The sequence below is a fragment of the Streptomyces sp. NPDC048277 genome (genome assembly GCF_040652235.1).
Taxonomy (GTDB): Bacteria; Actinomycetota; Actinomycetes; order Streptomycetales; family Streptomycetaceae; genus Streptomyces.
In genome coordinates, this window is sequence record NZ_JBEZLQ010000008.1 from 114,550 (window position 1) to 341,690 (window position 227,141).

At 71.7% G+C, this 227,141-nt stretch carries 195 protein-coding genes and 5 pseudogenes (1 of these 200 running past the window's edge); 98 read left to right on the top strand and 102 right to left on the bottom strand.

Features of this window, described 5'->3' with window-relative positions; all coding sequences use genetic code 11:
- Positions 1-224: 224 nt before the first annotated feature.
- Both AB0D85_RS19350 and AB0D85_RS19355 read right to left on the bottom strand, forming a co-directional pair.
- Positions 225-380: a hypothetical protein gene (locus AB0D85_RS19350; protein ID WP_362321565.1), complete on the bottom strand. Its 156-nt coding sequence runs from the start codon at positions 378-380 to the stop codon at positions 225-227.
- Positions 381-455: 75 nt separating this feature from the next.
- Positions 456-1,277, bottom strand: a complete 822-nt coding sequence (locus tag AB0D85_RS19355; protein WP_362321567.1) for a DUF4158 domain-containing protein — start codon at positions 1,275-1,277, stop codon at positions 456-458.
- 224 nt (positions 1,278-1,501) lie between these two features.
- Here AB0D85_RS19355 and AB0D85_RS19360 point away from each other — a divergent pair, with 224 nt between their 5' ends.
- Together AB0D85_RS19360 and AB0D85_RS19365 are read left to right on the top strand one after the other, a co-directional pair.
- Complete coding sequence (locus tag AB0D85_RS19360; protein WP_362321569.1) at positions 1,502-3,478, top strand: transposase; 1,977 nt, start codon at positions 1,502-1,504, stop codon at positions 3,476-3,478.
- Positions 3,479-3,500: 22 nt separating this feature from the next.
- The gene (locus tag AB0D85_RS19365; RefSeq protein ID WP_362321571.1) at positions 3,501-4,271 is read left to right on the top strand and encodes a maleylpyruvate isomerase N-terminal domain-containing protein; all 771 of its coding nucleotides are present in this window, start codon (positions 3,501-3,503) and stop codon (positions 4,269-4,271) included.
- A gap of 114 nt (positions 4,272-4,385) precedes the next feature.
- On the opposite strand, the gene AB0D85_RS19370 is transcribed toward AB0D85_RS19365, so the two are convergent.
- The gene (locus AB0D85_RS19370; protein ID WP_362321573.1) at positions 4,386-5,108 is read right to left on the bottom strand and encodes an ANTAR domain-containing protein; all 723 of its coding nucleotides are present in this window, start codon (positions 5,106-5,108) and stop codon (positions 4,386-4,388) included.
- 119 nt (positions 5,109-5,227) lie between these two features.
- Here AB0D85_RS19370 and AB0D85_RS19375 point away from each other — a divergent pair, with 119 nt between their 5' ends.
- On the top strand, positions 5,228-5,578 hold the full coding sequence (locus tag AB0D85_RS19375) for an ArsR family transcriptional regulator (protein WP_362321575.1): 351 nt from the start codon (positions 5,228-5,230) through the stop codon (positions 5,576-5,578).
- Between the two features lie 4 nt (positions 5,579-5,582).
- The gene (locus AB0D85_RS19380) at positions 5,583-5,873 is read left to right on the top strand and encodes a CsbD family protein (protein WP_362321577.1); all 291 of its coding nucleotides are present in this window, start codon (positions 5,583-5,585) and stop codon (positions 5,871-5,873) included.
- A 94-nt stretch (positions 5,874-5,967) separates the two neighbouring features.
- Here the strand turns inward: AB0D85_RS19380 and AB0D85_RS19385 are convergent, their stop codons facing one another.
- The gene (locus AB0D85_RS19385; protein ID WP_362321579.1) at positions 5,968-6,123 is read right to left on the bottom strand and encodes a DUF6131 family protein; all 156 of its coding nucleotides are present in this window, start codon (positions 6,121-6,123) and stop codon (positions 5,968-5,970) included.
- A 206-nt stretch (positions 6,124-6,329) separates the two neighbouring features.
- Between AB0D85_RS19385 and AB0D85_RS19390 the strand changes: the two are divergent.
- The 7 genes and pseudogenes from AB0D85_RS19390 to AB0D85_RS19420 form a co-directional block, all read left to right on the top strand.
- Positions 6,330-6,566: pseudogene (locus AB0D85_RS19390) on the top strand (catalase); the annotation flags it as partial.
- A gap of 400 nt (positions 6,567-6,966) precedes the next feature.
- Entirely contained in the window at positions 6,967-7,836 is an 870-nt protein-coding gene (locus AB0D85_RS19395; protein WP_362321581.1) for a sugar ABC transporter permease, read from the top strand.
- A gap of 14 nt (positions 7,837-7,850) precedes the next feature.
- A complete protein-coding gene (locus AB0D85_RS19400) occupies positions 7,851-8,684 on the top strand; it encodes a carbohydrate ABC transporter permease (RefSeq protein ID WP_362321583.1) in 834 nt (277 codons plus the stop codon).
- Positions 8,685-8,774: 90 nt separating this feature from the next.
- A complete protein-coding gene (locus tag AB0D85_RS19405) occupies positions 8,775-10,148 on the top strand; it encodes a sugar ABC transporter substrate-binding protein (protein WP_362321586.1) in 1,374 nt (457 codons plus the stop codon).
- 60 nt (positions 10,149-10,208) lie between these two features.
- A complete protein-coding gene (locus tag AB0D85_RS19410; RefSeq protein WP_362321588.1) occupies positions 10,209-11,288 on the top strand; it encodes a LacI family DNA-binding transcriptional regulator in 1,080 nt (359 codons plus the stop codon).
- 157 nt (positions 11,289-11,445) lie between these two features.
- Positions 11,446-14,022, top strand: a complete 2,577-nt coding sequence (locus tag AB0D85_RS19415; RefSeq protein WP_362321591.1) for a CBM35 domain-containing protein — start codon at positions 11,446-11,448, stop codon at positions 14,020-14,022.
- 69 nt (positions 14,023-14,091) lie between these two features.
- Entirely contained in the window at positions 14,092-16,206 is a 2,115-nt protein-coding gene (locus AB0D85_RS19420) for an alpha-galactosidase (protein ID WP_362321593.1), read from the top strand.
- A gap of 43 nt (positions 16,207-16,249) precedes the next feature.
- Here AB0D85_RS19420 and AB0D85_RS19425 read toward each other — a convergent pair whose 3' ends face one another.
- Positions 16,250-18,139 carry a helix-turn-helix domain-containing protein gene (locus AB0D85_RS19425; RefSeq protein ID WP_362321595.1) on the bottom strand — a complete coding sequence of 630 codons (1,890 nt, stop codon included), beginning with the start codon at positions 18,137-18,139 and terminating at the stop codon, positions 16,250-16,252.
- A 281-nt stretch (positions 18,140-18,420) separates the two neighbouring features.
- Here AB0D85_RS19425 and AB0D85_RS19430 point away from each other — a divergent pair, with 281 nt between their 5' ends.
- From AB0D85_RS19430 to AB0D85_RS19445, 4 genes are all read left to right on the top strand, one after another.
- Positions 18,421-19,791, top strand: coding sequence for an MFS transporter (locus tag AB0D85_RS19430; RefSeq protein WP_362321597.1), 1,371 nt, complete (start codon positions 18,421-18,423; stop codon positions 19,789-19,791).
- Positions 19,792-19,888: 97 nt separating this feature from the next.
- Positions 19,889-21,280, top strand: coding sequence for an NAD(P)/FAD-dependent oxidoreductase (locus AB0D85_RS19435; protein ID WP_362321599.1), 1,392 nt, complete (start codon positions 19,889-19,891; stop codon positions 21,278-21,280).
- 55 nt (positions 21,281-21,335) lie between these two features.
- Positions 21,336-22,235 (top strand): 4-hydroxy-tetrahydrodipicolinate synthase, encoded by a 900-nt coding sequence (gene dapA / locus AB0D85_RS19440; RefSeq protein WP_362321601.1) that lies wholly within the window; start codon positions 21,336-21,338, stop codon positions 22,233-22,235.
- A gap of 173 nt (positions 22,236-22,408) precedes the next feature.
- Entirely contained in the window at positions 22,409-23,896 is a 1,488-nt protein-coding gene (locus tag AB0D85_RS19445; protein WP_362321603.1) for an aminobutyraldehyde dehydrogenase, read from the top strand.
- A gap of 105 nt (positions 23,897-24,001) precedes the next feature.
- Here the strand turns inward: AB0D85_RS19445 and soxG are convergent, their stop codons facing one another.
- Genes soxG through glyA form a run of 5 tightly spaced genes read right to left on the bottom strand, consistent with a single transcriptional unit; the run spans position 24,002 to position 30,360 of the window.
- Entirely contained in the window at positions 24,002-24,637 is a 636-nt protein-coding gene (gene soxG, locus AB0D85_RS19450) for a sarcosine oxidase subunit gamma family protein (RefSeq protein WP_362321605.1), read from the bottom strand.
- Positions 24,630-27,500 carry a sarcosine oxidase subunit alpha family protein gene (locus tag AB0D85_RS19455; RefSeq protein ID WP_362321607.1) on the bottom strand — a complete coding sequence of 957 codons (2,871 nt, stop codon included), beginning with the start codon at positions 27,498-27,500 and terminating at the stop codon, positions 24,630-24,632. The genes soxG and AB0D85_RS19455 overlap by 8 nt, the downstream gene beginning before the upstream one ends.
- On the bottom strand, positions 27,497-27,793 hold the full coding sequence (locus AB0D85_RS19460; protein ID WP_362321609.1) for a sarcosine oxidase subunit delta: 297 nt from the start codon (positions 27,791-27,793) through the stop codon (positions 27,497-27,499). The genes AB0D85_RS19455 and AB0D85_RS19460 overlap by 4 nt, the downstream gene beginning before the upstream one ends.
- Positions 27,794-27,817: 24 nt before the next feature.
- Positions 27,818-29,038, bottom strand: coding sequence for a sarcosine oxidase subunit beta family protein (locus tag AB0D85_RS19465; protein WP_362321611.1), 1,221 nt, complete (start codon positions 29,036-29,038; stop codon positions 27,818-27,820).
- A complete protein-coding gene (gene glyA, locus AB0D85_RS19470; RefSeq protein WP_362321613.1) occupies positions 29,035-30,360 on the bottom strand; it encodes a serine hydroxymethyltransferase in 1,326 nt (441 codons plus the stop codon). The genes AB0D85_RS19465 and glyA overlap by 4 nt, the downstream gene beginning before the upstream one ends.
- Positions 30,361-30,457: 97 nt before the next feature.
- On the opposite strand from glyA, the gene AB0D85_RS19475 reads away from it, so the two are divergent.
- Positions 30,458-31,126: a GntR family transcriptional regulator gene (locus tag AB0D85_RS19475; protein ID WP_362321615.1), complete on the top strand. Its 669-nt coding sequence runs from the start codon at positions 30,458-30,460 to the stop codon at positions 31,124-31,126.
- Positions 31,127-31,171: 45 nt separating this feature from the next.
- On the opposite strand, the gene AB0D85_RS19480 is transcribed toward AB0D85_RS19475, so the two are convergent.
- Positions 31,172-31,693: a hypothetical protein gene (locus AB0D85_RS19480; protein WP_362321617.1), complete on the bottom strand. Its 522-nt coding sequence runs from the start codon at positions 31,691-31,693 to the stop codon at positions 31,172-31,174.
- Between the two features lie 201 nt (positions 31,694-31,894).
- Here AB0D85_RS19480 and AB0D85_RS19485 point away from each other — a divergent pair, with 201 nt between their 5' ends.
- Positions 31,895-34,996: an AAA family ATPase gene (locus AB0D85_RS19485; RefSeq protein WP_362321619.1), complete on the top strand. Its 3,102-nt coding sequence runs from the start codon at positions 31,895-31,897 to the stop codon at positions 34,994-34,996.
- A 109-nt stretch (positions 34,997-35,105) separates the two neighbouring features.
- Here the strand turns inward: AB0D85_RS19485 and AB0D85_RS19490 are convergent, their stop codons facing one another.
- The 5 genes from AB0D85_RS19490 to AB0D85_RS19510 form a co-directional block, all read right to left on the bottom strand.
- The gene (locus AB0D85_RS19490; protein WP_362321621.1) at positions 35,106-35,669 is read right to left on the bottom strand and encodes a hypothetical protein; all 564 of its coding nucleotides are present in this window, start codon (positions 35,667-35,669) and stop codon (positions 35,106-35,108) included.
- A 15-nt stretch (positions 35,670-35,684) separates the two neighbouring features.
- Positions 35,685-36,092, bottom strand: coding sequence for a nuclear transport factor 2 family protein (locus tag AB0D85_RS19495; protein WP_362321623.1), 408 nt, complete (start codon positions 36,090-36,092; stop codon positions 35,685-35,687).
- A gap of 65 nt (positions 36,093-36,157) precedes the next feature.
- Positions 36,158-37,588 (bottom strand): MFS transporter, encoded by a 1,431-nt coding sequence (locus AB0D85_RS19500; protein ID WP_362321625.1) that lies wholly within the window; start codon positions 37,586-37,588, stop codon positions 36,158-36,160.
- 49 nt (positions 37,589-37,637) lie between these two features.
- Positions 37,638-38,111: a MarR family transcriptional regulator gene (locus tag AB0D85_RS19505; RefSeq protein ID WP_362321627.1), complete on the bottom strand. Its 474-nt coding sequence runs from the start codon at positions 38,109-38,111 to the stop codon at positions 37,638-37,640.
- A 54-nt stretch (positions 38,112-38,165) separates the two neighbouring features.
- Positions 38,166-39,155, bottom strand: coding sequence for a MerR family transcriptional regulator (locus AB0D85_RS19510; protein ID WP_362321629.1), 990 nt, complete (start codon positions 39,153-39,155; stop codon positions 38,166-38,168).
- Between the two features lie 137 nt (positions 39,156-39,292).
- Between AB0D85_RS19510 and AB0D85_RS19515 the strand changes: the two genes are divergently transcribed.
- Entirely contained in the window at positions 39,293-40,183 is an 891-nt protein-coding gene (locus AB0D85_RS19515) for an NAD(P)-dependent oxidoreductase (protein WP_362321631.1), read from the top strand.
- Between the two features lie 83 nt (positions 40,184-40,266).
- On the opposite strand, the gene AB0D85_RS19520 is transcribed toward AB0D85_RS19515, so the two are convergent.
- The 6 genes from AB0D85_RS19520 to AB0D85_RS19545 form a co-directional block, all read right to left on the bottom strand.
- Positions 40,267-41,745, bottom strand: coding sequence for an aldehyde dehydrogenase family protein (locus AB0D85_RS19520; protein WP_362321633.1), 1,479 nt, complete (start codon positions 41,743-41,745; stop codon positions 40,267-40,269).
- 51 nt (positions 41,746-41,796) lie between these two features.
- On the bottom strand, positions 41,797-42,852 hold the full coding sequence (locus tag AB0D85_RS19525) for an oligopeptide/dipeptide ABC transporter ATP-binding protein (RefSeq protein ID WP_362321635.1): 1,056 nt from the start codon (positions 42,850-42,852) through the stop codon (positions 41,797-41,799).
- Positions 42,845-44,857, bottom strand: coding sequence for a dipeptide/oligopeptide/nickel ABC transporter permease/ATP-binding protein (locus AB0D85_RS19530; protein WP_362321638.1), 2,013 nt, complete (start codon positions 44,855-44,857; stop codon positions 42,845-42,847). The genes AB0D85_RS19525 and AB0D85_RS19530 overlap by 8 nt, the downstream gene beginning before the upstream one ends.
- Complete coding sequence (locus AB0D85_RS19535; protein WP_362321641.1) at positions 44,854-45,792, bottom strand: ABC transporter permease; 939 nt, start codon at positions 45,790-45,792, stop codon at positions 44,854-44,856. The genes AB0D85_RS19530 and AB0D85_RS19535 overlap by 4 nt, the downstream gene beginning before the upstream one ends.
- Before the next feature lie 64 nt (positions 45,793-45,856).
- Entirely contained in the window at positions 45,857-47,470 is a 1,614-nt protein-coding gene (locus AB0D85_RS19540; RefSeq protein ID WP_362321643.1) for an ABC transporter substrate-binding protein, read from the bottom strand.
- 591 nt (positions 47,471-48,061) lie between these two features.
- Complete coding sequence (locus AB0D85_RS19545; RefSeq protein ID WP_362321645.1) at positions 48,062-48,865, bottom strand: IclR family transcriptional regulator; 804 nt, start codon at positions 48,863-48,865, stop codon at positions 48,062-48,064.
- Positions 48,866-49,080: 215 nt separating this feature from the next.
- Between AB0D85_RS19545 and AB0D85_RS19550 the strand changes: the two genes are divergently transcribed.
- The 5 genes from AB0D85_RS19550 (at position 49,081) to AB0D85_RS19570 (ending at position 55,633) form a co-directional block, all read left to right on the top strand.
- The gene (locus AB0D85_RS19550) at positions 49,081-49,947 is read left to right on the top strand and encodes an alpha/beta hydrolase-fold protein (RefSeq protein ID WP_362321647.1); all 867 of its coding nucleotides are present in this window, start codon (positions 49,081-49,083) and stop codon (positions 49,945-49,947) included.
- A gap of 368 nt (positions 49,948-50,315) precedes the next feature.
- Positions 50,316-50,891: a carboxymuconolactone decarboxylase family protein gene (locus AB0D85_RS19555; RefSeq protein WP_362321649.1), complete on the top strand. Its 576-nt coding sequence runs from the start codon at positions 50,316-50,318 to the stop codon at positions 50,889-50,891.
- On the top strand, positions 50,891-51,823 hold the full coding sequence (locus AB0D85_RS19560) for an aldo/keto reductase (RefSeq protein ID WP_362321651.1): 933 nt from the start codon (positions 50,891-50,893) through the stop codon (positions 51,821-51,823). Before AB0D85_RS19555 ends, AB0D85_RS19560 begins: the two co-directional genes overlap by 1 nt.
- A complete protein-coding gene (locus tag AB0D85_RS19565) occupies positions 51,820-53,430 on the top strand; it encodes a DHA2 family efflux MFS transporter permease subunit (RefSeq protein ID WP_362321653.1) in 1,611 nt (536 codons plus the stop codon). The genes AB0D85_RS19560 and AB0D85_RS19565 overlap by 4 nt, the downstream gene beginning before the upstream one ends.
- A gap of 319 nt (positions 53,431-53,749) precedes the next feature.
- Positions 53,750-55,633 carry a WD40 repeat domain-containing protein gene (locus tag AB0D85_RS19570; RefSeq protein ID WP_362321981.1) on the top strand — a complete coding sequence of 628 codons (1,884 nt, stop codon included), beginning with the start codon at positions 53,750-53,752 and terminating at the stop codon, positions 55,631-55,633.
- Positions 55,634-55,673: 40 nt separating this feature from the next.
- On the opposite strand, the gene AB0D85_RS19575 is transcribed toward AB0D85_RS19570, so the two are convergent.
- Entirely contained in the window at positions 55,674-55,823 is a 150-nt protein-coding gene (locus tag AB0D85_RS19575) for a hypothetical protein (RefSeq protein WP_362321997.1), read from the bottom strand.
- A 17-nt stretch (positions 55,824-55,840) separates the two neighbouring features.
- On the opposite strand from AB0D85_RS19575, the gene AB0D85_RS19580 reads away from it, so the two are divergent.
- On the top strand, positions 55,841-56,920 hold the full coding sequence (locus AB0D85_RS19580) for a transposase (protein WP_362321983.1): 1,080 nt from the start codon (positions 55,841-55,843) through the stop codon (positions 56,918-56,920).
- Positions 56,921-56,971: 51 nt separating this feature from the next.
- On the opposite strand, the gene AB0D85_RS19585 is transcribed toward AB0D85_RS19580, so the two are convergent.
- Positions 56,972-57,763 (bottom strand): hypothetical protein, encoded by a 792-nt coding sequence (locus AB0D85_RS19585; RefSeq protein WP_362321655.1) that lies wholly within the window; start codon positions 57,761-57,763, stop codon positions 56,972-56,974.
- Between the two features lie 405 nt (positions 57,764-58,168).
- Here AB0D85_RS19585 and AB0D85_RS19590 point away from each other — a divergent pair, with 405 nt between their 5' ends.
- Positions 58,169-59,113 carry an alpha/beta fold hydrolase gene (locus AB0D85_RS19590; RefSeq protein WP_362321657.1) on the top strand — a complete coding sequence of 315 codons (945 nt, stop codon included), beginning with the start codon at positions 58,169-58,171 and terminating at the stop codon, positions 59,111-59,113.
- A gap of 109 nt (positions 59,114-59,222) precedes the next feature.
- Here the strand turns inward: AB0D85_RS19590 and AB0D85_RS19595 are convergent, their stop codons facing one another.
- Positions 59,223-59,651: a helix-turn-helix domain-containing protein gene (locus AB0D85_RS19595; protein WP_362321659.1), complete on the bottom strand. Its 429-nt coding sequence runs from the start codon at positions 59,649-59,651 to the stop codon at positions 59,223-59,225.
- A 298-nt stretch (positions 59,652-59,949) separates the two neighbouring features.
- Here AB0D85_RS19595 and AB0D85_RS19600 point away from each other — a divergent pair, with 298 nt between their 5' ends.
- Positions 59,950-60,825 carry a DUF3592 domain-containing protein gene (locus tag AB0D85_RS19600; protein WP_362321661.1) on the top strand — a complete coding sequence of 292 codons (876 nt, stop codon included), beginning with the start codon at positions 59,950-59,952 and terminating at the stop codon, positions 60,823-60,825.
- Here the strand turns inward: AB0D85_RS19600 and AB0D85_RS19605 are convergent.
- The 4 genes from AB0D85_RS19605 to AB0D85_RS19620 are packed head-to-tail and all read right to left on the bottom strand — an operon-like array spanning position 60,818 to position 66,311.
- Positions 60,818-62,074: a CHAT domain-containing protein gene (locus AB0D85_RS19605; RefSeq protein WP_362321663.1), complete on the bottom strand. Its 1,257-nt coding sequence runs from the start codon at positions 62,072-62,074 to the stop codon at positions 60,818-60,820. The genes AB0D85_RS19600 and AB0D85_RS19605 overlap by 8 nt on opposite strands.
- Positions 62,075-62,091: 17 nt before the next feature.
- Positions 62,092-63,735: a hypothetical protein gene (locus AB0D85_RS19610; protein ID WP_362321665.1), complete on the bottom strand. Its 1,644-nt coding sequence runs from the start codon at positions 63,733-63,735 to the stop codon at positions 62,092-62,094.
- A gap of 3 nt (positions 63,736-63,738) precedes the next feature.
- Complete coding sequence (locus tag AB0D85_RS19615; protein ID WP_362321667.1) at positions 63,739-64,950, bottom strand: hypothetical protein; 1,212 nt, start codon at positions 64,948-64,950, stop codon at positions 63,739-63,741.
- Entirely contained in the window at positions 64,950-66,311 is a 1,362-nt protein-coding gene (locus tag AB0D85_RS19620) for a hypothetical protein (protein WP_362321669.1), read from the bottom strand. The genes AB0D85_RS19615 and AB0D85_RS19620 overlap by 1 nt, the downstream gene beginning before the upstream one ends.
- 113 nt (positions 66,312-66,424) lie before the next feature.
- Here AB0D85_RS19620 and AB0D85_RS19625 point away from each other — a divergent pair, with 113 nt between their 5' ends.
- Genes AB0D85_RS19625 through AB0D85_RS19635 form a run of 3 tightly spaced genes read left to right on the top strand, consistent with a single transcriptional unit; the run spans position 66,425 to position 67,591 of the window.
- Positions 66,425-66,850 carry a hypothetical protein gene (locus AB0D85_RS19625; RefSeq protein WP_362321671.1) on the top strand — a complete coding sequence of 142 codons (426 nt, stop codon included), beginning with the start codon at positions 66,425-66,427 and terminating at the stop codon, positions 66,848-66,850.
- Entirely contained in the window at positions 66,847-67,128 is a 282-nt protein-coding gene (locus AB0D85_RS19630) for a hypothetical protein (RefSeq protein ID WP_362321673.1), read from the top strand. The genes AB0D85_RS19625 and AB0D85_RS19630 overlap by 4 nt, the downstream gene beginning before the upstream one ends.
- A gap of 1 nt (position 67,129) precedes the next feature.
- Positions 67,130-67,591 (top strand): hypothetical protein, encoded by a 462-nt coding sequence (locus tag AB0D85_RS19635; protein ID WP_362321675.1) that lies wholly within the window; start codon positions 67,130-67,132, stop codon positions 67,589-67,591.
- 45 nt (positions 67,592-67,636) lie between these two features.
- On the opposite strand, the pseudogene AB0D85_RS19640 reads toward AB0D85_RS19635, so the two are convergent.
- The 8 genes and pseudogenes from AB0D85_RS19640 to AB0D85_RS19675 all read right to left on the bottom strand — a co-directional run bounded on the left by AB0D85_RS19640 (position 67,637) and on the right by AB0D85_RS19675 (position 78,727).
- Positions 67,637-68,453: pseudogene (locus tag AB0D85_RS19640) on the bottom strand (IS5 family transposase).
- 799 nt (positions 68,454-69,252) lie between these two features.
- Positions 69,253-70,218, bottom strand: coding sequence for a pirin family protein (locus AB0D85_RS19645; RefSeq protein WP_362321677.1), 966 nt, complete (start codon positions 70,216-70,218; stop codon positions 69,253-69,255).
- A gap of 41 nt (positions 70,219-70,259) precedes the next feature.
- Positions 70,260-71,753 carry a serine/threonine-protein kinase gene (locus AB0D85_RS19650; protein WP_362321679.1) on the bottom strand — a complete coding sequence of 498 codons (1,494 nt, stop codon included), beginning with the start codon at positions 71,751-71,753 and terminating at the stop codon, positions 70,260-70,262.
- Positions 71,754-71,976: 223 nt separating this feature from the next.
- Entirely contained in the window at positions 71,977-73,707 is a 1,731-nt protein-coding gene (locus tag AB0D85_RS19655; RefSeq protein ID WP_362321681.1) for an RICIN domain-containing protein, read from the bottom strand.
- Between the two features lie 39 nt (positions 73,708-73,746).
- On the bottom strand, positions 73,747-74,508 hold the full coding sequence (locus AB0D85_RS19660) for a carbohydrate ABC transporter permease (protein WP_362321985.1): 762 nt from the start codon (positions 74,506-74,508) through the stop codon (positions 73,747-73,749).
- A gap of 44 nt (positions 74,509-74,552) precedes the next feature.
- The gene (locus AB0D85_RS19665) at positions 74,553-75,440 is read right to left on the bottom strand and encodes a sugar ABC transporter permease (RefSeq protein WP_362321683.1); all 888 of its coding nucleotides are present in this window, start codon (positions 75,438-75,440) and stop codon (positions 74,553-74,555) included.
- Between the two features lie 87 nt (positions 75,441-75,527).
- Positions 75,528-76,742, bottom strand: coding sequence for an extracellular solute-binding protein (locus AB0D85_RS19670; RefSeq protein WP_362321685.1), 1,215 nt, complete (start codon positions 76,740-76,742; stop codon positions 75,528-75,530).
- A 56-nt stretch (positions 76,743-76,798) separates the two neighbouring features.
- Entirely contained in the window at positions 76,799-78,727 is a 1,929-nt protein-coding gene (locus tag AB0D85_RS19675) for a beta-L-arabinofuranosidase domain-containing protein (RefSeq protein ID WP_362321687.1), read from the bottom strand.
- A 301-nt stretch (positions 78,728-79,028) separates the two neighbouring features.
- Here AB0D85_RS19675 and AB0D85_RS19680 point away from each other — a divergent pair, with 301 nt between their 5' ends.
- On the top strand, positions 79,029-80,051 hold the full coding sequence (locus AB0D85_RS19680) for a LacI family DNA-binding transcriptional regulator (RefSeq protein WP_362321689.1): 1,023 nt from the start codon (positions 79,029-79,031) through the stop codon (positions 80,049-80,051).
- A gap of 133 nt (positions 80,052-80,184) precedes the next feature.
- Positions 80,185-82,455, top strand: a complete 2,271-nt coding sequence (locus tag AB0D85_RS19685) for an MFS transporter (RefSeq protein WP_362321691.1) — start codon at positions 80,185-80,187, stop codon at positions 82,453-82,455.
- A gap of 14 nt (positions 82,456-82,469) precedes the next feature.
- Here AB0D85_RS19685 and AB0D85_RS19690 read toward each other — a convergent pair whose 3' ends face one another.
- The 8 genes from AB0D85_RS19690 to AB0D85_RS19725 form a co-directional block, all read right to left on the bottom strand.
- Positions 82,470-83,168 carry a GntR family transcriptional regulator gene (locus AB0D85_RS19690; protein ID WP_362321693.1) on the bottom strand — a complete coding sequence of 233 codons (699 nt, stop codon included), beginning with the start codon at positions 83,166-83,168 and terminating at the stop codon, positions 82,470-82,472.
- 31 nt (positions 83,169-83,199) lie between these two features.
- The gene (locus AB0D85_RS19695) at positions 83,200-84,201 is read right to left on the bottom strand and encodes a proline racemase family protein (protein WP_362321695.1); all 1,002 of its coding nucleotides are present in this window, start codon (positions 84,199-84,201) and stop codon (positions 83,200-83,202) included.
- Between the two features lie 33 nt (positions 84,202-84,234).
- Entirely contained in the window at positions 84,235-85,134 is a 900-nt protein-coding gene (locus tag AB0D85_RS19700; RefSeq protein WP_362321697.1) for a dihydrodipicolinate synthase family protein, read from the bottom strand.
- A 27-nt stretch (positions 85,135-85,161) separates the two neighbouring features.
- Entirely contained in the window at positions 85,162-86,562 is a 1,401-nt protein-coding gene (locus tag AB0D85_RS19705) for an FAD-dependent oxidoreductase (protein WP_362321699.1), read from the bottom strand.
- Positions 86,555-86,854 (bottom strand): (2Fe-2S)-binding protein, encoded by a 300-nt coding sequence (locus tag AB0D85_RS19710; protein WP_362321701.1) that lies wholly within the window; start codon positions 86,852-86,854, stop codon positions 86,555-86,557. Before AB0D85_RS19710 ends, AB0D85_RS19705 begins: the two co-directional genes overlap by 8 nt.
- Entirely contained in the window at positions 86,851-88,002 is a 1,152-nt protein-coding gene (locus tag AB0D85_RS19715) for an FAD-binding oxidoreductase (protein ID WP_362321703.1), read from the bottom strand. Before AB0D85_RS19715 ends, AB0D85_RS19710 begins: the two co-directional genes overlap by 4 nt.
- A gap of 308 nt (positions 88,003-88,310) precedes the next feature.
- Positions 88,311-89,702 carry a VWA domain-containing protein gene (locus tag AB0D85_RS19720; RefSeq protein WP_362321705.1) on the bottom strand — a complete coding sequence of 464 codons (1,392 nt, stop codon included), beginning with the start codon at positions 89,700-89,702 and terminating at the stop codon, positions 88,311-88,313.
- Complete coding sequence (locus tag AB0D85_RS19725; protein ID WP_362321707.1) at positions 89,699-90,556, bottom strand: MoxR family ATPase; 858 nt, start codon at positions 90,554-90,556, stop codon at positions 89,699-89,701. Before AB0D85_RS19725 ends, AB0D85_RS19720 begins: the two co-directional genes overlap by 4 nt.
- A 136-nt stretch (positions 90,557-90,692) precedes the next feature.
- On the opposite strand from AB0D85_RS19725, the gene AB0D85_RS19730 reads away from it, so the two are divergent.
- The 5 genes from AB0D85_RS19730 (at position 90,693) to AB0D85_RS19750 (ending at position 94,298) form a co-directional block, all read left to right on the top strand.
- Positions 90,693-91,265: a TetR/AcrR family transcriptional regulator gene (locus AB0D85_RS19730; RefSeq protein WP_362321709.1), complete on the top strand. Its 573-nt coding sequence runs from the start codon at positions 90,693-90,695 to the stop codon at positions 91,263-91,265.
- Positions 91,266-91,375: 110 nt separating this feature from the next.
- Positions 91,376-92,056: an ABC transporter permease gene (locus AB0D85_RS19735; RefSeq protein ID WP_362321711.1), complete on the top strand. Its 681-nt coding sequence runs from the start codon at positions 91,376-91,378 to the stop codon at positions 92,054-92,056.
- Complete coding sequence (locus AB0D85_RS19740) at positions 92,053-92,724, top strand: ABC transporter permease (RefSeq protein WP_362321987.1); 672 nt, start codon at positions 92,053-92,055, stop codon at positions 92,722-92,724. Before AB0D85_RS19735 ends, AB0D85_RS19740 begins: the two co-directional genes overlap by 4 nt.
- Positions 92,721-93,659, top strand: a complete 939-nt coding sequence (locus tag AB0D85_RS19745) for an ABC transporter substrate-binding protein (protein WP_362321714.1) — start codon at positions 92,721-92,723, stop codon at positions 93,657-93,659. Before AB0D85_RS19740 ends, AB0D85_RS19745 begins: the two co-directional genes overlap by 4 nt.
- A gap of 42 nt (positions 93,660-93,701) precedes the next feature.
- Positions 93,702-94,298 (top strand): hypothetical protein, encoded by a 597-nt coding sequence (locus AB0D85_RS19750; RefSeq protein WP_362321716.1) that lies wholly within the window; start codon positions 93,702-93,704, stop codon positions 94,296-94,298.
- Positions 94,299-94,331: 33 nt separating this feature from the next.
- Here AB0D85_RS19750 and AB0D85_RS19755 read toward each other — a convergent pair whose 3' ends face one another.
- Positions 94,332-95,486: a betaine/proline/choline family ABC transporter ATP-binding protein gene (locus AB0D85_RS19755; protein WP_362321718.1), complete on the bottom strand. Its 1,155-nt coding sequence runs from the start codon at positions 95,484-95,486 to the stop codon at positions 94,332-94,334.
- 214 nt (positions 95,487-95,700) lie between these two features.
- Between AB0D85_RS19755 and AB0D85_RS19760 the strand changes: the two genes are divergently transcribed.
- Positions 95,701-98,781 carry a family 78 glycoside hydrolase catalytic domain gene (locus AB0D85_RS19760; protein WP_362321720.1) on the top strand — a complete coding sequence of 1,027 codons (3,081 nt, stop codon included), beginning with the start codon at positions 95,701-95,703 and terminating at the stop codon, positions 98,779-98,781.
- Here AB0D85_RS19760 and AB0D85_RS19765 read toward each other — a convergent pair.
- From AB0D85_RS19765 to rhaI, 6 genes are all read right to left on the bottom strand, one after another.
- Complete coding sequence (locus AB0D85_RS19765) at positions 98,754-99,413, bottom strand: lactate utilization protein C (protein WP_362321722.1); 660 nt, start codon at positions 99,411-99,413, stop codon at positions 98,754-98,756. The two genes, AB0D85_RS19760 and AB0D85_RS19765, sit on opposite strands and share 28 nt — an antisense overlap.
- Positions 99,410-100,888 carry a LutB/LldF family L-lactate oxidation iron-sulfur protein gene (locus AB0D85_RS19770; RefSeq protein WP_362321724.1) on the bottom strand — a complete coding sequence of 493 codons (1,479 nt, stop codon included), beginning with the start codon at positions 100,886-100,888 and terminating at the stop codon, positions 99,410-99,412. The genes AB0D85_RS19765 and AB0D85_RS19770 overlap by 4 nt, the downstream gene beginning before the upstream one ends.
- Positions 100,885-101,640, bottom strand: coding sequence for a (Fe-S)-binding protein (locus AB0D85_RS19775; RefSeq protein ID WP_362321726.1), 756 nt, complete (start codon positions 101,638-101,640; stop codon positions 100,885-100,887). Before AB0D85_RS19775 ends, AB0D85_RS19770 begins: the two co-directional genes overlap by 4 nt.
- A gap of 70 nt (positions 101,641-101,710) precedes the next feature.
- A complete protein-coding gene (locus tag AB0D85_RS19780) occupies positions 101,711-103,156 on the bottom strand; it encodes a rhamnulokinase family protein (RefSeq protein ID WP_362321728.1) in 1,446 nt (481 codons plus the stop codon).
- On the bottom strand, positions 103,153-105,192 hold the full coding sequence (locus AB0D85_RS19785; protein WP_362321730.1) for a bifunctional aldolase/short-chain dehydrogenase: 2,040 nt from the start codon (positions 105,190-105,192) through the stop codon (positions 103,153-103,155). The genes AB0D85_RS19780 and AB0D85_RS19785 overlap by 4 nt, the downstream gene beginning before the upstream one ends.
- Before the next feature lie 119 nt (positions 105,193-105,311).
- A complete protein-coding gene (gene rhaI, locus AB0D85_RS19790) occupies positions 105,312-106,472 on the bottom strand; it encodes an L-rhamnose isomerase (protein ID WP_362321732.1) in 1,161 nt (386 codons plus the stop codon).
- Between the two features lie 254 nt (positions 106,473-106,726).
- Here rhaI and AB0D85_RS19795 point away from each other — a divergent pair, with 254 nt between their 5' ends.
- The 10 genes from AB0D85_RS19795 to AB0D85_RS19840 all read left to right on the top strand — a co-directional run bounded on the left by AB0D85_RS19795 (position 106,727) and on the right by AB0D85_RS19840 (position 117,277).
- Entirely contained in the window at positions 106,727-108,244 is a 1,518-nt protein-coding gene (locus AB0D85_RS19795) for a sugar ABC transporter ATP-binding protein (RefSeq protein ID WP_362321734.1), read from the top strand.
- The gene (locus AB0D85_RS19800; RefSeq protein WP_362321736.1) at positions 108,241-109,317 is read left to right on the top strand and encodes an ABC transporter permease; all 1,077 of its coding nucleotides are present in this window, start codon (positions 108,241-108,243) and stop codon (positions 109,315-109,317) included. Before AB0D85_RS19795 ends, AB0D85_RS19800 begins: the two co-directional genes overlap by 4 nt.
- The gene (locus AB0D85_RS19805; RefSeq protein WP_362321738.1) at positions 109,310-110,287 is read left to right on the top strand and encodes an ABC transporter permease; all 978 of its coding nucleotides are present in this window, start codon (positions 109,310-109,312) and stop codon (positions 110,285-110,287) included. Before AB0D85_RS19800 ends, AB0D85_RS19805 begins: the two co-directional genes overlap by 8 nt.
- Positions 110,288-110,377: 90 nt before the next feature.
- On the top strand, positions 110,378-111,460 hold the full coding sequence (gene rhaS, locus AB0D85_RS19810; protein ID WP_362321740.1) for a rhamnose ABC transporter substrate-binding protein: 1,083 nt from the start codon (positions 110,378-110,380) through the stop codon (positions 111,458-111,460).
- 17 nt (positions 111,461-111,477) lie between these two features.
- Entirely contained in the window at positions 111,478-111,798 is a 321-nt protein-coding gene (locus AB0D85_RS19815) for an L-rhamnose mutarotase (RefSeq protein ID WP_362321742.1), read from the top strand.
- Positions 111,799-111,825: 27 nt separating this feature from the next.
- Positions 111,826-113,250 (top strand): BNR repeat-containing protein, encoded by a 1,425-nt coding sequence (locus AB0D85_RS19820; protein ID WP_362321744.1) that lies wholly within the window; start codon positions 111,826-111,828, stop codon positions 113,248-113,250.
- 111 nt (positions 113,251-113,361) lie between these two features.
- Positions 113,362-114,387 carry a LacI family DNA-binding transcriptional regulator gene (locus AB0D85_RS19825; RefSeq protein WP_362321746.1) on the top strand — a complete coding sequence of 342 codons (1,026 nt, stop codon included), beginning with the start codon at positions 113,362-113,364 and terminating at the stop codon, positions 114,385-114,387.
- A 96-nt stretch (positions 114,388-114,483) separates the two neighbouring features.
- Positions 114,484-115,785: an alpha/beta fold hydrolase gene (locus AB0D85_RS19830; RefSeq protein ID WP_362321748.1), complete on the top strand. Its 1,302-nt coding sequence runs from the start codon at positions 114,484-114,486 to the stop codon at positions 115,783-115,785.
- A gap of 108 nt (positions 115,786-115,893) precedes the next feature.
- The gene (sigJ, locus tag AB0D85_RS19835; protein ID WP_362321750.1) at positions 115,894-116,790 is read left to right on the top strand and encodes an RNA polymerase sigma factor SigJ; all 897 of its coding nucleotides are present in this window, start codon (positions 115,894-115,896) and stop codon (positions 116,788-116,790) included.
- A gap of 196 nt (positions 116,791-116,986) precedes the next feature.
- Positions 116,987-117,277: a hypothetical protein gene (locus tag AB0D85_RS19840; protein ID WP_362321752.1), complete on the top strand. Its 291-nt coding sequence runs from the start codon at positions 116,987-116,989 to the stop codon at positions 117,275-117,277.
- Between the two features lie 29 nt (positions 117,278-117,306).
- On the opposite strand, the gene AB0D85_RS19845 is transcribed toward AB0D85_RS19840, so the two are convergent.
- Positions 117,307-118,389 (bottom strand): aldo/keto reductase, encoded by a 1,083-nt coding sequence (locus AB0D85_RS19845; RefSeq protein ID WP_362321754.1) that lies wholly within the window; start codon positions 118,387-118,389, stop codon positions 117,307-117,309.
- 158 nt (positions 118,390-118,547) lie between these two features.
- Between AB0D85_RS19845 and AB0D85_RS19850 the strand changes: the two genes are divergently transcribed.
- Together AB0D85_RS19850 and AB0D85_RS19855 are read left to right on the top strand one after the other, a co-directional pair.
- Complete coding sequence (locus AB0D85_RS19850; protein ID WP_362321756.1) at positions 118,548-119,462, top strand: AraC family transcriptional regulator; 915 nt, start codon at positions 118,548-118,550, stop codon at positions 119,460-119,462.
- Positions 119,463-119,471: 9 nt separating this feature from the next.
- Positions 119,472-120,305 carry a pentapeptide repeat-containing protein gene (locus tag AB0D85_RS19855; RefSeq protein ID WP_362321758.1) on the top strand — a complete coding sequence of 278 codons (834 nt, stop codon included), beginning with the start codon at positions 119,472-119,474 and terminating at the stop codon, positions 120,303-120,305.
- Here the strand turns inward: AB0D85_RS19855 and AB0D85_RS19860 are convergent.
- Positions 120,264-121,802 (bottom strand): cytochrome P450, encoded by a 1,539-nt coding sequence (locus AB0D85_RS19860; RefSeq protein WP_362321760.1) that lies wholly within the window; start codon positions 121,800-121,802, stop codon positions 120,264-120,266. The genes AB0D85_RS19855 and AB0D85_RS19860 overlap by 42 nt on opposite strands.
- A 108-nt stretch (positions 121,803-121,910) precedes the next feature.
- Here AB0D85_RS19860 and AB0D85_RS19865 point away from each other — a divergent pair, with 108 nt between their 5' ends.
- A complete protein-coding gene (locus AB0D85_RS19865; protein ID WP_362321762.1) occupies positions 121,911-122,516 on the top strand; it encodes a TetR/AcrR family transcriptional regulator in 606 nt (201 codons plus the stop codon).
- Between the two features lie 101 nt (positions 122,517-122,617).
- A complete protein-coding gene (locus AB0D85_RS19870; RefSeq protein ID WP_362321764.1) occupies positions 122,618-123,349 on the top strand; it encodes a DUF2470 domain-containing protein in 732 nt (243 codons plus the stop codon).
- Here the strand turns inward: AB0D85_RS19870 and AB0D85_RS19875 are convergent.
- The 3 genes from AB0D85_RS19875 to AB0D85_RS19885 form a co-directional block, all read right to left on the bottom strand.
- Positions 123,317-124,516 carry a lactonase family protein gene (locus AB0D85_RS19875; RefSeq protein ID WP_362321766.1) on the bottom strand — a complete coding sequence of 400 codons (1,200 nt, stop codon included), beginning with the start codon at positions 124,514-124,516 and terminating at the stop codon, positions 123,317-123,319. The two genes, AB0D85_RS19870 and AB0D85_RS19875, sit on opposite strands and share 33 nt — an antisense overlap.
- A 107-nt stretch (positions 124,517-124,623) precedes the next feature.
- Positions 124,624-125,667, bottom strand: a complete 1,044-nt coding sequence (locus AB0D85_RS19880) for a hypothetical protein (RefSeq protein WP_362321768.1) — start codon at positions 125,665-125,667, stop codon at positions 124,624-124,626.
- A 36-nt stretch (positions 125,668-125,703) separates the two neighbouring features.
- Positions 125,704-126,957: an FUSC family protein gene (locus AB0D85_RS19885; RefSeq protein ID WP_362321770.1), complete on the bottom strand. Its 1,254-nt coding sequence runs from the start codon at positions 126,955-126,957 to the stop codon at positions 125,704-125,706.
- Positions 126,958-127,157: 200 nt separating this feature from the next.
- On the opposite strand from AB0D85_RS19885, the gene AB0D85_RS19890 reads away from it, so the two are divergent.
- Together AB0D85_RS19890 and AB0D85_RS19895 are read left to right on the top strand one after the other, a co-directional pair.
- Positions 127,158-127,556 carry a DUF3592 domain-containing protein gene (locus tag AB0D85_RS19890; RefSeq protein ID WP_362321772.1) on the top strand — a complete coding sequence of 133 codons (399 nt, stop codon included), beginning with the start codon at positions 127,158-127,160 and terminating at the stop codon, positions 127,554-127,556.
- A 628-nt stretch (positions 127,557-128,184) separates the two neighbouring features.
- The gene (locus AB0D85_RS19895) at positions 128,185-129,093 is read left to right on the top strand and encodes a DUF3626 domain-containing protein (RefSeq protein ID WP_362321774.1); all 909 of its coding nucleotides are present in this window, start codon (positions 128,185-128,187) and stop codon (positions 129,091-129,093) included.
- Here the strand turns inward: AB0D85_RS19895 and AB0D85_RS19900 are convergent.
- On the bottom strand, positions 129,039-129,668 hold the full coding sequence (locus AB0D85_RS19900) for a PAS domain S-box protein (protein WP_362321989.1): 630 nt from the start codon (positions 129,666-129,668) through the stop codon (positions 129,039-129,041). The two genes, AB0D85_RS19895 and AB0D85_RS19900, sit on opposite strands and share 55 nt — an antisense overlap.
- A 190-nt stretch (positions 129,669-129,858) precedes the next feature.
- Between AB0D85_RS19900 and AB0D85_RS19905 the strand changes: the two genes are divergently transcribed.
- From AB0D85_RS19905 to AB0D85_RS19915, 3 genes are all read left to right on the top strand, one after another.
- Positions 129,859-133,014 carry a cytochrome P450 gene (locus tag AB0D85_RS19905; RefSeq protein WP_362321776.1) on the top strand — a complete coding sequence of 1,052 codons (3,156 nt, stop codon included), beginning with the start codon at positions 129,859-129,861 and terminating at the stop codon, positions 133,012-133,014.
- 237 nt (positions 133,015-133,251) lie between these two features.
- Positions 133,252-134,541 carry an ROK family transcriptional regulator gene (locus AB0D85_RS19910; protein WP_362321778.1) on the top strand — a complete coding sequence of 430 codons (1,290 nt, stop codon included), beginning with the start codon at positions 133,252-133,254 and terminating at the stop codon, positions 134,539-134,541.
- Between the two features lie 188 nt (positions 134,542-134,729).
- Complete coding sequence (locus tag AB0D85_RS19915) at positions 134,730-134,879, top strand: hypothetical protein (RefSeq protein ID WP_362321780.1); 150 nt, start codon at positions 134,730-134,732, stop codon at positions 134,877-134,879.
- Between the two features lie 14 nt (positions 134,880-134,893).
- On the opposite strand, the gene AB0D85_RS19920 is transcribed toward AB0D85_RS19915, so the two are convergent.
- Complete coding sequence (locus tag AB0D85_RS19920) at positions 134,894-135,856, bottom strand: SDR family NAD(P)-dependent oxidoreductase (RefSeq protein WP_362321783.1); 963 nt, start codon at positions 135,854-135,856, stop codon at positions 134,894-134,896.
- Between the two features lie 397 nt (positions 135,857-136,253).
- Between AB0D85_RS19920 and AB0D85_RS19925 the strand changes: the two genes are divergently transcribed.
- The gene (locus AB0D85_RS19925; protein ID WP_362321785.1) at positions 136,254-136,511 is read left to right on the top strand and encodes a hypothetical protein; all 258 of its coding nucleotides are present in this window, start codon (positions 136,254-136,256) and stop codon (positions 136,509-136,511) included.
- A 16-nt stretch (positions 136,512-136,527) separates the two neighbouring features.
- Here AB0D85_RS19925 and AB0D85_RS19930 read toward each other — a convergent pair whose 3' ends face one another.
- From AB0D85_RS19930 to AB0D85_RS19940, 3 genes are all read right to left on the bottom strand, one after another.
- Complete coding sequence (locus AB0D85_RS19930; RefSeq protein WP_362321787.1) at positions 136,528-137,766, bottom strand: family 16 glycosylhydrolase; 1,239 nt, start codon at positions 137,764-137,766, stop codon at positions 136,528-136,530.
- Between the two features lie 163 nt (positions 137,767-137,929).
- A complete protein-coding gene (locus AB0D85_RS19935; protein ID WP_362321789.1) occupies positions 137,930-138,856 on the bottom strand; it encodes a VanZ family protein in 927 nt (308 codons plus the stop codon).
- A gap of 147 nt (positions 138,857-139,003) precedes the next feature.
- On the bottom strand, positions 139,004-139,705 hold the full coding sequence (locus tag AB0D85_RS19940) for a DUF4230 domain-containing protein (RefSeq protein WP_362321791.1): 702 nt from the start codon (positions 139,703-139,705) through the stop codon (positions 139,004-139,006).
- Positions 139,706-139,846: 141 nt separating this feature from the next.
- Between AB0D85_RS19940 and AB0D85_RS19945 the strand changes: the two genes are divergently transcribed.
- Entirely contained in the window at positions 139,847-141,037 is a 1,191-nt protein-coding gene (locus AB0D85_RS19945) for a cytochrome P450 (protein WP_362321793.1), read from the top strand.
- A gap of 30 nt (positions 141,038-141,067) precedes the next feature.
- Here the strand turns inward: AB0D85_RS19945 and AB0D85_RS19950 are convergent, their stop codons facing one another.
- Entirely contained in the window at positions 141,068-141,886 is an 819-nt protein-coding gene (locus tag AB0D85_RS19950; protein ID WP_362321795.1) for a helix-turn-helix transcriptional regulator, read from the bottom strand.
- A 74-nt stretch (positions 141,887-141,960) separates the two neighbouring features.
- Between AB0D85_RS19950 and AB0D85_RS19955 the strand changes: the two genes are divergently transcribed.
- The 3 genes from AB0D85_RS19955 (at position 141,961) to tuf (ending at position 144,947) form a co-directional block, all read left to right on the top strand.
- Positions 141,961-142,674, top strand: a complete 714-nt coding sequence (locus AB0D85_RS19955) for an SDR family oxidoreductase (protein WP_362321797.1) — start codon at positions 141,961-141,963, stop codon at positions 142,672-142,674.
- Positions 142,675-142,733: 59 nt separating this feature from the next.
- Positions 142,734-143,687: a ribose-phosphate pyrophosphokinase gene (locus AB0D85_RS19960; RefSeq protein ID WP_362321799.1), complete on the top strand. Its 954-nt coding sequence runs from the start codon at positions 142,734-142,736 to the stop codon at positions 143,685-143,687.
- A 66-nt stretch (positions 143,688-143,753) separates the two neighbouring features.
- Positions 143,754-144,947 (top strand): elongation factor Tu, encoded by a 1,194-nt coding sequence (gene tuf / locus AB0D85_RS19965; RefSeq protein ID WP_362321801.1) that lies wholly within the window; start codon positions 143,754-143,756, stop codon positions 144,945-144,947.
- 28 nt (positions 144,948-144,975) lie between these two features.
- On the opposite strand, the gene AB0D85_RS19970 is transcribed toward tuf, so the two are convergent.
- Together AB0D85_RS19970 and AB0D85_RS19975 are read right to left on the bottom strand one after the other, a co-directional pair.
- A complete protein-coding gene (locus tag AB0D85_RS19970; RefSeq protein ID WP_362321803.1) occupies positions 144,976-145,368 on the bottom strand; it encodes an anti-sigma factor antagonist in 393 nt (130 codons plus the stop codon).
- A 174-nt stretch (positions 145,369-145,542) separates the two neighbouring features.
- Complete coding sequence (locus AB0D85_RS19975; protein WP_362321805.1) at positions 145,543-145,971, bottom strand: MarR family transcriptional regulator; 429 nt, start codon at positions 145,969-145,971, stop codon at positions 145,543-145,545.
- Between the two features lie 144 nt (positions 145,972-146,115).
- On the opposite strand from AB0D85_RS19975, the gene AB0D85_RS19980 reads away from it, so the two are divergent.
- Both AB0D85_RS19980 and AB0D85_RS19985 read left to right on the top strand, forming a co-directional pair.
- Complete coding sequence (locus tag AB0D85_RS19980; protein ID WP_362321807.1) at positions 146,116-147,573, top strand: aldehyde dehydrogenase family protein; 1,458 nt, start codon at positions 146,116-146,118, stop codon at positions 147,571-147,573.
- 26 nt (positions 147,574-147,599) lie between these two features.
- Complete coding sequence (locus AB0D85_RS19985) at positions 147,600-148,706, top strand: NAD(P)-dependent alcohol dehydrogenase (RefSeq protein WP_362321809.1); 1,107 nt, start codon at positions 147,600-147,602, stop codon at positions 148,704-148,706.
- Between the two features lie 14 nt (positions 148,707-148,720).
- Here AB0D85_RS19985 and AB0D85_RS19990 read toward each other — a convergent pair whose 3' ends face one another.
- From AB0D85_RS19990 to AB0D85_RS20000, 3 genes are all read right to left on the bottom strand, one after another.
- A complete protein-coding gene (locus AB0D85_RS19990; RefSeq protein WP_362321810.1) occupies positions 148,721-149,674 on the bottom strand; it encodes an NADP-dependent oxidoreductase in 954 nt (317 codons plus the stop codon).
- Positions 149,675-149,773: 99 nt separating this feature from the next.
- Entirely contained in the window at positions 149,774-150,349 is a 576-nt protein-coding gene (locus AB0D85_RS19995; protein WP_362321812.1) for a TetR/AcrR family transcriptional regulator, read from the bottom strand.
- Positions 150,346-150,708 (bottom strand): DUF1304 domain-containing protein, encoded by a 363-nt coding sequence (locus tag AB0D85_RS20000; RefSeq protein WP_362321814.1) that lies wholly within the window; start codon positions 150,706-150,708, stop codon positions 150,346-150,348. The genes AB0D85_RS19995 and AB0D85_RS20000 overlap by 4 nt, the downstream gene beginning before the upstream one ends.
- 273 nt (positions 150,709-150,981) lie before the next feature.
- Here AB0D85_RS20000 and AB0D85_RS20005 point away from each other — a divergent pair, with 273 nt between their 5' ends.
- The 5 genes from AB0D85_RS20005 to AB0D85_RS20025 are packed head-to-tail and all read left to right on the top strand — an operon-like array spanning position 150,982 to position 155,392.
- On the top strand, positions 150,982-152,802 hold the full coding sequence (locus tag AB0D85_RS20005; RefSeq protein ID WP_362321816.1) for an ATP-binding protein: 1,821 nt from the start codon (positions 150,982-150,984) through the stop codon (positions 152,800-152,802).
- A gap of 5 nt (positions 152,803-152,807) precedes the next feature.
- The gene (locus tag AB0D85_RS20010) at positions 152,808-153,218 is read left to right on the top strand and encodes a roadblock/LC7 domain-containing protein (RefSeq protein ID WP_362321818.1); all 411 of its coding nucleotides are present in this window, start codon (positions 152,808-152,810) and stop codon (positions 153,216-153,218) included.
- The gene (locus tag AB0D85_RS20015; RefSeq protein ID WP_362321820.1) at positions 153,215-153,586 is read left to right on the top strand and encodes a DUF742 domain-containing protein; all 372 of its coding nucleotides are present in this window, start codon (positions 153,215-153,217) and stop codon (positions 153,584-153,586) included. The genes AB0D85_RS20010 and AB0D85_RS20015 overlap by 4 nt, the downstream gene beginning before the upstream one ends.
- The gene (locus AB0D85_RS20020) at positions 153,567-154,172 is read left to right on the top strand and encodes an ATP/GTP-binding protein (RefSeq protein WP_362321822.1); all 606 of its coding nucleotides are present in this window, start codon (positions 153,567-153,569) and stop codon (positions 154,170-154,172) included. The genes AB0D85_RS20015 and AB0D85_RS20020 overlap by 20 nt, the downstream gene beginning before the upstream one ends.
- On the top strand, positions 154,169-155,392 hold the full coding sequence (locus AB0D85_RS20025; RefSeq protein WP_362321824.1) for a cytochrome P450: 1,224 nt from the start codon (positions 154,169-154,171) through the stop codon (positions 155,390-155,392). Before AB0D85_RS20020 ends, AB0D85_RS20025 begins: the two co-directional genes overlap by 4 nt.
- A 17-nt stretch (positions 155,393-155,409) precedes the next feature.
- Here the strand turns inward: AB0D85_RS20025 and AB0D85_RS20030 are convergent, their stop codons facing one another.
- Together AB0D85_RS20030 and AB0D85_RS20035 are read right to left on the bottom strand one after the other, a co-directional pair.
- Entirely contained in the window at positions 155,410-157,038 is a 1,629-nt protein-coding gene (locus tag AB0D85_RS20030; RefSeq protein WP_362321826.1) for an amidohydrolase, read from the bottom strand.
- Between the two features lie 12 nt (positions 157,039-157,050).
- Positions 157,051-158,544, bottom strand: coding sequence for an APC family permease (locus AB0D85_RS20035; RefSeq protein ID WP_362321828.1), 1,494 nt, complete (start codon positions 158,542-158,544; stop codon positions 157,051-157,053).
- A 127-nt stretch (positions 158,545-158,671) separates the two neighbouring features.
- Between AB0D85_RS20035 and AB0D85_RS20040 the strand changes: the two genes are divergently transcribed.
- Genes AB0D85_RS20040 through AB0D85_RS20050 form a run of 3 tightly spaced genes read left to right on the top strand, consistent with a single transcriptional unit; the run spans position 158,672 to position 160,344 of the window.
- Positions 158,672-159,445, top strand: coding sequence for a TetR/AcrR family transcriptional regulator (locus tag AB0D85_RS20040; RefSeq protein ID WP_362321830.1), 774 nt, complete (start codon positions 158,672-158,674; stop codon positions 159,443-159,445).
- Positions 159,442-159,906, top strand: a complete 465-nt coding sequence (locus AB0D85_RS20045) for a pyridoxamine 5'-phosphate oxidase family protein (RefSeq protein WP_362321832.1) — start codon at positions 159,442-159,444, stop codon at positions 159,904-159,906. Before AB0D85_RS20040 ends, AB0D85_RS20045 begins: the two co-directional genes overlap by 4 nt.
- A 51-nt stretch (positions 159,907-159,957) precedes the next feature.
- Positions 159,958-160,344 (top strand): VOC family protein, encoded by a 387-nt coding sequence (locus AB0D85_RS20050; protein ID WP_362321834.1) that lies wholly within the window; start codon positions 159,958-159,960, stop codon positions 160,342-160,344.
- On the opposite strand, the gene AB0D85_RS20055 is transcribed toward AB0D85_RS20050, so the two are convergent.
- Together AB0D85_RS20055 and AB0D85_RS20060 are read right to left on the bottom strand one after the other, a co-directional pair.
- On the bottom strand, positions 160,310-160,651 hold the full coding sequence (locus AB0D85_RS20055) for a DUF4235 domain-containing protein (protein WP_362321836.1): 342 nt from the start codon (positions 160,649-160,651) through the stop codon (positions 160,310-160,312). The two genes, AB0D85_RS20050 and AB0D85_RS20055, sit on opposite strands and share 35 nt — an antisense overlap.
- Before the next feature lie 16 nt (positions 160,652-160,667).
- Positions 160,668-161,681, bottom strand: coding sequence for a glutathione S-transferase C-terminal domain-containing protein (locus tag AB0D85_RS20060; protein ID WP_362321838.1), 1,014 nt, complete (start codon positions 161,679-161,681; stop codon positions 160,668-160,670).
- Between the two features lie 149 nt (positions 161,682-161,830).
- Here AB0D85_RS20060 and AB0D85_RS20065 point away from each other — a divergent pair.
- Positions 161,831-162,094: pseudogene (locus AB0D85_RS20065) on the top strand (hypothetical protein); the annotation flags it as partial.
- A gap of 95 nt (positions 162,095-162,189) precedes the next feature.
- Here the strand turns inward: AB0D85_RS20065 and AB0D85_RS20070 are convergent.
- Entirely contained in the window at positions 162,190-162,639 is a 450-nt protein-coding gene (locus tag AB0D85_RS20070; protein WP_362321840.1) for a nitroreductase family deazaflavin-dependent oxidoreductase, read from the bottom strand.
- A 175-nt stretch (positions 162,640-162,814) separates the two neighbouring features.
- Here AB0D85_RS20070 and AB0D85_RS20075 point away from each other — a divergent pair, with 175 nt between their 5' ends.
- Positions 162,815-163,234, top strand: coding sequence for a nuclear transport factor 2 family protein (locus tag AB0D85_RS20075; protein ID WP_362321842.1), 420 nt, complete (start codon positions 162,815-162,817; stop codon positions 163,232-163,234).
- A 15-nt stretch (positions 163,235-163,249) separates the two neighbouring features.
- On the opposite strand, the gene AB0D85_RS20080 is transcribed toward AB0D85_RS20075, so the two are convergent.
- Positions 163,250-163,882 carry a LysE family transporter gene (locus AB0D85_RS20080; RefSeq protein ID WP_362321844.1) on the bottom strand — a complete coding sequence of 211 codons (633 nt, stop codon included), beginning with the start codon at positions 163,880-163,882 and terminating at the stop codon, positions 163,250-163,252.
- A 293-nt stretch (positions 163,883-164,175) separates the two neighbouring features.
- Here AB0D85_RS20080 and AB0D85_RS20085 point away from each other — a divergent pair, with 293 nt between their 5' ends.
- Together AB0D85_RS20085 and AB0D85_RS20090 are read left to right on the top strand one after the other, a co-directional pair.
- Entirely contained in the window at positions 164,176-165,420 is a 1,245-nt protein-coding gene (locus tag AB0D85_RS20085) for a cytochrome P450 (RefSeq protein ID WP_362321846.1), read from the top strand.
- 12 nt (positions 165,421-165,432) lie between these two features.
- Entirely contained in the window at positions 165,433-165,633 is a 201-nt protein-coding gene (locus AB0D85_RS20090) for a ferredoxin (protein ID WP_362321848.1), read from the top strand.
- A gap of 7 nt (positions 165,634-165,640) precedes the next feature.
- On the opposite strand, the gene AB0D85_RS20095 is transcribed toward AB0D85_RS20090, so the two are convergent.
- On the bottom strand, positions 165,641-166,513 hold the full coding sequence (locus AB0D85_RS20095; RefSeq protein WP_362321850.1) for a sigma-70 family RNA polymerase sigma factor: 873 nt from the start codon (positions 166,511-166,513) through the stop codon (positions 165,641-165,643).
- A gap of 68 nt (positions 166,514-166,581) precedes the next feature.
- Between AB0D85_RS20095 and AB0D85_RS20100 the strand changes: the two genes are divergently transcribed.
- The 3 genes from AB0D85_RS20100 to AB0D85_RS20110 all read left to right on the top strand — a co-directional run bounded on the left by AB0D85_RS20100 (position 166,582) and on the right by AB0D85_RS20110 (position 168,912).
- Entirely contained in the window at positions 166,582-167,256 is a 675-nt protein-coding gene (locus tag AB0D85_RS20100; protein ID WP_362321852.1) for an NAD(P)H-dependent oxidoreductase, read from the top strand.
- A 59-nt stretch (positions 167,257-167,315) separates the two neighbouring features.
- Positions 167,316-167,843, top strand: coding sequence for a flavoprotein (locus tag AB0D85_RS20105; RefSeq protein ID WP_362321854.1), 528 nt, complete (start codon positions 167,316-167,318; stop codon positions 167,841-167,843).
- Positions 167,844-167,943: 100 nt separating this feature from the next.
- Entirely contained in the window at positions 167,944-168,912 is a 969-nt protein-coding gene (locus AB0D85_RS20110; RefSeq protein WP_362321856.1) for an aldo/keto reductase, read from the top strand.
- Between the two features lie 59 nt (positions 168,913-168,971).
- Here the strand turns inward: AB0D85_RS20110 and AB0D85_RS20115 are convergent, their stop codons facing one another.
- Complete coding sequence (locus AB0D85_RS20115) at positions 168,972-169,754, bottom strand: phytanoyl-CoA dioxygenase family protein (RefSeq protein ID WP_362321858.1); 783 nt, start codon at positions 169,752-169,754, stop codon at positions 168,972-168,974.
- A gap of 69 nt (positions 169,755-169,823) precedes the next feature.
- On the opposite strand from AB0D85_RS20115, the gene AB0D85_RS20120 reads away from it, so the two are divergent.
- Both AB0D85_RS20120 and AB0D85_RS20125 read left to right on the top strand, forming a co-directional pair.
- On the top strand, positions 169,824-170,720 hold the full coding sequence (locus AB0D85_RS20120; protein ID WP_362321860.1) for a helix-turn-helix domain-containing protein: 897 nt from the start codon (positions 169,824-169,826) through the stop codon (positions 170,718-170,720).
- Positions 170,721-171,172: 452 nt separating this feature from the next.
- Positions 171,173-173,047: an RICIN domain-containing protein gene (locus tag AB0D85_RS20125; protein ID WP_362321862.1), complete on the top strand. Its 1,875-nt coding sequence runs from the start codon at positions 171,173-171,175 to the stop codon at positions 173,045-173,047.
- Positions 173,048-173,059: 12 nt separating this feature from the next.
- Here the strand turns inward: AB0D85_RS20125 and AB0D85_RS20130 are convergent, their stop codons facing one another.
- From AB0D85_RS20130 to AB0D85_RS20150, 5 genes are all read right to left on the bottom strand, one after another.
- Positions 173,060-173,551, bottom strand: a complete 492-nt coding sequence (locus AB0D85_RS20130; protein WP_362321864.1) for a universal stress protein — start codon at positions 173,549-173,551, stop codon at positions 173,060-173,062.
- A 12-nt stretch (positions 173,552-173,563) separates the two neighbouring features.
- Entirely contained in the window at positions 173,564-174,823 is a 1,260-nt protein-coding gene (locus tag AB0D85_RS20135; protein WP_362321991.1) for an SLC13 family permease, read from the bottom strand.
- A 58-nt stretch (positions 174,824-174,881) separates the two neighbouring features.
- Positions 174,882-176,126, bottom strand: a complete 1,245-nt coding sequence (locus AB0D85_RS20140; protein ID WP_362321866.1) for a hypothetical protein — start codon at positions 176,124-176,126, stop codon at positions 174,882-174,884.
- 191 nt (positions 176,127-176,317) lie between these two features.
- Complete coding sequence (locus AB0D85_RS20145; protein WP_362321868.1) at positions 176,318-177,022, bottom strand: DUF4232 domain-containing protein; 705 nt, start codon at positions 177,020-177,022, stop codon at positions 176,318-176,320.
- Between the two features lie 127 nt (positions 177,023-177,149).
- Positions 177,150-178,547, bottom strand: a complete 1,398-nt coding sequence (locus tag AB0D85_RS20150) for a serine/threonine-protein kinase (protein WP_362321870.1) — start codon at positions 178,545-178,547, stop codon at positions 177,150-177,152.
- A gap of 46 nt (positions 178,548-178,593) precedes the next feature.
- On the opposite strand from AB0D85_RS20150, the gene AB0D85_RS20155 reads away from it, so the two are divergent.
- From AB0D85_RS20155 to helR, 3 genes are all read left to right on the top strand, one after another.
- Positions 178,594-179,142: a sigma-70 family RNA polymerase sigma factor gene (locus AB0D85_RS20155; protein WP_362321872.1), complete on the top strand. Its 549-nt coding sequence runs from the start codon at positions 178,594-178,596 to the stop codon at positions 179,140-179,142.
- A gap of 179 nt (positions 179,143-179,321) precedes the next feature.
- Positions 179,322-180,524 carry a glycosyltransferase gene (locus AB0D85_RS20160; protein WP_362321874.1) on the top strand — a complete coding sequence of 401 codons (1,203 nt, stop codon included), beginning with the start codon at positions 179,322-179,324 and terminating at the stop codon, positions 180,522-180,524.
- Between the two features lie 156 nt (positions 180,525-180,680).
- The gene (gene helR / locus AB0D85_RS20165) at positions 180,681-182,855 is read left to right on the top strand and encodes an RNA polymerase recycling motor ATPase HelR (protein ID WP_362321876.1); all 2,175 of its coding nucleotides are present in this window, start codon (positions 180,681-180,683) and stop codon (positions 182,853-182,855) included.
- A 37-nt stretch (positions 182,856-182,892) separates the two neighbouring features.
- Here the strand turns inward: helR and AB0D85_RS20170 are convergent, their stop codons facing one another.
- Positions 182,893-185,277, bottom strand: a complete 2,385-nt coding sequence (locus tag AB0D85_RS20170) for a SpoIIE family protein phosphatase (protein WP_362321878.1) — start codon at positions 185,275-185,277, stop codon at positions 182,893-182,895.
- Positions 185,278-185,549: 272 nt separating this feature from the next.
- On the opposite strand from AB0D85_RS20170, the gene AB0D85_RS20175 reads away from it, so the two are divergent.
- The 4 genes from AB0D85_RS20175 (at position 185,550) to AB0D85_RS20190 (ending at position 191,554) form a co-directional block, all read left to right on the top strand.
- Positions 185,550-188,645, top strand: coding sequence for a glycoside hydrolase family 2 TIM barrel-domain containing protein (locus AB0D85_RS20175; RefSeq protein ID WP_362321881.1), 3,096 nt, complete (start codon positions 185,550-185,552; stop codon positions 188,643-188,645).
- Positions 188,646-188,829: 184 nt separating this feature from the next.
- A complete protein-coding gene (locus tag AB0D85_RS20180) occupies positions 188,830-189,069 on the top strand; it encodes a hypothetical protein (protein ID WP_362321883.1) in 240 nt (79 codons plus the stop codon).
- A 3-nt stretch (positions 189,070-189,072) separates the two neighbouring features.
- The gene (locus AB0D85_RS20185) at positions 189,073-189,450 is read left to right on the top strand and encodes a toxin Doc (RefSeq protein WP_362321885.1); all 378 of its coding nucleotides are present in this window, start codon (positions 189,073-189,075) and stop codon (positions 189,448-189,450) included.
- Between the two features lie 463 nt (positions 189,451-189,913).
- Positions 189,914-191,554, top strand: coding sequence for an RICIN domain-containing protein (locus tag AB0D85_RS20190; RefSeq protein ID WP_362321887.1), 1,641 nt, complete (start codon positions 189,914-189,916; stop codon positions 191,552-191,554).
- A gap of 21 nt (positions 191,555-191,575) precedes the next feature.
- On the opposite strand, the gene AB0D85_RS20195 is transcribed toward AB0D85_RS20190, so the two are convergent.
- The 3 genes from AB0D85_RS20195 to AB0D85_RS20205 all read right to left on the bottom strand — a co-directional run bounded on the left by AB0D85_RS20195 (position 191,576) and on the right by AB0D85_RS20205 (position 194,393).
- Complete coding sequence (locus AB0D85_RS20195) at positions 191,576-192,553, bottom strand: 2-hydroxyacid dehydrogenase (RefSeq protein ID WP_362321889.1); 978 nt, start codon at positions 192,551-192,553, stop codon at positions 191,576-191,578.
- Positions 192,550-193,719 carry a lactate 2-monooxygenase gene (locus AB0D85_RS20200; protein ID WP_362321891.1) on the bottom strand — a complete coding sequence of 390 codons (1,170 nt, stop codon included), beginning with the start codon at positions 193,717-193,719 and terminating at the stop codon, positions 192,550-192,552. The genes AB0D85_RS20195 and AB0D85_RS20200 overlap by 4 nt, the downstream gene beginning before the upstream one ends.
- Before the next feature lie 143 nt (positions 193,720-193,862).
- Positions 193,863-194,393 carry a hypothetical protein gene (locus AB0D85_RS20205; RefSeq protein WP_362321893.1) on the bottom strand — a complete coding sequence of 177 codons (531 nt, stop codon included), beginning with the start codon at positions 194,391-194,393 and terminating at the stop codon, positions 193,863-193,865.
- A gap of 323 nt (positions 194,394-194,716) precedes the next feature.
- On the opposite strand from AB0D85_RS20205, the gene AB0D85_RS20210 reads away from it, so the two are divergent.
- Positions 194,717-195,139: a subtilase-type protease inhibitor gene (locus AB0D85_RS20210; protein WP_362321895.1), complete on the top strand. Its 423-nt coding sequence runs from the start codon at positions 194,717-194,719 to the stop codon at positions 195,137-195,139.
- Positions 195,140-195,272: 133 nt separating this feature from the next.
- Here AB0D85_RS20210 and AB0D85_RS20215 read toward each other — a convergent pair whose 3' ends face one another.
- Both AB0D85_RS20215 and AB0D85_RS20220 read right to left on the bottom strand, forming a co-directional pair.
- Positions 195,273-195,656 carry an STAS domain-containing protein gene (locus AB0D85_RS20215; RefSeq protein WP_362321897.1) on the bottom strand — a complete coding sequence of 128 codons (384 nt, stop codon included), beginning with the start codon at positions 195,654-195,656 and terminating at the stop codon, positions 195,273-195,275.
- 283 nt (positions 195,657-195,939) lie between these two features.
- Positions 195,940-197,445, bottom strand: coding sequence for an MFS transporter (locus AB0D85_RS20220; protein ID WP_362321899.1), 1,506 nt, complete (start codon positions 197,443-197,445; stop codon positions 195,940-195,942).
- 222 nt (positions 197,446-197,667) lie between these two features.
- On the opposite strand from AB0D85_RS20220, the gene AB0D85_RS20225 reads away from it, so the two are divergent.
- Together AB0D85_RS20225 and AB0D85_RS20230 are read left to right on the top strand one after the other, a co-directional pair.
- Positions 197,668-198,015, top strand: coding sequence for a metalloregulator ArsR/SmtB family transcription factor (locus AB0D85_RS20225; RefSeq protein ID WP_362321901.1), 348 nt, complete (start codon positions 197,668-197,670; stop codon positions 198,013-198,015).
- 5 nt (positions 198,016-198,020) lie between these two features.
- Positions 198,021-198,551 (top strand): SRPBCC family protein, encoded by a 531-nt coding sequence (locus AB0D85_RS20230; protein ID WP_362321904.1) that lies wholly within the window; start codon positions 198,021-198,023, stop codon positions 198,549-198,551.
- Between the two features lie 10 nt (positions 198,552-198,561).
- Here AB0D85_RS20230 and AB0D85_RS20235 read toward each other — a convergent pair whose 3' ends face one another.
- From AB0D85_RS20235 to AB0D85_RS20255, 5 genes are all read right to left on the bottom strand, one after another.
- Positions 198,562-201,387: an NHLP bacteriocin export ABC transporter permease/ATPase subunit gene (locus AB0D85_RS20235; RefSeq protein WP_362321906.1), complete on the bottom strand. Its 2,826-nt coding sequence runs from the start codon at positions 201,385-201,387 to the stop codon at positions 198,562-198,564.
- Between the two features lies 1 nt (position 201,388).
- Entirely contained in the window at positions 201,389-203,611 is a 2,223-nt protein-coding gene (locus tag AB0D85_RS20240; protein WP_362321908.1) for an NHLP family bacteriocin export ABC transporter peptidase/permease/ATPase subunit, read from the bottom strand.
- The gene (locus AB0D85_RS20245; protein WP_362321910.1) at positions 203,608-204,414 is read right to left on the bottom strand and encodes an HlyD family efflux transporter periplasmic adaptor subunit; all 807 of its coding nucleotides are present in this window, start codon (positions 204,412-204,414) and stop codon (positions 203,608-203,610) included. The genes AB0D85_RS20240 and AB0D85_RS20245 overlap by 4 nt, the downstream gene beginning before the upstream one ends.
- A 100-nt stretch (positions 204,415-204,514) precedes the next feature.
- Complete coding sequence (locus AB0D85_RS20250) at positions 204,515-204,730, bottom strand: type A2 lantipeptide (RefSeq protein WP_132894275.1); 216 nt, start codon at positions 204,728-204,730, stop codon at positions 204,515-204,517.
- Positions 204,731-205,235: 505 nt separating this feature from the next.
- Positions 205,236-205,649 carry a PaaI family thioesterase gene (locus tag AB0D85_RS20255; RefSeq protein ID WP_362321913.1) on the bottom strand — a complete coding sequence of 138 codons (414 nt, stop codon included), beginning with the start codon at positions 205,647-205,649 and terminating at the stop codon, positions 205,236-205,238.
- A gap of 208 nt (positions 205,650-205,857) precedes the next feature.
- Between AB0D85_RS20255 and AB0D85_RS20260 the strand changes: the two genes are divergently transcribed.
- Positions 205,858-207,300 (top strand): S1 family peptidase, encoded by a 1,443-nt coding sequence (locus AB0D85_RS20260; protein WP_362321915.1) that lies wholly within the window; start codon positions 205,858-205,860, stop codon positions 207,298-207,300.
- An 82-nt stretch (positions 207,301-207,382) separates the two neighbouring features.
- On the opposite strand, the gene AB0D85_RS20265 is transcribed toward AB0D85_RS20260, so the two are convergent.
- The 4 genes and pseudogenes from AB0D85_RS20265 to lanKC form a co-directional block, all read right to left on the bottom strand.
- Entirely contained in the window at positions 207,383-209,515 is a 2,133-nt protein-coding gene (locus AB0D85_RS20265; RefSeq protein WP_362321993.1) for a GAF domain-containing SpoIIE family protein phosphatase, read from the bottom strand.
- Positions 209,516-210,180: 665 nt separating this feature from the next.
- A pseudogene (locus AB0D85_RS20270) lies at positions 210,181-210,832 on the bottom strand (ABC transporter ATP-binding protein); the annotation flags it as partial.
- Positions 210,829-211,098 (bottom strand): annotated as a pseudogene (locus tag AB0D85_RS20275) (ABC transporter ATP-binding protein); the annotation flags it as partial. The pseudogenes AB0D85_RS20270 and AB0D85_RS20275, both read right to left, overlap by 4 nt.
- Positions 211,080-213,590 carry a class III lanthionine synthetase LanKC gene (gene lanKC, locus AB0D85_RS20280; protein WP_362321917.1) on the bottom strand — a complete coding sequence of 837 codons (2,511 nt, stop codon included), beginning with the start codon at positions 213,588-213,590 and terminating at the stop codon, positions 211,080-211,082. The gene lanKC and the pseudogene AB0D85_RS20275, both read right to left, overlap by 19 nt.
- Positions 213,591-213,787: 197 nt before the next feature.
- On the opposite strand from lanKC, the gene AB0D85_RS20285 reads away from it, so the two are divergent.
- The 6 genes from AB0D85_RS20285 to AB0D85_RS20310 all read left to right on the top strand — a co-directional run bounded on the left by AB0D85_RS20285 (position 213,788) and on the right by AB0D85_RS20310 (position 220,713).
- Positions 213,788-216,241, top strand: coding sequence for a SpoIIE family protein phosphatase (locus AB0D85_RS20285; RefSeq protein WP_362321919.1), 2,454 nt, complete (start codon positions 213,788-213,790; stop codon positions 216,239-216,241).
- Between the two features lie 68 nt (positions 216,242-216,309).
- A complete protein-coding gene (locus AB0D85_RS20290) occupies positions 216,310-216,588 on the top strand; it encodes a hypothetical protein (protein WP_362321921.1) in 279 nt (92 codons plus the stop codon).
- Positions 216,589-216,750: 162 nt separating this feature from the next.
- Entirely contained in the window at positions 216,751-217,818 is a 1,068-nt protein-coding gene (locus tag AB0D85_RS20295; RefSeq protein ID WP_362321923.1) for a glucose-1-phosphate thymidylyltransferase, read from the top strand.
- Entirely contained in the window at positions 217,815-218,813 is a 999-nt protein-coding gene (rfbB, locus tag AB0D85_RS20300) for a dTDP-glucose 4,6-dehydratase (RefSeq protein ID WP_362321925.1), read from the top strand. The genes AB0D85_RS20295 and rfbB overlap by 4 nt, the downstream gene beginning before the upstream one ends.
- A complete protein-coding gene (gene rfbD, locus AB0D85_RS20305) occupies positions 218,813-219,694 on the top strand; it encodes a dTDP-4-dehydrorhamnose reductase (RefSeq protein ID WP_362321927.1) in 882 nt (293 codons plus the stop codon). Before rfbB ends, rfbD begins: the two co-directional genes overlap by 1 nt.
- Positions 219,695-219,891: 197 nt before the next feature.
- Entirely contained in the window at positions 219,892-220,713 is an 822-nt protein-coding gene (locus tag AB0D85_RS20310) for a class I SAM-dependent methyltransferase (RefSeq protein ID WP_362321929.1), read from the top strand.
- Positions 220,714-220,768: 55 nt separating this feature from the next.
- Here AB0D85_RS20310 and rfbC read toward each other — a convergent pair whose 3' ends face one another.
- The 5 genes from rfbC to AB0D85_RS20335 form a co-directional block, all read right to left on the bottom strand.
- The gene (rfbC, locus tag AB0D85_RS20315; RefSeq protein ID WP_362321931.1) at positions 220,769-221,362 is read right to left on the bottom strand and encodes a dTDP-4-dehydrorhamnose 3,5-epimerase; all 594 of its coding nucleotides are present in this window, start codon (positions 221,360-221,362) and stop codon (positions 220,769-220,771) included.
- A gap of 4 nt (positions 221,363-221,366) precedes the next feature.
- A complete protein-coding gene (locus tag AB0D85_RS20320) occupies positions 221,367-223,388 on the bottom strand; it encodes a glycosyltransferase family A protein (RefSeq protein ID WP_362321933.1) in 2,022 nt (673 codons plus the stop codon).
- Between the two features lie 199 nt (positions 223,389-223,587).
- A complete protein-coding gene (locus AB0D85_RS20325; RefSeq protein WP_362321935.1) occupies positions 223,588-224,172 on the bottom strand; it encodes a hydrolase in 585 nt (194 codons plus the stop codon).
- 8 nt (positions 224,173-224,180) lie between these two features.
- Entirely contained in the window at positions 224,181-225,581 is a 1,401-nt protein-coding gene (locus tag AB0D85_RS20330; RefSeq protein ID WP_362321937.1) for an MFS transporter, read from the bottom strand.
- Positions 225,578-226,015 carry a MarR family transcriptional regulator gene (locus AB0D85_RS20335; RefSeq protein WP_362321939.1) on the bottom strand — a complete coding sequence of 146 codons (438 nt, stop codon included), beginning with the start codon at positions 226,013-226,015 and terminating at the stop codon, positions 225,578-225,580. Before AB0D85_RS20335 ends, AB0D85_RS20330 begins: the two co-directional genes overlap by 4 nt.
- A gap of 100 nt (positions 226,016-226,115) precedes the next feature.
- Here AB0D85_RS20335 and AB0D85_RS20340 point away from each other — a divergent pair, with 100 nt between their 5' ends.
- A complete protein-coding gene (locus AB0D85_RS20340) occupies positions 226,116-226,616 on the top strand; it encodes a metallophosphoesterase (RefSeq protein WP_362321941.1) in 501 nt (166 codons plus the stop codon).
- A gap of 138 nt (positions 226,617-226,754) precedes the next feature.
- Here AB0D85_RS20340 and AB0D85_RS20345 read toward each other — a convergent pair whose 3' ends face one another.
- On the bottom strand, positions 226,755-227,141 hold the 3' portion of the coding sequence (locus AB0D85_RS20345; RefSeq protein WP_362321943.1) for an SRPBCC family protein. The gene runs 225 nt beyond the window's last position; only the last 387 of its 612 coding nucleotides appear in the window; its start codon lies off the right edge, out of view; its stop codon occupies positions 226,755-226,757.

Consider the following 227,141-nt stretch of genomic DNA (forward strand, 5'->3'; position numbering starts at 1 on the left):
GCCGCCTTGGCGGGCCTGACGTTCCTCGGTGGGAAGACGTCACCAGGCGGGGAGGTCGGCACGGTGGCCCAGGAGCGGCCCTCGGACTCGCCATGCAGGACGCCGACGCGATCCACGCGTGCGCAGGTTCACCTGTTCCCCACCAGCGGATCGTGCGGCATGGTCAGCCGGTCTCCGCGGCACTGACGTCGCAACCGCTTCAGTGTGGTCTGCACCGTGCGCCGCTAGACCGGGCCGCGGGTCTTGAACTCGTGGGCCAGTTCCCGAAGCGTTTGCTCGCCCGCGGACACCGCCGGGTAGACGACCTCGCGGACCGTGCCCTCAGGCTCGCCGATCGACGCCTCGGCGAGCCTGAAGAGGATGTTCTCCTTGCCCGACACCTTCTGGAAGGCGTTGACCAGCTGCTCGGTGACCTTCTTCTCCGCCCGCGCTAGTGCAGCGCGCGGCCAGCAGCGTCACCCGCAGCGGCAGCGGGTGAGTGCGCAGGTGGGAATGGGATTCCACCACCACGGCCCGCGCCCGCCATCCGGCCACCACCCTTGGGCGACATCCGCGGACAGGTCCGTCGGCAGTGCGACCGCCCGCACCGCGAGCAGCTTGTCGATCTCGGTGAGCGTCGTCTCCAGGCTCACATTGCCCGGAGCCTCCTTGATCTTCCCCAGGGCCGGAGGGCCGTCCTCGTCCTCACCGGTGCCGGCGCCACCGGGAACGGCGTCGTCCTCTTGGCCGGCTCCGGAGTTCAGGGCGACGATCCGCTCCGTGCTCTCGACCGTGAGCCGCGCCGAAATCCGCGCCGTCAGCGTCTGCTCAGCCGCTCGCAGCGCGGCGCCCAGGATCCGGTCGCACCGCCCCGGCGTCGGCGGCTCGATGCTCTCTGTGCGGCAGCGCGCCAGCAGTTCCACCCGTACCTGTTCCGGCGGGCGCTCCGTGCACGCAACGTGTTCGGCGAGCCAGGCGGTCAGCTTGGCCGCGTCCCCGACACTGCACTCACGAAAGCCCAGGTGGCCGCGGATCTGCGCGGCTACGAACTCCACCGCCTCATCCGGCAACTCGAACCGGCCCCGGGGAAACCGGCCGTACTGCGTACAGAACTTCAGCAACATGGCGAAGCCCAGTCGCGTCGCACCGCGCTCGCCGGACACGAGCCCCTGCTCGTCCGTCAACAGCGTCCAGTGCTCGACCAGGTCGTCCAAGTCCAAAAGGGGTACGGGCTTCGGTCGTCGATCGTCCTCTCGGGTGCTCAACCCGCGCAGCTGTACGACCCCGGACGCACCCACACGGGTGGCACCCTCGCAAGATCACCACCGGTTGCGGCTGGTGACAGCCTTCTGGCCGGCACCCCGTGATGCGGTGGTCTGTCCTGTGATGGTGTGGTGTTCACTCTGGTTTGGGTTATTCAGCGGCGATATGGCTTTATGTGAACGCATGGATCGAATGCGTGACCTTTCCGTGGTCCTGTCGTTGATCGGATGACAGCGCCACGGGTGAGGGGAGAGGACCGGTGAGCCGGAGGCTGCCGCTCGGTGAGGGGGAGACGGCCCGCACAGCCTGTGTCCGTGGTCTGCTGCGTACCGGTGTGGTGGAGAAGACGGGTGAGGTGCTGTCGGCCGCCATGCTCGCGGAGCGAGTCGGGTGGGCTGCCAATCTGGTGTGCGGCATGGTCGCCGGACTGCTGGACAGGCACTGGAACGCGGCCGATGTGGAAGCGCTGGCCTCGGGTGTGGACGCCAGGGGCAGGGCGTTGCCGTCCAACGCGTGGATGGCGCTGCGACGGCTGGACTGGACTGCGACGCCGCCCGAAGGCATCCGTGTCAATGACCGGATCGTGCGCATGGCCCAGGAGCAGACCGGGCGCCTGCTGCGCGCCGTGAAGTGGCGGGCCGATCTGACGGCTGGCGTGATCGGGACGTGGCCGGCCGATCCGGGCCGGCGCGCCCCGGGCGAGTGGGATGCCGTCCGCGAGGCGATCCCCGACGGCCGGCATCTGCCGTCCGGTGTGATCAGGTCCCGGACTCGGCAGATCGCCGCCTTCCAACGCCGGCACGGCCGGTTGCCGGCCGGAGTGTTTGAGTTGGAGGCCGCACCCCGCGCGGCGCGGATGCTGCTGCTGTCCGCCTGTGACGGCCAGCAGGCCGCCCTTGCCCGTGCCGATGATCCGGGCCGGGCGCTGCTGAGGGTGCAACTGCCCACTCGCCCCGACCCGCGCTCGTATGGGGACTGGGCGTGGGTGGCCTGCCCGGTCACGCTGCCGCCGACCGTGCCGCCCGTCGCGGTGCTGCACCTGCCGACCCTGCGCATCCAGCGGGGCCGGGTGCAGGCCGACCTCGCCCACACTCACTCCGTGCCCGCGGCCCGGCGCACCGGGCACATGATCGCGCTGGGCGTGGACTGGGGCCTGAACACCCTGCTCAGCGCGGGCACCGTCCGCCTCCACGACAACGGGACGATCACCGCGCTCGGCTCCGGTGCCCAGTTCCGGGCCGCCGGAGTGCTGGCCAAACAGCACCGGCTGCGCCGCGCATCCGAGTACCTGCACGCCAAGGCCGACTACTACCAGCGGCTCATCGGCGACACCGACAGCCATTGTCTGACCGACAGGCATGCCGTGCTGGCCGAGGAGATCCGGCGTGTGTCGGACCGGCGCTCGAATCTCAACGACGCCCTGGCCCGGTCCGCAGCCCGATGGGCGGTCGACCAGGCCATCGCCGCCGGTGCGAGCGTGATCTACATCGAGGACCTGCGCTCGATGGAGGCCCGCCGCATGGGCCGCACCCTCAACACCCGCCTTTCCCAACAGGTCCGCGGACAGATCGTGGAACGGATCCGGCACCTGGCCGCCGAAGCGGGCATCGCCGTCGTCACCGTCCCGGCACGCAACACCTCTAAGCACTGCCCCCACTGCCTGGTCCCGCTGCGCCACCGCAAGGCCCCCGACCGGCCCACCACACCCGGCTGGAAATGGGCCCTCTGTCCCAACCCCGAGTGCGGCTGGCAGGGCGACCGCGACATGGGGGCGTGGCAGCGCATCGCCGCACGCGGACTTGCCCACCAGACCAAGACCGTGGTGGACCGTGCCAGCGGCAGCATGGCCATCCGTAGCGTGGTCGACCAGCTCGAAGCCACCGCGGTGGTCGAACCGGCCACCACGCCAGCTCGCCGGGACCGGTCCAAGGCCGGACCCACCCGGCGCACAACCTCACGCCCCGCGCCCAGGCGACGCAGGGCACCCTCCCCCACCGGACCTTCGGGGCCGGCGGGCAAGCGTCCGGAGGGACACGCTCACACGGGCCGGACGAGACTGCCCCGCGCAGCCCACCGGCACCAGGGCGTGACGACGATCAGCACACCCACCACCCGCCGACACCGGCCAACCGGGGCAGCACTGGGCGCAGGATTCCACCTGCACGCCCACGCCACCCCACCACGGTGGGCACGACCTCCGCGGGACCCCACGGTTCGTACAGGTTCGCTTAGTTGATCAGAGACGCTACCCATGGCGCATGATGTCATCCCGGGTGGACGAGACCCTGCCGGAACTGGCGCCCTTCGTGCACGCCGTGCAGGCGCGGCGCCCCGACGACGGCACCTGGTGCGAGGCGTGGACGGTGCGGGACGTCCTTGTTCACCAGACGGGCAATGCCGAAGAACTGGCCCGGGTGCTCCAGGCGGTCCTCGACGGGGCGCCGGTGGAGACGCGGGGCTTCGAGCGCGAGCAGCCGTATCGACGGCTGTCCGACAGCGAGCTGTGGGCCGCCTTCCTGGACCGCTGCGAGCGGCTGACGGAGGTCGCGGCGGCCGCCGCCCAGGATCTGTCGCCGGACACGGAGGTGAGGTGGACCGGCCGGACGGTGAAGGTTCCCTTCTTCGCGGAGCACATGCGGGAGGAACTGATCCTGCACCGCTGGGACCTGACCGGCGACGACCGTACGGCGGTGCAGGCGCTCAACGAACCGTGGATGACGGAGCACAGCGTGGTGTCGGTCGGCCGGCCCCTGCTGGAAAGGGGCCGCGCCGGGCTGGGCCTGGGGCCCGGCGGCCGGGTCGAGGGCCGGCTGCGGACGCCGGGCATGGACGATGTCGTGGTGACGGCCGACGCCGACGGCGGGGCCATCCGGCTCGCGGCCCCCGAAGGCCCCGCGACGATCGAGAGCGACGCGGCCGTACGCGTGCTGCTGCTGTGGGGCCGCCGCCCCGCCGACCCGTCACGCTGGCACAGCGCCGCCGGACCGGACACCCTGCGCCAGGTGCGTGCCCTGCTCGGCGGCTACTGAGGACGGTGCCCTGTTTGCACATGCCGTGCCGGGCAACTCGGTCAACAGGCAACACACGGAGAGCAGATGAGGTGCCGAGTGACCACGCGTCAGGGGCGAGGCCCGAGAGGGCGCCTACGCATGCTCCGAACACATCGTCTGCCGTTGCGGTCCGCTCCGGGCCCGGGTGACGGCCGCCGTGAGCTGCCTTTGGACCTGATCCGGCAGCGGCGCCCCCTGCACCACGGTGGCCACCACGTTCCGGGCCAGACGGTGCAGCTTGGTGTTGGTGTTCTGGGAGGCCGTGACCAGCGTCTCCCACGCTTCGTCGGGGTCCAGGCCGAAGGAGGCCATGAGGATGCCGCGGGCCAGGTCTATGTCCGGCCTGGTCCGCAGGGCGCGCCGCAGCTGGACGACCTCGGTCTGCAGGAGCCCGTCGTCCGCACCCTCGTCGCCCTCCGCGCCCTCGTCATCCGCGGGCGCGAAGAGGGGATAGGTCTCCGTGAAGGTCAGCAGGCGTTCGACGACCGCGCTGGCGGTGGTGATGGTGACCGACTTCCCGTCCGCCACCGCTTGACCGCGTACGGCCAGCAGGACGTTGAGGACGGAGCAGTCCGCGAACGTCATGCCCCCAAGGTCCAGGTCGACTCCCTGCGCCGACCGCGCGAGGGCCTGGGTCAGGGCGCGCCGCAGGTTCTGGCTGTTGTCGAGGCAGAACTCCCCGCTCACGGTGACGGTCACCCGGGCATTGTCCGGTCCCGCCTGCACCAGCAGGGCGGTGGCCGACGGCGGCGGCGCGGCGCGTACGACCACGCCTTCACTCGCACACAGCGCGTCGTCGTAGGACGGTTCGGTCATCTTCGCCTCCTCCACGTCTCCTTCAACAGGCTCTTACACCCGGTCCTCACCCGTCAAGACATACATGAATTTTAATTCCTGCTTTTGGGTGCGTGAACGATCGGTCGTAGGATTTGGTCATGCCTGGAGTCGATGGAGTGCCTGAGCCGCACACGGGATGGACGTTCGTGACCAACCACGCGCGCGTCCTGGCGAGCATCGCCGACGATCACAACGCGCGGATCCGGGACATCGCGGCCCGCTGCCGGCTCACCGAACGTGCCGTCCAGAAGATCATCTCGGATCTGGAGCAGGACGGTTACCTCTCCCACACCCGCAAGGGTCGTGCCAACCATTACCGGATCGACCCGAGCAAGGTCCTGCGCCATCCGGCCGAGGCCGGACTCACCGTGGCCTCGCTGCTGTCGATGCTGGTCAGGGACGAGGTCGAACGCCAGGGCGCGGTCGAGGAGGTCCAGGCCGAGTCCTGACCCGGTGCGGCTTGCCCGGAGGGTGGAGAGCGATCCCGCGCTCCCCGGCGACGGCGCCACTCCCGGGGTGCTGGCTCTGGTCGCGATGACCTCGGTCGTCGAGCGCGTCAAGACCATCCTGGTGGCGCGGGCGCATCTGTCGGCGGACACGGCGTACGAACGGCTGGTCGCCGACCGCGTGGAGGAGATGGGCCGGGCCAAGGAAGCGGTCGGCCGCACCGTGGGCAATGAGCGGATGACGGCTGAAGGACAGGCCGAGAAGCCGAAGGACGTCTTCACACACCGAAAGTGCTGAAAGCGCCGAAAGCACTGACAAGGCATGCGCCGGCGGGACCCCCTTCTTTTCAGGGATCCCGCTCCTTTGTGCTGAGCCCTGCGGGCTGCCAGAACTACCAATAGTGCCGTCGGCCGCCGACCGCATGGCCGACCGAGCCGAGGAGGTAAAGGACGGCCCCGAGCACGAGCAGGATGATCCCGATCGTCCACAGGATGCCGATGTTGAAGATGAGTCCGAGGATGAGCAGGATGACGCCGAGGGCGATCACGGCCTTCTCCTCTCTCTCCGGCCGAAGAGTCGGCCGCTGATGGCGATATGGATTGGTCAGGCCGGGGCGCGGTGGGTCCGGCGCCCTGGTGGCCGCTTCTCGCGCGTGCTGAGCTCGCGCCGGCCGATGTCTCGTCGAGTACCCCTTTCACCGCGAATATTCCAAGCCCCAGGCAGTGACTTGGGGAGAAGAGCCCCGGAAGACGTTTGACCCAGGGGCCGATCCTCCTGCAGAACGCCGATCTGATCGCGCAGATGGCGCAGCTCAACCGGGAGTGAATCCCGAGCGCCGGCCGCAGGTGAAAAGAAGCGGCTCTGTCGGCCACTCCCATCCGGTTCTCCACCGTGGCGGGGGAGTGTGGCAGCCCGGACAGCCGGCGCAATCCGCGCGGTTTCGCGGTGAAGTTCGACACCGGCGAAGGCAATTACGACATGGTCGGCAACCTGCGGGATCACGTCACCCGTGCCGCGCACGTGTCCCACCCGGAGTCCGGGCGAAGTCCGTGGAGCAGGATCCGGCTGTCCATGGCGGTCGCGCGTGGCCGAGCCCGGTCCCGGCACACGGCACGCGCTCGACCGCAGCGATGGATCCGTGCGCCACCTCTTGACCCGCATAATGTTAGCGCTCACACTCACTCTCGCGTGCTGACGCATCATCCCTGCGGACGCGCCACGAGCCCCTCCCTCACCGGGCCTCGGCTCACAGCGTCCCCTTTTTTCCCTCGCTCTAGCGCATGTGATTGAGCCGCCCTCCCGGAGCATGAATGTGATCGATGACATCCCAGTCGCCGCACCGAGACCGACAGCCGCCGCCGACGGCGTGCGGTACCGCAGACGGAGCCGGATGCGTACCACCGTCGAGGCGTACGTCCTGCTCGCGCCGAGCCTGGTCGGGTTCGTCCTCTTCCTGGTCGCTCCGATCCTCGGGGTCGTCGTGATCAGCTTCTTCGACTGGAACCTGATGGGCGCCCCGCGCTTCGTCGGGTTCGCCAACTACCGCGAGATGATGGGCGACAGCGAGGTGTGGCGGGCGGTGTGCAACACCGTCTACTACGTCCTGCTCAACATCCCCGCACAGACGGTGCTGGCCCTGCTGCTCGCCCTCGCGATGAACCGCCGGCTCAGGGCCGGCAAGGTCTTCCGGGTGCTGTTCGTGCTGCCGTGGATGGCCATGCCGGTGGCCCTGGGCATCGTGTGGAGCTGGGCCTTCGACCCGCAGCACGGTGTGATCAACCAGTTCCTGTCGCTGTTCGGCGTCGACGGCCCGGCCTGGCTGTCGTCGACGACCTGGGCGATGCCGGTAATGGCCTCGGTGAACATCTGGCAGTACACCGGCTACACCATGCTCTTCCTGCTGGCCGGGCTGCAGGCGATCCCCGAGTCGCTCTACGAGGCCGCCGGCCTGGACGGCGCGGGACCCGTGCAGCGGTTCTTCCGGATCACCCTTCCGCTGCTGCGGCCGTCGATGTTCTTCGTGCTCGTCACCAACACCATCGGGTCGTTCCAGATGTTCGACACCGTGTACGTGATGACCCAGGGCGGGCCCGGCGGTTCGACGGACACGATGAACTACCACATCTACCAGCAGGCGTTCCAGCTCTTCCGCAGCGGCTACGCCTCCGCGCTGGCGATGCTCCTGTTCGCGTTGATCCTGCTCGTGACGGCGGTTCAGTTCCTGTACTTCCGCAAGCGCACCGTCTACGACTTCAGCTGAGGGCGGCCATCACCATGTCTGCGATTTCGAACGCCGTTCGCCGGACCGGTCTGTACGGCGTCCTCGCCGCGGGAGCGCTGCTGTCGGTCGGGCCCTACCTGCTCACGCTGAACGCCGCCTTCAAGCGCCCCTCCGACCTGCTGTCCACCGACGCCTGGGCGCCGGCGCACCCCGCGACCTTCGCCAACTTCACCGCCGTGTGGAACGACTACGGGATGTCCTCGTTCCTCCTGCACACCCTGTTCGTGGCGGTCGTCGTCACGGCTGGACAGGTGGTGTTCAGCGCCATGGCCGCGTACGCACTGGCGCGGCTGGAGTTCCCCGGGCGGGACTGGCTGTTCTGGGGCTACATCGCCACCATGATGGTGCCTCAGATGATCACCCTGGTACCGCTGTTCCTGATGATGCGCGACCTTGGCATGGTGGACACCTTCGCCGGGCTCATCCTGCCGACCGTCTTCGGCACGCCGTACGGTGTGTTCCTGGTGCGCCAGCACTTCCGCACCATCCCCAAGGACCTGGAGTCCGCCGCCCGCATCGACGGCGCGGGCACCTTCGGCATCCTCGTACGGATCATGCTGCCGCTGAGCCGGCCCATCCTGGCCACGCTCGCCACCATCACCTTCGTCAACACCTGGAACAACCTGATCTGGCCGCTGATCATCACCAACAGCGACCGGACCCGGGTGATCACCGTCGGCATCGCCGCCCTCCAGGGCGAACACGTCTCCGACCTGCCGCACATCGTGCTGGCCGGCGCCGCGCTCGCGCTGCTGCCGCTGATCGCCGTCTTCCTGCTGTTCCAGCGGCACATCGTGCGCTCCATCGCCCTCACGGGCCTGAAGTGATCCCAATGCGTCATGCGTGCGTGTTAGCGCTAACACTCGCTCTTTGAGCCGCCCCTCTTTCCCCACCCGCACCGAAAGGGAGTCCCACCCATGTCCAGCGCCACCAGAAGAGCCGTGACCCTGTCCGCCACCACGAGAGCCCTGAGCGCGGCCGCCGCCACCGCCCTCCTCCTCGGTCTCACCACCGCCTGCGGCTCCTCCGGCTCCGGCACCTCCTCCGACGGCACCGTCACCCTGCGGTACGCCATCTGGGACGCCGTGCAGAAGCCCGCGCTGCAGAAGTCGATCGACGCCTTCGAGAAGCAGCACCCGAAGATCAAGGTCAAGATCGAGCTCAACGCCTGGGCCCAGTACTGGAGCAAGCTGCAGACCCAGCTGGCCGGCCGTACCGCGCCGGACGTCTTCTGGGACCACGTGGCCTACTTCCCGCAGTTCGCCCAGCAGGGTGTGCTCACCGACCTCACCCCGTACCTCAAGGCCGACAGGCTGGACACCTCCGTCTACGACTCCAAGCTCCTCGCGGGCTGGGAGCAGAACGGCAAGCAGTACGGTCTGCCCAAGGACTGGGACACCATCGCGCAGGTCTACAACAAGACGATGCTGAAGACGGCCGGCCTCACCCAGGACCAGCTCGGCTCGCTGTCCTGGAACACCACCGACGGCGGGACCTTCGTCGAGGCGCTCCAGAAGCTGACGATCGACGAGAACGGCAAGCACCCGGACGAGGCCGGCTTCGACGCCAAGCACGTCAAGCAGTACGGGCTCGCCCTGTCCTCGCCCAACGGCCAGACCGACTGGTGGGACGCGGCCACCCAGAACGGCTGCAAGCTCCAGGACAAGGCCTGGGGCAGGTGGACCATCGACCAGGCGTCCTGCGTCCAGGCGATCCGGTTCGTCCAGGACCTGCGGCTGAAGTACCACGTGGCGGTGCCCGCCTCCGTCACCAACACCCCCAACGGGGCCTCGCTGCCGCAGGTCATGGCCCGTAAGCAGGCCGCCGTCGTGTGGGACGGCAGCTGGGACCTCAACGCCTACCAGAGCTCGCTGAAGGGCAATTTCGGGGTCGCCGAACTGCCCGGTGGCCCGGTGGGGAAGGGGACGGTGTACAACGGGCTCAGCAACGCCCTGTACGCCGGCAGCGCGCACCCCAAGGAGGCATGGGAACTGGTGAAGTGGCTGGGATCCGAGGAGTCGCAGAAGATCATCGTGGCCACGGGCTCGGTGTGGCCCGGCATCCCCGCGCTCAACCAGGACTTCGTCGCCGCGTGGCAGAAGCAGGGCGTGGACGTCAGCGCGTTCGCGAAGGAGGCCGAGGGCACGACCGTCGGTTACCCGCTGACCACGTCCTCGGCGACGTACAACGTGAAGGTGCTGGACGCCTTCAACCAGGTCTGGCTCGGCCAGCAGACGCCGCAGCAGGCGGCCGGCTCGGTGAACGAGGAGTCCAACGCGGCGATCAAGTAAGACGGCCCCAGCCCCCGACCGCCGCCCGCCCCGCCCCACCGCCGCCAGGAGTCCACGACCATGCAGCAGCCCGCCCCGGTCCCGCACGAGGAACCCTCCGCCCAGGGCGCCGACCGGACGCGCTCGGTCAGCATCTTCGACGTCGCCAAGGCGGCGGGGGTCTCCCACCAGACCGTCTCCCGCGTGGTCAACGGCAGCCCGAAGGTGCGCAAGGCCACCCGGGACCGGGTGCTGGAGGTCATCGACGAGCTGGGCTACAAGCCCAACCGGCTCGCGCGGGCCCTGGCCGGGGGAGTCGTGCGCTCGGTGACCGTGCTCACCTCGGACACCACCCTCTACGGGGCGTCCCTGGCGCTGCGCGGCATCGAGGAGGCGGCGCGGGCGGCGGAGTTCGCGGTGGCGATCAGCGTCCTGGACGAGCGGGCGCCGCTGACGGCGGACGATGTGGCGAGTCGGCTCGCCCGGCCGGGTGAGCCGGTGGTGGTCATCGCCTTCAACGCGCCCGGCGAACGCGCCTGGCACGCCCTGCCCGCGGACTTTCCGGCGGCCGCGGTGGTGGAGCGGCCGAGGGACGGCGGGGGAGCCGGGGGCAGGCCCGAGGCATGGCTGGACGACCGTGCGGCGGCGGCACAGGCCACGCGGTATCTGCTCAGCCTCGGCCACCGCACCGTGCACTACATGGCGATCCCGTCCTCCACCACCCGGGTCGGCCAGCGCGCCGAGGGCTGGCGGGACGCCCTCGCCGACGCCGGGCGGCCGGTCCCCGAACCGCTCGAAGGCGGCTGGAGCCCGCGATCCGGGTATCTGGCCGCCCGTGGCCCGGTCGCCGACCCCGAGGTCACCGCGGTGCTCTGCGGCAACGACGAACTGGCCCTCGGCGTGCTGCGCGCGGCGCGCGAGGCGGGCCGGGACGTGCCGGGCGACCTGAGCGTCGTGGGCTTCGACGACGCGCCGTACGCGGGCTACACCCACCCCGCGCTCACCACCGTACGACTGGACTTCGAGGGGCTCGGGCGCGGTGCGTTCGGCATGCTGCACCGGCTGCTCGACCCCGAGAACGCACCGCTGCCGCCGCTGTGGGCGGAGCCCGAGCTGATCGTCCGGGAGAGCACCGGGCCGGCGCCCGGCCGTTCCCGCTGACCGTTTCCCCGCTCGACAAGCCGAGTACCTCCGCGCTCGAAAATGCGCGCCGTATCGCTCCCTCGCGGGGGATGTGAGCGATAACAATGCGCTGAGCGTCCCGGAACCAACCCCTCCGTCCTCCCGCAGTGTCGCGGGAGGGGAAAGCCAGGTCTCCATGAGCAGAAGACCTTTGACCGGAGCAGCGGTGGCCGTCGCGGCCATCGGCGCGTTGCTCGCCGTACCGGGGACCGCCGCCGCGGCCTCCCAGACCTACACGGTCGATCTCGGCACGACCACCGGAGCCGTCCTGCACGGCTCGAACGGCGCGCTCTACGGACAGAGCGACGACGGTGTCCCCGGTGACAACCTCCTCGCCCCGCTGAAGCTGACCACCGGCTCCCAGAAGCCGCCGGGCGGCGCCCAGCACCCGGGCGCCGACATCCTCGACGTCGCCCCGTCGTTCTTCCGCAACGGCGGCGGCACGATGTACACCAACATCCAGGACGAGTACTCGGACTGGCCGTACCAGAACAACGGCATCAGCGACTACCTCACCAAGGTCGACACCGCCGTCAACGCGGTCAAGGCGACCTCGTACGCGAGCAAGGTGGTGTTCGTCCCGTTCAACGAACCGGACGGCAACTGGTACACCGGCCTCGGGAGTTCGAACTCCAGCACCTACGCCTCGGCGCTCAGCTCCTTCGAGTCCGACTGGAGCACCGTCTACGCGCGGATCAAGAGCGACTACCCGGACGCCAGGATAGGCGGCCCCAACACCGCCAACTGGAACAGCAAGTTCTTCGGTGACTTCCTCACCTATGCCAAGGCGCAGGGGCAGTTGCCCGACGTCTTCACCTGGCACGAGCTGGGCCCCTCCTCGCTCGCCAACTACCGCGGCCACTACACCGCTTACCGCGCCCTGGAGACCGCCCGGTCGATCAGCCCGATCACCGTCAACATCGACGAGTACGCCAACCGGCGCGACCTGTCGGTGCCCGGACAGATGATCCAGTGGGCCGCGATGTTCGAGGACACCAAGGTCTACGCCCAGCAGCCGTACTGGGACATCGCCGGCAACATGTCCGGCAACACCGTGCACACAGACATCCCCAACGGGTCGTGGTGGTTCTGGCGCTGGTACGCCGGGATGACCGGGCAGACCGTCAGGACGACCCCGCCGCAGGCCGACGTCCAGGACACGCTCCAGGGCATCGGCTCCCTCGACACCGGCCGCAAGCAGGCGCAGGTGATCGTGGGCGGCTCCTCGACCGACACCAACGTGGTGATCGACAACATCTCCGGCGCCACCTTCGGCAGCAAGGTCGAGGTCACGGTCCAGTCCCTGGACTGGAGCGGCTACGAGGGCGCCTCGGCCCCGCCGAAGACCATCTCCAGGACCGCGTACACCCCGTCGAGCGGCTCCATCACCGTGCCGCTGACCGGCCTCAACTCCATGTCGGCCTACCGCATCACGGTCACCCCGAACGGCGGCGGCACGGCCACCACGCCCAGTGTCCCGTCGTACTCCTCCTACGAGGCGGAGAACGCGGCCATCACCGACGGCACCGTCGTCCAGCAGGCCACCGGGGCCAGCTACTCCACCGCCCAGCTGTACGCCACCTCCGGCACCAAGGACGTCGGCTACCTGACCGCGAGCGACAGCAAGGTCGTCTTCACCACCAGCGTCCCGTCCGCCGGCACCTACAACCTGCGCATCTTCTACGGCAACCAGAACGGCTCGCCCTCCCAGCAGGTGCTGCGCATCGACGGCGCCAACCCGCGGTTCGTGACCTACCCGTCGACGCTCAACTGGCAGTACCGCTCCAATGTCACCGTCCCGGTCACCCTGAGCGCGGGCAGCCACACGATCTCGCTCGCCGTCGCCGACTCCGACCTGGGCACCTCCGCCGGGCAGGTCACCCTCGACAAGATCGACCTGACCGCCGTACCGAGCACCCCCGAGACGGTGTACGAGGCGACCCTCGCGGACATCAGCGGCAGCCCCTCGTACTCGTACGGCGATGTCGGCGAGACCGGCACCGGCGCCCTGGTCATGGCGAGCGGGGACAAGGCGACCTTCGACGCCTACGCCCCGACCGACGGCTACTACACCGTCAGGACCGACTACACCTCCTCCGGCGGCAGCACCGCGCTCGCCCTGAACGGCACCACGGCCGCCACCTACGCCTCCTCGGGCGGCTCGGCCACCACCTCCAGCAGCAGGCTGTACCTCACCGCGGGCATCAACCGGATCGCGGTCGGCCCGAACAGCGGCACCACGCTCACGCTGCGGGACCTGAAGGTGGACGGCTCCGGCGACACCACCGGCGTCACCAAGTACGAGGCCGAGAGCGCGACCCTGGCCGGCGCGGCCAAGGCGCAGTCCGACACCTGGGCCTCGGGCGGCAAGAACGTCGGCTACATCGGCAACAGCAGCGGCAACACGCTCACCTTCGCCAACGTGAGCGCGTCCGCCGCCGGCCGCTACACCGTCGTCATCCACTACGCGCAGAACGACCGGGCGGGCTCCAGCAGTTACAACACCAACGTGGAGTCCCGCACCGCCCAGCTGTCGGTGAACGGGGGCACCGCCACCACGCTCACCTTCCGCAACACCTACAGCTGGAACGACTACTGGACCCTGCCGACGACCGTCACCCTGGCAGCCGGCACCAACTCCCTGAAGTTCTCCAACTCCTCCTCCTGGGCACCCGACATCGACTACGTCGAAGTGGCCCCGGTCAACGGCTGACACAGCCGCCGCGGCGGGGACGGCCCTCCCTGTCCCCGCCGCCTCACCCCTTCAGCCCGAAAGGCCGCCATGCCGAGCATCGCCCACGACCCGGAGCACCGCCTCTGGGTCCTGTCCGGACCCGGCTCCAGCTACGTCCTCCACCTCGACGACGACCACCGACTGCGCGGCCTGCACTGGGGCCCCCGCCTCACCCTCGACCAAGCCGTCTCGCTGCTGGACCACCCGGCCCCCGGCCCCCGTTCCTTCGAGGACCCCGCGGACGGCACCCTCGACCTCGACACCGCCGGCGCCCTGCGCTACGCCCACGCCGGCGTCCAGGTCCGCTTCCCGGACGGCGTACGCGACCTCGAACCCCGGCTCGTCGACGACCTGCGTGAGGACGGCGGGCTGGTCCTGCGGTTCGCCGACCGGCACTACCCGCTCGCCGTCGAGACGCACTACCGGCTGCGCGCCGGTACGGACGTGCTCGAACGCCACCTCGTCCTGCGCCACACCGGTGGCGCGGACGACGGTCCGATCACCGTCGTCCGCGCCGACTCGGCCACCTGGGTGCTGCCCCGGCTGCGGGACTACCGGCTGAGCCAGGTCCGGGGCCAGTGGTCGGCCGAGACGCGGCTGACGCGCACGGCGCTGCCGTACGGCGAGACCGTGACCACCAGCCGCCGGGGCACCACCGGCCACCAGTACAACCCCTGGGCGATGATCGACGACGGGCACAGCACCGAGGAACACGGCCCGGTCTGGTCCTGCGCCCTTGCCTGGAGCGGCGGTTGGCGGCTGACGGCACAGCGGCTGCCCACCGAGCGGGTGACCGTCTCGGCGGGCTTCGGCCACGACCCGGTCACGCGGGAACTGGCACCGGGGGAGGAACTGGTCACTCCGGTGTGCGCGGGCGCGTACACCGAGGGCGGCTTCGGCGCGGCGAGCCGGCTGTGGCACCGGTACGTCCGCGATCACGTCCTCCCGCACCCGGACGAACTCCGCCCGGTCCTCTACAACTCCTGGGAGGCGACCGGGTACGACATCGACGTCACCGGGCAGCTGGAGCTGGCGGAGAAGGCGGCGGCGCTCGGCGTCGAGCTGTTCGTCATGGACGACGGCTGGTTCGGCGCCCGCACCCATGACGCGGCCGGGCTCGGCGACTGGACCCCCAACCCCGAGCGCTTCCCCGACGGCCTCGCCCCGCTCATCGACCGGGTCCACGAGCTCGGGATGGGGTTCGGCCTGTGGGTGGAGCCCGAGATGGTCAACCCCGACAGCGACCTCTACCGCGCCCGCCCCGACTGGGTCCTCCACCACCCGCACCGCCGCCGCACCGAGCACCGCAACCAGCTCGTCCTCAACCTGGCCCGCCCCGATGTCGCCGCCTGGGTGCACGGCCGGCTCGACGAACTGCTGGCCAAGAACGCCGTCGACTTCCTCAAGTGGGACATGAACCGGCCCTTCACGGAAGCGGGCTGGCCCGACGCCGAGGGAGATCCGGACCGCCTGTGGACCGACCACGTCCACGCCCTGTACGCCCTGCTCGACCGGCTCCGCGCCGACCACCCCCGGCTGCGCATCGAGTCGTGCAGCAGCGGCGGCGGCCGCCTCGACCTGGGCATCCTCGCCCGCACCGACCAGGTGTGGACCTCCGACAACACCGACGCCGTGGACCGCGTCGAGATCCAGCACGGTTTCTCCCAGCTGTACCCGGCCCAGGTGATGGGCGCCTGGGTGACCGACAGCCCCAACCCGTACACCGGGCGGAGCGTGCCGCTGGAGTTCCGCTTCCATGTCGCGATGACCGGCGTCCTGGGCATCGGCGGCGACCTGAACCGGTGGGGGGACGGCGAACTGGCCCGCGCCGCGGAACTGGTGGCGGCCTACAAGGGCGTACGGCATCTGGTGCAGCTGGGCGAGCAGTACCGGCTGACCGGGCCGGGCGAGACGACGGCCGTGCAGTACCTGGCACCCGACGGCCACGAGACCGCGGTGATCGCGTTGCGGCACGCCCGGCACTTCGGCCACCGGGACCCCGCCCTGCCCCTGCGCGCCCTCGACCCCGCGGCCCGCTACCGCGACAGCGCCACCGGATCCGTCCACCACGGCGCCGTGCTGCTCACCCACGGACTGCCGCTGGACCTCGCCGCGGACGACCACGCCTCCGCCCTCGTCCACCTGGTGCGCGAGCCGGCCTGAGCACCGGCACGGCGAGCGATCCGGCGGTGCCCGGGTCCGCGGCTCAGTGCGGTGCGGTCCTGGGCTCCTCCGGGTGCAGCCGGGGCCTGCCCGCCAGGGTGGTCCAGACATACGGGGCGACGTCGTCGTCGGGGAGCCGGGCGATCATGTAGCGGACGCAGCGTTCGATCTTGACCCGCCACAGACGGGCCGCCTCGTTGCCGTCGGCGGCGCGCAGCGCGTCGTGGACGGCGATGTCCTCGTCGGTGATGGTGTCGACCGCCTGGCTGTAGTCCATGTCCAGGACCGTGACGAACATACGCAGCCGGGCCGTGAGGCGTTCGAAGGTGCGGGTGGCCTGCGGGAGGTCCGCGGCGCGGGCGAGGGCGTCCTGGAACCAGAGGTCGACCTCGCGTATCCGGATGGGGTCGCGGTTCCTGGCGGCGGCGCGGACCTCCGCCAGCGCCGCGCCGGCCGGGGCCAGCCGCTCGGGGCCGAGCATGGCCAGACGGCGGATGAGCAGCGCCCCGAGACTGGCGCGCAGGGCGTAGAGGTCGAGGACGTCCTTCGCGGTGACGGTGGGCACGGCGGTCGCGCCGCCCGGGAGCAGGTCGAGCATGCCCTCCTCGGCCAGCGCGTGCAGGCCCGCGCGGACGATCCTGCGGGAGAGCCCGAGGCGGACCGCGAGCGGTGTCTCCCCGACGCGGTCGCCGGGCCGGTGGCCGCCGGCGAGGACGGCCTCGCGCAGCAGCCGCACGACCGGGTCGGTGGCGGCGGGGGCTCCGGGCGGTGTGTCGGGCGGTGTGATCCCGGTCGCCACGGGGACGTCCGCGTCACCCCATGCGCGCACGACAGAGGCGTCCGAGTCGTTTCCGGACCCGCAGATGGCGATGCTGTCGTAGGGCGTACGCGGTGCGGCGACCCGGTCGAAGGCGGGCGCGGACGGGGTCCAGGTGGTGGACCAGGCCAGCAGTGCGTCGCGCAGGCGGTGCGGGTCGGGCGCGGCCTCGTCGGGCAGGTGGCCTCCGGCGGCGAGGACGCGCCGGGTCTCGTCGGTCCACGCCGTCGGACTGGGCGCGTGGTGCCAGCGCGGGCGCGGGGACCCGGCCGTGTCCGGCTGTGCCGTGGCGCCCTCCGCCCCGGCCGTGTCCGGCCCTTCCACGATGCCCTCCGCCTCGGCCGGCAGGCCGTACGTCAGCAGGTGGACCGTCGCCCCGCCGTCCGCGGCCGCCCGCACCCGCTCCACGAACGCCCGCAGGGCGGCCAGTTCCGCCCAGGGCGCGTCCTCCGTGTGCCGGTTGCCCCGCAGCGCCGCGAAGGCGCAGGCCACGGCCAGTACATGGGGAATCTCGCCGTCCCGGCCGAACAACCGGTGCCCGGTGGTCACCTGGGGGGTGCGCGCCGCCCCGCGCCGTCCCGAGCGCACCGTCACGGCGAGCACGCACACGGGCGGGGCCAGGAACAGGCCGGCCAACTCCTCGGCCCCGTCGGGAAGGGACCACGCCCGGCGCGGACCGGCCCCGACGCGCGCCCCCGGCTGAAGGCCGCAGGCGCGCCAGATCCGGTTCACCGTGCTCTGGCTGAGGCCGGTCTCGGCCGCCATGGAACGGGTCGACCAGGACCGCCGGACACCCGGCGGTGGTGGGGTGAGGGTGCGCACGAGGACATGCGCCACGGTGTCGTCGTCGGCGACGGGAGGCCGGCCGGGACGAGGCTGCTCGTCGAGGCCGTCGAGCCGTTCGGCCAGGAAGCGGGCGCGCCACTTGGCGACCATGTCGCGGGAGACGCCGAGGCGCGCGGCCACGGCGCTGTTGGTCGGCTCGTCCGCACACCCCAGCACGATCCGCGCGCGCAGCGCCCGGGCCTGTGAGCAGTTGCGGCTGCGGGTCCAGGCCACGAGAGCGGTCCGTTCCTCCTCGGTGAGGATCACGGTGCTGCGGGGACGGCCTGCCATGCCGGCAACCGTAGCCGAATTTCTGATTCGGATGAACACCGCGGGCCGGTCTGGCAATGGGGGCATTGTTGGCCGCCCCGAGGCTTCACATACTTCGGTGTCATCCGGCGGTCACGTTGCCGGCGTCCCCGAGAAACCGCGAGTTCGCCCCGTACCGGCGAGCCTGGGCCCACCCCGCACCCGGCAGCGCTCGCGTCCTCGCAGTACCGCACATCAACACCGACCTGGACCGGACCTACCCTAGTCATGGGCAAGGCCGGGAACCGCTCCCGGAGGCTGTGATGACCGTAACCGCAGGCAACAGGGTGGATGACGCGCCCCTGTCCCGCTTCCACAAGAAACTGGCGCTGTACTCCTCGGGGGGCCCGTTCCTCGACGGCTACGTCCTGAGCATCATCGGCGTCGCGATGACGCAGATCTCGCCGCAGCTGAACCTGTCGAACTCCGCGGAAGGTCTCATCGGCGCGTCCGCGCTCATCGGGATCTTCCTCGGCGCCTTCGCGGGCGGCTGGCTCACCGACAGGTTCGGCCGGCAGTTGCTGTACACCATCGACCTGATCGCCATCATCGGCTGCTCCGTCGCCCAGTTCTGGGCCAACGACCCGGTGTGGCTCTTCGTGCTGCGGCTGCTGATCGGCGTGGCGGTCGGCGCGGACTACCCCATCGCCACCTCGCTGCTGGCCGAGTTCACGCCCCGGCGCTACCGGGGTCCGCTCCTCGGCGGTCTGGTCGTCATGTGGTTCGTGGGCGCGGCGGTGGCGTACATCGTGGGCGAGGCGCTGCTGCAGGTCGGCGACGACGGCTGGCGGTGGATGCTGGCCAGCGCCGCGCTGCCGGCGACGGTCATCGTGCTGCTGCGCCACGGTACGCCCGAGTCCCCGCGCTGGCTGGCCAACAAGGGCCGCATCGAGGAGGCGAACGCCGTTCTCGAGAAGGTCTACGGCCCCGACGTGACGATCGCCGACCTGCCCGACGAGGCGGAGGAGCGCGAGAACGTCGACATCAAGGCGATCATCCGTTCGGGTTACGGCGGCCGGATGCTCTACATCTCCGTCTTCTGGACCTGTTCCATCATCCCGCTCTTCGCCATCTACGCCTTCGGCCCGAAGATCCTGGGCGCGCTCAAGCTCGAAGGCTCGCTGGCCAATGTCGGGTCGGCCCTGATCACCGTGATGTTCATGATCGGCTGTTTGATCGCGCTGCTCGGCGTGAACCGCATAGGCCGGCGTCCCCTGGTCATCCACAGCTTCGTCTGGTCGGGTCTGGCGCTGCTCCTGTTGGGCATCTTCCCCGGTGCCCCGGCCGGCGTGGTCATGACCCTGTTCCTGCTGTACGCGCTCATCATCGGCGGCACCCAGATCCTGCAGTGGATCTACCCGAACGAACTGTTCCCGACCGAGGTCCGCGGCTCGGCCGTCGGCCTGGCCTCCTCCGCCAGCCGGATCGGCGCCGCCGTCGGCACCTACCTGGTCCCCATGGCCCTGACGGACTGGGGCATCGGCGGCACCATGATCGCGGCTGCCGTCATCAACGCCGTGGGTGCTGTCGTCTCCGTCTTCTGGGCGCCGGAGACCCGTGGGATGGCCCTCCACGAGGCCGCCGCCCTGCCCTCCACGGCAGGTCAACCCGCAGGTCACGCCGCCGCCGTCTGAGCGTCGGCGCCGGAACGGGCCCCCACCCGGTGGGGGCCCGGAGGCGGCAGCCCGGCTGCCGAAATCTTCCCCCCCGTAACTGTGTAGGAGTGCATCGATGAAGGACGTAGTGATCGTCGGAGGCGGCATCGCGGGACTGGCCGCGGGCTGGCGACTGCGGCACTGGGACACGCTCCTGCTCGAATCGGAGGGGCGCGTCGGCGGCCGCATCCGGTCGGAGCGCCGGGGACCGTACTGGCTGAACTGGGGTGGGCATGTCTACGCCGGCGGGAACTCGGCGACGTCCTGGCTGCTGGACAGCACGGGAGTGGATTCCGTACCGGTGCCCGGTTCACTGGCCGGGTTGTCGATGAACGGCAGGCTGCTGCTCAAGGGCCGGGTGGAGACGTATCCGTTGCGCATCCCCATGGCGACGTCCGCGCGCGTCGGCATGGTGCGGGCGGGTGCCAAGGTCGCGGTGCATGTGGCGCGTTACGCCCGGATCGTGCAGCGGCGCAAGGGCGAGACCGCGGCGCAGCATCAGCAGCGGATCTACGACTTCATGAACGACCGCTCCTTCCAGGATTTCATCGGGGAACTGCCCGAGGATGCCGAGGCGTTGTTCAAGCCGACGGTGACGCGTTCGTCCGCGGACATGGACCAGCTCGCGGCGGGCGCGGGCGTGGGCTACTTCAGTCTGGTGTGGAACATCGGCGGGGGGCTTTCGCAGAGCATCGTCGGTGGTCCGTCCACGCTCACGGAGAGCATCGCCGCGGCTCTGTCGGACCGGGTGCGGCTGGGCGCCGTCGTCGACGAGGTCGTCCAGAAGAAGGACTCCGTCGTGGTCCGTTACCGGCAGGACGGCGTCGCACAGGAGGTGGAGGCGCGCTATGTGGTCCTGGCCACCCCGGCGACCGTCAGCCACCGGATCGCCGTGGACCTCGACAAGGACGTCCGTGAGGCCCTGTCGAAGATTGTCTACGGCCCGTATGTGAGTGCGGCGTTCCTCAGCGACGAGACGGGCCGGCAGGTCTGGGACGACGCCTATGGCATCGCGACACCGAAGCGGTCCTTCAACATCGCGCTGAACATGTCGAATGTCGTGCACGGTTACGAGCGGGAGCGTCGGCCCGGCAGCAGTCTGATGGTGTTCTCTCCGGGCAGCCTCGCCCGCGAACTGCTGGAGCACGATGACGAGGAGATCCGCCGGATCTATCTCGACGACCTGGACCAGGTCCTGCCCGGTTTCCCCGCCCATGTCGTCGAGGCCGAGGTCCAGCGCTGGCCCACCGGTGCCCCGTACTGCTTCCCCGGCCGGGGCAGGCTGCAGCCCACGCTGACCCGTCGCAGCGGAAGGGTCCTGCTGGCCGGTGACTACCTCGGCACCCTCTACACCGAGACCGCGATCCAGACCGGCCTGTCCGCCGCCCAGGAAGCACGGAGCCTGCTGGCCACCGAACGCCAGACCACCGTCCGGCACGGGTTGACGCCGGTGCCTGCCGCCTCATAGCTCCCCTTCCTACCCGTACTCCGTATTTCGTGGCCTCACCTGAGGAGATTCACCCATGTCGGCACATCTCAGCGGCGTTCTGACCGCACTTGCCTCCCCCTTCGCCCCGGACGGGCAGCTCGACGAGAAGACCCTGCGCCGCCTGGTCGACCGCAGCATCGACGGCGGGGTCGACGGCGTCGTCGCCTGCGGCTCCACCGGCGAATTCGCGGCGATGACCGGCGCGGAGCGGCGCCAGGTCGTCGAGACCGTCGTGGACCAGACGGCCGGACGGGTGCCGGTCGTCGCGCAGACCGGTGCGCTGAGCACCAGGGAAGCGGTCGAACTCTCCCGGCACGCGCAGGACGCCGGAGCCTCGGTGCTGATGGTCGTCACCCCGTACTACGAGACGCTCACCCTCGACGAGACGCTGCGCTACCTGCACACCGTCGCCGCCGCCGTGGACATCCCGATCATGCTCTACAACCTGCCCGGGGCCACCGGCGTCAACCTCACCCCGGAGATCGTCGGGAAGCTCGCCCGCGAGGTCGAGAACATCAAGTACATCAAGGACACCAGCGGCGACATGGCCCAGGCCGGGCAGCTGATCCACCACCACGGCGACGTCATCTCCACGTTCGTCGGCTGGGACAGCCTGCTGCTCCAGGCGATCGCCGAGGGCGCCGCCGGAGTCATGGCCGGGACCGCGAACGTGATGCCGGCCGAACTCGTGTCGGTCCACCGCGCGGTGCGCGCCGGCGAGCTCGACCGGGCGCGGGCCGAATGGGCCCGGATCTACCCGCTGATGGACGCCATCATGTCCGCCCCGTTCATCCCGGCGGTCAAGGCCGCGCTGAACGCGGCCGGGTTCCCCGTCGGCGCGCCCAGGGAACCGGTCCTGCCTCTCGACACCGCCACGGCCGCCCGGATCGCGTCCCTCGTCGAGGCGCTGCCGCAGCTGTCCGCCGCGCGCTGAGCCGGGCTCTTCCTTCCTCGACGAACACGCCGTCCGTTCCGCGTCCGAGCCCGACACCGCACATCGCGACGTGCCTCGGCGCCGGTCTCGGCGCCGAGGACGCGGGCGGCGGCCCGGAGCAGCTGCCGGCGGGCGGCCGTCGGCACCCCACCTCACCCAAGGAGCCACCGACCATGACCACAGCCCGACGAGCGGCGGACGCCACGCCCCTGATCACCGAGACCGACCTGCCCCCGGCCGCGCACTTCGTCGACGGGGCCTTCGCCGGGGCGTCGGGCGACGGCGTCATTGATGTGGTCGACCCCTGTACGGAGAAGGTCATCGCCCGTGTTCCCGCGGGGACTTCGCAGGACGTCGACCGAGCCGTGGCCGCCGCCGCGGCGGCCAAGGAGCAGTGGGCACGGCGGGTCCCCAGGGAGCGCTCCGAGGTCCTGCATGCCATCGCCGACCGGCTGGCGGAGAACAGCGAGCCGCTGGCCAGGCTGGAGTCGGCGAACACCGGCAAGCCGCTCGCGGTCTCCCGGGACGACGTGGGCCAGGCCGTCGACACCTTCCGCTTCATGGCCGGTGCGGTACGCGCGACCACGTCCCTGGCGGCCGGTGACTACGCCGAGGACCACCTCTCGGTCATCCTGCGCGAACCGCTCGGTGTGATCGGCGTGGTCACCCCCTGGAACTACCCGCTGCTCATGGCCGCCTGGAAGATCGCGCCGATCCTCGCCGCCGGCAACACCCTGGTCCTCAAGCCGTCCGAGCAGACCCCGCTGACCACCCTGAAGTTCGCCGAACTCGTCGCCGACCTGCTGCCCGCGGGGGTCCTGAACGTCGTCAACGGGTACGGCCCTGTCGTCGGCGCTCGGCTCGCCGAGCACCCGGACATCGACATGATCGCCCTGACCGGCTCGGTCAACAGCGGCCGTGCCGTCGCCCGGACCGCCGCAGAGAGCCTCAAGCGGGTCCACCTCGAACTCGGCGGCAAGGCACCGGTCGTGGTCTTCCCGGACGCCGATCTGACGGCCGCCGCACAGGCGTTGCGCGTCGCCGGCTTCTGGAACTCGGGCCAGGAGTGCGGAGCAGCCTGCCGCGTCCTGGTGCACGAGTCGGTCGCGGAGCAGTTCGTCGAGCAACTCGTCGGCGAGGTGAAGACGTTGGTCGTCGGTGAGCCCGCCGCCGGGGAGAAGGTGGAAGTCGGCCCCATGGTTTCGAAGGCTCACTTCGACCGGGTGACCGGGTATCTGGAGCGCGCGCAGAAGGAAGGCATCCGCGCCGCCACGGGAGGCGGAGCCCTCGACGGCCCCGGCTACTTCATCGCCCCGACCGTCCTGGTCGACGTACCCGAAGGGGCCGAAGCGGCCCGCCAGGAGATCTTCGGCCCGGTGATCACGGTCGAGACGTTCACCGAGGAGGACGAGGCGGTACGGCGGGCCAACGACGTTCCCTTCGGCCTGTCCGCATCCGTGTGGACCGAGAACGCCCGCCGCAGCCACGCCGTCGCAGCCCGCCTCGACTTCGGCACCGTCTGGGTCAACTCCCACCTGGTGCTGGCCAGTGAGGTTCCCTGGGGCGGCTTCAAGGGCTCCGGCTACGGCCGGGACTTGTCGATCTATGCCCTGGACGACTACTCCCGCACCAAGCACGTCATGCACCACCACGGGCGCTGACCACGCCCGTGCGCGCGCCGGTCCACAGCGAGGACGGCCGGCCCGGGGACCCGGCCCCGGCCGCAGGCGTACGCACGCCAGGCGGCCGGGGCGCGCCGAGCCCTGTCAGGGCACCGCCGGGCCGCGGTACTCGTTCATCGCGTCGATGAGCCAGCGCGCCAGGTGGTCGGCGAACGAGGAGCGGGGCAGCAGCCGGTACGTCGGTGCCTCGTCGACCTGCCAGAGCAGCACCGCGACCGGGCCGACCGTGGTCGACACCGCCTGGCCGGGGCCGAAGGACCGGGGGTGCAGATCCAGCGGGCACCCCTTCTCCAGCACCTGCCGGGCGGCCGGCCCGCCCAGCTCCAGCGTGGTGCGGTTCGCGGACACGTCCACCACCGAGCCCGGGTCCTCGCCGAGCGCCTGCCGCAACTCGGCGGCCACCGCGGTTCCGTCGGCCTGGGACAGTACGAGCCACTCGTCGGGACCGAGCCAGGCGACCGTGTGGGGGCCGGAGGCGGAGGTGTGGCCGCAGGCGCGGGGGAGCGGCGCGCCCAGGGCGTTCCCGATGCGGTCGGCCGCCTCGGACTCGGGGTCGGCACGCAGGTTCACCATGGTGATGAACGGCCACTCGGCGAGCGTGACACCGCGGTCGCCGGTGACGGCGGCCTCCCGCATCCGGTCCGCAAGATGTTCCAGCGGGCTGGTGCGCAGAGCCACCGGTCCCGCGCCCGCCTCCGCCGTGATCGTCGGCTCAGCCATCTCGCCTGGTCCCTTCGGGGTCGTAGAGGACGAAGTCGGTCACCTCGACGGGCACGAGGTCCTCGCCCACCGGGGCGAGGAGGGTCTCGCCGATCCTCGCCTGCCCGCCGGCGACGAGGGCCAGGGCGAAGGGGCGGCCGAGGGCCGGGCTGTGGTAGCTGGAGGTGACGTGGCCGAGCATCGGCACGGGCACCGTCCGCAGGTCGACGTCCGGCGCGACGAGTTGGGTGCCCTCGGGGAGCCGGGTGGTGCGGTCGCTCGGCAGCAGGCCGACCAGCTGCTTGCGGTCGGTGCGGGCGGTGTCGGCACGGGAGTAGGACCGCTTGCCGATGAAGTCCTTCTGCTTCGAGACCACCCAGGACATCCCCGCGTCCTGCGGGGTCACGGTGCCGTCGGTGTCCTGGCCGACGATGATGTAGCCCTTCTCCGCCCGCAGCACGTGCATGGTCTCGGTGCCGTACGGGGTGATGCCGTACGGCTGCCCGGCCCCGTACACCTGCGCCCAGACGGCGAGGCCGTACCACGCGGAGACGTTGATCTCGTAGGCGAGTTCGCCGGAGAAGGAGATCCGGCAGATCCGGGCCGGGATGCCGGAGGCCAGGGTGGTCTCGCGGAAGGCCATGAACGGGAACGCCTCGGCGGACAGGTCGACGTCCGGCGCGAGCTGGGCAACGACCTCGCGCGACTTCGGGCCGACGACGGCGATCGTCGACCACTGCTCGGTCACCGAGGTGCAGTGCACGTCGAGTTCGGGCCACTCGGTCTGCAGCCACTCCTCCAGCCAGTCCAGGACCCCGGCGGCGCCGCCGGTCGTGGTGGTCATGAAGTAGCGGTTGTCGTCGAGGCGCAGTGTCACACCGTCGTCGAAGATCATGCCGTCGGGCTTGCACATCACGCCGTAGCGGGCGGTGCCCGGCTTGAGCTTCTTGAAGGCGTTGGTGTACACGCGGTTGAGGAACTCGCCCGCGTCGGCGCCCCAGATCTCGATCTTGCCGAGGGTGGAGGCGTCCATGAACGCCACCCCCTCCCGGGCCGCACGGCACTCGCGGGCAACAGCGGTGTCCATGTCCTCACCGGGCCGCGGGTAGTACCAGGGCCGCTTCCACTGCCCGACGTCCTCGAACTCCGCGCCGTGCGCCACATGCCAGCTGTGGATGGAGGTGGTCCGCTCCGGGTCGAACAGCTCGCCGCGCTCGCGCCCGGCGAGGGCGGCGAAGGCGATCGGCGTGTACGGCGCCCGGTAGGCCGTGGTGCCGATCTCGCCCAGCGAACCGCCGAGGGCCTCGGCGATGACACCGATCGCGTTGACGCCGGACGTCTTGCCCTGGTCGTTGGCGGTGCCGAGCGAGGTGTAGCGCTTGACGTGCTCGACACCGCGCATGCCGGCCCCGGTGGAGCGCCAGACGTCGGCGACGGTGACATCGCGCTGGAGGTCCACGAAGTGGCTGTCCCAGCTGCCGGGTTCGCCTTCGACAGCGGGTACCAGCCACAGGGCACGCGTCGGACTCACCGGCCGGGCCGCGCCCGGCGAGGGCACGGCGACGGGGAACCCGGCGTCCGTCGCGGCCAGCGCACCCGCCCGGGCACCTTCGGCCAGACAGCCGTCGAGGTCGTACGTCCCGCGCGCCGCACCGACCACCTGCTGGTCCCGGACGGCGCCGTCGGGCACGAAGGCGACCAGGTCCTCGTCCCAGCGCAGCCTGCCCTGCCGCTGGCTGTGCAGGTGCACCACCGGGCTCCAGCCGCCCGAGACGGCGAGCAGGTCGCAGTCGAACGACTCGGGTGTGCCGGTGAGTTGGCCGTCGGCGTCGAGGGCGTGCACGGTGACGCCGGTGAGCCGGCTCTCGCCCGCCGTGTCGACCACCGTGCTGCCCGTCAGCACCCGCACCCCGCTCGCCACCGCGAACTCGGCGGCCCGGTGGGACAGTTCGGGCCGCGCGTCCACGACGGCGGCGATGCCGACGCCGGCCGCGTGGAGATCGGCGGCCGTGTCGTAGGCGCTGTCGTTGGTCGTGCTCACCACGGCCCGCGAACCCGCCGCCACGGCGTACCGGTTGAGATACGTGCGCACGGCCCCGGCGAGCATCACCCCGGGCCGGTCGTTCCCGGCGAAGACCAGCGGACGTTCGTGCGCGCCGGTCGCCAGGACCACCTGGCGGGCGCGGATGTGCCACAGCCGCTGGCGCGAGACGCCCTCGGGTGCGGAGGTCCCGAGGTGGTCGGTGCGCCGCTGCAGGGCCAGCACGTAGTTGGCGTCGTACGAGCCGAAGGCCGTGGTGCGGGGCAGGACCGTGACCTCGGGGGCGGCGTCGAGCGCCGCGCGGACCTCGGCCACCCAGGCGAGGGCGCTGTGCCCGCCGACCCGCTCGGAGCGCCCGGAGAGCAGCGAACCGCCGGGCTCGGGCTGGTCGTCGAGGAGGATCACCCGGGCGCCGGAGCCGGCGGCAGCGGCGGCGGCCGCGAGCCCGGCGGGTCCGGCACCGACGACCAGGACATCGGTGTGGACGTACTTCTTGTCGTAGCCGGCGGGGTCGGGGTTCGGGTCGAGCCGGCCCATGCCGGACAGCGACGTCGCCGACAGGCCGTCGTACAGCTCCACCGCCGTCGCCGGCAGCATGCCCTCGGAACAGGGGCCGTCGATCTGCAGCAGGGCGTTGGGCTCCTCGACGCCCGCGGCGACGACACCGCGCGGACGGCCGCGGTAGAGCGAGGGCGCGACCTCGACGAGGCCGTTCGCCAGCATCGCCGAGGCGACGGTGTCACCGGGGTGCCCGGTCAGCTCCCGCCCGCCGACGGTGAAGCGCAGCACGGTGCCGCGGTCGACGCGGCCCCCCTGCGGGAGCCGGAAGTCCTGGTCTGTCATCGGTTCCCTCCGGCCTGGGGCAGTTCGGGGCGGGGCTCGTCGGACCGGTAGGAGCGGAGCACCTCGTTGCTGACGGTGTCGCGCAGGACGTTGAACCAGCGACGGCAGCCGGTGCTGTGCACCCACCGCTCGGCGAAGGGGCCCTTGGGGTTGTCGCGGTAGAAGACGTACTCGGCCCACTGCGCGTCGGTGAGGTCCGCGGGGGTCTCGGGGTAGGGGACATGGGCCTGTCCGCCGTAGTGGTACTCGGTCTCGTCACGGGGACCGCACCAGGGGCAGCTGATCAGCAGCACGGTGTCCTTCTTTCAGCGGTCTCGTCAGTGGGCCACGGCTGCCGCGCCATGCTCGTCGATCAACGCGCCCGTCGTGAAGCGTTCGAGCGCGAAGGGGGCGTTCAGCGGGTGCGGTTCGCCGGTCGCGAGGGTGTGCGCGAAGGCCCAGCCGGCCGCCGGGGTGGCCTTGAACCCGCCGGTTCCCCAGCCGCAGTTGACGTACAGGTTCCCGACGGGGGTGGCGCCCATGATCGGCGAGGCGTCCGGGGAGACGTCGACGATGCCGCCCCAGGTCCGCAGGACGTGCGCCCGCGCGAAGATCGGGAACAGCTCGACCGCGGCGGCCATCTGCTGCTCGATCACATGGAAGGAGCCGCGCTGCCCGTAGCCGTTGTACGAGTCGACGCCCGCGCCCATCACCAGCTCGCCCTTGTGCGCCTGGGAGACGTAGACGTGCACGTGGTTCGACATGACCACCGTGGGGTGCACCGGCTCGTGCAGCTCGGAGACGAGCGCCTGGAGCGGGTGGGACTGGATCGGCAGCCGGAAGCCGGCCAGTTCGGCGAGCACGCTGCTGTGCCCGGCGGCCGCGAGCCCGACCCGGCCGGCGAGGATACGGCCCCGGTTGGTCTCGACGCCCACCACCCGGTCGCCGTCCTTGACGAAGCCGGTGACCTCGCAGCCCTGGATCAGGTCCACGCCCAGCTCGTCGGCCCGGCGGGCCAGCGCCCAGGCGACGTGGTCGTGCTTGGCGATCCCGGCCCGCGGCTGGAAGGTGCCGCCGAGGACCGGGTACCGGGTGCGGGACGAGACGTTGACGATGGGGCAGACCTTGGCGACGTCCTCCGGTTCGAGCCACTCGGCGTCGACGCCGTTGAGCTTGTTGGCGTTGACGCGGCGCATGCCCTCGCGGACGTCCTGGAGGGTGTGCGCGAGGTTGAGGACGCCGCGCTGGCTGAACAGGAAGTCGTAGTCCAGCTCCTCCGGGAGCCGCTCCCACAGCTTCAGCGCGTGCTCGTAGATCGCCGCGCTCTCGTCCCACAGGTAGTTGGAACGGATGATCGTGGTGTTGCGGGCCATGTTCCCGCCCGCCAGCCAGCCCTTCTCCAGGACCGCGACATTGGTGACGCCGTGGTTCTTGGCGAGGTAGTAGGCGGTGGCCAGGCCGTGGCCGCCCGCGCCGACGATGACGACGTCGTACGAGGAGCGCGGCTCGGGGTTGCGCCAGAGGAAGTCCGGGTGCTCCGGCAGCGGCTCGGCGGTCATGCCGCGGCTCCGTTCGCGTAGGGCAGGTGGGGGTACAGGGGGAAGGCGGCGGCGAGCTTCTCGACCCGGCCGCGCAGTTCGGCGGCGCGCTCGTCGCCGAGCCGCTCGTCCTTCAGGGCCTGGGCGATGATGTCGGCGACCTCGCGGAACTCCGCCTCGCCGAAGCCGCGGGTGGCCAGGGCCGGGGTGCCGATCCGCAGCCCGGACGACACCATCGGCGGGCGCGGGTCGAAGGGCACCGCGTTGCGGTTGACGGTGATGCCGATGCGGTGCAGCCGGTCCTCGGCCTGCTTCCCGTCGAGCGCGGAGTCGCGCAGGTCGACCAGGACCAGATGGACCTCGGTGCCGCCGGTCAGCACGGTGATACCGGCCTCGGCCACGTCGTCGGCCAGCAGCCGGCCGGCGAGGATCTTCGCGCCCTTGAGCGTGCGCTGCTGGCGGTCCTTGAACTCCTCGCCCGCCGCCACCTTGAAGGCGACCGCCTTCGCCGCGATGACATGCTCCAGCGGGCCGCCCTGCTGGCCCGGGAAGACCGCGGAGTTGATCTTCTTGGCCAGGTCGGCCCGGCTGAGGATCACTCCGCCGCGCGGTCCGCCGAGGGTCTTGTGCGTGGTCGTCGTGACGACGTCGGCGTACGGCACCGGGCTCGGGTGCAGGCCCGCGGCCACCAGTCCGGCGAAGTGCGCCATGTCCACCATCAGGTAGGCGCCCACCGCGTCGGCGATCCGGCGGAAGGCCGCGAAGTCCAGCTGCCTCGGGTAGGCCGACCACCCGGCGACGATCATCTTCGGCCGGTGCGCGAGCGCGAGCTGTTCGACCTCGTCCATGTCGATGCGCATGTCGGACTCGCGCACGTGGTAGGGCACGACGTTGTACAGCTTGCCCGAGTAGTTGAGGCGCATGCCGTGGGTGAGGTGCCCGCCGTGCGCCAGGTCGAGGCCCAGGATCGTGTCGCCGGGCTGGAGCAGCGCGAACATCGCGGCCGCGTTGGCCTGGGCGCCGGAGTGCGGCTGCACGTTCGCGGCCTCGGCGCCGAACAGCTCCTTCACCCGGGCGATGGCCAGCTGCTCGACGACGTCGACGTGTTCGCAGCCGCCGTAGTAACGGCGGCCCGGGTACCCCTCGGCGTACTTGTTGGTCAGCACCGAGCCCTGGGCCTCCATGACGGCGGCGGGGGCGAAGTTCTCCGAGGCGATCATCTCGAGCGTGGACTGCTGGCGGTGCAGCTCGGCGTTCACCGCGGCGGCGACGTCCGGGTCGAGTTCACTGAGCGGGAGGGCGAGGGGGGAGGTGAATGTGCTGAGCGAGGGGTTGGTTGCCATCTGCGCACCATCCTGACAGCCGACTGTTGAGCAATTGATATATCAGACTGTGCGGTAAGGTATGTGAGCTTCGCGGAACAGGTCAAGGGGGCAGTTCATGCATCAGGCGGCGACGGCGCCCCAGGACGGTGAGGAGTTCTCCCTCGCCGAACGCGCCTACCGGGCCATCCGGGACCGGCTCGTCATGCTCGAGATCCGCCCGGGCGCGCCGATCAACGAGGAGCAGCTGGGGCAGTCCCTCGGCGTCGGCCGCACTCCGGTGCGCGAGGCGCTCAAGCGGCTCCAGTACGAGCGCCTGATCACGACCTACCCGCGCCGGGGCACCTTCGCGACCGATGTCAACATCACCGACCTGGCCCATATCTCCGAGGTGCGCCAGGAGCTCGAACCCCTGGCCTGCGCCCAGGCCGCACGGCGCGCTACGGCGGCGGACCGCGCCGCACTGACGGCACTGCGGCGGCAACTGGAGGCCGCGGAGTCCCGTCCGCACGACGCCGTCGAGCTGATGCACCTGGATCTCCGGGTCCACCGCACCATTTACGCCACCACGCACAACCCGTACCTGGAGGACACCCTCGTCCGCTACGACAACCTGGCCACCCGCATCTGGTGCCTGTTCATCGACCGTCTCTCCGACATGGCCGGCCACGTGGGAGAACACGGCCCGCTGATCGAGGCGGTCGTCGCCGGCGACCCGGACCGGGCGGCGCACCTCGCCCGCCGTCACGTCGAGGGCTTCGAGCAGGCCATCCGCGGCGCCATCTGACGGGGTGCGGGGAGACCACGGGCCCCTCCGGAACCCGCCCGGGGCTCAGGAGACGGCGAAGCCCTCGTCCGTCAGGCCGAGTCGGGCCCGTACCCGGGGCCTGTCGGGCTCGCCGACCGGGTTGAGCGGCATCGAGGTCAGGACGTGCAGGGCGCTCGGGGTGTAGAGGGGGCCTTTGCGGGTCGTCACGAAGTCCCGGATCGCGGCGGGATCCGGGGTGTGCCCGGGGGACGGGACGATCGCCGCGTGGATGTCCTCGGCGTCGTCCGGGCGGCGCACGCCGAAGACCATGCACTGCTCCACCGCCGGGTGAGTGAGCAGGAGGACCTCCAGCTCGGCGGGGAAGGCCTGATGGCCCACCGCGAGTTCGATCATCTGCTGGTAGCGGCCGGCGATGTACAGATAGCCGTCCTCGTCCCGGTAACCGGCGTCCCCGGTGCGCAGCCAGCCGTCGTGCAGGACCTCGGCGCTCAGCTCGGGCTGCCACCTGCGCAGGTGACCCGTGAGGCCACGCAGGCCGCGCGCGTGGCAAAAAGGGTCATGAGCGTATCCGGCCCCCGACAGCACGGAACAGTGCTCCGAGGGCAGCCTTCGGGGCACCCCGGTGCGGCATCGCCCCCGGAGCCTGAGTGCCCGGAGTTGTACTGGCAGGCCTCCTGGTCTCCCGGGTAGGGTCCTGACCCGACACTGATGATCAGTAGTGGCACGGCGGCACACCGTCACATTTTCCGGGCGGTCGGCGTCCTGCGCTGCCGTGAGGGGCGTGTGATGACGTTCGGTGAGATATTGCGGGACTTACGCCGGGCCGCGGGTCTGACGCAGGAGGAACTGGCCGAGGCCGCCGGACTGGCGGCCAGGTCGATCAGGGATCTGGAGCGGGGCCATCGGCAGCGGCCGCAGCGGCGCACGGTGGAGCTGCTGGTGTCGGCGCTGGGACTGCCCGACGCCGACGCTGCCGCACTGCTCGCCGCCGGCCGTTCCGGTCGGCCGGACGGTCCTCCCGCCGATGACGGTGTGCCGGAATCAGGTCTGCTCGACCGCCGCGGTCAGCTGGAGGTGCTCGAGCGCGCGGCCGGTGCGGCCCGGGCCGGCCGGGGCGGGGTGGTGCTGGTGCGGGCGAGCGCGGGGATGGGGAAGACCTCCCTGGTGAACGCCTGGGCGGCGGCCGAGCAGTCGCGGGGGATCAGGGTGGTGCGCGGCAGCGGCGGAGAGCTGGAGCAGGACTTCGCCTTCTCGGTACTGCGGCAGCTGACGGAACCGCTGCTGGCCCAAGCCGGTGGCGCCGGGCGGGAGCGGCTGCTGTCGGGCCCGGCGGAGCCGGCGTCGCACGCGCTGCGGGTGCCTGGAGCGGGCGAGGTCGGAGGGCTGTCGCCCGAGGCGTCACCCGGCCTGCTGCACAGCCTGTACTGGCTGATGGTGCATGTCACGGACGACGGGCCGGTCGCCCTCGTGGTCGACGACGCGCACTGGGCGGACGGCCCGTCCGTACGGTGGCTGGAGTACCTGACGCGGCGTCTGAGCGGTCTGCCGTTGCTGCTGGTGCTGACGGCACGGCCGGACAGCGGGACCCAGGCCGAGCCGTTGCTGGAGCGGATCGCCGCCCAGCCGGACTGCCTGCCGGTCGTGCTGCCCGCACTGGGCGCCGACAGCGTGGCCCGGCTGGTGCGGACGAGTCTGGGCCAGGACGCGGAACCGCGGTTCGCCGCCGCCTGCGCCGAGTCGGCCCAGGGCAACCCCCTGCTGCTGCGCGAGTTACTCCGGACCCTTGCCGACAACGCTGTCAGACCCGCCGACGACCAGGCTCATCTGGTCGAGGAGTTCCGCGGCCGGATCCTGGCGGACACCGTGGTGAAGCGGCTGACGGACGAGCCGGAGCCGACCCGGCGTCTGGTCGAGGCCCTGACGGTGCTGGGCGACGGGGCCGACTGGCATCTCGCCGCCGAACTGGCGGAGTTGGGCGAGGCGCAGGCCCGGGAGCACGGCCGCCGGCTGCAGCGGATCGGCATCCTGGCACCCGGTGAGGCGGCGCGTTTCGATCATCCCCTGGTCCGCACCGCGATCGCCGAGACCGTCGTCGGACCGGTGGAACTGGCCGCCGGACACGCACGGGCGGCCGAACTGCTGCGACGCGAGGGGGCGGCCGACCATCTGGTGGCCGCCCACCTGATGCTGGCCGAACCGAACGGCGAGGCCTGGCGGGTCGACGTCCTGCGGCAGGCGGCGCGGGCCACACGCGGCCGAGGCGCCCCGGAGATCACCGCGACCTATCTGCGCCGGGCCCTGCGCGAGCCGATGTCCGGCAAGGAACGCGGGCCGCTGCTGCTGGAGTTGGGCGAGGACGAGTTACAGCTCGATGTCGGCGCCGCGCGGCATCATCTGACACAGGCCTCGGCCATGCTGACGGACCCGTACTCGCGCGCCCAGGCGGCCTACCAGCTCGCCAACGCGCTGTTCCTCGGGCATGAGCACGCGGACGCCGTCGAGGTGCTCGCCCGCGCGGTGGAGGACCTGCGGCAGGCCGAGGACGGCTCCGGGATGGCCCGTGAGGTGTCCTGGTTCCTGCAGGCCCAGATGCTCCTGATCGGTTACGACCAGATGTCCACCCTCCCCGTGGCCCGCCAACTCGCCGGGCGGCTGTGGGAACAGAAGCTGGCCGGCGACACCCCGGGCGAGTGCGCGGTCCTGGCCGCGCTCGCCGCCTCGGCCGTCGCCGGGGACGCCGGCGCCGAGGTCACCAACAGCCTCCTCGACCGGGCCCTGCGCGGCGGGTTGGCGGCCATGGACCAGTCGCAGCTGCTCGTGAGCCTGGCCGGAATGGCCTACATGACCACCGACCGGCTCGACGACGCGGCCGCGCGGTTCGACCAGATCGCCGACATCGGTGCGCGGTGGGGCGTGTTCCTCATGGTGTCGACGGCGATGATCTGGCAGCTCAGGGTCCACGCGCGCCGGGGCCGACAGCTGGCGCTCACCGAGGACTTCGGACATCCCGGCGCCATGACCGGCGAGGGCCTGGAGCACCGGGCACGGCTGGCGCTGATGGTCCAGGTGGGCGAGTCGATGATCGAGCGGTGCGACCTGGCCTCGGCGACCCGGGTGCTGGTGCCGGACGCCGACACCGAGCGGGCCGGCTGGCTGTGGCAGGGGCAGCTGGTCGTCGCCCGCAGCCGGCTGTATGCCGCGCGGGACAATCCGGCCGCCGCCCTCACGGCCCTTCTGGAGTACGGCGCACAGGAAAAGCGGGCGCGGGTCGCGAACCTGACCGGGGCGCCCTGGCGGTCGCAGGCCGCGCGGCTGCACCTGGCCCTCGGACAGCGCACCGACGCGCTCCAACTGGCCACCGAGGAAATGGAGTTGGCCCACCGCTGGGGCACCGGGCGAGTGATCGGCCTGGCGTCGTGCTGCTTGGGAGTCGTCACGGGCGGCCCCGAGGGGGAGGCCCTGCTGCGCGAGGCCGTCGAGGTGCTGGAGCGGTCTCCGGCCCGCCTGGAACTGGCCCGGGCCCAGTACGAGTTGGGTGCCGCTCTGGCCCGCGGGGGAGAGGCCGACGAGGGCCGCCGGGTGCTCACCCAGGCCCTGGACCTCGCCGAGACCTGCGGCAGTCTCCTCCTGGCCGGCCGGGTACGACGGGCACTGGCCGAGCTGGGGGTGCGCCCGAAAGCCGCGCCGGCGGTGGCTCCGAGTCTGTCGCCGACCGAACACCGGGTGGTGGAGCTGCTCGGTGCCGGTCACAGTGACCGCCAGATCGCCCAGGCCCTGCTGCTGACCCCGCAGGACGTGACCGGCCTGGTGGAGCGAGTGGGCAGGAAGCTGGGGGTCGCCGACAGGGCGGAACTGGTGCGGTCGGCCGGAGCCGACCAGGCCCGGTAGATGTCGCAGGGCCCGGACCTCCAGGTGCGAAAGGTCCGAGCCCTGCCGTGGCTTGCGGGCGCGGCCCCCCGGTGCGGCTCCCCTGCCGCACCTGCGCCGACAAGCCGGTTCAGTCGGCTATCGAGACCGTGCTCCAGCTCTGGTCCGCCCTGGTCGGCTGGCCGGCGTCGGTGATGGTGACGAACTTGCCGACGCTGTCAAAAGCGTTCGCGTTGAAGCTCTGGTCGTCGTGGAAGAGCAGTGGAAGGCCGATGAGGCCGCTCCCGTCCGGGTGCCCCCAAGCCCACTGCTCGTAGCTGTTCTGCGGGTCGTACGGCATCACGGCGACGGTCTCGAAGTTGTACGGCGATCCGCTGTCCTTGATGCCCAGGACCGTTCCCGATTTGGGGTTGTACATGACCAAGTCGCTGTCGGGCCCGCTCTGCTCCCACACACAGAGGGGGTCAATGGTGAGGGTGAGCGGCTTGACGGTCGCGATACCGCTGTCCGGGTCGGCGCACAGCACCATGTGCTGGCCGGCGTTCGCGACCAGGAAGTCGCTGGACAGGCTGGGCGGCACCGGGTTCACCGCGGCGTGCGCGGTGGGCGCGGCGACGAGGAAGGCCGCGCTCAGGGCGGCCACCGGGTAACGGAGCACCCGGGCGGAGCGGGAGACGGCACGTAAGCGTGACACGCGGAACTCCTTCACTCAGCTCTTCGGGGTCAGTGCGTAGCGGACGGTCTGGGTCTGGATGAGCCCGTCGCGGAAGACGAAGGTGTCCACGCCGTGCTGCGCCCGGCTGGTGTCGGAGTCGGCGGACCACTCGAGGAAGAGGACATCGCCTTCGAAGGTCTGGATCGTCAGGTCCCACTTGGCGTGGGGGAGGTCGGCGAACAGCTGGGCGAAGCCCTCGCGGACGCCGTCCCGGCCGTGCCGGACGCCGGACGGGGTGATGAAGGCCGCGTCGGGGGCGTAGTTCGCGACGATCCCGTCGAGATCCTCGGCGAGGAGCGCCTTGCCGTGGCTCTGGAAGATCTCCTGTGGGGTTCGGGAGCTGAGGTCGTTCACGGGCGGCACCTTCCTGTACTCGATGGCGAGGAGTGGCTGCTTGACCATGTACAGCAGATCATCGAGACGGGCAGGGACACCAGGAAGAACTACGGGACGGACTACCGGAAGATCTACCGGAAGAAACCGGCAGGGCGCGGGGACAGCGAGCGATCGGTGACCGTCAGGACGATCAGGGCGGCGCTGATGCCGACCATGATCCAGGCGATCAGATGGAGGCCGTGGTCGGTGACGTGCGTGTGGAACACGATGCCGGTGACGGCCGAGGAGGCGATGGAGCCCAGGTAGGCGAAGGTGCGCAGCAGACCCGAGGCGCTGCCGAGCTGGTCAGGGGGAGCCTGGGCGTAGAGGGCGGTCTGGTTGCCGGCTGAAGCGGCTCCCATCGAGATGCCGAACACCACGGTGACGGCGACGAACAGGCCGATCCAGGCCGACGACGTCAACAGCAGAACGCCCGCCGACCCCGCCGTGCACATCAGCGCGGCGGCGATCAGCGGTCCGCGTACGAGATTGCGTCGCGACACCGGCGAGATGACCACCGCGGACACCAGGGTCATGGGCAGCAGGAGCAGCCCGGACTCGCTCCCGGACAGGCCGCGTACGGCCTCGGCCCATTGCGTGAGCCCGTAGAGCACGATGTAGACGCACAGCATGGCCAGGCCGAAACGCAGATAGGTCCGGGTCAGAGCCCGGTCGGCCGCGAGCAGGCGCACGTCGAGGAACGGGGTGGCGGCACGCGACTCCCAGAACGCGACTGCCGCTCCCGCCGCCACCGCGATGCCCAGCAGGTACCAGTGCGCGACGGGCAGGTCGTAGAGGAACAGCAGCAGTGCGGTCATCGTCGCGCCGAAACCGAGGATGCCGGTCACGTCGAGGGCGGACGCGACGCCCCGCAGGCTGTGGTCGCGGCCGACGGGGCGGTCACGGGGGATCCAGGCCAGGGTCGCGAACAGGGCGACCAGTGCGACCGGCACGTTGACGAAGAACACCGATCGCCAGGTCAGGGCACCGACCAGGACGCCGCCGACGGGCAGTCCCAGCGACGCCGTGGCGGTACCGGCCAGCTGCAGTGCGCCGAGGACGTTGCCGGGTGGTTCGTCGAGGCCGGCGTCATGGGCCCGGCCGCGGATCAGCAGCATCGCCGTCGGATAGGCGCAGGAGGTGCCGAGACCGATCAGGACCCTGCTGACGAGCAGGGTGATCAGGTCCTGCGCGAGGCCGCCCACCGTGCCGCCCACGGCCACCAGCGCGATACCGGCGAGGAAGACCCGTCGCGGACCGAACACCTGGGCCGCCTTGCCGGCCGTGGGCTGGGCGACGGCGCTGGCCACGTACAGTCCGGTCACCAGGGCCGCGGTCTGCCCGACCCGGACGTGCAGCCCGGCGGCGATCGGCACGAGCGCGGTGGCGATCAGCGAGCTGTTGATCGGGTTCAGCGCGGAGCCGAGCAACAACGGCACGGTGAACCGCCAGGGGAAGGGACGCGAGGCACCGCCCTCTTCGCTCCGGGCGCCTGCGGCGACGGCGTTCTCCGGCTCGGGCATGGCGCGCCCTCCGCTTCTCGGGGTGGGACTCGACGATCACGGTCACCGGTCAGAACAGGTCGGCCAGCCGTTCGATCAGCGGCGCCGCGGCATCGAGAGTCGCGATCTCCTCGGCCGTGAAGGACGCCGCCATCGCCGCGGCCATCGTCTCGGCGACGGTGCCGCGCTCGGAACTCAGCACGGCCCGGCCGGCCTCGGTGACCGTCAGCAGCCGGCGACGACCGTCGGAGGGATCAGCGGTACGGGCCACCAGCCCACGGTCCTCCAGAACCGCGACGGTGGCGCCCATCGCCTGGGGAGTGATCTGCTCACGCCTGGCCAGTTCCGCCGTGGTGACCGGACCCAGCCGTTCGAGCCGCGAGAGGGCCGTCAGCTGCGGGCCCGTCAGATCTCCCTCGCTCAGCGCTTCGTGACTGCGCCGGCGGAACGCGCCGATGCTGATCCGCAACCGCGTGGCGACCCCGATCAGCGCGGGGTTCGGCTCAAGGGTTCCGGCACGGTCGTCCGGCGCTCGCGAAGTCATATGGGAAGCCGCACCGTCTCCGATTCCGCAGATTGATCACGCTCAATATGTTCATCACGCGCCCCGGCGCAGGGCGGCGGCCATCCACTCGCGGGTTGCCGCCGCCCGGTCCGGGTCCGGCTGGGGCGTACCGTTGATCGTCGCCACCAGGGAGTGGTACCTGGTCAGCGACTTCAGGCCGGTCGACTGGGCCTGCCACTGCGCGGCCCTGCCGTCCCGGTCGAACTCGACGATGCTGCGCCGGGACTTGTCGACGTCGTGCGCCTCCCCGGTCAGGGCGGTGGCCAACTCGGCCGAGTCGGCGGCCACCCGCTCGGCGATGTCCCGGGCCCGCGGCGAATCCGCGGGCACGCCGGCCTGCTGGCAGGCCTGTGCCTCCAGGCGAAGCTGCCGATGCCTCTCGATGCGGGCCATCATCTCCGGTGAAGCGATCAGCTTGCCCCGCTCGGTGCCGAAGGCCCGGTGGAAGAAGTCCCGCAGTTCCGTGCGGAAGCCGTCGTCCTGCACGATCTCGGCGAGTTCGATCCAGGCCTCCAACTGCTCGGTGGACGGCTCCTCGGGCAGGTGTGGCCGCCGGCTGCGCAGCCCTTCCACATAGCTGGGATGGACGTCCAGGCCGTCGGTCACGAAGTCCCAGAACCGGTGGATGAGCCGGTCACGGTCGTCGTCGGACATCGACACGAGCTTGTGCATCAGACTCACCTGTTCTGTCGTGGTGTGTTGCCGCACGATGGTCCGCAGCACGGCACGGCGCGCCCGGAACTGCCGCAACTGGTCCTCGACCAGCCGCAGATGCGCGGCGGCCAGGTCGTGCAGGGTGGTCTCCGCGGCCAGCATCCGGCGGATGTCGTCCAGGCCGGCACCCAGGTCGCGCAGGGTGCGCACGAGTTCGAGCCGGGCGATGGCGTGCACGTCGTACCGCCGGAAGCCGCCCTCGGTGAGACCGGTGGGGGCGACGACGCCCTCGTCGGCGTAGAACCTGATCGCACTCACGCTCAGACCCGTGCGGCGGGCGACGTCCCCGATGGAGTAGAGCTCGTTCATGCCCGCCACTATGGGATCTCGAGCGACTTGAGAGTCAAGAGGGTCGGTGCCCTAGGATTCCCGCAGTGATCCTTTGAGTGATCCCGGGTGCGGCGGAGAGAGACGACGGAGGCAACGACTGCCATGGCGGTGATTCTGTGCCCTCGCGCGTAGCCGTCGTCGGCGTCGGCCGTATGGGAACACCCCTGTGCGGACGCTTCGTTGCGGCGGGCCACACGGTCACCGCCTTCGATCTGCGTCCCGAACGGGAAGAGGCGGTGCGCGCGTTGGGCGCCGACTGGGCGCCGTCCGTCACCACGGCCGCCGCCGGGGCGGACGTACTGGTCACCGTGGTTCCCGGGCCCCGCGAGGCCGAGGCGGCGCTGCCGGACGCCGTGTTCGCCGCCCTGGCCGCCGGGGCGGTGTGGATGGACATGACGAGCAACGCCCCCGCAGTCGCGGAGGTGTTGCGGGAACGAGCGGCTGCGCACGGCGTCGACGTCCTCGAAGCACCCCTCGGCGGCGGCCCGGACGATGCCGAACAGGGGCGCGTCAGGCTGTTCGTGGGCGGCTCTCCCGAAGTCCTCGGCCGGTGCAGGCCGCTGCTGGAGGCCGTGACGACACCGGACCGGATCAGCCACATGGGCGGCCCGGGAACCGGCTACACGACGAAACTCCTCATCAACCTGCTCTGGTTCGGGCAGGCCGCGGCGACTGCCGAGGCCCTGCTGCTGGGGCGCCGAGCGGGCATCGACCTCGCCGTCCTGCGCGACACACTGGCCGGCAGCGCGGCCGGGAGCGACTTCATCCGCAGGGACCTGTCGGCCCTGTTCGCCGGGGACTACCTCCCCTCCTACGGACTCGACCGCATCCACGACCAGCTCGAGATCATCACGGGCGAGGCCCGCGACCTCGGCACCCCGCACGAGTTGGCCGACACGGTGCTCAGCCTCCACCGGCGGGCCCTGGAACGCTTCGGCCCCGTGGACGGCGAACTCCTCGCCGTAGCCCTCCTGGAGGAAGCCGCCGGCACCTTGCTGCGCCCTTGACCGGCTGCGAGTCAGGGCCTGACGGACCCGATCCTGTGGCGTAACTGCGCCTCTCCCAAACGGCGTTTCTCAACCGGTGTTACTCAACCGGCGTTGATGACCACGCACTTCACCTGGGTCCAGTCCTCCAGGTAGTCGGGGCCCATGGAGCGGCCGAACCCGCTGTGCCGGTAGCCGCCGAAGGGGGCACCGATGGCTCCGGCCGGCCCGCCGTCGCCGAGGGTGTTGACGGCGATCTGGCCGGCCTGGACCCGGCGGGCCAGACGTATGGCGCGCCCGACGTCCTGGGTCCAGACGGTGGCGGTGAGGCCGTAGCGGGTGCCGTTGGCGATCGCCACGGCCTCCTCCTCGTCCTCGTAGGTGAGGACCGACAGCACCGGGCCGAAGATCTCCTCCTGCGCGATGCGCATCTCGGGGCGCACCTTGTCGAAGAGAGTCGGTTCGACGAAGTAGCCGTCGGCGTACGGCTCTCCGGTGAGCTTGCCGCCCCCCACGACCACCTCGGCGCCCTCCTCCCGGCCGATGGCCAGGTAGTCCAGCACCCGCTTCTCCTGGCGGGCGTTGATGAGCGGCCCCATGTCGACGGGCTGGTTCCACAGGCCGACCCGTACGGCGCGGAAGGCGTCCGCGACCTCGGAGACGAGGCGGTCGTGGAGGGAGGGGTGCACCAGGACGCGGGAGCCGGCGGCGCAGACCTGGCCGCTGTTCATGACGATGCTGCGCACGATCGCGGGTACGGCCTTGGCCAGGTCGGCGTCGGGCAGCACGATCTGCGGGGACTTGCCGCCGAGTTCGAGCTGGAGCGGGATCAGGTTGCGGGCGCAGGCCTCCATCACGGCGGTGCCGGTGGCCGGGGAGCCGGTGAAGCTCATCTTGCGGACGCCTGGGTGGGCGGGCAGGGCGGCGCCCGCCTCCGTGCCGTACCCGGTGACGACGTTGAGGACACCGGGCGGCAGACCGGCTTCCTGGGCCAGCCGTGCCAGGTACAGGGCGGTCAGCGGCGCGTCCTCGGCCGGCTTGAGGACGACGGTGTTGCCCGCGGCGATCGGGGCGGCGGTGTTGAACACGGTCATCGGGCCGGGCGCGTTCCACGGGATGATCGCGCCGACCACGCCGTACGGCTCGCGCAGGGTCAGGCCCAGGACATCGGGGGAGCGGGTCGGCAGGGTGTCCCCGAAGACCTTGTCGGCCTTCCCGGCGAGATAGGTGAGCCGGGCCGCGATGGGGGAGGGGCCGACGGGGTGGCCGACCTCCATCGCCTCCAGCCGGTTGATGTCGTCGTCGTGCTCGCGCACCAACTCGGCCCAGCGGTAGAGGAGTTCGCCGCGGGCTGCGGGGCTGGTGTCGCGCCAGCCGGGCAGGGCCCGCTCGGCTGCCCGTACGGCGTCGTCGATGTCCTCGGCGGTGCCGCGCGGGACCCGGGCGAGCAGGGCGCCCGTGGCCGGGTCGACGACGTCCAGTACGGCTTGGGAGCGGGCGGGGACCCACTCGCCGGCGATGAGGTGGGCGGCCTCGGGCAGGAGCGCGGCGAGGTCGAAGGAGGCAGGTGCGGTGGTGGTCATCCGGTTCCTTGTGAGGGAGGGGTGTCGGGAGCGACCGGGCCTGGCGGGCGGTCAGGCGGATCGCTGAAGGGGGAGGGCCGTGCCGGCCCCGATCTCGTCGCGGCGGTGGCAGGCGACGGCGACCCCGTCGTGCTCCACGAGTTCGGGCCGGTCGGACCGGCAGGTCTCCTGCGCGAACGGGCAGCGGGGAGCGAAGGCACAGCCCGTAACGGCCCGCCCGGCAGCCGTGGATGCAGTGGTGGCTGTGGTGGCTGTGGTGGCCGTGGTCGCCAGGCGTCGCTCGGCCTGACGGCGCCGCTGGGCGATCGGGTCGGGAACCGGGGCCGCGGCCAGCAGGGCCCGGGTGTAGGGGTGCGAGGGGCGGTCGGCGACCAGCGCCGCGGGGCCGCGTTCGACGACCCGGCCGGCGTACAGGACGACGATGGTGTCGCTCAGATGGCGCACCACGGCCAGGTCGTGGGAGATGAACAGATAGCTCAGGCCCCGGGTGTGCTTGAGGCGGGACAGCAGGTTGAGCACCTGGGCCTGCACGGACAGGTCGAGGGCGCTGACCGCCTCGTCGCAGACGACGAAGTCCGGTTCCATGACCAACGCCCGTGCGATGGCGATGCGTTGGCGTTGTCCGCCGGAGAAGGCGGCCGGGTAGCGGTGGGCGGCGCCGGGCGGCAGGCCGACGTCGTCCAGGGCGCGCAGGACACGCTCTCGGATCTCCTCCGCGGGCAGGCCCAGGTTGTAGCGCAGGGACTCGGCGAGGGTGTCGCCGACCGTGTGGGCGGGGTTCATGGAGCCGTACGGGTCCTGGAAGACCACCTGCATGCGGCGAGCCAGCATCCGGCGGTCCGTGCGGGTGCTGTGCGTGATGTCGGCGCCGTCGAACTCGATGCCGCCGCCGGTCGCCGGCACCAGTCCCAGCACCGCGGAGCCGATGGTCGACTTGCCGGAGCCGGACTCGCCGACCAGGCCGACGGTCTCGCCCCGGCCCATGGTCAGGTCGACGCCGCGTACGGCGTGGACGTCGCCGCCCCGCAGCCGGGAGCGGCGGTAGGTCACGTCGAGTCCGCGTACCCGGAGGAGGTCGGTGGCCGCGTGCGCGGTCCGTTCAGTCATGTGCTCCTCCTCCGATCAGTTCGAGCGGGCGGATGCACCGTGTCGACCGCTCCAGTTCGGTCAGATGGGAGATCACCACGGGTTTCTCCTTGCAGGCGTCGGTCACCCGCGGGCAGCGGTTCTGGAAGTGGCAGCCGACGGGCCACTGCGTCGGGGGCGGCACCGCGCCCTCGACGGCGGGCAGCGGCTGTCCCGGCAGGGCGTGGTGGGGGTCGGACCCCAGCAGTCCGGCCGTGTAGGGGTGGGCGGGTGTGGTCACCAGCGCGGTGACCTCGGCCTCTTCGACGACTTCGCCGGCGTACATCACCACGGCCCGGTCGCACAGGTCGGCCAGCACACCCCAGTCGTGGGTGATGAGGACGACGGCGGTACCGCCCGCCTGGAGTTCGCGCAGCAGGTCGAGGATTTCCGCCTGCACGGTCACGTCGAGCGCCGTGGTCGGCTCGTCGGCGATCACCAGGGCCGGATCGCCCGCCAACGCCGCGGCGATGCCGACCCGTTGGGCCATGCCGCCCGACAACTGGTGCGGGTAGCTGCCCGCGACGCGCGCCGGGTCGGGCAGCCGTACCTTCTCGAAGAGCTCCAGCGCGCGCTGCCGGGCCTGCTTGCGGGAGCAGCCGGTGTGCACCCGTACGGCCTCGGCGACCTGGGCGCCGGCGGTGAAGGAAGGGTCGAGGGCGGCGACGGGGTCCTGGGAGATCCATCCGATACGACGCCCCCGCACCCTGCGCAGTGCCGCCGCGTCCGCCCGGGCCAGGTCGTCGCCCTCGAAGCGGATGGTGCCAGAGGTGATCTCACCGCCGGCGGGCAGCATGCCGAGGAGCGAGGTGGCCGTGACGGTCTTGCCGCAGCCGGTCTCGCCGACGATGCCGAGCACGTCACCGGCGTGCAGGTCGAACGACACGTCACGGACGACCTCGGTGGGCGTGCCCTCGATGCGCAGGGACACCGTCAGACCGCGCACCGACAGCAGTGCGTCGGGGTCGGGCTCCTCGATCACCCGCGCTGTGTCCGGGACTTCGGACCGCACCGGCTCGGGCGCGGCTCCCCGCGGCCGGCCCAGGCGGCGGGAGGGCGGCTTGTCGGCCGGGGGCGCGTACCGCTCGGCGAGAGTGTCGCGCACGCCGTCGCCGAGCAGACCGAGCGCCAGGACAAAGCTGATGATCATGAAGCCGGAGGGGACCAGGAGCCAGGGGTCGGTGCCGATGTTCTTGGACGCCTCGGCGATCATGCTGCCCCAGCTGGCCTGCGTGGTGCCGAGGCCGAGGAAGCCGAGGCCGGTCTCCAGGAGGACGGCGTACGCGCCGAACACCGAGGCCTGGACGAGGACGACGCCGGTGACGCGGGGCAGGACATGCCGGCGGATGATGACCCGGTCGCGGATACCGCCCGCCACCGCCGCCCGGACGTAGAGCTCCTCCTTCACCCCGAGGGTGGCCGAGCGGACCACACGGGCGAGCAGGGGGGCACCGAGCAGCCCGTTGGCGGCCATGGCCGCGCTCTCGTCGCCGGTGAAGACCGAGAGGACCACCAGCAGGACGATGATGACGGGTACCGCGGAGACGAGGTCGGCGCCCTTGAGGACGAGCCGGTCGAACCAGCCGCCCCGATAGCCGGCGATCATCCCGGCGGGGACACCGAGGGGCAGATACACCGCCAGGGTGATCAGCACACCGAGGAGGGTGATCTGCCCGCCGTGCATGAGACGGCTGAGCACGTCGCGGCCGAGCTCGCCGGTACCCAGCCAGTGGGCGCCACTGGGACCTTGGAGCGCGGCGGTCAGGTCCTGCTCTTCGGGGCCGTACGGAGCCAGCGCGCCCGCGAGCACGGTGACCAGGACGACGAGGAGGAGGTAGCCGGCGGAGACTGCCGCGGCGGGCTTGCGCAGCAACCGGGCGGTGAAGCCGTGTTGCCGGGCGGTGAAGCCGTGCCGGAGGGCGCCTCGCCGCGGGCCTTCCCACTCGCTGTCGGCCGGCGCCCTGCGCGCGGTCGCCGGGGCCTTCATGTCCGCACCTTCGGGTTGAGCATCGCGTACACCACTTCGATCAGCAGGTTGATCAGCATGACGGTGACCGTGAAGACCAGGGCGACGCCCTGGACCATGGGGATGTCCTGCGTCTGCGCGGCGGTGACGGCCAGGCCGCCCAACCCCGGCATGACGAACAGGGTTTCGGCGAGCACGGTCCCGCCGAACAGCGTCACCACGACCACGCCCAGGACGGTGACGATCGGTGCCGCCGCGTTGCGCAGCACATGCCGGAGGACCACCGACCGTTCCGGGATGCCCCGGGCGCGCAGGACCCGGACGTAGTCCCGGCTCAGCTGGGTCAGCACGCCGTCGCGGGTCTGCTTGGCCACGGGCGCGGTGGCGGGCACCCCGAGGGTGAGGACCGGCAGCACGAGCGACTCGAACCACTGCACCGGGGATGCGGTGAACGGCACGTATCCCGAGACGGGGAAGACCGGCAGCTGCACGGCGAACGCGGTCATCAGCACCAGTCCGAACCAGAAGTTCGGCACCGCGAGGCCGACGAGGGCGACGCCGTCCACGGCCCGCCCCAGCAGGCCGCCCTTGAGCGCGCTGAGGACACCGAGGGCGACTCCGGCGACGGCCGCGACCAGGATGGCGCCGCCGATCAGCGACAGGGTGACGCCGAGCCGGGAGGTGAGCTGGTCGCTCACCGGTACTCCGGAGGTGATGGAGTCGCCCAGGCCGCCGTGCAGGGCGGCGGTCAGCCAGTCCCAGTAGCGGACCGCCAGCGGATGGTCCAGGCCCAGCTGGGCGTCGAGTGCCTTGACCTGGGCGGGACTTGCGTTCGCGCCGAGGATGGTGCGGCCGGGATCGCCGGGGACCAGACTGGTCAGGACGAACGTCAGGACGGTGACACCGAACACCACGGGAACCGCGCCGACGAGCCAGCGGAAGAGAATCCTGTGCATCTCACCTCGCTCCTTTCTCGGGCCGGGCGGCCCCCGATGTCAGGTGGGGGGCCGCCCGGAGCGCCTACTTGGTGGCGTAGAAGGCCAGCGGACTGGCGAAGGGCGCGCCCGCGCTGACCTCGACCCCGCCGATGCCGGGTCGGACGTAGTAGTTGACGGGGGTGAAGGCGACCGGCGCGTACCAGGCGTTCTCCACCAGGTACTCCTGCATCTGCTGGTCGAGCTTGGCGCGCTGGGCGGGCTCGGCGGCGGCCGCCTTGCCGAACAGGTCGGTCAGCTCGGGCGAGGTGCTGCCGAAGCCGTTGAAGACCTTGGAGCCGGGCATGAACAGGTCCAGGCCCTCCAGGTACATCGGTTCCTCGGTGAAACCGCCGGAGACGGCCGGGTACTGGTGGTTGGTCTGGTTCTCCACGAACGAGGTGATGCTGGAGACCGCGGTGACCTTCACCTTGATGCCGACCTTCGACAACTGGCCGGCGACCGCCTCGGCCATCGTGTCGAACCCGACGAACGTCGCGGCGAGCACCGGGAGTTCGAAGCCGTCCGGGTAACCGGCGGCCTTGAGCAGTTGCTTCGCCTTCGCGGGGTCGTAGGGGTAGCGGTCCGCGAGGCCGTCCGAGTAGCCGTCGCCGCCCTTGACGACGGTCTGCACGGTCGGCGTGCCGCTGGAGCCGAGCAGCGCCTTGGTGACGGCGTCGCGGTCGATGGCGTAGTTGATCGCCTGTCGTACCCGGACGTCACCGAGCGGCTTGGACACCTCGCCCGCGCGGTCGATCAGGCTCAGTCCCTGCAGGATCACCGGGAGCCCGACGGTCGACATGCCGGCGGACTTCGCCGAGGAGGCCGAGGTGTAGTCGCCCTTGTAGACGTCGATCTGGCCGGTCTTCATGGCGTTGACCGCGGTCTGGCCGTTCTGCACGATCCTGATCACGATCTTCTTGTAGTGCTGCTTGGACTTGTCGTAGTAGTCCGGGTTGGCCGTGTAGGTGTAGTGGTCGCCGGCCACGCTGTCGGAGGGCTGGTAGATGTACGGCCCCGCGCCCTGACTGGTCCCGGTCGGGGTCAGGTCCGACGCCGACGCCAGGCCCTTGGGGCTGATGATCTGGCCGATCCCGTAGGACTGGGTCAGCAGGGTGGGCAGGATCGGGTTGGGCTTCGCGAGCTTGACCGTCAGGGTCAGCGGGCCGGTGGCGGTGATGGTCGCGTCGGTGAGGTAGTGGGCCTGGTTGCCCTGGGCCTTCTTCGCGTACTCCAGCGAGGCCCTGACCGCGTCGGCGGTCACGGCCGTGCCGTCGGCGAACCTCACCCCCGGGCGCAAGGTGACAGACAGTTCGGTGTTCCCTGTGCCGACGTATTTCCAGGACTTCGCCAGCGCCGGTTCCACCGTGCCCTGGGGGGAGAGGTAGAACAGTGACTCGTACGACAGCATCGTGAAGTCGACGAACCCGAGGTCGAGGCTGCCCGGGTCGAGCGTGGGCGGGGCCTGCTGCTCGGCGACGGTCAGGGTGCCACCGGGCACTGCCTTGCCGGTGCCCTGGGCGCCGGTGGCCGTGTTCCTGCTCCCGCCGCAGGCGGTCAGGGCGAGGGAGAGCGCGGCACAGACGGCGACGAGGCCGCTGCGGGTGGTCCGGCGTGTTCTCGGGGTGAGCCTGCGGGAGGTGGAGTCGAGGCGGTGCATGTCTTCTCCTTGCGCCACGGGAGGTCCGCTTCGGCGGCGGGGCCGGAAGGGCGGGCAGCTCGGTGTGATGGGGAACAACTGCGTGTGCCGGGCGCGGACGCGGGGGTCGCGGGGCCCGGGTGGCACCCGGAACGGGTCCACCTGCGCGTGTTCACGGGGAGGGTGCGAGCCGGCCGGCGGAGGACCGGCAGGTGCGGAGGGCCGGGGACGTCGCTGGGGACCGCCGTGCGACGACGGCCGGTGACAGGCCGTACGAGACCGACGGTTCAGGGATGAGCGGCGACGAACCGGAGGTGCTCCCGCTGCTCGCGAGGATCAGGCTCGGGTGACGAGGTGGTGCGGGTCCACCGGGGGCTGGCCGGTGGACCGGGGCCTGGACGTCTTCCTGCCGCGGCGCGGACGGGACGCGATCGGCCCAGTGGTGCAACCCTGCTGAAACAAGGCCCTGCTGTCCAGCATCCGTGCAAGGGGAATCGGGCGACGGACGCGCAAGATATGCGTGCGGATCATGACATGGCGCACGGATCGGACCTCGTTGCAGCGGTGGGCGTCAGGGACACGCCCACCTGAACGGGGTGGTCGGCGTGGGACTCAGCCCAGCAGGCCGTGCAGCGCCTCCGCCGTGGTGCGCACGGCGTCGGTCCAGCCCACGAGGGCCTCCCGCGTCTCCAGGAAGGCGATCGTCGAGACGTTGACCGCGCCGATGACCGCGCCCTTGGCGTCGCGGACCGGTACGGCGAGGCAGCGCACACCGGGTTCGTTCTCCTCGTCGTCCAGGGCGAAACCCCGCTCGCGCACCCCGGCGAGTTCCGCGCGCAGTTCGGCGAGGCCGGTGAGGGAGTTGTCCGTGCGGGGCGGCAGCCCCAGCCTGCTCACCAGCGCGGTGAGTTCCTCCTCCGCCAGACCGGCCAGCACGCACTTGCCGATCGCGGTCGTGTGCAGCGGCAGCTGCATGCCCACCCGCGACGAGTCCTGCACGGCGTTCGGTCCGGCCACCTTGACCAGCAGGGTCACCGCGTCGCCCGTCCGTACGCCCATGTGCACGGTGTGGCCGATACGCCGGCCCAGCACCTCCAGCTCGGCCCGCATCACCTGGTCCTCCTCGCAGCCCTGGGTGATCCGGGCCGCGAGCGCGCGCACCCGTGGGCCGGGGCCGTAGCCACCGGAGCCGTCCGAGGCCAGGAAACCGTTCGCCACCAGGTTGTTCATGATGCGGTGGGCGCTGGCCTTGGGCACCCCGGCGGCCGCGGCGATCTCGCCGAGCCGGTGCGGATAGCCGGGCGCCGACGCGGCCTCCAGCAGGTTGAGCGCCTTGTCGGTGGCGTTGCCGGCGAGGGAACTGCGCCCCCCGCGACCGCCCGGCTGTGAGTCCTCGGACGTTTCGATCCCGGCCATTGACAGGCTCCCGTCGCACGGTTTCACTGATGAGCGTTCCGCAAGAGAATACATCGTTTCACGTAATGGAACGGCCTTATTGGGACGGCCTTATTGGGACGGCCTTATTGGGACGGCCTTACTGGAACGGTCGGGTTGGTGGGTCGGAGGGCTGCCGCACCTGCCTCGGAGGACCCGGGAACCGCACCACAACCAACCCCGAGAGGACAAGCACGGTGCCAGAGAAGGTTCACACGGTACGCACGACGCCCGAGCAGATGGCGGAGATCGAGCAGCAGTGGATCGACGAGGTCCAGGAGGACCAGGAGCTCACCACCTTCGGTCTCTACCCCCAGCCCTCGCGCGGCGGCGCGGACGCCCAGGGCAGCTACCAGCTCTATCTCCCTCCGCACTACGAGACCGAACCCGAACGGCGGTTCCCCGTCATCTACTGGCTGCACGGCGGGTTCGGCAACGCCCGTCAGGGCGCGGACATGGTCGCGCGGATCGACAAGGCGGTCCGGGGCGGGGTCATCCCGCCCACCATCGTCGTCGTACCGCAGATCCTGCCGATCGGCTGGTACGTCGACTCCAAGGACGGCGCCCGCCCGCTCGCCCAGATCACCGCCTTCGACCTGGTCCACCACATGGACACCACGTACCGCACGATCCCCGAGGCACAGGCCCGTACGGTCGAGGGCTTCTCCATGGGCGGCTTCGGCGCCCTGCACCTCGGCCTGAAGTACCCGAAGACCTTCGGCAAGGTCTCGGCGGTCGCCCCCGCGATCCTGCGCGACCTCAAGGACGAGCCCGAGGACCGGGTCAACAACACCTACTTCGGCGACCAGGAGTACTACGACCTCTGCCACCCCTTCAGCCTGGTCCTCGCGAACGCCCCCGAACTGCGCCGCACCAGCCGGGTCCGGCTGCTCTCCGGCCGCCTCGACACCCGCCTCGCCCCCACCATCCGCGACCTGGACACCCGCTTCACCGAACTCGACGTCCCGCACGACTTCTTCGAGTTCCCCGACGCCGACCACGAGTATCCCGACATCATGGACGGCTACGGAGACAAGTACTACGCGTGGTGGCGCACCGCCTGACGCACCCTCCCCCTGTCTCCTCCTCTGTCTCCAGCGGGTTGAGCATCCCGTCCGCGACGCTCCCCGCATCCGAGTCGGCACACCGTCCCCTATTCCATTTGGACGCAGGCAGGCCACCGCCCCGGCCCACCGGCGCGGCCGCCCGTGCCCGGGGCGCCTCCCCAGTCAACCGTCCCGACCGGCGAGGCCGCACGCCCGTCGCGGATGCTCGTCGCGTACGGCCGTCGCGCACGCCCGTCGCGTACGGCCGGTGGTCACGGACGGCCTGCCCCGGGCGCCGGTGTCCCGCCGGCGGACTCCCACCGTCGGCTCCCGCGGGCGCGGACATCGACTCGGTGACCCGTCTCCCCCTGAAAGGCAGCGCGACCATGCGACTGACCCCGTTGACCAGTCTGACCCCCGAACAGACCGAACTCCTCGCCGCCATCGTGGGCCCCGGGGTGGAACCGCCGCCGCCCTTCCTGGCATGGGCGCACAACATGGAACTCGCCCCCTGGGTCGAGCACCTGGGCCGCTACTGCCGCAACGAGTCCCGCTTCCCGCAGCGACTGCGCGAGTTGAGCGTGCTGATCGCGGCCCGCCACTTCGACAGCCAGGCCGCCTGGAACGCCCACATCCAGCAGGCCGTCGAGGAAGGCGTCCCGTCCGAGTGCCTGGACCGCCTCGCCCGCGGCGAGGACCCCGGTTTCAAGGCGGAGGACGAGCGGGTCTTCCACGCCTTCGCCCATGAGATGCTCTACGACCACTTCGTCACGGACGGCACCTATGCCGAGGCGGTCGGGCTGTTCGGCGAGGACGGTGTGCTGGACCTGATCGGCTGCATCGGCAGTTTCAGCATGTCCGCGATGATGCTCAACACCTTCCGCATCCCGCTCCGGCCGCACCTGCCCCGGCCCTTCGCCGACGTCGACGGATTCCGGCGGGTCCCCGGGAGCGAAGCCTGATGCCGCGCTCCCCGCTGCAGTTGCTGGACGGGCTCCTCGACGCGGACGGCATGGCGGCCGCCGCACACCGGTTCGTCCTCGGCGGCCCGTTCGGCGCGGAACCCGCCGAGACCACCGCCGAGCGGCTCGCCCACTTCGCCGACGCCGGCGGCCTCCTCGTCGAGACCTCGCACAGCTACGCCGGCGGCCGGGCCGAGGCGGCGGTCGGCCGCTGGCTGCGCCGGAATCCCGGCGTACTCGGCGTGACCACCAAGGTCGGCCACGACCCGACCGGCGGAGACATCCCGCTGAGCCGGGACACCGTCTTCGCGCATGTGCGGTCCGCGCTGGAGAACCTCGGCGTCGAGGCCGTCGACGTCCTCCTCTACCACTGCGACGACCCCGCCCGGTCCGTCGCCGAACTCGCGGACACCCTCGTGAGCCTGACGGAGGCCGGACACGTCCGCCGGGTCGGCGTCTCCAACTGGCGGGCCGAGCGGCTGTCGGAACTCGCCGCCCGGCTCGGCGAGCGGGGCCACACACCCGTCGCCAGCTACCAGTTCAGCCTCGCCGAACCCGACCCGACGCTCCTGGCAGGCAGCCTGCACGCCGACAGCGCCGTACTCGACGTCGTGCGCCGGCACCGACTGCCCCTGCTCGGCTGGTCCTCGCAGGCCCGTGGCTACTTCGCGCGCAGCGGACCGAAGGAACCCGGCGACAGGCCGGATCCGTACGACACCGAGGACAACCGCGCCCGGCGGCTGCGCTGCCGGGAACTCGCCGAGCGACTCGGCTCCCGGCCCGAGACCGTGGCCCTGGCCTGGACGCTCCACCATCCCGGCGTGTGGCCGTCCATCGGCCCGAGGAACACCGCGCAGATCGACAACTCCCTCCGGGCCCGCCGCCTCACCCTGACCGAGGAGCAGGTCCACTGGCTCCGGGACGGCCGATGAGCCCGGAGTACCCGGAGTACCCGGAGCGCCCGGAGCACCCGATGAGCCCGGAGCACCCGATGAGCCCGGAGCACCCGATGAGCCCGGAGCGCCCGACCGGCGCCGGGCTGCTCACCCCGCGACCCGGTCACCGTGTCTCCGCGAAGGCCGCCGTCTGCGGGGTGTTCGTCGCCGCGAACTTCATGGCGATCATGGACACCACCATCGTCAACGTGGCCCTCCCGGCCATCGGCCGCGACTTCGGCGTGGACACCTCGGGCCTGAGCTCCGTCAACGTCGGCTACCTCGTGGCCCTCGCGGTCTTCATCCCCGTCTCCGGCTGGCTCGGCAACCGCTTCGGCACGCGGCGCACGGCACTGACCGCCCTGCTGCTGTTCACCGTGGCCTCGGCGCTGTGCGCCACCTCCGGTTCACTCGAAGCGCTCACCGGGTACCGCGTCCTGCAAGGCATCGGCGGCGGACTGCTCGCCCCCGTCGGCATGACGATGATGCTGCGGGCGTTTCCCGTGGCCGAGCGGCTGCGCGCACAGCAGTACGTCATGCTGCCGACCGCGATCGCCCCCGCCCTGGGACCCGTCCTGGGCGGCTGGCTCGTGGACACCGCCTCCTGGCACTGGGTGTTCCTCGTCAACCTGCCCGTCGGCCTGCTCGCCCTGCTCTTCGGACTCGGGGTCCTGCCCGACTTCCCCGGTCCGGGCGCTCCTCGCTTCGACGTGCCGGGCTTTCTGCTCGCGGGCGGCGGACTCGCGGCGTTCCTGTACGCCCTCACCACGGCCCCGGACCGGGGCTGGGGAGGCGGCGGAGTCCTCGTCCCGCTGGCCGCCGGCATCCTCCTCCTGGCCGCGCTGGTCCCGTGGGAGCTGCGTGCCAGGCATCCCATGATCGACCTGCGGGTGGCCCAGGACCAGCTGTTCCGCACGACCCAGCTGGTCCTGCTGCCCACCGGGGCCGCCTTCATGGGCGTGCTCTACCTGTTCCCCCAGTTCCTGCAGACCGTGCGGGGGTACGACGCCCTCCACTCGGGCCTGGCCACCTTCCCGGAGGCGCTCGGCATGCTGACGGCGTCCCAACTCGTGCCCCGGCTCCACGACCGGGTCGGCCCCCGCCGCCTGATGGTCGCGGGCGGCACCGGAGCCGCGCTGGTCATCGTCGGTCTGGCGATCCTCACGCTCGCCCCGCGGCCGCTTGCCCTGTACCCGTCGACGTACCTGCTCGGCGCCTCCGTCGGCCTGCTCTTCGCGAGTGCCCAGAACGCCGCCTTCGTCACGATCCCGCCCTCCCGCACCGCGGACGCCACCACGCTCCTGAACATGCAGCGGCAGACCGCCGGCGCCTTCGGAGTGGCCCTGGCCGGCACACTGGCGGCATCCCTCGCCCCAGGGTCCGGCACCGACGGCGGCTTCGCCTACCGCGTCGCCTTTTTCACGCTGGCCCCGCTGTGCCTCTGCGCCGGTCTCCTCGCACGCCGCGTCAGCGACCGGCGTGTCCGGGAGGCGTACGCCGCCGCCGACCCGTCTCCCGCCCCCGGCGGCTCACAGGGCCCACTGCCTGGGGGTGGGGCGGTGAGTGTGGGCGGGGGTGGTTACGGTGCGGGCTATGTCTGGTGATCTTCAGGGCGACGGCGCGCGGGGGAAGTCTGCCGCTGTGGGCGGGTTGTTGACGGATCCTGCGTGGTTGGTGAATGCCGACTCGCGGGAGGTATTCGCGGTGCTGGATGGTGCGGTGGGCCGCGAGGAGGTGTTGGCGGCTGCGGTGTACCGGGCGTCGGCGCATCTGCACCGGGACGCGGGTGCCGGCGTGCGGCGGTGGTTGCTGGCGTTGGACGCGGCGCGGTACGGGGATCTGGGTTTGGCGGCACGGATCGTGGCTGTCCCAGTGGACGGTGCGCCGGCGGCACGGTGGGGGGTGGAGTGGGCCACTGGCGGGATGGTCGGCCGCCACCTCTCGCGGACCTTGTCCGGTCACACCGACTCGGTGAATGCCGTGGCGACGGGGGTGTTGGAGGGCCGCCCGGTCGCCGTCACCGGCGGCGATGACGGGACGGTGCGGGTGTGGGACCTGGCCACCGGTCGGCCGGTCGGTGAACCCCTCACCGGCCACACGAACACGGTGTCGGCGGTGGCGACCGCGGAGGTGGACGGCCGTTCGGTCATCGTCACCGGCAGCGATGACGGGACGGTGCGGGTGTGGGACCTGGCCACCGGTCGGCCGGTCGGCCGGCCCCTCACCGGCCACACCAACGCGGTGCTGGCGGTGGCGACGGCCGTGGTGGAGGGGCGCCAGGTCGTCGTCACCGGCAGCACCGACAAGACGGTGCGGGTGTGGGACCTGGCCACCCACCAGCCGGTCGGTGAACCCCTCACCGGCCACACCGACACCGTGCTGGCGGTGGCGACGGCGGTGCTGGAGGGCCGTCCGGTCGCCGTGACCAGCAGTTGGGACGGGACGGTGCGGGTGTGGGACCTGGCCACCGGTCAGCCGGTCGGTGAACCCCTCACCGGCCACACCGACACCGTGCTGGCGGTGGCGACGGCCGTGGTGGACGGCCGTCCGGTCATCGTCACCGGCAGTGACGACGGGACCGTGCGGGTGTGGGACGTGGCCACCCACCGGCCGGTCGGCGAGCTTCTCACCGGCCACACACGCGGCGTGTGGGCGGTGGCGACGGCGGTGGTGGACGGTCGTCCGGTCGCTGTCACCGGCAGCTGGGATGAGACGGTGCGGGTGTGGGACCTGGCCACTGGCCAACCGGTCGGTGAACCCCTCACCGGCCACACACGCGGGGTGTGGGCGGTGGCGACGGCGATAGTGGACAGTTGCCTGGTCGCCGTGACCGGCAGCAATGACAACACCGCGCGGGTGTGGGATCTGGCCACCGGCCCGCTCGGCGAACCCCTCACCGGCCATACCGGCTCGGTGGAGGCGGTGGCGACGGCCGTGGTGGAGGGCCGCCAGGTTGCCGTCACCGGCAGTTGCGACGAGACGCTGCGGGTATGGGATGTGGTCACCGGCCAACCGGTCGGAGAACCTCTCACCGGCCACACTGGCGGGGTGCAGGCGGTGGCGACGGGAGTGGTGGACGGCCGTCCGGTCGCTGTCACCGGCAGCTGCGACAACACGATGCGACTTTGGGACCTCGCCACCCACCGACCGGTCGGCGAACCCCTCGCCGGCCACACCGACTGGGTGCTGGCGGTGGCGACGGCCGTGGTCGACGGCCGCCCCGTCGCCATCACTGGCAGCCGGGACGAGACGATGCGGGTATGGGACCTGACCACCGGCCGGCCGGTCGGCCGGCCTCTCACCGGCCACACCGGCCAGGTGCGGGCGGTGGCGACGGCGGTGGTGGACGGCCGTCCGGTCGCCGTGACCGTGGCTAGCAGTTGGGACGAGACGGTGCAGGTGTGGGATCTTGCCACCGGCCGGCCAGTCGGAGAACCTCTCACCGGCCACACCGGCTGGGTGCTGGCGGTGGCGACGACGGTCGTGGAGGGGCGTCCGGTTGTCGTTATGGGCAGCGGTGAGACGGTGCGGATATGGGACCTGGCCACCGGCCGGCCGGTCGGCCGGCCTCTCACCGGCCACACCGACTGGGTGCTGGCGGCGGCGACGGCCGTGGTGGAGTGCCGCCCCGTCGCCATCACCGGCAGCCGAGATGAGACGGTTCGGGTATGGGACCTGACCACACGTGAGCAGGTCGGCCCTGAGCTGGTGTTTCCCGAACCCGTGCATGCGGTGGCGGTGACGTCGGACGGTCGGCTGGTGGTCGGCTTCGGCCGGGAAGTCGCTGTCCTGGCCCCGCTGACCTGAGCCAGCCTTCCGCCGGTGGGATGCGCTCCGGGGCGGCACCTTACGCGCGCCGGTTCCCGGTGGACGATCCGCTGGACGTGCGGTGGCCGGTGGCCGAGCACCTGGCCGTGCGCCGCAGCGCGATCAGATCCCGGTCCACGTCGTCCAGGGAGAAGCACCGCTCAAGTTCCAGGCGGGTCGGCGCCTCCACGAACTCTCGCCAACATTCTGCGCACCGATGCCGCAGCTCACCGGACGCTCCCCGCGAACAGCGAACTCACCCAGGCCGTCGCCGTTTTGGCCCGCGCACAGCAGGACGCGGTCTGGGACCGCACGCAGGCGGGCAACAAACTCCCCTCTCACCTGCGTGAGTACTTCCCCGGCTACCTCGCCGCCGTTCAACCGATCCTCGGCGGACTGTGCTCGCCCCTCGCACGCGCGCTCCTCGCCGCCGCGCCCACTCCGGCCCGAGCTGCCCGGCAGACCACGGCCCAGCTGCGAGCCGTGCTGAAGCGGGCCGGGCGGCAGCGTGGCATCGAAGCCGGGGCGACACGTCTTCACGCGGCCCTGCGCAGCCCCCAGATGCGCCAGCCCCCGCTTGTCGAGGACGTGATGGGCCGTCGGACCATGACCTTGCTGCGGAAGCCGGATGCCGCCTGCACCAGCGCGGACGAACTTGCCGAAGCGGCGGTGGAGACGTTAGAGAGGCACCCGGATGCAGAGATCGTCACCAGCTTTCCCGGGCTCGGCTCGCTCACCGGCGCCCGGATACTTGCCGAGATCGGCGACGACCCGTTCCGCTTCGCGGACGCCAGGGCCCTCAAGTCCTACGCCGGAGCAGCACCGGTGACCCGGGCGTCCGGCAAGAGCACGTCCGTCAAAGCCCGCCGCATCAGGAACCAGCGCCTCGCCGCTGCCGGCTACATCTGGACCGATGCCTTCACCACTGCCTCCGCAACCGCGTCCGCCACGACGAGACCATCGCATTTCCCACCCGGCCCGAACCGGTCCTCCCGACCGCAGCTTGACTCCTCAACCGCATCGGATGTCTGCCCTGCGACGGACGAGGCACCCCGCTGCACGTCATCACGACTGCGGCCAACGTCAACGACGTCACCCAGACCCTCGTCCTCGTCGACGGCATCCCGCCTGTCGCCGGACAGCCCGGCCGCCCGCGCCCCCGGTGATCTCCCGCAAGGGTGCCCCGAACATCAAGGGCCCGGGCAGACTCCGCTACGTCGTCGAGCAGACCGTCGCCCTGCTCCACCAGTTCAAGCGCCTTGCCGTCCGCTGGGAACGCCGAACTGAACTCCACGACGTTCATGTCGTTGGCCTGCAGCCTCATCTGCTGAAGACGCCTCACGAGGTCCGGTCGCGACCGCGCACAAACTGCTGTGCCTGAAAGGCCGCGATCTCATCCGGTACCGAAAACTCTGAAGCACAGTCCGGACACGTCGTGCGGCCGAACAGATGGGTCAGATGGTCTGCCACGACTGGCTGCCCGGCCCTGAGGGCCAGAAAGTGCAGCCGAGACGGCAGCGGTGGCAGATCCGCGGGGGCCGCCGGGCGGACCCCGGTGAGTACGGGCTCCTGGCGGCCGAGAACGCGAAGACGTGCGTTCGGGTCCCGGCGGCGAGTGCCCCGGAGCGTGGAGGCGAGGTCGACCTCCAAGCTCATTGCACAGGAAGGGCACACCACGGGGTACTCATCGCGACGCAGACTGCGCCTCCATACAGGCACCCCCTCGAAAGCCAGAAGGTGCTCCAACCGGTACAGAAAGTCGTCTTCATCGCCCTCGAAGGGCCTTGCCTCCACCTGCTTCTGCGTCAGCTGCTGCAGCTCGTTGATCAAGGCCGGGTAACGCTCCTGGACGTAACCGGGCTCGTGAAGCTGCTGCTCCTCGACGACGATACGGCCGGCCAGCTCAAGAGCCTGCCGGCGACCGCCCCGCTTGCGACCGGTAGCGATCTCTGCCAGAACCGGCAGGGCGGCAAAGCTGGCCGTGTACACCGACCCCTGGTGATAGAGAGAAACCCACAGCTCCTCCCACGCCCCGTCAGCCAACTCGGGATCACCGACCTCGTCAAAGAGCCGCGGCAGGTCGGATGCGGATCCATAGGCGTGCTTCAGACGGGACCAGTCCAGTGTCATGCCCGCAATCATCCCAGCCGCATCCAACCCGCATGCCTCACCGATCTCGCCGCCAAGACCGTGTTATGAGCTCTTCGAGGGCGTTGAGTCCGTTTCTGATAGCGGCCGCGTCCGGGTTGTTCGAGGAGTCCTTGGCGGACGAGTCGTCCCAGGCGGGAGCGGGTGACGTTGATCGAGATCCGTTCCGTGCCCGCGCCCCCGTCATGTCCGCTACAGGTGCCAAGTAGGTGTTGTTACAGCCCTATTGGAGGGTGGGGCTTTCCCCCGGGGAGGACTGGAGTCAGCCTGTTGGCGTGGCCCTGGGCGTCGAACCTAGTCTCTGACGCATCGCCAGAAACGCGTCGCCTCAAGTGCGGTGTGACTGCTGGCATCCGATGCCGTTCCCCCGATCCTCTGGAGAGCCCCGTGTTCCGCACAACAAGGACCGCGACCGCCACGACCGCCCTGCTCTGCGCGGTGACGGGGGCCGCTCTCACCGGCCTTCCCCAGGCGTCCTCTGCTGCGGCCATGGGGCAGCAGAACCGCCTGGGCAGCCCGGAACCGGCCGCTGCGGCCACGGTCACGAAGCGCAGCGGCAGCCTGTTCACCGGTACCGGGAAGATCAAGGTCGGCGACCGGTCGGTGAACGTGTCGTGCACGGGCAGGCCGGCACCGCATCGGCCGGTCGTCGTACTGATGGCCGGCCTGGGTGACGGTCTGGACAGCCTGAGCGGCATACAGAAGACGCTCAGCGCGAAGGGCCGGGTCTGCTCCTACGATCGGCTCGGCGAAGGCGGGAGCGACGCACCGGCCGGCCCGCAGACCATCGACAGCACCGGAAAGGTGCTGACCGTTGTGCTCGACCGGGTAGCCGGCCACCAGCCAGTCGTCCTGGTCGGGCACTCCCTGGGCGGGCTGATCGCCGCCCGCTACGCCCCCGCACACCAGGACCGTGTCAAGGGCCTGGTCCTGCTCGATGCCACCCCGTCGACCATGGCCGCCGACCTCACCCGCATCGTCCCTGCGTCCGCGACCGGCCCCGGCGCCGAGGCTCGCGACGGGTACCTCGCGGTCAGCCAGGGACAGAACCCGGAGATGTTCTCCTTCGCCGACGCAACGGTGCGCTCGGCCGGTGACATCCCGGTGGAGGTCATCCGGCACGGGGTGCCGTACCTGGCTCAGTCCATCCCCACCTATGGACCGGCCCTGGAACGCGCCTGGGCCGACGGCGAGCGCGCCTGGCTCGCCCTCTCCACCAACAGCAGGCTGAGCGTCGCCACCAAGAGCGACCACTACATCTACGTCGCCCAGCCCGACCTCGTCGACCGGGCCGTACAGCACGTCACCTCGCGGGCCTCCGGCCAGTCCTGACCCTCACGCCCCTCCCCTGAGCGGGGACGAGCACTGGAAACGGAGAGGCTCCCTCAGCACGATCAGGACCGGCGCATCCTCGCCGCCGTGCGGCAGACCGCCGGCCCGGTCATGGCCCGGCAGGTCGGCGAGAGAGCGTGTCTGAAAGATCGTGTAAGTCCGTGACCGGCCAGCCGTGCGCCACCGGTCCTCTGGCCGGCTCGGCTTCGAGTGCGGCGAACGGGGCCTCGCTCAGCCGTGACGGCGAGGCCGGCCCCGCCGATCGCAGGGCCCGCGGTCCGCCCTTGTCCCAAGCCCGCCGCCACCACTGCACCGAGCGCACGCTGACCCGTAACTCCTTCGCGATCACCGAACTCGGCTCGCCGAGGGCGAACCGCTCGGCGGCCGTCATCCGGATGCCCTCGCGGAACTGCCTGCGCTCGTCCGAGATGGGAGGCAGACGTCGGTCCGGGCCTGGTCCGGATCTTGATCGTCTCTTTGGTGCCCGCGTGATGGCGGCTGTCCACGAACGACGCGACGACGGCGAACGCACGGGCATGCATGCGATTCCCTCGGGCCGAAAGTGGGCCGCGTGGACGGTTGTCCTGGTCGCGGGTCTCCCTCGCCCATGGCCCTGTCTGACAATGCGGACGGTAGGGGGCCGACGGCACCTACCGATCCCAGGTGGGGAGGACGTGGGCGTTCGCGATCGATGCGCCGGTTCGCATGACCCGGGCCCAGAGCGGTCGGTGCTGTGATGAGCTGGTGCCTCGCGTCGGTCGGCCGGATCGAAAGGGATGGTCGGCCCGGCCCGAACCTGGGATCGGTAGGAGTCACGGCAGCGAGAGCCTCGCCGTATGGACCTGCAGAAGATGCTCGGGCTGTGGTGGACGGTGCCTGCTGGGCTGGCGTTGGTGGGTTATGCGTGTTCGCTGGCCGGGCTGACCCGGCCGCAGCGGGCGGTGTGGGTGACGGCTCGGGTCGTGGAGGTGCATCCGCCGGGACACGGTGAGTCGGGGGAGCACGGGATACCGGTGACGATCGTGTACCAGGACCCGGGCACCGGGCGGGAGTTCAGGCTGCGGCACGAGAACAAGCGCGGCGACCGGGTGCTGGTGGCCTGGGTGGGGCAGGAGTTCCCGGTCCGGTTTCCGCGGCGGCGGCCGGAGCGGTTCTATCTGATGCTGGACAGCGAGGGGCGGACCTCCGGGGTCGGCGGCCCGAACTGCATGGTGTTCCTGCTGGTGTTGGGTCTGGTCGTCCAGTCGTTCTTCGCGTGGGGCTGGCAGTGGGGTCTGATCTGCGTCGGTGGCCTGCTGCTCCTCGTCGTCGCGCTGAGCCGGGACGGTGAGTACGCTCGCGCCCGCGCCGCCCAACTGGCCGCGGGCGTCACCGTCCAGGGGCGCGTGGTCGCCGTCACCAGGGACCTCCACTCCGACGGCGAAGGCGGCGAGACCGTCAGCCACGCTTCCGTCGTCGCCTTCACCACCCACGAGGGCGTCGAGGTCACCGCGCTGTGCACGCAGGGCATCCGGAACATCGCCAGGTCCCTCGGCCGTGACATCCCCCTGCGTTACGCGCCCGCCGACCCGTCCCTCCTCACCGCCGACCCCGACCACGAACGCCGTGAGCGCACGTCGCACATCTGGTTCGTCGTCTCCCTGCTGGTCACAGGGACCGCCGCGATCGGGGTGGGCGGATACTGCCTCCACCACCCCTGGCCCTTCACCTGACGATGCAGGTCAGGGCCGCCCAGAGGAGGGGCGAGTGCTCGATCCGGCCGTCGGCGCGCCACCGGTCGAGCTGCTGTCGCTGCCAGGCGCCGAGATGCCGGACCGGGTCGTCGTCCTCGTGGGCCGCGTCCACGGCGACCACGGCCTCCGTGAGCGGCCGTACGGACTCCGGCACACCGGCCAGGCGGTGGAAGGCGAAGCTGGTGGGGAGCACCCAGCGGGTGGCGGTGACCAGGTGGGCGCCGTTGTGGATCATCGCCGTCGCCAGACCGAAGGACTCGGCGAAGCGGAGATCGCCGCCGCTCTCGCAGGCGATCAGCGCGACGCGCGGCGGCGCGGGCCAGAGCTGAGCGCCCGGCACGCCGTCCGCGCGCAGCGGGAGCGTGCCCAGGAGAAGGTCCTTGGCGGACAACGGGCGGTGGGTGCGCACCGGTTCGACCATCCCCGTCGTCTCCGGGCCGCAGCACAGATGGAGGGTGACGTCCTCGCTCTGCCCGCCCTCGACGGGGGCGCCGCTGACGTGACCGACGTACATCAGGCGACGGGCACCCTTGCGCAGCGCCTCGCCCAGCCTGCCGCGGTCGAGATCGGTGCGGCGGAAGGCCTCGGCGGGGGTGGCGACGGACGGTACGACGGTGCCCGCGTCGAGCCTCCGCTGCACGAGGGACAGCAGCGCCGGGTCGGAGCCGGGCTGCCCCAGGACCGAGCCGAGCGCGGAGCCGGCGCGGAAGCCGGGGACACGGGGGTCCAGGACGAGAACCACGGCGTCCGAGTCCGAGTCCGGGTCCTGATCGGGTGGGGTGGTGCCTGCCCGTCGTAGCGATGCCGGTGCCGTGGTGGCGATGTCCACGAGGTCGATCAGCCGTACGTCGCCGTCGTCACCGTCACCGTCCACGGCGAGCAGCTCCCACGGGACCTGGGCGACCCGGGGCGACGGCTGGAGCCGCATCAGCGGACGGCCCAGACGAGCGGACACCTGGCGGATCTGGTCGGTCAGGCCCGGCGGCCACAGCACCTCGGCCAGCATGCGGGAGAGACGGCGCTCGTCCCCGTACGTGGCCAGCGCGCCGGACTCGAACGCGCGCCGCATGCCTTCCGTGCCGCCGCCCGGCAGCTCGGCGGCCAGCGCGCGGATGGCCTCGTCCACGTCCGGCCCCGGGGTGTACCCGGTGCCGAAGCCCTGGGCCCCACGGGCCCACGTCCAGGTCATGTGCAGGTCACCGGCGTCGGCGAGGCGGACCTGGACCACCGGACGGTTCGGGTCGGTCAGAGCGTCGGCGGACAGAACGGCACCTCTTCCTCGCTCACGATCCGCCGGTGATAGCGGAACTCGGCTGCCTGGACGTACTCCTGGAGCGCGGTACGGCCGCCCGCCTCCGCCGACATCACGATCTTCGGTGGCTGCGCGACCCGCAGGCCGACGGAGGCCGCGGCCTCGGCCGCGATGCCGCCCAGCGTGAAGGGAGCGCCGTCATCGGGCGCGTACGTCTTCATGGCGGCGTCCGGGAAGACCGCCGCCGCCCTGTCGGCGGTGGACGTACGGCTCAGCGCCAGGGAGGCGCCCGCGCACCGGTGTTCCACCAGCTCGAAGATCAGCCCCTGGTCGTTGCTGCGGAGGGCCAGGCGGAAGACCAACCGCATGGCGTCGTCGGCCAGGTGGAGCCACTGGCTGCGGGCGTGGGCGGTGGCGAAGTCGTAGCGGGCGGCTTCCAGCGTCAGGGCGGCGGGCAGGGCGAGGGAGAGCGCGTTGGCGATCGAGGCACGCTCGTGGACGCCGTGGTCGGTCCGGTTCAGGTTGTCCTCAAGGGTGCGCGCGAGCATCAGGTCCACCTGGGCGCACCGCTCGTACACCCCGCGCTCCTGGTACACGTCCCGCGCGCCCTGGGCGAGCCGCTTCATCTCGTCGATGTCGCCCCGCTCGTACGCGTGCCGGGCGCCCAACAGCATGGTGTCGGCGGCGGCGACCGCGGCACCGACCTGCTGGAAGCGGGCCAGGCTGGACGCCGTCAGCGCGGCGGCGCCGACCGCGTCCCCGCGGTGTGCGGCGATGGCGGCACGGGCCTGTTCGCAGACCGCCAGGTCCTCGGACTGGCCCTGCCGTTCGAAGATCTCGGCGGCCTCCGCGTACAACTCCTCCGCGCGGTCGAGGTCGCCGGCCTGCAGCGCCGCGTACGCCCGGTGGGAAAGAACCTGTTGGCGCCCCGCGTGGTGGCCCAGCGCCAGATAGGCCTCCTCCGTGCGGGCGAAGTAGTCCTCCGCCTGCTCGAACCGAACGGTCGAGGCGCAGACGACCCCCAGACAGTCCAGCAGATACGGCTCGGCCAGGGGCGCGTCGGCCAGCAGCGCGCAGGCCAGATCCTCGGCCGCGCCCCACGCACTGCGGTCCATCAGCAGATGCACCCGGCCCAGACCGATCTCGGCGGTGCGCAGCCCCTCGGGGTCGTCGAACTCCGACAACAGGGCCGTCGCCTCGTCCATCGCCTCCTGCGCCTCGTCGAACTGCCCGGTCCTGCGCAGCAGTTCGACCCTGGCCAGCAGTGTCTTCAGCAGGATCTCCAGCCACAGCCGGCGGCCGTTCGGTCCCATCGGCACGGACGCGATGCCCCGCACCAGGTCGAGGGACCGCCCGATGGACAGGGCGGCTCCGGGCAGATCCGTGGCCGCGAGCTGAACCGTCCCGATGTCGGACAACAGGTGCCCACGCAGAAGTCGTACGTCGGGAGAGTCCTCGAACGACTCGGCCACGGCGAGGAGTTCACCGTAGACGGCCAGCGCTGCCGGGAGATCCGGGGTGAGTTGATGCTGTTCGGCGAGCGCGAAGCCGCTGTCGAAGGGCTCGCCGTAGCTGAGCGCCACCGCCTGCTCTTCCTGTTCCGCCACGTCCTGCGGGTCTTCCAGCTCTTCCGGCATGGGCTAGAAGTCCTCCTCCACGGCAGCGGCAGCCGCGATCTCGGCGAGGAACGGGTCCGGTTGTGCGGCCTCGCCGTCATGCGGTGCCGCCGCGACGCCGAGCCGGTGCCGGGCCAGGGCTCGTACCGCCTCACGTGCCGCACGGTCATCGGCGCCCGGTCCCGGGTCGAACCCCGGCAGCAGGACGCCGACTTCGATGCTCGGTGTCGTCGAGGCCGGGATGTCCAGGTCTGCCCGGCCAGTCCACACGTCGTCCCGCCTGGTCAGCGGAACGCGGTGCGGCGGGCCGCCGTCCACATGGACCTCCGCCGCGAGGTGCACCCCGCCCGCGGGGGCCGCGACGTCGGCGACGACCTCGACCTCGATGCGCCGATCGGCACCGCGCGCGTACGCGGTCCAGGACACGGCCTCCTCGGCCGCGTCGACGAAGCCGGGAGGATAGCGGCACCAGTCGTTGGTCCCCGAACCCCGGGCGACCACGCGTCCGTTCGCGGTGCGCAGATCACCTGCTGCGAGGGCGAACTCCTGCTGCCGTACGAAGAGTTCGGCGAGGTCGAGCGGCGTGGCGGTCGGCCTGTGGTCCTGTTCAAGGGCCGACCGGAGGTGCCGTAGCGCAGCCCCGTCCAGCCCGGCGTTGTCGGCCGCGTCGTCGATCAGCCGTAGGACACCGTCCAGTTGGCGGGGTGGGGCCGCCGACTGCCGCCAACGGATCAGCGGGTCGAGCCCGGCCAGGTGCTCCTCCAGCAGATCGGTACCCTCCAGCTCCCCTGACTCGTCGAGGAGTTGCTGGCACTCGTGGGTCAGCGCGGCCAACTCCAGGCCCAGCACGTCCGGTTCGAGTGCGGGAATCCCGTCCAGGTGCGACGTCGGCCACCAGCGGGCCGCCCAGTGCCCGAGGGCGAGGCGGGCGGCACTCTCGGCGAGGGCGGTCGGCCGCTCGGGCAGCGTCAGCTCGGCGGCCGGCGCTCCCGACCCGACGGCGTCGACAGCGGCGGCCGTGGGCTCGCCGTATACCGCCCACAGCCACTGCTGGGCCTGCCCCACGTCGTGGATCTCCGCCGTCGGCAGACCTGTCGGTCCGAGGACGGGCCAGGTCAGGACGGCGCCCGCGACGTCGAGAACGGCCCGGGTGAAGGGGGGACCGGCGGCGGGTCCCGCGATGCGCACGGTGTTGCCGTCCTCGGCTCGCGTGACGGCACAGCGCCGTTCAGGCATCACGCGCTCCTCGGCTCGGCGGCGGGCTCGACGGTCGCCGACAGGGTGCGCAGTGCCGTACGGACTCGTGCGCGGTGGTCCATCATCACCGAGCGGGCGACCCCGTCGAGCACGCCCCAGGCCGATGCCGCGTCGGACAGTGCCGCGTCGCGGACGTCGCGCCCGTACAGCCGTACCCAGAGGCGCCGCATGTACGCGGCCCATGGGGTGCGCAGGTCCTGGGCGAGGGCGTTCAGCACACCGCCGTCCGGGTCGGGGCGGGGGGAGACGGTCATCCTGCGGGCTCGGAGGACCGAAGCCTCCCGCTGCCAGCGGCTGTTGACGATGCGGTGTGCCGCCGTCGACCCCGCCACGGGGGGCCCGGCGCCCAGCGGATCGAGGCCCACCGCGAGTCGGCCGCCGAGCACGACGGTGACGCGCAGGCTCTCGTCGCACAGGCCCAGCGGGGCACAGCTGCGCTCGACCTCCCGCCGGACGAGCTCCGGCACGGTCGGCAGCTGCTCGCGGTGGGCCGACGTCTGGAGCACGGTGAAGAGCCGCTCGAAGAGCGTGCGGTCGAACGGCGCGGGGAGTGTGGCGGTCGAGGCGCTCCGGCCGACCTCGGGGCGTGGGGGCACGCGGTGCGCGGTCAGCCCGAGATGCGGGGGTACGTCGGCGCGGTCCCAGACGTCGGCCGGCTGCGCCGCCCACAGGGCTCGCCCGAGCAGGCTGCCGTGCCCGGCCCGGACCATGGCGGCGAAGGCCGATGAATCAGCCCCCGCCGCACCGCAGGCCTCGAGAACCTCGGCCGCCAGGCCCGTATCGGCGGCGCCCTGTACCGCTTCGCGTCCGTGCCACGCCGCTGCCAGCCCGGCGTCGAGCCGGGCGCGCCGGGCGGCGTCCGCCAGATGCTCCTTCAGCGCCTCCACCGTCCGTCCGCCGGAAGCGTCCACGACGTCCTCGAGCACCGCCCTCGCCACCGCGTCCGCGCCGGGCCCCGGCGCCCCGTGCTCGGTCGCCAGCTCGAAGCACCGCTGGAAATACAGGTCTTGTGGGTTGCCCGCCACGATCCCCAGTGCCCGGCGGGTCCTCTTCAGCAGAGTGAACCACTGTGCCGTCGCTTCCAGAACCGCACCGGACTCCCGTATCAGCGCGTCGAGTCGCTCCGCCTCCCGCCCGTCGAGGAAGTCGGCGGCGAGCTCCGGGCGCAGCGCGGGCCGGACGATCAGCGGCAGCACGATCAGCTTGACCGTCCGGGTCAGCGGCGCGCCACCGGGCCCGCTCAGCGCCCGGGGACCCGGCCCGAGGCCGCGCCAAGCCCTGTCGATGACCATGGCGCGCGGACGGCGCTCGCCGGTCGACGGCTGGCTCGGGGACGGCATGGGCAGAGCGTACGTCCCGGGGGAACCGGCGGTCGAACCTGGGATCGGTAGGCGCTGTCCGCCTCCTAACGTCCACACCACCAGGCAGAACGGACCGGAAGGGCAGGCACAGCATGGGACTCTTCGGCAAGGGCAAGAGCCGCGAGGAGAAGGCCGCCAAGATCGTGGAGCAGGTGGCCGGCGGCAAGGGTTTCTACGGCCGGATGACGCGCGCGGCGCTCGGCGGCGAGGACTACGCCAAGGTCCAGCAGTCGATCGGTGCGTACAACTCCGTTGCCATGGTGGGGCAGTTGCTTGCCATGGGAGTGCCGACGACCCCCGCCGTCGTCGTGTCGATCAGCGACACCGGCAAGCTGGTCAACCACGACCCGGTCGTCGACCTGGTCCTCCGGCTGACCGGGGTCACCGCCGACCCGATCACGATCCAGACCATCGTGTCGAAACTGCGCATCCCCCGCGCCGGTGATGAGGTACTGCTGATCGCGGACCCCGCCAACCCCGGCGGTTACCTCTACGCGGGAGACGGAGCGACGCTGTGACGACACCGCCGTACGAAGTGCTGGCGAACGACACCACCCTGCTCACCTTCGACGGCCGGGTGCTGGAGTTGTTCGGCTACGGCGATGCGCACCGCCTGCATGTCTGGCAGGAACCCCGGCTGGAGTTCGGCACCGGCCGCAAGCCCAGGATCGAGATCATCATCGGGCAGCCGGGAGTGCCCCGCCACTCTTTCCCCTACGACCCGGAGCGCCTCGACGCCCTGCGCGCCTTCGCCGTGCAGCTGGCGCGGGGCGTGGCCGAGAGACCGCGGCTCTGACGTGAGCGACGGGGAGAACGGCCCCGCGCCGACACAGGTGTCGAAGGTCGGTCCCTGGGCAGCCGCCTGCATGTACCTCTTTCTCGTGGCGCTCGGGCTGTTGGGACCGTTCCTGATGGTTCTCGGCGTCTTCGCCGGCCAGGGTGTGGTGGTCACCGGCGTGGTGTGCACGGTCGTCCTCGTTCCCTTTGGCTTCGTCGTGGGGCTCACCGTCGCCGCCGAACGGAGGCACAACCGGCGGCTCGACGCCTTCGGGGTTCCGGCGACCGCGGAGATCACCGAGCTGACCGAATGGGACACCGGGGATGACGGCGGTGCCGTGGTCGTCCTGCGGGTCAGCGGGCCGGGCTTCCGGACGTTCGAGGTCACGTGGAAACGCTCGCAGCATCCCGCCCTGCGCGTGGGCCTCCGCCTCGACGCCGTGGTCGACCCGCCCGGGAACCTGTTCCGTGTCGTGCTGTGACGAAGCCGACGCGGACCACAAGCTGTCCCAACTCCTGGAGGCGGCCTACCGGATGGCCGATCTCCTCACAGCCCCGTCACGACTGGGGCGCTGTGTAGCGGTGAAGGCGAGGAAGTGTTCCGGCTTGCGCTCGTAGCGGCGGTGGAGGCGTCGGCAGCCGGACAGCCGGGAGACGGTCCGTTCCACAACCCAGCGATGCCGGCCCAGACGCCGGGATGACTCGGCGCCTTTGCGGGGCAGGCGGTGCCGGATGCCGCGGGGGGACAGCCAACGCCGCAGGTATCGGTAGTCGTAGCCCTTGTCCCCGTGCAGTTTGCCGGGTTTGCGGCGTCGGGAGCCGCGGCGTGAGCGGATGGGCGGGATGCCGTGGACCAGCGGGATCGGGGCCTGGCTGTCATGGAGGTTCGCCGCGGAGATGCCGATCGACAGAGGCAGACCGCTGCGGTCCACGATGAGGTGGATTTTCGAACCCTTCTTGCAGCGGTCGGCCGGATTCGGTCCCGTCAACCGCCCCCTTTGAGGGCCTGGACACTGACGGGGTCGATCGCGCACCGCGACCAGTCCGGTCGCCTCGGGGGCCGAGTTCGTCCAGGACCAGGTGGTGGAGCTTGGCCCACACACGGGCTCCATTCCATTCGGTGAACCGGCGGAAGGCGGTCACTCCCGACAGTCCGAAGCCCGGTGGCAGTTGGTTCCAGGCGCAGCCCGAGGTGGCCACGAAGATGATCGCGGCCGGAGCCTCGCGATCCCCTCGCCGCCGATGCCCTCGGCCCTGTGGGCGTTCCGGAGCCGGCGGCACCACCCGCTGGAACAACTCCCACAGGTCTTCCGGCGCCAACCGTTCGACAAGCGCAGCAGCCATCACCCCGGACTGCCGCAAGATCACACCAACCGAAATGGCGTCTAACTGAGCGATGTGCCGTAATTTCCGACGTCAGTTGAGCCCAGACCCTTGCCGCGGTCCCGGGCGGTGCTCGTGCCTCCCGGGCGTAGTACCGCTTCGGTAGCCTTCACGAGACCCTTGATCAGATGGAGGTAGCGTGCGGGCCTGGTACTGGTTCATTGGCACGGGGTTCATCGTCGTCGCGTTCTTCTACTCCCTTTGACCGTGAAACCGTGAGGGCTGCTCTGTAGCCGCTGGCCACGAGAGATGATCTTGCCGTGTCTGGTGTGATCACGGCGTCGGAGTCCTCCTGGACAGCCCCGTACACCGGGCTGGGCCCGATTACCAGACACAGCCTGGCTCGTCGAGATTCTGACTATGGTTGCTGCACTGCGGAATTTGTGGAACCTGTACAAAGGGCCGTCAGGTGGCTCAATGATCCGTTGTGACCTTCGAAGGTTCCTCGATCAGTTCGGCGTCGGGCGGTAGCGTCATCTCGCTCCGTCTTGCCGACGCCCGTAGCCGGACCTCAGCGGAGCTGAGCTCATCGCACTGCCGCAATCTGACTACTCGTCAGTAAAGTCAGCATTGGGTCAGCATTGGGTCAGCATTCGTGCTGGCAAAGCTGCCCGCAGATGCTCACACCCTGGAATGGCGAAGCCCCTCGGAGGTGCCGCCGCAGGGGTCTCCAGGGGGCTTGCGTCAGTGAACGTCATGGTGGGGGTGGACGGTCGGGCGACTCTGGGGGCCTGACGTCAAAGGCTTGCGTCGTGCCTGGTCAACGCGCCCGCCCGCGTGGCTTGAGAGGGGTCTCGGGCAGGGACGGCGCGCGGAGCGGAGCCCCGTCGTACCCCTTCACCTCACCGAATCGGGTGCCCTTCTCCCAGTCCTCCCGGGCCTCGACGATCTCGTCCTGGGAACGGGCGACGAAGTTCCACCACATGATCAACTCCTCCTCGAACGGCTCGCCGCCGAGGAGCATGAGCGCCGCGTCCGACTCGGCGCGCAGGGGGAGTTCGGAGCGGCCGCAGCCGAGGTAGAGCATCGAGCCCGGGAGTACCGGAACGCCGTCGACGTGCACCTCGCCGGACATCGCGAGGACGCCGTACTCGAAGTCGGGTTCGAGGGGCAGCCGCAGATCCGCCCCCTGCGTGAGCGTCAGGTCCGCGCCGACGATCGGGGTGAACGTCGTGCCCGGCGAGGCCGAACCGTCGAGGGAGCCGAGGATGACCGTGGCGGTCAGGCCGGGGGCGGTCACCTTCGGCAGGTCGGCGTGGTGTTCGAACTTCGGGTCCGTGTGCCGGTGGGAGTCCGGGAGGGCCACCCACAGCTGCGCCCCGTGCAGATAGCGGGCGTGCGACTTGGGGCTCTCCTCGGAGTGGCTGATCGCCCGGCCCGAGGTCATCAGCCCGAGCTCGCGCGGGCGGATCGTCTGCAGACTGCCGGTCGAGTCGCGGTGCAGCACCTCGCCCTGGTGCAGCCAGCTCACCGTCTGCAGCCCGAGGTGCGGATGCGGCGGCACCTGCATCCCGGGCTCGTCGGCGATGTCGTCGGGACCGTAGTGGTCGACGAACGCCCAGGCACCGATCATGCGGCGGCCGAGGTTCGGCAGCAGCCTGCGCACCTCGGTCGACTCACCGAGTTGCACGTGGCGGGGGCTCAGCAGCTCGCGGACGGGTTCGGCGACGACGAATCCGCGGCCGCCGCACACGCTCGGTACGGGCGCGCGGTCAAGGTTGCTCATGCCGCCAAACTTAGCGGCCTCGGGTCCCGGTTGCCGAGCGGTCAGCCGGTCGTGCGGAACCCGTCCCGCACGTTGTCGAAGACCGGCCGGTAGGTCTCCCACTTGGCGTCCGGCGCGGAGAGGTAGATGTCGTACTCCCGGCCGCCCTCCCTGCCGTAGCCCAGGTCGATGGCGCGGAAGACACGGGCCCGGCCCTGGAAGGTGAACTCCCAGATCGCGGCCGCTTGTCCGCGGAAGGCGGTCCGCTGCATCCGCAGCCTGCGGTAGGTCGAGTAGTTGACCCTGGTGTTGGCCTCGATGTCGGCGAAGTGCGTGATCGGGTTCGCGCCGGCCGGCTCCACCGTGCCGATGGTGACGCCGGCCAGACCGGTCGGGTCCTTGTAGGTGACCTCGTCGGTGGCCCGGGCGCCGGCCGTCCAGCCGTCGGGGACCGGGAAGGAGACGCCGAGCTCCTTGTCGCTGACGAGGTGGTAGCCCTGGGGGAGGGGAGCGGGGGAGGCGCTCGCCGCCGTGGTGGCCACGTGCTTCTTCGCGGGGGTGTGCCCAGGCGCCTGCAGAAGGGTCACGGCCGTCACCGCGGCCGCCGCGAGGGCCACCGCTCCGGCCGCCAGGGCGAGCCGGCGGCCACTCCGGGCGCGCCGTCGGCGCCGACCGCCCTGCGCCGGTACGGGCTCCGCCGGCTGTACGGCCTCCGTCGGCCGTACCGCCTCCGTCACCGCTCCCGACCAGGTCGCCAGCAGCGCCCGTTCGGCCTGCCCGGCCGAGGGCCGGTCCGCCGGGTCCTTGGACAGCAGCAGCTGGACGAGCGGCTCCAGCGGGCCCGCCTGTTTCATCGGCTCGACGGGGTCGGTGACGATGGCGTACGCCGTCTCCATCGCCGTGTCGCGCCTGAACGGCGGCCGGCCCTCCACCGCCTGGTACAGCGTGGCCCCCAGCGACCAGAGGTCCGAGGCCGGTCCCGGTGTCAGCCCGCGCAGCCGCTCCGGCGCCATATAGGCGATCGAGCCGACCATCTGACCCGTCCGGGTGAGCGTCGAGGACCCGGCGGTCAGGGCGATGCCGAAGTCGGTGAGGACGACCCGGTCGCCCGGGCCGAGCAGTACGTTGCCCGGCTTGACGTCCCGGTGCAGCACCCCGGCGTCGTGCGCGGCGCGCAGGGCGGCGATCATGCCGAGGCCGATCCGGGCGGCCTCCTCGGGCGGGAGTGTCGCGCCGCCGTCGAGCAGGTCGGCGAGGGTGGGCGCGGGGACGTACTCCATGACGATGCAGGGACGGCCGCCGTCGTCGACCACGTCGTGCACGACGACCACGTTGGGGTGTACGACCCGGGCGGCGCTGCGGGCCTCGCGGCGGGTGCGCTCGTAGAGGGTGGCCAGTTCGTCTTCGGACAGGTGCGGGCGGGGGTGCAGCTGCTTCAGCGCGACCTGCCGGGCCAGCACCTCGTCGTCGGCCCGCCACACCGTGCCCATGCCGCCGCGGCCGATCCGCTCGGTCAGCCGGTAACGGCCGGCGACCAGCCGTCCTTCGTCCGACACCGCCCCGTCCTCCGCCAGCTCTGTCCGCGTTCGATCAGTCCCGTCACGATAACCGCACGTTCCTGATCACCTGCGGTGATCTGCCGATGACCGACCCCGCCCTCCTGTGAAGGCGGGGTCGGCCGGCCCTTTTCGGCTGCGAATCAACAGAGGTGGGCTGCGCGGTCCAACGAATGCAGGTCGCCGTCCCGCGCGCATGTGCTCGGGTTCACTGTGGCGTACGTCAGCGTGCCGTCAGCTTCCACAGATGGTCGGCGGTGCCGTTGTCGTCCCACTGGAGGACCTGGGCGCCGGACGAGGTGCTCATGTTGTTCACCCCGAGCAGCAGCCCGCTGTTGTAGTTGGCGATCTTGTAGTAGCCGTCGCCGGACGGGATCAGCTGCCAGAGGTGGTCGGCGGTGCCGTTGTCGCCCCAGATCAGGGCCGTGCCGCCGTCGGAGGTGCCCGCGTTGGTGATGCCGAGGAGCAGACCGCTCGCCTGCTGCTGGATCTTGTAGAGGCCGCTGCCCGCGGCCACCAGGGTCCAGTTCTGGTCGGTGCCCGTGGTGGAGGTGGCCTGGACGACGGCGGTGCCCTGGGCGGTGCCCGCGCCGCTGGTGTCCAGGGCGAGGCCGCTGTTCTTGTTGGTGATCTGGTACCGCCCGGCGAGCGAGGTGGCGGTGCCGCTCGGGGTGACGGTCAGGTGGTAGCCGTCGGAGGCGTTCATCGTGACGGGCACGGTGATCGAGCCGCCGCTGACCGTGTAGTCGGTGTCCGAGATCGTGACCGGCCCGGAGACGGCGGTGGTACGGCCCTTGGACGGCGTGTACTCCAGCTTGACGTGCACGGTGCTGCCGAAGGCCGACAGGGACGACAGACCGTTGACGGTGACGGCACACGAACCGGTGCAGCCGCCGGTGACGACGCTGATCTGGTTGCCCGCGCTGTTGAGGGAGGCGAAGCCGTCGATGCCCGTCTGCGCCGGAGGCGTGGTGACCAGCATGTTCCCGGACATGGCGCCGTACCACTTGTAGAGCCAGTACGCGCCGTTGGGCGAGCCGCCGGTGTCGGTCAGGGTGTCGCCGAGGGTGCCGTAGTGGTTCCAGAAGGCGAGTTCGGCGTCGTGCACACCGGCCCGCTCGAACTTGGCGGCATAGCTCGCCAGCGGTCCGGGGACGCCGACCTCGCTGGTCGTGCCGTACTCCTCGATGGCGATGGGGCGCGCGCTGATCCCGAGGCTGGTCTCCAGGGCGCGGTAGGCGGCGACATGGGCGGCGATGTTCTGCGAGCCCTGCAGCTCGTGCCACGAGACGATGTCCGGGACCGTGCCGCTGGCCTTGGCGTCGGTGAGGAACGTGCTCATCCAGCTCTGGTTCCAGGCCGAGTAGCTCGGGCCCTGGATCGGCGTGCCGGAGTCCTTGGCGCGGACCTCCTTGTACGTCGTCGCCCACCCGGAGTCGAAGCTGCCGGCCGCCGAGGTGTCCCAGGTCCAGTCCGGCTCGTTCCACAGCTCGTACGCGGCGATGTTCGTGGCACCGGAGGACTTCACCGACGCGACCTGCTTGTCCACGGCGGACAGCCAGTCGCTCCAGCTCACCCACTTGTAGGGGAAGTCCGGATACCAGTCCGGCATCCGTACGACGACCTTGGCGCCGGCCTTCGCCGCCTCGGGGGCGACGACCAGGGCGTCACCGCCCGGGGTGGACTCGCCGTTGGGCAGCTGGCTGCCGCCGGGCGCCATCTGTACGAAGGTGTTCGGCTTGAGCGGCTCGACCAGGCTGTCCGCCGGGACGCTCGCGGTGTCCAGGCCGTACAGGCTGCCGGTGGCCACGTGTGTGACCGGGCGCAGGGTCTGGTTCGCGCTCACCACGAGGGTGGTCGAGGACGTCGGCGCCGCGTGGGCGGGCGCGGCGGTGCCGAGGGCGGCGGTGAGCACCACGGCACCGAGGGTGGCTCTGAGGGGTGTGCGGCTCATGGCATGGATCTCCTCAGGAATAAGGGAGTTGGGGGAGTGTCAGTCCTTCACCGCGCCCGCGGTCACGCCCGCGGCCACATAGCGCTGGGCGAGGACCAGGAGGACGGCCGCGGGGACCGACGCGACGACGGCGGTGGCCATGATCGCGTTCCACTCCTGGTTGTTGTTGCCGATGTACTTGTAGATGCCGAGGGTGATCGGCTTCCAACTGCCGCCGCCGTCTAGGGTGTTGGCGAAGACGAAGTCGGACCAGGCCCACACGAAGCCGAACAGCGAGACCGTGACGATCGCGTTGCGGCTCAGGGGGAGGACGACCGACCGGAAGGTGCGCCAGGTTCCGGCGCCGTCGATCCGGGCGGCCGAGATCAGCTCGCCGGGGATGCCCGACATGAACGCGGTGAAGATCATGACGCCGAAGGGCACGGCGATGGTGGAGTCCGCGATGATCAGCCCCCACCAGGAGTTCAGCAGGCCGAGGTCCAGGAAGATGCCGTAGAAGCCCATCGCCATGACGATGCCCGGGATCATCTGGGCGATCAGCAGGGCCAGGCTCAGGGCGCCGCCGGCGCGCGGCCGCAGCTTCGCCAGCGAGTAGCCGGCCGGGGCGGCGATCAGGAGCGTCAGGGCGACCGTGCCGATCCCGATCAGCAAACTGGTGCCCAGATAGGGGAGTTGGTCGTCGAGGACCGCCCGGTAGCCCTCGAAGGTCGGGTGCAGCGGGAGCAGGTCCGGCGGGTCCTTGCGCATGTCCTGCTGCGGGGTGAGGGACACGTTGAGCATCCAGTACACCGGGAACAGCATCAGCGCCGTCAGGAAGAGGCCGATCAGGGTGTGGCCGCGCGACTTCACGCCTCCTGCCTCCTCTGGACGCGGACGTACAGCAGGCCGAAGACCAGCGCGATGAGGATCAGGATGTTGCCGACGGCCGCACCGGGACCGAACTTGGGCAGCAGCGTGCCGAAGCCCAGCTGGTACGACCAGGTCGCCAGGGTGGAGGAGGCGTCGCCCGGACCGCCCTTGGTCATGATCCAGATCAGGTCGAAGACCTTGAGCGTGTAGACGAGCCCGAGCAGCAGGGTGATCGCCGACACCGGGCGCAGCAGCGGGAAGGTGATCCGGCGGAACTGCTGCCAGGCGCCCGCCCCGTCGAGCGCCGCCGCCTCGTACAGCTCGGCCGGGATGTTCTGCAGCCCGCTGTACAGGATGACCAGGTTGAAGGGGATGCCGATCCAGATGTTGGCGACGATCACCGAGGTCAGCGCCCAGTCCGGCGAGGTCAGCCAGCCGACCGGATCGACCCCGAGGAAGTGCAGGAAGTAGTTCACCACCCCCGACTCGCTGTTGAACATCCACGACCAGGTCGACGCCGACACGATCAGCGGCAGCAGCCAGGGGATCAGGAACAGCGCCCGGAGCACGGTCGACAGCCGGAAGTGCCGGTTGAAGAAGACGGCGAGGGCGAGACCGAGCACGTACTGGAAGGCGATCGACACGAAGGTGAAGACCATCGTGTGCCGCATCGCCGGGCCGAAGGTCGGATCGTCCAGCACCGTCCGGAAGTTGTCCCAGCCGGAGAAGGGCGCGTCCCCCGCCACGAAGGACCGCACGGTGTAGTCCCGCAGACTCAGATCGAGGTTGCGGTAGAGAGGGTAGGCGTAGAAGGCGGCGAGATAGGCGAGAAGAGGGAGGACGAAGGCAAACGCGGTCAGCCGGCTCCGAAGCGCGGGGGACATGCGAACTCCCAGGTGTGAATCGCCCCGGCAGGGGCGCGGGGAACTGCGCGACAAGCCCCCACCGACCCGCAGATGAACAGCCACCGGTCAGCCCTTGCCCGCCGCAGCCTGCGCAGCAGACAGCGCGTCCTGCGGGCTCTTGCTCCCCGACAGCGCCGCCTGGACGGCCGTCCACATCGGCTGCGAGATGGTCGGGTACTTCGTGCCGAGCCCGCCGCTGGTGCGGCCCCGGGCCGCCGCCACGGCCGCCACCCAGGGCTTCAACTCCGCGTTCTTCGCGACCTGTTCGGTCTGCACGGTGGCGGTGGGCGCCACATACATGAGCGTGGTGTCGGTGGCCAGCAGGTTCGTGGAGCTGGTCAGACAGCCGACGATCTTCTTGCTGACGTCGTAGCGCGAGGTGTCCTTCTGCACGGGCACGGTCACGAACTCGCCGCCCGTCGGCACCGGCGCCGAACCGCCGTTCTGCCCGGGGATGCTGACGACCCCGTACGGGAACCCGGCCTTGTCGGCGTTGCCCAGCTGCCAGGTGCCGTTCTCGCTGAACGCGTAGTCCCCGGTGGCGAACTCCTGCCAGCTGGTGGTCTGCGTGTTCTGCAGCACGTCCTTGGGCGCGTACCCCGCGTCCACCCACTGCTTCCACAGCGCCAGTGCCGCGACTCCACTGCTGGAGTCGAGCTTGGTGAGGTCGCCGCCCGCGCCCCAGAACCAGGGCAGGAACTGGAAGCTGCCCTCCTCCGTGTTGATCGCCGAGAAGGTGATCCCCTTCTTCCCGGCCGCCTTGACCTTCTTCAACGCGGCCGTCAGCGACGCCCAGTCCTTGACGGAGGCCGGGTCGACCCCGGCGGCGGAGAGGACCTTCTTGTTGTAGTAGAGCGCGAGGGTATTGGCGCCGATCGGCACACCGTAGGACGCGTTGTCGATCGTGCCGGCCCCGATGATGTTCTTCTGGATCGACGAGGTGTCCAGGCCGAGGTCGCTCGTCTTGTTGAGGATCCCCGCCTCCACCAGCGTGGAGACCACCGGGTTGTCGACCAGCATGACGTCCGGCGCGTTGCCCTGCTGCGCGGCCAGCAGCGCCTTGTTGCCCAGGTCGGTGGTGTCGTAGGCGGTCCGCTTGAGCTTCACCCCGGCCGCGGTGCCGCACGCCGTGACCCGCTTGCCCCAGTCGGAGGAGGCGTCGAACTGCGGGTACGGGTCCCAGAAGGTGTACGTCCCGCCGGCCGAGGACGACGATCCCGAGGAGCCGGAACCGCCACCACAGGCGGTGAGGGGGAGAAGAGAGGCGATGGTGACGGCCATGAGGGTACGGCGGGTGGGTATCACGGGGTGACCTCGTTGTCGTAGGACGGGGTGTTTCAGGAGGTGGGGAGCCAGACGCGCATGCTGCCGTCCTCGCGGTTGGCCCAGACGTGGTACGGGATCGCGGTCAACTCGACCGGCTCGCCGTCGGGTTCGGGACCCTCGTCGGTCGCGGGGGCGTACGGCCACCAGCCCCGCTCGGGGATCCGGCGCCGCCGCCCGGCGGCCACCACGGTGGTGACACCGCCGAGCAGGTCCGGACGGTGCTTCACGGCCAGCGGCCGGGACGGGTCGAGGACGATGTCGTCCAGACCGCCGCCCGGATGGTCGACCTGCTCCAGGCAGTGGACGAGCGGTCCCCGCTCGATCGCCACACAGCCGCGGACGGCGTCCACGCGCGGGTCGGCCGCGGTCAGCCGGGGTTCGAGGCCGAGTTCGAGAAGCACCCGGTCGCCCGGCGCCCAGGTGCGCGTCAGCCGCAACCAGCCCTCCTCGACAGGGACGTCGGACCGGTCGTACGACTCCGGGCCGCATCGCACCCGGAACTCACGGCACCACTGCGGGATGCGCAGCGACAGCGTCCAGGGGCCGTCGGCCGGGGTCTCCTCGACGGTGAACGCGACGGTGCCGTGCCAGGGATAGTCGGTCTCGGCGCGCACCCGGACCCGGTCGGTCGCGTACACGCCGGTGACGAACTGGTGGATCTGCAGGCCATGTTCGTCGCCAGTCGCACAGTAGTGCTCCAGGCTCGCCAGCAGCCGCATCACGTTGGGCGGGCAGCAGGCGCAGCGGAACCAGCGGGTACGGCGGGCCGACTGGTCGCCGCCGGCGTCGGTGTGGCCGTCGCGGACCTGGAGCGGGTTGACGTACAGCCATCGCTCGCCGTCCAGCGCGACCCCGGCCAGGAAGCCGTTGAAGAGGGTGCGCTCGATCAGGTCCGAGTAGCGGGCCTCCCCGGTGAGCAGGGCCAGCCGCCAGCTCCACTGCACCGAGGCGATCGCGGCGCAGGTCTCGCAGTAGGCACGCTCGTTGGGGAGTTCGTACGGGTCGCCGAAGTCCTCCTGGTCGTGGTGCGCGCCGAGCCCGCCGGTGAGATGGGTCTTGGTGGTGGTCATGGCCCGCCACAACCGCTCCCCCGCGGCGCGGAGTTCGGCGTCCCCGGTCTCCGACGCCAGGTCCGCGGCCGCCGCGAGCAGGTACAACTGCCGTACGGCGTGGCCCTCGACGTTCGTCGCCTCGCGCAGCGGGACGCGGTCCTGGCAGTAGGCCTCGCCGCCGAGCAGGCCATGGCCGTGCCGGTCCACGAAGTAGCCGGCCAGGTCCAGATAGCGGCGCTCGCCGGTCTCCCGGTACAGCTCCACCAGGGCGGTCTCGATCTCCGGATGGCCGTCGATGCCGTCGATGGGCTTGCCGCTGCCGGGAAGGCCGAACACCGAGTCGACGTGGTCGGCGAACTTCCGGGCCACGTCCAGGAGTTCGGGGCGGCCGGTCGAGCGGTGGTGGGCCACGGCCGCCTGGATCAGATGGCCCGCGCAGTACAACTCGTGCCCCCAGCGCAGGTCCTGGTACCGCTCACCGCCCTTGACCAGCTGGAACCAGGTGTTGAGATAGCCGTCCGGCTGTTGTGCGGCGGCTACCAGGCCGACGATCCGTTCCACGTCGCCGCCCGGCAACTCGCCGTCCCCCTGGGCGAGTTGCCAGGAGGCCGCCTCCAGCCACTTGTAGACGTCCGTGTCGACGAACGGGTACGCGCCCCGGAACTCGCCCTCGTCCGTGCCGGCGGCCAGCCGCAGGTTGTGCAGGTTTCCGGCGGACTCCAGCAGATCCGGGCCCTGGGGGAGGGAGACCCGGGCGTTGGTGGTGCGGCGGTCGTGCCAGAAGCCAGCGCCGATGGTGACGGCCGCCGGGCGCAGCGCGGTACGGGCGTCGGGGGTGAGACGGACCGGGCCGACGGGGGAGGGCAGGGCGGAACGGGTGCGGGGCATGGCTCTCCGGGGGGAGGAGGGGGCTGGGGATGAGGCGGGGCTGGGCATTTCGAAATGTCGAACGTCGTCTGGAATGCGGGACGCGTGATGAGCGACCCTTTTGAGCAATCGTTTTGAGCAACCGTTTTCTCGCCGAGAAGTACAGGGCAGTCGGGGATAGGGGTCAAGACACCCGGCACAGTTTTTTCAAGTTGCCTGGGAGGGCTGGTACTTCCACCGGGCGGCTGCGACGATGTGGGGCGGCTGTGTCGCCGGGAACCCGGCGGCCAGGCTGGGAAACCGTCTAGGAAAAGGCTTGCCCGTGATCTCTGCTCCAGGCTCTCCGTCCGCAGGCCGGGCCAGGCTCGCCGATGTCGCCGCGCTCGCCGGCGTCAGTGTGGGCACCGCGTCCAAGGCGCTGAACGGCGCCGGCCGGATGCGCCCGGAGACCCGGCAGCGGGTGCTGGACGCGGTGGAGGCGCTCGGGTTCCGGCCCAACCAGCATGCGCAGAGCCTGCACAGCGGCCGCAGCTGGACGGTCGGCCTGATGACGACGGACGGCATCGGCCGCTTCAGCACCCCGGTGCTGCTCGGCGCCGAGGACGCGCTCGGCGCCGGGAAGATCTCCGTCCTGCTGTGCGACACCCGCGGCGACGCCATCCGTGAGCAGCACCATCTGCGCACCCTCACCGACCGGCGGGTGGACGGCATCATCGTCACCGGCCGCCGTACCGACCCCCGTCCGCCCCTCACCGGCATCGACCCGGCGATCCCGGTCGTCTACGCCCTCTCCCCGTCGACCGACCCGGCGGACACCTCCGTCGTCACCGACGACCGCGGCGGCGCCCATCTCGCCGTGGAGCACCTGCTGGCCACCGGGCGTACGGGGATCGCCCATGTCACCGGGCCCGAGCACCACCAGGCCGCCCGCGACCGCGCCCGGCACGCCGTCGAGCACCTGGCCGCCACCGGTCTCCGGCTCGCCACCGGACGCGTGCACTTCGGGGAGTGGAGCGAGGCCTGGGGGCGGCGCGCCGCCGACGCCGTGCTGCGGACGGCGCCCGACACGGACGCGTTCTTCTGCGGCAACGACCAGATCGCCCGTGGTGTGGCGGACGCGCTGCGTGAGCGCGGCAAGGACGTGCCGGGGGACATCGCCGTCGTCGGCTACGACAACTGGGACACGATGGCCCTCGCCTGCCGCCCGCCGCTCACCACCGTCGACATGAACCTGGCCGGCATCGGGCGGATCGCCGCGCTGCGGCTGCTGCAGGCCATCGACGCGGAGCCCGAGCCGGGCGTTCACACCGTGCCGTGCCGCCTCGTGGTGCGCGAGTCGAGCTGAGCCGGGGCGGGGGCGAGGGGCGCGGAACCTTCACCTCCATACCACAGAATCCGACTCTGCTTGCTTAAGTCAATCAATTGACTTACATTGGGGCGGGTCGTGCAGACCCGAGTGGCCTTACGGAGGCTCGACCATGTCCCATGCACAGCCCCGGCCGGTAGTGGCAGGGGAGTCCGCCGCACCGCGGGCGAACGTCGTCGTCGCGGTACTGGCCTTCGGCGGGATCGTGGTCTCGCTGATGCAGACCCTGGTCATCCCGATCGTGCCCGAGCTGCCGAAGCTGCTCGACGCCTCGGCCTCCAACGCGGCCTGGGCCGTCACCGCCACCCTGCTCGCCGCCGCCGTCGCCACACCCGTCATGGGACGGCTCGGCGACATGTACGGCAAACGCCTGATGCTGCTGACCAGCCTGGTCATGCTGGTCGTCGGCTCGGTCGTCGCCGCGCTGAGCGACAGCCTCGTGCCGATGATCGTCGGGCGTGCGCTGCAGGGCCTGGCCTCCGGGGTGATCCCGCTCGGCATCAGCATCATGCGCGACGAGCTCCCCGCCGAACGGCTCGGCTCCGCCACCGCGTTGATGAGCGCCTCCCTCGGCGTCGGCGGCGCGCTCGGGCTGCCCGCCGCCGCGCTGATCGCCGACCACTTCGACTGGCACATGCTGTTCTGGACCTCGGCCGCGCTCGGCGTCGTCGCCGCCGTGTTCGTGCTGCTGCTCGTGCCCGAGTCGAAGGTGCGCACCGGCGGCCGCTTCGACCTGCTCGGCGCGCTCGGCATGGCGGCGGGCCTGGTCTGTCTGCTGCTCGGCATCTCCAAGGGTGCCGACTGGGGCTGGGGCAGCGGCACCACGCTCGGCCTGTTCACCGCCGCCGTGGTGGTCCTGCTCGCCTGGGGCTTCTACGAACTGCGCACCGGGGCACCGCTGGTCGACCTGCGGACCACGGCCCGCCGCCAGGTCCTGGTCACCAACCTCGCCTCGATCGCCTTCGGGTTCTCGATGTTCGCGATGTCCCTGGTGCTTCCGCAGCTCCTGCAGTTGCCTCAGGCGACCGGCTACGGCCTGGGCAAGTCGCTGCTCGACGCGGGCCTCGTGATGGCCCCGACCGGCCTGGTGATGATGGCGACGGCACCCCTGTCGGCCCTCGTCTCCAAGAACTTCGGCCCGAAGATCACCCTGATGTGCGGCGCGGTGATCGTGGCCACCGGCTACGGGCTCAACATCGTGCTGATGGACGCCGTCTGGCAGCTCATCCTCGTCTCCTGCATCATCGGCGCCGGCATCGGCTTCGCCTACGGAGCGATGCCCGCGCTGATCATGGGCGCCGTCGACCCGCACGAGACGGCCGCCGCGAACAGCCTCAACACCCTGATGCGGTCCATCGGCACGTCGACCGCGAGCGCCGTCGCCGGGGTGATCCTGGCCCAGATGACGAACACCTTCGGCACCGCGACCGTGCCCTCGGAGAACGGCTTCAAGGTGGTCATGGCGGTCGGCTCGGGTGCGGCGGTCCTCGCGCTGCTCGTCGCCGCGTTCATCCCGCGCCGCAAGCCGGCCGCGGCGCTCGCCGGGCAGGCACCCGCGGTGGCAGCGTCCACAGCGCTCCCGCCCGCGCCCGCGGCTCCGGTGACCGTCTCCGTCGCGGAGGACGGCATCCGGGTGCACGGCAGGGTGCGCGGCGCCGACGGAACCGGCGTCGGCCGGGCCGCGGTCACCCTGATCTCCCTCGGCGGACGCCAGCTCGGCCGCGCGGTCGCGGACGCCGAGGGCGGCTACGCCGTCGAGGCGCCCGGCGAGGGGACGTACGTCCTGATCGCCTCCGCCGACGGCTGCCAGCCGCAGGCCACCACCCTGGTCGTGAGCACCGATCCGGTCGCGTACGACGTGCTGCTCAGCGGCACCAGCGGTCTGGCCGGACTGGTGCGGGCCGCCGACAGCGGGGCGCCGGTCGCCGGGGCCGTCGTGGTCGTCACCGACGTGCGCGGCGATGTCCTCGCCACCCAGCAGACCGACGGGCTCGGCGAGTTCGCGGTCGGCGACCTGGTGCCGGGCACCGTGACCCTCGCGGTCAGCTCGCCCAAGCACCGGCCGCTCGCACTGCCCGTCGAGATAGCCGGGACCGGGATCACCCGGATCGAGGTCGAGCTGCGGCCCGGCGCCCATGTGCGCGGGACGGTGCGCGGGACCGGGGGGCCGCTGGGCGACGCCCGGGTCACGCTGGTGGACGCCGCCGGCAACGTCGTCGCGACGACCACCACCGGGGACGACGGCGCGTACGCCTTCTCCGACCTGGACAGCGGCCAGTACACGGTCATCGCGACCGGCTACCCGCCGCAGGCCGCCGGGGTGGTCGTCTCCGGCGCCGACGTCCACGACCACGACATCGAACTCACCCACCCCAGGGCGTAGTTCAGAAGATCGGGTCAGCCGTCCGCGGGCTGCCGGGCCGCCCACAGACCGCGGACGTGCGCGAGGTGACGGGTCATCACCTCGCGCACGGCCTGCTCGTCGCGGGCCAGCAGGGCGTCGAGGAGCTCCAGGTGCTCCTCGGCGGAGGACTTCAGCCGTCCGGCCGCCACCAGCGCCGTCAGCCCGTACAGCCGTGAGCGGCGCCGCAGGTCCCGTACGACCTCGACGAGATGGTCGTTGCCCGCCAGCGCCAGCAGTCCCAGGTGGAAGACCAGGTCGGCCTCGACGTAGGCGATGAGATCACCCTTCACGGCCGAGGTGACGATCTCCTGGGCGGCCGGGCGCAGCGCCTCCAGATCACCGGGATCGGCCGTGGCCGTGAGGCCGACGACCGTCGGGATCTCGATCAGGGACCGGACGTGGGTGTACTCGTCGAGCTGCTTCTCGGATACGGCGGTGACCCGGAACCCCTTGTTCGGAACGATCTCGACCATGCCCTCCTTCACCAGCTCCAGCATGGCCTCCCGCACCGGGGTCACGGAGACGCCCAGGCGGGGGGCGAGCCCCGGCGCCGAGTACACCTCGCCGGGGCGCAGCTCACCGGCGATCAGCCCGGCGCGCAGGACGTCCACGACCCGTTCCCGGAAGTTGGGTTTCCGGCCGCCGAGCGAGGGGATCGCGGGGGCGGGCGAGCTGCTGGGCCGGTCGGCCATGGTGGAACTCCAGGGAGAGGTACGCGGGCGGTCAGAGTACGAAACCGGCCGGGAACGGGTCGCCGGGGTCCAGCAGATACTGGGCGGTGCCGGTGATCCAGGCGCGGCCCGTGAAGCTCGGCAGGACGGCGGGGACGCCCGCGACCTCGGCGGTGCCGAGCAGCCGGCCGGTGAAGCGGGTGCCGATGAATGACTCGTTCACGAACTCGGTGTCCAGGGGGAGTTCGCCGCGGGCGTGCAGCTGGGCCATCCGCGCGCTGGTGCCGGTGCCGCAGGGGGAGCGGTCGAACCAGCCGGGGTGGATCGCCATCGCGTGCCGGGAACGGCGGGCCGTGGAGCCCGGGGCGATCAGATGGACGTGGTGACAGCCGCGGATGGACGGGTCCTCGGGATGCACCGGCTCGCCCTCGGCGTTGATCGCCTCCATCAGGGACAGCCCGGCGGCGAGGATGTCGTCCTTGCGGGCCCGGTCGAAGGGCAGACCGAACTCGTCCAGGGGGAGGATGGCGTAGAAGTTGCCGCCGTAGGCCAGGTCGTAGGTCACCGTCCGCCCGTCGGCGAGGGTGATCTTGCGGTCGAGGGCGACCGCGAAGGACGGCACGTTCCTCAGGGTGACGTGCTTCGCCGCTCCGTCCTGCACGGCCACCTCGGCGACGACCAGGCCGGCCGGGGTGTCGAGCCGGATGGTGGTGACCGGCTCGACGACCTCCACCATCCCGGTCTCCACCAGCACGGTCGCCACGCCGATCGTGCCGTGCCCGCACATCGGGAGATAGCCGGAGACCTCGATGTAGACCACGCCCCAGTCGCAGTCCGGCCGGGTCGGCGGCTGCAGGATCGCCCCGCTCATCGCGGAGTGGCCGCGCGGCTCGTTCATCAGTAACTGCTTGATGTCGTCGCGGTGTTCACGGAAGTACAGCCGCCGCTCGTTCATGGTCGCGCCGGGGATGGTCCCGATCCCGCCGGTGATCACCCGGGTGGGCATGCCCTCGGTGTGCGAGTCGACGGCGTGCAGGACGAGTTTGCTGCGCATGACACTCCTGGTCGGTGGGGGTCCGGGGGTCGCTCACGCCAGTCCGGCCGCTACGGCCTTCTCGGTGGCCGCACGGACCACCGCCTCCTGCTCGGGCAGCAGCGGCACCCGCGGCGGCCGGCAGGCACCGCCGTGGCGGCCCACGATGTCCATCGACAACTTGATGGCCTGCACGAACTCGACCTTGGAGTCCCAGCGCAGCAACGGATGCAGCTGCTCGTACAGCGGCTTGGCGGTGTCCAGGTCCCCGCTCACCGCCGCGTGGTACAGCTCGGCCGAGGCGGACGGCAGCGCGTTCGGGTAGCCGGCCACCCAGCCCTTGGCACCGGCGAGCGCGAGCTCCAGCAGGACGTCGTCGGCGCCGATCAACAGGTCCAGCTCCGGGGCGAGTTCGGCCAGCTGGTAGGCGCGCCGGACATCGCCGGAGAACTCCTTGACCGCGTGCACGTACCCCTCGCCGTGCAGCTTCGCCAGCAGCTCCGGAACGAGGTCGACCTTGGTGTCGATGGGGTTGTTGTACGCCACGATCGGCACCCCCGCCTTCGCGACCTCCGCGTAGTGCGACAGCACCGACCGCTCGTCGGCGCGGTAGGCGTTGGGCGGCAGCAGCATCACGGCGTGGCAGCCGGCGTCCCGGGCCTGCTCGGCCCAGCGGCGGGCCTCGGCCGAGCCGTAGGCGGCGACGCCGGGCATGACCCGCGCCCCGCCGATCGCGGCCACGGCGGTCTCCACGACCCTGGCGCGCTCCTCGGGGGTGAGCACCTGGTACTCACCGAGGGAGCCGTTCGGTACGACACCGTCGCAGCCGTTCTCGACGAGCCAGGCGCAGTGCGCGGCGTACTTGTCGTAGTCGACGGACAGGTCGTCGGCGAGGGGGAGCGCGGTGGCGACCAGGACGCCGCGCCAGGGGCGGGACTGGGGGGTGGTGGTCATACGGTTCCTCCGGTGAGGTGTGACATATCACTGCTGTTCGTCGTCATGACCGGCCTGTGCGAGCACGCCCAGCGGTACCGGCCGGGCGAACGGTCCGCGTGCCGCCGTCTCCGGGCACCCGGCGAGCCCGGCGACCGCGGACCCGCACATCCGGCCCTGGCACCAGCCCATCCCGGCCCGGGTGAGCAGCTTGACCGTCCGCACGTCCCCGGCGCCCAGCTCGGTCACGGCCCGGCGGACCGCCCCGCCCGTCACCTCCTCGCAGCGGCACACCACCGTGTCGTCGGTGACCTGCTCGGCCCAGTGGGCGGGTGGTGCGTAGGCGTCGTCGAGTGTGGCGAAGAACCTCCGCAGCCCGGTGCGGGCCTTGGCGGCACCCGCCCATCCCCGCGGATCGGGCGCCGAACCCGACAACCGCGCGGCGGCCGACCGCCCCGCGATGTGCCCCTCCGCGAGGGCCAGGACCGCGCCGCCGATGCCGGTGGCCTCGCCCGCCGCCCACACCCCCGGCACCTCGGTGCGCTGCTCGTCGTCCACGTACACCGCGACGCCGTCGATACGGCAGCCGAGACCCTGGGCGAGATCGGTGTGCGGCAGCATGCCGTGCCCCACGGCCAGGGTGTCGCAGTCGATGCGCCGCCGGGTGCCCGGCCGTACCCGGCCCTCGGCGTCCAGCGCGGCGACGGTCACCGACTCCAGCCGCCGGTCGCCGTGCGCCTCGACCACGGTGTGGTGGACCAGGGTGCACACCCGGTGCCGTAGCAACCGGGCCGCGTACCGGGCGCCTTCGGCGAGCTTGGCGGGCTGGGCGGCCAGCGCCGGGGACCGCCGTACGAAGGCCCGTGGGTCGGCGGACTCCACCAGCGCCGCCACCCGGGCGCCCGCCGCCGCGAGTCCGGCCGCGACGGGCAGCAGCAGCGGTCCGGTGCCGGCGACGACGGCCGTACGGCCGGGCAGCACCAGCCCGCCCTTGAGCATCGCCTGCGCACCGCCCGCCGTGACGACACCGGGGAGCGTCCAGCCGGGGAAGGGCAGCACCTTCTCGTAGCCGCCGGTGGCGAGCAGCACCGCGTCCGCGCGGACCTCGACGGGTTCCTCCTGCTCCGGACCGAGCAGCGCGTGCACGGTGAAACCCGCGGCCCGCCGCTCCACGAACCACACATGATGGTCCGTCAGATGCGTGACGTGCCCGGCTGTGATGTGGCGGTCGAGTCCGTCGCGCAGCCGCTGCCGGTCGCGCCAGTGGTGGTGCAGGGCCTGCGGGCGGCGTGCACCGAGCCCGGCGGCGGGTTGGCGGTAGAACTGACCGCCCGCCTCGGGCGCCGCGTCGACGAGGGTGACGCGCAGACCCGGCCGGGCCGCGGCCAGGGCGGCGGCGAGACCGGCCGGGCCCGCGCCGATCACGGCGAGGTGGGGGCGCTCAGTCATCGTGTCCCGTGCCCTCCTGCGTACGGATCGCGTCGCCCGGGTGCAGGGGCACCAGACAAGCCCTCTGGTTGGCGCGGTCGTTGACGGTGACCAGGCAGTCGAAGCAGACGCCGATCCCGCAGAAGACCCCACGCGGACGGCCCTGGCCGCGGGTGGTCCGCCAGGACGTGACACCGGCCGCCCAGAGCGCGGCCGCGACCGTCTGGCCGGGCAGCGCCTCGATCTCCCGGCCGTCGAAGGTGACGGCGAAGGCGGGACCCGGCCGGGCCCGGGCCAGCTCCAGCGGATTCACGCGGCCTCCTCGGTGAAACGCTCGGGACGGAACGGCGTCAGATCCAGCTCCGTGGCCTTGCCGCTCAGCACCTGGGCGAGCAACTGCCCGGTGCCGGTGGCGAGTCCGATGCCCGCGCCCTCGTGCCCGCAGGCATGGAAGAGACCGGGGGCGCGGGGGTCGGGGCCGATCGCGGGCAGATGGTCCGGCAGGTACGGGCGGAAGCCCGGATAGCCGCGCATCGCCCGGACGTCCGACAGGAACGGGAACAGCCGGGTCGCGCCCGCCGCCAGCGCCCGCAGGACCGGCAGCGAGAACGACCGGTCGAAACCCACGCGTTCACGGCTCGCGCCGATCAGGACCGGCCCGGCCGCCGTGCCCTCGACGACCGGCGAGGTCTGCAACGCGGCCGAGTCGCTGGCCACGTCGGCCACATAGTCGGCGGCGTACACCTTGTGCCGTACCCGGCGCGGCAGCGGCTCGGTGACCAGGACGAAGCCGCGCCGGGGGAGGACGGGAAGGTGCACACCGGCGAGGGCGGCCAGCTCGCCGCCCCAGGTCCCGGCCGCGTTCACCACGGCCGGCGCGTGGATCTCGCCGTGGTCGGTGCGGACACCGCGTACGGCACCGCCGGCGCCGCGCAGCACCTCCGTCACCGTCCGGCCGGTCGACAGCCGGGCACCCGAGGCCCGCAGGAGATGCGCGGCGGCCAGCGTCGGCATGACCTGGGCGTCCTGGGGGTAGCGCACTCCGCCGGCCAGGCCGGGCGCCAGGTGCGGTTCCAGCTCGCGGAGTTGGTCCGCGTCGACGGTCTGTGCCGTCACCCCGGCGGCCCGTTGCCCGGCCGCGAACTCCGCCAGGGCGGTGAGTCCCGCGGGCTCCGAGGCCACCACGATCCCGCCCTTGGGCTCGTACTCGATCCGGTCACCCAGCTCCTCGGCCAGGTCGGTCCACAACCGGCCCGACAGCAGGGCGAGTTCGAGTTCGGGCCCGGGCTCCTTGTCGGAGACCAGCAGATTGCCCTCGCCCGCCCCCGTCGTACCGCCGGCCACCGGACCACGGTCCACCACGACGACGTCCAGGCCCGCCCGAGAGGCGTACAGCGCACATGCGGCGCCCACCATGCCCGCCCCGACGACCACGACATCGCAGGTCAGTCGCATGCTCACGGCAGTAATATGTCACATTGCACCGGACCGGGGAATACCGCCGACGGGGCGACCGGCCCGAGACCCTCCACCGCGCCCACCGGGAAGGCACGGCGCGCCGCGCGGGATCGGCATTGTCCGGATCGACACCGACCGGTTCGGCTTCGGCTTCGACCTCGCCGTCGGCCATACGGTCGTCGGCCACGGCCGGTCCGAATTCCCGTGTCTGCCTGGGACGTTGTTCCTGCCCCCGTCGGCCGTCGCCACGGTCACCGGGTGCCGTCACCGTGCGCGGGTGACGGCACCCTCTTCTGTGACCTGCTCCGGTGTCACACCGGGAGGAGCCGTGCGATCAGTCCGCTCAGCTGGCGGGCCGTGCGGCACTCGTGCATCTCCACCAGTTCCGCGTAGCCGGGTGCGGCCGAGTCGCCGGTGCCCCACAGGGAGTGCTGCTCAGGGTTCAACCAGTAGACGCGGCGCGCCTGTTGGGCGATGCGCCGGACGGCGGCGAGGTTCGGGTCGAGGTTGTTGGTGCGGGCGTCCCCGAGCACGAACACCGTGGTGCGCGGACCCACCGCGGCGCCGTACCGCTCCGCGAACTCGCCCAGTGCCATGCCGTAGTCGCTGCTGCCGTGCCAGCCGGTGAGCGTCGCCTCCGCGCGGATCCGCGCGCCGAGACCCTCCGGGTCGGCCCGGCCGTGCTCCAGCAGGCCGGTCACCTCGTCGATGCGGTTGACGAAGGCGAACACCCGGACCTTGCTGAACTGGTCGTGCAGCGCCTGCACCAGCAGCATCGTGAAGTCCGAGAACCCCGACACCGAGCCCGACACATCGCACAGGAGCACCAGCTCGGGGCGGACCGGCCGGCGCCGGCGCAGCACCGGCCGCATCGGCACCCCGCCGGTCGACAGCGAGCCGCGCAGGGTGCGCCGCAGGTCGATGGTGCCCCGCGCGGCCCGGCGGCGGCGCGCGGCCAGCCGGGTCGCCAGCTTTCGCGCGAGTGGCTGAACCGCCCTGCGCAGCTCGGTGAGTTGGTCCCGCCCGGCGGACAGGAAGTCCACCCGGTCGGCGCTCGGCGCCACCGCCCGCCGGGCGATCTGGTCGCGCCCGCGCCGCTCGGCGACCCGCCGCCGCGCCTCCGCCGCGACCATGCCCCGGAACGCCTCGATCCGCCGCCGGATCTCGTCGTCGAGCAGCCGGTCCGCGAACCCCGCGCCGTGTCCGCCCCGCGCGCGGACATCCGCGCGCACCCGCGCCAGCAGCGTCTGCGGCCGCAGCCGGTCCAGTGTCTGGTACGACGACCAGCCGTCCGAACCCGGCGAACTCCCGTATCCGCCCAGGCCGTCCACGGCCTCGGCCGCCAACTGCCGCAGCAGCGCGGTGTCGTCGTCGGCCAGCGCGACCGCGAGGCGGTCCCGCAGCTCGTCGCGGTCAGTGGGGTCGGTGCCGGGACCGCCCACCCCGCGCGGGAAGTAGAGGTCGAAGACCTGGTCGAACACGGCCCGTTGGCCGGGGCCGTGCAGCAGGGTCGCGGCCAGCCCCTCGCGCAGCGGCTCCCGCTCGGCCAAGCCCAGCGCCTCGACCGCCCGGGCCGCGTCCACGCTCTCCCCGGTGCCGACCCGCACCCCGTGCGCCCGCAGCGCCCCGACCAGCCCGGTCAGCCGCTCGGCGAGGTCGACGCGGTCGACGCGGTCGGCCCGGGCGTCGGCCGGAGTGCTCACAGCGCGTCCAGGTCCAGCTTGGCGGCCGCCTTCTGGATGTCGTCCTGGTGCTTGAGGATCACGCCCAGGGAGTCCCGTACGACCTGCTCGTCCAGCGTGTCGGCACCCAGCGCCAGCAGGGTGCGCGCCCAGTCGATCGTCTCGGCCACCGACGGCACCTTGCGCAGGTCCATCGCGCGCAGCGCCCCGACCACCCGGACCACCGACTCGGTGAGCGCCTCGGTGAGGCCCGGCACCTTCAGCCGTACGATCCGGCGCTCCAGTTCCTCGTCCGGGAACCCGATGTACAGGAACAGACAGCGGCGGCGCAGCGCCTCGGACAGCTCGCGGCTGGCGTTGGAGGTGAGGACCACGAAGGGGCGGCGGGTCGCGGTGACCGTGCCCAGCTCGGGGACGGTCACCTGGAAGTCGCTGAGCACCTCCAGGAGCAGGCCCTCCACCTCGACGTCGGCCTTGTCGGTCTCGTCGATCAGCAGCACCTTCGGGTCGTCGCCCCGGATCGCCGTGAGCAGCGGGCGGGGGAGCAGGAACTCCTCGCTGAAGATGTCGGTGCGGGTCTCGTCCCAGCTCTCGTCCCGGCCCGCGCTGATGCGCAGCAGCTGCTTGGCGTGGTTCCACTCGTACAGCGCCCGTGACTCGTCGACGCCCTCGTAGCACTGCAGCCGTACCAGGCGGGCGCCGGCGACCTCGGCCACGGCCTTCGCCAGCTCGGTCTTGCCGACCCCGGCGGGGCCCTCGACGAGGAGCGGCTTGCCCAGCCGGTCGGCCAGGAAGACAGTGGTGGCGACGGCGGGGGAGGCGAGATAGCCGGTCTCCGCGAGGCGGGCGGAGACGTCGTCGACGGAAGTGAACAACGGGGCCTCCGGTGAAGGTCGCGGGACGAGCCCGTTCAACAGGTCAGAGTCCCTATCTAAGCGCTTGTTCAGCGAGCCTGCCACCCTGTATACCGATCGGTTTCCCAACTGGCTCCCGCGCGGTAACCTCGGCGGTATGACCACCACGGACAAGGCGTCCCCCCGGGACAGGCTGCTCGACGCCGCCGCCCAGCTCTTCTACCGCGACGGTGTCTCCATCGGCGTCGAGGCGCTGTGCAAGTCCGCGGGGGTCTCGAAGCGGTCGATGTACCAGCTCTTCGACAGCAAGGACGAGATGCTCGCCGCCAGCCTGGAGCGGCGCAGGCCCTGGTACGAGGCCCAGCTCACGGCCCCGGACGCCGAGGGGGCCACGCCCCGCGAGCGGATCCTGTTCGTCTTCGAACGGCTGGAGCAGGCTTCCGTGACGCCGGAGTACCACGGGTGCCCCTACCTCGCCGTCCTGGTCGAGCTGAAGGACGTCGAGCATCCGGCGAGCGTGGTGGCCCATCAGGTCAAGGACCGGCTGGAGGGATTCTTCCGGGCGTGGGCCGAAGAAGGCGGCGCGGCGGATCCGGCCGTCCTCGCCCGGCAGCTGATGCTGATCTTCGACGGGGCCAGCGCCCGCGCCGGCGCCCGCATCGAGCACCTCGACGACGGCCTGGTCACCGGGACGGCCGGCGCGCTGATGGACGCGGCGGGCATGCGCTGACCCGCGGCGTGGACGCCTGCCGCGTCGGCCTTCCGGCGCAGCTCCCGGCGCCGACCCGGACGGGTCACCACAACGCGCCGTGCCGCTCGCCCGCCCGGTGCAATGGACGCGTGACCGCGCCTCCGAACGACTGCCTCGCGCGCAACGAGTGGATCTGCGGCGCCTATCTGTCCAGCCGCCGCCAGATCCTGCTCGACGCGGTCGGCCAGCACCTGCGGCTCACGGCGGTCTCGGTGCTGATCGGCCTGGTCGTCGCCGTCCCGCTCGCGGTGCTGGCCCGCCGCTCGCGCTGGTCGGCCGGCCCCGTCCTCGGCGTCACCACGATCCTCTACACCATCCCCTCCCTGGCGATGTTCTCCCTGCTCCTGCCGGTGTACGGCCTCTCCGCGACCCTGGTGATCGCCGGACTGGTGCTCTACTCACTCACCCTGCTCGTCCGGAACATCCTCGCGGGCCTGCGGGCCGTCCCCGAGGAGACCCGGCAGGCCGCCCGAGGCATGGGCTACGGCCCGATCCGCCTCCTCCTCACGGTCGAACTGCCCCTCGCCCTGCCCGCCGCGATGGCCGGCCTGCGCATCGCCACCGTCTCCGCGGTCTCCCTGGTCACCGTCGGCGCGATCGTCGGCTTCGGCGGACTCGGCAACCTGATCTACGCCGGTATGAACACCTACTTCAAGGCCCAGGTCCTCACCGCGTCCGTGCTGTGCGTGGTGATCGCCGTCGCCGCCGACCTGCTGCTGCTCGGGGTGCAGTGGCTGATCACCCCGTGGACGCGGGCGGCCCGCGGATGAAGACGCTCGCCGACGCCTGGGCCTGGCTCACCGACTCCGCGCACTGGTCGGGCGACGACGGGATCGGGCACCGGCTGCTCCAGCACCTCGTCCTCACCGTCGTCTGCCTCGTGATCAGCTGCCTGATCGCACTCCCCGTCGCCCTGGTCCTCGGCCACCTCGGCAGGGGCGGCGCGCTCGCCGTGAACATCTCCAACGTCGGCCGGGCCGTCCCCACCTTCGCCGTTCTGGTCCTGCTGCTTCTGACCCCGATCGGCAGATGGGGCGAGGGCCCCACGGTGGTCGCCCTGGTGCTGTTCGCCGTCCCGCCCCTGCTCACCAACGCCTACGTCGGCATGCGCGAGGTCGACCGGAGCATCGTGCAGGCGGCGCGGGGGATGGGGATGACCGGGCGACAGATGTTGTTTCACGTGGAACTGCCCCTTTCGCTCCCCATGGTCCTCACCGGGGTACGGATCGCCGCCGTCCAGCTCGTCGCCACCGCCACCGTCGCCGCACTCGCGGGCGGCGGCGGACTCGGCCGGATCATCACCGCCGGCTTCAACCTGGCCAGTACGCCCATGGTGGTCGCCGGTGCGATCCTGGTCGCGGTGTTCGCGCTGATCGTCGAGGGCGTCTTCGAACTCGCCGAACGGCTCGCCCCGGTGTGGGTGCGGGGCTCGCGATGAGATTCCGTACGGCGGCCGTCGCCGTACTCCTCACCGTCACCGCCTGCACCACCGGCCCCTCCCTGGAGAACCGCGGCCAGGTCACCGCACCCCCCGGCGACAGCAGGCACCTGACCATCGGCTCCGCCGGATTCACCGAGAGCGATCTGCTCGCCCAGATGTACGCGCAGCTGCTGAACCAGGCCGGCTACCAGACCTCCCTCATCACCGTCGCCAACCGCGAACTGTACGAACCCGCCCTGGAATCCGGGCAGATCGACGTCGTCCCCGAGTACGCGGCCACCTTCGCCGACTGGCTCGACGCCAAGACCAACGGCGCCGACGCGCCCCCCGTGGGATCGCCCGACCTCGACGCCACGATGAAGGCACTGCGCGGTCTCGCCGAGCCCCGCGGCCTCACGGTCCTCGACCCGGGGAAGGCGGTGGACCAGAACGCCTTCGCGGTCACCGTCGCCTACGCCCGGCAGCACCACCTCAAGACCCTCAGCGACCTCGGCGCCTCGGGACTGGCGGTACGGCTCGCGGCGGGCGACGAATGCGTCCAACGGCCGTACTGCGAACCGGGGCTGAAGAAGGTCTACGGCATCGACATCACCGGCGTGGACCCCAAGGGCGTAGGGACCACCCAGGCCAAGCGGGCCGTGCAGAACGGGCAGGACCAGATGGTGCTGACCACGACCACGGACGCGACCCTCGACCAGTTCGGCCTGGTCCTCCTCGCCGACGACAAGCACCTGCAGAACGCGGACTACGTCGTCCCGGTCGTCAACCGTTCCCGCGCCGGGAGCGAGCGCGTGACCAGGGCGCTCGGCAGGCTCAACGACGTCCTGACGACGGCCGACCTGGCCGCCATGAACCAGGAGGTCGACAGCTGGCGGCGACTCGCCTCGGACGTCGCCCGGACGTATCTGCAGGACAAGGGCCTGGTGAAGTGACGGCCGGCGCCTGTTGTCAGTGGCGGGCGGTACGTTCGGGGCATGGGGATCTATCTGGTGAGTGTCGCCGCGCAGGAGTGGTTCGACGGTGACGAGGACGAGGGCGGCAAGGGCGTCCTGGCCCTGGCGCTCAACGAGGAGCTGCGACGGCGCGGACTCGCGCCGTACGAGTCGGTGCCCGAGGCGGCCGCCTTCGTGCGCGGCTCGGGGCTGTCGTTCGAGGAGAAGCTGGTGCCGTCCATGGACGGGTTCGGCGCTTTGTGCCGGGAGCGGCTGACACCGCAGGAGTACGAGCTGCTGCTGGGCTGGTCGGTACTGGTGCCGTTCTCCCTGGACGAGGAGATCCGGCTGCCCCTGAGCTCCGCCTACGACGACGAGACGGTGATCGCCGGTGCTCCCGAGATGCTGGCACTCGCACAGCGGCTGGTGACGGCGATCCGGCTCCCCGTGGAAGCGATACCGGAGGCCTGCGACAACCTCGATCTGACCACGTGGTTCCTGGAAGGGGAGGCGCAGGACACGGCTGCCGCCCGGCCCGGGCCCTGGGGCGAGGACCTGGACACCGCCTTCTACGTCGCGCTGTACCTGCGGGCCGCCCAGCACTCACTGCGCCGCGGCTGCCCGATGACGTACTGCTGACGCACACCGGGCGACGGCCGGCCGTGCCGCCGGTCAGGCGTCCGACACCGAGTCGAACGGCACCTGGCCTCGCGAGACCCCGCGCGCATCCGCGTCCACCGAGCGGCGCAGCGCCTCGTGCAGCTTGGCCGGGGTGAGCACACCGAGGAAGCGCGAGCCGTCAAGCACCGCGACCCACCCGGCGTCGTACTGGAGCATCACACCGAACGCCTGCTTCAGCGGGGCGCCCACCGGCACCCACGCGGTCATCCGGTGCGCGAGTTCCCCGACCGTGCCGCCCGCCGCCAGCTCGTCGAGGCCGACCCAGCCGTGCAGATCGCCGTGCGCGTCCAGGACCACGGCCCATCGGGCGCCCTCGGCCCGCATCCGCTCGGCGGCGCTCCCGGCGGACTCGTCCGGGCGGGCGACCGGCGGCTGCTCCAGGTCGTCCGGCTGGATCTCGGTCACCGACAGCCGCTTCAGACCCCGGTCGGCGCCCACGAACCCGGCGACGTACGGGGTGGCAGGCGTCCCCAGCACCGCCCCGGGCGTGTCGAACTGCTCGATACGCCCCTGCCCGTACACCGCGATCCGGTCGCCGAGCCGCACCGCCTCCTCGATGTCGTGCGTGACCAGCAGCACCGTCTTGCGCACGGCCGCCTGCATGCCGAGGAACTCGTCCTGCAACTGCTCCCGCACCACGGGGTCGACCGCGCCGAACGGCTCGTCCATCAGCAGCACGGGAGGGTCGGCCGCCAGTGCCCGCGCCACGCCGACCCGCTGCCGCTGACCGCCGGAGAGCTGGTCCGGGTAGCGCGGACCGTACGTCTTCGGGTCCAGGCCCACCAGTTCGAGCAGTTCGGCGGCGCGGCTGCGGGCCCGGCCCCGTTTCCAGCCGAGCAGGGCCGGGACGGTCGCGGTGTTGTCGAGGACCGTGCGGTGCGGGAACAGGCCCACCTGCTGGATGACATAGCCGATCCGGCGGCGCAGCCGGACCGGATCGACCTGCGCGATGTCCTCGCCGTCGACGAAGACGCGGCCCGAGGTCGGTTCGATGAGCCGGTTGACCATCATCATGGTCGTGGTCTTGCCGCAGCCGGACGGGCCGACGAGGGTGACGAGTTCGCCCTCGGCCACCTCGAAGGAGAGGCCGTCCACGGCCGTCGTACCGTCCGGATACCGCTTGGTGACCTGCTCGAACCGGATCATTCCCCCACGCTAGTCGGGGCCCTGGCGAGGTGCGCGACTCCGGTTCTGAAAAGTTTCAACTCGATCTTCACGGGGCTGGCCGGATCCGGCGGCTGTTGGAAACTGTGGGAAATTCGTGCTGCTCGGCCGGTCGACACGTGTCACCGGAGCCACTACCTTCAACCGTCGATCGATCTGAATCGATACAACTCCGACTGGCCGAAGGGATGACGGCATGACTGACGGAGTACACAGCGGCGACCACGAAGGCGTCCGGCGCAGGACCGTCCTCACCACCGCGCTCGGGGCCGTCCCGATGGTGATGGCGGGCGGCATCGGCACGGCCGCGGCCGCCCCCTCGGGCGGCGACAGGTCCGTGACCGGTCTGACGGTCGAACACCGCACCGACCCGCTCGGCGTCGACGCGCGGCGCCCGCGCTTCGGCTGGCACACCGCCTCCCCGGTCCGCGGCCGCCACCAGACGGCCTACCGCGTCCGGGTCACCCGGGGCGGTGCGCAGGTCTGGGACAGCGGCCGCGTCACGTCGTCCGACTCGGTCGCCGTGCCCTACGCCGGCCCTGCCCTCGCCGCCTCCACCCGCTACGACTGGACCGTCACGGTCTGGCACGAGGACGGCCGCGCCACCACCTCCCGCCCCGCCCGCTTCGAGACAGGCCTGCTGAGCACCGACGGCGTCACCGGCTGGGACGGCGCCCGCTGGATCGGCATGGCGGGCAAACAGCCGAACAGCGCGGGCGCCCCGCTGCTCCGCCGCCAGACCGCCCTCACCGGCCGCGCGGTACGCGAAGCCCGGCTCTACGTCTCCGCGCTGGGCGTGTACGACGCCCATGTCAACGGGCAGCGCGTCGGGGTGCCCCAAGGAGGCGGCAGCACCCACGAGTTGCTGGCACCGGGCTGGACGAACTACGACGCCAGGATCAGCTATCTGACCTACGACGTCACGCGTCTGGTGGCGGGGGAGCGGCAGGTCACCCTGGCCGCCGTGCTGGGCAACGGCTGGTACAACAGCCGGGTCTCGGACGGCAGCACCTACTACTCGGCGGACGGCAACTCCCTCGCCCTGAAGGCCAAGTTGCTGATCACCTACGCCGACGGCACCACCCAGTCGGTCGTCACCGAACCCGGCGACGACTGGCGCGCCACCGACACCGGCCCCTACCGGGCCGACGACATCTACGACGGCCAGACCTACGACGCCCGCAAGGAGCTGCCCGGCTGGACGGCGAACGGCTTCGACGCCTCCGCCTGGTCGTCCGTCGAACTCAACGGATTCGCGGCGAAGTTCCCCGACGCACAGCTGGTCGCCCACCCCGGGGAAAGCGCCCGGCTGATGCCCGAGTGGGACCGCAGACCGCACTCCGTCACCGTCAGTACCGGCGTGACCGGCGACGGCAGGGGCGAGATCGTCGTGGACCCGTCCCGGACGGTCACCGACCCGGCCGAGGCCGCCACGGCCCCCGTCACCATCGCCCCCGGCGAGACCGCCATCTTCGACCTCGGCCAGAACATGGTCGGCGTCCCCCGCTACACACTGCGCGGCCCTGCCGGCACCGAAGTCACCTTTCGCTTCGGCGAGATGCTCAACGACGCCAGTGCGGGCGCGGACGGCCCGGTCGGCTCGGTCTACCGGGCCAACCTGCGCACCGCGAAAGCCACCAGCACCTACACCCTCAAGGGCGACCGGAACGGCGAGACCCACCAGGACTCCCTCACCTTCTACGGCTTCCGCTACGCCTCCGTCACCGCAACCGAGAAGGTCACCGTCACCTCCTTCACCGGCAAGGTCGCCACCTCCGCGATCCACGACACCGGCGCGATCGCCACCGACGACGACACGGTCAACCAGCTGATCAGCAATGTGCGGTGGGGCCAGCGCGGCAACTACTTCTGGGTCCCCACCGACTGCCCGCAACGCGACGAACGCCTCGGCTGGACCGGCGACACCCAGCTCTTCTCCCACACCGGCCTCTACAACGCCGACGCCGTCAATTTCCTCAGCCACTTCGCCGACAACCTCATCGACTCGCAGAAGATCTACGGCCTGGACGGCGCCCAGTTCACCTGGGTCGCCCCCGGCAACCGCTACAACCAGCCCGTCCCGGCGAGCGGTTGGGCCGACTGCGGGGTGGTCGTGCCGTGGACCGTCTGGCAGATGTCCGGCGACACCACGATCATCGACCACTGCTGGCCGGCGATGACCAAGTACCTGGACTGGATCCAGCACAGGACCGGTGACACCTACTCCGGCCAGGGCGCCATCTTCGGCGACTGGCTCGCCTTCCAGATCACCAGCACCCAGCTGATGAGCGACGTCTACTACGGCCACAGCACCCGCCTCATGGCCGACATGGCCCGCGCCACCGGCCGCACCGCCGAAACCGCCGCCTACGAGCAGCTGTTCGCCCACATCAAGCGCGCGTTCATCACCAAGTACCTGGCCACCGACGCCACCAGCGGCGACCTCACCCTCCGCTCCAGCCTCGGCGACCCGCCGCCCTGGACCCCCGGCAACAGCGCGGGCAAGACCGAGGACAACGCCCAGACCGCCCTGCTCTGGGTCCTCAAGCTCGGCTTCTACGACACCGAGGCCCAGCGCCGCCAACTGGTCACCCTGCTCGCCGACAACATCGGCAACGACGCGGCCTACAAGGCGGCCCACCCCGACAGCACCCGCGTCGACTACGCCGAGAACACCCTCTCCGTGGGCTTCCTCGGCGTGAACGTCCTCGCCCCCGTTCTCACCGACGAGGGCCACCCCGAACTCGCCTACAAGCTCCTGCACCAGGACGCCATGCCGTCCTGGCTGTTCTCGGTGAAGAACGGTGCCACCACGGTCTGGGAGCGCTGGAACTCGTACTCGAAGGCCGACGGCTTCGGCCCGGTCGAGATGAACTCCTTCAACCACTACTCCTACGGCGCGATCATGGAGTGGATGTACGAGTCCATGGCCGGCATCGCCAAGGACCCGGCCAACCCCGGCTTCAAGCACTTCTTCCTGCGACCGCACCTCGACCCGACCGGGAGGATCACCCAGGTCTCCGGCTCGCATCTCTCCCCGTACGGCGAGATCGTCAGCGCATGGCAGGTGACGGACCGTCAACTCACCCACCGCGCAACCGTCCCGGCGAACAGCACGGCGACCCTGCGCATCCATTCGGCCGACCCCGGCACCGTCCGCGAGGGCCGCACCCCGCTGTCCCGTGTCCCAGGGGTCACCTACAAGGGCTTCACGGACGGCACCGCCGAGTACGAACTACCCTCCGGGAGCTATGAGTTGACCTCGTCGCTCGACTGATCGGCGCTGACGAGCACCACCTCCAGGGTGCGCGGACCGTGCACCCCCTCGACCCGGTCCAGCTCGATGTCGCTGGTCGCGGACGGCCCGGAGATCCAGGTCAACGGGCGGGCCGGGTCGAGGCGTTCGAGGGCCTGGGGCACGGAGGAGACGACCTGGTCCGGGACCCGGACGACACAGATGTGGTGGTCGGGGACGAGCGTGACGCGGCGGCGGCCCTGGTCGGGGCCGCCGTCCAGCACGATGGTGCCGGTCTCGGCGACGGCGACCGCGCAGCCGGTGACCACGCTGTCGACCCGGTCGAGCTCGTCCGGGGTGCTCTCCGCGCGATCGGGGACCTGTTCGGCACCGGTCGCCGCGAGCCATTCCGGGGCCAGTCCCGTCGGCACGACCACTTGCCGCGCACCCCGCTCGGCGACCAACCGCCCTACCACGGAGGCCAGTTCGCCCTCCGTGCAGCGGTGCACGAGGGCCCGGTAGTCCGCCAGGTTCTTGGCGAGCAGATCCACCGTCTCCTCGACGCTCCGCGCGCCGTGCTCCCGCAGATAGGCCCGCTCGACCGGCGCGTCCTCGCCCCGGGCATCGGCGAGCGCCCGCTGCACCCGGCCCAGGATCCGCTCCCTGCTGCTCACTTCGCACCGCCCTTTCCGCCGTCGGTCCGCTGCCACCAGTCGCGGAAGGGTTCCGCCGGTACGGCGGGCAGGTCCCGGGTCCCGCTCCACGCTTTGCCGGGGCCCGGCAGCGTACGGGGATGGAGGCGTCGGCTGCGGGAGGCGAGCCGTTGGCCGGCGCGCAGGGCGGCCGGGTGGGAGAAGGCCCAGCGGGCCGCGCGCATCGCCGCCCGCTCGGCCGCATGCCCCTTGGCCGGCTTGAGCAGCACCTTGTTGCCGTTCCGGATCGCCGTACCGCCCTCGACGACGCGCTCGCGCAGATGCACCAGCACCTCGGGGATGTCGATGGCGACCGGGCAGACCTCGTAGCAGGCCCCGCACAGCGACGAGGCGTACGGCAGCGAGGCGTCGATCTCGCTCGCGGTGCCGCGGAGCTGGGGACTGAGGATGGCGCCGATCGGGCCGGGGTAGACCGAGCCGTAGGCGTGCCCGCCCGCCCGCTCGTACACCGGGCATACATTCAGGCAGGCCGAGCAGCGGATGCAGCGCAGGGCCTGCCGGCCGACCTCGTCGGCGAGGGTGTCGGTGCGGCCGTTGTCCAGGAGCACCAGATGGAAGGTCTCCGGGCCGTCGCCGTCGGTGGTGCCGGTCCACATCGAGGTGTACGGGTTCATGCGCTCTGCCGTCGACGAGCGGGGGAGGGTCTGCAGGAAGACCTCCAGGTCCCGCCAGGCCGGCACGATCTTCTCGATGCCGACGACCGAGATCAGCGTCTCGGGCAGGGTCAGGCACATCCGCCCGTTGCCCTCGGACTCGACGACGACCAGGGTGCCGGTCTCGGCCACCATGAAGTTGGCGCCGGAGATGCCCACCTTGGCGCGCAGGAACTTCTCGCGGAGATGGAGCCGGGCCGCCTCGGCGAGTTCGGCGGGGGTGTCGGTCAGCCCCTCGGGGGCCGGGCGCCCCCACTCGCCCATCTCGCGCCGGAAGATGTCCCTGATCTCACCCCGGTTGCGGTGGATGGCCGGGACGAGGATGTGCGAGGGCCGGTCCTTGCCCAACTGCACGATCAGCTCGGCGAGATCGGTCTCGTAGGCCCGGATGCCCGCCGCTTCGAGGGCTTCGTTCAGCCCGATCTCCTGCGTGGCCATCGACTTGACCTTCACGACCTCCGACTCACCGGTCTCCTCGACCAGTCGGGTCACGATCCGGTTGGCCTCGTCGGCGTCCGCCGCCCAGTGGACCGTACCGCCCGCCGCCGTCACCGACTCCTCCAACTGGACCAGATAGCGGTCGAGATGGCGGAGGGTGTGGTCCTTGATCCGCTTGCCGGCCTCCCGCAGCTCCGCCCAGTCCGACACCTCGGCGACGGCCCTGGCCCGCTTGGCGCGGATGGTGTGCGTGGCATGGCGCAGATTCCCGCGCAGGGTCTGGTTGTTGACGGCCTCGCGCGCGGCGGTCGGAAAGGCCGGCATTCCCACGAACGTCCCGCTCATACGGCCGGCTCCTCCTCCGTGCTCGCCAGGATCTCCGCGATGTGCACCGGCCGCATCCCGGTGCCGAGCCGCGTCATGGTCCCGCCGATGTGCATCAGACAGGAGTTGTCAGCGGCGCACAGCACCTGCGCGCCGGTCGACTCGGCGTTGCGCACCTTGTCGGCACCCATCGCCGCCGAGACGTCGGAGTTCTTCAGCGCGAAGGTGCCACCGAATCCGCAGCATTCCTCCGCTCCGGGCAACTCCACCAGCTCCAGCCCCTTCACGGCCCGGAGCAGTCGGCGCGGGCGGTCGCCGAGCCCCAGACTCCGCAGTCCGTGGCAGGTGGGGTGGTAGGTCACCTTGTGCGGGTAGCAGGCCCCCACGTCCGTCACCCCCAGCACGTCCACCAGGAACTCGGTCAGCTCGTACGTCTTGGGCACCACCGGCGCGAGCACCTCGGCGAGACCGCCGCCACGCCCCTCCGCCCGCGCCCGCTCGCCCATCCTCGGATACAGCTCCCGCACCATCGCCCCGCACGAGCCGGACGGGGTCACGATCGCCTCGTACTCCCCGAAGACATCGGAGAAATGGCGGGCCAGCGGCTCCGCCTCATGGCGGTATCCGGTGTTGTAGTGGGCCTGCCCGCAGCAGGTCTGGGCCATCGGGAAATCGACCTCGACGCCCAGCCTGGTCAGGAGTTTCACCACGGCACGGCCGGTGTCCGGATAGAGCGTGTCGTTGACGCAGGTCAGGAAGAGAGCGACACGCATCGCGGCTCCTAGAGGTCGATCATCGGATGAGTGCAGCGTAGTAGGACAGGGTGAGGAGCGGGAGACCCGGTCACCGCGTGGCGAGTCGCGCCTCGGCCGCCGCCCAGCGGGCGGTGTCGCCGCGTGGCGCGTACCGGGTCAGCGGCTGGGTACGGGTGAGCAGCCGCCGTATGTCGGCGAGGTCGCCGACGAGACCGTGCGCGCGGGCCTGGACCAGCACGTTCCCGAGAGCCGCCGCCTCCGTCGGGCCCGCCACCACCGGCAGCCCGCAGGCGTCGGCGGTGAGTTGGCACAGCAGCGCGTTGCGGGTGCCGCCGCCCACCACGTACACGGTGTCGACCGGATGATCGGCGAGCCGCTGGGCCTCGGCCACGGCCCGCCGGTGGGCCAGCGCCAGGGAGTCGAGAATGCACCGGGTGATCTCCCCGGGCGTCCGCGGCACCGGCTGCCCGGAGGCCCGGCACGCCTCGGCGATCCGCTCCGGCATCCGGCCGGGGGCCAGGAACACGGCGTCCCCCGCGTCCACCACCGACCGCAGCGCCGGCACGGTGGCCGCCTCCCGCAGCAGCCCGCCCAGGTCCGGGTCGCCCCAGGCCCGTACGCACTCCTGCAGCAGCCACAGTCCCATGATGTTGCGGAGATAGCGGACCGTGCCGTCGAGCCCCAGCTCGTTGGTGAAGTTGGCGGCCCGGCTCTCCTCGGTCAGCACGGGCGCCGTCAGCTCAAGGCCGGCCAGCGACCAGGTACCGGTGCAGATATAGGCGAACCGCTCACCGGCCGCCGGTACGGCGGCCACGGCCGACGCGGTGTCGTGCGAGCCGACGGCGGTCACCGGCACCGGTCCGGTCAGCCCCGTCTCCTCGAGCACCTCGGGCCGCAGCACCCCGGCCGGGTCGCCGGGCCGCCGCAGCGGCGCGAACAGCCCGAGGTCGATGCCCATCCGGTCAGCGACCTCGTACGACCAGTCGCGGGTCCGGGGATCGATCAGCTGGGTGGTGGAGGCATTGGTCAGCTCGGTGCCCTGCTCGCCGGTCAGCCAGTACGACAGCAGGTCGGGGATGAGCAACAGCCGCTCGGCATGGGCGAACTGGGCGCTCGACCGGGCGGCGACCAGTTGGTAGAGGGTGTTGAAGGGCGCGTACTGGAGCCCGGTGCGGCCGTACAGCTCGGCCGCCGGCAGGGTCGCCCACACCTTCTCGGCGACGCTCTCGGTCCGGGCGTCGCGGTAGTGCACCGGGTTGCCGAGCAGCGCCCCGTCGGCGTCCAGCAGCCCGTAGTCCACGGCCCAGCTGTCGAGTCCGACGGAGTCCACCTGACCTGCTGCCCGCAGTCCTTCCAACACGCCCGCGTACAGGGCGAGTACGTCCCACCGCAGCCCTTCCGGTACGCGCACCGGCCGGTTCGTGAACCGGTGCGCCTCGGTCAGCTCCAGCGAGTCCGGACCCACCCGGCCGACCATGACCCGCCCACTGGACGCGCCCAGGTCGACCGCGGCATAGGACCTGGGGCGGCTCATCGCAGGAACGCGGCTGCCACACCCGCGTCGACGGGCACGTGCAGCCCGGTGGTGTGGGTGAGTTCCCCGCCCGTCAGCGCGAACACGGCGTTCGCCACGTGCTCGGGCAGCACCTCCCGCTTGAGGATGGTCCGCTGTGCGTAGAACTCGCCCAGCTTCGACTCCTCCACCCCGTAGACGGCGGCCCGCTGAGCGCCCCATCCACCGGCGAAGATCCCGGACCCCCGCACCACACCGTCGGGGTTGACCCCGTTGACCCGGATCCCGTGCTCGCCCAACTCGGCGGCCAGCAGCCGCACCTGATGGGCCTGGTCCGCCTTCGTCGCCGAGTAGGCGATGTTGTTGGGCCCGGCGAACACGGCGTTCTTCGAGGCGATGTAGACGATGTCACCGCCCAGCCCCTGCGCGATCATCACCCGGGCCGCCTCCCGCGACACCAGGAAGGAGCCGCGGGCCATGATGTCGTGCTGCAGGTCCCAGTCCTTGGCGGACGTCTCCAGCAGCGGCTTGGAGATGGAGATCCCGGCGTTGTTGACCACCAGGTCCACCCCGCCGAAGGCCAGCGCGGCGGTCCGGAACGCGGCGGCGATCTGCTCCTCGTCGGTCACGTCGACGGTGACGGCGACCGCCTTGTCGGGCCCGCCGAGCTCCTCGGCGACCGCGGCCGCGCCCTCCGCGTTGAGATCGGCGACGACGACACAGGCCCCCTCGGCCACCAGCCGGTGCGCGATCGCCTTCCCGATCCCGCTGCCGGCCCCCGTCACCAGCGCCACCCGGGTCGCCAGGGCCTTCGGCCTCGGCATCCGCCGGAGCTTGGCCTCCTCCAGCGCCCAGTACTCGATCCGGAACTTCTCCGACTCCTCGATCGGCGCGTACGTCGAAACGGCCTCGGCCCCGCGCATCACGTTGACGGCGTTGACATAGAACTCGCCCGCGACCCGGGCGGTCTGCTTGTCCTTGCCGAAGCTGAACATGCCGACGCCGGGCACGAGCACGATCGCCGGATCGGCCCCGCGCATGGCGGGGGAGTCGGGCAGGGCGTGCCGCTCGTAGTAGGCGGCGTACTCCTCGCGATAGGAGGCGTGCAGCTCCTTGAGCCTGGCGATCGCCTCGTCCAGGGGCGCGGTCGGCGGGAGGTCGAGCACGAGCGGCCGTACCTTGGTCCGCAGGAAGTGATCCGGGCACGAGGTCCCCAGCGCCGCCAGCCGCGGGTGCTCGGCCCGCGCCAGGAAGTCGAGGACCACCTCGGAGTCGGTGAAGTGCCCGACCTGCGCCCGGTCCTGGGAGGCGAGGGCACGGACGTACGGCGCGAGGGCGGCGGCCCGCTCCCGCCGCTCGGCCTCGGGCAGCGCGCCGTACCCCTCGACGACGGGCCCGAAGGGCTCCGCCCTGCCACGCTCGGTGAGGAAGGCCTCGGCGGTACGGATGATGTGCAGCGAGTTGCGCTCGCACTCCTCGGAGCTGTCGCCCCAGGCGGTGATCCCGTGCCCGCCGAGGACGCACCCGACGGCCTGCGGGTTGGCCGCCTTGACGGCCGCGATGTCCAGCCCCAGCTGGAACCCGGGCCGCCGCCACGGCACCCACACCACGCTGTCCCCGAAGCACTCGGCGGTCAGCTTCTCCCCGTCGGCCGCGCACGCCAGCGCGATCCCGGAGTCGGGGTGCAGATGATCGACGTGCGGGGCGTCGACGAGCCCGTGCATCGCGGTGTCGATGGAGGGAGCGGCGCCGCCCTTGCCGTGCAGGCAGTAGTCGAAGGCGGCGACCATCTCGTCCTCGCGGTCGACGCCCGGATAGACGCCGGCGAGCGCACGAAGCCGATCGATCCGCAGCACGGCGAGCCCCGCCTCGGTGAGAGTACCCAGGTCACCCCCGGACCCCTTCACCCACATCAGCTCGACGTCGCCACCGGTCACGGGGTCGGTGGCGACGCCCTTGGCGGACGCGTTGCCGCCGGCGTAGTTCGTATTACGAGGATCGGCACCGAGCCGATGAGAACGAGAGAGGAGGGCGGCGGCTTCGGGATGGGTGGTCATGAAGGTCCTTGACTTCTTGAACGTACGGGGGAATGGTGCGCCCCTTCAGGGGCGCGGGGAACTGCGCGACCAGCCACGACCGGCCCGCAGCCCGCGACGAAACAGATCAGGGCAGACGCTTACGCCCCCCACCCCGCCTGCTGCCCCCCGACCCGCTCAGCAACAATCCTCTCGGCCCACCCGGACCGGGCATACGCGGCGAGCGGATCGGCATCCAACCCCATCTCCTCCCGCACCTCCCGAAGCAACGGCCGCACATCCGTGTCGTACGCATCCATCAGCACGGCATTCGCGGCGAGCACATCCCCCGCGGCCTGCGCCGCCCCCAGCGCACCCCGGTCCACCAGCAACGCCTTCGCCGTGGCCTCCTGCACGTTCATCACCGACCGGACGATCGCCGGAATCTTCGCCTCGATGTTGTGGCACTGGTCGAGCATGAAGGCGACCTCGGAGGTGAACCCGCCCCCGCGCACCACCTCGCACATGATCCGGAACAGCTGGAACGGATCCGCGGCCCCGACCATGAGGTCGTCGTCCGCGTAGAACCGCGAGTTGAAGTCGAACCCCCCGAGCTTCCCCTCCCGCAGCAGCGTGGCGACGATGAACTCGATGTTGGTGCCCGGCGCGTGATGGCCCGTGTCGACGACGACCTGCGCCTGCGGCCCCAGCTTCAGACAGTGGGCGTAGGCCGTGCCCCAGTCCGGAACGTCCGTCGTATAGAAGGACGGCTCGAAGAGCTTGTACTCCAGCAGCATCCGCTGCCCCTCGCCCAGCCGCGCGTACACCTCGGCCAGCCCCTCCGCGAGCCGGTCCTGCCGCGACCGGATGTCGTCCTGGCCGGGATAGTTCGTGCCGTCCGCGAACCAGAGCTTCAGGTCCTTCGACCCCGTCGCGTCCATGATGTCGACGCACTCCAGCAGATGACCGACGGCCTTGCGCCGCACCGCCGCGTCGGGATGGCAGATGCTGCCCAGCTTGTAGTCGTCATCCTGGAAGGTGTTGGAGTTGATCGCCCCCAGCTTCAGCCCGCGCTCCTCGGCGTGCTTGGCGAGGTCCGCATAGTCGTCCACCTTGTCCCAGGGAATGTGCAACGCCACCGTCGGTGCCACCCCGGTCACCGCGTGGACCTGCGCCGCGTCGTCCAGCTTCTCCTTCGGGGTGCGCGGCACGCCCTGCTGGGCGAACACCTTGAAACGGGTCCCCGAGTTTCCGTACGCCCACGACGGCGTCTCGACGGCCTGGGTCTTCAGCGCGGCCTTCACCGCGACGAGGTCGGTCACTTAGGGGCTCCCGGGGTGAATGATGAAACGATTCAGAACGGCAAAGTACGAGCCCACCGCAGGGGTGTCAAGCACTCCGACCAACCCTGTCTTCCGTGACTCCGCCGTGACCTTCGACTATCGAAATTTTTTCGACACGGACCCATTGACGTGACATGCCCGTGGTGCCTACGGTCCCGGCAATCCAGTTGAAACCTTTCACGATGCCGTGGGGTCGGTGCGGACCGTCTCGCCGGTGTCGTCGAGGAGCCCCCATGACCCACCCGTCCGACACGGGACCGGCCCCGGTGCTGGCACTGAAGGACGTGTCCAAGTCCTTCGGTGCCGTGCGCGCCCTGCGGGACGTCTCCCTGGAGCTGTTCCCCGGCGAGGTGCACGCCCTCGCCGGAGAGAACGGCGCGGGCAAGTCGACGCTGATCAAGACACTCGCCGGAGTGCACCGACCGGACGCCGGCCAGGTGCTGCTCGACGGCGAGCCCGTCGTCTTCCACGGCCCCGGCGACGCCCGCGACGCCGGAATCGCCGTGATCTACCAGGAACCCACGCTCTTCCCCGACCTGTCGATCGCCGAGAACATCTTCATGGGCCGCCAGCCCCGCAGGGCGCTCGGCCGGATCGACCACAAGGCCACCCGCGCGGCCACGGCCGCCCTGATGAAGCGGCTCGGGGTCGCCCTCGACCCCGACCGCCCCGCCCGTGGCCTGTCCATCGCGGACCAGCAGATCGTGGAGATCGCCAAGGCGCTCTCCTTCGACGCCCGGGTCCTGATCATGGACGAGCCGACGGCGGCCCTCACCGGCAGCGAGGTCGCCCGTCTCTTCGGTGTCGTCCGCACCCTGCGCGAACAGGGCGCGGCGGTGCTCTTCATCTCGCACCGCCTTGAGGAGATCTTCCAGATCTGCCGGCGGGTCACCACGCTCCGGGACGGCGCGTGGATCGCCAGCGAACTCCTCGACGGTATGACCGAGGACGACCTCGTACGCCGGATGGTCGGCCGGGACCTGGACGAGCTGTACCCCAAGCAGGACGTCCGCCCCGGCGAAGTGGCCCTGAGCGTACGGCGGTTGACCCGGGAGGGGGTCTTCACCGACGTCACCTTCGAGGTGCGCGCCGGCGAGATCGTCGGCCTCGCCGGGCTGGTCGGCGCCGGCCGGACCGAGGTCGCCCGGGCCGTGTTCGGCGTCGACCGCTGGGACGCGGGCGAGGTCGAGGTCAAGGGGCGGAAGCTGACCAACGGCGCGCCGTCCGTCGCGATGTCCGCGGGCCTCGCCCTCGTCCCCGAGGACCGGCGCGCCCAGGGCCTGGTGATGGACATGTCCATCGAGCGGAACATCGGCCTGACCGGACTGCGTACGACGGTGAAGGCCGGCCTCGTCGACCGGGGCGCCGAGCGCAGCCGCTCGCTCGACTGGGCGGTCAGGCTCCAGGTGAAGTACGCCCGTATCGCCGACGCGGTCTCCACGCTCTCCGGCGGCAACCAGCAGAAGGTCGTCCTCGCCAAGTGGCTCGCGACCGGACCGAAGGTGCTGATCGTGGACGAGCCGACCCGTGGCATCGACGTCGGCACCAAGGCCGAAGTACACCGGCTGCTCGGCGAGTTGGCGGCCGACGGGGTCGCCGTACTGATGATCTCCTCCGACCTGCCCGAGATCCTCGGCATGGCCGACCGCGTGCTGGTGATGCACGAGGGCCGGATCACCGCAGAGATCCCGCGCTCCGAAGCCAGCGAGGAAACCGTGATGGCCGCAGCCACGGGGAGGGCCGCCGCATGACGGTGACCACCTCCGAACAGACCCCCCTCGCCGAGGCGCCCGGGTCCAGCGGGACCCGGCTCGTCGACCGTGTCTTCAAGATGCGCGAACTCGCCATCCTGGTCGTCTTCCTGGTGATGATCGCCGTCACCCAGGCCGGCAACAGCGAGTTCCTCTCCGAACAGGGCATCAAGGACCTGCTGCTCAACGCGACCATCCTGGTGCTGGTCGCCACCGGCCAGTCCCTGGTGGTGATCACGCGGAACGTCGACCTGTCCGTCGGCTCCACCCTCGGCATCACCGCCTTCGCCGCCGGCGACTATCTGCACGGCGGCGGCAACACGGTCGTCGCGATCGTCCTGGCCGTCCTCCTCGGCATCGGCTGCGGACTGCTCAACGGCCTGCTGGTCAGCCTCGGTCAGGTGCCCGCGCTCGTCGTCACCCTCGGCACGCTGTACATCATCCGGGGCGTCGACTCCATCTGGGTCGGCTCCCGGCAGATCACCGCCGCCGATCTCCCCGGCTCCTTCGTCGACTTCGGCTCCGGCGGACTCTCGGCGATCCCGTGGCTGGCGCTGATCGCCCTGGTGGTCCTGGTCGCCACCGCCTACTACCTCAAACACTTCGGCAGCGGACGGGAGTTGTACGCCCTCGGCTCCAACCCCGAGGCCGCCCGGCTGGCCGGCATCCCCGTGCGCAAGCGGATCCTCACCGCGTACACCTTCTGCGGCGCCCTCGCCGGACTGGCCGGGGCCATGTACCTGGCCCGGTTCGGGAACGTCGACTCCGGCACCGGCAACGGCTTCGAACTCACCGTCGTGAGCGCCGTGGTGGTCGGCGGAGTGGTCTTCACGGGTGGCTCCGGCAGCGTGTACGGCGCCGCGCTGGGCGCGCTGCTGCTGACCTCCATCAACAGCGTGCTGCCCGCGCTCGGGGTGAGCTCCGTGTGGGTCCTCGCCATCAACGGCTTCCTGCTGCTGCTCGCCATCGCCGTGGACCGGATCGTCGCGCTGCGGGTGGCGGCCGCGCTGAAGAAGAAGTCGGCGCTCAAGAGGACTGCCGCGACCAGCAAGGAGAACGCCGACCATGCCTGACTCCCTGACGCGCGCGGTCCGCTGGGACACCGTCGTCGGCGCGCTGCTGATCGTCCTCCTGCTGCTGTCGTTCGGCTTCGTGGACGGCTTCGGGAACTCCCTCAACCTGTCGTTCCTGATCGGCAACACGCTGCCGATCGCCCTGATCGCGCTGCCGATGACACTCCTCGTCGTCGCCGGGGAGATCGATCTCTCGGTCGCCTCGACCGCCGGCCTCTCGGGCGCGGTCATGGGCAAGCTCTGGAACGAGGGCATGGCCATCGAGACGATCATCCCGCTCTGCCTGCTGCTCGGTGTGGTCTGCGGACTGGTCAACGGGCTGCTGGTGACCCGGCTGGGGCTGCCGTCCCTCGCCGTCACCATCGGCACGCTCGCGGCCTACCGGGGCATCGCGCAGATCGTCCTCGGCTCCGACGCGGTGACCGACTTCCCCACGCAGTATCTGAACTTCGCGGCGGGCCGGCTCGGCAACACGTTTCTGCCGCAGGCCTTCCTGCCGTTCGTGGTGCTGCTGGCGATCGCCGTGGTGGTGCTGCACGCCACGCCGTTCGGGCGGTCGCTGTTCGCGGTGGGGGCGAGTGAGGAGGCGGCGCGGTTCGCCGGCATCCGGGTGAAGCGGAACAAGCTGATCCTGTTCGTCGCCACGGGGTTCATGGCCTCCCTGACGGGGGTGTTCTGGGCCCTTCACTACGCCAGTGCGCGCTACGACAACGCGACCGGGCTCGAACTGAGCGTCGTGGCCGCGGTGTTGCTCGGTGGCATCGACTTCGACGGTGGCAAGGGCACGCTCGGTGGGGCGATCGCGGGGGTGTTCCTGCTGGGGGCGCTCCAGAACGTGATGAGCCTGCTGAACGTCTCCGCGCAGTCCCAGATCGTCGTGACCGGTGTGTTGCTGGTTGTCTCGGTGCTTGGGCCTCGGGTTGCCCGTCAGATCTCGCTTGCCAGGCATAGGGCGGCCAAGACCGTCTGAATGCTGCGGGCCGTATGTGGCTGGTCGCGCAGTTCCTCGCGCCCCCAAGAGGGGGCGCCTCCACAGCCGTTACTCAAAAAGGAACCCCTTATGCGTAAGTCATCCCTCCGGCGTGCCTCGATCGCCCTCGCCGCAGTCTCCGCCCTTTCACTCGCCGCCACCGCCTGCGGCGGCACGACCAAGAACAACTCCGGCAGCGACGAGTCGTCGGCGGCCACCTCGACCGCCAAGGCCGATCCGAACGCGGCCCTGAAGAAGGGGCTGACCGTCGGGTTCCTGCCCAAGCAGGTCAACAACCCCTACTTCACCTCCGCCGACAAGGGCGGCGAGAAGGCGCTCACCGAGCTGGGCTCCAAGTACAAGGAGGTCGGCCCCTCCAGCGCGACCGATACCTCCGGCCAGGTCTCCTACGTCAACACCCTCGTCCAGCAGCAGGTCAACGCCATGGCCGTGTCGGCGCAGGACCCCGGCGCGCTGTGCACTGGGCTCAAGCAGGCCATGAGCAACGGCATCAAGGTCGTCACCTACGACTCCGACACCAACGCCGGCTGCCGCAACGCCTTCGTCTCGCAGGCCAGCGCCGAGGACCTCGGCCGTACCGAGGTGCAGCTGCTCGCGCAGCAGATCGGGTACAAGGGCGAGATCGCGATCCTCAGCGCCGCGCAGACCGCGACGAACCAGAACACCTGGATCGGGTTCATGAAGGAGGAGCTGAAGGACCCGAAGTACAAGAACGTCAAGCTGGTCAAGGTCGCCTACGGCAACGACGACGCCCAGCAGTCCTTCCAGCAGACCCAGGGCCTGCTCCAGCAGTACCCGGACCTCAAGGGGATCATCTCCCCGACCACCGTCGGCATCAAGGCGGCCGCCCAGTACCTGTCCGGCTCCAAGTACAAGGGCAAGGTCAAGCTGACCGGTCTCGGCACGCCCAACGACATGCGCCAGTACGTCAAGAACGGCACCGTCGACGCCTTCGAGCTGTGGGACCCGGCCAAGCTGGGCGACCTCGCCGCCCGCACCGCCGTCGCGCTCGTCTCCGGGCAGATCACCGGCAAGGAGGGCGAGACCTTCAAGGCCGGCGACACCACGTACACCATCGGCAAGGACGGCGTGATCAACCTCGGCAAGCCGACCGTGTTCGACGCGAAGAACATCGACCAGTTCAACTTCTAGAGCGGGAGCGGTACTTCATGCAGCGCGTCTGTTTCCTTCTCAAGGTCCGGCAGGACCGCCTCGCCGAGTACCGCGAACGCCACGCCGCCGTGTGGCCGGAGATGCGCGCAGCGCTCTCCGCCACCGGCTGGCACAACTACTCGCTCTTCCTGCGCGACGACGGCCTGCTGGTGGGCTATCTGGAGACCGAGGACTTCGATGCCGCCCTGGCCGGTATGGAGGCCACCGAGGTCAACGCCCGCTGGCAGGCCGAGATGGGCCCCTTCTTCGAATCCCTCGACGGCGCCCGTCCCGACGAGGCGATGAAACCGCTCACCGAAGTGTTCCACCTCGCCTGACGCACCCCGTCCCCTCAGGAGCCGCTCGTGAAAAGACGTACCGTGCTCGGTGCCGCCCTCCTCGGAGCCGTGGCCACCCCCGCCCTCGCCGCCGGCACCGCCCGCGCGGCCGACCCCGGACCGTCGGTGAACAAGCAGCAGAGCACCCAACTCGACGCCCAGGCCGTCTTCTTCGTGTCCTACGACGGCCTGGTCAACAACAACTCCTTCCAGAAGAACGGCCTGTTCACCTATAAGGGCTACCAGTACGCCGGCTGGTACACCTCGACCGGCTACGCGGTGATCGGGCGCCGGGTGCTCGGCGGCTCGTCCTGGTCCACCGTCACCCTCTCCCACCAGCTCAAGTCCAGCGACTCGCACAACGTCATCTCCATGGGTGTGTCGAAGGTCGACGGCCGGCTCCACATCAACATGGACTCGCACAGCGACGGCTTCTTCTACGTGAAGTCGGTCGCCGGGCTGCTGGACAACCCCGGCTCCACCGCCTGGACCTCGGCCGTCTTCGGCGCCGTACAGACCTCACTCGACGGGGTGTCGCTCACCTCGCAGTTCACGTACCCGCAGTTCGTCTCCACGCCCGAGGGGAAGCTGCAGCTCAGTTACCGGGTGGGGATCTCCGGAAACGGCCGCAACGCCCTCGCGGAGTACGACGGTTCGAGCTGGACCGCCCTTGGCGAGTGGACGAGTTCGACGGGGACGTACACCAGCTCGCACGGCTCCAGTACCGCCCGGAACATGTATCTGCACGGCATCGACTACGACGTCAACGGGCGGCTGCACTCCTTCTTCACCTGGCGCGAGCAGTCGGCGGCCGTGATGTGCAACAGCGGCGGCATCACCAACCACGACACCGGCTACGTCTACTCCACCGACCGCGGGCGCACCTGGCGCAACGACGCCGGCGCCCTGGTCGCCACCACCGGCACCTCGGACACCGTCGCCGTCACCGACTCCGGACTGGTCGTCGACTCCCTCAACCCCGACCACTCCCTGATGAACCAGGAGAGCCAGTGGACCGACTCCACCGGCCTCCCGCACGCGATCATCAGCTATGTCCCCGGCCGCTTCGGCCAGTGCACCACCGACTACGTCGCCGACCGCACCGCCAACGGCCGCGCCTTCCACGTCCGCAAGAACTCCTCGGGCACCTGGCAGAAGACCGAGATCCCCGTCGTACTGAACTCCAGCCAGCGGACGAAACTGGTCCTGGACAAGTACGACAACGCCTACGCCGTCTTCCCCTACGGCCGGATCGCGGGCGCCTCGAAGTCCTCCGGTTACACGGACTGGGCGCTGCTGTACGACGGCAGCGACCTGAACGCCTTCGGCGAGGTCGTGATCGACGAGATGCGGGTCGGGGCGGACAACGTGCTCTCGTTCATGTACCAGGAGACATCGAGCGGTACGACACCGTCCGCGCTCCATGTCGTCGACTTCGCCCTGCCCGCCTGACCCGGCCCGGTGTGCGAGTCATGTCGTAATGTGAAGCCCTTCCCGTTGTGCTCTTCCCGCCCGGTGTGAAGGTCTTCCCGCCGCCCGCGTTTCCCTGGAGGTCTTTGCCCGATGGCCCAGTCGGTGGGAATCAAGGACGTCGCCCGCGCCGCCGGAGTCTCGGTGGGCACGGTCTCGAACGTCATCAACCGCCCGGACACCGTCGCCAGTGAGACGCGGGCGCGGGTGCAGTCGGCGATCGACCGGCTCGGCTATGTCCGCAGCGAGTCCGCGCGCCAGCTGCGCGCGGGCCGCAGCCGGATCATGGGCCTGCTCGTCCTCGACATGGGCAACCCCTTCTTCGTGGACGTGGCCCGCGGCGCCGAGCGGGCGGCGCGGGACGCCGGGCTCGGTGTGATGGTCTGCAACAGCGCGCAGAACGCCGGCGAGGAGGCCGAGTACCTCGCCCTCTTCGCCGAGCAGCGGGTCCGGGGCGTCCTGCTCACCCCCGCGGACGCCACCGGCCGCAACATCGAGAGCTTCCGCCGGCACGGCATCCCCTTCGTCCTGGTCGACCGGGTCGCCGAGGGCACCACCGAGTGCTCGGTCAGCGTCGACGACGTGGCCGGCGGGGCGCTGGCCGTCCGCCATCTCGTCGACGCCGGGCATCGCTCGATCGCCTATGTCAGCGGGCCGCCCGGGTTCAACCAGGTCCGCGACCGGCGCACCGGCGCGCTCAACGCCCTCGCCGAGGCGGGGCTCGGCCCCGACGCGCTGCGCGAGCTGCCGACCGAGCGGCTCGACGTGGCCGCCGGGCGGGACGCGGGCGCCCGTCTCCTGGGCCTCGCCGACCGGCCCACCGCCGTCTTCTGCGCCAACGACCTCCTCGCCCTCGGGGTGCTCCAGGCCATGTACGCGGCCGGGGTGGTCGTCCCGGACGACCTCGCGATCGTCGGCTACGACGACATCGAGTTCGCCGCCGCGGCGGCCGTACCGCTGACTTCCGTACGGCAGCCGGCCGTCACCATGGGCGCCCTGGCCGCCGACCTCCTCCTGGAGGAGACCGAGGAGCGCGAAGGACAGCGGCCGCACGAACACCGCCGGGTGGTGCTCCAGCCGGAGCTGGTGGTCCGCCGCTCCAGCCTCGCCGCCCGCTGATCAGGGATTCAGTAACGTTTCATGATCCCAGGGGTGGCCGGGCCCCCGGCGTGTGCTGAACTGGGACGCGACCGTCCGTCCGTCCCGGGAGAACCGTTGAGCCTCAGCTACCGCCAGCCCGGCGTCGTCCTCACCGACCGCCACTTCACCGTCCCCCTGGACCACGCCGACCCCGGCGGCGAGACCATCGAGCTGTACGCCAGGGAGGCGGTCGCGAGCGACAAGGCGGGCAAGGAGCTGCCCTGGCTGCTGTATCTGCAGGGTGGGCCCGGTTTCGGGGCGAATCGTTTCGTCGGACGGCAGGCCTGGCTCGACCGGGCCCTTCAGGAGTACCGCGTCCTGCTGCTCGACCAGCGCGGCACCGGCCGCTCCACGCCCCTGAACCGGCAGACGCTCCCGCTGCGCGGCGGCCCGGCCGCCCAGGCCGACCACCTCGCCCTCTTCCGCGCCGACTCGATCGTCCGGGACTGCGAGACGATCCGCCCGCAGCTCACCGGCGGCGCCCCCTGGACCACCCTCGGCCAGAGCTTCGGCGGCTTCTGCACGGTGACGTACCTGTCGTTCTTCCCCGAGGGGCTCAGGACCTCCGTCATCACCGGCGGTCTGCCCTCCCTCGACGCCCACGCCGACGACGTCTACCGCGCCGCCTACCCGCGCATCGAGCGCAAGGTCGCCGCGCACTACGACCGCTACCCGCAGGACGTCGAGCGGGTCCGGCGGATCGCCGAGCACCTCCTCGACCACGAGGTGGTGCTGCCGAACGGCTACCGGCTCACCGTCGAGGCCTTCCAGTCCCTCGGCCTGATGCTGGGCATGAGCGACGGCAGCCACCGCCTGCACTTCCTCCTGGAGGACGCCTTCGTCCGCACCCCGGCCGGCCCCGAGCTCTCCGACGCCTTCCAGGAGCAGGTCCAGGGCCTGCTGTCGTACGCGAGCAACCCGCTGTACGCCCTGGTCCACGAGCCGGTCTACGGGCAGGACAGCCGGCCCACCGCCTGGGCGGCCGAGCGGGTGCGCGCCGAGTTCCCGCAGTTCGACGCGGCCAAGGCGCTCGCGGGCGACACCCCGGTGCTCTTCACCGGCGAGACCGTGCACCCCTGGGTCTTCGAGACCGACCCGGCCCTGCGCCCCCTGCGCGAGACCGCCGAACTGCTCGCCGCCCGCACCGACTGGCAGCCGCTGTACGACCCGGCCCGCCTCGCCGCCAACGAGGTACCGGTCGCCGCCGCCGTCTACCACGACGACATGTACGTCGACACCAGGCACTCGCTGGCGACCGCCCGGGCCGTCCGGGGCCTGCGCACCTGGGTCACCGACGAGTTCGAACACGACGGACTGCGCACGGGAGCGCCGCGCGTCCTGGACCGCCTGCTCGCCCTGGCAGCGGACGAGGCCTGAAACGAGCGCCCCACAGGGGCGCGGGGCTGCGTCGATATGCGGCTACCGCCGCGTGGGCGCGACCGGGCACGACGGACCCGCAGTCGACCGACGGCACGAACGGGGGACATGACGATGGAGACGGAACAACTGGCCCACCGCTTCGAGGAGCACCGGGACCGTCTGCGCGCGGTGGCCTACCGCATGCTCGGCTCGCCGACCGAGGCCGAGGACGCCGTCCAGGAGGCGTGGCTGAGGCTCGGACGGGTCGAGGCCGGGGAGATCAGGAACCTTGGCGGCTGGCTCACCACGGTCGTCGGCCGGGTCTGCCTCGACCTGCTGCGGACCCGCACGGCGCGCCGCGAGCAGCCGATGGACGAGACGTTCGTCCCGGACCCGGTGATCCGTCCGCTGTCGGGCATCGACCCCGAACAGGAGGTGCTCGAGGCCGACTCCGTCGGCCTCGCCCTGCTGATCGTCCTGGAGACGCTGGAGCCCGCCGAGCGGCTGGCCTTCGTCCTGCACGACCTGTTCGCGGTGCCCTTCGACGACATCGCGCCGATCGTGGAACGCAGTTCGGCGGCGACCCGGCAGCTGGCCAGCCGGGCCCGCCGCCGGGTGCAGGGCGCCACCCCGTCGGCCGACCCGGACCTGGGCAGGCAACGCCAGGTCCTCGACGCCTTCCTGGCCGCCTCCCGGGGCGGCGACTTCGAGGCACTGGTCGCGCTGCTGCACCCGGACGTGGTGCTGCGCGTCGACTCGGGCGCCCTGGTGCGCGGCGCGGCCGCCTCCAAGGTGGTGCACGGGGCGAAGACGGTGGCCGAACAGGCGCTCACCTTCCGGCAGTTCGCGGACCAGGCATGGCTCGCGCTGGTCAACGGCACCGTCGGGATGGTCACCGCGCCCGGGGGACGTCCGCTGTCGGTCATGGCGGTCACCGTCGCCGACGGCCGGATCACCGAGATGTACATCCTCGCCGACCCCGAGCGACTCGACCGCCTGGACGTGCCCGCCCAGGAGAACTGACCGACGGTCGGACGGCGGCGGCCGGGGTGGTCGGTGCCGGGGCACGGGGGCTGATGCCTGCACATGGTCCGTCTCCTGTCCTGCGGGCTCCTGCCTCAGTGGTAGCCGAGCTTGTTTTCCGCTGGATGAGAGGACCTCCACAAAGCCGGAAACACATCGGTGAGTTTCCGGCCCGGATTGGCTAACCTGTGCGGGCATGACGCACTACAACGGCATTGCGACTGCCGTCACCGAAGCGGGCGAAGCGCCGGTACGCATCGACGTCCGACAAGGGCCTGACGGGAGCCGCGACCCATACTGGGCGGGAACCATGACCATCCGTTCCGCGGAGGTCTGGTCGGAGATCGCCGGCAACCCGGAATTCGGGCTTCGCCTCCCCGACGGCCGAGTGGGCACCTGGCAGGCCTCGGCGGGGGCGAACACGCCTCCGACGGACAGGAACCCGACCACGTTCGAGATCACACGTGTCGACGGAGTGGCCTTCTGAGCCAGGCGGGTTCCGGCCCAGGGGCCGGATCAGTAGCGCGCACCGCTCCCCAGCAGCGGCGGGTACACCGCACTCGGCACCCCGTCGACCGTGGCGCCCGCGTACTTGAGCATCGCGCCGACCTGGCGGTTGAGGGCGTGGGGGAAGTTGAGGGCCGGTGCCGACACCTCGTCGAGCCGCGCCGTCTGTCCGGGGGTGAGGTGTACGTCCAGGGCGGCGACGTTGGCCTCCAGATGGGCGAGGGTGCGCGGGCCGATGAGGGTGGAGGTGACGCCGGGGCGGTGCTGGACCCAGGACAGCGCCACGGCGGCGGGGCTCGCGCCGGCCTCCTCCGCGACGGCGGCCAGGGCCTCGATCACGGTGAACTGCGCCTCGCTGGGCTGTCCGAGCAGGGCGGCCCGCGCCGCGTCGGCGGGCAGGTCCCGGTCCCTGCGGTACTTCCCGGACAGATAGCCGTTCTTGAGCGGGCTCCAGGGCAGCAGGCCCATCCCCGCGTCCTCGGCGAGCGGGATCAGCTCGCCCTCGATGGTCCGCTCCAGCAGCGAGTACTCCATCTGCAGGGCGGTCACCGGAGTCCAGCCGCGCAGCAGCGCCATGGTGTGCGCCTTGGCGGTGAACCAGGCCGGGGTGTCCGAGAATCCGACGTACCGGATCTTGCCGGCCGTCACCAGGTCGTCCAGGGTGCGCAGGGTCTCTTCGACCGGGGTCGCCCAGTCGTGGTTGTGCAGCCAGTACAGGTCGACGTAGTCCGTGCGCAGCCGGCGCAGCGAGTCCTCCAGCTGGCCGACGATCGCCTTGCGGCTCGCGCCGCCGCCGTTGGGGTCGCCGAGGTGCAGGTTGCCGAAGAACTTGGTGGCCAGGACCAGCCGGTCGCGCTGCCCGGGGCGGGCGGCGAGGAAGTCGCCGAGGATCGCCTCCGAGTGGCCGTTGGTGTAGAAGTTCGCGGTGTCGATGAAGTTGCCGCCGCGGTCGAGATAGGCCTGGAGGATCTTCTCCGACTCCTCGACCGAGCAGCCGAAGCCGCCGTCCTCGCCGAAGTTCATCGCGCCGAGGCAGAAGGGGCTCACCTTGAGCCCCGACCTGCCGAGACCGACGTACGCGTCGAGTGCCATGACATGCTCCTTGGAAGGTGTGTGGGGTTTCCGGCTCCTTGAGCAAACCAGGCTGAGCTGCGGCGACGTTAGGGCGATCACGCCGGTGGCTTGCACGATCCTGCCGGGTTTCCGGAGGCGGGCTTGGCGTCCGGTCCCGGTCGGCGGTTGAATCGAGCGTGTCCCTCGACGAACTGCGCACCCTGATCGACCGGCACGCCCCGCGCGACGCCGATGCCGTCCCCGCGATCGACGGCCTCAGCCTGACCCGCGCCGAGCGGCCCACCGGACCCCGCTCCGGCATCGCCGACCCCGTCCTCGCGCTCGTCGCCCAGGGCGCCAAACGGCTCACGCTGGGCGGCCGGATCTACGACTACGAGGTCGGCCAGTACCTGGTCGTCTCGGTCGACCTGCCGGTCAGCGGCCACTGCACCCGCGCCACCCCCGAGCGGCCCTTCCTGGGATTCGGCCTCCGCCTGAGGCCCGCGCGCATCGCCTCGCTGCTGCTGGAGTCCGGCGCCGACCCCCGGACCGGCACCGTGCGCCGCCGCACGGATCTGCCCGCGCTCGCGGTCGGCGACGCCTCCGCCGACCTGGTCGACCCCGTGGTCCGGATGGTCCGGCTCCTCGACCGGCCCGCCGACATCCCGGTCCTCGCCCCGATGATCGAGAAGGAGATCCTGTGGCGGCTGATCACCGGCGAGCAGGGCGCGCTCGTCCGGCAGATCGGCCTCGCCGACAGCCGGCTCACCCAGATCAGCCGGGCCGTGCGCTTCATCCGCGAGCACTACACCGACGCCCTGCGCATCGAGGACCTCGCCCGGATGACCGGCCTGAGCGCCTCCCCGTTCCACCGGTACTTCCGCGCGGTCACCGCGATGACCCCGATCCAGTACCAGAAGCACATCCGGCTCCAGGAGGCCCGGCTGCGCCTGATGAGCAGCACCGACGACGTGGCCGACGTCGGTTACGCGGTGGGCTACGACAGCGCCTCCCAGTTCAGCCGCGAGTACCGGCGCCAGTTCGGCCGGCCGCCGGGGGCGGACGCGGCACTGCTGAGAACGGCGGATGAGGAGGTCCTCGCAGGTCAGTAGGGTGGACGGATGCCAGAACAGATATCCGAACGGGCTCGGCTGCGCGGGGACTGCGCCCGCTGCTTCGGGCTCTGCTGCGTCGCCCTGTCCTTCACCGCCTCGGCCGACTTCGCGGTCACCAAGCCCGCCGGGACGCCCTGCCGGAACCTCGGCGGCGACCACCGCTGCGGCATCCACGCCGAGCTGCGGCAGCGCGGGTTCGGCGGCTGCACCGTCTACGACTGCTTCGGCGCCGGGCAGCAGGTCTCGCAGGTCACCTTCGGCGGGCAGGACTGGCGGTCCGGGTCCGAGGAGCACGCCCGCCGGATGTTCGACGCCTTTCCGGTCGTACGACAGCTGCACGAACTGCTCTGGTACCTGACCGAGGCGCTGGACCTGCCGGCCGCCCGCCCCGTCCACGCCGGGCTGAGGGAGCTGCTGGAGAGGACCGGGGAACTCACCCGTCGCACACCCGAGGAACTCGCCGCCCTGGACGTGGCCGCGCACCGGCAGGAGGTCGATGTGCTGCTGCTCCGGACGAGTGAACTGGTCCGCGCGGGCGTCCGGGGCCGGCGGAAGGACCGCCGGGGCGCGGACCTGATCGGCGCCGGGCTCAGGGGCGCCGACCTGCGCGGTGCCAGTCTGCGCGGCGCCTACCTGATAGCCGCCGACCTCACCGGCGCGGACCTGAGGGACGCGGATCTGATCGGCGCCGACCTGCGCGACGCCGACCTCACCGACGCGGATCTCACGGGCGCCTTCTTCCTGACCCAGCCGCAGCTCGACGCGGCCCGGGGGAGCGCCGGGACCCGGCTGCCGGGGTCAGTCACCCGCCCCGTGCACTGGACAGCCGCCGCCCTCTGACGCGGGCGCCTCCGGCACGGGCACCGGCGCCGGGGCGGGGGTGCGCCGTTCCAGCCGCAGCCGCAGCCCGTCCGGCATCAGCGTCAGCCGCTCGGTCACCTTCAGACGGTAGTCCGGGTCGGCCTTCAGGTCGTACCGCCGCAGCAGCAGGCCGAGGACCAGGGTCGCCTCGTGCAGGGCGAACTGGCGGCCGATGCAGGCCCGGGCGCCCGTGCCGAACGGCTTGAAGGTGTGCGGGGCCCGGGAGCGTACGGCCCTGGCGTCGAAGCGGTCCGGGTCGAAGCTCTCGGGGTCCGGGCCCCAGACCTCGGGATCCCGGTGCAGCATCGCCGTGAGGACCAGCGCCCAGGCGCCCCGGCGCATCGGATGGTCCCCGGCCAGCACCGTGTCCTGGCGGGCCTCGCGGGCGAAGGCGGGAGCCGTGGGCCACAGCCGCAGCGACTCGTCGAGGACCCGGCGCACATGGCGGAGCTTGGCGACCTGGTCGTAGCTCGGCATCGTCGTGTCGCCCCAGACGCGGTCCACCTCCGCCGCCGCCCTGGCCGCGGCCTCGGGGTGCAGGGAGAGGTAGTGCAGGGCGAAGGAGAGCGCGCCCGAGGTGGTCTCGTGGCCCGCCACCAGGAAGGTGATCACCTGCCGCCGTACGTTCTCGGCGGACAGCCGCTCCCCGGTCTCCGGATGCGCGGTCTCCAGCATCCGGTCGAGCAGGTCGCCGTCCGCGCGGCCGGTCCTACGGCGCTCCTCGACCAGGTCGTCGACCGTGCGGTTGAGGTAGTCGATGTCGGCCGCGTTGCGCCGGGCGGCCTGCCGCAGCATCAGCGGGGCCAGCGGCCCGGGCACGCTGTTGAGGCGCTGCGCGTAGACGAGCGTGCCGATCATCGCGGTCACGAAGGGGTGCGGCCGGTCCCGCTCGAACGAGCCGAAGTCGTGCCCGAACCCGGTGCGGGCGATCGTCTCCAGGGTCAGCTTGGTCATGTCCCCGGGCACGTCGACCCAGTGGCCGGCCGCCAGCTCCCGGTCCCAGCGGTCGGTCAGCCGCCCGGCCACCGCCAGCATCATCGCGTGATAGCCCTCCATGGCCTCCCGGCTGAATCCGGGCGCCAGGACGTCGTGCGCCAGCTGCCAGTTCGGCTCGTGGTTGTACGCCGTGAACAGCCCGTCCCCGGCGATCGGGCGCAGATTGGCCACACCCAGGCCCACATGCTTGGCGAACCGTGCCTCGTCGGCCATGTCGGCGGCCGGCTCGGCGCCCCACACGAACACGAACTCGTTGCCGAACGCCTTGCGCCGGAAGACCGGACCCAGCTCACGGGCGAAGCGCATCGAGTCCTGGAGGGGCGTGCGCCGGTCGACCCCCAGGATGTCGCCGAGGAGCGGCAGCCGGCGCGGCGGGTGGGGTATTCGGTGCAGCTCGGGCCAGCCCTGCTCGGCACCCCGGAACCCCTTCGGCAGCGGGCCGCCCGCCCCCGTCGCCCTCTGCGTGACCGTCTCCGCCATGACGCGATCTCCCTCGATGCTGCGGCAGGTTGAGCTAGTTGTACGTGGGTTCAATAAGCGGTTTCAGTCTCGTCCCGTTGTTGAATCCACGTCAAGTAAAGTGCGGACATGGTCGCGAACCGGAGTGAGCGCAGCCGCCGCAGGATGAGCACGGCGGAACGCCGTGAGCAGCTCCTCTCGGTCGGGGCCGGACTCTTCTCCGAGAGCCCGTACGACGACGTGTGGATCGAGCAGGTCGCCGAGATCGCGGGTGTCTCCCGAGGCCTGCTCTACCACTATTTTCCGACCAAACGTGATTTCTTCGCGGCGGTCGTGGAGCGGGAGAGCGAGCGGATGCTGCGGATGACGGCGGCCGAGCCCGGCGTGCCCGCCCGTGAACAGCTCACCGCGGGACTCGACGTCTACCTCGACTACGTCCACACCCACGCACACGGCTTCCGTGCCTTCCATCGCGCCGAGGCCTCCGGCGACCAGGCCGTGCGCCGCGTCTACCGGCGGGCCCAGGCCGCCCAGGAACGCCAGATCCTCGCCGCCCTCGCCGCCGACCCCGAGTTCGGCCCCGCCCTCGAACAGCGCCCCGACGCCCGGCTGGCGGTGCGCGGCTGGCTCGCCTTCACCACGCATGTCTGCCTGGAGTGGCTGCGGACCGAGGAGCTGACGCGGGAGCAGGTGCGGGATCTGTGTGCGCGGGCGCTGTTGGGCGTCATCTCCTGAGCACGTTCCGGACTCTTCTTCACCCATGTGACGCATCCCGTGCTTGGCGTACCCCTCGATCTTCGATAGGTTAGGTGAGGCTTACCTAAGGAGGTTTCGGGATGGGTGACGAACAGGCAGCCTGGGCCGCCGGACCCGGCGCGGCCGAGCAGGCCCGGTCGCTGCTGGCCACCACATGGTCGTGCAGGGTGACGGCGGACGGCGGACGCGAGGAGTTCGTCGGCGCACACGCCGTCGCCGACGACGGCCGCGTGCTGCTGCACGTGCCCGAGGACAGCGCCCTGCTGGTGGCCGCGATCTGCGCCCCGCGCGGCGAGCCGTCCGCGGTGCTGGAGTTCGCCGACGTGGCACCCGTCCCGGTGCGCAACCGGATCCGGGCCCGGCTCTGGATGGCCGGCTGGTTCGCCCCTGCCGACGGGCAGCTCGTCTTCCACCCCACCCGCGTGGTGCTGCGCAGGCCCTCCGGCGCGGTGGTCGTCGACCTCGACGAGTTCGCCGCCGCGAACCCCGACCCGCTGGCCGGGGCAGAGGCCAAACTGCTGACCCACCTCGCCGACGCCCACCCGGACGCCGTCGAGCGGCTCACCCGGCTGGTCGAACCCGAGAGCCTGCACGCCGCGACCCGCGTCCAGCCCCTCGCCGTCGACCGGCACGGACTCACCCTGCGGATCGAACGCACCCGCGCCCACGGCGACGTACGGCTGACCTTCCACGCGCCCGCCGACGACGTCGCCCAGCTCACCGAGCGCATGCACGTCCTGCTGGCGCAGGCCAGTGCCGCCGCCTCCTGCCCGCGGACGCTACAGCGGCAGCGCGCAGACGGCGACCGGTGACGCGAACGGCTCGCCCGCGAGCCGGAGTTCACCGCTGCCCGCGTCGACGGTGAAGACGCTCACGGTGCCGGACCGCTGGTTCGCCGCGAACAGCAGCCGGCCGTCCGGGGAGAAGGCGATCTGCCGGGGGAAGTCCCCGTGCACCGGCACCGTGTCCAGCAGCCGCAGCCGGGCCCCGTCGGCCTCGATCGCGTACCGCGCGAGCGTGTTGTCGCCCCGGTTGGCCAGATAGGCGTAGGCGCCGTTCGCGGTGACCAGGAACTGCGCCGGGTAGTTGGTGACGCCCGCGGGGCTCGCGGTGGACTGCGGCGCGCCGATGGCCAGGCGGCCGGTGGCCCGGTCGTAGCCGCAGACCGTGACCGTGTTGTCCACCTCGTCGGCCAGGTACGCGTACCGCCCGCCCGGATGGAAGGTCAGATGGCGCGGCCCCGTCCCCGGCCTCGTGTGTGCTTGGGCGACCTCGGTGAGCGTCCCCTCGGCGAGGTCCAGTCGGTAGCTGTAGACGGTGTCGGTGCCCAGGTCGACGGCGAGGACATGGCCGCCGTCGGGGCTGGTGATGAACTGGTGGGCGTGCGGGCCCTGCTGACCCGGTCCGGGCGCCGGGCTGGAGTGCCTGACCAGGTCGGTGCGCTCGCCGAGGGCGCCCGTGGCGTCGATCGGGTGCACGGCCACACTGCCCGAGGTGTAGTTGGCGCTCAGCAGCCAGCGCCCGCTCGGGTGGACCGAGAGATGGCAGGGGCCCGACCCGCCCGTGCTCCGGCTGCCGAGGATCTTCCGGTCGGCGAGGCGCACGGCGGTCACACCTCCGTCCGTGCGCTCGTTCACCGCGTACAGGGTGCGGCCGTTCGGATGGACGGCCAGGTAGGAGGGGTCGGCGACGCCCGTGAGCGTGCCGGCTCCGGTGATCTCGCCGGTCGCGGGGTCGTAGCCGGCCAGTCCGATGCCGGTGCCGCCGCCGTCCACGGAGGTGTAGGTGCCGAGGTAGAGCGGGCGGGCGGTGGCGGGCGACTTCGCCGGGGCCTCGGGCGTCGGCCGCGGCGCAGTCCCCGCCTCCCCGGGCGGTGCCGCCGGCGCCGGGACCGCCACAACCGCGGCCGCGCCCGCCAGCGCACCGACGAACCGGCGCCTGCTCCAGCCCTCGCCCGTCACTTCCGTACCACTGCCCATGCCCGCACCTCAGGTCGTCGGTCACCCCGGTCGTGACAGCAACCTTGGCCCGGACCAAAGGTTAAAAGCAAGACGGGCAACGGCCATTGCGCCCCATGCAACGGCTGTCACCAGTCGCCGTCCTCCACCGGCTTGCCCGGCGCGTCCTTGAGCGGGATCACCTGGCCCGGGGTGGGCTGCTGCCAGGGCTCCAGGTCGTCGCCGAGCCAGTCGCCGACCGGCTTGACCGCCGCCAGGGCGTCCGTGGGGGCGACGTCCTCGGCGTCCTCGTCGAAGTAGTCGAACCAGGGCAGCCCCGCCCGGGTGTACGCCGCCCGGTCCACCGGCGACGGCGGGGGCGCCTCGCCCGTGATACGGCGCCACTCCGGGGGCGTGACCAGGTGGACGAAGACACGTCCGGTCGGGGTTTCGGCCCAGTCCCGCAGCGGCCGGTCGTCCTGGTACACCTCCTGGTGCATCGAGCCGCCGACCCCGAGACCCATGGCCGTCCCGGCCGTCCTGGCCGACTTCCTTCTCATCGGCGCCGCTCCCGGCGCGGGCGCCGCCATCTGCGGCGGCATGCCGAAGGCGCCGGCCGCCGGCATCCTGTGCCGCCGCTCCCGCCGCCTCCGCTCCTGGCGGTGGTACTCGGCGAGCGCCTCCTCGGTCAGCGGGAACGTCTGGAGCTGGACCCCGCCCCACACCTCCTCGCCCGTGACCTGGCCCTCCACCGTGGCACCGAGCCCCAGCGGCACCGCCACGAACTGGCGGACCGTGCCCTTTCCGGAGTTGATGCCGTCCAGCCAGGGCTGCCGGGGGAGGGCGAGGTAGTTCTGGGGCTGCTGCGCGAGCCGGTCGCTCCACGGTTCCCCGGACACCGCGCACACCTTGCCGACGCCGACCTGGAGCGCCGCGGGCCGCGCCGTACCCGCGAAGTTCAGCCACATCGCCTCGCGCAGATACACCGGCAGCATCACCCCGCCGCGCGCCCGCCACTCCGCGGGCACCGTGTCCGGAAAGTCGGCCACCCGCCGGACCGGGAACTCACCGAGCCCCGGCGGCAGCGCATGCGTGCCCGTCTCCGGCAGGCGCAGCGTGCGCATGAACCGCACCGCCACGCCGCCCGGCAGCCGCAGTGCGTTCCCGTCGATCCGTACCGCCGCGTCGGTCATCGGCGTACCCCCTTTTCCCGTTCATGTCCCCGTTCTTCACCGAGAACGCCCCGCGCCACCGGCCTGGTTCCGCCGCAGCTTCTCCGGTACGCCCACCCGCTCCCGCAGCCAGGTCAGCCGCGGCAGCTTGGCGCGCTGCTCGCCGGAGACCCGGTCCAGCTCCTCCAGCAGCCGGTGGGTGCGGTGCTCGGTGTCCAGCTCGTCGAGGAGCCGGTTGACCTCGGTCAGGACGGCGCCGAGCAGCTGCCAGTTCCGGTCGTCGCGGCGGATCTCCTCCTGGAGCAGTTCGGCGAGCTTGTCGCGGGTGCCGGCCGCGGTGTGCAGCTCGGCGGCGAGCCGGGCCTCGGCCGACTCGGCGCTCTCGCTGATGCTGGTGGTCACCAGCACCGCGAAGCTGACCACGGCGTCGGCGATCTGCGACAGCAGCTGCTCCACAGCCGCCCCCGCGTCCGGTGCGAACAGCGGCTCGGGTTCGCGGGCCTTGGCCAGGTCCGTGAAGGTGCGGGCCAGCACCCGCAGCACGACCGTGCAGATCTCCAGCGTGTCCAGGCCGGTGCGCAGCACCACCCGGTGCAGCAGCCCCTCCCTGACCCTCGGATTGAGCCGCAGACTGTCCTCGGCCTGCCGCAGCGCCGCGTCCACCTCGACGATGGCGTGGTCCAGCCTGCGGGCCTCGTGCAGCCGCTCCGCCGCCCGCTGCCACGGGGTGAGCTCCACCGCCTCGTCGCCCATCCGCAGCATCAACTGCCGCAGCCGGCGTGCCAGCCCCTCGATCGACTCCCCGGCCTCGTCCACCCACACCGGGGGAGGGAGCAGGAAATTGCAGGCCATCCCGACGACCGCGCCGATCAGGGTCTCCACGATCCGCGCCCAGGCCGTACTGCTGATGGTGGTGACCCCGAGCACCAGCATGGCGCTGATCGCCACCTCGGGGATGTACTCGTCGACCCGCACCAGGTGCCCCACCGCCAGCGAGGCCACGATCAGCAGGGCCAGACTCCACCAGGTCAGCCCCACCAGCTGGCTGAACGCGATGGCGACCAGCACACCGGCCACCACCGAGTTGACCCGGCGGAAGCCGTTGGTGAGCGTGGCGTACAGGGTCACCTGGACGACCAGCAGCGCGGTCAGCGGGGCGGTGAGCGGCGCCGGTTCCGGACTCAGACGGAGCGCGACGACATACGCGATCGTGGCCGCGGTGGCCGATCGCAGCGTCTGGACGACCACCGGGTCCCGATGGAGCCGCCGCAGTTGCGGCAGCCTCTCGGCCCACTTCTGTACGTCTTGCATCTCTTGGCCTGTTCCCGCTCGTGTGTCACGTCGAACGTATTTTCCACAGATCACTCACGCGCGCTAGTGCCTGGATGACCAGAGCGGATTACGGAGCGTTTCCGAAGGCCGCGCCCGGACACCGGCAACCGGACGCCCCGCCGACGCGTCTCCTGCACCCGGGGCGCCGAACGGCCAAGAGAGACAGAGGGGTTGGGACGTTGAACTGGGGAGTGGTGCTGTGCACGGTGGCGGGCCTCGGGCTCCTCGTGGCCGCGGCGCACGAGAGCGTGGTGGTACGGCGCCTGCGGCGGCACGGGACGCGCACCTGGGGAGTCGTCGTGGACAATGTGCGCACCCACGACAGCGACGGGCCGAACTGGATCCCGGTCATCGCCTTCACGGACCGCTCCGGCTACCGGGTGGAGTTCTCGCCACGGGTGCGCGGGACCGGCATGGGGCTGCCGACGGGACGGCAGGTGGAGGTCGTGTATCTGGCGGCGAACCCGCAGATCGCCAGGGTACGCATGTGGCGGCACCTCGTGGGTCCGCCGGTGTTCCTGACGTTCGGCGCGGTGGTCTTCCTGGCCGTCGGGGCCCTCATCGCCGCAACGAGCTGACCGGACGGCCCCCGGGCCCGCGGTGAACCGGTTGGGCGAGGGCCCCAGGCCTGCGGCACTGTGCCTCGGCGGCAGCCTTGGGTCGGTGGTGGCCTCGGGGCGGTGGTGGCCCGGCTTGGTGGCTGTCTCGGGGGGTGTGGTGCTGTGTCTGGGTGGCAGCCTTGGGTCGGTGGTGGCCCGGCTTGGTGGCTGTCTCGGGGGGTGTGGTGCTGTGTCTGGGTGGCAGTCTCGGGTCGGTGGTGGCCCGGCTTGGTGGCTGCCTCGGGGGGTGTGGTGCTGTGCCTTGGTGGCAGCCTTGGGTCGGTGGTGGCCCGGCTTGGTGGCTGTCTCGGGGGGTGTGGTGCTGTGCCTTGGTGGCAGTCTCGGGCCGGTGGTGGCCCGAGCCGGTGGCAGTCTCGGTCTGTGGTGCTGTGTCTTGGTGGCGGTCTCAAATCTGCGGCGCCGCGCCTCGGTGGCAGCCCCGGGTCTGCCGCGCCGCGCCTCGGTGGTAGATCCGGCCCGCAGTGCTCCGTCTCGGTGGCGGCCCGGCCCCTCGGTCGGCCCGCCGCCCGCGAAATGGTTGCGCACCGGACGACCGTGATCGGATACGGTCGGGCGGCATCGGACGGTTCGGTCGTAGGGGGAGCCGATGGGACTCGCCGGCATCGGATCGGCACGGGCCGCGGCCGCCCTGCGCCATGTGGCCGCGCTCTCCTCGGGGCCGGCCCTGGACCCCGCGCTGCGTATCACCCTGAACTTCCACCCCGACCGGCTCTCGGCCGGGCTGCCGGTCCTCCAGGCGCTGGCCCGGGACGGCGCCTACCACTCGCAGTTCGTCACCGGCACCGGCAACGGGGGGCTCACCGCCTTCCCGGGCGGTGACCGCTGGCGCTGGGAGAGCCGGATCTTCGGCGGGGCCTACGACGACGCCCGCCCGGCCGAGCGACCGGTGTACGGCGCCCTGAACTTCCGCCGCCAAGTCGTCGGCGCCGCCCCGCGGTTCGGCTCCTCGCACCTCAGGCTCACCGGCCCGGCACTCCACCGCGCCACCTTCTGCTACCCCGACAGCGCCGCCGAGCCGACGGACTTCGGCGTCGCCGCCGGAACGCGCCTGCTCGCCCTGGCCGAGGCCGACGAGCAGGACGCCCTGAACGACTACGTCGAGACCCAGGTGCACGGCGGTGTACGGCTCGACCGGGACGTGGAGGCCCTGGTCCTGGACGCCGGTTACCGGAACACCCCCGTGGAGACGGCGGCCCGCCGACTGCCCTTCCCGGTGGAATGGCACCCCGGCTACCGGCTCACCGTGCCCGACCTGCGCCGCCACGCCGACTACCGGGGCCCGGAGTACGCCGAACTCGGCGCCCGGATCGCCGAGAAGGGCGTCGTCGACCCCCGGATCATCGGCGACGCGGCGCGCACCGGCCGGTACGGGATCCAGGACCTCAAGATGGTCTGGCACACCCTCGCCCGCTTCGGCGCCCCGGCAGGCGCCGGCACCGCCTACTCCGCCGGCGCGGGCGGCCACACGCCGGGGACCAGCACGCCCAGGGCGTAGGCGCGGGCGACCAGTTCGGTGCGGTTGGCCGCGTCCCAGCGGGCCGACAGCCGGCGCAGATGGTAGGTCACGCCGTCCTTGCTCAGGCCCAGCTCACGGGCCGCGTGCGCCGTGGTGGCGCCGCTCGCGAGGAGCGCCAGCACCCGTCCCTCGACCCGGGTGACCCGCGCGGGCTCCGCCTCGGGCGCCTCGCGCTCGCCGTCCACCCGCAGCATCACCAGCAGCGCCGGCGTCTCACCCACGGACTCGCTCACCGGGTCCGCCGTCAACTCCCCGTACCGCTCGGTCCCGTCGGGCGTCCGCCACCGTACCGACACCTGATAGCGCGAGCGGTGCCGCAGCCGCAGCGCCTCGGCGATCCGTTCCACCTGGGCCTCCTCCTGCGGGCGGAACAGGTCCAGCACGTCCCGGCCGCGCAGCCGCCCCGGTGTCGTACCGCACTCGGCGGCCATGGCCGGGTTGGCGAGCACCACCAGGCCGTACACATCGCACACCGCGACCGGCACCGCCACCCGGTCGAACAGCGTCAGGGCACGATTGCGCCACACCACGCCGTCGAGCCCGCCCGCCTCCATGCCCACCTCAGCCCCTTTCTCCTTCATCCAAGGCGACCACCCAGGTCAGAGGCAACCTCACCGGCCCGGCGCAAGAGCCCGCGGGCACTTTCGACTGCACGATCGTGTAGTGCGACGGCATCGCGCCCGGCCCCGGGAGGACCACGCTGGATCGCAGGATCTCCGTACCGCGAAAGGCAGTTGTCGCGCCATGCCCCCCACCGCGCCGCACACCGACACCGCAGACCCCCTGACCGGCGTCCCCGTCGTCGACATCACCGCCACCGGACCCGGCCGTACCCCGATCCAGCAGGTCATGGATCTGATGCGGGAGCACGGGCCGGTCCTCGTACGACGGCTGCACGGACGGGACGCCCTGTTCGTCGCCGACGCGGACCTGGTCGCCGACCTCGCCGACGAGCAGCGGTTCGCCAAGCACATCGGGCCCGCCCTGGAGAACGTGCGGGCCTTCGCCGCCGACGGACTGTTCACCGCCTACAACGACGAGCCCAACTGGGCCAAGGCGCACGACATCCTCATGCCCGCCTTCGCCCTCGGCTCGATGCACACCTACCACCCGGTGATGCTCAAGGTCGCCCGGCGGCTGATCGACTCCTGGGACCGGGCCGCCCGTGACGGACGCCCGGTCGACGTCCCGGACGACATGACCCGGATGACCCTCGACACCATCGGCCTGGCCGGCTTCGACTACGACTTCGGCTCCTTCGAGCGCGCCGAACCCCACCCCTTCGTCGAGTCCATGGTCCGCTGCCTGGAGTGGAGCATGACCCGCCTGGCCCGCAGGCCCGGCACGGACCACTCGGCGGCCGACGCGGCCTTCCGCGACGACGCCGACTACCTCGCCCAGGTCGTCGACGACGTCATCGCCGCCCGCACCGGCACCGACCAGAGCGGAGCCGGGGACCTCCTCGGCCTGATGCTCTCCGCCCGGCACCCGGAGGACGGCACCACCCTGGACCCGGCCAACATCCGCAACCAGGTCATCACCTTCCTCATCGCGGGGCACGAGACCACCTCCGGCGCGATGTCCTTCGCCCTGTACTACCTGGCCAAGCACCCGACCGCGCTCCAACTGGTGCAGCGCGAGGTGGACGCCCTGTGGGGCGACACGCCCGACCCGGAGCCGACGTACGACGAGGTCGGCCGCCTCACCTACACCCGGCAGGTGCTCAACGAGGCGCTGCGGCTGTGGCCGACCGCGGCCGCCTTCGGCCGGCACGCCCTCGACGACACCCTGCTCGGCGGCCGGATCCCGCTCAGGGCCGGCCAGGCCGTCACCGTGCTCGCCCCGATGCTGCACCGCCAGCCGGTCTGGGGCGACAACCCCGAACTCTTCGACCCCTCCCGGTTCACCCCCGAGGCCGAGGCGGCCCGCCCGGTACACGCCTTCAAGCCCTTCGGCACCGGCGAACGCGCCTGCATCGGACGGCAGTTCGCCCTCCACGAGGCGACCATGCTGCTCGCCATGCTGGTGCACCGCTACCGGCCGCACGACCACGCCGACTACACGCTCACGGTCAAGGAGACCCTCACCCTCAAGCCCGAGGGCTTCACCCTGACCCTCACCCCGCGCACCCCCGCCGACCGCCGCCACCGGCCGCTGCCGGGGGCGCGGCCGGCGGTCACCCACGACACCCCCGAGACGGCCGCCCTCCCGGCCCGCGTCCGCACCGGCACCGGCGCCCTCCTGCTGCACGGCAGCAACTACGGCACCTGCCGCGGCTTCGCCGCCCGGCTCGCCGACGAGGCGGCCGAGATCGGCTGCGCCACCGAGGTGGCGGCCCTGGACGCGTACGCCACCGGTCTCCCCACGGACCGCCCGGTCGTCATCACCGCCGCCTCCTACAACGGCCGCCCCACCGACGACGCCACCGCCTTCGCCGCCTGGCTCGACTCCAACCCGGACCTGACCGGAGTGACCTACGCCGTGCTCGGCGTCGGCGACCGCAACTGGGCCGCCACCTACCAGCACTTCCCGACCCGCGTGGACGCCCGCCTCGCCGAACTCGGCGCCACCCGTCTCACTGGCCGGGCCGCCGCCGACGCCTCCGGCGACCTGACGGGCACGGTCCGCGCCTTCACGGCCGGACTGCGTACCGCCCTGCTGGAGCGGTACGGCGACCCCGACGCCGCCCCCTCGGCGGAGCCGGAGCCCACCGCCGCGTACGAGGTCCGCACCCTGGCCGGCGGCCCTCTCGACGCCGTCGCCGAACGCCACGACCTCGTGCCCATGACGGTCACCGAGGCCTACGACCTCACCGCCGCCTCCCACCCCCGCACCAAGCGCTTCCTGCGGATCGCCCTGCCCGAGGGCGTCACCTACCGCACCGCGGACCACCTGACCGTGCTCCCCGCCAACGCCCCGGAGCTGGTCGCCCGCGCGGCCACCGCCCTCGGCGTCGGCCTCGACACCGTCCTGGACATCCGTGCCAGCCGCCCGCGCCGCGACGGCCTCGCCGTCGACCGCCCGCTGACGGCACGCCAACTCCTCACCCACCACGTGGAGTTGCAGGAGCGTCCCAGCGCCGGACAACTGTCCCTGCTCGCCGACGCCAACCCCTGCCCGCCCGAGCAGGCCGCCCTCGCCGCCTTGAGCGACGACCCGCGCACCCTCGTCGAGATCGTCGAGGACCACCCGGCCCTGCGCGGCGCCCTCGACTGGCCCCGGCTGCTGGAGCTCCTCACCCCGCTCAAGCCGCGCCACTACTCGATCTCCTCCTCGCCCACCACGGACCCCCGCCACGCCGACCTGATGATCTCCCTGCTGGAGGCCCCCGCCCGCTCCGGCAAGGGCACCTACACGGGCACCGGCTCGGGCCACCTCACCGGGCTGCGCCCCGGCGACACCCTGTACGCCCGCGTCCAGCCGTGCCGGGAGGCGTTCCGCATCGACGACAGCGCACCGGTGATCATGATCGCCGCGGGCACGGGCCTGGCCCCCTTCCGGGGCGCCGTCGCGGACCGCACGGCAGCCCTCGCCCAGGGCGCCCAACTCCCGCCCGCCCTCTGCTACTTCGGCTGCGACGCGGCCGACGCGGACTTCCTGCACACCGAGGAACTGCACGCGGCCCAGGCCGCCGGCGCCGTGTCCCTGCGCCCGGCCTTCAGCACCGAGGGCACCTTCGTCCAGCACCGCCTCGCGGCCGAGTCCGACGAGATCTGGGCCCTGCTGGCGGCGGGCGCGAAGGTGTACGTCTGCGGAGACGGCAGCAGGATGGCACCGGGGGTGCGCGAGGCGTTCCGCGCGATGTACCGCGACCGCACGCCTGCCGGAAACCCCGAGGAATGGCTGAACTCCCTGGTGGCGGACGGACGTTTCGTGGAGGATGTGTACGCGGCGTCCTGATCGACGTCCTGGTGAGGAGCGCCCCTTCAGGAGCGCGGGTCTGTATCGATATGCGGCTCCGCCGCGTGGGCGCGACCAGCCCCCACCGGCCGTTGACCCGCGCGCGACCCGCACCCCTACGGCGCGACCCGACGCCCCTCCTTAGCTCACAGCGTGAACTAAGGGTTGGGAAAATATCGCTTCCCGCTGCCCGAAGGAGTATGTTGCAGGTCGGGAAGGGTTCGTGAAGGGAGCCACATGGCGGGGCGGAACGGGCGCACGGTACGCGACCTCAGGAGGGCCAACCGCACGGCCGTGCTGCAGCGGCTGTACTTCGACGGCCCCCTCAGCCGCTTCGAGCTGGGCCCGGCCACGGGCCTGAGCTCCGGCTCGGTGAGCAACGTGGTCGCCGACCTGGTCGCGGACGGCCTGGTCGAGGAGGCCGGCAGCGTCGACTCCGACGGCGGCCGCCCCCGCACCCTGCTGCGCGTCGCCCCGCACAGCGGCCACATGATCGGCGTCGACGTCGGCGAGACCCGCGTCCGCGTCGAGCTGTTCGACCTCACCCTCACCGAACTCGCCCGCGCCGAGCGTCCATTGGAACAGCAGGGCTACGACGTCGAGGTGATCGTCGGCCACATCCGGGACGGCATCGCGGAGGTCCTCGCGACCCAGGGCGCCGACCCCGAACTGCTGCTCGGCGTCGGTGTGGGCGTGCCCGGAATCGTCGAGCACACCGCCGACCGGGGTGCCGTCGTGCACGGCCAGACCATCGGCTGGGACGCCGTCCCGCTGGAGGAGCTGCTCCGCTCCGGCAGCCAACTCCCGGAATCCGTCCGGTACTTCATCGACAACGGCGCCAAGACCCTGGGCCAGGCCGAGATGTGGTTCGGCGCGGGGCGCGGCGCGGACAACGCCGTCGTGGTGCTGTTCGGCTCCGGCGTCGGTGCCTGCCTGGTCACCGCCGAGGTGGAGCACGGCCGGGCCGTCGAGTGGGGGCATCTGACGGTACGGGTGCGGGGCCGCCGCTGCCGCTGCGGCGCGCTCGGCTGCCTGGAGGCGTACGCCGGGGCGGAGTCGCTGCTCGCCCGCTGGCGCGAGGAGGGCGGCCGTCCGGCGGAGGGCCTCGACGAGGAGACCGCGCTCACCGCGATGCTCGCCGCCGCCTACCCGCCCGAGGGCACCGAGCCCGACCCGGTGGCGCTCGCCGTCCTGGAGGAGACCGCCGAGTACCTGGGCGCCGGCCTCTCCGACCTGATCAACCTCTTCCAGCCCGAGCGGATCCTGATCGGCGGCTGGGCCGGCCTCCAGCTCGGCGCCCGCTTCCTGCCCGCCGTACGCCGCTACGCGACCACGTACGCGCTGCGCCACCCCGCCGAGCAGGTCACCATCGACCTCGGCCGGCTCGGCCCGGACGCGGTCACCGTCGGCGCCGCGATCCTGCCCCTCGCCGACTTCTTCTCCCGCGGCGGCCGCCGTGCGGAACCGGCGACCGAGGACCGGCTCCCCGCCTGGCGCACGGCGCTGGAGGAGCGCTCCCCACGCTGAGACGCCCTGAGACGCGCTGAGCCGGGTCCCGTTTCAGGGCTCCGCGGCGAGGTACTCGCGTACCGCCCGGACGACCGCGACGACGCCGGCCTCCCCGACACCGGCGAGGCCGGGACAGGACCCCGGGGTGCACCGCGCTCGGGGGCGGTACACCCCGGGGATCCGCTGCCGGACGAGCCGTCCGACTGGTGACGAGAGCCCTGCCGACGGCACCCGCCTGTACTGCGCCGACCACGGCCCGGCGATACGAGAACGCCGGGCACGGCCTGTTCAGGACCCACGCCGGGCAACTGACCGCGGACCTGCGGGAGTTCATCGGCGCCGAGAGCGGGGCGTGACGCGCGGCCGGGTGTCAGGCGAACGCGTTCACGCCCGTCAGCTCCGCCGACAGGTCCCACAGCCGGGCGGCCTGCTCCGGATCGACCGCCCAGGCCTGCACGCCGTTCTGCGCGCCCTCCACGGCGGGCTCGGCGATGTCGCAGTCCTCCAGGTAGACCCCGCCCATGCCGTCCAGCTGCGGGGAGGTGGCCGCCCAGGTCTGGGTGGCCGCACCCTGCGCGGGCGTCTTGAAGCCCTGCGGGTTCAGCACGGTGCCCTGCTCGTCGATCCAGCCGCGCTCGATCATCTCCTCGCGGGGGATGTGCCGCTGCAGCGGGGTCATGATGCCGCCGGGGTGGAGGGAGAAGGCACGTACACCGGAGTCCCGGCCGAGCCGGTCGAGGTGCACGGCGAACAGGACGTTCGCGGTCTTGGCCTGGCCGTAGGCCGCCCACTTGTCGTAGCCGTGCTGCCACTGGACGTCGTCCCAGCGCATCCCGTGGAAGTGGTGGGCGCGGGAGGAGACCGACACGACGCGGGCGCCGCCGGGCTCGATGGCCGGCCAGAGCCGGTTGACGAGGGCGAAGTGCCCGAGGTGGTTGGTGGCGAACTGGGCCTCCCAGCCGGGCCCGACCCGGGTCTCGGGGCACGCCATGATCCCCGCGTTGTCGATCATGAGGTCGACGGTCCGGCCGGAGGCCAGGAACCGCTCGGCGAAGGCGCGCACGCTGTCCAGGTCGCCCAGGTCCAGCTCGTCCACCTCGACCCGGTCCAGGCCGGACAGCGCCTCCCTGGCGGCCTCGGCGCGCCGCGCGGGGACGACGACCTGGGCGCCCGCCTTGGTGAGGGCCCTGGTGGTCTCCAGCCCGAGCCCGGAGTAGCCGCCGGTGACGATCGCGAGCCTGCCGCCCAGGTCGAGGCCCGCCAGGACGTCGTCGGCGGTGCTGTCCGCGCCGAAGCCGGAACCGATCTTGTGCTGTGGAGTCGTGGTGTTCATGACTTGAACGCTACGAATTGGAGTGCGCTCGAAGTCAAGCGAAAAGCCCCGGCCGCGACGGGGGATTCGCGGCCGGGGCGGTCAGGTGGTGGGCACGGATGGCGGTCGCCTCTCGGCGAAGGGCTCCACAGGGCTTCAGCCGAACGATCGTCCCTGTGGGCAAAAGGTGAGGCCCGGGGACACTGTCCCATCCGCACCCACGGCTGGTTCAACGGACAACCACCGTCCGGTGTTCCATGCCTCCACGTGATGCGTATCACCCGTCCCGGCTCCCGCCGCGGGCTCCCTCGTGTCTTCCTCAAGCGCGCGCAAACATCCGGGCAAGGTCCATCGCCACCTGCGCCGTCGGGGTGATTCCGGCCAGCCACTTCCGGCCGCGGAGATCTACCCTCGACTCATGACCGAGATAGCGAGCCCCCACATCTCCCAGCCGCGGATCCTGGTGCTCGGTGTCATGACCGGCAAGCCGGGCAGCGCGCCGTTCCGCATAGTGGAGATCGACGGTGAGGTGGTCTGCGAGGCGCGGACCATCACGGACGTGCTGTCGATCGCCGCGGCCTACGGCATCACGGTCCACGACCTGGACGACCCGGACGTGGTGCGCTGGGTGGGCGGGGACAAGTTCACCTGGGTGCCCCGCGGGCCGCGTCCCTAGTCTGCGACCGTCGCTCTCAGCCGACCGCCCACTTCTGGTTGGCACCGCCCGTGCAGGTCCAGATCTGCAGCCGGGTGCCGTTGGCCGAATTGTTCCCCGTGACGTCCAGGCACTTGTTCGCCTGTGGGTTCACGATGTCGTTCGCCGCGGAGACGGCCCATTTCTGGTTCGCCCCGCCCGTGCAGTCCCACAGCTGGACCGTCGTACCGTCCGCCGTGCCGTTGCCGGTGGCGTCCAGGCACTTGCCCAGCGCGCGGACGGTGCCGTCACCGCCGACCGTCCACTGCTGGGCGGCCGTGCCGTTGCAGTCGTAGAGCTGGACGGCGGTGCCGTTGGCGGAGTTCGCCCCGGCCACGTCCACGCACTTGCCGGCCAGCCCCTTGATGGCGACCCCGGCCGCGGTGTCGCCGGTCGTCACCGAGACGGAGTCCACGACCAGCTGCGCCGGGAAGGAGGTGGAGGCGTCCGGGTCGCCCGGCCAGTAGCCGCCGACGGCCAGGTTAAGGATCAGGAAGAACGGCCTGTCGTTGTACACCCAGGTCCTGCCGCCCAGGTCGGCGGGGGTGCGGGTCTCGTAGACGGTCCCGTCCACCGACCAGGTGATCGAGTTCGGCGCCCAGTCCACCGCGAACGTGTGGAAGGCGTCCGCGAAGGCCTGGCCGTTCGGCAGCGAGTAGGCCGCGCCTATGCCGCCGGAGCCGGAGTAGCCGGGGCCGTGGATGGTGCCGTGCACGGTCGAGGGCTCGAAACCGACGTTCTCCATCACGTCGATCTCGCCCGAGTCCGGCCAGTTCACCGGGGTGCCGAGCAACCAGAACGCGGGCCACATGCCCTGGCCGCGCGGGATCTTCATCCGGGCCTCGACATGCCCGTACCGGGCGTTGAACTTCCCGGAGGTGTTCAGCCGGGCCGAGGTGTACTGACAGGTGCCGTACCAGCACTGGTAGTTGGCGGGATTCTCCTTCCTGGCCGTGATGACCAGGTGGCCCTGGCCGTCGAGGGCCGCGTTGTCGGTGCCCGAGGTGTAGTACTCGCGCTCGTGGTTGTTGACGTTGTCGCCGGTCTCCAGATTCCACTTCGAGGAGTCCACCGCCGAACCGGCGGGGCCGTCGAAGGTGTCGGAGAAGGTCGTCACGGCGGCCGCGGCGGTGCCGGCGGCCTCGGCCCGGTGCGCGGGACCGACCGCGACGGACCCGACCAGTGCGGCGGACAGGGCGGCGAACAGGCAGCTGCGGAGCAGGCGTGGGGAGGCCACGGCTCGTCCTTCCGTACGGCGGCCGGATGCGGGGAGGCAGTCGGCCGAGGTGGGGGGTGAAGGCGTCGCCTCTTGATTTAAGAAGTGAGATAAGTCCGCGTCAAGAGTTTGGTACGGACCAGTACGGCCGGTGCGATCAGTGCGGGCCGGTGCGGGCCGGTGTTCACGCCTTGGGCTTGCGCGCGTGCACCGCCCGGCCGAGCCGACGGCCCAGCAGCAGCCAACCGATCAGCGCACCCGAGGTGTTGAGGATGACGTCGTCCACGTCGAAGGCCCGGCCGGGCACCAGCGCACCCTGCGCCATCTCCACCAGCAGCATCACGATGGCGGTGAGCGCCAGCACCCGCAGGACCCCCCGGGCGCCGGGCGCGAGGACCGGCACGAGGATCCCGAAGGGGAGGCCCAGCAGCACGTTCCCGCCGATCTGCTTGACGGTGTCACGGACCGAGGGCTGGTCCAGATAGAGCTTGATGGTGCTGCCGGGATGCAGATTGGTGTGTGCGATCGACACCGACGCCGGGGACGGGTCCAGGGTCAGCCGGGCCAGTACGGCGGCGAACGCCACCATCGCGACGAAGGCGCACGCCATGGCCAGCAGTCGCAGCGGAAGCGGGAGCGCACGAGGCTCGGCACCGGGCTTGGCGGAGCCGGCCGCCTTGCCGGAACCCCCCGCGTTGCCGGAGCCGCCCGCCTTGCCGGAATCGCCCGCCTTGGCGCCTGCGCCCTTGCCGAACCGGCCCGTCCTGGCGGTACCGCTCGCCTTGTCCGAGGTGCCCTTGGCGGTGCGGCCCGGTTTGGCGGTGGTGCCCTTGGCCGTGCCGCTCGGCTTGGTGGCGGTGGACTTCTTGCCGGCGGTGCTCTTCTTGGCGGTGGTGTTCTTCCCGCCGGAGCCGCCCGCCTTGGCGGCTGCGCCGGGCCTGCCTGCGGCGCCCTTTGCGGCGGTGGCGGCGGCCGGCTCGGCGCGGCCGGCCTTGAAGACGCGTGCGGCCCTGGCGAACATTCCGGCCTTCCTGCCGGTGCCCTCGTCCTTCTTCGTCCCCTCGTTCGTGTCGCCCTTGGTGGTGCGCGGGCGCGAGGTGGCGCTGGCCATTAGGTCCTCCACTCTTCAACTTTCCGGCGTAGTAAGCCAGTTACCCAGGAACCGCCGGAGGATGCCGCAGCCGCGACGACGGCCGGGGTGCACAAGCGGCAGCGCCGCGCTTCTGGCGCGGCGCTGCCGGGGCGCAGGGGCGTCCGGTCACGCGGTGCCGTAGGACACGTGCACCTCCGTGAAGCCGAGGGAGTGCAGCAGGCCCTCCAGCATCCCGGTGGTGTTGGTCTCGGCGCGGGTGGTCAGTCCGCTGTCCTTGGCCGCGTCCGAGATGTGCTTCACGGCGAGCTTCTGCACCGCCTGCTCGCTGTTGGGGTTGTCCGAGAACAGGTCGCCGAGCCGGTCGAGGAGACCGCGCTGCTTGGAGACGGTGTAGGAGTGGTCGGCGTCCAGCGCCGGCTTGCCGAGCTGGGCGTGCGGCAGTCGCAGCGTGGCCTCGGTGCGGTCGGCGTTGACCGTCACGTCCTTCTGAGCGATCTTCCCGAGGTCGACATAGGCCTCCACGGTGCCCGCCCCGACGTACAGCGTGCGGGTGCCGCGGATCGCGCTGGGCAGGTACTTGGCGTCCTTCTCCAGGTCCACGACGACCTGGAAGTTGCCGGCCGCGGCATCGTAACGGCTCATGTCCTGGATGGACTTGAGCAGCGCGGGACCCGTGTTGTCGCGGGACTCCGTGCCGAACAGGTCCTTGATGCCCGGCAGTACCGCCAGTTTGATCCCGGCGAACAGCACCACGAGCACCAGCACGAACGCCGTGACCACCTTCGCCCAGCCGGGCATGCGCCGGGGCAGGGCCCTGACCGGAGTCTGAGTCTCCTTCGTGGAGCTCTCCTTGGTGGAACTCGCCATGTGACGGCCCTCCTTTCAACGAGACGAATGCCCGGCAAAAGCCTTGTCAGACCGTGTTGTTGGCTTATTGAGACAGCTGACGCAGGACTGGTACACGCTTTAGCGTGGTGTGACTGCCCGTCGGCGTGCCAGGAGCCCCGGATGACCGCAGAAAGCACCTCCCGGCCCTTATGTCCCATGCACCGCATGACGTATCCCGAGTCCGGTCCGCCGCGGCCCGCGACCCTGGACACCGGCACCCCGGTGTGGCTCGTCACCCGCTACCACGACGTCCGCCAGGTCCTCATGGACGCCCGCTTCGACCGGAGCTCCCTGCATGCCGAGGACGCCCCGCCGCTGCTCGCCGTACCGAACCTGCTGAGTGACCCCGACGGACTGGTGAACCAGGACGGTCCCGGTCACCAGCGGCTGCGCGGCACGGTGCAGCGGGCGTTCACCCCGCGGGCCGTCGCCCGCTGGCGCCCCTGGGTGGGGTCGGTGGTCGAGTCGCTCCTCGACGAACTCGCCGCCACTCCTCGGCCGGCCGACATCGTCGAGGGATTCACCCGGCCCCTCCCCGTGTCGGTGATCTGCCGGCTGATGGGCCTCGACCACATCGACCGCGAACGCATCCGGCACTGGGCCGACCACGCGCTGTCCGGGGGAGCGCACACCGCGGAGGAAGTCGTCGGCGCCATGCGGGAGTTCGCCGCCTTCGGGGCCGAAGTGGTGGCGCAGCGCCGGGCCCGGCCCGGTGACGACCTGGTCAGCGGTCTGGTGGCGGCGGGCGACTCGCTCGGCATCGAGGAGCGCCAACTCGTCCGTCTGGTCTGCGGTCTGGTGGTCGCCGGGCACGAGACCACGATGTCCGCGCTCGGCAACATGGTCGTCTACCTCCTGACCGACGGACACGCCGACTGGCCCTCGCTCGCGGTGGACGAGGAGGGCGCGGCGACGGCGGCCGAGCAGCTGCTGCGGACCGTACCGATCAGCGAGGGCCGGGTGCTGCCCGGGCTGCTGCGCAGGGCCGTCCAGGACACCGTGGTCGGAGGCGTCAGCATCCGGGCGGGCGATGTCGTCGCCGTCCAGACCAACTCGGCGAGCCGCGACCCCGATGTCTATCCGTCGGGACCGCCCGACCTCACCGCGCCCCTGCCCGTACCCGGCGTGATCTTCGGCGCCGGACCCCACCACTGCCTGGGCGCCTGGCTGGCCCGGCTGGAGATCACCCTCGCCCTGCACCGGCTCGCCGTCCGCTTCCCCGGCCTGCGCGCGGAGTTCACGCCCACGACGATCGACTGGCGCGAGGGTCAGCTGACCCGCAGTCCGAGGCACCTGCCCGTGTCCTGGTGACCTCTGCCGGACCGCCGTTCACAACTCCGGTCAGGCGGCCCGCACGGCCACTTCCGCGATCCGCCGTGCCGACGGCGATCCCGGGTCCGCCGTCACGAGGACGACCTCCTGGTCGTCCTCCGGCACCAGCAGGACGTCGCAGTTCAGCCGTAGCCGCCCCAGCTCCGGATGGTCGACGACCTTGGCGCGGTGCCCCGGGGCGTGCACCGGATGTGTCGCCCAGATCTGCCGGAACTCCTCGCTGCCCGCCCGCAACTCGCCCAACAGCATGGCGAGTTGCACGTCCTGCGGATACCGCTCGGCGGCCCGCCGCAGCCGGGCCACCACGATGTGCCCGAACTCCTCGGCGCCGGTGCTCTCGTACATCCGTCCCTGGCCGAGGAAGCGCCGCCGCGCCAGGTTGGTCGTACCGTGCCCCAGATCGCCGCCGAGCAGCAGCTGGGCGAGGGGGTTCCAGGCCACCAGGCCGTAGGCCGCGTCGGTGACGATCGCCGCGGTGTCGGGCAGCCGTTCCAGCATCCGGGCCACCTGCGGGCGCACCTGCCGCAGCGCCGCGGTGCCGGGCGGCGGCGCGGCCGAGCCGGCGAGGCGGAACAGGTGGCTGCGCTCGGCGGGGGCCAGTCGCAGGGCTCCGGCCAGGGCGTCCAGGACGCGCGCGGAGGGCCGGGGACCACGGGCCTGCTCCAGGCGGATGTAGTAGTCGACGGACATATGGGCCAGCTCCGCGACCTCCTCGCGGCGCAGGCCGGGCGTGCGGCGCGGGACGGTGCCCGTCGGCAGCCCCACCGTCCGCGGGTGCAGTCCCGCCCGGCGCTCCCGCAGGAAGCGGGCCAGTTCCTGCCTCGCCATACCGCGACCTCCCGGGTCCGCCTGGTACAGGTGGTCCCTGGCAGGACGGACGCGGCCGGGGAACCGTGGCTGTCATGAACGATCGCACAGCACTTGTCACCGGTGCCAACAAGGGCATCGGTCTGCAGATCGCCCGGCTCCTCGTGGCGGAGGGCTTCACCGTCCACGTCGGTTCCCGGGACACCGGGCGCGGGGAGCGGGCCGTCGCGGAGCTCGGCGGGGGCGCCCGGCTCCTCGTCCTCGACGTCACGGACCCCGGCGGCGTCGAGCGCGCCGCCGCCCGGGTCGGGCGCCTGGACGCGCTGGTCAACAACGCCGGTGTCCAGCCGGTGACCGGCCCGCCCGGAGACACCGGCGCCGAGGACTTCCGGCGGACGTACGAGACCAATGTCTTCGGCGTCGTCGCGGTGACCAACGCCTTCCTGCCCGCCCTGCGCCGCTCGGCCCACCCCCGCATCGTGAACGTCTCCAGCGGTACCGCGTCCCTCACGTGGAGCACCCACCCCAATCCGCAGTTCGCCCACGGCAGCCCCAGGTCCGCCGCCTACCGCTCCTCGAAGGCCGCGCTCAACGCGCTGACCGTGTTCTACGCCCAGGAACTGGCCGGGACCGGGATCAAGGTGAACGCCCTCGCCCCGGGACGGCGGGCCACCGACCTGGTCCCGGGGATCACCGGGGGCGGCGATCCGGCCGAGGCCGCGCGCGGGGCCGTACGGCTGGCGCTGCTGCCCGACGACGGGCCGACCGGCGGGTTCTTCTCCTGGGACGGCTCACCCGTTCCGTGGTGAGAGCCGCACGGTCCGTAGCATGAGCCCGTACCCCGTGATGATCATGCGAGGAGCGGATCGTGCGAGACATCGCCGTCTTCAGCGGCAGCGCCCACCCCGAGCTGGCCGAGGAGGTCTGCGCGCACCTCGGGGTGCCGCTCAGCCCGACCCGGGTCAGCAGGTTCGCCAACGACTGTCTGGAGGTGCAACTCCAGGCCAACTGCCGGGAGCGGGACGTCTTCCTGATCCAGCCCCTGGTCCGGCCGGTGCAGGAGCACCTGGTGGAGCTGCTGCTGATGTGCGACGCGGCCCGGGGTGCCTCGGCCGGCCGGATCACCGTCGTCATGCCGCACTACTCCTACGCCCGCTCCGACAAGAAGGACGCCCCGCGTATCTCGCTGGGCGGCCGACTGGTCGCCGATCTGCTGGTGGCGGCGGGCGCGAGCCGCGTCCTCGCGATGACCCTGCACGCCCCGCAGGTGCACGGCTTCTTCTCGGTGCCGGTCGACCATCTGCACGCGCTGCGGGAGCTGGCCGCCCACTTCCGGCGCTACGACCTGACGCGCACCACCGTCGTCTCGCCCGACCTCGGCAACGCCAAGGAGGCCGCCGCCTTCGCCCGGCTGATCGGCGCTCAGGTGGCGGCGGGGGCCAAGCAGCGGTTCGCCGACGACCGGGTCACGATCAGCTCGGTGATCGGCGAGGTGACCGGGCGGGACGTCATCGTGCTCGACGACGAGATCGCCAAGGGCAGTACGGTGCTCGAACTGCTGGACCGGCTACGGGACTTGGGGCCGAGGTCCATCCGGGTGGCGTGCACGCACGGGCTGTTCGCGGCCGGGGCGCTCAAACGGCTGAGCGAGCAGCCCGACGTGCTGGAGATCGTCTGCACCAACACCGTGCCGGTGCCCGCGGAGGAACACACCGACAAGTTGCGGATCCTGTCCATCGCCCCGGCGCTGGCCGAGGCCGTACGCCGTATTCACAACGGCGAGTCCGTGAGCGCCCTGTTCGACGAGCCGCGCAACGTCTAGACAGGAAGGAGGAGTTGTAGCGCCGACCCGCGCTCGGCGGCACCGAGGCGGAACGGGAGGCCCCCAGTGGCGAAGGCCAGGTTCGAGCGGACGAAACCGCATGTGAACATCGGCACCATCGGGCACATCGACCACGGCAAGACGACGCTCACCGCGGCGATCACCAAGGTGCTGCACGACAAGTTCCCCCAGCTCAACCCCTTCACCCCGTTCGACCAGATCGACAAGGCGCCCGAGGAGCGGCAGCGCGGCATCACCATCTCCATCGCGCATGTCGAGTACCAGACCGAGCGCCGGCACTACGCGCACGTCGACTGCCCGGGCCACGCCGACTACATCAAGAACATGATCACCGGGGCCGCCCAGATGGACGGGGCGATCCTGGTGGTCGCGGCCACCGACGGGCCGATGCCGCAGACCAAGGAACATGTGCTGCTGGCCCGTCAGGTCGGCGTGCCGTACATCGTCGTGGCCCTCAACAAGACGGACATGGTCGACGACGAGGAGATCCTGGAACTGGTGGAGCTGGAGGTGCGCGAGCTGCTCACCGAGTACGAGTTCCCCGGCGACGACGTCCCGGTGGTCAAGGTCTCCGCGCTCAGGGCCCTGGAGGGCGACCCCGAGTGGACCGCCGCCCTGCTCGAACTCCTCGACGCCGTCGACGAGTTCGTGCCCGAGCCGGTACGGGACGTGGACCGGCCGTTCCTGATGCCGATCGAGGACGTCTTCACCATCACCGGCCGGGGCACGGTCGTCACCGGCCGGATCGAGCGCGGTGTGCTGCGGGTCAACAGCGAGATCGAGATCATCGGCATCCACCCGCACAAGACGAGGACCACGGTCACCGGCGTCGAGATGTTCCGCAAGCTGCTCGACGAGGGCCGGGCCGGGGAGAACGTCGGACTGCTGCTGCGCGGGGTCAAGCGGGACGACGTCGAGCGCGGCCAGGTCGTCATCAAGCCCGGATCGGTCACCCCGCACACGGAGTTCGAGGCGCGAGCGTACATCCTCTCCAAGGACGAGGGCGGCCGGCACACGCCGTTCTTCGAGAACTACCGCCCCCAGTTCTACTTCCGCACCACCGACGTGACCGGAGTCGTCACCCTGCCGCCGGGCACCGAGATGGTGATGCCGGGCGACAACACCACCATGCACGTCCAGCTGATCCAGCCGATCGCGATGGAGGAGGGGCTGAAGTTCGCGATCCGTGAGGGCGGACGGACGGTGGGCGCCGGCCAGGTGACGAACATCCTCAAGTAGTCGGCGAGGCGCACTGCATGAAGCGCCGTCACAGTGTCCCGGACGTGGCCTCCGGCTGGCCCAGGGCCGCGTCCAGGGTCGCCAGCGGCGGCAGCAGCCGCGACAGCCCCGTCACCTTCAGCACCCGCAGGGTCAGCGGGTGCGTGCACACCAGCTGGAGCTGTCCGTCGCGCTCCAGCACCCGGCTGCGCGCTCGGTACAGCAGCCGCAGCCCCGAGCAGTCGAAGAACTCGACGCGCAGCAGGTCGACCACCACCCGGACGCCCTCCCGCGCGGTCACCAGGTCCAGGTGGGGCGCGATCTCCGTCGCCGCGGCGATGTCGATCTCCCCCCGGAACTCCAGCACCGTGCAGCCGCGCTCCTGGTGGATACGCAGGTGCCGGGTGAGCGGCGCGGGATCCTGCCGGGGTTCCTGGCGCACGACGACATCACCTCCCACCCCTGCCGGTCCAATTCCGTTCCCCGCACTGCAAGTTACCCTCGATGGAGGGAATTTGAGCATGTTCGATTGACATATGTCTGCTGCTTCGGCACGCCATTTTCTGTGGCGTGCGCGACAGTCAGGGAACGTGCACGTGGGAGCGATACCGCTCGCCTAGGACAGTGCGTGCCACGCCTTGCTCAGCGCCCGGCGGAACTGCTCCTCCTGGTGCGCGGTGAGCTCGCGGACCATCCGCTCCTCCAGTTCCCGCACCGGACCGGCGACCTCGGCGAGCAGCTCGCGCGCGGCGTCGGTCAGCAGGATCAGCAGCTCGCGCCGGTTGTGCGGGTTCCGCTCCCGGCGGATCAGCCCCCGGCTCTCCAGTGAGCGGACGAGGTCGGCCATCGACTGCGCGGTCACGAACGAGTCCCGGGCCAACTGGGCCGCCGAGAGTCCGTCGTGCCGTTCGAGCACGGTCAGGGCCGTGTACTGCAGCGCGGTGATCCCGGCGGGCTTGACCAGCTCGTCGAGATGGGAGCGCACCACGAGCTCCACCTGCTTGACCATGTACAGCAGTGAGGGGCGAGTCTTTGTACCGACCATGCGTGCACCCTAGACCATTGACAGGAATCCTGTCTGTAACCAGACTGCGGACCAGACGCGAGACCAACAGGAATCCTGTTTGTTGAAATCTTGGAGATCAGGGCCGCGGGCGCCCTCGATGCCATCAACACTGGGAGTGGGCCAATGACGACCACCTTCGAGCACGGACCGGGGCAGCTGTTCATCGGCGGACAGTGGCGGGAGGCCGCCGACGGGGCCCGGACGGAGGTGACCGACCCGGCCACCGGCCAGGTGGTCACCACCGTCGCGGAGGCCGGCGCCGCCGACGTCGACGCCGCCGTCCGCGCCGCACGTGAGGCCTTCGACACGGGGGACTGGTCGGGGCTCAGCGGCCGGGAGCGCGGCCGGGTGCTGCACCGGATCGCCGAACTGATCCGGCAGAACGCCGAGGACATCGCCGCCCTGGAGAGCCTGGACGTAGGCAAGCCCATCACCCTGGCCGGCGCCGTCGACGTCACCAACGCGGCCAACGACTACGAGCACTTCGCCGCCCTCGCCCACTCCCTGGACGGCGCGGTCCGGGACGTCCCGCTCAACGCCCTCGCCTACACCCGGCGCGAGCCGCTCGGCGTGGTCGCCGCGATCACCCCGTTCAACTTCCCCCTCATCCTGGCCGGTTCGAAGATCGGCCCGGCCCTCGCCGCCGGCAACACGATCGTTCACAAGCCCGCCGACGAGACCCCGCTCAGCGCCCTCTACATGGCCCGTCTGTTCCAGGAGGCGGGCGTCCCCGACGGCGTCGTCAACGTCGTCACCGGCGCCGGACCGGTCGCGGGCGAGGCCCTGCTCCGCCACCCGGGCGTCGACAAGGTCGCCTTCACCGGCTCCACCGCCATCGGCCGGCACGTGGCGAGCACGGCGGGGGAGGCGCTCAAGCCGGTCACCGTGGAACTCGGCGGCAACGCGGCCCACCTGGTCTTCGAGGACGCCGACCTGGAGAAGGCCGTCGGCGCGGTGATCAAGGCGTTCGTCTTCAACACCGGCCAGTTCTGCATGGGCGGCCCCCGGCTCCTCGTCGCCCGCCCCGTCTACGCCACCCTGCTCGGCATCCTCGCCGAGGCCGTCCCCGGCGTCCCGGTCGGCGACCCGCGCGACCCGGCCACCGTGGTCGGCCCGATGGCGGGGGAGAAGCACCTTCGCAAGGTCGAGGAGTATGTCGAACTCGCCCGCAAGGAGGGCGGCCGCATAGTCTGCGGCGGCGAACGCCTCGATCTGGACGGCGGCTTCTACTACCGGCCGACGGTCGTCGCCGACCTGCCGAACGAGTCCCGGGTGATCCAGGACGAGATCTTCGGACCCGTCCTCACCGTGCAGCCCTTCGACACCGAGGACGAGGCCGTCGCCCTCGCCAACTCCACGCCGTACGGCCTCGCTTCGGGCATCCAGACCGGCAACCTGGCCCGCGCCCACCGGGTCGCCGCCCGCCTCCAGGCCGGCATCGTCTGGGTCAACGACTGGGCGATGCTCGACCCCGCCGTCCCCTTCGGCGGCGTCAAGGCCTCCGGCTTCGGCCGCGAGTACGGCCCCGAAGCCCTCGACGCCTACACCAAGGTCAAGTCCGTCGTCGTCTCGCTCGACTGAGCCCCGCAGACCAGGAGTTCCGTACGATGTCCATCACCACCCGAGCCGCCGTCGTCGAGTCCGGCGGCGCGCCCTTCACCCTCGCCGACGTGGAACTCGACCAGCCGGGGCCGTACGAGGCGCTCGTCCGCATGGTGGCCACCGGTCTGTGCCACACCGACCTCAGCGTGGCGAGCGGCGGGCTGCCCTTCCCGCTGCCCGGGGTCCTGGGCCACGAGGGCGCCGGTGTCGTCGAGGCCGTCGGCTCCGCCGTCACCGGCGTGGCCCCCGGCGACCATGTCGTCCTGTCCTTCACCTCCTGCGGCGACTGCCGCAACTGCCACGGCGGCCACCCCGCCTACTGCGCCACCTGGCTGCCGCTCAACCTGATCGGCGGCCGGCGTGCCGACGGCACCCACACCGTGAGCCGCGACGGCGAGCCGCTCGGCGGCCACTTCTTCGGCCAGTCCTCCTTCGCCGAGCGGGCGTTGGTGGACGAGCGCAGCCTGGTCAAGGTCGACCCGGACGTCCCGCTGGAGTCGATCGCCCCGCTCGGCTGCGGGGTGCAGACCGGGGTCGGCGCCGTGTGGAACGTACTGGAGCCGGCCGCCGGCAGCACGATCGTCGTCCTCGGCGCCGGAGCGGTGGGCCTGTCGGCGGTCATGGCCGCTGCGCTCACTCCGGCCACCACGATCATCGCCGTCGACCGGGTCGCCGAACGCCTGGAACTGGCAAGGGAGTTGGGCGCCACGCACACCGTCGACGCGACCCAGGAGAGCCTTCCCGACGCCATCGGGCGCATCACGGACGGGGCCGGCGCCGACGGCATAGTGGAGACGACCGGCAGCACCGCCGTCCTCCGGCAGGGCGTCGACGCGCTGGCCGCCCGCGGCACCCTGGTCGTCGTCGGCGCCCCGCCCTTCGGCACCGAAGTGCCCCTGGACGTCAACGGGTTGCTGGCCGGCAAGCGGATCGTCGGCCTGACCCTCGGCGACAGCGAGACCCAGGCCTTCATCCCGGCCCTGGTCCGGCTGGTCCGCGAGGGGCGGCTGCCGCTGCACCGGCTGATCAGCACCTACCCGTTCGCCGAGATGGACCGGGCCGTGCAGGACATGAGCACGGGCAAGGCGATCAAGCCCGTGCTCGTCTTCTGAGCCCGGCCGGTCCGTTACCGGTCCATCACGAGGACCAGCTTGCCCGTGGTCCGGCCGGTGCCGCCCAGTTCGTGCGCCTTGGCGGCATCGGCCGGCGGGAAGGTCCCCGCGACCGTGGCCCGCAGCTTCCCCTCCTCGACCAGGCCGGCGATCGCCCGCATCCCGGCCCGGTCGGCGTCCACCAGCATCCGCACCGCCCGCACGCCCAGCCGCTCGGCCTCCTCGTACAGGTCCGCCGAGCCCACCGGCAGGATCGACACCAGGACCCCGCCGGGCCGCAGCATCCGCAGCGAGGCCACCGAGGTCTCGCCGCCGAGCGTGTCGAGCACGACGTCGACGTCCCGCACCGCCTCGGTGACATCCACGGACCGGTAGTCGACCGGCTCGTCCACGCCGATCTCCCGCAGGAAGCCGTGCTTGCCGGCGCTCGCCGTGCCGATCACATACGCCCCGCGCGCCTTAGCGATCTGCACCGCCACATGACCGACCCCACCGGCCGCCGCATGGACCAGCACCCGCTGCCCCGGCCGTACGTCGGCGTACTCCACCAGCGCCTGCCAGGCCGTCAGCCCCACCAGCGGCAGCGCGCCCGCCTGGACGTGGTCGATCACGGCCGGCTTCGGCACCAGGGCGCGGGCGGGGACGATCACGTACTCGGCGTGCGTGCCGTGGCCGTACGGGTAGGGCGCCATCCCGAAGACCTCGTCACCGGGCCGGAAGGCGGCGACGCCGATCCCGGTCTCCTCGACCGTGCCGGAGACGTCCCAGCCGAGGACGAAGGGCGGCTCGCCCAGGAAGACGCCGAGCTCCCGGTGCTTCCAGTCGGTCGGGTTGAGCCCCGCCGCCCGCACCCGGACCAGCACCTCGTTGGGGCGCGGCTCCGGCCGCGCCACCTCGATCACCTTCAGCACCTCGGGACCGCCGAGGACGTCCTGGCTGACCGCACGCATCGTGTTGACATCGTTCATGGTCACCCAGCCTGCCGGGGTGTGCCCGCCCGGGAAATGGCACGATTGCCAAGCTTCGATGGGATCGTGCCAGCGCTGCCGAGGGCGGCCCCGGGTGACTCAGCGGCTCATGTGCAGCGCGACCAGCAGCTGCCAGACCTGGTGCGCCACCTCGTCCGGGCCCGCGTCGAGCAGGCCGTGCAGCCAGTCGGCCAGCACCCCGGCGAAGGTGGCCGCCACCGCCGAGGCCACCAGCGGGGCGTCCGCCGCGCCCGCCAGCTCCCGCTCGGCCAGGCTGCGCGCCCGCAGGTCCCGGTGCAGCACCCGGCCCAGCGGACCCCCGCCGCCCGGCGCGAGCAACTCCCGGTACAGGGCGGTGTGCGGGGTCAGCCCGGCGAAGAACTCCAGCAGTGCGGGCGGCGCGTGCACCGGATCGGGCCGCCCCCGCCAGGCGTGCAGCGCGTCCACGGCGTCCCGTACGACATCCGCGCAGGCGTCCACCGCCAGCGCCTCCAGGCCGTCGTAGTGGACGTAGAACGTGGCCCGGCCGACCCCGGCCCGGCGTGCCAGCGCGGCCACCCCCACCTCGGCCAGCGGCCGCTCGGCGCACTCCGCGAGGAGCGCCGCCCGCAGCCGGGCCCGGGTGCGGGCGGCCCGCGGATCCTCGACGGGCGGGCGGGGTCCCGGGTCGGTCATCGGGCGGCGAGGACGGCGGCCAGGGCGAGCGCGCCGGGCAGCGCCTGGGCGAACAGGATCCGCCGGTTGGCCGTGACCGCCCCGTACACCCCCGCGACCACCACGCACGACAGGAAGAACACCTGGGCCCGGAAGCCCGTCGGGTCGGCCGCGACCAGCCCCCACACCAGGCCGGCCGCCAGGAAACCGTTGTACAGACCCTGGTTCGCCGCCAACGGCGCGGTGCGCCGGGCCAGTTCCGCGTCGAAGCCGTGGAAGCGCATCCCCGGCGCCTTCTGCCACAGGAACATCTCCATCACCAGGATGTACGCGTGCAGCGCGGCCACCAGGCCGACCAGCACGTTCGCCAGGATTTCCATGATCGTGGACCCTCCCCTTCTCTTGAACAGGTGTCCACTATAGCTGGACAGGTGTCCAGGAGTGCGCACGAGAGCGGAGCGTGACGGAATCCTCACTTCCTCATGGTTGTCGAGGTTGATCCTTTCGGGTTCAAACCCGATAAGCTCCCTTCCGTCACAGCGAGTTGACGCACCCCGCGGTGGGGTCCGTCCCGTCGTGCGCAGTCATGAGCGCGGCCTTTGCACACTGCCCCTGTTCGCTGTTGTCCGATCGTGTTGCCCAGAAGGATGCAGATGGAACTCGCCACTCCGCGGCCGGCGGCGCGGGTCCCCGTCGCCTGGTACGGCTGGTGGCTGATGCCGCTGGCCTTAGGGGGAGGGACGGTCACCGCCACGTTCATGAGTTCCGAGCAGGTGACCGCGGCCGTCGCCGGCGCCGCGGCCACCGCGGCGAGCTCCGTGTGCGTACGCCTCCTGATCCGCTCGCAGCGTCAACTGCGCCGGGCCGAGGGGTCGTTCCGCGGCTCGCAGGCCGAGCAGACGCAGCAGTGGCAGCAGCATGTCGCGGGCCTGGAACGGAAGTTCTCCGCCGAGCGCGCCATGCTCGACGACCAGCTGAACGAGCAGTCGGCCGCGTTCGACGCGCGGCTCGGCGAGCAGACGGCCGCCTTCGAGTCCCGGCTCGGTGAGCGGACCGCCCACTACGACGTCCAACTGGCCGAGCAGGCACGGGCGTACGAGGAGCGGCTGGCCGCCCAGGTGAAGTCCGCCGACGCGCAGCTCGCCGACCAGGCCGAGGTCTGGCAGGAGCAGCTCTCCCACGAGCGGTCCGCGATCGCCAGGCTCGCCGAGGAACAGCTGCCCGAGGCGCTGCGGCGGCTGCGCGAGGGCGACGCCATCGACGACCTGCTGCCGGTGACCGAGCAGTGCGCGAAGGTCGACAAGGAGCTCCAGGCGGACCTGCGCCGTATCCTGCGCACCTCCCTGATCGGTGTGGAGGAGGAGTTCAACCGCTCCACGTCCGCCGAACAGGCCGTGATCAGCATCGGCAACCGTATCCACGTCCTGACCAGCAAGCTGCGCGGCAGGCTGCACGAGATGCAGGGCGAGCACGGCCGGCTGCCCACGGTGGCCCGCGGTCTCATGGAGCTCGACCAGGAACTCGGCCCCGCCGACTCGCTCGCCGCCAGCATCGGCGTGCTCGGCGGCTCGGACCGCCCGGGCCGTCAGTGGCAGGAGCCCCAGCGCCTGCTCAGCGTGGTGCGCGGCGGCATCGGCCGGATCAAGGACTTCCACCGCGTCGAGGTCCGGCACCTGCCCGAACTCGGCGTCGACGGCGGTCTGGTGGACCATCTCACGCTGATCTTCGCCCAGCTCCTGGACAACGCGGCCCGCTACTCGCCGCTCACCGAGCCGGTCGTCGTCTCCGGCAAGGCGGTGCCGAACGGTGTCGGCATCGAGATCCAGGACTCCGGCAAGGGCCTGAGCGAGGAGAAGAAGCGCGAGGCCGAGCACACCCTGGCGGGCACCGATGCCGGACCCGGCCTCGGCGGCATCTCCGAGGACGCCACCATCGGCCTGCGGGTCGTCGGCACCCTCGCCCGCCGCTACGGCATCCGGGTCACCTTCGCCGACTCGCCCTGGCTCGGCACCTCGGTGGTCGTCGTGGTCCCGCACAAGTACTTCAGCCCGCTGCCCGCCGCGCCGGCCCCCGCGACCGCCCCTTCCGCCGCGTCCCCGGCGCAGGCGCACGGCCCGGTCGCCGTCGAACCCGCCGGACGGCCGGAGTCCGGCGGGGCCCCCGACACCACCCCGGGCGGACTGCCCCGGCGGCGCCCCCGGCGCCCTGCCGAGGAGGAGCAGCCCGAGGCGCGCCCCGCACGCACGAAGGGCCCCGCGTTCACCGCGGTCCCGTCGGAGGAGTCCTTCGCCGGTCTGGCCGCCTTCGCCGCCGCGGGCCGCGCGCCCGTGCCGGACCAGGACCCGGGCGGCGGGGCGGGCGGCGAACCCGACCCGGCCGGAGACCAAGACGCCGTGGCCCCCGCGACCCCGGCCGGCGCCGACGACGCCGCCGGACACGGGCCCACCGAGTACCGCACTGAAGAGAGCGACTAGTCCACATGACGCAACAGGGAACCGACGTGAGCTGGGCGCTCCGCGATCTGGTGGAGAGCATTCCGGAGATCCGCTTCGCCCTCGTGGCCTCCAGCGACGGCAAGGCCATCACCTCCTTCGGCGCCGACGACCCCGACGACGTGGACCGCTTCGCGGCCGTGGTGGCCGGACTGCAGGCGCTGGCCCAGCCGGTGGCCGAGCAGTTCCCCCGGTACGCGGGGAAGCTGCGGCTGGCGATGATCGAGGTGGACGGCGGCCACCTCTTCGTCGTACGGGCCGGTGTGGAGACGTATCTCGGGGTCCTCGCCCGCGAAGGTCTCGACCAGGGGCTGCTGGGGCACCAGATGAGGGACGTGTCCCGGCGGATGGGTGAGCTGCTCGGCACCTCTCGGCGCCTGGAGGAGCACTCTGGATGAGTGGTTCCGGTCGGCCCACGGACCCGTCCGGACTTGAACGCTATTACGTCCTCACCAATGGACGCAGCGGACCGGGCGGGTCGGCGTCGAGCCTCGACGTGGCGACCCTCGTCGTCTCCCGCACCGCTCCCGCCCAGGGGATGCAGCACGAGCACGAGGAGATACTCCGGCGCTGCCGCGAGCCGCTGTCGGTGGCCGAACTCGGTGCCCATCTCGGACTGCCCTTCAACATTCTCGCGGTGCTGCTGTCCGATCTGCTGGACGCAGGCCGGATCGAAGCCCGCGACCCCATTCCGGCACACCACGCCGGACGCGGCCCCGACCTCGCGCTCCTCCAGGAGGTACTCAATGGACTGGAAGGGATTTGAGCGGCCCGGTGACCCCGACACCGGGGGGACCCGCTCGGTCAAGGTGATGATCGCCGGCGGGTTCGGCACCGGGAAGACCACCATGGTCGGCTCCGTCAGCGACATCCGGCCGCTCACCACCGAGGAGACCCTCACCCAGGCGAGCGCCGACGTCGACCACCTCATCGGCGTCGCGGACAAGGCCGAGACCACCGTCAGCCTCGACTTCGGCAAGATCAGCCTCAACGAGAGCCTGGTGCTGTACCTGTTCGGCACCCCCGGCCAGGAGCGGTTCTGGTTCCTGTGGAACGGCCTGTTCAAGGGCGCGCTCGGCGCGGTCGTCCTGGTGGACACCCGCCGGCTGTCCGCCAGTTTCCGGGCGATCGAGGAGATGGAGCGGCAGCACGTGCCCTTCGTCGTCGCCCTGAACATGTTCCCGGACTCCACGGAGCACCCCGTCGAGGAGATCCGGGACGCCCTCGACATCGCCCCGCACATCCCGGTCGTGGCCTTCGACGCCCGCGAGCGCGCCTCCAGCCGTGATGTGCTCGTCGCGCTGATCGAGCACCTCCGGGACCGCTCACCCGTCGCCCTGGAGCCCCGATGACCACTCGGCCGCACGAGCCGGACGCCACCGGCACCGGCGTCACCCGACTCTACGGACCCGACGCGGCCAAGGACCCGCACGCCATCTACGAGCGGCTGCGCGCGCGGTACGGCGCCGTCGCCCCGGTCCTGGTGGAGGGCGACGTGCCCGCCTGGCTGGTGCTCGGCTACCGGGAGAACCGGCGGGTGCTGGAGAACCCGCTCCAGTTCGGCCGCGACTCCCGGATCTGGCGGGACTGGCGGGAGGGCCGGGTCGCGGAGTCCTCGCCGCTGATGCAGATGGTGGGCTGGCGCCCCGACTGCGTCTCCCAGGACGGCGAACCGCACCGCAGACTGCGCGCCGCGGTCACCGACAACCTGCTGGCGGTGGCCGGGCGGGGGATCCGCCGCCATGTCACCCACTTCGCCACCAAGCAGATCGACGCCTTCGCGGACACCGGCCGGGCCGACCTGGTCGCGGACTTCGCCGAGTACCTGCCGATGCTGGTGCTCACCCGCGTCTTCGGACTCGCCGAGAGCGAGGGACGCACCCTCGCCGAGTCCAGCGCCGAGGTCGTCAGAGGCGGCGCCGACGCCCTCGCGCACAACGAGAAGATCGTGGGCATCCTCGCCGAACTCGCCCTCCGCAAGCGGCTGGAGCCCGGCGCCGACTTCGCCACCGGGCTGCTCGCCCACCACGCGGATCTCGACGAGGAGGAGATCGTCCAGCTCCTCCGGTCGGTGCTGATCACCGCCCACACCACGACCAGCAATCTGCTGGCCCGGGTGCTGGAGCTGGTCCTCACCGATCCCGGCCGCCACTCCGGGCTGGTCAGCGGCGAGCTCGACATCACCTCGGTGGTGGAGGAGGCGATGTGGAACTCCCCGCCGTTCGCCGTACTGCCGGGCCGGTTCGCCACCAGCGACCTGGAACTCGGCGAGTGCCCGGTCAGGGAGGGCGACCTGCTGCTGCTCGGCCTCGCGGCCGGCAACGCCGACCCGCTGATCCGCCCGGACACCGAGGCCTCCGTGGCCGGCAACCAGTCGCATCTGGCGTTCAGCGCCGGACCGCACGAATGCCCGGGGCAGAACATCGGCCAGGGCATCATCGAGACGGCCGTGCACGTCCTGCTGCACCGGCTGCCCGGGCTGCGCCTGGCGGTCCCGGCGGAGGAACTCACCTCGACGGCCTCCACCTGGGAGTCCCGACTGGACGGCCTGCCGGTCGAGTTCGACACCTGAGCCGCCGCCGCTCACCCCTACGGAGCCGAGTACACGCGCGCGCCTCCCACATAGGTGTGCGTCACGCGCGCGTCCGCTATGCCCTCCGGCTCCCCGGCGAACGGATCGCGGTCCAGGACCACCAGGTCCGCGAGCGCACCGACCGCCACCCGCCCGGTGTCGTCCAGGTGGTTCACATACGCCGAACCCGCGGTGTACGCGGTGACCGCCTCGGTCAGGCTCAGCCGCTCCGCGGGCAGGAACACCGGCGCGTCGCCGCCCGGTTCGACCCGGTTCACCGCGACATGGATGCCCTGGACCGGGTCGGGACTGCTCACCGGCCAGTCGCTGCCGGCCGCGAGCCGTGCCCCGGAGCGCAGCAGCGCCCCGAACGGGTACTGCCACCGGGCCCGTTCGGACCCCAGGAAGGGGATCGTCAGCTCGTCCATCTGCGGCTCGTGCGCGGCCCACAGCGCCTGGATGTTCGCGGTGGCACCCAGCCGGGCGAAGCGCGGTACGTCGTCCGGGTGCACCACCTGGAGATGCGCCAGGTGGGGACGCGTGTCGCTCGGCCCGTTCGCGGACCGCGCCGCCTCGACGGCGTCCAGCGCGTCCCGTACGGCCCGGTCGCCCAGCGCATGGAAATGGCACTGGAAGCCGAGCGCGTCCAACTCGGTCACATACTTTGGAAGTTGGTCCGGATCGATGAAGCTCTTGCCCCGATTGCCGGTCGCGCAGCCGCAGTTGTCCAGATACGGGTCGAGCAGCGCGGCCGTGCCGTTCTCGGCCACCCCGTCCAGCATCAGCTTCACCGTGCCCGCCCGGAACCGGCCGTGGCTGAACGCGGCCCGCCTCTCGACGAGTTCGGGAATCTGCTCGGCGCCACGCTCCCGGTCCCACCACAGCGCGCCGACCACCCGCGCGGTCAGCGAACCGTCCCGGGCCGCCGTGAGATAGGCCTCGGCCGGGTCGTCCATGCCGAGGAAGTCCCCGACCAGCGCGTCCTGCCAGGCCGTGATGCCGAGTGCGTGCAGATGCCGCTGGGCGTGCAGCAGCGCGGCGAGCCGGTCCGCCGGGCCGGCGGGCGGGGCGAGCCGGCCGACCAGCTGCATCGCCCCCTCCTGGAGCGTGCCGCTCGGCTCGCCGGACGCGTCCCGTTCGATCCGCCCGTCGGCCGGGTCGGGCGTGCCGCGGTCGATCCCGGCCAGCTCCAGCGCCCGGCTGTTGACCCACGCTCCGTGATGGTCCCGGTTGGGCAGATACACCGGCCGGTCCGGTACGACGGCATCCAGCAGCTCCCGCGTCGGCGTACCGCCCGCGAACGCCTCCATGGACCAGCCCCCGCCCAGGATCCACTCCCGCTCCGGATGCGCCGCGGCGTAGGCGCGCACGGCGGCCACGGTCTCTTCCGCGGTGCGCAGTCCGGTGAGATCGCACTGGGTCAACTCGAGCCCGGCCGGCACCGGATGGACGTGCGCGTCCTGGAAGCCGGGCAGCAGCAGCCGTCCCGCGAGGTCGACCACCTCGGTGCGCGGCCCGGCGAGTTCCCGGAGCTCCTCGGCGGATCCGACGGCGCTGACGCGTTCACCGGTGACGGCGACGGCGGTCGCCGTACGGCCCTCGGGGGTGAGGACGGGGCCGCCGGTGAAGAGCAGATCTGCGTGCATGTTTCCTGTTCCCTAGTTGGAGGTCGTGAGCAGTCGGGGCGCGTCGGCGTCCGTGCCCCGGCCGGTGCGGAAGTACGGCGAGCGGCGCACGTACTTCGCCCAGCCGGCCGCGACGAACCCGGAGACGATCATCGCCAGCGGGGTGGTCAGCAGGAACCAGCCGTTGTCCGCGCTGAGTTCGAAGTGGTCCGTCGAGGTGTAGAAGGACCAGCCGAGATAGCCGCCGAGGCTCAGCAGCGCGAGGGCGCTGAGCGCCGGCAGCACCACGGCCCGTACGCCCTGCCGCCAGTCCTCCCGCAGCAGCGAACGGAAGCGCGCTGCGGCGGCCAGCGCGGTGAGCGCGTACGACAGGGCGACGACGATGCCGACCGCGTTCACCGTCGCCATGATCATGTCGGCGAGCCTCGGGATCACCAGGGCGAGCGCGGCGACCCCCGCGGCCAGCGCCCCGATCAGCACCGTCCCGGCCGCCGGGGTGCCGTAGCGGGAGCTGACCCTGGACCAGACCGGCCCGAGAGTACGGTCCCGGCTCATCGCGAACATCCCCCGGGCCGTCGGGATCACCCCGGCCTGCAGCGAGGCCACCGCCGAGAACATCAGCGCCACCAGCGGCAGCGCCGCCCAGGGCTGCGCGGCCAGCCGGTCGCCGAAGAACGCCAGCCCCTCGGCGCCGTGCCCGGCCAGCTCCTTCTCGGACAGCACCCGCTGGAACGCCACCGAGCCCAGCAGGAACAGCCCCAGCATCGTCACCAGGGTGATCAGTCCGGCCCGGGAGGCGTCCCGGGGGTCGCGGACCTCCTCGTTGACGCTGAACGCGGCCTCGAACCCCCAGTAGCAGAACACCGAAAGGAGCAGGCCCTGGGCGAGAGCGGTGGCCGAGGGGATCGCGAACGGATCGAACCAGCTCAGGCTGAAGGGGTGCGGTCCGGTGACGATGCCGTAGCCGCAGAACCCGAGCAGGACGACGTACTCGAAGACCAGCAGCCCGGTCTGGAGGCGGGCGGCGGTACGGATGCCGGTGACGGCGGTGAGGGTGACGGCGACCAGGACGACGATGCCGACGGCCGTGGTCTGCGCGGTCGAACCGGGGTCCAGGGCCAGCCCGCCGACCCGGTGCAGCCCGGCCTCGCCCGCCAGCTGCAGCATCGCGGAACCGGTGACCGCCGTGGTGTACGCGAGGAAGGCCACCGTCGCCACGATGTTCACCCAGCCGACCATGAAGCCGAGCCAGGGGTTGAGCGAACGGCCCACCCACACATAGCCGTTGCCCGCGTTCGGTTCCACCCGGTTCAGCCGGGAGTAGGCGCCCGCGATGCCGAGCACCGGCAGGAACGCCAGCAGCATGATGGCCGGCAGATGCAGTCCGACCACCCCGGCCGTCACCCCCAGGCCGATGCCGATGCTGGTGGTGGCGGCCGTACTGGACGCGGCCACCGCGACGCCGTCGAGGACGGAGAGGGATCTGCGCAACTCCGGGGGGTCTGCTGTGTAGGGCTGGTCGGTCATGGCCGGCACACTCCGCTCGCACCTGGGGGCCCGACTGGTCGGCCCCGGTGACCGCACATGAAACTGCCGGTGCACTTCACAGGTCAACGGTGTTGTCATAAGGTGCGCCCTCAGGAAGGGAGGCTCCATGAGCGAACGTATCGTCCCGGCCGCCGCCCGGCAGCGCAGGCGCCCCACCAAACAGGGCGTGGTGCTCTCCGCGGGGCTGATCGTGGAGACCGCGATGCGGCTGATCGAGGAGCACGGCGCCGAAGCACTGTCCGTGCGCCGCCTCGGCCGTGCCCTGGGCGCCGACCCCAGCTCCCTCTACCGCTACTTCGAGCACACCGACGACCTGATGCTCGCCGTCGCCGACGAGCTGATCGGCCGTACCCTGCGCGTCTGGAAGCCCACCGGCGACTGGCGCGCCGACCTGCGCGACCTGGGCCTGCGCATGCACGCCGGCGCCCTCGCCCACCCCCGGGCGGCGGCGCTCAGCGCCCACCGGGTGACCGGACGGACGTACGAGATCCAGGCCGTCGAGACCATCCTCGGGGTGCTGCGCGGCGCCGGTTTCCCGGACCCGGAGGCGGTCCGCGTCTATCACGCCTTCGTCGACCAGGCCCTCGCCTACGGCGCCCTCGACTCCGCCACCACCGCCCTGCCGAAGCCCGCCCGGGAGGCCGAGGCCGACGTGTGGCGGACGACCTACGCCCGGCTGCCCGCCACCACCCACCCGAACATCGCGGCCACCGCCCGCCATCTCGTCGCCTCGATGCGGGGCAGCTCCTACCCGGCCGCCCTGGACCTGCTACTGACGGCGGCCGCGGCCCGGCTCGCGGAGATCCGCGCCGTGTCACAATCCGGGCCCTCCGTGCGTCATACCCATGACACCCATCACGAGGAGGCCGTACGACCATGACACCGCAGCCCGCGCGCAGCGCCGAGCAGCGCAAGAAGGACACCCTCGACCGGCTGGAGCGGGACGAGGACGTCTGGGTGGCCACCGCGGGGGAAGCGGGCGGGATGCCGTACCTCGTGCCGCTGTCCTTCCGGTGGGACGGCTCGACCCTGTTGGTGGCCACCCCGGCCGCGAGCCCCACCGGCCGCAATCTCGTGGCGACCGGCACGGCCCGGCTGGGCATCGGACCGACCCGGGACGTCGTGATGATCGAGGGCGAGGTCCGCACGCTGACACCGGAGGAGCTGCCGACCGGGGAAGGCGACCGCTTCGCCGCCAGGACCGGCTTCGACCCGCGTCGACTCGCCACCGGGTACCTGTACTTCAGGGTCACCCCGCAGCGGGTGCAGGCCTGGCGGGAGGCCAACGAGATCGCGGGGCGGGAGTTGATGCGCGACGGGAAGTGGCTGGTGGCCGACTGATTCCGGTATCCCGGGACAGACTCACCGTGAGGACCTTCCCAGGGAGGAAGCATGGCACTGGTCAAAGCGGCCGTCGTGGTGCTCGACTGCGCCGAGCCCCATAAACTCGCCCATTTCTACCGGCAGTTGCTGGACGGCGAGCTGAGCGGCGACGCCTCCGCCGACCTCGTCGAGGTCCGCAGCGCCGACGGGGTCCGGATCGCCTTCCGGCGGGACGGCAACGCCACCCCGCCGAGCTGGCCGCGCCCCGAGTCCACCCTCCAGGCCCATCTCGTCCTCCTGGTCGAGGACCTGGACGAGGCGGAGCGCCGGGTGGTCGACCTCGGCGGGCTGCCCATCGAGACACGGGATCCGGCCGGGCCGTACGAAGAGCGCGGTTACGCCGACCCGGCCGGACACTCCTTCACGCTGCGTCTGAGCCTGCCCCCGGAGGACTGACCCGGTCCCGGCCACCCTTGCGGGCCGTCGGCCACACCCCGGTCGAACGCTCTATGGCCGTGGCGCCGGTGCGGTCCACGGCGCTGCGCGCCACCGCGAACACGGCGCCCTGGAGAGCCGCGCCGAGCAGCACCTCGCCCCAGCCGCGCTCCCGGTCCAGGGCGTCCGGAGCGTCCTCCTCGCCGCGCAGCGCCCTCCAGGTCCGGCGGAACACCAGCGCGCCCAGCGCCCCGCCGGCCCAGCTCAGCACGAAGCCGAGGGGCGCGTAGACGAGGGGGAGCTTCAGCTTCTTCCTGCTCTTGGCCATGCCTGCCTCCGCGTTGTCAGGGCCGTCCCGCGACCGGAACCTCCTCGCCCGCCGGCACCGGGCCGGGCGGAGTCCCGTCCCCGAAGGGCCGGCCGCCGAGCTCCTCCCGGTGATGGGGCGTCAGCCACCCGGCGAGCTCCGGGCCGAGGGGCACGATACGGGTGGGGTTGATCCCGGTGTGGACCTGGTAGTAGTGCCGCTTGATGTGGTCGAAGTCGACGGTGTCACCGAATCCCGGCGTCTGGTAGAGGTCCCTCGCGTACGCCCACAGCACCGGGTTCTCCATGAGCTTCCAGCGGTTGCACTTGAAGTGGCCGTGGTAGACGGCGTCGAACCGCACGAGCGTGGTGAACAGCCGGATGTCGGCCTCCGTGAGCGTGTCCCCGACCAGGTAGCGCCGCCCGGCCAGCCGCCCGGCGAGCAGTTCGAGCCGCCGGAACACCGCCGTGCACGCCTCCTCGTAGCCCCGCTGCTCGTGCGCGAACCCGGCCCGGTAGACACCGTTGTTGAGGTCCGCGTAGACCTCCGCCATCACCGTGTCGATCTCGTCCCGGTGCCCGGCCGGGTACAGGTCCGGCGCCCCGGCCCGGTGCAGTTCCGTCCACTCGGTGGCCAGGTCCAGGGTCAACTGCTGGTAGTCGTTGGTGACCAGCCGCCCGCTCGGTACGTCCACGACCGCGGGCACGCTCACCCCGCCCGGGTAGCCGGTCTCCCGCCGGTCGTAGGCCTCGCCGAGGAACCGGATGCCCAGCACCGGGTCACGGCCGTCCGGATCGAGGGTGAAGCGCCAACTGCGGTCGTCCTGGATCGGATCGGTGACGGCCAGGGAGAGGGCGTGCTCCAGGCCGAGCAGCCGCCGTGAGATCACCGCCCGGCTCGCCCACGGGCAGGCACGGCTGACCACCAGCCGGTAGCGCCCGGCCGCCACCGGCCAGCCGTCCCGCCCGTCGGCCGTGATCCGGTCCGCGAAATGGCTGGGGGAACGCGAGAACGCCTTGTGCCCCAACGAGGTGTTGCCGCCACCGCTCATGGTTCCTCCTTGCCGAGGGGACGCTCCGAGGACCGGTACGCGCCCGATGGGCCGCATTCCCCGATGTTCCCCGATTTCGCACCGCCCGCACGGTGTGCCCGGCGCGCGTCGGGGCAGTCGGCGGGCGTGAGCGGGACTGAGCGGGACTGAGCGGCCAGGTCGCCCGGGAGGCGTCCGCCTCGCCGGCGATCGGCGCGCTGCTGGTGTTCGTCGCCCACCGGCTCGGGGCCGACGCCCGTGACCAGCTGATCGGGGAGGCCGCGGACCCCGAGATCGACAGCGTGGAAGCGCTGTTCACGATGAAGACCCGGACGTTCCGCGAGGCCGACCAGATCTTCCTGGACGTGACCGACCGCTCCGCGCAGGAGGCAGCGGAAAGCCCCGCCGCGACGGGGGAACGCGGCGGGGCCTGACCTTCGACTGCCCGGCCCGGAGCCGGCTCATGCCTGTCGGAAACAGATTTTTCTAAATTCCGACGGTTCCAGGCCGGAAAGGATTCCCGGAACCGTCAGTTCCCCCCGACCGGCTCCAGCACGAACACCGGGATCTGCCGGGACGTCTTCTCCTGGTACTCGGCGTACGGCGGGTACGCGGCGACCGCCCGCTCCCACCACTCGTCCTTCTCCGCGCCGGTGACCTCACGGGCCGTCATGTCCTGCTTGGCCGGTCCGTCCTGCAGTTCGACATGCGGCTGCGACCTGATGTTGAAGTACCAGACCGGATGCTTGGGCGCACCGCCCTGCGAGGCGACCACGGCGTACTTCCCGTCGTGCTCCACCCGCATCAGGGGTGTCTTGCGAATCTTCCCGCTCTTCACCCCCAGGGTGGTCAGCAGGATGACCGGCATCCCGGTGTCCATCAGGGTGGTGCCCTTCGTCCCGCCCGAGCTCTCGTACAACTCGACCTGCTCGCGTACCCAGGCGGTCGGGCTGGGCTCGTACTCGCCCTCAAGAGGCATGAGGTCCGTCCCCTCGTCGCTGCCAAGACTGACGTCATGATTCAACCACCGGTAGCGGTCCGGATCATCCGCACGACACCGGGCCCCTTACCCCACGGGTAATCGCACGCCCCGCGCGCCGCGGGCACAGTCGTACGTACACCGTGTCCCGACCACACCCGAGCGAGGTCACCCCATGTCCCACCCCCGCGACGTCGTCGAGGAACTGCTCAGCCGGATCGGCGCGGGCGACCCGGACCGGATAGCCGAGCTGTACGCGGAGGACCTCGACTGGCGCCTGGACTGGCCCGAGGAGGAGCACGACCGCCCCGCCACCCCGTGGATCACCCACCGAAGCGACCGTGCCGGAGCCGCCGCCCACTTCCGGCTCCTCGCCGCCCACCACGTCCCGGGGCAGGCGGACACCCGCATCGAACGCGTCCTCGTCGACGGCGACGACGCGGTCGTGCTCGGCGAGATCCGGCAGCGGGCGAAGTCCACCGGGCGTCCCTATCGAGCCAGGTTCGCCCTGCACCTCACGGTCCGGGACGGTCTGGTCGTACGGCACCACGTCTACGAGGACAGTCTCTCCGTGGCCCGCGCCTTCGCGCCCTGACGCCGCCCCTGGCCGTCAGCCCGGCGACAGCGCCATGCGGACGGCGAGTCCCAGCATCACGCAGCTCGACAGCAGCGCCGTGACCAGGCGCCCGCGGTGGCCGGTGAGGCCCCGGCCGAGGAGCGCCCCGCCACTTGCCAGCAGCAGTTGCCAGCTCGCGGACGCGGCGAAGGCGGCGAGTACGAAGACGCCCTGCTCCAGCGGCCGTACCGCCGCGCCGGCCCGGGTGCCGACCACCAGGGCCGCGAAGTAGACGACCGTGGTGGGATTGAGCAGTGTGATGCCGAGGAGGCCGAGATACGCCCGTGCGGGGCCGGGTATCGGCCGCTCGTCCCGGACCGGCAGCCGTCGCTCCCGGTACTGCCGCAGCGCGACCGCCGCGCCCCGCATGGCGAGCGCGGTCAGGACCGCGGCCGAGGCCCAGTGCAGCGGCCCGAGCACCGGCAGCAGCGCCGCCGCCAGGGCGGCGCCGCCGACCGTGGCGAGCAGGGCGTAGAGACCGTCCGCGCTGGCGACGCCGAGGGCGGCGCAGGCGCCGGTCCGCAGCGGGGTACGGGCCGTGAGGGACACTAGATATGTGCCGACCGCGCCGACCGGGACGGCGATCCCGTACCCGGCGAGCAGGCCGGCGACGAGCGCGGCCGTCACCGGCGTGCGGGCTCGGGCCTCCAGGAGCGCCCCGGCTGCTGCTGGACCCGCACCGCACGGACGGTCGCGGAGGTCAGCGGCGCACAGGCGTAAGGAGTGCTCATGCGCAGATCCTCCGGTCCGCCCCGCCGTCCCGGCAAGCGAATTTCGGCGCGGAACCGTCCCCCGACCCCATGCCGTTCGGCCAGATCACTCACCTTGCCGATCTGGCTGAACTTCCGGTCGCCCCATAGGTGCCCCGGGCATCTAATGAAGATCGGCACGACGTACCACATTCGTCTGCGAGGTCTTCCATGAACGAACTGACGGACCTGACGGAACCCACGACTCCCGCCCACGCGGCCGACCCCGTGGCCTGGCCGCAGGACCGGACGTGCCCCTACCACCCGCCCACCGGCTACGACCCGCTGCGCGGAGGCACCCCGCTGTCCCGGGTCACCCTCTACGACGGCCGCACCGTCTGGGCGGTCACCGGCCATGGCGCGGCCCGGGCGCTGCTCTCCGACCCCCGGCTCTCCAGCAACCGCCTGCGGGACGACTTCCCGATGCCGAACGCCCGGTTCGCGGCGGCCCGGGACCGTCGCCGCCAGCTCGCCCTGCTCGGTCTCGACGACCCCCAGCACCAGACCCAGCGCCGGATGCTGATCCGGGACTTCACGCTCAAACGCGCGACCGGGATGCGGCCGGCCATCCAGCGGATCGTCGACGATCTGCTGGACCGGATGATCGCCCAGGGGCCGCCGGCCGACCTGGTGAGCTCCTTCGCCCTGCCCGTGCCGTCCATGGTCATCTGCGGCCTGCTCGGTGTGCCGTACGCCGACCACGAGTTCTTCGAGGCGCAGTCCCGGCGGCTGCTGCGCGGTCCGGCGCCCGCGGACTCCCTGGACGCGCGCGACAGGCTGGAGGCCTATCTGGGCGACCTGGCCGACCGCAAGAGCCGGGACGAGGTGCCCGGCGACGGCGTCCTGGACGACCTCGTCCACCTGCGGCTGCGCGAGGGCGCCCTCGATCGCGACGAGGTGGTCGCGCTGGCCCTCATCCTGCTGATCGCCGGGCACGAGACCACGGCCAACATGATCTCGCTCGGTACCTTCACCCTGCTCCAGCAGCCCGAGCGGCTGGCCGAACTGCGCGCCGACCCCGGACTGGTGCCCTCGGCCGTCGAGGAACTGATGCGGATGCTGTCCATCGCCGACGGGCTGCTGCGCGTCGCCCTGGAGGACATCGAGGTGGCCGGCACCACCATCCGCAAGGGCGAGGGCGTGCTCTTCGCGACCTCGGTCATCAACCGCGACGAGTCCGTCTACGAGGACCCCGACACGATCGACTGGCACCGGCCGACCCGCCACCACGTGGCCTTCGGCTTCGGCATCCACCAGTGCCTGGGCCAGAACCTCGCCCGCGCCGAGCTGGAGATCGCCCTCACCACGCTGTGGCGGCGGCTGCCGGACCTGCGGCTCGCCGCACCGCCGGAGGACATCCCCTTCAAACCCGGCGACACGATCCAGGGGATGCTGGAACTCCCCGTGACCTGGTAAGAGGCTCCTGCCATGCACATCGAGATCGACAGGGACGTCTGCATCGGCGCCGGACAGTGTGCCCTGACCGCCCCGAACGTCTTCACCCAGGACGACGACGGCTTCAGCACCCTGCTCCCCGGAATGGAAGACGGCGGCGGCGACCCGCTGGTCAAGGACGCGGCCCGGGCCTGCCCGGTGCACGCCATCACGGTCAAGGAACCGACGGGCTGAGCGCGGCTCAAGGGCTGAGCACCGCCAGTTCCAGCCGCCGCAGCCGCGCCGGTTCGGCGATCACCTCGTAGGCCGCCACCCGGTCGCCCTCGACGGTCACCCGCAGGACGTACAGCAGCCGTCCGCGCGGGGCCACGAGGAGACCGACCTCGCCGTCCACCAGGGCCGGCACGGCGAACCGGGCGCGCCGGCGGAGCAGCACGGTACCCTCCGCGACCGCCCGGGCGCCCCGCAGCTCCGCCGCCACGCCCGGCGGCAGGGCCGCGGGGTCGGCCCGCCGGACCACGTCCGGGGCCAGCAGGTCCAGCAGCGCGCCCAGGTCACCGCCCCGGGCGGCGGCCAGGAACGCCTCCACCACCCCGCGGTGCCGGTCCTGCTCGGCGGCCGGCAGCGCGGGCGTGCCGCGCACCTTGTGCCGGGCCCGGCTGGCGAGCTTCTTCGCGGCCGGCAGCGAACGGTCGGTGATTGCCGCGATCCGCTCGAACGGCACCGCGAACAGGTCGTGCAGCACGAACGCCACCCGCTCGGCGGGGCTCAGCGTCTCCAGCACCACCAAGAGCGCGAGCCCCACCGACTCGGCCAGCACGGACTCCTCCTCGGGCCCGTCCCCGGCCGCGCGCTCCGGGAGCTCCTCGCCGTACGGCTCCTCACGACGTGCCGTGCGGGCGCGCAGCATGTCCAGGCAGACGCGGGAGACGACCGTCGTCAGCCAGGCGGTGAGGTTGCCGATCCCGGCGCCGCCCGCGCGGCTCAGCCGCAGCCAGGCCTCCTGGACCGCGTCCTCGGCGTCACCGGCCGAGCCCAGCATCCGGTACGCGATCGCCCGCAGCCGCTCGCGGCGCGCCTCGAACTCCGCCGCCAGCTCGTCGTGCCCGTCCATGGGTCACCTTTCCGTTCCGTGCTCCGTCACCCCGTCGACGAACCCGAACCGACCGAGGTGACCACCCCATGCTGCTGCACATCGACTCCAGTGCCGACCCGACCGCCGACTCCGTGACCAGGCGCCTCACCGCGCACTTCGCGCGGGCCTGGCAGGAGCGGCACGGTGTCACGGACTACCGCCACCGCGACCTGACGACGACCCCGGTGCCTCCGCTGACCGGCGCCTACACCACCCTGGGCCGTCGTGTGGAGCGCGAGGGCTTCGTCCCGCCCGCCAAGGTCCCCGCGCTCGTCGAGAGCCCGGCCGAGGCCCGCGAGTGGGAGCTGACCCTGCCCCTGATCACCGAGCTGGCGGCCGCCGACACGGTCGTCCTCGGCATCCCCATGTACAACTTCTCGGTGCCGGCGGCCCTGAAGGCGTGGATCGACCGGGTGACCTTCCCCGGCGCCTTCGCCCACCCGGACACGGGGGAGAGCCTGCTGGCCGACACCCGGGTGGTGGCCGTGATGGCACGCGGCGGCGCCTACGGACCGGACACCGGCCGGGAGTCCCTGGACTTCCAGACCCCCTACCTGAAGGCCTGGTCGGGCAGGCTCGGCATCCGCCCGGACCACCTCCACCTGGTCGTCGCCGAGCTGACCCGCGTCGACGTGCTGCCCCAGCTGGCGGGCCGGGAGGCGGCGGCCGCCGCCTCCCTCGCCGCGGCCCGCGCCAGGCTCGTGGCCCTCGCCGCCGCCTGACCTCTCCCCGCTCGGCAGCCGTCGTTCCCGGTCCGCCGGAACCCGCATAGGGTTCCCGGATGACCGCTGAGCCCCCGAAGCCCTTCCTCTACCTCGTCGTCTGCGCGGCCGGCGTCGCGGCCGGCGTCGGCAAGCTGATCACCGTGGCGCAGGAGCGCGGCTGGGAGATCGGGGTCATCGCCACACCGGTCGCCATGAACGGCTTCTTCGACACCGCCGAGGCCGAGGCCCGCACCGGCCGCCCGATCCGCTCGGCCTGGCGCCGGCCCTCGGACCCGCGTCCCTTCCCGCCGCCGGACGCGGTGGTCGTCGCCCCCGCCACCTTCAACACCGTCAACAAGTGGGCCGCCGGGCTCGCCGACACCCTCGCCGTGGGCACCCTGTGCGAGGCCCTCGGCCTGGACGTCCCGATCGCCGTCCTGCCCTGTGTGGCCGGCGCGCTGGCCGCCCACCCCGCCTACCAGGACAGCCTGACCCGGCTGCGCGGGCTGGGCGTCCGTTTCGGCGACCCGTACACCGGCGCGCCCGAAGCGGACGGCGGGCGCCCCGAGTTCGCCTGGCACCGGGCGCTGGACCTGCTGGACTGAAACCGTGGCGTCCGATTACCACCGGCACGACAGGAGACCGGACGACGAATCGACGTACGCTCGCCTCTGTACGACATGATCTCGAAGTCGGGAGTCGACGATGGAGTACGTGAAGCTCGGCCGCACCGGTCTGGACGTGTCCCGGATCTGCCTCGGCTGCATGACCTACGGTCTGCCCGACCGCGGCACCCACGAGTGGACCCTCGACGAGGAGGCGTCCCGTCCGCTGATCCGGCAGGCGCTGGACGCGGGCATCAACTTCTTCGACACCGCCAACGTGTACTCCGACGGCACCAGCGAGGAGATCGTCGGCAAGGCGCTGCGCGACTTCGCCCGGCGCGACGAGTACGTCCTCGCCACCAAGGTGCACGGCCGGATGCGCCCCGGACCCAACGGCGGCGGCCTGTCCCGCAAGGCGATCCTCGCCGAGATCGACCACAGCCTCGGCCGGCTCGGCACCGACTACGTCGACCTCTACCAGATCCACCGCTACGACCACGACACGCCGATCGAGGAGACGATGGAGGCGCTGCACGACGTCGTCAAGGCGGGCAAGGCCCGCTACATCGGGGCCAGTTCGATGTACGCCTGGGAGTTCTCCAAGGCCCAGCACACGGCGGAGCGGCACGGCTGGACCAAGTTCGTCTCCATGCAGAACCACTACAACCTCCTCTACCGCGAGGAGGAGCGCGAGATGCTGCCGCTCTGCGCCGACCAGGGAGTGGGCGTGCTGCCCTGGAGCCCGCTGGCCCGGGGCCGCCTCACCCGCGACTGGGGCACGGTCACCGAGCGCAGCTCCACCGACAACTTCGGCAACCGCCTCTACCAGGAGGGCGACCGCGCCATCGTGGAGGCGGTCACCCGCATCGCCGAGGACCGCGGCGTCCCGCGCGCCCAGGTGGCCCTGTCCTGGCTCCTCCACCAGAACACGGTGACGGCCCCGATCATCGGAGCCTCCAAGCCCAAGCACATCGAGGACGCGGTAGCGGCAGTGGAACTGACCCTCAGCGACAAGGAGTTGGAAGAGCTCCAGCAGCCCTACGGCCCCCACTCGATCTCCGGCCACTGAAGCGCCCCGTCAGGGGCGCGGGGAACTGCGCGAGCAACCCCCACCCACCCGCACCCGAATCACAACCGAGACGTCCCGCACGGACCCGCCCCCTCGCTCTCCAGCAAAGGAACCCTGTCCCCACCCATGCTCAACGTCCGGTAGTACCCCCCGATCCGCACCGCGGACCGCCCCACATAGTGCCCGATGAACGACCGCCGGAACCGACCGGCGGAGCGATTCGGCTGTGACCCGTGCACCAGACTCCCGTTGAAGAACAGCACATCCCCCGGCCCCATATCGACGGGCACCGCCGCCAGCCCCTCCGGCGGTGCCACGTACTCCCGCGCGAACGACAGCTCCGCGTCCGACTCCTCCGGGCAGAACAGGTCCATCCGGTGCGTCCCCGGCACGACCTCGAGACCGCCGTTCTCCCGGTCGATCGCCTCACAGGCGACCCACGCGGCGACACACGTCCCCGGCTCCACCCGCAGATAGAAGTTGTCCTGGTGCAGCGCCTGCCCCCGGGCCCCCGGCGGCTTGAAGTAGAACATGCTCTGCGCGGCCAGCACCTCCTCCCCGAACAGCCCCTCCAGGATCACCCGCAGCCGTGCGTCCAACAGCAACTCCCGGGCGAGCAAACTGATTTCGTGGGGCTGCATCACCCGGGGATACCGGTGCAGCGGATCAGCGGTCGGCCCCGGCTGGAAGTGCCCCGGCACGGCCCGCCCCGCCGCGTGCAGCGCCGCGAACTCCGCACACAGACGGTCGATCTCCTCGTACCCGAACAACCCCCGTACGACGGTGAACCCGTCCTCCTCGAACTGCCGCAGGATGGTGGTGTCGATGCCCGTGGCTGTCATACCCGCGCTCCTCGGTCCGGTGCCCTGGGCCTGTCACGCTAGGCCGACGCGCCCGCAGAGAGGATGTCCATGAGCGCTGAGGGACTGCCCGGGACTGCTGCCCCGGCCCCGCCGTCGGGCATGGTGGTCACCGGCCGCTACGACCAGGGACCCGGCTACCGGGTCAACCGCCCGCAGGGATCGGGCAGTTGGCTGTTCACCTGGACCACGGAAGGCCGCGGCCTGCTCCGGCAGGGCGCGGCGCATACCCACGCCACGCCCGGCGACCTGGTGGTCCTCGCCCCCGGCAGCGCACACAGCTACACGCTCGCGCCCGGCGCGAACCGCTGGCGTTTCTGGTGGGCCCACTGCCAGGCCCGCCCCAACTGGGCTCCCTGGCTGGGCCCTTGCGCCCTGGGCGACGGCGTCTACGCCGTCAGTGCTGAGGGCGGCACACACGCCCGGATCGAGGCGGCCTTCCACCGCATGCTCGCCGACTCCCGCTGGACGGGCAGCGGCGCGCCGCCCGCGGCCCTGCCCGACGACGCCCCGGTGGCCGTCGCGCACGGCAGCGCGGCACGCGAACTCGCCCTGTGCGCACTGGAGGAGGTCGTCCTGCTCGCGACGGCCGGCGCGCACCGGGGACCGCCCGGCCCGGACACCGGGGACGGACGGGTGCGGCGCGCCGAGGAACTGATCGCCGCCGACCCCGGCGCCCCGCACACGGTCGACTCGCTCGCCGCGCGTGTCGCACTCTCTCCGTCCCGGTTCGCCCACCTTTTCGCCCGGCAGACCGGCGTGCCCCCGATGCGCGCGCTGCGCGAGGCGCGACTGCGACACGCCGCCCGGCTCCTGGAGAGCACCGACCTGACCGTCGAGCGGGTCGCCGCCGCGTCCGGATTTCCCAGCCCGTTCCACTTCAACCGGGTTTTCCGGGAAAGATACGGTGTCCCGCCCGGCGCCTACCGCTCAGGTGAACACCCCTGACACGCCCCGCTATTGGTTCGCGGGTCCCGAAGGGCCGGAGGCTTGCGCAGGTCGGGCCGTGGTTCAATGGTTCGGGCCGATGCCGGGGCGGCCGACTCCGAATCCCCGCGCCAATTACGATGTCGATACAGCGACAAAGGACGAACTCGCGCATTGACGTTTCGTCAAATTAGCCCAAGGTCCGGGCATTGCGCAAAACCCAGAGATCCCTTGTTCTGCCTGCTGGCCTGTGCAAAAGTGTGGCGTGTCGGCGTGCGGTGAATTGTTTTCACCCGCATGCGCGAGGCCGCTCCCGTACGCCCCCCACGCTTCAAAAGAGCTGCCGACGGCGGACGTGAGAGCGCCGAACCCCCAACAGGCCCTTCCGGTCAAGGTATCGGCAGGGTCGTATACCGGCCACATACCAGTTGGTATGGACCGAATCCCGCGTTGGCTCTGGAAGGAATGCAGCCGTGAATGACGCAGGCCTGGGGAATTCCCCTACCCCCGCCCGGCCGTTCGACGTCACCGACGAGCAGCTCAGCGCCGAGCTCAAGCAGTGGACGAGTACCGCGCCCGCCCTGCATCCCGTCGGTGAACTCCTCGACCGGCACTGGGAAGCGGCCTTCGCCTACGCCCGTCTGTGCACCGAAGGGACGCGCGGCGCGGGAATGCTCACCACCGCCGCATTCACCCGCCTCTTCGGCGACTCCCTTCGCCAGGACGGCCCGAGTGCCGCCTGGCGCCCCCATCTCCTGGTCACCGTCCGCCGTATCGCCGCCGAATGGGACAACGACGGCCGAGGCGAACTGCTCCACCCCGAACTGCGCGTCGGAAAGGGCGAGCGGGCCGCCGCCCGGCTGCTCCCGCCCGCCAACCGGCGTCTGCTCTCCCGTGCCTTCCAGCGGCTGACCCAGTCCGCACGGGCCGTGCTCTGGCACACCGAGGTCGAGTCCGAGCCCCTGTCGACACCCGCCGGACTGCTCGGCCTCGACGAGCAGGACGCGCGGGTCGAGCTGCGCCGGGCCCGCGAGCGGCTGCGCGAGGAGTGCCTCCAGGTGCACCGCGAACTCGCCCACGAGGACGAGTGCCAGCGCTACGTCCGGATGATCGACGTGACCTTCCGGCGCGGCGGGATCGACATCGACCGGGACCTCCAGCAGCACCTGAACGGCTGCAAGCACTGCCGGTTCACCGCCGACCAGCTCCACCAGTTCAACGGCGGCCTCGGCATCGCCCTCGCGGAGGCCGTGCTCGGCTGGGGCGCCCGTGCCTACATGGAGACCCGTGCGGGTCTCCTGGCACAGTCCGCCGAACCGGAGGCCGCGTCCGCCGGCCGGCCCGCAGGCGGTTTCGCGGGCGGTGAGGCCTTCGCGTCGGCGGCGCCCGAGCCGGGCAAGGACCTGGTGGTGCACCCCGTCGCCTCCCGCCGTGCCACGCAGCGGGCCGCCCGCCGGGTACGGCGCCGCAACCTCGCCGTGGCCGTCGGCACCGTGAGCGGTCTGGTCGTGCTGCCGCTGGTGCTGTGGTCGGTGCTCGGCTCCGGTGACGACTCCGGTTCGGCGGCCTCCGCCAAGCCCTCCGCCACACCCGGCGCCGGCAAGTCCAGCTCGGGCGCGTCCTGGATCGGCACCAGCCAGACCACCCAGGGCACCCTGCACGGCCGGCTGCACAACATCGCCTCCGGTCTGTGCATCGGCGTGGTCGGCAAGAAGGCCGCCAAGGGTGCCGAGACCGAACTCGCCGAGTGCTCCTCGGCCGCCAGCCAGCAGTGGACGTACGACAGCGACGGGCTGCTGCGCAACGGCGCCGACCCCGGCCTGTGCCTCGACTCGCACCTCGGCTACTCCGTCCAGCTCGCCCCGTGCTCGGCCGCGGCCGGGTCCGGCGCCGCCCGCAGCATCCGCTACGACTTCACCCTCCAGGGCGCCCTGGTGCCCCGCTGGGACCAGGACCTGGCGCTCGCCCCGGCGGCCACCGACGGCGGCGGCTCCCTGGTGGTCAAGACCCGGGCGAACACCAGCGCCCAGCGCTGGGTGATGGACACCTCCCAGCCCGACCTGCAGATGCAGATCGTCAACTGGGACGCCGACACCACCCCGACCTCGACCGCGTCCGCCACCCCCACGACCAAGTCCGCGAAGCCCTCCACGCCGACGCCCACCCCGTCGGCGTCGCGGACCACCGCCGAGCCGACACCGTCGAGCACGGCCGGCTACAACCCGTGCTCCGACTACCCGGGCTACTGCTACGGGGGCGGCCAGTACGACGGCGGCTGGGGCGGCTGGGGCGGCTGGGGCGGAGGCTACGGGGGCGGCTACGGCGGTGGCGGCCACCGCGGTCACTGAGCCCGCGCGGGTTCAGTGGTGGTGGGGCGGCGGGGGCGGCATCGTCGTCAGGTCCGGCGCCCCCTCGGGCCACACCAGCAGCACCGGGCAGGGCGCGTGGTCGACGGCGAACCGCACCGCCCTGCCCAGGCTGTGCGGCCCGAGCCGGGACCGGTCGCCGTCCCGGGCCACGATCAGCAGATCGGCCCCCTCGGCGGCGGCCACCACCTCCCGCTCCACCCGCCCGGTCCGCTCCAGCCGGGTGCACGGCCGCCCCAGCCGGGCCTCGGCCGCGTCGAGCAGCTCCGCCGCCGACGTCCCGCCGAGCTCCACCAGCCGCCGCTCCGGGTCAGGCTCCGAGCCCGCCCGGCCGAGCAGCCCCGCGAACGCGCCGTGCGCGAGCCCGGCCACCCCCGGCTCCGCCACATGCAACAGCACCACCTCGGACGCGGCCGGCGCGTAGGAGCGCGCCGCGTCCACACAGGCGGGCCAGGTCCCCTCGACCAGCCAGACGATCACCCGCATACGGCCTCCCGGTCAGCCCCCGACCACCTGCAGCGCACCCCACAGTGCCACCACCGCCGCGCCCAGCGCGGTCGGCACGGCGAACAGCCCCAGCCGGGTGAACTCCCGCAGATCGACCCCATGGTCGTGCTGGTGCACGATCCTGCGCCACAGCAGCGTCGCGAGCGACCCGGCGTAGGTGAGGTTCGGTCCGATGTTCACCCCGAGCAGCACGGCCAGCACCGCGCCGGGCCCGGTCGGCGCGGCCAGCGGCAGCAGCACCAGCACCGCCGGCAGGTTGTTGATGAGGTTCGCGAGTACGGCGGCCAGCGCGGCGACACCCAGCAGCGCCGGCAGTCCCGTCCCGCCCGGCAGCACGTGCCCGAGGGCGTCGGCGAGCCCGTTGTCGACGACCGCCCGCACCACGACGCCCAGCGCGAGCACGAACGCCAGGAACGCCGGTGCCGCCGCCTTCACGACCGTCAGCGGCGTCGCCCGGCGCCGCAGCAGCGCCCGCCCGGCCAGCACCAGCGCACCCGCGCACGCGGCCCACGCCGGATCGACGCCGACCGCGGAGGTGAGCACGAACCCCGCCAGGGTGCAGCCCACGGTGGCGAGGGCGAACACCGGCAGCGGGGGCGGCTCGCCCGTGTCCTTCGCCCCCGGGGCCGCCGTGGACAGGTCCCGGGCGAAGAACCGCCGGAACACCAGGTACTCGGCGCCGATCGCGGCCAGCCAGGGCAGCACCATCAGCGCCGCGAACCGGGTGAAGCTCAGCCCGCTGGCCGCGAACGCCAGCAGGTTCGTCAGATTGGACACCGGCAGCAGCAGCGAGGCGGTGTTGGAGAGATGGGTGCAGGCGTAGACGTGCGGCTTGGCCCGCACCCCGGAGCGGGCCGCCGTCGCGAACACCACCGGGGTCAGCAGCACCACCGTCGCGTCCAGACTCAGTACGGCCGTGATCACCGAGGCCAGCGCGAACACCGCGGTCAGCAGCCGCACCGGCCGGCCGCCCGCCCACCGGGCCATCCACGCTCCGCAGGCCTGGAACAGCCCCTCCACGTCGCAGAAGTGGGCGAGCACCAGAACCGCGGCGAGGAAGCCGACCACCGGCCCGAGCTGCTCGACCTCCGCCCGGGCGTGGTCGAGCGAGAGCGCCCCGGTGGCGACCACCACCCCCGCCGCGGGCACGGCCAGCACCGCCTCCGGCCAGCCGCGCGGCCGGACCACGGCCCAGGCGAGGACGGCGGCGAGCAGGACGACGGACAGGGTCTCTGCGAGCGGGGTGTTCAGGGTGTGTTCCTCGGGGCGTGATCAGATGCTGCCCGCCCATGAAAGCAGACGGACCCGCTTACGCGGACGGGGTACCCGCCGGGCCCAGGAACTCCGCCCAGCCGCCCGTCGGCTCCTGGCCCGGGTTCAGGGTGCGCATCTTGCGCAGCACCGCCGGGTCCTGTGCCTCCAGCCATGCCACCAGCTGCTTGAAGGACACGAAGCGCACATCGTCGTGCTCGGCCATCTTGCCGATCGCCTCCTCGACGGCGTCCATGTAGATGCCGCCGTTCCAGCGCTCGAAGTGGTTGCCGATGAAGAACGGCGCCCGGTTGGTGGTGTACGCCCGCTCGAAACCCGCCACGTAGCTGTCGCGGGCCTGGGTGCGCCAGGCGTCGTACTGGGTCTTGTCGCCCAGCGGATTACCGGCGGACTGGTTGTACATCATGTTGTAGTCCATCGACAGGACCTGGAAGGAGTGCCCGGGGAACGGTATGGACTGCAGGGGGAAGTCCCAGATGCGGTTGCCCTGCACCTTGCCGGGCCAGATCTGCAGGCCGCCGGGGGAGGAGGCGTCGTACTTCCAGCCGAGCGCGGCCGCGGTGGGCAGCAGGTTGGACTGGCCCTCCAGGCACGGGGTGCGGCCGCCGATCAGCTCCTTCTTGTAGTCGAAGGGCAGCGGGTCCAGGTCGGTGAAGCCGGTGTTCGTCTTCCACTTGGTGACGAAGTCCATGGCCTGCTCGATCTCGCTGCGCCACTCGGCGGGGGACCAGTTGCGCACGCCGTCACTGCCGCAGAAGTGGCCGTTGAAGTGGGTGCCTATCTCGTGGCCCTCCAGCCAGGCGGCGCGCACCTGCTGGAGGGTGGCGTGGATGTGCCGGTCGGAGAGGTAGCCGATCGCGGAGGCGCCGACCGCGTGCTGCGGCGGCCGGTAGAGGTCCTTCTTCGACTCGGGCAGCGTGTAGATGCCGGACAGGAAGAACGTCATCTTCGCGCCGTGGTCCGCGGCCACCTTGCGGAAGCGGGAGAACAGCTGGTTGCTGAGCTCGCCCGCGCCGTCCCAGGAGAACACCACGAACTGCGGCGGCTTGGCGCCGGGCGCGAGCCGCGTCGCCTTCGGCTGGTGCGGCTGGGCGCCGGTGTCGGCCGTGGAACCGTCGCCGATGAGCTTCAGCGGCTTGGCCGACACGCTGCCGCCCTTGCCGCCGTCGGCCGAACCGCTGCCGTTCAGCGTCCACTTGCCGTTCGAGCACGCGGAGAGCGCGCCCAGGGCCCCCGCCGTCGCGCCCGCCGTCAGCACCCGCCTGCGAGAGATCCCGCTCATGTCCGTCCCCGATCCCGTCGTCCCGGCCCCCCGAGGAGCCTGTTTCTGCGTGGTCGACGGGTTCGATGGCCGGTCCGGCGAAAAAGATCGGAGCCCACGGCGCGTGTTGCACGCCTGTGACAGTTGTGGCCCGGACATGACGAACCCCGCTGCCCGGGGGAGTGGGCAGCGGGGTTCGGCCTGGGCGGTGATCAGGCGCCGGTACCGGCGCTGAACACGGTCAGACGTACCGAGGAGGCGTTCCCGGACACCGGGACAGTGCCGCCCTTCCAGGTCACCTTCAGCGAGTCCCGCTCGTCCGGCGGGGTGACCACCAGCGCGGCCGGGGTCGCCGTCTTGGCGCCGCTGACCTCCGGGTTGGAGAAGGTCAGCCCCGCCCAGGCGCTCTGGCCGGACTTGAGGGTGACCGTCGCGGCGGTGCCGCCGGACTCGCGCACGGGGTCGGGGCCGAGCTGGGAGCCGGAGGCGTCCACGAAGGCGGCGCCCGGGAAGCCGCGCACGGTGCAGGTGCGGCCCGACTTGTTGGTGAGCACGATCGGGAAGTTCTCCTGCCCGGCCCCCGGGTTGTTGCCGCCGACCGAGGCGGACAGCTCGGAGGTGTGGCAGCGCGTGCCGCTCGCGGCGGCGGTCGTCGTGCCGCCACCGCCCGTCGCCGAGCCGGTGCTCGTGTTCCGGGACGAGGCCGAGGGCGCCGTGCTCGTGCCGGACGGGGCCGACCCGGTGTCGGACGTGCCCGAACCGGCGGAGCCGTCCGTCGCGGGCGCCGCCGTGCCCGACACGGACTCCGGGGACTTCCCCGGGCTGCCGTTGCCACAGGCCGTCAGGAGGCCCAGGGCGGCGACCGCGCTCGCGAGCAGGGCCGCTCCGCGCCGCAAGGACTGGGACGTGTGCGCCATGTCTCTCCACACTCCTGGTTGCTCACGGCACGCGGGTGAGGCGTGCCTGCGGTGCTCCGTGCGCCTTCTCCTCTATCCGATGCGCTGAGCGGCGGAAAAGTTCGGGGCCACGCCGTGATTCACCGGGTCAGGTGACCCGAAGGGAGCGAAGTATGCCGTCCGTCGTGGCACGGTCCGCCGCGCCCTGCCGCCGTACCTGGACGTACACCTGGGGCTGGTCGGCCCCGCCGGCCGGGCCGAGGGCCGCCTCCTGGATCGATCCGCCGGTGCCGGAGCAGTCGCTCCAGGTGCGGATCCTTCCCTTCCAGTCGGTGCCGGAGTAGGCACGGCTGCCGTCGTAGTGACAGTCGTCGTGGGACAGGGCGGTCACCTTGGCCGTGACATCGCCGTGTTCGCTCACGCCGATGAACACGCCGTTCACCGCGGCCGTCAGGTCCTGCCACTTCGACACGTCGTCGGCGACCTCCAGGCCCGGCTCATGGCCGGAGGCCAGCCCGAGCGCCTTGGGGTTCCAGCCGGAGTTCCGCAGCTCGCCCGCCCACCCGGACGGCACCTCGGCCACCACCCGCCCGGTGGAGTCGGCGACCCGGGTCTCCTCGGCCGCCGAACCGTTCCGGTCGACCAGCGTGACCGCGACGGCCGTGCCCCCGGCCGCGAGGACCGCGGCGACGGTCAGGGTGACCGCGTTCAGCCGTCTGCGGACCCCGTCCAGGCGTCTGGGGCGACGCGCCGCGGCGACCGCGGCCAGCCGGTCCAGCTCGTCCGCGAAGGACTGCGCGGTCGGCCAGCGCCGCTGCCGGTCGGGTTCCAGGGCCCGCATCAGCGCCCGCTGCACATCCTCCCCGAGGTCCGGCCGCAGCCGCTCGGGCCGTACCACCTTCCCGGGCGCCGCCGGCACCGTCCCGGTGACCAGCTCGTAGCCCACCGCGCCCAGGGCGTAGACGTCGGCGCGCGCGTCGATGCCCTCGCCGGGCTGGGCCTGCTCCGGCGGCTGGTACCCCGCCGAACCGGCCGCCAGCGTGAGGCCCGACGCCTGCGCCAGGCTCTTCGCCAGCCCCAGGTCGGCCAGCAGCACCCGCCGGGTGCCGTCCTGCGCGGTGCGCAGCAGCACATTGGTCGGCTTGATGTCCCGGTGCACGATCCCCGCCCCGTGCAGATCCGCCGCGCCGCGCGCCGCCAGCGCGGTCAGCAGCAGGGCGTCGGGGACCGGGAGCGGGCCGCCGCCGAGCAGATCGGCGAAGGTGCCCGCGTCGGCGTACTCCATCACGAAGTACGGCCGCCCGTCCGGGAGTTCACCGATGTCGTAGACCTGCACCACGCGCTTGGAGTCGGCCCGCCGCAGCAGCCGCGCCTCGGACAGGAACCGGTCGTGGATGTCGAGCCGGTGGGACCAGTTGTCGGCGAGCACCTTCACCGCGACCGAGGCGTCCAACTGGTCGTCATGGGCGAGCCAGACCGTTCCGAAGGCACCGGTGCCCAGGCGCCGTTCGAGGCGATAGCGGCCGATCCGCTCAAGGGGTTGCATACGACTATCATGCCTGGCCTGAGATCGACTTCGAGGGGGACCTCCCGTGCCGGACGCCACGCTGACCGAAGACCTCGCCCGGCGGGCCGCCGCCGGCGACCAGCTGGCCCTGAACCAGCTGCTCACCGAGGTGTGGCCAGACGTCGTACGGCGCTGCGGACGGTTCCTGCCCTGCCGGGAGGACGCCGAGGAAGCGGCCCAGGACGTGCTGCTCCAGGTCTCCCGGAAGATCTCCACCTTCGAGGGCCGCAGCCGGTTCAGCACCTGGCTCTACACGGTCATCGCCAACTGCTCCCGGCAGAAGTACCGGGACCTGAAGCGCCGGGCGGCGGAGCAGCCGGCGACCATCGAACCCGCCGAGCACGTCGACCCGCGTACGACGAGTGTGATCGCGGGCTCCCGGATCGATCTGCTGGAGGCGCTGGACCGCCTGGAGCGGGAGCACCCGCAGCTGGTCGCGCCGCTCGTCTACCGGGACATCTGCCAGCTGGACTACGCCGAGGTCGCCGAACGGGTGGGAATTCCGCTCGGGACGCTGAAGTCCCGGCTGCACGAGGCGCGCAAGCAGGTCCGGCCCTGGCTGAGCGCGCCGTAGCAGCCGTAGAAACAGCGATGGCCGCGTCTCCGCGGCCCGCACAAACACACGGCAAGGAGTTCATCCACTCCTTGCCACTCTCAACTTATAGCGCACTGGGGGGCTTGCGGCAAGGCCCCCCTCGTCCCGCAGAATCGCAGGCCGAAGCCAGGAACCGCGGTATTTGGGGGATGCGCTCCATGCGTGTGCTGTTGATGGGATATGGGTCGCGCGGGGACGTCGAACCGCTGGCGGGACTCGCGGCGGCCCTGCGGGAACTCGGCGCGGAGCCACGGGTCTGCGCCCCGCCCGACGAGGAGTACGCCGGCCTGCTGGCCCGGGCCGGTGTGCCGCACGTGCCGTTCGGGCCGTCGGTGCGGGCGCTGGTGACCAGGCCGAAGCCGTCCCCGGAGGACGCGTTCAGACTCGCGCCCGAACTGGTCGCCGCGCACTTCGACACGGTCGCGCCGGCGGCCGAGGGATGTGACGTGCTGGTGGCGAGCGGCCTGATGCCGGCCGGCGCGCGCTCGGTGGCCGAGAAGCTGGGCATCCGTTACGTGCTCGGGTGCTTCCACCCGTTCGGACTGCCGTCCGCGCACTTCCCGCCGGCCGGACGGCCGGGCCGTCCGGCCCCGCCGGACGCCGACCTGCGGACGCTCTGGAAGGTGGACGCCGAGCGGGTGAACGCGCTGTACGGCGAGGCCCTGAACACCCACCGGGCGGCCCTCGGCCTGCCGCCGGTGGACAACGTCCGCGACCATGTCCTCACCGACCGGCCGTGGCTGGCGGCCGACCCGGCCCTGGCCCCGTGGCGGGACCTGACGGATCTCGACCTCGTGCAGACCGGGGCGTGGCTCCTGCCCGACGAACGCCCGCTGCCGGCCGGCCTGGTGGCGTTCCTGGAGGCGGGTGCGCCGCCGGTGTACGTCGGCTTCGGCAGCATGGCCATGCGTACGGCACCGGACGCCGCCCGGGTGGCCGTCGAGGCGGTCCGCGCCCAGGGCCGGCGCGTCCTGGTCGGGCGCGGCTGGGCGGACCTCGCCCCGGTCGACGACGAGGACGACTGCTTCGCGATCGGGGAGGTCAACCACCAGGCGCTGTTCCGCCGGGTGGCCGCCGTGGTCCACCACGGCGGCGCGGGCACCACGACGACCGCCGCCGTGGCCGGTGTGCCCCAGGTGGTCGTGCCCCAGATCGTGGACCAGCCGCACTGGGCCGCCCGGGTGGCCGAACTGGGCATCGGCGCGGCCCACACCGGCCCTGCCCCGACCGTCGAGTCCCTCTCGGCCGCGCTCGCGGCCGCCCTCGCCCCCGAGACCCGGGACCGCGCGGCCATCGTGGCCGGCACGGTGCGCACCGACGGAGCGAGGACTGCTGCGCGGATGCTCCTCGACGGAGCCTGAGCAGCACACCGCCTGGTGAGGTGCGGTTCATCGAAGACTGCGGGGCCGTCGTGGCCGGTCGCGCAGTTCCTCCCCCAGCCCTCGGCTGGGGGTACCCCCAGCGCCCCTTGCGGGGCGCCACCGTGGTCCCTTTTCCTTCCCCCCGGAGCTGATGCATTGCACCCCCTGACCACCAGCGCCTTCGACCTGCCCGAAAGCCTGTCCGCCAAGGCAGCCCCCGCCCTGATCGCCGGTGACGAACGGCACTTCGCCGCCATCGCTCGCTGCCTCGACGAGACCATCGCCGAACTGTCCGACCAGCTCGACGCCGAGCTCAGGGCGCCGGGCGGCACGGGCCGGGCCGCGATGGACCGGGACATCGAGGTCCACCGGCTGACCGGACGGCTGCGCACCCTGCGCCGCTTCGGCCTGGACCTGTGCCTCGGTCACATCGTCGGCGCCGACGACCCCGAGCCCGTGTACATCGGCCGGCTCGGCCTCACCGACAGCGAGGGCCGCCGGCTGCTGCTCGACTGGCGTTCCCCCGCGGCCGAGCCGTTCTTCGCGGCGACCCACGCCGACCCGACGGGGCTGAAGAGCCGCCGCAGGTACCGCTGGACGAACGGCCGGATCAGCGACTACTGGGACGAGGTCTTCACCGCCGACGGACTCGACGGGCACGTCGCGCTCGACGACCAGTCCGCCTTCATCGCCAGCCTGGGCGCCGACCGCTCGGAGCGGATGCGCGATGTGCTCGCCACCATCCAGGCCGACCAGGACGCCATCATCCGCGCGGGGTCCCGGGGCGCCCTCGTCGTCGACGGCGGCCCGGGCACCGGCAAGACCGTCGTCGCCCTGCACCGCACCGCCCACCTCCTGTACTCCGACCCGCGCCTCGGTCACCGCCGGGGCGGCGTCCTGTTCGTCGGCCCGCACCGGCCCTACCTGAACTACGTCTCCGACGTGCTGCCCAGCCTCGGCGAGGAGGGCGTGCAGACCTGCGTCCTGCGGGACCTCGTCGACGAGGGAGCCGACGCGACACCCGAGGCCGACCCGGAGGCGGCCCGACTGAAGTCGACCGCGGACATGGTGAGGGCGATCGAGACGGCCGTCCGGTTCTACGAGGAGCCCCCGGCCGAGGGGATGACGGTCACCACCGACTGGGCCGAGCTCCGGCTGACCGCGGACGACTGGGCCGACGCCTTCCGGGCACCGGGGCCCGGCACACCGCACAACGAGGCCCGCGACCAGATCTGGGAGGAGCTGGCCACCATCCTGCTGGACAAGTACGACGGCGACGACGTCACGCCCGAGCGGTTCCGCAGGTCGCTCCGGCAGGACCGGGAGCTGGCCGGCACCCTCGACGGCGCATGGCCGCTGCTGGAGGCGACGGACCTGGTCGGAGACCTGTGGTCGGTGCCCGCCTATCTGCGGCTGTGCGCCCCCTGGCTGGACCGCGAGGAGGTCCGGACGCTGCAGCGCGCGGACCCCCAGGCCTGGACGGTGTCCGACCTGCCGCTCCTGGACGCGGCCCGGCAGCGGCTCGGCGACCCGCGGGCGGCACGGCGCAAGCAGCGCCAGGAGGCCGTCCTCGCCGCCCAGCGCGAGCGCATGGCGCAGGTCGTCGACAACCTGATCGGAGCGGTCGCCGACTCAGGTGCCGACGGCGACGAAGGCGAGGGCCTGGTGCGGATGCTGCGCGGCGCCGACGCCAAGGTCAGCCTGGTCGACGAGTCCGAACTGCCCGCCCTCGCCCCCGATCTGCTCGCCGGCCCGTTCGCGCACATCGTCGTCGACGAGGCCCAGGAACTGACCGACGCGGAGTGGCAGATGCTGCTGCTGCGCTGCCCGTCCCGGAGTTTCACCATCGTCGGGGACCGCGCCCAGGCCCGGCACGGGTTCACCGAGACCTGGCGGGAACGCCTGGAGCGGATCGGGCTCGACCGGATCACCATGGCCTCGCTCGGCATCAACTACCGCACACCGGAAGAGGTCATGGCGGAGGCCGAGCCGGTCATCAGGGCCGCGCTCCCGGACGCCAACGTGCCGACCTCGATCCGCGCCGGCGGCCTGCCCGTCGTCCACGCTTCCGTGGCCGAGCTGGACTCGGTCCTCGACGACTGGCTCGCCACCCACGCCGAGGGCATCGTCTGCGTGATCGGCGACCCCGCCTTCACCCCGACGTCCCGCGTCCGCTCGCTGACCCCGGAGCTGTCGAAGGGGCTCGAGTTCGACCTGGTCGTCCTCGTCGACCCGCAGGAGTTCGGCGACGGGGTCGAGGGCGCGGTCGACCGCTATGTCGCGATGACCCGGGCGACCCGGCAGCTGGTCGTCCTCACGAGCGACTCGTAGCGAGCGTCTCTCAGGGGTGTCTCTCAGAGGGCGGCGATCAGGGGGCGTCCTCTCCGAACAGGGACAGCTCCGCCCAGATCGTCTTGCCCTCGGCCGTGTGCCTGCTGCCCCAGCGCTGGGTCAGCTGGGCCACGAGGAGCAGGCCACGGCCGCCCTCGTCCCAGGTCTTGGCCCGGCGCAGATGCGGCGCGGTGTGGCTGGTGTCGGAGACCTCGCAGATGAGGGTGGCGGTGTCGTGGATCAGACGGAGCCGGATGGGGTGGGCGCCGTAGCGGATGGCGTTGGTGACCAGTTCGCTGACCACCAGCTCCGCCGTGAAGGCGGCCATGCTCAGCCCCCACGCGTCCAGCTGCTCCACGACCTGCTTGCGGATCGGCGCGACCAGCGCGGGGTCGGCGGGGACGTCCCAGCTCGCCACCCGGGACGGCGGCAGGACCTGGGTGCGGGCCAGCAGCAGGGCCACGTCGTCGGCCGCGCCGCCGCACGGCAGCAGGGCGTGCAGGATCCGGTCGCACGTCTCGTCCAGGGAGTCGCTGTACGCCGCCAGCGCCTCGTGCAGGAGCCGGCGGCCGGTGTCCGGGTCGCGGTGCGGGGACGTGATCAGCCCGTCCGTGAACATGGCCAGCACGGTGCCCTCGGGCAGCTCGATCTCGGTGGACTCGAACGGCAGCCCGCCCAGGCCCAGCGGGGGACCGGCGGGCAGGTCCACCTCGTGGAGGCGGCGCCCCGGGCGCAGCACGACGGGCGGCGGATGGCCGGCCCGGGCCATCGTGCAGTGCCGGGACACCGGGTCGTACACGGCGTACAGGCAGGTCGCGCCGAGCTCGCCGGGGCTGCCCTCGCCGCCCTGCTCCTCCGACAGCCGGACCACCAGGTCGTCGAGGTGGGTCAGCAGCTCGTCCGGGGCCAGGTCGATGTCGGCCAGGGTGCGCACGGCGGTGCGCAGCCGGCCCATGGTGGCCGAGGCCTGCACACCGTGGCCGACGACGTCCCCGACCACCATCGCGACCCGCAGCCCGGACAGCGGGATCACGTCGAACCAGTCACCGCCCACCCCGGCGCGGGCCGCCGGCAGATAGCGGGAGGCGGCCTGCAGGGCGGCGGTGCGCGGCAGCGTCCGGGGCAGCAGACTGCGCTGCAGGGCCAGGGCGGTCTCGCGCTCGCGCGAGTAACGGCGGGCGTTGTCGATGCAGACGGCGGCCCTGGCCGTGATCTCCTCGGCCAGCAGCACGTCGTCCGGGCTGAACGGGTCGGGCCGCCGGTGCCGGGTCAGCACCGCGACCCCCAGGGTCACCCCGCGCGCCCGGATCGGCACGGACATCGTGGCGTGGATACCGAACTCGCGCACCCGCTCCGCGCGCTCCGGGTTCCAGTGCACCCACTCCTGCATGTCGCCGGACGGCATCGAGGCCACGATCGTCCGCCCCGCGGTGAGCGAGCCGGCCTGTGCCGAGGCGTCCGGGTAGGACTCGGTGTGCCCCGGCTTCACCACCGCCTCGGGGACCCCGGGCAACACGGACTGGTGCGCGCTGCGGCGCAGGGTGACCGGTGCCGTCGGCCGCACCGGGAGGTCGCCGCCGTTCTCCGGCGGGTCCAGCAGGTCGACGGTGACGAAGTCGGCGAGCGCGGGCACACAGACGTCCGCCAGTTCCTGGGCCGTACGGGTGACGTCGAGGGTGCTGCCGATGCGCACGCTGGCCTCGTTGACCAGCTGGAGCCGCTCCCTGGCGAGGTAGTTCTCGGTGAAGTCGTGCGCGGCCAGACACACCCCGCGCACCCGGCCCGTCGTGTCCGTGATCGGAGCCATCCGGGCCAGCCAGGCATGCGCCCGGTCCTCGCCGCCGGTGCGCATATAGGTCTGGACGTCCAGCGGGCGGCCCGAGGTCAGCACCTGGAGCATGCTGCGCTCCAGCTCCTCGCTCTGCGCCTTGCCGCCGATCTCCTCGATCCTGAGCCCCTGGATCCGTTCCTCTGGCAGTCCGATGACCTCGGCCATCGCGTCGTTCACCCGGCGCAGCCGAAGGTGCTCGTCGTAGACCGCGACGGCGCACGGCGACTGCGTCAGCACCGCCGTGCCGAGCGGATCGTCCGGTCCGCGCGGGCCGCCGCCGTCCAGCGGGGAGACCACCAGCCAGTGCCCGGGACGTTCGTCGTGTGCCGTTTGGCGGTGCGCGAGCAGCCAGACCGGGATCGTACGGCCGTCCCGGTGGCGGAGTTCGAGGATGCCGTCCCAGCGGGCGCCGGCGGGCGCGGGCGGTGTGGTGTCACCGGCGAGCAGCAGCGCGGCGGGCCGGCCCACGACCTCCTCGGCCGGGTGGCCGAGGAGCCGTCGCGCGCCCTCGTTCCACGCGACCAGTGTGCCGTCCTCGTCGACGACGGCCCGGGCCGTCGCCGCATCGTCGAACGGATAGACCCGGCTCATCGTCGCACTCCCAAGCGCACACTCACCGTCAACAGGTGCACCACTGCTGTTCAGCCTAGTGCGTCGGACCCTTCTGTGAACGGCAACTGCGTTCGGCCGGTCGACTGGGACCGGGCCCGGTCCGAAGGGCCGAACGGGGACCGGCCGACGGGACGAAAACGGTACCCGGCCACTTCCGGCCCCTTGACGGCCGCAAGTGGCGCACCGTCAGAATCTGTTTGTTCACGATCAGTTGTGAGTAGTTCTGGGCCCTGATGAGGGAGAGCCGCACCATGACGGTCACGCGCAGATCGGTTCTGGCAGCCGCGACGGCAGCCCCGACGGCCGGAGCCCTGCTGGGCGCCCCGGGCGCCTGGGCGGCTCCGGAGGCCGGTACGTCCCCGCTGGTCACCGGCCGCCGCACGGTCGCCCTGCCGGACGGCTGGCGGTTCGCGCTGGTCGACCCGGGCGGGATCACCGACCCGACCGGCGCCTACGCGAACGCCGCCGACCCGGGGTACGACGACTCGGCCTGGCGGCAGGTCGCCGTACCGCACGACTGGAGCATCGAGCAGACCCCCACCACCGACCACGGCACCACCAGCGGCACCGGCTTCTTCCCGGGCGGCCTCGGCTGGTACCGGCTCGCCTTCACCCTGCCGTCCGACTACGCGGGCAAGCGGATCTCGGTGGAGTTCGACGGCGTCTACATGGACTCGTACGTCTACTGCAACGGCACCCAGGTCGGCCGCCATCCCTACGGCTACACCGGCTTCGCCTTCGACCTCACCGACCTGCTGCACACCGACGGCAGCACCGGGAACGTCCTCGCGGTCAAGGTGCAGAACCAGCTGCCCAGCAGCCGCTGGTACTCGGGCAGCGGCATCTACCGGGAGGCCCGGCTGGTGGTGACCGACCCGGTGCACGTGGCGCGCTGGGGAACGTATGTCACCACGCCGGACATCACCGCCGAGCGGGCCGTGGTGCGGGTGCGGACGGCCGTGGCCGACGAGTCGGGCGAGGGCGCGGACGTGGAGGTGATCTCCCGGATCGCCGATCCCGACGGCCGTACGGTCGCCCGTACGTCCTCGACGGTCACCGTGTCCGGCGAGACCGCCGAGACCCATGAACTGACCGTCCCCCGGCCGAAGTTGTGGGATCTCGACGCCCCGCACCGCTACACCCTGCACACCGAACTCCGCGTCGGCGGCACCCTCACCGACACCCACCGCACGGTCTTCGGCATCCGCAGCTACCGCTTCGACCCCGACGAGGGCTTCTCCCTCAACGGTGTGCACACCAAGATCAAGGGCGTCGACCTCCATCACGACCAGGGCGCCCTCGGTTCGGCGATCAGCGCCGACGCGGTGCGCAGACAGATGACCATCATGAAGTCGATGGGCGTCAACGCCTTCCGCACCTCGCACAACCCGCCCTCGCCGCAGATGATCGAGGTCTGCGAGGAACTCGGCATCGTGATGATGGTGGAGGCCTTCGACTGCTGGAAGACCGGCAAGACCAAGTACGACTACGGCCGGTTCTTCGACGAGTGGTGCGAGAGCGACGCCACCGAGATGGTCCTCGCCGCCCGTAACTCGCCCGCCGTCGTGCTCTGGTCCATCGGCAACGAGATCCCCGACTCCACCTCGACGGCCGGTCTCGCCATGGCCGACCGGATCATCGCCGCCATCAGGGCAGCCGACGACACCCGGCCCGTGGTCATCGGCTCCAACAAGTACCACAGCGTGCCGAAGCAGGGCTCCACCGCCGACCTGATGCTCGCCAAGCTCGACGGTCTCGGCCTCAACTACAACACCGCCAAGTCCGTCGACGCGCTGCACGCGGCCTACCCGCACCTCTTCCTCTTCGAGTCCGAGTCCTCCTCGGAGACCTCGACCCGCGGCGCGTACCAGGAACCGGAGCACCTCAACACGGGCGAGAACCAGACGCCCGGCCGGCGCGCGACCTCGTCCTACGACAACAACCTGGCCTCCTGGACGATGAGCGGCGAGTACGGCCACAAGAAGGACCGGGACCGGAAGTGGTTCGCGGGCCAGTTCCTGTGGTCCGGCATCGACTACATCGGCGAACCGACGCCGTACGACGTGTTCCCGGTGAAGTCGTCCTTCTTCGGCGCCGTCGACACGGCGGGGTTCGCCAAGGACATGTACCACCTCTTCCGCAGCCAGTGGGTGGGCGAGCCGATGGTGCACCTGCTGCCGATGAGCTGGAACCACGGGGCCGGGGACACGGTCGAGGTGTGGGCGTACGCCAATGTGCCCTCCGTGGAGCTGTTCCTCAACGGACAGTCCCTGGGGACACGGGAGTTCGACACCAAGACGACCACCGACGGCCGGACCTACCTGGAGACCACGGAGGCGACCGGCGACGACAAGACGTTCACCACCGGCGCCTATCCCGGCAGTTACACCAGCCCCAACGGCAGCGCGGGCAAGCTGCACCTGAGCTGGCAAGTGCCGTACCAGCCCGGTGAGTTGAAGGCGGTGGCCCGGCGCGACGGCAAGGTGGTCGCCACCGACGTCCTGCGCACCGCGGGCGACCCGCACGCCGTACGCCTCACCGCCGACCGGGAGTCCCTGGCCGCCGACGGGCGTTCGCTGGTCTTCGTGACCGCCGAGATCGTCGACGCGCACGGTGTGGTGGTGCCGGACGCCGAGCACCTCATCTCCTTCGACTTGGCCGGGGGTTCGCTGGCCGGCCTCGACAACGGCCGTGAGGAGAGCGCCGAGCGCTATCAGGCGAGCACCCGAACCGCCTTCCACGGCAAGGCGCTCGCCGTCGTCCGCTCCGGCACGAAACCGGGGGGCCTCAAGGTGACCGCACGGGTGGACGGCCTGCGCAAGGACACCGTCACCGTGCACGCCACCCCCGCCCGTGCCGTGGCGAGCACCCCCGCACCCGACTTCGGCCCGGACTACCCGGCCCCGCCGGACTACCCCCACGCGGACGCCAGTTACTCGGGCCGTGCGGACACCCTCCCGGCCGCCATGCTCGACGGCGACGCGGCCACCGGCTGGTCCAACGCCTTCGCCAAGTCGGCCACGGCTCTGCTGCCGGCGTTCAGCGGGGCCCGGACGCGGGACTGGGTGTCGGTGGACTACGGCCGTACCCGCGCCTTCGACCAGGTGGCGGCCTCCTTCATCGTGGACGCGACCCACGCCCTCCCCGCGTCGATCGAGGTGGCGGTCTGGGACGGCAAGGCCTACCAGCCCGTGGACGGTACGTCGGTGGACTGGGCCACCGCCTCGGACGCCCCGACCGTCATCACGTTCACCGCGGCACGCGGCTCCCGGATCCGGCTCACCCTGACCAGCGCCCACCCGGGGGAGGCCGCGGGCGCGGTGCGGATCAGCCGGCTCGACATCTGAGGGCCCGGGCGGTCCGGACGGTGCCAGGCGGCCGCCACCGCTTCTGTCCGGACCGCCCGGAACTCCGCGCGGGGCACGGCCGGCCGAGAACGGACATGGCGCCATGGCCCCGGAGGTACCGCCAAGAGACCGCTCTGACCTGCTGGCATTTACCGTCGAGTACCCGCGCGCTACCGTGAAGGGCATGCCAGCTCTCAACGTGGAGTTCAGCGACCGCGAGCTAGCCGACCTCAGGCAGATGGCCAAGGAGCGCGGTACGTCCATGAAGGCCCTCGTCCGTGAGGCGGCCGCCGCCGACATCGCCCGGCACCGGGCCCTGCAGGAGGGGGCGGAGGAGTTCCGCCGCTTCTTCGCGGCCCATGCCGCCGAGTTCGCGGCCGCGTTCCCCGACGACGAACCGCCCACCCGGGGCGAGGCCGCCTGAGCCATGCCGCCGGTCATCCATATCGACGTGCCCTGGCTGCTCCAGCGCCATGAGGAAGTGCTGCCGGACCAGCCCGCCGTGAACGACTTCTCCGTGCTGGTCGCCGCCGTCGCCCGGCACCGTGTCGATCCGCCCCGGCTCGGCGTGGACTCCGACCCGGCCTGGCGGGCGGCCGCCCTGCTGCACACCCTCGCCCTGCTCAAGCCGCTGCCCTCGGCCAACGCCCGGTTCGCCTGCGCGACCGCCGTGGCCTACATGTTCGTCAGCGGCGCCGGCATCGACCCGCCGTACGGCGCCCTCGTCGATCTCGCCCGCGACCTGATGACCGGCAAGGCCGATGTCTACGCGGCGGCGGACCGGCTCCGTTCCTGGCAGCTCTGACACCCGCCCGGACAAGCGGGGAAAGCCGCCCCCGCCCTCGGAGGCCGCCGGCCGAGGGCGGGAGGAACGGGGCCGGCGGCCTGTTTCGCGCAGAAGAGCCGCCGTTCTGCGCGGGGCCTTGCGAGGAGGGCCGGGCACCAGTGGACTACCCCGGCGGGCGGGCCGGGAGCGTGCGCGCGGGACCGGAGTGGGCGCGCGGTTCACACGGGGTGTGCGCAAAGTGAATACGGCCGTGACCGGACAATGGCCTCAACGTCTTTCTGACTTTCTGTCAATGCTGTCGATGTTGTACGGGCGCCTTGTTGCTTGTGTGAGACTTGTGCAAGGGTGAATCACCTGCGCGGGGGAATGGCCGGGACCTATTCGGCAGTTGGGGTAAGAGACCGACACCGCGTCGGCGAATTCCCGCTCCCCGTCAGCGCACCGAAGAGGTACGCGCCCCCGCACCAAAGGAATCCGCTCAGTGCCCACCCCCCACCCGCCTCGACCCCCCTATCCGCCGCCGGGCGGTGGTGCAGGGGAGTCCGACGAGTCTCTCGCCGCCCCGCTGCGAGCAGGCTCCGACATCGAGGCATCCCGGTCCGCCGCACTGCTCATGGCCCGGCACTGGCGCCCCGTACAGGAGTACGCGGTCATCTGCCTGGCCGTCACCGGACCGGTCGCCCACATGGTCGCGGCCGCCGCCTTCCACCAGGTCCTCGACCGGGTGGCCCTCGGCGAGAACGCCGACGCACTGCGGCCCCGACTGCTGGTCTCCGTGCGCGACACGGTCGCCAGCTGGTCCGCGGAGGACCGAATAGCCGAGGTTCTGACCGACCTCGGGAAACCGGCCGGCGGCCGCGGTATGCGCGCCGCGAAGACCATGACCCCGGAAAACCGCGCCCTCGCGGAGCGTTCATTCACGGGCCTTCCGGCGCTTGCCCAGAGTCTCCTGTGGCACACCGAGGTCGAGGCCGAACCCATAACCGTACCGGCCGGTCTGTTGGGCATGGACACGGCAACCGCATCGGCCGCTCTCGAAGACGCCCGGGAGAAATTCCGGGAGGGCTGTGTCCGCGCCCACCGGGATCTCGCACCCTCCCAGGAGTGCCGCTACTACAACCGGCTGCTGGACGTTCCGATCCGCCGGGGCGGCGCCCTGCTGCCGGACGTCCAGGAGCATCTCGCCCAGTGCCCCTACTGCCGGGCCGCCGCCGAACAACTCGGCCATGTCGAGGGCGGGCTGGGCGTACTGCTCGCCGAAGCCGTGCTCGGCTGGGGAGCCCGCCGCTACCTCGACACCCGCCCGGGCCGCAAGGGCGCCGAAGCCCCCCACACCCGAGCCGCCAACCGGCGTTCCGGCGGCGGAGGGCGCCGCCGCGCCACCGCCCGGACCCGGATCCTGGCCCGCATCCCCGTCGCGGTACGCCGCCCGCCCGGATCCTGGTCGTCGAAGACGCTGCTCACCAGTGTCGGCGTCGCCGGGGCAGGGCTGCTGACCTCCGTACTCGCGATCAGCGCGATGTCGGGCGGCGGCGACGGCAGCGACGCGGTCGCGACGGCGGGCCAGATCCCCGGCGACCCCGAGGCGACGCCCACCCCCGACGCGACACCCACCTCCGGCACGGCCCGGCTGCCCGCCGCCGACCACGCGACCCGGCTGCGCAACCAGGCCGCCCAGCTCTGCCTGGACATCAACGGCGCGCCGAAGGCCGGGGCGAGTGTCGTCCTGGAGGTGTGCTCGACGTCCTGGACCCAGCAGTGGACGTACGAGAGCGACGGCGAGGTGCGCAGCGTGGCCGACCACGATCTGTGCCTGGACTCGCACGCGGACGGCGGGGTGGTCATCCTCGGCACCTGCGCCGCGGCCGACGCCGAGCGCGGCCGGGACGTGCGCTACGACCTCACCGTCCAGGGCGAGTTGCTGCCCCGCTGGGACGAGACCCTCGCCCTCGCCACGGCCGGCGAGGAGGAGGGGGCGGACGTCGTCGTCAAGGTCCGTGATCACACCAGCGGCCAGCACTGGCTGACCGACTCGCCGACCCCGTCCCAGAGCCATGGCTCGCTCTCCATCGCCGGGACGGGCGGGCCTTCGGCACAGCCGGCGGAGCTGTCCGGGAACTAGCGAAAGACCCCCGGGGAGGCCCTAGTTCACGACATCCCGGGGTGCGCCGCCCGCCAGGAAGTCCAGCACGTTCTGGACGGCGGCCAGCGCGATCCGGATCAGGGTCTCCCGGGTGACGCCCCCGACGTGCGGTGACAGCACCACGTTGGGGGCGCGCAGCAACCGCAGGTCCGCGGTGGGCGGTTCGGGGTCGAAGACGTCGAGGCCCGCCCCCGCCAGGGTGCCCTTCTCCAGTGCGTCGGCCAGGGCCTCCTGGTCGACGAGCGCACCCCGGGCCGTGTTGACCACGAACGCGGTCGGCTTCAGCAGGGCGAGCCGGCCGGCGTCCAGCAGCTGCCGGGTCCCGTCGGTGAGCGGACAGTGCAGGGTCACATAGTCCGCGGCGGTCAGCAGCTCCTCCAGCGGGACGTACCGGGCGTCGCCGTACCGCGCCTCGGTCTCCTCGGACGCCCGGCTGCGCTGCGTGTACAGCACGGTCATGTCGAACGCGGCGGCACGCCGGGCGACCTGCTGCCCGATCCGGCCGAGCCCCACGATGCCCAGCGTCTTGCCGGACAGCTCCGTGAGCGACCGCTGCAGCCGGGGGAGTGCCCAGTCGCCCTCGGCCAACGCCCGGTGCGCGGGGACCAGTTGCTTGGCGAGGGCCAGCATCAGCGCGAAGGTCTGTTCCGCCACGTTCTGCGCCTCGGCGCCGCTGGAGCCGATCGTGCACACGGAGACGCCCCTCGCGCGCGCCGCGTCGGAGTCGACGTAGTCGAAGCCGTGGCTCGCGCACTGCACCAGCTCCAACTCCGGCGCGGCGGCGAGGTGTTCGGCGGTCACCGGGGCGAGCGCGGTGATCACGACCCGGGCCGCGCGCAGTGCCGCCGGATCCTCGCCGGCCGACTCCACGACGGTCACCTGCGCGTCGGCGGGGAAGAGGGAGGCCATCCCGGCACCGGCCGCGCGGCCGCCGACGTGCGGCGGGATCACGGCGAGGACGTTCTTCGGGGCGCTCACGCGGGCTCCTCGACGAGGTCGGCCGCGGTGATCGCGGCAGGGGTGCGGTGCCCGGACAGGGCGAGGGTGAGGTCGAACTCGGCGAGGAGCGAGCGGATCACATGGTCCACGCCGGCCTGTCCGTCGAGGCCGAGTCCGTAGACGTACGGCCGTCCCAGCAGGACCGTCCGGGCGCCCAGGGCGAGGGCCTTGAACACGTCGTCGCCGGTGCGCACCCCGCTGTCGAACAGCACGGTCAGCCGGTCGCCCACCGCCGCGGCGACCCGGGGCAGCGCGTCGGCCGCCGCCACCGAACCGGCCACCTGCCGGCCGCCGTGGTTGGACACCACGACCCCGTCCATCCCGGCGTCGGCGGCCAGCCGGCCGTCGTCCGGGTGCAGCACGCCCTTGAGGACGATCGGCCCGTCCCAGTGCTCCCGCAGGAAGGCCAGGTCCGGCCAGGTGTGCGTCGGGTCCCCGAACAGGCCGAGGAAGTGCAGCACGGCCGCGTTCGGGTCCTCGTGCACCGGCTTGGCCAGCCCTGCCTGGAACGCCGGGTCGGTGAAGTAGTTGGCGGTGCCCACCCCGTGCAGGAACGGCAGATACGCCTGGTCGAGATCGCGCGGCCGCCAGGACACCAGCGGCGTGTCGAGGGTGACGACGAGCACCGAGAACCCGGCGGCCCCGGCCCGCCCGAGGAAGCTCCTGGTCACCTCGCGGTCCCTGCCCCAGTACAGCTGGAACCACCGCTCGGTGTCCCCCATCGCCTCCGCCACCTGCTCCATCGGCGTGCTGGAGGCGGAGGACAGGATGTACGGCACGCCGTGCGCGGCGGCGGCCCGGGCGGCTGCCGACTCGGCGTCCGGATGCATGATCGACAGCACGCCGACGGGCGCCAGTGCCAGCGGCGCCGGCAGCGCGCGGCCCAGCACCTCCACCGCCAGGTCCCGCTCGCCCACGTCCCGCAGCATCCGCGGCACTATGCGGCGCCGCTCCAGGGCGGCCCGGTTGGCCCGCATGGTGCTGCCGTCACCGGCACCGCCCGCCACATAGCCGACCGGGCCGGGCCCGAGCCGCCGCTCGGTGAGCTCCTCCAGGCGGGTCAGATCGGTGGGCAGCCGCGGCACCGCGCCCGTCATCCCGTTGAGATAGATCTCGTACTGGAAGTCCGCCCAGTGCTTGGCCATCCGCCCCGCCTCTCCACGTCGAGTACGCGTCGTGGCGACCATACTCGCCGGTATGTACGGGGCCGTACACCGCCCTTCGCGTCAGCGCGCGGCGGTAGCCGCAGGCCCGAGGGCCGCGAGGGCTGTGGGGAGGACGGCCGGTGTCAGTCCTGATCGGCGTCCGGTCCCTGGGCCCGGACCTTCTCCACGTGCTCCAGTGACTCGCGCAGTTCGGTCAGCCAGTCGTCGGTGTGCTTCTGGACCAGCCGCACACACCAGGCCAGCGCCTCACTGCGGCTCCGTGCCACGCCCCCGGCGATCAGGGTGTCCAGCACCTGGCGCTCGGGCTGGCGCAGCCGGGTCATCACCGGCGCGGCCACATGCGTGAACAGCGCCCGCTGTCCCGCGCACTCCACGCCCCAGGACACCTTCCGCCGGAACTGGTGCTCCGCCTCCCGGGCCACGTCGATCCGGGTCTCCCGGGTGCGCTCCCGGAACTCCTGGATCCGGCCCTGTACGGCGGCCTCCCGCTCGGCGTCCGAGACGCCCTCCGCGAGCTTGGGCCCGGGAACGCGTCCGACGACGGTGATCTCCTCGCGATCGACCGTGACCTCGACCAGTTCCTCGAAGAGGTCGTCGGGGAGCCGGCCGGCGAACCAGCCACGCAGCTTCTCTCGTTGCTCTTGAGTAATCATGTAATGACGATTACTCCGTTGCAGTCCAAAGGCAAGGGCTTGCCGCGGAGTCCGCCGAGAGCGGAAGCGGAATGTTTCAGGACGATTAACGAGGTGATGAGATCGAGCCATCTGGCCGCTTCGAGCGATCAAGAACCGCTCCGTTGAGCGGTCGACGCGTTCGATTTCCGTGACTTCACGCCACTGATTCAATACGCAAGGTTACTGAAAGCTGTGGGTTCGATGTGTGTTTCGACGGCGGAGTCGGCAGAGTGGCGCCCGCCGCCCCGGCACCCACCGGGCCGTGGGCGGCACCCGTCGAATCGAGCGGAAGGATGCACACAATGCGAACCACCGCGCGCTGGGCAGCGACCCTCGGCCTCACGGCCGCCGCCGTCTGCGGACCCCTGACCGGGGCCGCCGTCGCCACCCCGAGCTCGCTCTACGCCCCCTCGGCCCTGGTGCTCACCACCGGCCACGGCGCCGACGCGGCCACCGCCACGCCCGAACGCGCCGTCACCCTCACCTGCGCCCCGAGCGCCTCCGGCACCCACCCGGCCGCCGCCCAGGCCTGTGCCGAACTGCGCGGCGCCGGCGGCGACCTCGACGCCCTCACGCCCAGAGCCGACGTGTGGTGCACCAAGCTCTACGACCCCGTCGTGGTCACCGTCGAGGGCGTCTGGCAGGGCAAGCGCGTCTCCTACGAGCGCAGCTTCGGCAACGCCTGTATGAGGGACGCCTACGGCGCGAGCGTCTTCGCGTTCTGAGACCCGGGATCGCGCGGTTCTCGTGACTGCCGGACAGGTCCGCAACTGGGGAGTGCGGCCCATGGCGCGGGAACCCGTGATCTCGCAGCGGGGGCCGGACGGGCGGAGTGGGGCCGCCCGCCGACCCCTGCCATCACCGCCGCTCCCCGGCGCTCCCGTCCCGGGGAAACCCGGGGAGCGGCGGAAAACGCCCCGATAACCCCGAGGCCCTGAGCAGCCGGGGAATCCGGGGCCCTTCGCACACCAGCCGCAGCCGCCCGCCCCGCTCCTTGGCCCGCGCCTCGGCCCGGCACAGCACCCGTAGTCCCGAGCAGTCGAGAAAGTCCAGCCGCCGCAGATCGACGAGCACATCGGGCTCGGCCCCGGCGGTGGCGGCGAGCAGATGCTCGGCGAGCAACTCCCCGGTGGCGATGTCCACTTCGCCGAAGACCTCGACGACGATGTACGACCCGCAGCGATGGGTGCGCGCACACGAGTTGGCGGCGGGCAGCCCAGGGTCAACGGCTTCCGGCGTCATCTTGGCTCCACCTGGCATGGGGCGCGTACGGGCCCGGTTGTTACCCGCTGGGAGCGCCCGCCATCCCTGGCACGCGCGGCGCAAGATCAGGTTCACTCGACAGGGTGAATGTTGCCCAAATGGCTTGACTTGAAGCGCCCCCGTCGAAGGCGCGGGGCTGTTTCGACTCGCGGCTACCGCCGCGTGGGCGCGACCAGCCCCCGCCCACCCGCAGACCACAACGGCGAGAGGTCACCGTCTCCCTGCTGACGGTGACCTCTCAGTCCCTGCGGCTCTCAGGCGACTACATGTGCACGACCGGCGCCGCGCCGGCGTCCTGCTCCGGCACGCCCGGCCGGAACAGCAGGAACGCGATCACCGCGCCCGCCGCGAACAACCCGGCCGACCACCAGAACGCGGTGGTGTAGCTCTCGATCGTCGCCTGCGCCTGCACCAGCTTGCTGGTCGCGTCCCGCCCGGCCAGGTAGTCGGTCGCCGCGCTCGCGGCCAGCGTGTTGAGCAGCGCCGTGCCGATGGAACCGCCCACCTGCTGCATCGCGTTGACCGTCGCGGAGGCGACACCCGCCTCGTCGGCCGTCACCCCGCCCGTGGCGAGCTGCATGGTCACCGGCATGACCAGGCCGAGACCGAAGCCGACGATGATCACCTGGGGGAGCACCGCGCTCGTGTAGCTGGAGCCGATGCCGATGCCGGTGAGCCAGGCCATGCCGGCCGCGGCGATCGCGAAGCCCAGCGGCACGAGCACCTTCGGACCGACCCGCGGCAGCAGGACCGTGGTGCCGAGCTGCGCGGCGACCATCAGCGCGGCGACCATCGGCAGGAACGACACACCGGTCTTGGTCGGGCTGAAGCCCAGGTTCAGCTGGAGGTAGTAGGTGAGGAAGAGGAACACGCCGAACATGCCGCCGGCGGAGATCAGGACGGCGAGGAAGGACGCGCCCCGGCTGCGGTCCAGCAGGATGCCGAGCGGCAGCAGCGGGTGCGAGGTCTTGGTCTGCCACCAGGCGAAGGCGGCCAGGAGCAGGCCGCCCGCGATCAGGAAGCCCCAGGTCAGCGGCGAACCCCAGTCGTGCGTCTCGGCGTTGGAGAAGCCGTAGACCAGGGCGAACAGACCGGAGGCGACCAGCACCGTGCCCGGCACGTCCAGCTTGGAGTTCTCGGCGTCACGGTGGTTGTGCAGCAGCGCCATGCCGCCCGCGAAGGCGACGACGGCGATCGCGACGTTCACATACAGGGTCCAGCGCCAGTCGAAGGCGTCGGTCAGGACACCGCCGAGCAGCAGACCGACCGCGCCGCCGGCACCCGCGATGGCGCCGTAGACACTGAACGCCCGCGCACGCTCCTTGGCGTCCGTGAACGTGGTGTTGAGCAGGGAGAGCGCGGCCGGTGCGAGCAGCGCGCCGAAGGCACCCTGCAGGGCGCGCGCGGTGACCAGCATGCCGAAGCCGTTCGCGGCGCCGCCCAGCGCCGAGACGGCGGCGAAGCCGACGACGCCGACGAGGAAGGCGGTCTTGCGGCCGAACAGGTCCGCTATCCGGCCGCCGAGCAGCAGCAGGGACGCGAAGGCGAGGGCGTACGCGGTGACGATCCACTGCCGGTTGCCGTCGGAGAACCCGAGGTCGGCCTGGGCGGACGGGAGGGCGATGTTCACGATGGTGGCGTCGAGCACCACCATGAGCTGGGCGACGGCGACGACCGCGAGGATCCACCACCGCTTCGAGGAGGAGTCGGCCGGCGGTGCCGTCACGGCACCGACGCGCACGTCGTCGGTCAGGGTCTTCTCGGACATGGGGGAACCACTCCAGGGAAGTCGTTCGGGATTTATCAAGTAGCCGCTCCGGAGCGGCGGTTCCGATGGAGCCGCGAACGAAACGGTTTCGTACACATCGGAGCGTAGACCACTTCGAGCGAAACGGCAACGTTTCGCTGGGGGAGGGGGTGGGGCGCGGGGGTGCCTGTGTCATTGATGTATTCCTTGACGGGAATATAACTGTGCGGGCATATTGGATCCATGTCCGAAGACGCGCTCTGGAGCGCCCTGGCCGACCCCCACCGAAGGGCCATAGTCGGCCTTCTCCTGACGCGCCCCCGGCCCGTCGGAGAGATCGTGGACGCTTGCGGCCTCAGCCAGCCGAGCACCTCCAAGCACCTCAAGGTGCTGCGGGAGGCCGGTCTGGTCCGGGTGCGGCAGGACGCCCAGCGCCGTGTCTACGCCCTCGACCCGGCCCCGATCGCCGAGCTCGACGCCTGGCTGGCCCCCTACCGCCGGCTGTGGAACCGCAGCCTGGACGTCCTGGGGCGCCGACTCGACGAGACGGCGGACGACCCGGAAGAACCCCCTTCGAAGCCCAAGGACTGATCCCCATGCCCGCCGACCTCACCGGCACCTACGTCACCCTCGACGACGGCCGCCCGGCCGTCCGCTTCAGCCGTCTCTACGGTCATCCGATCGACCGCGTCTGGCACTTCGTCACGGACCCCGACGAACTCGCCGGGTGGTTTCCCTCCCGCGCCGAGATCGACCTGCGCCCCGGCGGCGCGATCAAGTTCACCGGCGACCCGAACATGCCCGAGTCGTACGGCACCGTCCTGACCGTCGACCCGCCCAGCAGCCTCGCCTTCGACTGGGGCGGCGACGAGATCCGCTTCGACCTCGCACCGGACGGTGCGGACCGCACCCGCTTCACCCTCACCCATGTCCTGAGCGAGCAGAACACCGCCGCCCGCAACAGCGCGGGCTGGGAGGTCTGCCTCGCCGCCCTCGACGCCAAGGCCCGCGGCGAACGCTTCGAGGGCCCCCACGCCGGGGTCGGCGCGCCCTGGAAGGAGTACTACCAGGGCTACCTCGACGCCGGCCTGCCCTCCGGCGCACCCGTCCCGGGCCTCGACACCTGAGACCGACCGCTCACGCCAGCTGCCGCCGCACCAGCTCGTGCAGCCGTCCGCCGGTGTCGGCGAGCAGCTGGGCCGGCGGGCCCTGCTGGGCGACCTTGCCGTCCTCCATCACGACGACCCGGTCGGCGTCCATGACCGTCGACAGCCGGTGGGCGATGACGATCCGGGTGGCGTTCAGCTTGCGGGTGCTCTCGATGACCGTGCGCTGGGTGTCGTTGTCGAGCGCACTCGTCGCCTCGTCGAAGAACAGGATGCGCGGGCGGCGGATCAGCGCCTGCGCGATCATGAGCCGCTGCCGCTGACCGCCCGAGATCGCGCCGCTCCCGGCGACGATCGTGTGCAGCCCCATCGGCATCCGCTTGATGTCCTCCGCGAGGCCGGCCATCTCGGCCGCCGCCATCGCCTCTTCGGGGGTGTACGGCTCGGTGCCGCAGATGACGTCCAGGATCGAGCCGTTGAACGGCTGCGCGTGCTGGAGCACCACCCCGCACTGGCGCCGGACCGCCGACTGGTCCAGGGCGCCCAGGTCCTGGCCGTCGTACAGCACGCTCCCCGACACCGGCTTGTCGAAGCCGATCAGCAGCCGCAGCAGGGTGGACTTGCCGCAGCCGCTCGGGCCGACGATCGCCACGAACTCGCCCGGCCGGATCTCGAAGGAGACGTCGTCGAGGACGAGGGGGCCGTCGTCCGCGTAGCGGAAGGAGAGGCGGCGGGCCTCGACCGCTCCGGAGAGCGGGCCGGGGCGGGTGCTGGCCGTGCGCACCTCGGGCGCGGCCTCCAGGACCGGCTTGATCTCCTCGAAGAGCGGCAGCGCGGCCACCGCCGACACGAAGGAACCGGTCAGTGACGTGACCGCGGTGAGCAGCATCGTCACCGACGTGTTGAAGGTGAGGAAGGCCGCCGCGTCCATCGCGCCCTTCGCCGGGCCCGCGAGCAGCATGAACATCAGCAGGGTGCAGACCGGCAGGTAGACCGAACCCAGCACCGTGGTGAGGTTCTTGATCCGGCCCACCTTCTGCTGGAGCTCCCGGCTGTGCGCGAACTCGCCCGCCCAGGCCGCGTACGCGTAGTTCTCGGCCGCCGCCACCCGCAGTTTCGGCAGGCCCCGCAGAGTCTGGAAGGCCTGGTTGTTCAGCTTGTTGCCGAGCACAACCAGCTTGCGCTGCCAGCGCACCTGCCACAGTCCGAGCCCCAGGAACAGCGCGGCGATGACGACGAGCATGCCGAGCGCCGCGAACGCCATCGGGACGCTGTACCAGAACAGCAGGCCCAGGTTCATCGCCCCGACGGTCACCGACTGGGCGACCACCGGGCCGACGCCCGCGAGCAGCCGGCGGATCGCGCTGATGCCCATCGCCGCGCTCGCCAGCTCACCGGTCGAGCGCTGGGTGAAGAACTTCGTCGGCAGCCGCAGCAGCCGGTCCCAGACGGCCGGTTGCAGGGTCGCCTCGATACGGCCCTCCAGACGCAGGATGGTCAGATTCTCCAGGAGCGTGAACGCGGCCGACACCAACGCGCTGATCATCACCGCCAGGCAGACCTGCACGATCAGGTTCGTCTGGGCCTTCGGCACGTACTCGCCCAGCACCTTGCCGGTCGCGATCGGCACCAGCGAGCCGATCGCGACGGTCACCAGCCCGGCAAGCAGCAGACTGCCCAGGTCACCTCGGGTGCCCTGCAGACTGAACCGGAGCAGGCCCAGCGGGCTGAGCGCCTTGTCGGGCAGCGGCCGGTAGAACATCACCGCGCGCGGCTCGAACTCCTCCGCGTTCGCCTTCTCGATCGGCGTCTCCCGGCCGGTCGCCGGATGGACGGCCACATAGCCGCCGCGCCGCCACAGCAGCGCGACGGGAGCACCGGACAGGGCACGGTGCCCGACCAGCGGGCCGACGTTGTCCCGCCACCAGTGGCCGTCGAGCCGTACCGCCCGGGTGCGCACCCGGGAGGCCAGCGCCACCAGCTCGATCGGGTCGATGCGGTCACTCCCGGCTGGTCCCGCGCCGCTCTGCGCGGGCTCGGCGAGGGTGATGCCCGCCGCCTGGGCGACCAGCCTGCAGGCCGCGTAGGAGGCGTCGGCGTCGGCGGCCGTGGTGCGCTTGGCCGCCTTGCCGATGGAGGCGAGGAGGGTCCGGTCGGCCTGGGCACGGACCGCCTCACCGGCCTTGATGCCGGCCGCCGTACGGGTCTCGTGGGTGCGCTCCAGCTGCTCGATCCACCGGTCCAGCGTGGTGAGCAGCCGGTACTCCTGGTCGACCATGCTCTGCCAGACGCCGGGGTCCATCAGCAGGTCGGCGGCCGCCTCCGCGCCGTACAGCGAGCCGTACTGGACGCTGCCCGGCGGCACCTGCATCCAGAAGACCTCGTCGTCGGTCGGGGCCGCGGCGCGCTCGCCGGCGGTCATCGGCGCCTGGAAGAGGATGGACAGGCCACGGCCGACACCGAGCGCGAGCGCGTACTCCAGGGGGCTCGTCGTCGGCGGGACGTACTGGGGGTTGCCGTACTCGTCGTAGGACCAGGTCTGGGTGGCGGCCGGCTGGTACAGCTCGCGCAGGCCGATGCGGTGGACCACGCAGTCGCGCAACGGGCGTGCCACCAGGGTGTGTTGGGGACCCGCCACCGGACCGAGGAGCAGGGAACCCGCTTCCAGCCGGCCCAGGTGGTGCCAGTGGCCCTGCTGTTCGGCGTCCACCGCGAACAGGTCCAGGGCGCCGGACGCCACCAGCCACAGCACCTGCGGGCCTTCGAGGTCGAGGCGGGTGAAGCCGGTGCAGTCGATCCGGGTGCCCAGCGAGCCGAGGGCGCCGAGAACGAGGTCGCCTCCGTCTACGGTCGTCATCTCATCGCTCCCTGACCAGCGCGGCGTACGCCCCGCCATGTGCCACCAACTCGTCGTGCCGGCCGCGCTCCACGACCGTCCCGTGCTGGAGCACGACGATCTCGTCGCTGTCGCGGACCGTGCTCAGCCGGTGCGCGATCACCACGCAGGCACAGCCGCGCCGGCGCAGGTTGTCCATGACGGTCAGCTCGGTCTCCGCGTCCAGGGCGCTGGTCACCTCGTCGAGGACCAGGATGCTCGGCCGGCGCACCAACGCCCGCGCGATCTCCAGGCGTTGGCGCTGGCCGCCGGAGAAGTTGCGGCCGTCCTGCTCGACCTTGCTGTGGATGCCACCGGGCCGGCGCGTCACCACGTCGTACAGGGCCGCGTCCCGCAGCGCCTCCACCACGGCCTCGTCCGGGATCGAGGGGTCCCACAGCGCCACGTTGTCGCGCACCGAGCCCTCGAAGAGGAAGACGTCCTGGTCGACGAAGGAGACGGAGGCGGCCAGCGCGCCGCGCGGGATGTCCTCCAGGCGCTGTCCGTCGATGCGGATCACGCCCTCCCAGGGGGCGTACAGACCCGAGATCAGCCGGGAGACCGTGGACTTGCCGCTGCCCGAGCCGCCCACCAGCGCCACCTGCCGTCCCGGACCGACCGTCAGGTCGAAGCCGGTGAGCAGCGGCTTGTCCAGCGGGCTGTAGCCGAAGGAGATGTTCTCCAGCTCCACATGGCCCTGCAGCCGCCGGGTCGACTCGCCCGCGCCGGGGCGGGCGTAGATCGGGTCCGCCTGGAAGTTCTCCACGTCCTTGAGACGGGCCACGTCGGCCGCGAAGTCCTGGATCCGGCCCGCGACCCCGTTGAGCCGGGTCAGCGGGGCGGTGAAACGGGTGACCAGGGACTGGAAGGCGACAAGGAGACCGACCGAGATACCCCCTTCGACCGCCCGCATACCGCCGATCCACAGGATCAGCGCGCTGTTGAGGGTCGCGAGCGTCGGCGCCACCACGCCCAGCCAGGCGCTCGGCACCCCGAGCCGCTGCTGCTCCTCCAGGGTGGCCGCGTGCTGCCCTGCCCACCTGCGGAAGTAGCCGTCCTCGCCACCGGTCGCCTTCATCGTCTCGATCAACTGCAGGCCGGTGTAGGAGGTGTTGGTGAGCCGGGCGGTGTCCGCGCGCAGCTTGGCCGTCCGGGTCGCGCGCAGCCGTACGACGAACCGCATCGCCACGATGTTCAGCAGCGCCACACCGATCCCGAGGAAGGTGAGCTGCTGGTCGTAGGTGTAGAGGAGAACGGCGTAGAGCACGACGACCACCGCGTCCACGCCGGCCGCCGCGAGGTCGCGGGCCAGGGTCTCGGCGACCTGGTCGTTGGACTGGAGGCGCTGGACCAGGTCGGCCGGGCTGCGCTGGGAGAAGAAGGTGACCGGCAGCCGCAGCAGATGGCGCAGGAAGCGGGCGCTGGACAGGGTGGAGGAGACGATCCGGCCGTGCAGCAGGTTCGCCTGCTGCAGCCAGGTCAGCACCAGGGTGAGCAGGACACAGGTGCCCATCGCGGCGAACAGCACGGTGAGCAGGGAGGTCTGGCCGCCGATGAGGAACAGGTCGATGTACTGGCGGCTGAGCGCGGGCAGCGCCGCGCCCACGACCACCAGCAGCAGGCTGGCCAGCACCGCCGCCGGCATGGTGCCCGCCGTGCCGCGCAGCCGGGCCGGCATGGCACCGAGGATGCCGGGGCGCCGGCCGCCCTTCTCGAAACCGTCACCCGGCTCCAGGACCAGCACGACACCGGTGAAGCTGCCGTCGAACTCCTCCATGGGCACGAACCGGCGGCCCTTGGCGGGATCGTTGATGTAGACGCCCCGGCGGCCGAAGCGGCGGCCCATGCCGTCGTAGACGACGTAGTGGTTGAACTCCCAGAACAGGATGGCCGGGGCCTGGACGTCGGCGAGGGCCGCCAGGTCCATCTGCATGCCCTTGGCCGTGAGGCCGTAACTGCGGGCCGCTTTCAGGAGGTTGCTCGCACGGGAGCCGTCCCGGGAGACCCCGCAGGCGATGCGCAGCTCCTCCAGCGGGACATGCCGGCCGTAGTGGCCGAGGACCATGGAGAGGGAGGCGGCGCCGCACTCGACGGCCTCCATCTGGAGCACGGTGGGTGTGCGGACCGTGCCCCCGCGGCCCTTGGGGACCGGCCGCTTGGGCGGGGCGGCGCGCCGGCGGCCGCGGGTTTCCTGGGCGGTGGTCACGGGAGCAGCCAATCGACGGGTCGCTGGTCGGCCAGCCGGATCGCACCCGAGGCCAGGGTCATGGAGTCGAGCCTGAACGGCGGCCCGTCGGCCGAGGACCACTTGTAGCCGCTCTTCGTCCTCCTCGACGTGTCCAGCCGGACCAGTACGGCCACCGGGCGCCCCTTCTTGCTGAACTGCTCGCCCAGCTGGCTGTCCCCGAGGAACGCGGCGATGGACTGGGCCGACTGCGCGGAGCGGTCCACCGACTTCACATGGCCGCGCAGCACGCCGTACTCCTGGGTCGACACCGACGACACGGTCAGGTCGACCTGGGCGTCGGCCGGTATGGAGGAGGCGTTCTCGGCGGGGACGTAGACCGTCGCGTACAGCGGGTCCGAGGTGTGGGCGATCTTCTCCACGGCGGCGACGTTCGCGCCGGTCTGGATGATCTGCCCGATGGTCGCGGCGAGCGCGCTGATCCGCCCGGCGGCGACCGTGCGCACGACCGAGTCGCCCTGGCTGGTGCGGACCTTCAGGACGGGGGAGTTCGCCGGCAGCCGTTCGCCCTGCTCGGCGAGGACCGCCGTGACCTGCCCGGCGACCGGGCTCTGCAGGATGTAACTGCCCTGCCCGTGGGTGAGGATGGCCTGCGCGCTCACCGTGGACGCGACCGAACCGGTCACCGCCCACACCGAGGCCGCCGCCATCACGACGACCGAGACGGACAGCGCGAGCCAGCCCTGCGGACGGGCGAACCGCACGGGGAGATCGAGCTCCTCCGGCGACTGGAGCTTGGCGAGGGCCTGTTGGCGGAACTGCACGGAACTTCCCTCACCTAGGGGAGAGACACGGGTGTTTCAGAACGCCCGAGAGCCCCGGGGCCGGGATCCGGCTCCGGGACTCAGCGGCAACGAGGTGCGATCAGAGACCGGCGACCAGGTTGGTGACCGGCTGGGTGTTCAGGCCGGTGACACCCTCGACGGTGCCGACAACCGTGTTGACCAGGCCGGAAACCGGGGCAACGCCGTCCACCAGGCCGGTGACGGTGCCGAGAGCGTTCACGGACAGGCCGCCGGAGACGTTGTCGAGCTCGGCGTCGGAGATCTCGACGGTCTCAACCTGGGGGGTGGAGTTCATGATGGAACTTCCCTTCATATGGATATTCACAAGGGGGAGAACGGCCCCCCTACGGCCCTTCGGGACGAAACTACGGCCCTGTGGGGACGAGCGGATGGCCGCAACCGCGGGCGCCGGACGCCCGTTTCCGGGAGCCCTTCGCGGCCCCTGCGGTGCGATGGATCAAAGCACGGCCGCGGTCCGCGCATCCAATCAACCAGGCGTTTCACCTGGGCACTTGAGCCTCGGAAGGGCTCATCCGTGCAGGCGTGCGCACGCCTTGTCGCCCACTCCTTCACAAGCCGCACGACTTCGCCGCAGCGGCGAGGGTTGCCCTCCCGGTGGCGAATCCGGCACTCCGCGCCAAAGGCGCGGCAGGGGGCGTGCGGTTGTGCAGATCCGCCGCTTCCGGTGACTTGGTTGGGTATTGGATGTGCAGATTCCCTGAAGCAAGGATTCCGGTCCGTGATCGCAACGGACCGTTACTGATCGATTGCGAACCGTGTCGGTTCAGGGGTGCGGACCCTCATCCCAGGAGCGCGTAGACCGTGCTCGCCCGGGCCGCGAGCGCGCCCGAACCCCCGTCGCGCATGGTGATGTCGGCGAACACCGTCCGGCGGCCCACTGTGGTCAGCACCGCTTCGATCAGGACATCCGAACCGGTCACCGCGCGCTGGAAGGACGTCGACTGCTGGACCGTCGTCATCGGTACGAAGGCGCCCCGGGCCGCCGAGACCGCGATCACCGTCGCCGTGTCGGCGGCCGCCATCAGGGCCTGCCCCGACAGCCCGCCGCCCTCCCGTGACAACCGCTCCGACCAGGGCAGACGCAGTGTCGCCCGGTCCTCGCCCACCGCCTCGACCACCAGCCCGAGCTCAAGCACCCAGGGGGCGAAGTTGGCGGAGAGGATCTTGTCGGCTTCGGCGGTGGTCATCGTCATATGGGCGATTGTTCCCGGGCCCGCGGCGCGCCACGCGCAGCCGCGCCGCGACACGCGAGGTCGTGGCCGATTTCTGGCCAGTCCAAGGAAGTTGGGAACCGGAATTGAACGCACCACGTGACCCGCCCGTACCTATGACCATCCAGGCGCCGCTCACGAACGACTGCCCTACTACGGCAGATACTCCGTCCCTTGGAGGTCGAGAAGTTTGAGTCACAAGCGAATTCCGAAGCGCAATGCCGCGATTGCGGCGGGCGGTGTGGTGGCGCTCGGAGCTGCGGCCTTTCTGCTGCCGAACGCCAACGCGTCCCAGGACGGCAATACCGATGCCAGTGCCGCCGCTCCCAAGACCCTGAAGGCCACGGCGGCCTCGGATCTTGCGTCACAGCTCCAGGACCTGCTCGGCCAGGCCTTCGCCGGGTCCTACTACGACAGCGGCAAGCAGGAGCTCGTCGTCAATGTCATCAACGGCGACAACAACGTGATCGTCCAGGCGCAGAAGGCCGGCGCGGTCGTCCGCCAGGTCGCCAACAGCACCAAGGACCTCCAGGCCGCCGCCGCCACGCTGAAGACGAAGGCGACCATCCCGGGCACCGCCTGGGCCATCGACCCGAAGACCAACAAGGTCGTGGTCAGCGCCGACAGCACCGTCACCGGCACCAAGTGGGACACGCTGGAGTCGACGGTGAAGAGCCTCGGCTCGAACATGGCGACCCTCAAGAAGACCTCCGGCAGCTTCAAGACCTTCGTCTCCGGCGGCGACGCGATCTTCTCCCAGGTGGCCCAGGGCAGCGTCCGCTGCTCCCTCGGCTTCAACGTCACCGCCTCGGACGGCAGCCCCGCCTTCCTGACGGCCGGTCACTGCGGGGTCGCGGCCAAGGACTGGTCCGACTCGGAGACCGGCCAGCCGATCGCCACCGTGGACCAGGCCCAGTTCCCCGGCAACGGCGACTTCTCGCTCGTCAAGTACAACGACGCCACCACCCAGGCGCCGAGCGAGGTCAACATAGGCAACGGCCAGACCGTCGCCATCAACCAGGCCGAGGACGCGACCGTCGGCACCACGGTGTTCCGGATGGGCTCCACCACCGGTCTGCACGACGGCCAGGTCACCGGGCTCGACGCCACCGTCAACTTCGCCAGCGAGACCGTCCCCGGCGGCACCGACACCGTCACCGGTCTCATCCAGACCAACGTGTGTGCCGAGGCCGGCGACAGCGGCGGCTCGCTGTTCACCCAGGACGGCGGCGCGGTCGGCATGACCTCCGGCGGCAGCGGTGACTGCACCGCCGGCGGCGAGACCTTCTTCCAGCCGGTGACCACCGCGCTGCAGGCGACCGGCGCGACCCTCGGCAACGGCGGCGCGGGCGCGGGCGCCGGCGACGCCAGTGCCACGGCCGACCCGTCCGCCACCGCCAGCGACCCGGCCGCGGGCGGCGACCAGATCGGCGGCGGCACGGCCGACCCGTCCGCGACGGCTGCCGACCCCTCCGCGACGGCGGCCGACCCGTCCGCGACGGCAGGCGACCAGAGCGGGGCCGGCACCGGTGACGCGACCGGTACCGGCGACCAGACCGGCACGGGCACGGGAGACCAGTCCGCCACCGGTGCGAACGCGAACGGCTCGTCGTCCCACCACAAGAACCGCTGATCGGCCCTACCAGCGGTTCCGGCCGACGGTGGATGGCCCGGCCCTCCGGCGGGAGGGCCGGGCCAGTCGCATCCCGCGGGGTTCAGCCGTCCGGCTGAGCCCGCAGCAACAGCACCGCCACATCGTCGACACGCTCCTGCGCCGCCGCACTGTGCCGCACGAGCGTGTCGGCCAGCTTGTCCAGGGGCTGGTCGCCGTTCTCCGCGAGCAGTTCCCCGAGATCGACCAACGCGTCCTCGATGTCCACGCCGGGGGATTCGACCAGCCCGTCGGTGTAGAGGGCGAGCACCGAACCCGGCGTCAGCGCGACCTCGGTGGTCGGATACGTCGCCTCCGCGTCGATGCCCAGCAGCGGACCGCCGGCCAGGTCCAGCACCCGTACCCGCCCGTCCGGACGCCTCAGCAGCGGCGGCGGATGCCCCGCCCGGGCCATCACCGCCCGCCCCCGCTCCGGATCCAGCCGCAGATACAGACAGCTCGCGAACAGATCCGCGCCGAAGTCGATCAGCAGCCGGTTGGTGCTGCGCATCACCTCCTCCGGCGCCTGCCCGACGGTCGTGAAGGCCCGTACACCGGTACGGATCTGCCCCATCAGCCCGGCCGCCGTCACGTTGTGTCCCTGCACGTCCCCGATCACCGCCGCGGCGAGCGGCCGGGTCGGCACCAGGTCGTAGAAGTCGCCGCCGATCTCCATGCCGTGCATGGCCGGCAGATAGCGCGCGGCCGCCTCGATGCCGGCCGGCGGGGCCAGCGTGTGCGGCAGCAGGGCCGCCTGCAGACCGTGCGCCAGCTGGTTCTTCGCGTCGTAGAGCAGGGCCCGTTCCAGCGCCTGCGCGATGAGTCCGCCGAGGCTGGTCAGCACGGCGCGTTCGTCGGCGGGGAAGGCATGCGGTTCGGCGTAGGCGAGGACACAGGTGCCCACCGGCCGACCCGACGCGATCAGCGGCAGATACGCCCAGGCGGCGAACCCGTCCGGGGTGTCGCTCCGGCCCGGGTACAGCCGGTCCAGCTGCTGCCGGGACTCGAAGAACGCGGGCACACCGGTGTTCAGCACATGGGTGCCGGGCGTCCGTTCGGCCAGCGGAAGACCGTCGAACCGCTCCACGGCCTGCGGATCCTCGTACCCGCGATGCCCCAGCACATGCAGGCGCCCGCCGCGCGACCCGAGCACCACCAGGGCCTGGCTGCCGACGGCCGGGGCGACGTCGTCCGCCACGAGCTGCACCACGTCCTGCACCCCGGCGGCCTCCGTCAGCGCCCCGGACAGGCTCAGCACCTGCGAGATGGTGACCAGCCGGGGGACGGGCGCCGTGTCGGCGCGCGGCAGCGCGCCCACCATCTCGGCGACCGCCCGCGCCCGGCTGATCCGCGTGGTCAGCCCCGTCGTGCTCGGATACATCCGGAACGACAGCCAGTCGCCCGGCGGCTTCAGCGCCACGAACGATGTCACATGCTGGCTGATCAGCGCCGCCCGGTAGCGGTCCTCGTACATCGGGTCGTTCAGCCACGGCACCGAGACCCACGGCTGGGTGCCCAGCAGATCGCCGGCCTTGACCCCGAGCAGCTCGGCCGCCGCCGCGTTGGCGAACGCGACCCGCCCGTGCAGATCGAGCGAGACCAGCCCGTACGGCAGCCGCGCCACCATCCGCGAAGCCTCCACCGTGCCCAGCGTGCCGGCCACCTCCGACGCCGGCGCCGCCACCAGGTCCGGCTCGGCGCCCAGCGCACGGTTCTCCCGGGCGGCCCGCTCCAGCCGCACTGCCAGCCGCCGGCACGCCGACGTCAGCGCCTCCCGCTCCCGATCGGACAGCACTGTCGGATGCGACCCCGGCCAGGTCACGTACACCGCCCCGTACACGGTGTCCGCCGTGGCCACGGGCAGCGCGGCCAGCGCGAACGGATACGGCAGCACCACCGCGATCCGCGGATACCGGCGCGCCATGTCCTCCTCGCCGCCCACCCACACCAGCCGGCGCCCACGCACCGCCTCGGCGACCGGGATCGGCGCGCTCAGCCCGACCCGCTCCCAGGGCGCCGCGAAGGCCCGGGGCAGCCCCGCCGTCACGGCCATCTCCAGGACCGGCTCGCCGGCCGCCATCAGATAGACCCCACCGGAGTGCGCGTGGACCTTCTCCATCATCGAGGCCAGCGCGAGCGACAACACCGGCCGGCCGGCCCGGACGTCGTCGGCCGCCGGCACCGGAGGGGCCCCCATCGCGTCGGACACGCCCGACCACCTCCTCGTCCGGCCGCGCGTCGCGCCCTCGGGACCAAGGCTCCCTCGCGGCGGCGACCGGCGCACGGCGAGAGCGGCACGAGCCCCCACACCGGGCGCCCTCCGGGTACCCCGTTCGCCCCCGCACATGCCCCCGCAGTCGAAGCGCGCGACAGCGTGCGGGCACCTGGCGTGCGCCCCCGCGCAACCTGATGGCCGGAACTTCGCGCCCACGAACGGTGCCGGACGCCAACAATGGGGCACGCATTCCACACCTTGAACCGAAGAACCGAAGGACGGCTGGCTGAGGGGGCGGCGGTGATCCGGGTACTTCTGGTGCACGACGCGTGTCTGGTGAGATCGGTCCTGGCGGAGTGGTTACGCCGGGAACCGGGGCTCCATGTGTACGACACACCGTGGCACAACGCCCGGGGGCGGGTCCGGGCGGTACGGCCGGACGTGTGCGCGGCGGACCTCGACAGCTCCGGCACCCACGGTGTGCCACCGCTGGCGGACCTGCGTCCGGCGGACCCCGGCACGCCGCCGCCGAGACTGGTCGTGCTTGCCGGTGCGAACAGACCCGGGCTGCTGAAACGGGCGGCCGAGGCGGGGGCGCTGGGCTACGTCGACAAGGAGGGCGCGCCGGAACGGCTGGTGCGGGCGATCCGGAACTCGGCGGCCACGCGCTCCCCGGCACGCGCGCCGACGTGGTCCTCGGCGCCCGCCGCCGTGACGTCCCGCAGCCCCGGGCACACCTCGCCCAGTTCCCCCGCGAGCGCCTCGTCGGCGGCGAGCAGGGCTTCCTGCCCGCGGGCCAGCGGACGCAGGCTCGCCGCGAACAGGCCCAGGCCCGCGAGCAGCGGGGGCAGGACGACCAGCAGCAGCGGTGGCGCGAGGGCACACAGCCCGGCGAGGGCACCGGCCACCGTGAACACGAACGAGCGGGACACCATCACCAGTCCGGCGAGGGTGTCCCGGGCGATCTCCACCTGCTGGGTCAGCCCGGACAGCGTTCCCCGGTCCGCCTTCCGCACCCCGCGCGCGACCACCCCGGCCACCAGCCGGTCCCGCACCGGCTCGACCAGGTCGGCGACCACCCCGTACACCCGCCGCGTCCCGTACGCACCGGCCACCACCCCGCCCCCCGGCCGCCGCGAGCCACAGCAGCCCCGTCCGGGCGTCCCCGGCCAGGAATCCCGCGTCGAGCGCGCGGGCCGGGGCGTACCCGAGGAGGAAGGTCTGCCCGGTCTCCAGCAGCGACCAGCACGCGAGGCGCGCCAGTACGGCTCGGCGGGGCCGGAGCACGTGGCGGATCACGGTGACACTCCCTCGTCCGCCCACGCCCCGAACACCGCCCGGTACTCCGGATCCCGCCACAGCTCCGCATGCGTCCCCACCGCCCGCACCCGCCCCCCGTCCAGCCAGGCGACCGCGTCCGCGCGCGCCGCCGTCGTCGCGCGGTGGACGATGACCAGGCGGGTCGGTCCGGGGCCCGGAGCCAGCAGGGACTCGGCGATGTGGTGTTCGGTCACCGTGTCCGGGCTGGACAGGGCGTCGTCCAGGATCAGCAGCCGGCCGGGGTGGCCGACAGCGCCAGCAGACATCCGGCGGTTCCGGTGGCGAGGTCCATGGAGAGCCGCATCATCTGGTGCCCGGGGAAGGCGAGTTGGCCCTGGTAGGCCATGGCGAACCAGCCGAGCCCGTCGACCTGGGCGGCGAGCCGCTCGGGGTCGGCGCCGGTGCGGGCGAGGTGCAGGATCATCCCGGCACGGCCCTGGAACAAGCCCGGTTGGGCGTAGAAGCGTGAGGTGGCGGCGGTCAGGACGGCGACGCGGGCGCGCTCGAAGGCGCCGGTCCCGTCGGTTCCGTGCACCAGCCAGTCGTCGAGGACCAGCCCGATCCCCGCACTGCCGTCGCCGAGGTACGGCAGCGTGCGCCGGCCGTCGTCGACCTCCAGGCCGCCGCCCTTCCGCACCACACAACGGTCCAGGTCCCGGCGCAGCGCCTCGCCGGCCGCCGCCAACAGCCGTGCCTCGCCGCTCCGTTCGTAGCGCCGCAGCAGGAACAGCGCGGGCCCGGTCGCACCCCGCAGCAGCCCGGCCCGGCGCCCGGGCGTGTCCGGGAGCGGTTCGGTGAGCCGTCGTACGAGGATCTCGGCGGCCTCCGCGGCCCGCTCCCGCAGCTCCGGCTCACCGGTCGAGTCGGCCAGGGAGTCCAGGACCAGGCCCAGCCCCGCCAGTCCGCCGTGCAGGTCGGAGGAGAGACCGCGCCAGTTCTCCCGGAGGATGCCGTCGGCCAGGTCCAGGGCGCGTTGCCGGTGGCCGAGTCCGGCCAGGACGTGGGCGACGCCCGCGAGACCGTCGTAGAGGCCGAGCGGGGTGCCGGGCGGCGGCGGTGCGGTGCGGTCGAGGAGCCAGCGTTCGCCCTCCTCGTACCGTCCGGCACCGGCCTGGTCCAGGGCGTACAGCACCCCGGCCGCGCCGTGCGCGAGGCCGAGGCCGCCGCCGAACTGGGCGATGTCGCCGGGGAAGAGACGGTCGTCGCGCTCGGGGGTGGCGGACGCGAGGATCGCCTTGACCATCGAGTCCCGGCTGTGCGGCCAGTCCGCCGGTACGACGGGCCGCGCGGCCGGGGTGCCCCGGGTGATCTCCGCGACCGCCTCGTCCAGGAAGGCGCGCGGCACGTCCGGGAACTGACCGGCGATCACGTCCGCGAGGTGGGCCGCCTTGCCCCGGTCGACGACGAACAGCGTGGTCACCGGCAGGAAGAGGGCGAGCCGCAGACAGGCCAGCGCATAGCGGTCGACCTCGACGCCTCTGCGGTCGGGCGGGGCGAAGAAGCCCGGGTGGGCGACGATCTGACGGCCGTTCTCCTCGGCCGGGGCGGCCGCCTCGAAGTCGATGAGGAACACCGTCTCCTCGTCCGGCGCCACCATGATGTTGAAGACATGCAGGTCGTTGAAGACGATCCCGCGCGCGTGCACCGCCGCGACCGCCTCCGCCACCTTGCGGTGGATACGCAGCGCCCACTCCGTGTAGGCGCGCACGGCCCCGGGATCCGGGTCCGGGGTCAGCAGCGGATGCCGTTCGGCGAAGAAGGCGTTGAGCGGGCGCCCGTCCAGGAAGTCCGTCACCAGGAACCGGTGCTCGCCGAGCGTGAACCAGTCCCGCACCCCGGGCACCACCCCGGTGCCGGCCACCGCCTCCAGGGCCGCCTTCTCCCGGGCGAGCCGGGCGACGGCGTCGGCGCCGTCGGCCGCGAGCCCCGCGTGCGGCCGCCCCTCCTTGAGCACCACCCGCCGCCCGTCCCGGGTGTCGGTCCCGGCGTACACCCCGCCGCCGTTGGAGAAGTGCAGCGCCTTCTCGATCCGGTACGGCAGCTCGCCCACCGTCGTGGCGTCCCGTGCTGCCAGCTGCGGCCGCAGGAACTCCGGCAGTGTCACCCATTCGGGGACCTGGAAGGAGGGCGCCCGCCGGTCCGGCACCAGCCGCCCCGCGCCGTCCCGTACCGCCGTCACCAGCGAACCGCGCTCGTCCACCACGTAGGAGCGCGCGAAGGCGCCGTAACGGACGTACAGCGGACCGTCGTTCCAGCGCAGGTCGGTCAGGATGTACGGCCCCTCGAAACCTTCCAGGAGCGCGCCCAGTCCGCGCAGCACCTCCTGCAACCGGTCCTCGTCGGCCGGGTAGAGCGTGACGAACTTGCCGCTGGTGTCGCGGCCCGCGTGCTTGGCGTTGCGCAGGTGCAGCAGATGCGGTCCCGGCACGAACTTGAACGGGATGCGACGCGGCACGCAGTAGTCCCACACGACCGCCGCGATCCGCTCCGCGTTCGCCCGGGTCGCCGAGGAGTGGACCTTCCAGCCCTGGGCCGGCGACGGCAGCGGTGCCCCGTCCGTGCCGAGCGGAGTCATCGTCAGCCAGTCGCCGGACCGCGTCGTGTGCCAGCCCTCCGGCACCGTGCGACGCGCCGTCGCGAACAGCGGCTCCGCCTTCGGTCCGGCGGCCCCGAGCCGGTCGGGCGTGTCGTAGAACTGCCCGTCGGCGAGCGCGTACACCTCGTACCGTCTGTCCATCCGCCGCCCCCTCCGTGGCCCGGCCACCGACACTTGCAGGCGCCGTACGGTCGCGGACAGTCATGTCTGTCATGAGATCGCCGTGCGGAACGCACGGGTCAAGACATGTTCGGTTCCTTTCGAGCGCACCGGCCGCCGACCTCCACGGAACGGTCACAGGGGCTGCGCAGACGCCCCATAAGCGCTGTAATGGCGGCGTGGTCAGTGAGGGCGCTGCGGTACGCGGAACGAGAACGGATCGCGCCGAAATCGCCCTCGAAACGCTCACGGGCGATCCCGGCGCACCCGATCGACTCCGTCGTGTCCTCGAACAGGCGCTGGTGTTCGCGGGCGCGGCGTTCGCCGGTGTGTACACGCCCGGGGACGACGGGACCGTGCTCTGCCTCGCCGAGTCGGCGGGCCTGCCCCGCACCCTGTACGGGCTGCGGGACTCCTATCCGGCCGTGGGCCGGTCACCGGCCGCCGAGGCGTACGGCACCGGGCGCTCCGTCTGGCTCGGCCCCGACGAGCTGGCCGACTGCCCGGAGGCGCGGCGGACCCCCGCCCAGGAGTTCTCGCTGGGCGTGCTGCCGGTGCCCGGCGGCGCCGGACTCCTGATCGCCGTGAGCGAGCGGGACGACGGGTTCGGCCCCGAGGACCGCGCCTGTCTGCGCCTGGTCGCCGACGCGACGGCCCTGCCCGCCCCGGTCCCCACCCCCTCCGACACCGGTGAGCTGCCCGCCGACGCGTTCAGCCTCGCCATGGACACCGGCCGGATCGAGGTCGGCACCGGCATCCTGGACCTCTTCGGCATGGGCCGGGACGAGTTCGACGGCAAGGTCGAGACGCTGCTGGGCCGTACCGTGCCCGAGGACGTGCCCGCGCTGATGTCCGTCGTCGAGGCCGACCACATGTCCATCGGCGAGCGCGAGCTGGAGTTCCGGATCCTGCAGCCCTCGGGCGCACCCAGATGGCTGCGGCTGCGCGGCCGTCTGGTGCCCGGGGGCGAGGGCCGCCCGGCCCGGCTGGCCGGCACCGTCGCCGACGCCTCCACGCTCCGCTCGGACGTCACCGACGTGGCCCGCGTGCAGCGGCTCGCCGCCGCCCTGGCCACCGCCCTCACGGTCAAGGACGTCAGCCAGGCCGTCGTCACCGCCCTGCGCGGGCCGTTGAAGGCCGACCGGATCGCGCTGGCGGAACTGGAGGGCGACCGCCTCGTCGTCACCGTCCTGGACCCGCCCGACTCCGAGTCCTGGCCCGAGCTGTGGCGCAGCGAATGGCGCACCGAATGGCCCGACGCGCCCGTACGTTCCATGCCCACCCTCGCGGCCGCCCTGCGTGAGGGCCGCGCCCAGATCTGGCCCGCCCGGGCCGCCCTGGAACCCGCCCTCGCCGAGGTGGGCCCCGGCGGCCTCGCCATCCTCCCGCTGCCCGCCGGCGGCCGGATGGCCGGCGCCTGTCTGATCGGCTGGGACAGTCCGCACGACTTCGCCCCCGATGAACGCGCCCTGCTCACCGCCTCCGCGGGTCTCGCCGGCGAGGCCCTGATGCGCGCCCACGCCTTCGACGCCGAGCACGAACTCGTCGGCATGCTCCAGCGCGCCCTGCTGCCCCGCCGGCTGCCCACGCTGCCCGGCGCGGTCGCCGTCGCCCGCTATCTGCCCACCACCGCGGGCCTGGAGGTCGGCGGCGACTGGTACGACGTGATCCCGCTGCCCGAGAACCACGTCGCCCTCGTCATCGGCGACGTCCAGGGCCACAGCGCGGCCGCCGCCACCCTGATGGGCCAGATGCGCACCGCGCTGCGTGCCTACGCGGCCGAGGGGCACACCCCCGACGTGGTCGTCTCGCACGCCAACCGTCTCCTCATGGACATGGAGGGCGAGCTCTTCGCCACCTGCTGCTACGTCGACGTGGACATGGAGGACGGCACCGCCTGGTGCGTCCGCGCCGGGCATCTGCCGCCGGTCCTGCGTCACCCGGACGGCGCCACGGAGATCACCGAGACCGAGGGCGGCCCCCCGCTGGGCGTCCTCGGCCAGGCCGACTTCCCGATGACCCAGCTCAGCCTCCGCCCCGGCACCCTGCTGGCGCTGACCACCGACGGCCTGGTGGAGTCCCCGGACGCCGACATCGACGACGGCATGGCACGCTTCGCCCACGACCTCGCCGTCTCCGACCCCGCGCACCTGGGCCTGGTCGCCGACGCCCTGCTCGGCAACGCCCACCGCGCCGACGACGTCGCCCTGCTGCTGATGCGCTACGACGGCATGGCCGTACGGCCGCTGCGCGAGAGCTGGACGGTGTGGCGGGTCCCGGAGGCCGCCCGGCACGCCCGCCGCTTCAGCAAGCGCACCCTGCGCTCCTGGGACGTCACCGACGACGCCATGGACACCGCGCTGCTGGTCGTCTCCGAACTCGTCACCAACGCCCTCATTCACACGGGCGGCCCGGTCCGGCTCGATCTGACCCTGGTCGACCACCGGCTGCGGATCGCCGTCGCCGACGCCTCGCCGCGCAGCCCGGTGAAACCCCCCAACATCGGCTGGGAGGCCACGGGCGGACGAGGCATCCTCCTCGTCGAGGCGATGTCGGCCGCCTGGGGGACCGTGCCGGTCAGCGGCGGCAAGCAGGTGTGGGCGGACCTGGTCCTCGACGGGGAGCAGGGGTGAGCGCCACACGGGTGCACGTGCGGGTGTCTCGGCGGGCGGGGCGGGCCGGGGCTTCTTAGTGTCTTGACGTGGCACACACCTTCGAAGAGCTGGTGGCGAAGCACCGCGCGGCCGACGCGGCGCACGACAAGGTCCTGGAGCTGCGCGACGCCTACGGGCCGCCGGCCCAGCAGCAGGAACCGGGCGGCGCCCAGTCGGAGACCTACGAGACCGCCCTGCGCGCCTGGCGCGACCTGGCCCGCGACGAGCTGACCGCGGTGAACGAGTACGCCCGCGACGAGCGCCGTCCCCGGTCCGAGGTCGAGGCGGAGGTGGAGCGCGCGGCGGCACTGCCGGAGGACTTCTGAACCGCGTCCGTACGAGCGCCGAAATCATCGGACAAAACGGGCGGGATGCCGGTACGGGGCACCTCGTGGTCACATGCCGTCCGCACCAGGGCCATACTGGCGTAACCAATCGCGAGAACAGAAGAACGTCTAAATCAGATGTTCACCTATAAGGTGTAGTGAATGAAGGCTTTGGTGCTCTCCGGCGGTGCCGGAACCCGGCTGCGGCCGATTACCCATACATCGGCGAAACAGCTTGTGCCGGTGGCAAACAAACCCGTGCTGTTCTACGGGCTCGAATCCCTTGCCGCCGCGGGCGTCACCGAGGTCGGGATGATCGTCGGCGACACCGCCGCGGAGATCGAGGAGGCGGTCGGCGACGGGGCGAAGTTCGGCCTGAACGTCACCTACATCCCCCAGGAGCACCCGCTGGGCCTCGCCCACGCGGTGCTCATCGCGCGGGATTTCCTGGGCGACGACGACTTCGTCATGTACCTCGGCGACAACTTCATCGTCGGCGGTATCAGCGGACTGGTCGACGAGTTCCGCGAGACCCGCCCGGACGCCCAGATCCTCCTCACCCATGTGCCCAACCCGCGGGCCTTCGGCGTCGCCGAGCTCGACGCCGACGGCCAGGTGGTCGGCCTGGAGGAGAAGCCCCAGGAGCCGAAGAGCGACCTCGCCCTGGTCGGCGTCTACCTCTTCACGCCCGCCATCCACGACGCCGTGCGCGCCATCAAGCCGTCCTGGCGCGGCGAGCTGGAGATCACCCACGCCATCCAGCACCTCATCGACCAGCGTGCCGACGTGCGCTCCACGGTGATCAAGGGCTACTGGAAGGACACCGGCAACGTCGTCGACATGCTGGAGGTCAACCGGACCGTCCTGGAGAGCCAGGAGCCGCGCATCGACGGCGAGGTCGACGAGGCCAGCCAGATCGTCGGCCGGGTGGTCGTCGAGTCCGGCGCGCGTGTCACGGGTTCCCGGATCGTCGGCCCGGTGGTGATCGGTTCCGGTACCGTCGTCAGCGACTCGTACGTGGGCCCCTTCACGTCGATCGCCGAGAACTGCCGGATCACGGACAGTGAGCTGGAGTTCTCGATTGTGCTGCGGGACTCCTCCATCGACGGGGTGGGCAGGATCGAGTCCTCGCTGATCGGCCGGCACGTCGAGGTGACCCCCGCGCCCGGTACCCCCAGCGCCCACCGCCTCGTTCTCGGAGACCACAGCAAGGTGCAGATCCGTTCATGAATCTCCTCGTCACCGGCGCCGCCGGCTTCATCGGCTCCACGTACGTCCGCGGCCTGCTCGCCGCCGACGGCCCCGACGCGCCGCACATCACCGTGCTGGACAAGCTCACCTACGCGGGCACGCTGACGAACCTGCCCGAGTCGCACGAGCGCCTGACGTTCGTCCAGGGCGACATCTGCGACGCCGAGCTCGTCGACAAGCTCATGGCCGAGGCCGACCAGGTCGTGCACTTCGCCGCCGAGTCGCACGTCGACCGCTCCATCGACGGGGCCGGCGCGTTCGTCCGCACCAACGTGGTCGGCACCCAGACCCTGCTCGACGCGGCCCTGCGCCACCACGTGGGCCCGTTCGTACACGTCTCCACCGACGAGGTCTACGGCTCCATCGAGACCGGCTCCTGGCCCGAGACCCACCCGCTCCAGCCGAACTCGCCGTACTCCGCCTCCAAGGCCTCCTCGGACCTGCTGGCGCTGGCCTTCCACCGCACCCACGGGATGGACGTCCGCGTCACCCGCTGCTCCAACAACTACGGGCCGCACCAGTTCCCCGAGAAGGTCATCCCGCTCTTCGTGAGCAACCTCCTCGACGGCAAGAACGTGCCCCTGTACGGCGACGGCAGCAACGTCCGCGACTGGCTGCACGTCGAGGACCACTGCCAGGGCATCGACCTGGTCCGCACCGGCGGCCGGGCCGGCGAGGTCTACAACATCGGCGGCGGCACCGAGCTCAGCAACAAGGAGCTCACCGGCCTGCTGCTTGAGGCCTGCGGCGCCGACTGGGACCGGGTGGACCGGGTCGCCGACCGCAAGGGCCACGACCAGCGCTACTCGGTCGACTGGAGCAAGATCCACGACGAGCTGGGCTACACCCCCAAGCACGACTTCACCTCCGGCCTCGCCGACACCGTCGCCTGGTACCGCGACAACCGCGACTGGTGGGAGCCGCTGAAGGAGCGCGCCGCCCTGGAGTCGCGCAAGGAGCAGGGGAAGCACTGATGAAGTGGCTCGTCGCCGGAGCGGGCGGGATGCTCGGCCATGACGTGACCGAGGAGCTCACCCGCCGGGGTGAGGAGGTCGTGGCCCTCGGCCGCGCCGACCTCGACATCGCCGGCGCCGACTCGGTGGAGTCGGCACTGGCCGGGCACCGGCCCGACCTGGTGGTCAACTGTGCCGCGTACACGGCCGTGGACGACGCCGAGACCGACGAGGAGCGGGCCCTGCTGATCAACGGCGAGGGCCCGCGCCTGCTGGCCCGCGCCGCCGCCCGGCACGGCGCCCGTCTCGTGCACGTCTCCACGGACTACGTCTTCGACGGCGAGGCCCGCACCAGCCCGTACCCCGAGGACCACCCCACCGCCCCGCGCACCGCCTACGGCCGCACCAAGCTGGCCGGCGAGCACGCGGTCCTGACGGAACTCCCGGGCGCGAGCGCGGTCGTCCGCACGGCCTGGCTGTACGGCACCCACGGTAAGAATTTCGTGCGAACCATGATCGAGCTGGAGTCCCGGCGGGACACCCTCGACGTCGTCGACGACCAGCGCGGACAGCCCACCTGGAGCGCCGACCTGGCCGCCCGGATCGCCGACCTCGGCCCCCGGCTGGGCCGGGACGAGAGCGCCCACGGGGTCTTCCACGGCACCAACTCCGGCGCCGCCACCTGGTGCGAGCTGGCCCGGGAGGTCTTCCGCCTGCTCGGCGCCGACCCGGAGCGGGTGCGCCCCACCACCAGCGAGGCGTTCGTCCGCCCGGCACCCCGCCCCGCGTACAGCGCCCTCGGGCACGACCGGTGGTCCCAGGTCGGCCTGGCACCGCTGCGGGACTGGCGGGAGGCCCTGCACGAGGCGCTGCCGCTCATCCGCAAGGAGATGCCCGCATAGGGCACTCCGCACCGACCGCACAGGGCGGCCGACGGCTCATCGGGCACGTCGGCCGCCCTCGGCTTATCCCCGATATACCGGAGCCTGCCGATCCCTTTGCACTTGTCGCCGTGTTCGCCCCTTGTGGATTGCCCCGCGTCACTACGATGATGCTTTGAATGTCTTGTGAGCCGGGTAGGGAAAGGATTTGTTCCGCGATGTCGATGCGAGCGACCGTGAAGTCCGTACTGGGTGAGAAGAATGTGCGGATCCTGCGACGGCTGAAGCGGCGCATCTCCAGTCAGCCGGCCAAGCCGTCGGGTCCGGCCAAGCCGACCGGACTCGACGCGATCTCCGGGGATCTCAACAAACTCGCGCAGCACTTCAAGACGGACAAGTGGGGAATACATCGCTACACCCAGCACTACCAGCGCCATCTCGGGCACCTGAAGAACGAGTCGTTCAACCTGCTGGAAATCGGCATCGGCGGCTACAACAGGCCAGGCCAGGGCGGTGCTTCACTGCGCATGTGGAAGCAGTTCTTCCCGAAGGCGCAGATTTTCGGAATGGACATCCAGGACAAGTCATTCGTCGACGAGGAACGCGTCACGACGTTCATCGGCGACCAGTCCGACCCCTCGTCCCTGAACTCCATCGCCGACAAGATCGGTGATCTGGACGTCATCATCGACGACGGAAGTCACCGCAGTCCGCATGTCCTCACGACGTTCGCCACGCTCTTCCCCCGTCTCAAGGACGGTGGCATCTACATCGTCGAGGACACCCAGTCGTCGTACTGGCCCGAATGGCAGGGCAGCGAGGACCTCGACGCCGCGCACACCAGTATGGGGATGCTCAAGCGGCTGGTGGACGGGCTGAATTACGAAGAATTCGTGACCGAGAACTACCAGCCGACGTACACCGACCTCAATATCGTCGGCGTGCACTTCTACCACAACCTGGCGATCATCGAAAAGGGCCGGAATGCCGAGGGCAGCAACAAGCGGAGCGCGCTGAAGCAGCGCTACGCGAAGTCCTGACGCCGCTCACCGAGGAGCCGGGCCCGGGTCTCCGGGCCCGGCTCCTCGGTCGTGGTCAGCCGCGCAGCTGCTCGTAGTACGCCACGCACTCCGCGTACGTGGGGAGCAGCCCGGACGCCGCCGCCTCCGCCAGGGACGGGGCCTCGGCGTCCTTCTCCGAAAGGACCGGCTCGAAGCCCTCGGGCCACTCGATGCCGAGCTCGGGGTCGAGCGGGTTGATGCCGTGCTCGCGGCCCGGCGCGTACCCGGACGAGCACAGGTACACCACCGTGGCGTCGTCGGTCAGCGCCATGAACGCGTGCCCGAGGCCCTCCGACAGGAACACGGCGTGCCGGTTCTCGTCGTCGAGCCGCACCGCCTCCCACCGGCCGAAGGTGGGGGAGCCCACCCGGATGTCCACGATGACGTCCAGCACGGCCCCGCGTACGCACTTGACGTACTTGGACTGGCTCGGCGGCACGTCGGCGAAGTGGATGCCGCGCAGCACCCCCCGCCGGGAGACCGAGCAGTTGGCCTGCGCCAGATCGAGGTCGTAGCCGAGGGCCTCACGGAACTCACCGGCCCTGAACCACTCGTGGAAGCTGCCCCGGTCGTCTGGGAAGACCTTGGGCTCCTGGACCCAGGCGCCTTCGATGCTCAGCGGTCGCACGGTCTTACTTGCCTTCCTGTCGTGCGGGCTTGCCCCTGCCCAGGGCCCTGACCAGTGCACGGCGCACCGGCAACGGGAGCTTACGGGCCAGTCGGCGGGCCGCGCTCGGCTTCGCCTTCGGGGCGGGCTCGGGTGTCGCCGCGGGCTTCTTCTTCACGGCCGGCTTGGCGACCTTCAGGCCCTCGGGGGAGTTGCGGACGAGGAGCGGCAGCGTGAAGAAGCGCGGCTCGGTGACGTCCGCGAGCAGGCTCAGGGCGAGCCGCCAGTTGCCCTCCTGCAGCGAGCGCACCGGCAGCGGGGCGTCCAGCACCGCTCCGCCGCCCTCGGCGGGCGACAGCGTGGCGGGCACCTCCAGCACCTCGGCGGCGGGCTTCGGGCCGGTCAGCCGGATCGACGCCTTGACGTCACCGGCGACGTGGAACGGCAGCACCGCGCGCAGCCGGTCGCCGGCGACCGTGAAGTCCGCGGGCTTGAACGCGTCGAAACCGAGGCGCTTGCTCGCCATGTCGACGTCCAGGGCGAAGTTGTCCTTGACCGTCCAGTACGGCAGCACGCGCCGGCCGCCGACGACACCCGGGAACGGCATCGCGGGGAACGGCTCCTTGGAGGCCGGGAACAGCCGGTGCTCCCGCGTCCAGCCGCCGATGGTCAGCCGGACGAACGCGTCCCACAGCCCGGACGGCAGCGGGGCGCCGCTGGCGGCGTTGGCCGGGTCCACGGTCGCCGTCGCCCGCACGACCAGGCGGACGCGGTCCGGCCGGCCCTCGACGGGCACGGTCTCGCGGGTGATCTTCACGGGCTGGAAGAACTGGGCGTGCGTCTCGCGCTCGCGCACCACCAGGTCGACGTTGGCCTTGCCGAAGCGGGCGGCGGTGCCGAGTTCCAGCCGGGTGACGGCGTCCGCGGCGTCCGCCGCCGGGCCGTCGGGCGGGGTGACGGCGGTGTCGGCCGGGTAGGTCTTCGGCGCGCCGTCCGCGGAGTACTCCGCACTGAAGTCGATCTTCAGGGCGCCGCCGTCCCAGACGACGCTGTCCATGGCCGTAGAGGGCGCGATGGACGCCTCCCACTCGGCGACGGCCAGCACGTCCTCGTAGCGGCCGGCGGCGGCCAGTTCGGCGACGACCCGCTGGGCCGGGCCGAGCAGGGCGAACACCGAGGGGCCCATGCGCTCGGCGATCACCTTGTGGATCTCGTCGAAGAGCTCCCTGCGGTAGTCGTCCGGCAGCTTGAGGAACCGCTTGCCGCGCAGCCGCTCGGTCATCTCGTTGTTCAGCCAGCGGTGGAACATCCGGTCCCGCTTGGCACCGGGCTCGGTGTAGCGCTCGACGACGTCGAGGGCCTCGCGGAGGTTGGCGAAGTAGCCGACCGGGTCGAAGCGCTGGAAGCCGGCGTTGGAGGCGTCCTCGCGCTTGAGGTGGTAGTAGCAGACGTAGTCGCTGAGCACGGAGATGTTTGACGCGCGCAGATACGCCTCGGCGACGAAGACGTGGTCCTCCAGGCGCCGCCTGCCCTCGGGGAAGCGCAGCCCGATGTCGTCCAGGAAGGACCGGCGCAGCATCTTGTGCGGGGTGAGGCTGCTCATCAGGGGGGCGTTCTCGACGGTGGCCCGCGGGTGGTTGCGGCGGAACAGCTCCACCGGCACCGGGCGGCCCTTGCCGGCCATCTTGCCGATGATCAGGTCGGCCTCGTTCTCGACGCCGTAGTTGTACATCCGCTCAAGCGCTTCGTCGCCCAGGAAGTCGTCGTTGTCGACGAACATCACGAACTCGCCCTTGGATGCGGCGATGCCCACGTTGCGGGGCTTGCCGGACCAGCCGGAGGGCTCCTGGTGGATGACGTGGATGTGCGGGTGCTCGGCGGCGAGGGCGTCGAGCCGGGCCGGGGTCTCGTCGCTGGAGCCGTCGTCCACGAAGATCACTTCGTACTCGTCGCGTGGCAGCGACTGCCGGAGCATCGAGGCGACGCAGTCCTCGATATAGGGCCCCGGGTTGTAAACAGGGACGACAACACTGACCTTGACCGGCATCCGGCTTCCTAGCCCCCTGGATAAGCCGCCAGAGTTTTCCTGGACGGCACGTACATGTGGCCGAATGCTAACCCGGTCTCGACCCATGGCGTTTCTCACGCCTTGGTCAAGACCGGGTCGCGAAGGGTCAGGCGCGGGTCAAACGTGCTGGTCAGACGGGAGGCGAGTCGCCTGGTCCGGCGTGGTCCGTGCCCGCGGCTCAGCCGTGGGTCTTGGTCAGCTGCTCCAGGACCTCCGCCGTGGTGCCCGACTCGCCGAGCCGCGGGAAGATCCGCTCGACGCTGCCGCGGTGCGCCTCGGGGTCGGCGTCGGCCATGGCGTCCGTGGCGAGTGTCACGTGGTAGCCGTGGGCGTAGGCGTCGCGGGCGGTGGACTCCACGCCGATGCTGGTGGCGATGCCGGTCAGCACGATCTGGGTGATGCCGCGGCGGCGCAGCTGGACGTCCAGGTCGGTGCCGTGGAAGGCGCTCCAGTTGTGCTTGGTGACGTGGATGTCGCCGTCGTGGCCGGACAGCTCGTCGACGACGGCGTCCCAGCCCTCCGGGAAGGCCAGGCCGCGGGCCTGGCGCTCGGTACGGCCCGGTACGGCGTCGGCGAAGTCGGCCGCGAAGGAGACCCGGACCAGGACTACGGGCAGGTTCCGGGCGCGGAAGGCGTCGGCCAGCCCGGCCGTTCGGGCCACCACCTCGGCGCCGGAGTACGGCTGCGTGGGCATGCCCACGATGCCCTGCTGGAGGTCGATGACGACGAGCGCGGTACGGGGGTCGAGGGTGCTCAGAGACATGGGGTGGATCAGGCCTTTCGGGGGGTGGGTGTGAGCCGGGCCAGGGAGCGGTCCGGCAGGGTGATCGCCAGCAGCAGTGCCGAGCCGGCGAGCATGAACAGGGCCAGGCCGTGCAGCCCGCCCGTGTCGGCGCGGTGCGGGTAGAACGCCGCGGTCGCGGCGGAGGCGCCCAGCGCGCCGAGGTACATGAAGGTGCGCAGCAGCCCGGCGGCGGAGCCGATGCGCGCCGGGTCGGCCTGCCGGTACAGCGCGGTCTGCGCGGCGAGCCCGAGCAGCCCCTGCGGTACGCCCAGCAGCGCGCCGACGGCGAGCAGCATCCAGACCGGGCTGCCGGCGTCGACCGCCAGCAGCGCCGCACAGCCCGCGATCTGCAGCGCGGAGCCGGCGAGCAGCTTGCCGCGGACGGCCTCGCGGCGCCCGGTGAGCGTGGAGACGGTGAGTGCGGCGACCGACAGCGGCAGCAGCGCCAGTCCGGCGGTGGAGGCGCTGAGCCCGCGGCCCTGCTCCAGCCACTGCGTGTAGCCGTACATGAAGGCGTACGAGGTGGTGTACGCCAGGAACTGGCGCAGGTAGGTGAAGATCAGCGGGACGTTGCCGCCGAGGACCCGCAGATCGACGAACGGGTCCGGGACCCGCAGCTCCCGCGCCGCGAAGGCGGCGGCCGCGGCGAGGGTCAGGACCGGCAGGTACCAGCGGTCGGGCCGGGGCGCCATCAGGAACAGCATCAGGGAGACCAGCAGACCGGCGAACAGCGCCATGCCCGGGAGGTCCATGCCCTGGCTCCGTCCCGAGGCCGCGGTCCGGGGCAGCCGTCTGACGCCGAGGGCCAGACAGGCCGCGGACAGCGGCACGTTGACGGTGAACACCATGTGCCAGCCGCCGGCGCCGATCAGTGCCCCGCCGAGCGTGGGACCGACCACGGCCACGGTCTGGGCGGAGACGGCGAGCGCGGTCAGCACTCCGGCCGGGCTGTCCTGTCCGGTGCGCTCGGCCTCGCTCCGGGTCAGCCGCATCGCCGCCGGATACGCCGCCGACGTACCGAGCCCGAGCAGCACCCGGGCCGCGATCAGCACGCCCAGCGAGGGCGCCAGCGCGCCCATCAGCCCGGCGACGCCCACCAGTCCCGTACCGGCGAGGTAGAGGCGGCGCGGCCCGTACATGTCCACGAGCCGCCCGATCACCGGCTGCCCCACGGCGGTCGCCAGGTACAGCGCGGTGACCAGCCACACCGTCTCGGCGGGCGGGGCCCCGAAGGCGACGCCGATGGGCACCAGGGCCACGGCGATCATCGAGGAGTTGATCGGGTTGAGCACGGAGCCCAGGACCATCGGCGCGATCAGCCGCCGGTCGAATCCGGCGGGGGCCGGGCGGGCGTCCTCGGGGGCGGGGGCGGTCTGCCGCGGTATCACGCCTGCGACAGCCGTTCGAGCAGCTCGATCGCGGTGAGGATGGTCTGCCGCTCCTCCTCGGTGTACCGCTCCTGGAAGGCGCGGGACAGCCATTCGTCGCGTGCCTGCCGGTTGCCCTCGACGCGGGCCTGGCCGGCCTCGGTCAGGGTGACCAGCTGGCGGCGGCCGTCGGTCGGGTCGGGGCTGCGGCGGATCAGCCCGTGCTGGTCGAGCGCGGCCAGTGTGGCGGCCATCGACTGCGGCCGCACCCCTTCGGCGGAGGCCAGTGCGCTGGCCGTGGCCGCGCCGTGCTTCGACACCAGGGTGAGCGCCGACTCCTGCGACGGGGTGAGGTCCGCGTCCTGGGCGACCTCCCGGATACGGCGGCGCAGCCTGCTGAACATCACACGCAGGTCGCGTGCGACACGGGTCGCGGAATCGGTGATCTCTGCCATGCGCCACACCATAGAACCGTCAGTAGAGACTGTCCAGTCATAACTGTTAAGTTCCAACTGAAGATCTCACGGGAGGACGGCGGCTGGCTAGGCTGGCCGGGTGCGCCTCCTCCTGACCTCCGACACGCACCTGCCCGCGCGGGCCAAGCGGCTCCCGGACCAGCTCCTCGCCGAACTCCCGCGCGCCGACGTCGTGCTCCACGCCGGTGACTGGGTCGACGAGGCCACCCTCGACCTGCTGGAGAGCCGCAGCCGCCGGCTGATCGCGGTGTACGGCAACAACGACGGCCCCGGTCTGCGCGCCCGCCTCCCCGAGGTGGCCTACGCCGACCTGGGCGGCCTGCGCTTCGGGGTGATCCACGAGACCGGTCCCGCCCAGGGCCGCGAGGCCCGCTGCGCCGCCCGCTTCCCCGACCTGGACGTCCTGGTCTTCGGACACAGCCACATCCCTTGGGACACCACGGCCCCGGGCGGCCTGCGGCTGCTCAACCCCGGCTCGCCCACCGACCGGCGGCGCCAGCCGCACTGCACGTACCTCACGGCGACCGTCGCCGACGGTGCCCTCGCGGAGGTGACGCTGCACCGGCTGCCGCCGCGCTGACGCGGACGGACTCGGGCTGCATGCCTAGTCGTCTGCCGGGGACTGTTTCGTCGGCGGGTGCGGGTGGTTTGTGGCTGGTCGCGCCCGCGCGGCGGAGCCGCATATCAGATACAGCCCCGCGCCCCTAGGGGGGTGCGGTCACCGGTGTCGGTTGGTTCGCCTTCTTCGCTGCAGTCGTGCCAGCACCCATGCGAGCAGGGCCACCGCCAACAAGGCGGCCGCCCGTTTGGCCACCGGTACCCCCGCCGTGCGCAGTAGATCGAGTGGCTCCGTGTCCTCCTCGTCGAGGGTCGGTTCGTCCTGTGGGGGCTCCGTCAGTCGGTCCGCCAGGCATGCCGCGAACTGGGTCACCAGGCGGTCGCCCACCTCCGCCAGGACCCCGCGGCCGAACTGCGCGGGGCGGCCGGTCACCGTGAGGTCGGTGCGGACCGACACCGCCGTGCCGCCGTCGCGTTCGGCGAGGGTGCCGGTGACCGTCGCCCTGGCCGTGCCCTGCCCGCGGGTCTCCCGGCCGCTCGCCAGCAG

Bases quoted from the DNA above. Each gene is read 5' to 3' on its own strand.
- AB0D85_RS20005 (WP_362321816.1), top strand. From the start codon at position 150,982: ATGGAACTCGCCACTCCGCGGCCGGCGGCGCGGGTCCCCGTCGCCTGG.
- AB0D85_RS19555 (WP_362321649.1), top strand. From the start codon at position 50,316: ATGCGACTGACCCCGTTGACCAGTCTGACCCCCGAACAGACCGAACTC.
- AB0D85_RS19700 (WP_362321697.1), bottom strand. From the start codon at position 85,134: ATGACCACCACCCCCCAGTCCCGCCCCTGGCGCGGCGTCCTGGTCGCC.
- AB0D85_RS20235 (WP_362321906.1), bottom strand. From the start codon at position 201,387: ATGACGACCGTAGACGGAGGCGACCTCGTTCTCGGCGCCCTCGGCTCG.
- AB0D85_RS19435 (WP_362321599.1), top strand. From the start codon at position 19,889: ATGAAGGACGTAGTGATCGTCGGAGGCGGCATCGCGGGACTGGCCGCG.
- AB0D85_RS20215 (WP_362321897.1), bottom strand. From the start codon at position 195,656: ATGACGCCGGAAGCCGTTGACCCTGGGCTGCCCGCCGCCAACTCGTGT.
- AB0D85_RS20230 (WP_362321904.1), top strand. From the start codon at position 198,021: ATGCCCGCCGACCTCACCGGCACCTACGTCACCCTCGACGACGGCCGC.
- dapA (WP_362321601.1), top strand. From the start codon at position 21,336: ATGTCGGCACATCTCAGCGGCGTTCTGACCGCACTTGCCTCCCCCTTC.
- AB0D85_RS19785 (WP_362321730.1), bottom strand. From the start codon at position 105,192: ATGACCACCCATCCCGAAGCCGCCGCCCTCCTCTCTCGTTCTCATCGG.
- AB0D85_RS19365 (WP_362321571.1), top strand. From the start codon at position 3,501: ATGATGTCATCCCGGGTGGACGAGACCCTGCCGGAACTGGCGCCCTTC.
- AB0D85_RS19685 (WP_362321691.1), top strand. From the start codon at position 80,185: ATGTCCCATGCACAGCCCCGGCCGGTAGTGGCAGGGGAGTCCGCCGCA.
- AB0D85_RS20265 (WP_362321993.1), bottom strand. From the start codon at position 209,515: ATGGGGGCCCCTCCGGTGCCGGCGGCCGACGACGTCCGGGCCGGCCGG.
- AB0D85_RS20255 (WP_362321913.1), bottom strand. From the start codon at position 205,649: ATGACGATGACCACCGCCGAAGCCGACAAGATCCTCTCCGCCAACTTC.
- AB0D85_RS20105 (WP_362321854.1), top strand. From the start codon at position 167,316: ATGACCGCTGAGCCCCCGAAGCCCTTCCTCTACCTCGTCGTCTGCGCG.
- AB0D85_RS19540 (WP_362321643.1), bottom strand. From the start codon at position 47,470: ATGCACCGCCTCGACTCCACCTCCCGCAGGCTCACCCCGAGAACACGC.
- AB0D85_RS19615 (WP_362321667.1), bottom strand. From the start codon at position 64,950: ATGCCTGAACGGCGCTGTGCCGTCACGCGAGCCGAGGACGGCAACACC.
- AB0D85_RS20325 (WP_362321935.1), bottom strand. From the start codon at position 224,172: ATGTCTCTGAGCACCCTCGACCCCCGTACCGCGCTCGTCGTCATCGAC.
- AB0D85_RS19770 (WP_362321724.1), bottom strand. From the start codon at position 100,888: ATGAGCGGGACGTTCGTGGGAATGCCGGCCTTTCCGACCGCCGCGCGC.
- AB0D85_RS19865 (WP_362321762.1), top strand. From the start codon at position 121,911: ATGGTCGCGAACCGGAGTGAGCGCAGCCGCCGCAGGATGAGCACGGCG.
- sigJ (WP_362321750.1), top strand. From the start codon at position 115,894: ATGACGATGGAGACGGAACAACTGGCCCACCGCTTCGAGGAGCACCGG.
- AB0D85_RS20310 (WP_362321929.1), top strand. From the start codon at position 219,892: ATGTCGATGCGAGCGACCGTGAAGTCCGTACTGGGTGAGAAGAATGTG.
- AB0D85_RS19885 (WP_362321770.1), bottom strand. From the start codon at position 126,957: ATGCAAGACGTACAGAAGTGGGCCGAGAGGCTGCCGCAACTGCGGCGG.
- AB0D85_RS19495 (WP_362321623.1), bottom strand. From the start codon at position 36,092: ATGGTCAAGCAGCCACTCCTCGCCATCGAGTACAGGAAGGTGCCGCCC.
- AB0D85_RS19840 (WP_362321752.1), top strand. From the start codon at position 116,987: ATGACGCACTACAACGGCATTGCGACTGCCGTCACCGAAGCGGGCGAA.
- AB0D85_RS19485 (WP_362321619.1), top strand. From the start codon at position 31,895: ATGACGTTCGGTGAGATATTGCGGGACTTACGCCGGGCCGCGGGTCTG.
- rfbB (WP_362321925.1), top strand. From the start codon at position 217,815: ATGAATCTCCTCGTCACCGGCGCCGCCGGCTTCATCGGCTCCACGTAC.
- AB0D85_RS19655 (WP_362321681.1), bottom strand. From the start codon at position 73,707: ATGAGCCGCACACCCCTCAGAGCCACCCTCGGTGCCGTGGTGCTCACC.
- AB0D85_RS19940 (WP_362321791.1), bottom strand. From the start codon at position 139,705: ATGGCGAGTTCCACCAAGGAGAGCTCCACGAAGGAGACTCAGACTCCG.
- AB0D85_RS19990 (WP_362321810.1), bottom strand. From the start codon at position 149,674: ATGAACGATGTCAACACGATGCGTGCGGTCAGCCAGGACGTCCTCGGC.
- AB0D85_RS19860 (WP_362321760.1), bottom strand. From the start codon at position 121,802: ATGGCGGAGACGGTCACGCAGAGGGCGACGGGGGCGGGCGGCCCGCTG.
- AB0D85_RS20220 (WP_362321899.1), bottom strand. From the start codon at position 197,445: ATGTCCGAGAAGACCCTGACCGACGACGTGCGCGTCGGTGCCGTGACG.
- AB0D85_RS19935 (WP_362321789.1), bottom strand. From the start codon at position 138,856: ATGGCCAGCGCCACCTCGCGCCCGCGCACCACCAAGGGCGACACGAAC.
- AB0D85_RS20045 (WP_362321832.1), top strand. From the start codon at position 159,442: ATGACACCGCAGCCCGCGCGCAGCGCCGAGCAGCGCAAGAAGGACACC.
- AB0D85_RS19900 (WP_362321989.1), bottom strand. From the start codon at position 129,668: ATGGAGGCGGGCGGGCTCGACGGCGTGGTGTGGCGCAATCGTGCCCTG.
- AB0D85_RS20015 (WP_362321820.1), top strand. From the start codon at position 153,215: ATGAGTGGTTCCGGTCGGCCCACGGACCCGTCCGGACTTGAACGCTAT.
- AB0D85_RS20320 (WP_362321933.1), bottom strand. From the start codon at position 223,388: ATGCCGGTCAAGGTCAGTGTTGTCGTCCCTGTTTACAACCCGGGGCCC.
- AB0D85_RS19535 (WP_362321641.1), bottom strand. From the start codon at position 45,792: ATGCACAGGATTCTCTTCCGCTGGCTCGTCGGCGCGGTTCCCGTGGTG.
- AB0D85_RS19760 (WP_362321720.1), top strand. From the start codon at position 95,701: ATGACTGACGGAGTACACAGCGGCGACCACGAAGGCGTCCGGCGCAGG.
- rfbD (WP_362321927.1), top strand. From the start codon at position 218,813: ATGAAGTGGCTCGTCGCCGGAGCGGGCGGGATGCTCGGCCATGACGTG.
- AB0D85_RS19660 (WP_362321985.1), bottom strand. From the start codon at position 74,508: ATGCTGTTCCCGGTGTACTGGATGCTCAACGTGTCCCTCACCCCGCAG.
- AB0D85_RS19955 (WP_362321797.1), top strand. From the start codon at position 141,961: ATGAACGATCGCACAGCACTTGTCACCGGTGCCAACAAGGGCATCGGT.
- AB0D85_RS19455 (WP_362321607.1), bottom strand. From the start codon at position 27,500: ATGACAGACCAGGACTTCCGGCTCCCGCAGGGGGGCCGCGTCGACCGC.
- AB0D85_RS19425 (WP_362321595.1), bottom strand. From the start codon at position 18,139: ATGGCAGGCCGTCCCCGCAGCACCGTGATCCTCACCGAGGAGGAACGG.
- AB0D85_RS19775 (WP_362321726.1), bottom strand. From the start codon at position 101,640: ATGCGTGTCGCTCTCTTCCTGACCTGCGTCAACGACACGCTCTATCCG.
- AB0D85_RS19895 (WP_362321774.1), top strand. From the start codon at position 128,185: ATGGGACTCGCCGGCATCGGATCGGCACGGGCCGCGGCCGCCCTGCGC.
- AB0D85_RS19690 (WP_362321693.1), bottom strand. From the start codon at position 83,168: ATGGCCGACCGGCCCAGCAGCTCGCCCGCCCCCGCGATCCCCTCGCTC.
- AB0D85_RS20085 (WP_362321846.1), top strand. From the start codon at position 164,176: ATGAACGAACTGACGGACCTGACGGAACCCACGACTCCCGCCCACGCG.
- AB0D85_RS20140 (WP_362321866.1), bottom strand. From the start codon at position 176,126: ATGAGCGGGATCTCTCGCAGGCGGGTGCTGACGGCGGGCGCGACGGCG.
- AB0D85_RS19585 (WP_362321655.1), bottom strand. From the start codon at position 57,763: ATGACACTGGACTGGTCCCGTCTGAAGCACGCCTATGGATCCGCATCC.
- AB0D85_RS19755 (WP_362321718.1), bottom strand. From the start codon at position 95,486: ATGATCCGGTTCGAGCAGGTCACCAAGCGGTATCCGGACGGTACGACG.
- AB0D85_RS20040 (WP_362321830.1), top strand. From the start codon at position 158,672: ATGAGCGAACGTATCGTCCCGGCCGCCGCCCGGCAGCGCAGGCGCCCC.
- AB0D85_RS19950 (WP_362321795.1), bottom strand. From the start codon at position 141,886: ATGGCGAGGCAGGAACTGGCCCGCTTCCTGCGGGAGCGCCGGGCGGGA.
- AB0D85_RS20020 (WP_362321822.1), top strand. From the start codon at position 153,567: ATGGACTGGAAGGGATTTGAGCGGCCCGGTGACCCCGACACCGGGGGG.
- AB0D85_RS20025 (WP_362321824.1), top strand. From the start codon at position 154,169: ATGACCACTCGGCCGCACGAGCCGGACGCCACCGGCACCGGCGTCACC.
- AB0D85_RS19925 (WP_362321785.1), top strand. From the start codon at position 136,254: ATGACCGAGATAGCGAGCCCCCACATCTCCCAGCCGCGGATCCTGGTG.
- AB0D85_RS19545 (WP_362321645.1), bottom strand. From the start codon at position 48,865: ATGGCCGGGATCGAAACGTCCGAGGACTCACAGCCGGGCGGTCGCGGG.
- AB0D85_RS19420 (WP_362321593.1), top strand. From the start codon at position 14,092: ATGCCGAGCATCGCCCACGACCCGGAGCACCGCCTCTGGGTCCTGTCC.
- AB0D85_RS19505 (WP_362321627.1), bottom strand. From the start codon at position 38,111: ATGACTTCGCGAGCGCCGGACGACCGTGCCGGAACCCTTGAGCCGAAC.
- AB0D85_RS19405 (WP_362321586.1), top strand. From the start codon at position 8,775: ATGTCCAGCGCCACCAGAAGAGCCGTGACCCTGTCCGCCACCACGAGA.
- AB0D85_RS19370 (WP_362321573.1), bottom strand. From the start codon at position 5,108: ATGACCGAACCGTCCTACGACGACGCGCTGTGTGCGAGTGAAGGCGTG.
- soxG (WP_362321605.1), bottom strand. From the start codon at position 24,637: ATGGCTGAGCCGACGATCACGGCGGAGGCGGGCGCGGGACCGGTGGCT.
- AB0D85_RS19520 (WP_362321633.1), bottom strand. From the start codon at position 41,745: ATGACCACCACCGCACCTGCCTCCTTCGACCTCGCCGCGCTCCTGCCC.
- AB0D85_RS19740 (WP_362321987.1), top strand. From the start codon at position 92,053: ATGAAGACGCTCGCCGACGCCTGGGCCTGGCTCACCGACTCCGCGCAC.
- AB0D85_RS19430 (WP_362321597.1), top strand. From the start codon at position 18,421: ATGACCGTAACCGCAGGCAACAGGGTGGATGACGCGCCCCTGTCCCGC.
- AB0D85_RS19905 (WP_362321776.1), top strand. From the start codon at position 129,859: ATGCCCCCCACCGCGCCGCACACCGACACCGCAGACCCCCTGACCGGC.
- AB0D85_RS19995 (WP_362321812.1), bottom strand. From the start codon at position 150,349: ATGACCGACCCGGGACCCCGCCCGCCCGTCGAGGATCCGCGGGCCGCC.
- AB0D85_RS20205 (WP_362321893.1), bottom strand. From the start codon at position 194,393: ATGATTACTCAAGAGCAACGAGAGAAGCTGCGTGGCTGGTTCGCCGGC.
- AB0D85_RS19875 (WP_362321766.1), bottom strand. From the start codon at position 124,516: ATGGGCAGTGGTACGGAAGTGACGGGCGAGGGCTGGAGCAGGCGCCGG.
- AB0D85_RS20010 (WP_362321818.1), top strand. From the start codon at position 152,808: ATGACGCAACAGGGAACCGACGTGAGCTGGGCGCTCCGCGATCTGGTG.
- AB0D85_RS19705 (WP_362321699.1), bottom strand. From the start codon at position 86,562: ATGACTGAGCGCCCCCACCTCGCCGTGATCGGCGCGGGCCCGGCCGGT.
- AB0D85_RS19620 (WP_362321669.1), bottom strand. From the start codon at position 66,311: ATGCCGTCCCCGAGCCAGCCGTCGACCGGCGAGCGCCGTCCGCGCGCC.
- AB0D85_RS19670 (WP_362321685.1), bottom strand. From the start codon at position 76,742: ATGGCCGTCACCATCGCCTCTCTTCTCCCCCTCACCGCCTGTGGTGGC.
- AB0D85_RS19815 (WP_362321742.1), top strand. From the start codon at position 111,478: ATGCAGCGCGTCTGTTTCCTTCTCAAGGTCCGGCAGGACCGCCTCGCC.
- AB0D85_RS19445 (WP_362321603.1), top strand. From the start codon at position 22,409: ATGACCACAGCCCGACGAGCGGCGGACGCCACGCCCCTGATCACCGAG.
- AB0D85_RS20160 (WP_362321874.1), top strand. From the start codon at position 179,322: ATGCGTGTGCTGTTGATGGGATATGGGTCGCGCGGGGACGTCGAACCG.
- AB0D85_RS20070 (WP_362321840.1), bottom strand. From the start codon at position 162,639: ATGCCTCTTGAGGGCGAGTACGAGCCCAGCCCGACCGCCTGGGTACGC.
- AB0D85_RS19510 (WP_362321629.1), bottom strand. From the start codon at position 39,155: ATGAACGAGCTCTACTCCATCGGGGACGTCGCCCGCCGCACGGGTCTG.
- AB0D85_RS19400 (WP_362321583.1), top strand. From the start codon at position 7,851: ATGTCTGCGATTTCGAACGCCGTTCGCCGGACCGGTCTGTACGGCGTC.
- AB0D85_RS19825 (WP_362321746.1), top strand. From the start codon at position 113,362: ATGGCCCAGTCGGTGGGAATCAAGGACGTCGCCCGCGCCGCCGGAGTC.
- AB0D85_RS20295 (WP_362321923.1), top strand. From the start codon at position 216,751: ATGAAGGCTTTGGTGCTCTCCGGCGGTGCCGGAACCCGGCTGCGGCCG.
- AB0D85_RS19410 (WP_362321588.1), top strand. From the start codon at position 10,209: ATGCAGCAGCCCGCCCCGGTCCCGCACGAGGAACCCTCCGCCCAGGGC.
- AB0D85_RS20130 (WP_362321864.1), bottom strand. From the start codon at position 173,551: ATGCGGGTGATCGTCTGGCTGGTCGAGGGGACCTGGCCCGCCTGTGTG.
- AB0D85_RS19945 (WP_362321793.1), top strand. From the start codon at position 139,847: ATGACCGCAGAAAGCACCTCCCGGCCCTTATGTCCCATGCACCGCATG.
- AB0D85_RS20150 (WP_362321870.1), bottom strand. From the start codon at position 178,547: ATGCAACCCCTTGAGCGGATCGGCCGCTATCGCCTCGAACGGCGCCTG.
- AB0D85_RS19530 (WP_362321638.1), bottom strand. From the start codon at position 44,857: ATGAAGGCCCCGGCGACCGCGCGCAGGGCGCCGGCCGACAGCGAGTGG.
- AB0D85_RS19600 (WP_362321661.1), top strand. From the start codon at position 59,950: ATGGACCTGCAGAAGATGCTCGGGCTGTGGTGGACGGTGCCTGCTGGG.
- AB0D85_RS20145 (WP_362321868.1), bottom strand. From the start codon at position 177,022: ATGGCGCACACGTCCCAGTCCTTGCGGCGCGGAGCGGCCCTGCTCGCG.
- AB0D85_RS19985 (WP_362321809.1), top strand. From the start codon at position 147,600: ATGTCCATCACCACCCGAGCCGCCGTCGTCGAGTCCGGCGGCGCGCCC.
- AB0D85_RS19395 (WP_362321581.1), top strand. From the start codon at position 6,967: ATGCGTACCACCGTCGAGGCGTACGTCCTGCTCGCGCCGAGCCTGGTC.
- AB0D85_RS20210 (WP_362321895.1), top strand. From the start codon at position 194,717: ATGCGAACCACCGCGCGCTGGGCAGCGACCCTCGGCCTCACGGCCGCC.
- AB0D85_RS19730 (WP_362321709.1), top strand. From the start codon at position 90,693: ATGACCACCACGGACAAGGCGTCCCCCCGGGACAGGCTGCTCGACGCC.
- AB0D85_RS20250 (WP_132894275.1), bottom strand. From the start codon at position 204,730: ATGAACTCCACCCCCCAGGTTGAGACCGTCGAGATCTCCGACGCCGAG.
- AB0D85_RS19415 (WP_362321591.1), top strand. From the start codon at position 11,446: ATGAGCAGAAGACCTTTGACCGGAGCAGCGGTGGCCGTCGCGGCCATC.
- AB0D85_RS19805 (WP_362321738.1), top strand. From the start codon at position 109,310: ATGCCTGACTCCCTGACGCGCGCGGTCCGCTGGGACACCGTCGTCGGC.
- AB0D85_RS19920 (WP_362321783.1), bottom strand. From the start codon at position 135,856: ATGAACACCACGACTCCACAGCACAAGATCGGTTCCGGCTTCGGCGCG.
- AB0D85_RS19375 (WP_362321575.1), top strand. From the start codon at position 5,228: ATGCCTGGAGTCGATGGAGTGCCTGAGCCGCACACGGGATGGACGTTC.
- AB0D85_RS20055 (WP_362321836.1), bottom strand. From the start codon at position 160,651: ATGGCCAAGAGCAGGAAGAAGCTGAAGCTCCCCCTCGTCTACGCGCCC.
- AB0D85_RS19745 (WP_362321714.1), top strand. From the start codon at position 92,721: ATGAGATTCCGTACGGCGGCCGTCGCCGTACTCCTCACCGTCACCGCC.
- AB0D85_RS19795 (WP_362321734.1), top strand. From the start codon at position 106,727: ATGACCCACCCGTCCGACACGGGACCGGCCCCGGTGCTGGCACTGAAG.
- AB0D85_RS20115 (WP_362321858.1), bottom strand. From the start codon at position 169,754: ATGACAGCCACGGGCATCGACACCACCATCCTGCGGCAGTTCGAGGAG.
- AB0D85_RS19675 (WP_362321687.1), bottom strand. From the start codon at position 78,727: ATGCCCCGCACCCGTTCCGCCCTGCCCTCCCCCGTCGGCCCGGTCCGT.
- AB0D85_RS20175 (WP_362321881.1), top strand. From the start codon at position 185,550: ATGACGGTCACGCGCAGATCGGTTCTGGCAGCCGCGACGGCAGCCCCG.
- AB0D85_RS19625 (WP_362321671.1), top strand. From the start codon at position 66,425: ATGGGACTCTTCGGCAAGGGCAAGAGCCGCGAGGAGAAGGCCGCCAAG.
- AB0D85_RS19610 (WP_362321665.1), bottom strand. From the start codon at position 63,735: ATGCCGGAAGAGCTGGAAGACCCGCAGGACGTGGCGGAACAGGAAGAG.
- AB0D85_RS19750 (WP_362321716.1), top strand. From the start codon at position 93,702: ATGGGGATCTATCTGGTGAGTGTCGCCGCGCAGGAGTGGTTCGACGGT.
- AB0D85_RS20185 (WP_362321885.1), top strand. From the start codon at position 189,073: ATGCCGCCGGTCATCCATATCGACGTGCCCTGGCTGCTCCAGCGCCAT.
- AB0D85_RS20000 (WP_362321814.1), bottom strand. From the start codon at position 150,708: ATGGAAATCCTGGCGAACGTGCTGGTCGGCCTGGTGGCCGCGCTGCAC.
- rhaS (WP_362321740.1), top strand. From the start codon at position 110,378: ATGCGTAAGTCATCCCTCCGGCGTGCCTCGATCGCCCTCGCCGCAGTC.
- AB0D85_RS20100 (WP_362321852.1), top strand. From the start codon at position 166,582: ATGCTGCTGCACATCGACTCCAGTGCCGACCCGACCGCCGACTCCGTG.
- AB0D85_RS19855 (WP_362321758.1), top strand. From the start codon at position 119,472: ATGCCAGAACAGATATCCGAACGGGCTCGGCTGCGCGGGGACTGCGCC.
- lanKC (WP_362321917.1), bottom strand. From the start codon at position 213,590: ATGGACAGACGGTACGAGGTGTACGCGCTCGCCGACGGGCAGTTCTAC.
- AB0D85_RS19880 (WP_362321768.1), bottom strand. From the start codon at position 125,667: ATGACCGACGCGGCGGTACGGATCGACGGGAACGCACTGCGGCTGCCG.
- AB0D85_RS19845 (WP_362321754.1), bottom strand. From the start codon at position 118,389: ATGGCACTCGACGCGTACGTCGGTCTCGGCAGGTCGGGGCTCAAGGTG.
- AB0D85_RS19645 (WP_362321677.1), bottom strand. From the start codon at position 70,218: ATGAGCAACCTTGACCGCGCGCCCGTACCGAGCGTGTGCGGCGGCCGC.
- AB0D85_RS19800 (WP_362321736.1), top strand. From the start codon at position 108,241: ATGACGGTGACCACCTCCGAACAGACCCCCCTCGCCGAGGCGCCCGGG.
- AB0D85_RS19465 (WP_362321611.1), bottom strand. From the start codon at position 29,038: ATGACCGCCGAGCCGCTGCCGGAGCACCCGGACTTCCTCTGGCGCAAC.
- AB0D85_RS19560 (WP_362321651.1), top strand. From the start codon at position 50,891: ATGCCGCGCTCCCCGCTGCAGTTGCTGGACGGGCTCCTCGACGCGGAC.
- AB0D85_RS19595 (WP_362321659.1), bottom strand. From the start codon at position 59,651: ATGCCCGTGCGTTCGCCGTCGTCGCGTCGTTCGTGGACAGCCGCCATC.
- AB0D85_RS20120 (WP_362321860.1), top strand. From the start codon at position 169,824: ATGAGCGCTGAGGGACTGCCCGGGACTGCTGCCCCGGCCCCGCCGTCG.
- AB0D85_RS20110 (WP_362321856.1), top strand. From the start codon at position 167,944: ATGGAGTACGTGAAGCTCGGCCGCACCGGTCTGGACGTGTCCCGGATC.
- AB0D85_RS20090 (WP_362321848.1), top strand. From the start codon at position 165,433: ATGCACATCGAGATCGACAGGGACGTCTGCATCGGCGCCGGACAGTGT.
- AB0D85_RS20030 (WP_362321826.1), bottom strand. From the start codon at position 157,038: ATGCACGCAGATCTGCTCTTCACCGGCGGCCCCGTCCTCACCCCCGAG.
- AB0D85_RS19910 (WP_362321778.1), top strand. From the start codon at position 133,252: ATGGCGGGGCGGAACGGGCGCACGGTACGCGACCTCAGGAGGGCCAAC.
- AB0D85_RS19665 (WP_362321683.1), bottom strand. From the start codon at position 75,440: ATGTCCCCCGCGCTTCGGAGCCGGCTGACCGCGTTTGCCTTCGTCCTC.
- AB0D85_RS20075 (WP_362321842.1), top strand. From the start codon at position 162,815: ATGTCCCACCCCCGCGACGTCGTCGAGGAACTGCTCAGCCGGATCGGC.
- AB0D85_RS19695 (WP_362321695.1), bottom strand. From the start codon at position 84,201: ATGCGCAGCAAACTCGTCCTGCACGCCGTCGACTCGCACACCGAGGGC.
- AB0D85_RS19525 (WP_362321635.1), bottom strand. From the start codon at position 42,852: ATGACTGAACGGACCGCGCACGCGGCCACCGACCTCCTCCGGGTACGC.
- AB0D85_RS19980 (WP_362321807.1), top strand. From the start codon at position 146,116: ATGACGACCACCTTCGAGCACGGACCGGGGCAGCTGTTCATCGGCGGA.
- AB0D85_RS20050 (WP_362321834.1), top strand. From the start codon at position 159,958: ATGGCACTGGTCAAAGCGGCCGTCGTGGTGCTCGACTGCGCCGAGCCC.
- AB0D85_RS19475 (WP_362321615.1), top strand. From the start codon at position 30,458: ATGCATCAGGCGGCGACGGCGCCCCAGGACGGTGAGGAGTTCTCCCTC.
- AB0D85_RS20335 (WP_362321939.1), bottom strand. From the start codon at position 226,015: ATGGCAGAGATCACCGATTCCGCGACCCGTGTCGCACGCGACCTGCGT.
- AB0D85_RS19565 (WP_362321653.1), top strand. From the start codon at position 51,820: ATGAGCCCGGAGTACCCGGAGTACCCGGAGCGCCCGGAGCACCCGATG.
- AB0D85_RS19870 (WP_362321764.1), top strand. From the start codon at position 122,618: ATGGGTGACGAACAGGCAGCCTGGGCCGCCGGACCCGGCGCGGCCGAG.
- AB0D85_RS19500 (WP_362321625.1), bottom strand. From the start codon at position 37,588: ATGCCCGAGCCGGAGAACGCCGTCGCCGCAGGCGCCCGGAGCGAAGAG.
- AB0D85_RS20095 (WP_362321850.1), bottom strand. From the start codon at position 166,513: ATGGACGGGCACGACGAGCTGGCGGCGGAGTTCGAGGCGCGCCGCGAG.
- AB0D85_RS19780 (WP_362321728.1), bottom strand. From the start codon at position 103,156: ATGAGCCGCCCCAGGTCCTATGCCGCGGTCGACCTGGGCGCGTCCAGT.
- AB0D85_RS19570 (WP_362321981.1), top strand. From the start codon at position 53,750: ATGGTCGGCCGCCACCTCTCGCGGACCTTGTCCGGTCACACCGACTCG.
- AB0D85_RS20200 (WP_362321891.1), bottom strand. From the start codon at position 193,719: ATGGCCAAGCACTGGGCGGACTTCCAGTACGAGATCTATCTCAACGGG.
- AB0D85_RS20180 (WP_362321883.1), top strand. From the start codon at position 188,830: ATGCCAGCTCTCAACGTGGAGTTCAGCGACCGCGAGCTAGCCGACCTC.
- glyA (WP_362321613.1), bottom strand. From the start codon at position 30,360: ATGGCAACCAACCCCTCGCTCAGCACATTCACCTCCCCCCTCGCCCTC.
- AB0D85_RS19975 (WP_362321805.1), bottom strand. From the start codon at position 145,971: ATGGTCGGTACAAAGACTCGCCCCTCACTGCTGTACATGGTCAAGCAG.
- AB0D85_RS20035 (WP_362321828.1), bottom strand. From the start codon at position 158,544: ATGACCGACCAGCCCTACACAGCAGACCCCCCGGAGTTGCGCAGATCC.
- AB0D85_RS20170 (WP_362321878.1), bottom strand. From the start codon at position 185,277: ATGAGCCGGGTCTATCCGTTCGACGATGCGGCGACGGCCCGGGCCGTC.
- AB0D85_RS20060 (WP_362321838.1), bottom strand. From the start codon at position 161,681: ATGAGCGGTGGCGGCAACACCTCGTTGGGGCACAAGGCGTTCTCGCGT.
- AB0D85_RS20225 (WP_362321901.1), top strand. From the start codon at position 197,668: ATGTCCGAAGACGCGCTCTGGAGCGCCCTGGCCGACCCCCACCGAAGG.